The sequence below is a fragment of the Marinifilum caeruleilacunae genome (genome assembly GCF_013141825.1).
GTDB lineage: Bacteria > Bacteroidota > Bacteroidia > Bacteroidales > Marinifilaceae > Marinifilum > Marinifilum caeruleilacunae.
Map to the genome: position 1 here is coordinate 57,672 of NZ_RZNH01000002.1, position 221,850 is coordinate 279,521.

Consider the following 221,850-nt stretch of genomic DNA (forward strand, 5'->3'; position numbering starts at 1 on the left):
CGGTGATAATATGAACAGCTTTTGCTAGATTTGATATACAGTAAAAATTATATTGTATAGATAAAATCCTGTACCGGCTCTGGGAAGATATCAAACGATTGGAAGAAAATGGAATGAATGTGTGAGCTTTCGTTAAAAGTCAAACAGCCATTTAGCAGGTAAAAACAAACACTTTAACACCAAGACTAATAACGAATTCTATGAAGAAATTTTACCTTCTGGGCCTACTCGCCATCTGTATTTCTACAACCGCTTTTTCCCAAAGAACAATTCATGTACCTACCGATTATTCAAGCATACAGGCCGCTTTAAGCAATGCCTCGAGTAATGATACCGTTCTGGTGCAAACAGGTGTGTATGAAGAAAATATCATCTGGCCCGAAACAAATGGAATCAAACTCCTAAGTGCAGGCGATAGTACCAATACCATAATCGATGGTACAGAATCAGACAGGGTGATCAACATCATTCATGCTGCTATCGACACCAATACAGTTATTAAAGGTTTCAGAATTCGAAACGGACTTACATCTCAAAAAGGTGGTGGAATTCAAATTACCAATGGAAGTGTGAAGTTGCATTCTGTGCTAATCGAAAATTGTGAAGCCCAGGAAATGGCCGGGGGTATTTATTCCGAAGGCAATCTTGTCCTTATTAACTCAGCCATTCTTTCCAATCAATCCGATTACATTGGTGGTATACGATGCCAGGCCGATGTTTGCAGGCTTCACAATGTAATGGTGGCCAACAACAATTCAACGGGCGACAATCGAAACATTATCAATGCCGGGGGTGTTTCCATTACTTCTCCCGATTATAGCATCTCGAATTGTACCTTCAAAAATAACCGCTCAGAATCATATGGTGGTGGTGCTTCGGTCGATGGAAACGGATCGGTAACAGGCAGTGAATTCACCGAAAATTCCGCCAAATACCATTATGGTGCCGCCCTTTCGGTAAAAGGAACAAGTGTAGTTGATGATGTGAACGTCCATAATAATGGAAACTCTATTAGTGGAACATTGTTTTTCATGCAGGGGAACATTATCCTGAAAAACTCAGTCGTAAAAGACAATGAATCCATTGGCGTAAGAGTGGAGTATTACGGAGAATTTACCATTAAAAACACCGAGTTTTCGGGGCAAAAAACTGCCATCAAAACCGGTAGAGACAATAATACCGGAAAACTAATAGTGGACAGTTGTACCATCAGCAGAGATCAGGATGAAATGCCTTCTGAAGGCAATTTTGGTGCATCTGAAGGAATTAGCCTAACAAAATATGCAGGAATTATTGAGTTAAGCAATTCCACCATTAAAGGTTTCACTCATGGAATTTTTGGCAATCATGCCGATAACAGCATTAACATACATAAGTCCATTTTTACGGCCAACGAAAATGGAATCAATAACAAATCCATCAACACCACAATTGATTCCACCATATTTTCGATTAACGATGTGGCCATATTAAACCAGGCGCAGGGAATGTTGCAGGTAAACGAATCGGATTTTCTCAATAATAATTTTGGAATCAACAGCTTGAACGATGGCAATGTGTTGAATGCCGAAAACAACTATTGGGGAGATGATTCTGGACCTTATAACGATATCAATCATCCATCCGGGAAAGGTGATTCGATTACCGTATATGTTGATGCTTCTCCTTTTAGAACCACAAAGGTATTTGGTGATTATCGTGCTCCTATCTTTCTAAAATCTCTCGAGAATAATAAGGACCAAAGCATTACCCTAAAGTGGGAGGATGACAATAGAAGCGATATCGACCATATTGATATTTACTATAAATGTGTAGACTCCTTGCAATGGAGTAAAAAAACAGTTCCTAATGATGACCAAATTGATACACTTCAAAATTTAATCCCCTATGTGACTTATGAAGTAAAGGTAAAATCTGTTGATCTATCCGGCAACGAATCGGAGGATTCCAATACCTTACTTGCTTATACCGATGATGACAGAACCTCTTTCTTTGTTCCTGCCGATTTTGCCACCATTCAAAGAGCTCTAAATTGTTGTAGTCCTAACGATACGGTTTTTGTGAGTCCGGGTACTTATAAAGAATCTCTTACCTGGCCCAATGTAGCCGATGTCCATCTCATCGGAGACAGCATTAAGCCTAATACTACCATTATAGATGGGGAGCAGAAAAACAGGTGTATCTCCATTGTGGGAAATAGTATTATCAGTGCAAGCATCAACGGTTTTAAACTGATTAACGGATATGATCCCGAAAAAGGAGGAGGTATTTTTATCGAAGCCTATTACATTGTGAACCTCTCCAATTGTATTTTAAGCAATAACAAATCCAAAATCGGTGCTGCCATTTGCAGCTACGACAACAGTTCTAACGGAATTATCAACATCAACAGGCTTTTGATTCACAGCAATGAATCAGAGCAATCGGGTGCAGCCATGTATTGTTTAAGAGATGATGTAAATATCAACAGCAGTACAATTGCCAATAACACAAGCCTGAACAGCGATGCCTCCAAATCGGGGAATGGTGGTGTATTTGCCAGTGGTACAGTTAAAATTAACAATTCGATTGTCTGGAATCACGGATCGCCAAATATGATCAATTATACGGGTTATAATATGTATGGTGCAACAATACAGGTGAACTATTCCTGCCTGAAATATGGCGATACCTTTAACAATGGAGCCGTTACCGGGAATACGAGCCACAACAATGGCATCATTATCGATCCGCTTTTTGCCGATACCTTAAGTCACGATTATACCTTACAATCCAATTCACCTTGTATCGATTCAGGTAATCCTGATATGATATCCGATTTGTGTTCCAGAATTGATATGGGATATTGGGAAAGTCCAACAGGAAATCGAATCAATCATTCCGAAACTTCCATCTCTATCTGTAATGGAGACAGCCTACTATGGAAAGGCAAGTACTATTCAGAGGAAGGGCAGTATTTTTATGAAAAAGAATCGGACCTATCCTGCGATAGCATTTATGAATTGAACCTGAGCGTAAATCCGACCTACCTGATCGAGGAAAAGAAATCCATTTGTGATGGGGATAGCCTTTTGTGGCAAAACACCTATTATTCTATAGCAGGAACCTACAGTGTAGAACTTACTACGGACTTGGGTTGCGACAGTATCCGCCAGCTCGAGTTGGTGGTGAATCCAGTATTCGAACAGACCGAAGAGAGGCAAATTTGCCAGGGAGATAGCCTGCTGTGGAGAAACTCCTATTACAAACAAAGCGGTACTTATGCTGACCAACTTAGCAGTTCAACGGGTTGCGATAGTACTTATTACCTGAATTTGGTGGTAAAACCAACATATCATGAAACAATTGAAGCCAGCATTTGCCAGGGTGAAAATTATATGCTTGGCAGTCAGACTTTAACAGAATCGGGAGAATACACCGAGGTATTTGAATCGGATTTACAGTGTGATTCCATTGTAACACTGCAGCTCAACGTTCATCCAATCTACCAGGAAAACATAGAAGCTACCATTTGCCAGGGTGATGAATATCTATTTGGTTCCCAGATATTAAGCGAAGCAGGTGAATATACTGAGACATTCCTATCGCAGCACAATTGTGATTCGGTAGTGAACCTAAATCTGAAGGTAAACCCAACTTATCAAAGCCAATTGGAAGCCAGTATTTGCCAGGGCGAAAGTTATATTTTTGGCTCTCAAACACTCACCCAAGTCGGAGAATACACAGAAGTTCTGCAATCGATTAATGGATGTGATTCCATAGTGATCCTGAATCTTACCGTAAATGCAGAATACCACGAACAAGAAGATGTTAAAATCTGCCAGGGAGAAGCGTATGTATGGGGCACTCAAACTTTAACAGAATCAGGAGAATACACAGAAGTTTTCAAATCGGTTCACAATTGCGATTCTATTGTGACCTTAAGACTGGAAGTTGGGCATGCCCATAATACCGAAACGGAAGTGGAGATTTGCCAGGGTGACACATATGTTTTCGGCACTCAAAATCTTAGCGAGGCCGGCGTTTACACAGAGGTTTTCAAATCGGCGCACAATTGTGATTCCACCGTTATCTTACATTTGGCTGTCAAGCCGATTTACCTGGAAGAACTGGAAGCCACCATTTGCCAGGGCGATGAATACATTTTGGGCACACAAACGCTCACCCAAACGGGTGTATACACTGAGGTGTTCCAATCGGTGCACGCTTGCGATTCTACTGTAATTTTGCGACTGAATGTAATTCCTGCCTATCATGAAGAGGCAGAAATTAACATTTGCCAGGGCGAAGAGTATATTTTGGGGTCGCAAACCCTTACCGAATCGGGAGAATATACAGAAGTGTTTCAAACTCATTCTGGATGCGACTCTACCAAAACTGTAATTTTAACTGTTCAATCGGTTGACACAAGAGTAGAACAAGATGGATCTACCCTAAAAGCTGTGGCTTCGGATGCTACTTACCAATGGGTAAAATGTGACGATGAATTTTCTGAAATCGAGTCGGAAACCAATGCTTCCTTCACGCCAGTGGAAGATGGTGATTATGCTGTAATTGTGAATCAAAATGAATGCAGCGACAGGTCCGATTGTTATTCAATCATCATTACCTCGGTATTCGATGAGTTCAAAAAAGATTGGAACATTTACCCTAATCCTGTAAAGCAAAATTTACACATAAATCTGGATAGAGCTTACGCTGATATACAAGTGAATGTTTACAATTCATCAGGGCAAGTTGTTATGTCAAAACAAAGCCATACTTCGAAACAATTGATGCTGGAAGTAAACGACTTAGCAAACGGTTTATATATTTTAAAAATTGATGCTGATAACAAGCATGCAACTTATAAGTTTATTAAGAAGTAAATTTTAGACGAAAAAGGAATAAATCAATCTAAAATGATCCTAAAATCAAAAGATTCAAAGAAAAGAGAATTCAAGGGTGTCGACTTTGAGGTGCTGGCATCGGGCTATCAATCTATGGTCACTAAAATGAATTATAAAATAGGAGACAAAGTCCCGCCTCATGCTCATCCAAACGAGCAAAGTGGCTACGTAATTTCGGGAGAATACATCATTCAGTACGGAGAATTTACCGAAAAACTATTGCCTGGCGACAGCTATTGCATTCCAGAAAATGCCCCACACAGCTGGGAAGTGATTATAGGCGGAGAGGTAATTGATGTTTTTACTCCTCCCAGAAAAGATTATTTATAGAAATGAAAAAAGTAGCAATCAATACATTAAAAATAGCACTTGTCCTGTACGTAGCTTTTTGTGCAGGACTCTATTTCTTGCAGGAAAATTTCATCTTCTTTCCGGAAAAATTGGAGGCAGATCACTCCTTCCATTTTACACAGAAATTTGAAGAGTTGGAATTCAATACAGCCGACGGCATTAACTTACACGGCCTACTCTTTAAGGCCGATAGTGCAAAAGGTGTAATTTTCTACCTTCACGGAAATGGAGGTTCGCTGCGTTCGTGGGGAAATGTGGCCCAAAACTATACCAGTCTGAATTACGATGTTCTGATGCTCGATTACAGAGGTTACGGAAAAAGTGAAGGTGAAATTTCAGGCCAGGAGCAACTTTATACCGACAACCAATTGGTTTACGATGAGCTGAAGAAAATCTACAAAGAGGAGGATATCGTTGTCTTAGGTTATTCCATTGGAACCGGACTGGCCGCAAAGCTGGCATCCGATAACCTGCCTGCCCGTTTAATTCTACAAGCTCCATATTACAGTTTAACTGATATGATGCGCCAAAGATTTTCTTTTGTGCCTACTTTTCTCCTGAAATACAAATTTGCTACCAACGAATACCTCAAGAATTGCTCCATGCCTGTTACTATCTTTCATGGAAAAGACGATCGGGTGATCTCTTACCAAGCAGCGGTACAACTTCGCATGGATTTTCCAGATAAGGTTGAACTGATCTCTCTGGAAAATCAAGGTCACAATCAAATGACGGATCATCCGAAATATCAGTCTGAGCTGAAACGAATACTTACCCAATAAAGGAAGATGAATGCCCTGATAATGACATGGCATAGTAATAAAACAACTCTCAAGCAAACATTAGATGAAACTTCGAATTAAGAACACAAAAATCACAATCTGGACATTATCCATTTATCAAATTATTGGCGGATTACTGGGAATATATGTAACGGCTTATTTAATGACAAGGACACATAACCTAAATGGAACCATCCTGTTAATCTTTCTTCTTGCTGCAGGATTATACCTTTTCTCTATTAAGTCTGGAATCGCATTATTACAAAAAGATTACAGGAAAGGATTGATTTATTCCATGATCAATCAGGTTTTGCAAATCGTTTCCATAGCGGTTGGAGGATATAAGTTTGACTATTTCTCAGGATCGAAATTTACTCTCGGATGTAATTTTACCGATGGTATTTTCTTTAATTTTAATTTCGGACTGACTTCAGAGTTTAATTTCAGCTACAATGTTGATAAATATGAGTATTATCTACATATTAATATCCTTGCTATTTTAATTCTGTATGTTTTAAATGATCTTTATAAAGAACTCTACAGTAAAAGAAAAATCGTTTTGGCAGAAGACGCATGAACAAGTTAATAGAACATATTAAGCAATACGCACCTTTAAACGATGAAGCCATCGAGCTGCTTTGCAAGTCGGTGAGTAAACGAGTATTCAAAAGGAATGATATCATTTTTTCGGAAGGGAAAATATCGGATGAAATTTACTTACTGACAAAGGGCTGTGTAAGATTGTTCTACAATGTTGATGGAACAGACAAAACCGCATTCTTTTACACAGAAGGCCAGTTTATTTGTGCAGGCGAAAGCTATACTTTTAATATCCCTGCCATTGAAAATTACCAGGCTATTGAAGAAACGGAACTCTATGTATTTACAAAAGCAAAAATTGAAGAACTTTTAGGCAAAATGCCCGAAATGGAAATCATTGCACGCATTGCTACAGAAAATGAATTGATCACCTATCAAAAATTGGTGGCTTCCTTTGTATGCAAATCGGCCGAAGAGCGGTATGTCGACTTGCTAAATACACAAGGAGATTTATTTCAGCGTGTGCCCCAACAATACATCGCTTCTTTCTTAGGTGTTTCGCCCGAAACATTAAGCAGAATTAAGAACCGCGTGCACAAAAAACTCGGTTCTTGACGATCGTCAAGTAGAAACTGCCCTGCCTGCCCTAACTTTATAAAAAAAAGATGAAGAAAGAAAAAGTGTTGGTAGCGGGCGCAAGTGGATACCTGGGACAATATTTAGTAAAAGAACTGAAAAAACAAGGCTACTGGGTACGCGTCTTGATCCGCAAAGAAAATCAGAAAAAGAAATTTGAGCAGGTAGACCATTACCATTTGGGAGAAGCTACCGACCCGGCTTCCATCAAAGGCGTTTGCAGCAATATCGATTGGGTTTTCTCCTGTATTGGCATTACCCGCCAAAAGGATGGTTTCACATACATGGATGTAGATTACCAGGCCAACTCCAATCTCTTGAAGGAAGCTTTGCGCGATAATGTGAAAACCTTTCAATATGTTTCGGCCATTCATGGCGATCGGCTTCGTCATTTAAAAATTTTTGAAGCCAAAGAACGCTTTGTAGATGAACTGGTGGCTTCGGGCATCTCCTATTCCATTATCAGGCCCAATGGTTTCTTTTCGGATATGAGAGATTTTCTGGGTATGGCAAAAACAGGAAGAGTATACCTCTTTGGTAATGGACAGTACAAACTAAATCCCATACATGGTGAAGACCTGGCAAAAGTATGTATTGATAAAATGCGTGTAGGTGTTCAGGAAGAAAGCGTGGGTGGAATGGAGATTTTCAGCCAGAATGAATTGGCCGAACTGGCCCTGAAATCATGGCAAAAAGAGATAAAAATTACTCACCTTCCGGACTGGATCAGAAAACTCATCATTTTTCTCCTAAGAACATTTACCTCTTCAAAAACCTATGGACCGATAGAGTTCTTCCTAACTGCCATGAGCCACGACAATATTGCTAAGCCATATGGTTCGAAACGATTGGAAGATTTTTTCTGGTCGGAAGTCCAAAAGAATAAAAAGGTTTAGCCTGCAAAAACAAAATCATTTTTATACTGTTTAAAAAGTAAAACATCACCTTCTGACTTAGATACAAACTCCATTTTTCAAAACAATAATATCATGTAAATATTTAATAATTAATTACATGAATGGATAAACATTTCCGTAAATTTAGGTTTATAGGAATTTTAAACGAAACACAAGATGGATAATAAGGAGAGTTTTACTGAAAAAAATGTAAGTAAATGTCCCTTTACCGGTGGCATTCACAAGCAAACTGCAGGCGGAGGAACCTCTAACCGCGACTGGTGGCCTAACCAGTTGAGATTAGAAATTCTCCGTCAAAATTCCTCTAAATCGGATCCTATGGGTAAGGCATTCAATTATGCCAAAGCCTTTGAGTCTCTAGACCTGGATGCGATTAAAAATGACCTTTACAAGCTGATGACCGACTCGCAGGACTGGTGGCCGGCAGATTTTGGTCATTATGGCCCTTTATTTATTCGCATGGCATGGCACAGCGCCGGAACTTATCGCATCTCCGACGGACGAGGCGGTGGCGGATCGGGCACACAGCGCTTTGCTCCCCTAAACAGCTGGCCCGACAACGGGAATCTCGATAAAGCCAGGTTACTTTTATGGCCGATTAAAAAGAAATATGGCCGAAAAATTTCATGGGCCGATTTAATGATTCTTGCCGGGAACTGTGCCCTGGAATCAATGGGATTTAAAACTTTTGGTTTTGCAGGTGGTCGCGAAGATGTGTGGGAACCCGAACAGGATGTTTACTGGGGTTCGGAAGCCGAATGGCTGGGCGATAAACGATACACAGGCGATCGGGAACTGGAAAATCCGCTTGGCGCGGTTCAAATGGGTTTGATTTATGTGAACCCCGAAGGACCGAACGGAAATCCAGACCCAATTGCTGCAGCTCACGATATCAGGGAAACCTTTGGCCGTATGGCCATGAACGATGAAGAAACGGTTGCACTCATTGCCGGTGGGCATACATTTGGAAAAACACATGGTGCTGCCGATCCTGACAAGTATGTGGGCAGAGAACCCGCCGCTGCAGGAATTGAAGAGCAAGGTTTGGGATGGAAGAATACCTTTGGCAGCGGAAATGCCGGGGATACCATTACCAGTGGCCTGGAAGGAACATGGACCACTACCCCAACTCAATGGAGCAACAACTTTTTCGAGAACCTCTTCCAATACGAATGGGAACTTACAAAAAGTCCGGCCGGGGCTCACCAATGGAAACCAAAAGGTGGCGCCGGTGAAGGAACTGTGCCCGATGCACACGATCCGTCGAAAAAGCATTGCCCAATTATGCTGACAACAGATTTATCTCTGCGCGAAGATCCTGACTATGAGAAAATATCGAGGCGGTTTTATGAAAATCCAGGGGAATTTGCCGATGCATTTGCCCGTGCATGGTTCAAATTAACGCACAGGGACATGGGGCCAATTTCAAGATACCTGGGTCCAGAAGTTCCGCAGGAAGAACTCATCTGGCAAGATCCGGTTCCAAAGGCCGATCATCCGATGATCGACAATAAGGACATTAGCGAATTAAAAAATGCCATTCTGGATTCAAACCTGTCTATTTCTCAGTTGGTATCTACAGCTTGGGCTTCGGCCTCTACTTTCCGTGGATCGGATAAGCGTGGAGGTGCCAATGGTGCACGAATCAGGCTGGAACCTCAAAAAAACTGGGAGGTAAACCGTCCGGCTGAATTGGCTGTGATTCTGAATCACCTGGAAAAAATTCAGCATACTTTTAATACGAAACATGGCAAGAAAGTGTCGATGGCCGATATCATTGTACTTGGAGGTTGCGCAGCTGTTGAACAGGCTGCAAGAAATAGTGGATTCAACTTTACGGTGCCATTCAGTACGGGACGTACCGATGCCACGCAGGAACAAACCGATATCGATTCATTCGCCGTATTGGAACCAATGGCCGATGGTTTCCGAAATTACCTGAAAGGAAAGACTCGTGCTTCTGCCGAAGATTTACTTGTAGACAAGGCACAGCTGCTAACACTTACACCTCCTGAAATGACTGTTCTTTTAGGTGGTATGCGAATGCTTCATACGAATTTTGATGATTCAGATCGAGGGGTATTCACCAGGCAGAAAGAAAGTTTGAGCAATGACTTTTTCATCAATCTGCTCGACTTTGGAACCACCTGGAAATCGGTTTCGGAAGATGATTCACTATTCGAAGGTCGCGACCGAAAAAGTGGAGAGCTGATTTGGACTGGAAGCAGGGCCGACCTGATTTTTGGTTCGAACTCGGAACTTCGTGCTCTTGCCGAAGTTTATGCCAGCGAAGATGCTAATGAACAGTTTGTACAAGATTTTATTGCTGTATGGAACAAGGTAATGAACCTTGATCGATTCGATATAAAATAAGAAGAAGATTTGAGATAAAACGGAGGTGATCCTATGATTGGATCGCCTTCTGTTCTTTGGAATCGTTGATCAGATCCAATAGAAGGTCAACAATGTGCTCTGAGCTGCTTTTCTTCAATTTCTCGTGCATGCACAATTGTACCATGCCACTTTCGCCACGGTACACAAAGCGCCCTATGCTTCTGCAATTGTTTTGAGAATACAAAAGAATCTGATTAATGGTGGTTCCCTTTGCATCACTGTACAAACATTCCATCTTCCAGAAAATATTACGATTCTCTTTCGATAGCTTATTCAGTAGATTCAATATGATGACTTTATCAACCATGCCACGAATTTTTACGCACTTGTTAAATCATTTCATAGCGTGTGTTCAAGCTTTTGATATCAATCGGAAGATGCTGAGGTAGTAATGATATAACGTTTCAAAGGGAAAATAGTTGTAAATCAAACTATCGATTTTTGACTTAAGCACTTTAAATTGAATGAAAAAAACATTAGCTTCATAGGTATGAAAAAGAAGAACTGGCAAATCAAACTGGGAATCATTTTAATGATCGCCTGCATTCCATTTTTCCTGATCCTGCCCGTAATCCCATTCCTGGAATTAGAGGCCAAAACGAAAATTACCCTCTCTACCATTTCCCTCGTGATTGGTGAGGTTTTGTTTTGGGGTGGTGGAATCCTGGTAGGCAAAGAACTTTTTGTGAAATACAAATCCTATTTCAATCCTAAAAACTGGTTCAGGAAAAAAGATCAGGATACAACAACTAAGCCTCAATAATATGATATACAGACTCCTACTATTCCTACTGATCAACTTTGGCGCTTTGGCCATTGGCAGCATTTTTACAAGCAAAGGTGTACCTTCCGAATGGTATGCAGGACTCAACAAAGCTCCATGGACACCCCCAGGGTGGACATTTGGATTGGCCTGGAGCACAATCATGATCTGCTTTAGCTTTTACATGGCCTATTTGTGGCCAAAAGCAGAAAACAGGAACCTATTGATCTTGCTATTTGCCCTGCAATGGATTCTGAATGTAAGCTGGAACCCAACTTTCTTTTACTTCCATTTTGTTTTGGCCGGACTTCTGGTCATTCTCCTTCTTACTTTGCTCACAAGCTTCTTTCTGCTTTATTATACTTCCACCTTAAAGTGGAAATCACTGTTTATTCTGCCCTACGTGCTTTGGCTATTGGTAGCAACTTCTTTAAATGCCTATATCTTGCTAAAAAACTGATGCATACAAAAACAAGATGAGGCAAAGTGGCTGCATATAGGATATGCAAAAATAATTTGATGAATAATGGAGTGCTGGTAAAACTCCTTTGAGGCAGGAAGTATACCTTATTTTTTCTACACAAATAATTACAGATCGAAATAAATGTAATTCTAAGTATTAGTATGCGATTAAGCTACTAAATACAAGCCAATTTGCACTTGCTATTTAAAATCAATATGATTTATTATGTCATTAAAATTCGTTATATTTAAAATGACACCTGTTTAATTTATTATAAATCATTCTAAGCCCCCTAGCCTGTGAATATCCCCTCAAGCAAACTAATTTTTTTGCCCTTTTTTTTCCTCTTTTCCCTTATGGGATTTTGCCAGGACATCCCAATTCAATTGTTAGAAGAAGAAGTGATCATTCAAAACGATTCATCTTTTGTCCGAAACATTAGTGTGCACTTCAAAAAAAATTCGGAAGATTTTGTTTATCCCATATTTTACGATCGCGAATTGGAAGAAGTAGAGAATTTGCGTGTTGAGATCAAAAAAGGAAAGAAATACAAAGCTTTTAAACATCAGGCCATTGCCAGCAAAGACATTGACACGGAATACATTACCAGTAAAAGAATCAAATCCATTGCGGTTCCGGCCGAAGAAAATGCAAAAGTAAGCTACAGTATACATTGCAAGGAACTCATGTATTTTACCGATTTGCGACTGTTCTCATTTCATGATGTAGATAGCATAAAATACAAAATTACGGTACCAAAATCGCTTCATATGGCAAGAAACCTGATTTACCAGGATTCCATAAAATTCTTACAAGTAGATTCTGTTCTTCTTGATACTGCCATACAATGGAAAATCAAAGCTGTACCCATTAAAATTAAAGCTGATCCTCTGGCTTTATTTGGTATCTACAGAAACCTGAAAGTTCCTTTGTTCAGAACCATTATTACCCCTACAGAATATATCGGTAATGAAACTGCATATATGAACCATTGGTACCTAAACAAACTTGAAAAAAGAATAGGGTTGGATTCTCTGGCCCTTCGAAAAATTGATTTGTTAACAGAAGGAATGACCGATAGCTTACAAATCATTAAAAGCCTTTACAAATATGTTCGATCCAATTTTAAATATGTTGCCATAGAAATAGGAATGGGTGCCTTCATTCCTTCCCACGTGAACGAGGTGTATCGTCATAAATATGGTGATTGTAAAGATTTATCAAACTTTTTATCGGAAGCACTTAGACACAAGGGAATTCGCAGCGACATTGCGCTGGCAGCAACTTTCAATCATATCAGCAATTGCGATTTTCCTTCCCTGGTGTCAGCCAATCATGTAATTTGTGTTGCCTATTGCAATGGCAAAAAAATCATTTTAGACCCTACCGATCCGATCCATATCATGGAACAGCCGGTTCAAAGTCTTCAGAATCGATCCATTTTGATCATTAATAAAGATGGTGGTGAATTTCTTTCTGTTGAAGGATTTTCTCCCCGGCAAAATCTCATTGATTACCAGATCAAGCTACAGGTGAATTCTGACCAAAATGCCATAGAAGGTGATTTTCATGTCTCATATAATGGTCTTTCAGGTAACTATTTAAAGTATTCGCTTTACGATCAGAACAAAGACAAGAGAAATAAAATTTGTACAAAGTATTATGAATCGGTTTTCAACCAGGAGAACATTGGTGAATTGAAATTATCCGACTCTCAGGATCCATTGCAGGCACAGGGAAAAATATCAGTAAAAGGAAAACTTTTCAAGGATAAACACAACAGTCTGCTCTTCCTCGATTTCTTACCTCGCCTGGTGGAAAGTGTGGAAAGAAAGATGCTTTTGGAGGGAACATATCTCGGACATACCTGCCACAAAAGAGTAAAAATTCAAATTCAATTGCCCGATGAGTATAAAGAATTTGAGCCCATCAAACATGAGATCACAAAAGAGAATGTTTCACTACATATGAGAATCGAAAAACATGAAAATGGCTTGCTTGAGTGTAATTATGACTTTGTTCTCAACCATATATTCATCGATAAGCACAACAAGGAAGCAATCAACCATATTCTAAAATCCTTCAAAGAAATTACCAATGAACCAATTATACTTCAAAAGAAAGGCTAAATTCTATTTTTTTGCCAGTCTATTCTCTCTGTGCAGTTTGAGTACATTTGCTACGGATACCATAAGCAATCAAAACAAGAGCAATAAAATAACAGATGCCGATGCTTACATGCTTTTTTCGAGCACCGATGTTACCTATAACCGAACCTGGTTAGAATTCTCGAGAACCATAAAGTACAAATGCAAAATGGTGGTAAACACAAGAACAGGTGTCGATAAGTATGCCTTCTTCAACCTGATGCCATCTGTGAGAAATAAATTTGACCAACTACAAATCAACACATTAAAAGCTGATGGCAGCACAGTACAACTGGATACGAGTTTGCTGTTTAAAAACAAAACAGATGAAAAATCTTTAGAGATGATTCATTATCCCATTCCCGGCGTTGAGCCAGGTGATACCATACATACCACCTACAGCTATACCGATATCCTGGAAAAAAATGAAATGATTGATTTTGTGGATTTATTTCATGAAGTACCAAGTTTGTACACACAATTTAGGGTGAATACAGCACCTGGACTTTGGCTGCGTTACAAAAGCTACAATGGTTTCCCCGATCCGGTAACTACCGTAAGCGACACAGTGGCCTCATGCACCTTCCGCCAAAAAAAGGTAAGAGCCATTAACACAAATCAATACACCTGTGCTCCTTGTGAACTGCCCTACCTGTATTACTCAATCGAAAAAGAAAAAAATCATTTGAGAACATGGAAGGAAGTCTACAACCAGGAATTCAATATCATTACTCAACCCATTCGTATCGATCTTGAAAAATCATCTTACTATAAAAAATGGAAGAAAAAGGTCTTGGGTAAAGCAGTTGACAGTAGTAAATATCATCAGTTCAATCTGCTTCATCAGGAAATCATCAATCAAATGGGAATGCAAGCCCCAACACGCGAAGAGTTTTTAAAAACCAATGGCTACTTTTTAAAGAAAAAGCATTTCGATCCAATTAGTATTCGTAGGATGTATCGCCAGTTATTGGAAGATTTGGAGATTAAGTATTGGGCAGTTTTTGCAAGAAGCAAAAGATCGGGAAAAATTGATCCCTACTACATTCGAAGAGGCGAATATGATCATGTCTTTTTTGCTTACGAAAATCCAAATAATGGCCTTACATTGCTCTATCCACATACCGAAGATCATTACTATCAAATTAACGAAATCCCAACAGCACTGTACAATACCGATGCCATTATTGCTCGTCCTGCAATTGATGAAAAACTAAGAAGAACCGATAAATTCATCTCCTATGATCTTAAAATGGCCCAGGTAGATTCAGTAGCTGTGAATGTAATTAAGCTGCCTTGCATGACCTCCAACAGAAATTTTATCAAGCAAATTTATTATTGCAATGTCAATTTAGAGAAGAAAGAAACCACTTTTAAATCGAGACTTTCGGTTTCAGGTGGGATGTCGACCGATATCAGGAGTTTTTATGGAATGCTGGGAAAAAACAAAGAAATGAGTGATTACTATGAGGCCTTATCTGAATTTGAAGGAGATAAAACAGACGTAGAAATAGATAGCATCACCAGCTTTCATTTTAAAAATGAAAAACCCTTCCTTTTTAGTGTAAATGCTGAAGGACATATAAAAGAGTCGGTTCACTTTTTAAATGATAGTATTGTAAGTATTTCTCTTGAAAATTTATTGCTGCATAACGAGATAAACAGTGAATTGGATTCCCTGGATCTAAACTACTACCTGGATTTTGCATTTACCGATTTCTGCATGTATTCATTTAAATTTCCATGCAATGTTGAGCTAATCAGTCAAGCCGAAGTCAATAAAAATTTCGCCAACAAATTTGGCGAATACCTATTCATTATGAATGTTTTACATGAGAATGAAATCATCCTGAGATCGAATTATAAAATTAAATCCGATATTATCGAGAAGAATGAATATGAGGAGTTGAAAGCTCTGAATGAATTGGTGAAAGACATTAAAAATGTTCGGATACTTGTAAAGCTAAAATCCGTTAAATCTTAAGTCAATGAGCCGGTTGCAATATCCAAAAAGTAAAAGCTGTTTTCAAAAAATTATCATCCCCACCAATCATATGTTAGTGAGGATGAAGGGTATAGATCAATTAAAACAATTAAACGGATTCTATAAATTGTAAAATGTCTCGGTTTTCAAGAACTTTTTTAGGCGTTCCACGCAATCCTGCTTTAAACATCGCGTAAGCAAGTTCGGTTGATTTGATGCTTGCATTTTTCCCAAACAACTTTATTAGCGGATACAATCTTCGCGAAATTCGGTACGAAAAATTAGGCTCCTTTCTTTTCTTTACAGGATAAATGTAGCCTGGACGAAAGGTGTAGGCATTGTTCAAATTGGCAAACATATAATTTTCTGCCATTCCTTTGTACCTGGCAAAAGACATGCGACTTTTCTCGCTGTTATCAGCTCCTCCTCCACTCAAAAAGCAAAAGTTCGCATTCGAACTGTGTGCTTTTAGATTGTCCACAAACTCATTGCTGTAATCCACTGTGATCTCCCTGAAAATTTGATCGGGAACAGCACCTGTATACACCCCGATGCAAAAGTACACCGCATGTACATTTTTAAATTCCTCTACATATTCAGAGTAATCTAAAAAATTGGAAAGAACAATTTCCTTCAATTTCGGATGCTTTATGCCTGAAGGCTTTCGAACAAAGCTTGTTACCTTATCAATTTCCGATGATTCCAGGCAGTGTTCCAACACAATTCCACCTGTCATGCCACTGGCTCCTGTAATAATTACATTCTTCATCTTGCTTAATTTACAGCATTAAATTTACGCATTTGCTCAAGAATCAGCTTCTTAGGCGTAATTGGAATAAAAGAAAGCATCAGCTTTTGCATAAAAGTTAAGCCTGATATCACATCCATTTTTCCTTTCATCATGCCCTTGTAGCCATCTTCGGCCACACTTCTTGCACTTACTGTTTGCTGAAAACCGATTGATTTGTCCATGCCCGATACTTTGGCAAATTCGGTTTCCGTAGCGCCAGGCAATAATGCCGTTACCGTGATATTGGTATCGTTCAGCTCATTGCTAATGGCATTGCTGAAAAATGTTACGAAAGCCTTTGTGGCAAAATAAACCGCCTGTAACGGACCTGGTGCAAAACTTGCAGTCGATGAAACATTCAAGATCTTCCCTTTGTTTCTCTTGAGCATATCATCTAAAAAGAATCTTGTTAAGGCAGTTAAAGTCACAATATTCAGTTGAATCATGGCCAGGTCATCTTCCCACTTTCTCTCGTGAAATTTCCCCTGTCCACCAAAACCAGCATTGTTCAGTAAATACTCCACCTCAATGCCTTGCTTCTTTACTTCATCATACAATTCCAAAGCAGCTTCGCTTTTCGATAGATCTTTGGCAATGGTATAAACCTGTACTCCATACATTTCTTCCAACTCTTTTTTCAGTTCCTCCAGTTTGTCTTTTCTCCTGGCTACAATTACCAAATCGCCACCTTTTTCGGCATGAATTTTTGCCAATTCTGTTCCAATACCTGCCGAAGCTCCTGTAATTAATGCTACCTTTTTCATCTTTTCAATTTTTTAGTACAGAAACTCACAAGTAAATTTTAACCAAGTGCATGAAGTCTCCAATTAAAATTTACAAGTTCGTTTCATACAATCAACCACATTACATTCTTCTGTGATAATGCATTTACAAAATTAGAGCAGCACAAAAACAATAAAGGATAAGGATTACTGAATCTTGTATACTTATTACTGAAAAAGCCCGATAGTGATCACTACCAGGCTTTTTCCTATCTATTTTTGAACCATTAGAACTCAAAACTTTCTCCATCCTCAGGAACAAATACCTTATCGGATAAGTGATTTGTATGCAAGTCTGTATTCAGTTTTTCCCTGTTGTAAGGACAATGGTTTACGGCTTCCATATGGTTGGCATAAACTTTACCCGGAGCATTTCGAATAAATTTAATCACATCAGTCGGATCCATAATTAAAGGTCTTCCAATATCGAATTGAGCAGCTCCACTGGCTACCACCGATAAATCTGGTTTAAACACTTCGAAAACCTTGTCTACATCGGGTGTATAAATGGTATCGGCACTAATGTATAAACTCGCCTGATCTGGTAAGTCAACAAAATATCCCATCACATCGCCAGCTGGTTTGGCCACCCAGCCATAACCATGCCTTGCCGGGATTCCGCATACCTTACCGCCCAAAAACTCTTGGTTCTCCCAATATTGAATGCTTTGTTCTATTTTCAAGCCCTGTTTTTCCAATTTCTTCTGATCGATATAGCTGCAAAACACAGGAATCTGCCTCTCCTTCAAAAACTGAATTCCTGCCTTATCGATATGATCGGGATGATAATGCGTAACAAGGCAATGCGTTACTTTATCGAGAATTTCCTGGCTGTTTGCCGGCATTTCGATTATTGGATTCTTGAGTGCCTTGTGGCGGAAAAAGGCAAATGGAGGCATTGATGCTTTCCTGCCCAGCATTGGATCGATTAATATAAAATGATCATTTGCTTCGATCACAAATGTTGCGTGTCGTAAATGATGTATTTTCATGATATTGACATTTTTAATTCTAGTTACAAAATTAAAATGCCAAAATCCACTTTTCATTGATTCAAATCAAGAAAGGCGAATATTTGCTATTTAGAGGCGATTTTTTTCCTGATTCGACTTAGGGTTTCAGGAGTAATTCCCAAAAAGGAAGCAATATGGTATTGCGGCACTTTTTGCAGGCATTCAGGAGAATTCTCAAAAAGCATCTGGTACATTTCTTCTGGTTGTTTGGTCAGGCGAATGTATTCAAATTCTTCACGCTCTTCCAGTAATTTCTGAAAGGTCTGATCGATAAAGGATTTTCCACAAGGATACTTATCAAGCAACTGCTGAAACCTGTCTTTCCCAATAATAAGCAACTGTACATCAGTCAAACACTCCTGATTTTTCCTGCTTGGAAGCAGATTATTGAAGGAAGAAAAATCGGTGATAAACTGGGCTTTGGTATAGAAATTTATATTGGTTTCCTTCTGATCGTTGGAATAAAATTCACGAACCACACCCCTATTCAGGAATCTTAATTTCGAATCTACCGATTTCTCAGTGAGCAAACGCTCTCCTTTTTTGAAATTGCTTTCGCTAAAGGATTCAATCAATTCTTTTAAACCTTCCTGGTTCAAGGGAAAATCGGTATCGAAAAAATGATATAGATGTGTCGTGTTCATTTACTCATGCGCTTTATGCAAATATAAATCTTCTGGAATTGAATCTAAGGCAAGTGGAAAATATTCTTTGTTCAAATTCCGATTTGTCTTATATTTAGCTTTGTAAAATTGATACTGCTATTAACCACCTTCCAAATTTACCAAAGTATTTTACTCATCCTAAAAATCAAAAAAAATGAAAAAAATTGTGTTTTTGTTTGTAGCAACTATGCTATGTTCAGGAGTTTTTGCTCATGATCTAAAAAAAGAAAAAGAAGCAATTAAAAAAGTAATCCAGACTGCTTATGTAGATGGTTTGCAGAACGAAGGTGATTTGGACAAGATCGATTCAGGTATTCATCCTGACTTTAGATTGATTGGTATTGGTGAAGAAAATAGCATGTGGAGCTTGCCAATTGACGAGTGGAAGAAAAGAACCAAAAAGAAAAAAGAAGATGGGAAATTTCCTCGCACAGGAGAAAAGAAAGTGAGTGTTACTTTTGAATCTATCGACATTACGGGTAATGCTGCCGTAGCAAAAATTAAGTTTTTTGTTGGTAAAAAATTAACTTATGTTGATTACATTGCATTGTATAAATTCCCGAATGGATGGAAAATGGTAAACAAAATCTATTACAAGTTTCCTGAGAAAAAATAATTAAAAACATACCAATGACATGGATGATGTGGATGAGACACCAGTCGGGAAATCTGCAAAATTCATGTCATTTGTTTTTGGACGAACGCAGCCTTTCGAAGTACCATTTACCATTATCCAGCCCTAAATGCATTCATACTTCAAATTGATCTTTGTAAACCGCAAAACAGCACTTTAGCTTAAAATAATTGCCCGTAAGTTTTCACTTTCTCATATTTGGTATAAAGCAAACTCAACCACCAATATTACTGCTTACCAATGAAAGAAAAAACAATCATCCTACTTCTGATATTCTTTAGCTTTAACGCAAGTCTCGCTGCACAAAAGCGAAAACAGTTTCACATTAAGCGCAGCAGTATTGCACCTAAAATTGATGCACAATTGAGCGATAGCACCTGGTTACAGGCTGCCAGTATCGAAGACTTTATTCAACAGAGCCCCTTTAATGGTGATAAGCCCAGCGAACGCACCATTGTTAAAATGGCATACGATGATGATGCCTTATACATTGGCGCACAACTGTTCGATTCACAAGCCAATCAGATTTTAACAGAATATGGAATTCGGGATGCAGGCGATCAGTTGAATGCCGATTTATTTTCGGTGGAACTAAATCCATGGAACGATAGCCGAACTGCTGTAGAGTTTATGGTGAGCGCTTCGGGCATTCAAATGGATTCCCGAAATACCATTCATGCCATGAACAAAGCCTGGGATGCCGTTTGGGAAAGTGAGGTAAAGCTTTATGATTGGGGTTGGGCTGTCGAGATGAAAATCCCCTACTCTGCACTGCGATTTCCCAAAAGTGATATCCAGACATGGGAAGTAAATTTCTTTCGTTTGATTAAGCGCAAAAACGAAGGCATTACCTGGAATTTTGTTGACAAGAATGTATATGGATGGTTGAACCAAGCAGGCGAACTACATGGCATTAAAAATATTGAACCGCACACTCGCTTGTCTTTTACGCCTTATTTAAGCACCTATCTTGAAAAGGAAAGCAATGAAAGTTTTTCGACCGCGCTAAAAGGTGGCCTGGATGTAAAATATGGAATCAACGAAAGTTTTACTCTTGATATGATGTTGATTCCAGATTTTGGACAGGTAGAGTCGGATGACCACTTGCTGAACCTGGGGCCATTCGAAACATTTTACGATGAGAAAAGATCATTCTTTACCGAAGGAATGGAATTATTCAGCAAAGGTAATATCTTCTATTCTAGGCGATTGGGCGGCACGCCAATTCGAAAAAATGAAGTTTGGAATCAATTATCAGAAAATGAAATTGTAAGTGATAACCCAAATGAAACCCAATTGTTAAATGCAACAAAACTATCGGGCAGAACAAACAAGGGACTGGGTATTGGTTTTATCAATGCCATGAATTCCAATGAGTATGCCAGTATAAAGGATACTGTATCAGGGAACAAACGTAAATTCTTAACACAAGGCTTTTCTAACTACAACATGTTGGTTCTCGATCAATCTTTTGGCAATCAATCTTTCCTGAGTTTTGCAAATACCAATGTGGTGAGCAATCGCTCTGATTTCAAATCGAATGTAACGGCCACCGAATTTAAATTTACCAACAAAGCGGAAAGCTATGCGCTTTCGGGGAATGCAGCCATTAGCAATGTGAAGAATTTCGAAGATAAGGAAACAGGTTACCGTTACTACCTTCAGTTTTCGCGAATCAAGGGTAAATTTCAGTTTGATCTGATTCATACCATAACCGATGAGAAATTTGATCCCAACGCAATGGGTTACCTTGAAAAAAACAACGAGTTTACCAATTTGCTTCGATTTAAATACAATTTGTACCAACCCTTTGGCATATTTAACGAACTGACCAACATGTTGCAGGTGGTACAAAACAATTTGTATTCGCCCAATGAATTTGCCTCTCTTGAACTTTACTGGAATACAAATGCGGTATTTAAAAATTATTCAAGCCTGACATTTGAAAGCAGTTTTACGCCCGTTCCTAAATATGATTTTTATGAACCCAGAATTGAAGGCTGGAAGTACAAAGAACCTATCGATTACTGGTTTAGCCTCACACACCGAACAGATACAAGGAAAAACCTGGCCTTGCAAACGAAAATTGCTTACTGGAGAGGTACAACCTTTAACAAGGAAAGCTATTGGATCGAATTCACACCACAATGGAGACTTGGCGACAAATTGTTCCTGTCTCATGAATTCGCTTTCCAAAGCAATAAAAACAGCCTGGGATTTGCCGATACCAATGCCGATGCCAGTGAAATTTATTTCGTGAACCGAGATATCAATACCATATCAAACACTTTTGAAGGCAGGTGGATTTTTAATCGAAAATCGTCTTTGAGCCTACGCGCTCGCCATTATTGGTCGGAGGTGGAACACAAAGAATCCTACCTGCTGAGAAGAAATGGTACAATGAATCCCGACACAGATTACAGCAATCAGAATCATATTAATTACAATGCTTTTACGGTAAATCTTGCCTACAATTGGGAATTTGCCCCAGGCAGTAACTTATCGCTGGTATGGAAAAATAACATTCAGGCAAGTAACTCCAGAGTCGATCAAAACTATTTCGACAACCTGGCTGATATCCTGGAAAGCGATCAGTTCAATAGCATCTCTCTCAGACTCTTGTATTATCTTGATTTTCATCAACTGAAAAAGAAGCTGAAATAGATGAAGTTATTCTTACCTGTTTTTTCGGTCGATAAAACTACCTGAGAAAATCAGTCCACCAATAATTCCCATAAAGATGTAAAGGATCTGTTCGCCCATATTGTGTGGTGCATCGGCTGCATTTAAAAACACACTACTCAGACCAATAAACGCCTTACTTCCTGGTACCAGCATGATAATGCCGGGAACCAAAAATACAAGCTCAGGCGATTTCGTGATTCGGCTAAACAGCTTACTGCAACAAACAGCTGCGATGGTGCCAATAAAAATGCTCATCAGAATTCCTGAAAAATCGAGAAGCGTTGTGGTATGATAGCTTATAAATCCGGCAATTACGCAGAACAGTAGGTCTTTTGGTCGAACCTTAAAGACTGGAAGCAAACTCATGGCCAATAGAACAATGGCAAAATAATCGACCCATTGGGGCACATCATTAATTACTGTATTTGGCTGAAGATCGATAAACAAAGGCAGAATGGCCAAACCAAGCACAACACCAAAAAACTGCTTAAAGAGCGAGACCAATGCATCAAAGAGTTTTGCAGTACCCGAAACCAGGCTGCGCGAAGTAATTTCTTCCAACGCGGTAGTAATCGATAGTCCGGGAATAAAAACAATGATAGAGGCCAAAATGGTCATCGAGATATTTACCTGCTCGAAATAAAGCGACAAAACACCAGTAATTACAGTAGCCACAAATGCCACCAGCGATTCAAGTATACTTCTGATATAATCGGATCGATTCGCAATGAGCGTAATGCCATAAATAATAGCTCCCAATATGGAAGCGATAATGGCAGAAGTCCAGCTTGTATCCAGAATTATGGAAAAAGCACCGGCAGAAGTCATAAAAGCAATCAGTTCAACCCACTTTCCATAACCCAAAGGAGCAGTTTTAATCTGCTCTATTTTTAATTTGGCATCGGCAAAACTCAGCTTGTTAGATAAAACATGATTGGTAATTTCAACAATCTTCGAAAGAGCACCCAAATTTAATTCGCCCGGAGGTACACACTCCACGTAATTATAGGTATGATCATCCTCTTCGTAAAACACATAGTTGATCCAGGTAGGCGTATCCATAAAACTCCCTTTGATTCCTTTCTTCTCGGCTATTTCGCTAAGGTAAATCTGAGATTTATAGGAAGGAACTCCATAAGTGTGCAAAGCTTTACCAAGCTGAACAATGAATTTATATTTCTGAGGTATTTGCATGCTTCTTTTACTGTTTTTATCGTCCTTTTTAGGATTTGAAAACTAAATTCGCACAAAAATACAATTAATAAAGTTCATTCAATCAACTTATTTTACACTTGCTTATATTTATACAAAACAGATGATTGTAATTGTAATTAACAATAGATCAAACCAATAGAAAATAGCGCTAAAAATCAAATAATTACGGACCATTTTATCTTAAAATTGCTCTCGTAAATTAGCTGAAAAATTTATCAATAATAGAGAACAACGAGAGTCGATTCGCATTACTTTTGCAGCTTAATTCAAACAAAATTTTAATGGAATCGATCTTCAGGCCTAAACTGTTTTCAGTTTTAAAAGGCTATAACGCTCAATCTTTTCAAAAAGATTTATTTGCTGGTATTATTGTTGGAATTGTGGCACTTCCTTTGGCCATTGCTTTTGCAGTAGCATCGGGTGTATCGCCCGAAAAAGGATTAATTACAGCAATTATTGCAGGTTTCCTGATTTCCTTTTTAGGAGGAAGCCGCGTACAAATTGGCGGACCTACCGGCGCATTTATTGTAATTGTTTACGGAATTGTACAGCAGTATGGCTTGGAAGGATTAATGATTTCAACCTTTCTGGCCGGAATAATTCTTGTGCTATTCGGTTTGTTGCGATTGGGTGCCATACTTAAATTTATACCGCATCCTTTAATTGTAGGTTTTACTTCGGGAATTGCCCTCGTGATTTTTTCAACACAAATTAAGGCAGCTTTTGGTCTTGAAATTGCCGAATTGCCATCTGAGTTTATTGCTAAATGGACCTGCTACTTTTCACATTTGCAATCTGTTAATGTTTATGCCATTCTTATTAGTTTAGCAACAATACTGATTAGCATTTACGCGGGCAAAATCATTCCAAAAGTACCAGGTTCTTTCATTGCCATTATTCTAATGACCATATTGGTACAGGTTTTTCAATTGCCGGTAAACACAATCGAATCGATGTATGGAGAAATTCCAAATTCCATTGGCTTTGACATGCCCAATATCGATTGGAGCTTGGTTCACAACTATTTTCAACCGGCACTTACCATTGCCATTCTGGGTGCCATTGAGTCCTTGCTTTCTGCCGTGGTTGCCGATGGAATGATTGGTGGAAATCACCGTTCCAATACCGAGCTAATTGCACAGGGAATTGCCAATATATTCTCTCCCATTTTTGGCGGCATTCCCGCAACAGGAGCCATTGCAAGAACCGCTACCAATGTAAAAAATGGTGGACGCACACCAATTGCCGGAATCTTTCATGCACTTACTTTGCTCTTAATTATGCTGGTGTTTGGAAAATGGGCAAAATTGATTCCCATGTCGTGCCTGGCGGGTATTCTAATTGTAGTATCCTACAATATGAGTGAATGGCGCACATTCCGATCCATTTTAAAAGGATCGCGTTTCGATATCATCGTCTTGCTTAGCACTTTTCTGCTTACCGTTTTGGTTGATCTTACCATCGCCATTGAAATAGGAATTGTTCTGGCATCCTTAATTTTCATGTATCGCATGTCTAAAATTAACGGGGTAATACCCATTGAAACCGATTCGGATGATATTCAGAACTATAACCAGCTTCCGAAAGAGATTGAAGTTTATGAAATTAGCGGACCTTTTTTCTTTGCGGCAGCTAAAAGGTACCAGGAAACTTTGCGCGAATTGAAACATTCCACTTCCGTATTGATTATCAGGATGAGACATGTTCCTTTTATTGATGCTACTGGTATCAGGAATTTTACAGAAATCATAAAAACACTGGAAAAACGCAAAACGAAGGTGATACTTTCGGGCGTAAATCCAGAGGTAAAAATGGAATTGAAACGAAGCGAAATTGCCCAATATCTCAGCGAGAAAGAAATGTGTGACAAGTTTGATGATGCATTACGGTATGCAAAAGAAATCAGTTAATAACGATTTCAAAGTCGAACACATGCATATAAAAAACAAGCCGGATCAAAGGATCCGGCTTTCATCATCATGCCTAAACCAAATACTAAGGCAATGATCAAGCTACTACACTTATCTCTTTAAATTGATCTGCGAGGGCTTCCTTTATAATAGAAGGAACACGCTGTGGTTTCCTACTGATGCGATCCACAAAAACCACGGTGCTTTGCGCCTTGCATACCAAATCATCATTTTCATTGACAAAACTGAACTCGAAGTTCATTCGGGTATCAGGAAACTTTTTCAAGCAGGTAAGCACTCGAATTTCCTCGTCATAACCCACCGGCTTTTTATATTTCAGATTCATTTCAATTACCGGCATCATAATACCATGATCTTCCAACACTTTATCACAAATGCCCAGGGATCTTAACAATTCAGTCCTCGCAAAATGGCAATAATCCACATAATTTCCATGGTATACATAGCCCATCTGATCTACCTCTCCATACCTTGGACGTACTACAACTTCTCCTTTAATCATGATATTTCTTTTACTGATTTTTTGATTTGATCCCACATCTTTACCATTGTTTGAGCAATTGGTGATTTGGGCAGGTGTTCAACAATAGATTTACGATTGACAATAGCATTTACCATATCGGTATGAAACGGGATTTTTCCCACCACTTGAATGCCCTGACTCACGAAAAAGCCTTCCATTTGCCTGCTAATCTCAACATTCAAGTCATATTTATTGATAATGGCAGAAATTGGAATTTTAAATTTCTGTACCAATTCAATCAATCGCACTGCATCGTGAAAGCCCGATTTACTGGCTTCTGCAACCAATACAACATGATCTACTCCAGTGAGTGATGCAATTGCAGAACAGCCAACACCAGGAGGTCCATCGTTCAGCAGAAAAGCGGCATTCTGCTTTTTGGCCCTCTCTTTTGCCTCTTTGCGTACAAGGGTCACTAATTTTCCAGAGTTTTCTTCGCCTGCTCCCATTTTTGCATGCAACATGCTTCCAAATCTTGTTTCTGATACGAACCAAAAATTGTTTTTGCTTGGCTCAGAATGTATGGCCCGTACCGGACAAATTCTTTCACATAACCTACATCCTTCACATGTAAAGGCATTCACCTCCAATCCGCCTCCCATTCGATAATGGATGGCATCAAATCTACATTCCTTTTTACAAATGCCACAATTGGTACACACTTCTCTGTCAATACTTGCAATTCTACTTCCTTCGAACTGCTGGGTTTCCAGTATTGTCGGCTGTAAAATCAGATGCAAATCTGGTGCATCTACATCAATATCGGTGAATACAGCATTCTTTGCCAAACTGGCAAAGGCAGCCGCAACCCCGGTTTTACCAGTTCCTCCCTTCCCGCTTAAAATTGTTATTTCAATCATGAATGATCCTGTTTTTCAAATCTATGGCCAATTTCAAAAAAGCCTGCTCTATCAATGGAGGTGTATCTGTTAAAAGTCTGCCTTGTGCATATTGACAGGCATACTCGCGATCGAAAGGGATATCAGCCAAAAGGTCTATTTTCTCTTCTTTGATATACTTATATACCTCTCTATCTCCCAGACCTGCTTTATTCACCACTACACCAAAAGACTTGTTCATCTCTCTCATCAGCTCTACCGTTATGCTTAAGTCGTGCAATCCGAAAGGTGTGGGTTCTGTTACCAGAATCACATAATCGGCATCCGATACAGTTTCTACCACAGGACAACTGGTGCCCGGAGGTGCATCGGAAATCATAATCTCAGAATCGCTCGCAACTGCGCGTTTCAATTCTTTAATCACCCGGGTTTGCATGGGCGATCCAATCCTAAGACTTCCTTCAAGAATATCAGTCTTAGTGTTGGTTGCATAGCTGCTAAGTTCACCAATTGGATGTTTGATTTCGCTGATGGCGTTGTATTTGCAAGCATGCAAACAGGCACCGCAGGAATGGCACATATTGGGATCGATAGCTGCATATTGAACCGATGGCATAATTGAAATGGCATTGAATTCGCAATACTCACTGCATTTGCCGCAAAAAGTGCATTTCGACTCTTCAATTACAGGAACGCTTTGATGTATCACCGATCGGTCCTGCTGTTTGGCATCCCGAAAAAAGAGCAGGTCATTGGGCTCTTCCACATCGCAATCAATCAATTGAATCTTAGGGGTCCATTTGCTTCGAATGGTTTGAAAGAGATTCACGGCCACACTTGTTTTACCTGTGCCTCCCTTGCCACTGCATATTGCTAGTTTAAAAGCCATATTTAATGATCGCAACAGTTGGCAGTAAACTCGATGCTTTCATTCAAAAAGCCTAGTACCAGTTCTTTGGCCTCCAAGGCAGGAGCTCCTACAAAAACATTTACATTTTGTGCGTGAAACAAATCAACTGCTCTTCCGCCCATACCTCCGGCAAGAACATCGGTAACACCTAAATTTGCCAAAAATGGAGGCAGCAAACCAGGTTGATGTGGTGGAGCTGCAATTAATTCTTCCTTTACAATTTCTTTGCCATCAACATCGATTAAAGCAAAATGACTACAGTGTCCAAAATGTGCATCTAAAACGCCCTCTTTAACTGGTACGGCTATTTTTTTCTTCATTGTTTTTTGATTTTTTTTCTTTTGTATGTATTCTATTCTCCGCTTTTTAAGCGTTTTTTCTTTCCTATACCTCCACCACTTTTTCTTTTTAAGCCAAGGCCTTTGCCAAGTTTGTTAAGAAGTGTTTCCTGCTCCTGATTCCTGCACTTCCCTAAACCGCGGCCTGTTTCCTTGCCTTTCCCTTCTGGTCCGCTTTGATCCATTCGTGGCATAGTAATCTGTTTTATTTAGGATTTAAAATTCTCTACTATTTCTTTAATGCTTTTATGATCATCCTTTAAAATGACCATCTGGATATTGAATTTTTCGAGCAGATCCTTTGCTTTCGGACCAAAATCACCGGATATGACTTTATTCACTCCCATTTCGATGAGTTCTTCAACCACTTTGGCGCCCGCACCCGAAGGAGCATCAATGTGCTTATTTTCGAAAAAATCCATTAAATCGGTGGTATCATCGTATAGACAAAACCATGCTGCACGTCCAAAGCGCAAGTCGAACAATTGGTCTTCTCCTTTTCCACTTGATGTGATGATTGTTTTCATTTTATCATTTGTTTAAAGATTCTATGTTTATGGAATTACAGGCCGGACATTTCTCACTGTCCATGCCTTTTGGAATATTAAAGCGAGCATGACATTTGTTGCATACAAACCAATCTTTATCCATGATGGCATTGCCATAAACCGTATTGATGTTTTTCGTTTCGACCAAAGCCTGGGCAATTTTTCTTCGTGCCGATTCGTATATCCTGGCAAAGGTAGGACGAGAAACTCCCATAATTTCAGCTGCCTCTTTGTGGTTCATCAAATCGTAATCAGCCAGTTTAATGGCTTCATATTCTTCATAATGCAAATCAATGCCATCTTTGTTTTTGGCATTTACACCAAAGGGCCTATATCCCTTAAAACGTGGTGGTTCCACAACTTTTCTTAACCTGGTTTTTCTTGGCATATCCTTAATTTTAAAACAAACTTATTGAGAATATTCTCATTTCGCAAATTTTTCAAACAAAAAAAAGAGATCATTTCTGATCTCTTCATTTATTTTATGTCTCACATTTGTCAAGCCTCTTGTTCTTCCGAAATAAAGTGAGCAAACTGTTTTTCTACTGTTACAGGTTCTGTTAGATACAGTTCTCCAACCTGTTTCGACATCATGTCTGGGAATACATATTCGCTACCGGTTTTTAATCCTTTAATAATGTCTTTGGCAACATTCTGAGGAGAATCTTTATCCATATCTAAATCTCTTGTCATATCCGTATCAATAGGTCCGGGATATACACCCATTACCAGGATGTTTGAATTCAACAGCTCTCCTCTCATTCCCTGGGTAATACTGTGAACCGCTGCTTTCGAAGCAGAATAGGTACCTGCCACCGGCATACTTGCCAAACCCAGAACCGATGCTACATTTACAATTGCTGCAAATGGTTTATTCTGTAAATGATCGATTAACGAAATACTCAACTTCACCAGTCCCCACACATTTACCTCAAAATTATCCGATAATGTATCCAATGTCTCATCTGAGAAAAATCCACCGGCTTCGTATACACCAGCATTGTTAATTAAAATCTCAACATCTTTTACTTGTCTTGTAGCTCTGATGATCGATTTATCATTTCTTAAATCCAATAGGATGGGAACCAGTCGTTCTCCATATTCCGGTTTTAAATCATCCAAAGATGTTAGATTTCTCACACCTGCATACACTTTTTTTGCTCCTGCCTCGAGTAGTTCAATGGTTATTGCTCTTCCAATTCCTCTGTTTGCCCCACTAACAAAAGCAACTCTCCCTTTCGGGGATACTTTTAACTCATTCATTGCAACCTCCGTTTTATACCATTTAAAAACTAACAATTAGGAATAAAGCCGATAAGTATCCGAATCTTAATATCAAAAAATTGGTTTGAAGTTGAATAGATAAAAAGTTTCTCAAATACGCATCGATATTATTTAAATTGAATCTATACAAATTACAAATATCAATTCCCAATAGCAATGTAAATAAGCACTTAAAGTCAATTTAAAAAATTCAACAAATATCAACATTACAAGAATAAATGCGATCAATCGTTATTTTTATACCTTTGCAAACAATGCAATGTTTCGGCGATTTCTTATCCGGGTGCGAGTAGTCTATAATCTTTTCCAATGGCATTCCGGGCTGGAAGTTTTTAAGAGACATTGCATTTTTTTATACATCCTTCCACATTTATAGAAGCAGAACCAAATCCGATAGCTATATTTGGGTTTAGTTTTGATAACCACAGAAAATAATAACCAAAATTTTAATAGATGTCATCTAACTATTTTAAGAATTATCCTAACGAGAAAGGATATTTCGGGGAATATGGAGGAAGCTATATCCCTGAAGAGCTGCAAGAAGAAATGCAAAAAATCAACGATGCTTACTTTTCCATAAGCAAGTCTCATGAATTTATTTCTGAATTGAGGAGCATTCGCAAGCATTTCCAGGGACGACCAACCCCTGTATACTATTGCAACCGATTATCGAATAAATATGGTGGTAGAATTTACCTGAAGAGAGAAGATTTGAACCACTCGGGAGCGCACAAACTGAATCACTGTATGGGTGAAGCTCTACTTGCCAAATACATGGGCAAGAAAAAATTAATTGCAGAAACCGGTGCAGGTCAGCATGGTGTGGCTTTGGCTACTGCAGCTGCCTATTTTGGCTTAGAGTGTGAAATTCACATGGGCGAAGTTGATATCGCCAAAGAGCACCCGAATGTAATGCGCATGAAGATACTTGGGGCAACTGTAATTCCTGTAAGTCATGGCCTGAAAACCCTGAAAGAAGCAGTTGATTCGGCTTTCCAATCTTATTTAAAAGACCCGATAAATACCATTTACTGTATCGGTTCGGTAGTTGGACCTCATCCATTTCCAATGATGGTGAGAGAATTCCAAAGAGTGGTTGGAATTGAAGCCAGGGAACAATTCCAGGAAATGACAGGGGAACTGCCTGATAATATAGTGGCCTGTGTTGGCGGTGGCAGCAATGCCATGGGACTTTTCTCGGCATTTTTAGACGATGAAGAATGTACCTTGCACGGTGTTGAACCTGCTGGAAGATCCTTCGATAAAGGAGAGCATGCGGCAACCTTAACTTTTGGTAAGCCAGGTGTTATTCATGGTTTTAAATGTTACCTTTTACAAGATGAAGAAGGTCAGCCTGATCCGGTATACTCTGTAGCCAGCGGTTTGGATTATCCTGGTGTTGGACCAGAACACTCCATGCTAAAAGACTGGAACAAGGTAGAATACCATTCGGTTACCGATAAGGAATGTATTGATGCTTTCTACGAATTAAGTCGTTCGGAAGGAATTATTCCTGCTTTGGAAAGTTCTCATGCAGTAGCTTATGCATTAAAACTGGCAAAGGCCAATCCTCGTCAGTCTATCCTCTTAAACCTAAGTGGACGTGGCGATAAAGATCTTGACTTTGTGGTTGAAAAATACGGGTTACCTGAATAAATCATACATAGGGTAAGAGTGCTGCTCATTGGGCAGCACTTTTTACTTCAATTGACAAACTTTATTTTAAGATGAAGGACACATATCAATTTACAAAAGATCTGAGCAGCGAATTTGAATTCATTACATCCAGGAGCAGTGGTCCGGGTGGCCAGAATGTAAACAAGGTGAATTCAAGGGTAGAATTGCGCTTTTCTGTATTCGAATCCAAAATTCTGAGCGAGGACGAAAAGGAGATTATCTTTAGAAAACTGTATCACAATATCAATAAAGAGGGCATATTATCGGTAACAGCGCAAACAGAACGTTCTCAGATTTTGAATAAGGAAATTGCCATACAGAAATTCTATCAATGGATTGAGTTGGCGCTTACACCAGTAAAACCAAGAAAAAAGACCCGGCCTACAAGATCATCTGTAGAAAAAAGAAAAACCGATAAACAACAGCAATCCAAGAAAAAAGAGAACAGGAGAAAACCTGATTATTAAGACTTCATTTCTCTTCACCTCCAGAATTACATTTCATAAAAAAAGCCTGCACCATTACTGATGCAAGCTTTATATGATTTGATGAATTTACAGATTACATATCTGCAAAGAAATCATTTCCTTTATCGTCTACAATAATAAATGCAGGGAAGTTTTCTACGCGAATCTTACGAACTGCTTCCATTCCCAATTCAGGGAAATCGATTACCTCGATAGATTTAATGCTGTTCTTCGCCAATACTGCAGCAGGTCCACCAATCGATCCCAAATAGAAACCACCATTGGCTTTACAAGCATCGGTAACCGATTTGTAACGATTTCCTTTGGCAACCATCACCATCGATCCACCTACTTTCTGGAATACATCTACATATGGATCCATACGTCCGGCAGTTGTAGGACCGAAACTACCCGATGGCATTCCTTCTGGAGTTTTAGCCGGACCAGCATAGTAAACCGGGTGATTCTTGAAGTATTCAGGCATTTCTTTGCCATCATCCAACATCTTCTTAATTTGTGCATGTGCAATATCACGAGCAACAATCATGGTTCCTGAAAGATTCAAGCGAGTCTTAATAGGATATTTTGTCAACTCTTTCAAAATGTCTTCCATTGGTTGATCCAAATCGATATCAACAGCTTCCTTCATTGCAGGAGCTTCTTCTGGCATATATTTTACAGGATCTTTTTCCAATTGCTCAAGGAAAATACCTTCTTCGTTAATTTTTGCTTTGATATTTCTATCGGCACTACAGCTAACACCTAATCCTACCGGACAAGAAGCTGCGTGACGTGGCAAGCGAATTACTTTAACATCGTGAACGAAATATTTTCCACCAAATTGAGCACCAATTTCACTCTCACGACAAATTTGTTCTACTTTTTTCTCCCATTCCAAATCGCGGAAAGCCTGGCCACCTTCGTTACCTTCTGTTGGCAAGTGATCCAAATATCCAGTTGATGCTTTCTTAACGGTTGCAAGGTTGGCTTCTGCCGAAGTACCACCAATTACCAAAGCCAGGTGATATGGAGGACAAGCCGAAGTACCTAAATCTTTAATCTTCTCTTTGATGAATTTGGTTAAGTTTTCCTCGTTCAAAAGAGCTTTTGTTTGCTGATACAAGAAAGTCTTGTTTCCTGATCCACCACCTTTGGTTAGGAACAAGAATTCGTATTCGCTCCCCTGGTTGGCATAAATATCAATCTGTGCAGGCAAGTTGTTTCCGGTATTTTTCTCTTCGAACATCGAGAAAGGAACAACTTGTGAATATCTTAGGTTTCTTTCCTGGTAAGTATCGTATACTCCTCTTGATAAATGCTCAGCATCATTCGCTCCAGTATAAACATCTTCACCTTTCTTGGCAACAACAATTGCAGTACCAGTATCCTGGCAAGTTGGTAACTGACCATCTGCAGCAACAACCTGGTTCATCAACATGGTGTGAGCCACAAACTTATCATTATCAGAAGCTTCACCATCTTTTAAAATATTCTGCAATTTTTCAAGGTGTGCAGGACGAAGGTAAAATGAAACATCTGAGAATGCAGCTTTCGATAAAAGCTCTAATCCTTTAGGATCTACCTTAAGAATTTTTCTACCGTCAACATCAATTGTTGATACATAATCCTTAGTCAACAAACGATATTCAGTCGTATCCTTTGTGATCGGAAATGGTTTCTGATATTTAAAATCGGACATGATATGATAATTTAAATTTTGTGTATTACTTCTTATTTAGTGTATACAGACAAAGATAAAACAAAATGCATTGGTCGCTTTATTTAAAAGGCTATTCTAAAACATTGCCCTTAAACATACAATAATGCGAAAGCCCCGCCTTCATTTCAAGCATGATTAACATACAAAAATCATGTAAAATGAATCAATACCCAAACTACAAAATCATCGATAAATAATGATAGTCAAGCAAATAAGAATTCAATTATTCATTCTTCAAATCATCTATGATCTTTTGCCTCTTAAGCATTCTCAAAGGGAAATAGATCCATAACAATCCACTTATAGTGATTAGTGACAGCAATGCAAGTACATATAAATATGGCATCTGAAAAGCATTGCTAAACAGTGAAGGCAATACACCAACAAAGGCCGATAAAATACCTGTTAATAGGCCTAGTACAAGTAAAAACAGGTTTTCGACAAACAGAAGTTTAAAAATGCTCTTTTGAGTATATCCAATGGCTCGTAGTACAGCCAACTCTTTTCTGCGCTCCCATACATTGCGTAATAAAACAATACCCAATCCAATGGTTCCAATAATTACACCCAGTCCGCCCAAAACCATAAACATGCTTAAATAGGTATTCTCTACCGAATAAAAAGCAGCCATCTTATCAGAAGTTTTTGTTCCCTGTACTCCCAAATCCTGTAGGTTGTCTTCAAAATTTCTAATGAAAAGAGAGTCTTGTGGTAGACAATCGGCCAATACAATTTTAGAGCCACTCACCGAAGGAAAATGTTTCTGGAACAAATCATCAGCAATTAAAATATTGCCCTGAAAAACCGAATTGGCCAATCCTCCAACTAACAGGAGCTTTACATCCTGTCCATTTTCGTCCTGGTAAATCAAAGTATCTCCTACCGCCTTTTTTAAGCCCCATAAAATTACAGTCTGATCGGCTATAGCCGGAATTACACCTTCTCCAAAATCCTGATTTAGTGCCTTCCATGGGTTATCCTGATCTACCCCGGGTAATAATTTCGCAAAACTGAATGCATGCCTCTCTTCAAAGCTTTGAGTCGTAAAGCCGAGTATTCTTGGTTGACTTACCTGGTTCAAATTCAAACAGCTGGCGTCGTCGCCTTCCAGGGCTCTGAATTGCACAAAGCTCACCTCTTTATCGAGATCTCCTTCCCAGAATCCGGCCTTTTCCTGACCTTCTACACTATTCAAATCGTTTAGGATAGGCAGAGTTGACTCTATCCAATACTCGTAACCTCCAGTTCCCGACTGATATGAATTTTCACTATCGTAGAAAGTCTTACGGTTGGCGCCAGTAATCAGTACCGAGAAGGTTCCCAACCCTAATAAAACCACAATGGCCAAACTACGCTTGCGATTTCTGGCAGCATTTTTAATGGCCATTTCGCCAAGGCCTGGTGTTCTTTTATGAAATTGGTTTGCAACTTTATTCAGGTAATGATGCACTAAAAAGGAAAGGGCAAGTAATAACAATCCTCCTGCCGATAAAAGCATTTCAGCATTCTGTTCCAGGGATGAAACAAATGCATAAACAATAATGAACCCACAAAGTAAAAGACTTATTATTCCAAAAATCAGCGAATAGCTTTTCCCTTTCTTAATCATTTTCTCTTCCTGGCTCTCTTTTATCAAACCAATCACCGATTGTTTTACTTTCTTTCGGCTTACAAAATAAATGCAGAGCAATGCAATAATCAATCCGGAAAAATAACCAATTAACAAAGTACTGAATTTTACATGTACACCCAACATATTGGTTCTGACAACATCCTGCCAAACAGAATTTAAAGCGCCAATTAGAATTTCGTTGTAGAGCGCACCTACCAGCACACCCAACAATCCGCCAAACAAAACGGTAACAAGCGATTCTCTGAATCGAATGCTTAAAATCTGTTTTTGGCTAAAGCCCAGGCCAAGTAGTATGCCTGTTTCCTTACTTCTGTTATCGAGATTTAGAGAATATATTAAAACCGTAAGAATTATTGCTGCCGCGATAATAAAGAAACTCAAACTGAGGAACAAGCCACCAAAATCCACCATATTCCCTGCTGCCCTGTCGCCTTCGCTTCTTACCGACTCAAATTGCAAAGCCAAAAGCTCCGGTCGAACCTTATTCTGAATTATTTCGCGCAATTCTGTTTCATTGGCGTTCAAATTATTAAATCGTAATGCCGTGTAATCGCCATATTTATTGCTCCACAATTGCAGTGCTGTATTTTGTGCAATATAGGCTTTTGGCGTACCCTTATATTGTTTCCAGTACTCTTCATCCTTAGGCCTGATTTTCGAGAAGTCCACTGGAACACCAGCTTCCCATTCGCTACAGGAACCAGCATCTGTTAATCCAGGAAAGGAAGGCATCATGGAAGCATCCCAATACTCATGATCCATTGGCAACACCTCCTTAACGATAAAGCTTTTGCTCTCCTCTACCAACTGTCGCAAGGCGCCAATTCTATAATATTTTAGCTCAATTTCATCTCCAGCTTTTGCATTAAGATCATCTGCCAGCCAGGAATTGATCATGATTTCATTCTCCTGAAGCGAATTCCCTTCCTGCTTGCTTGTTGATGTTACAAATGAATAAGGAGTTTCTTTGTCATTTAATACAAATCCATTCACAAAATAGCTTAGAATTTGCTCTTTGTTCCCTGAATCTGCGCTGAGCACATTCGAAATCTGTGAGTCGATAAAGACACGATCCGAAGTCAATTCATATTGCGATTTGCCATCTACCTTTTTCAATTGAAGGCTGGCATCTTCCAATTTCCAGTTCTTCGACAAATGATTATTAAGCAGATCACCGGATAGGGAATGCTCAGCTGCCAGTAGAATTAAATTGGCTACATCTTTGATCTCCAACTCTTCTGAAAGGAAATCTCTCGATACAAAAAGATTATAGGGTGCAACCTGGTTGCTTTTCAAACTGAATCGTCCCAATTGCTTATCCTGTGCAATGCTTTTTACCTGCAAGCGCAGGGCTATGCTCTGATCCTCATCCGAAACAAAAGGTGCATTTGCAGGAATAATACTGGCCTTTCGCAATCGCAAAAGAAAGGAATCCCCTTCCAATAAATCCATCCGATTGGCCAGATTCTCGCTAATGCATACTTCATTTTGTTTTAGCCTATAGATATCGGAATCGGCAATATCACAAAAAGTGGAATCTACTCCATACACCTGAATTTGGTTCACACGGGTATTGCTTTCCGGTCTTATTGCAATTCCTTCCACTCGAAGAATGGGTTCGGCAATGGCATTTGCATCCTTGCCTATTTCCCTGGCCAGTTGCGATCGTACAAACCGATCGCCTGTATCCATTGCATATTCGATTTTCCCAAGGCGCAGACCAACCAATTCGTGCAGGCTGTTTCGTACCGAATCGCCAACAATTAAAGCACCGGTTAAAACCGCAGTACTTACAATTGTGCCCAATAATACAGCCAAATGCTGTTTTCTAAAATGCCATAAACTCTTTAGAATGTATTTTGTTTTGTTCATGCCTGGAGGATAGAGGTTGATATTAATGCCTGAATTTACTTAAAAACCCAATGCGTCCAATATTTTTTCGTTCAACTTTCTGTTCTCTCCCTGGTATGGATAACAATGGATATGTATGGCCGGATTAAAATTCATTTCGATAATGGCATAATTATCAGGCTGTGCTGGCTTGCTAATGTCTTCAATCATCATATCCAAACCAGTAATTCTTACCCCTAAAGCTTTCGCTGATTTAGCCGCAATCTCTTTGTAAGAAGGATGAATATCATCGGTAAAATCGATACTATCGCCACCTGTACTGATGTTTGAATTTTCTCTCAGGTAAACAATGGCATCCTTTGCAGGAATACTCTCAAAGTTCAGTCCCTGCTCAGCCAAAAATATGGCTTCGGCCTCTTCCAACCTTATTTTTTCCAAAGGAGTACGGTATCCTCTACCACGCAAAGGGTCTTTGTTCTTTTCCACAACCAACTGGCGAATACTGCTTTTTCCATCGCCTTTTACATTGGCCGGAACCCTATGAAGAATACCAGTAACCTCTTCGTTAATCACAAAAAAGCGATACTCTTTTCCTGCAACAAATTCCTCTATCAGAATGCTATTATCGTGTTCGAAAGCAATATCAACAGCTCGCTGATACACATCTTCCTTATTGTTTTCTTTCAAGATGGTAATGCCCAGTCCAAAATTGGTCGATTTTGGTTTGATTACGATTCCCTTTCCTTCGAATAAATCGAAATCGGAACGAGCCTGTTTTGCATCCATATAATCCAGACCGCAAGGAACCCTAATTTCTGTTTTCTCCAGGATTTTCTTTGTTACCAGCTTATTTTCCATCATCAGTACACTCGAATAGTTATCCAATGAGGTACGCGTGGCCTGCATAACATATTCGGTCTTTTCTCCACGATGCAGACTGATAAAATTTTCACTTCGGTCTAGTATTTTAAACTCAAGGCCTCGGCGCAAGGCTGCTTTCATGAGTAATTGAGATGAGAGCTCCAGGTCTTCAAATCCGTGAAAACGGAAACCACTCATTTCGCTATCTTCTTTAAATTTTTTGGCCTGTTTCAAATGAAAAGGGATAAATCCTTCTTCATCTATCTTTTGTTTTACCTTTAGCGATGATCGCAAATCGGGTTGTAATATGCATTTTTCAATCTGATTGAAAGCTGACTGATACAAGTCATTCTCTTCTACACCCGATGTTTTCATGAAGGATTTTAAATCGGAAAGAAGTTCTTGAAGCATCTGATCAATTTTCACATTATTCCCCTCAAAATCTTTCAATAGCAAATCGGGATTCAGGCCACTGCAAGCCACCCAATCGTGATTTTTTGCCGCAATTTTTTGTTCTGCATCATTGTATTTCACCTGCTCTTCCTTAAACAGGCAATAGAGCATGAACAAATGCATAAAGTACAGCCTGTTTTTCGATACTCCAGACTTTTCAAATGGATCCAAATCCAGTATTCTCACTTCAAGATGCGAGATTTTTTTGCCTTCTTCATCAAATTTTATGCGTATTGGCAGATACAATTCCTCATCAATCAACAACTTACCCGAATCAACCAGCTCTTTTACCGTTTGTTTATAGGAAGACAAGCTGTTAAAATCTACAAAGTATTCCTCTGCATTTCTATAACCTGCCGAACTGGTGCGAATCGACACTGCTTTTCTGCAACCCATTCTCATTTTCTCGCCCGTCTTTAGCGATTTCATTTTCAGAGAAGGATCGGCTTCCGGACTATCTCCAAATAACCACACCAGCAACCAGCGGTATCGCATAAAATTACGCACCATTTTCAGATATAGAGCTTCTCGGAAAGTTTCCTGATTCTCGTCCCATTTAATGGCTTTACAGAGTTTTCTTTCCAATCGGTCTGAAAGGGAAAAATTAAAGTGAATGCCCGATAGCATTTGTCTTTCCTTGCCATATCGGTTGGCCAACTCCTCACGATATTTCTCTTTGTGAATTCCTTCTTCTCCGAATTTGGCAATGGGTATTTTCTCCTCATCGGGCAATAGTGGCGGCAAACTTTGGGGCCATAATAACTCATCTCCAAGGTTTTCGGAGATTACATCGTTTAAGGTTTCCAGGAATCCATGTACCTCGGCAATACTTTTTAATGGAGGCGTTATCATTTCTACCTGGCTTTCAGAAAAATCGGTTGTTATAAAAGGGTGACGATATTTATCTCCCAGGATTCCAGGGTGTGGAGTACTGGCCATCCTTCCCATTTCGTCTACACGAACATTCTCTTTCTCGATGCCAAATAAACCATCGGTAATACTTGCTTTAATACTCTTACAAGCTAATGTCTTCGATATATTATTGATTAAATGATGCATCATATTTATATTTTTCCAAACGTATTTTTCTTCATATATGCTCTAAGCAGTAGGTACATAACCAATCCCTTTAAGATACTACTTCCTGTGATACTCCACCAAACGCCATTTAAACTTAGGAAGGTATAGAAACCCAGGAAATATGCTCCAGGCAATCGTAATGATGTAAAAATAACACTTACTGCTGCCGATATGTTTGTTTTTCCCAAGCCATTAAATACACCTGCATTAATCATTTCGAGGCACATAAACAATTGAGATACTGCTAAAATCATAAGGTATTCCTTACCCATAAGGATACTTTCCTGTTCGGGCACGAAAATGGAAAATAGGGTTTCGGGTAATAACAAAAACAGAACGGTTGTTACACTACCCACTGCAAAAGACATGCGCCAGCCTGCTTTGTAGATGTTTGGCACTTTGCTAAGGTTTTTAGCACCATAGCTCTGCCCTACCATAATGGTAACTGCCTGCATAAAGCCACCTACAATCATAAAAGTGATCGATTCTATTTGCACACCAATTTTCTGTACTGCAATGGCATTGGGTCCCCACTCGGCAATAATCCTTGCCAAAAAGATATAAATAATAGAAAAAGAAACCCTCTGAATGGCAGCCGGTGTACCCACCGCAAATATGGTTTTGAATTTTTCAAGGTTTGGTAAAATGCCATGGAAATTGATATTGGTAGTTTTCTTGTAGATGACTAGAAAATAGATCAAACTCAAGCTACGGCCAATAATGGTAGCATAAGCAGCACCATCTACTCCAAGCTTTAAACCAAAAATAAGTAAAGGATCGAGTGCAATATTGGCAATGGTTCCTATTAAACTGGCCTTAAAGGATATTTTAGTCTTCGAATGGGCATTAAAAACGCTAATAAACAATAAGTTTGCATAGCTCATAATCACACCAAATGTGCTAATTACAAGATAGGATACCGCCATCTCGTTCACCTCGGGATCCTGCATCTTAAAAAAGTTGATGAACTTCTCGGGAAAGGCCCAAAAGATGGTAGAAAACAAGGCAGCTATCAACCCAATACCCCAAAGTGCCGAAGTGGCAAATCGTCCGGCAGCTTCATCGTCTTTTGCGCCCACCGAATGTGCAATTTTGATGTTGGCACCCACAGTAACAATGGAGGCCATTGCCCAACCCAAATGCAGGAAAAATCCGGCTGATCCTACAGCTGCTACGGCATTACTTCCCAATGATCCTACCCATATCATATCGGTAAGATTATATGCTGTGTGCAGTAAATAAGACCCAATAATTGGAATGGCCAATTTCAAAAGGTCTTTCCCCACGGCCGAATATTGTTGTTCTCGTTGAAAGAAACGAGTAAAAAATCTGATCATAAAAAAAACTCGAAATACAAGTACAAAAGTACAACCTATTTCGAGTATTAGTTCTTAATCTATTGTTAATTTATTACCGATTTCCAATATCTGTTTACTGATAACTCATCATCGATAACTCATCACTATTCACTAATCTATTCTTTCCAGAATCCTCTTTGGTTTCCCAAACGGAACTTACCCGGTCCGATTAAAGCAACAGCCAATGCTGCAAAAAGATATAGCGCATTCAACTCAACAACCAAACCTCCATACTTTGTAAAGCTGAAAATTTCGTGAGCATGAGCCGCTGCGGTAGCAACAAACATGGTAAAAGCAATTAATAATCCTGAAACTCTTGTGTATAATCCAAGAATCATTAATAGTGGTGCAACTATCTCTCCCAGGTATACTCCATAGGCAAGAAACTGTGGCATTCCCGATTGTCCTAACATGTATTTTACACCGCCAATGCCGTGCATTAGTTTATGAATTCCATGGGGTAGCATTAGTCCGGCTACACTAATTCTTAATAGTAGTTTTCCTAAATTTTCCATTATTCTTATTTTAAATTCAATAGCTAAAATAGAAAGTAATTCCTTAATAAAATGTTAACTCTCTAATTATTAATTTCGATAGATTGATAAACAAAATCAATTACCTTTGCTTATTCTTGCAAGTATCAAGCATTCTATTTCATGAAAAGAAATCCAAATTTTCCATTTGCACCTGCTAAATTTCCCTTCTTTTATGGTTGGGTAAGTATGGCTGCCGGTACCATTGGCGTACTTTGTAGTATACCGGGGCAAACCATAGGGGTTTCTGTTTTCACCGATTACTTAATAGATGAATTGCAATTGAGCAGAGATGCACTAAGTACGGCTTATTTAATTGGTACGGTAGCCAGTTCGAGCATTTTAACCTATGCAGGCAAATTATACGATAAATTTGGCGCTCGATTTACGGCAATCTTTTCAGCCATAGCGCTTGCACTTACCCTGGTTTTGTTTTCATTTTCAACTGGTATAGCTGGCCGTTTTTCATCCTTATCAGGAATCAAATATTCAATAGTTTCCTTTACCATCGTATCCATTTTATTCTTTGTACTGCGATTTTCGGGTCAAGGAGTCTTAACCCTGGCATCGCGCAACCTAATTATGAAGTGGTTCGATAAAAAGAGAGGCTTTGCCAACAGTATATCAAGTGCCATACAGTCTTTTGGCTTTGCGGTAGCTCCTTTGTTTATTGCCATGTTAATTGCCGAATTCAATTGGCAAAATGCCTATTTAATTTTGGCATTGCTCACCATCTTGTTCGTTGGTTTTGCCTACATCTTTTACAGGGATAATCCAGAGGAGTGTGGTTTAATTCCCGATGGCAAAATCACTGAAGAATCAGCGAATAAAAATAATGCATTTACTCCCAGCAAAGACTATACACTCAAAGAAGCACGCAATACCTGGGTATTTTGGATTTTCGCCTTAAGCATCTGTTTCAGTGCCTTTTTTATTACAGGCTTTACATTTAATGTGATATCTATTTTCGAATCGGTAGGTTATTCTCAGCAAAAAGCACTTGGGGTTTTTCTTCCTACATCGGTAGTTTCGATTCTTAGTGCCTTTATTGGAAATATTGTGAGCGATTACACCCGATTGCAGAAAATACTGGGTGTTTACCTCCTTGCCTGCTTGCTTTCTGCTCTTGGGCTTGCCATTTTGCATATCCCCATAGGCTACTATGTACTTATTCTAGGAAATGGAGTAATGGGAGGACTGTTTGCCGTGCTTGCCTCCTTAACCTGGCCACGCTTTTTTGGTAAAAAACATTTGGGTGCCATTAGCGGATTATCCATGTCGCTTATTGTATTTGCCAGTGCTGTAGCACCCTTGTTTTTCAGCCTGATATTTACCACTACAGGCGCTTATACTTATGCTGGCTATATCAGTGCACTTATGGTTGTTGTGCTTTTGGTATTCTTTGGCAAAGCGAAAAACCCTCAGTTGAATTAAAATACTGGGGTAATATTGACCCTCCGTATTTCATCCTGTTATACTGCTTAGTATTCCCTATCTTGATATAGAAATAAAAAAAAATTCCCTTAGGTGTAATAATCTTTTAATTCTGCCACTAATTAAGAAAAAACAAATAGTGAGTAACGATTTTTATACATCATCGATTTTACCTTATGCCGCTATCATTATTAAGATATGCCGTGCATATACTAACACGCAAGAAGATTTCGAAGATTACTATCAGGAAGTCTGTTTGCAAATTTGGAGGAGCCGAAAAAACTTTAAAGGACAATCGGAATGGTCTACCTGGATCTACCGACTAACACTTAATGTTTGCTTAACCCTCCTGAAGAAAAAGAATCATCAGCATGTGGCAAGCGATTATTTGCCTGACGAGGCAAGTGAACACCAAAATGTTTTTGCAGATGAATCATTAAATCAATTGTATGATGCCATTAGGCAGTTATCTGAGGTCGACCGCGGAATAATACTTCTGTACCTGGAAGAGAAATCATACAAAGAAATTGCAGACATTATAGGTAGTAATTCGAACAATATTGGTGTGAGAATTAAAAGAATTAAGGAACGATTAAAAAAATTACTAAATGGAAAAGTCTATTGAAACAATATGGAACGAAGGGTTTTTAAATAAGGATAGTATTGTTGTACCCAAACTTAATAATTTATACAATCAGAAGTCGAAACACCTTATTGGGAAGTTCAAACGAATGGGCAGGAACAACCTGTATGGAATTGTAATTGGTGCAAGCTTTATGCTTATCCTCTCCTTCTTTTTAAAAATACCAATCATTGGCAGCTTGTTCTTCTTATCGCTAATGCTTGTAGTATGGGCAGGAAAAAAGCAAAACGATAAGTTGGAAGAGCTAGACGTATCGCTCAGCAGTTACGATTACCTAAAGTCCTTTGATGCCTGGTTAAACAATGCCATATCGCAGTACATGAAAATCTTTAGGTTTTTATATCCACTGCTTTTCCTGGCCATTATTTTAGGTACGCTTTACGCTGATATGAGTCCTTTTCTAAGAGAGAGAACCATTGATAAAATCATGAATGATCCGGACACGGTATTATTATTTGGCTTGCCCATTTACTATATCACTCCAATGCTTGTTTTCCTGGCACTGGTTTTTCTTTTCAGCGATAAAATATACTTGTTTGATATCAAACTGATTTATGGCAATATCTTTAGAAAACTAAAAGAAACCATTGCCGATATGGAGGAACTTCGTGCCTCTTAAAATATAAAATAAAGTGCGTAAAGAATACCTTATAGGGTGATCGCTTTACGCACTTTTACTTGTAAACTATTCTTATTTCTTCAAATCGTGTACCAATCTGTTGATTGGAATCAAATCGAACTCGCCGAATTTTTCCAATTCATAATGCTTTATAAACTCTTGGTTAATCATGAAAATTTTGCTGTTGTAGGTATCCTGTGGGTAAGTATTTTCGGCATGAAAATCGTCAAACTCAGTAAAATTAAACGGACAAGCCGATAATTCCCATGCATCGCCCTCCTGGTTCATATACAATAATGGCAAACCATGAGTTCTACAAATAAACGGACGCGATGCATAGATCTGACACAAATCATCAATCAGGAAATTGCACTCCTCGGCATCCTCATCCAGTTCCCTGTAACTTGCAGGAGGATTTTGCTTTAACTCGTCCAGAATTGAAAAATATTCAACCGGTAAAACCTGGAAATTCATGCAGCATTCCGAACATCCTTTTTTACAGGCCATATGCTCATTGTGCAAATTTGCCAGTTTTTCACTTAGTTCACTTACCTCATCTCTTAACTGGCGATACTTTGCCAATTCCTCTTTTGCCATTTCGTTCATATCAATTCTATTTTCTGCAAAAATAAAAAAACTAGTCTCAATTTATAATATGAGACCTCTTTGTAAGCATATTTAATAATTCCATTGTTATTTATGTTATATTTACACTTACAAAACATAAGCTATCCTATCAACAAAACTTATACCTTACCATGAAAAACTTACTACCTATCATTCTATTGTTCTTTCTATTTAATTCTTGCGAAAAAAGCCATACAGAATCAGAAGGTATTGAATTAATGTTCGACCAGGTATGGCAGGATTTCGATCGGACCTACTCCTATTTTGAATTGAAAGGTGTGGATTGGGACGCCTGCTACGACAAGTACAGACCTATGGTGGTAAATGGAGAAACCAGTTTGGATGAACTGGAAAAGATTATTGCCAACATGAGCCTTGAACTTAAAGATTTGCATGTAAGATTTTATGCGGGTGATCATAGATACCAGTACAACAATGACGATCAATTCACAAGAAATTCACCTGAAAATGCTGGAAAATATCTATCAAAGCTTATATATAGCAACAAAAACATTGCTTTTGGCGAAATCCAAAATTCAGACTATGCCTATTTGCGTTTTTTCAATTTAAGCAATAACGGAAATTTTGATTACCTCAATAATATTTTATCAAAACTAAATGATTACCAGGCATTAGTTCTGGACATAAGAGATAATTCCGGGGGAAATGACAATATTGCCAAACAGTTTGTGAACAGACTTAGTGTAGAAGAAAGAGTATTTGAATATTGTAGATTTAGAAATGGCCCCAATCACGACGATTTTCAGGCCTGGCAGGAAAGAAAACTGGTACCCAATAACCCAATTGGTTTTACCAGGCCCATTATTGTTTTAACAAACAGATTTGTAGTAAGCTCAGCCGAAGCCTTTACCGCCATGATGAGTGTTTTGCCAAATGTTACCATTGTTGGGGATACCACCAGGGGAGCCACAGGAAATCCAAAAGAGTTTAGCCTTTCAAATGGATGGAAATATTACATTTCAAGCTGGCAGGCAGTTACTGCAGATTATGAATATATTGAAGACAAGGGCATTGCTCCGGATTTTGCTGTAACAAATACCCAGCAATCTATTGAAGAAGGTAAAGATTTAATCCTTGAAAAAGCCATTGAGCTTTTAAACAATTAATCGGTGCTCGCTACGCACTTACTTTCAAGAGTTAACTGTTTACAGGTATTGATAATTGTTAATTGATAATTGTTAATTGATAATTGCTCACTGATTACTGGCTTAATTCAAAAGGCAAAATATCAGCCAATTCTATTTTCTCAGGCCCAACAAGAGCACGTATGGGGTAAATCTCTACCCCATTTTCATAAGCCTGTTTTAAACTTGCGGCATAATCAGGATCAATATCGAATGCAGGTGTAAAAATGTCAACATCATTGCGTTGTATTACATACACCATTACAGCTCTCTTTCCCTCCTTTTTCACTCTTATTAAGGTTTCGAGGTGCTTCTTTCCCCTTGTAGTTACCGCATCAGGGAAACGTGCATATTTACCATCTTTTAAGCTTACATTCTTTACCTCAATAAAGCACTCTTCTGTTTCGTTGCTTGCAAACACATCAAATCTACTGTCTTCAAACTTCACTTCTCTCTTTACATGAGTATATCCCTTTAAACTTTCAATTTCCTGTTGCTTAACTGCTTCATACACCAATAGGTTGGGTACAGCCGTATTAATTCCTACCCAATTGCCACCAATTTTAATCATCTCCCAGGTATATTTGGTTTTGCGTTTGGGATCGTCTACATGAGTGAGGTATACCTCGGCACCTTCCTCTAAACAAGACTTCATACTACCCGAATTTGAGGTATGAGCAACCACAATTTCACCATTATCCAATTCCATATCGGTTAAAAAGCGTTTGTATCGTCTAATTAATTTGCCATGAACCAAAGCTTTGGGAAATATCATAAAGTAATTTTTAGAAAAGTGATTAATGAATAGCAAATATATATCGATTTCACCTACTTTTGCCTCATTACCTTTGAGTTTTTGAATGATGAGCAGCAGCAAAGATCCCAAAATATTTGTATACAATCCTACTTGCGAAATTGCCATTGCCAATGGCACGGTAAGTTATATGCCTAATAAAATGCTTTCCCAATTCGAGAAAGACCTGGATGTACTGCCCATGTATTTTGCCAAAGAGAAGGATATTGTATTGGTTGATCGCATTCCTGATCAGGAATTTATTGCTAGCATACAAAAAACTGGCCTGTCCATACCTGCATTTAGGAAATTTGAAGCATCGCTTCGAGATAAGGATTTTATCAGCCTAAATAAGGAAAGCCTTGAACCCTGGGGGTGGAGTCCAAGAATTCATCACATTTTTAATGAATTAAAAAGCGCTTGCTCGCCAGCTTTTAGTAATCGTGCGAACTCCAATTGGAAGAAAGAACACAAAGACTTATACAGCCGCAAAAAGGCATTGGAAATCTTACATACTTTTCTTGATAATTCGAGACAAGACAAGTATATCGATAAGCAAGATACAGCGAAAATATGCACATCTGTTTCCCATGTTGAAGAACTGATATCTGCCTGGAAGCAAATTGTAATTAAAGCTCCCTGGAGCTCTTCGGGAAGAGGCTTACAGGTATTGCGCCAATCGCATTTGAACGATTCCATTGTACAATGGATTAAAGGAACACTGGACTTGCAGGGATATTTGATGGTAGAGCCTTTGCTAAACAAGCAATTCGATTTTTCATTGCAGTATTATATCCATGAAAATGGTAAAATAGATTTTTTGGGCAATGGTTTCTTTTCGACCAATAGTAATGGGCAGTACGATAGCAATATTTTGGGAGGCATGCCCGAAGAAATGCAAAAATATCTGCCCAAAAAAGACATGCAAGAATTGGCAGATGGTATAAAAGAGGTCTTAGGCAGCGATCTTGCAAAAAATTACTGTGGCTATTTGGGAGTTGACTGTATGTTGTTCCTCGATCAGGATCAGAAAATGAGAATACAGCCTTGCCTGGAAATTAATCTACGTTACAATATGGGAACGCTTGCCCTGATTTTCGATCAATACCTGCACCCTGAAAGCAAGGGAGTATTCAAGGTGCATTTTCAGCCTAAATCAACTTTCGACCAGTTCCATAAATCGATGAGTGATAAACATCCTTTTAAAATAAAGGATGGAAAATGGCATGAAGGATACCTTCCTTTGGTGAGTTTCACACAAAACAGAATTTTTGGCGCTTACCTTTCACTCGAAAGCATAAAAAAACAATAAGCCCTATGTGAGCTTATTGTTCTGATTTATATTCTTTTTACATGTTGCTTTATCTTGTTACGCTTCCTGTAGGATTTGTTGCTTGAGCGTTATTGCTCATATCATATAGAGTATGATCTGCAGCATCGCTTGGTACCATTCCCACCAAAGGTTTTAACAAGAACGGAGCGGCACTATTATCTGGTTCTGGTTCTACAGATATCACAACCGTTGCTCCTGCCAAATCTGTTGGAAATGTTAATCCTGAAGGTGCGTTCATCAGAAAATCTTCACCTGGGAAAGGAGGTCCTGCCTGGCTTCCACTAAATGCAGCACTTTCGTCAGCACTATCAAGAGAGGTAAATTTTCCTGTTGTAACAGGAACACCATCAATCACTGCCCAACCTTCATATTTCCAGCCTGCTGGTAGGTTTGGTAAGTTTAAAGCAGCACCAGGTCCTGCCGAAGGATCAAGCCACCAAACACCACTGTTTTCGTTCGTGTCGGCACCATCGGTAGGTGTTGCTAAAATGTAACTTCCGGTTGAAGTGGAAAAATCTGAGCCAATAGCTGATGAATGCCCTACTGATAGGTTCGCCTGATTTCCGGAAAAATCACCTGCCAGAATATGAACACTCGATGGTCCAGGATCACTGTCAGGACTTGGTTCAATGGTCAAAACATAGGCCGATGCATTTGCCAAATCATCAGAATCAATAGCAAATGAGTTTTGCGATAAAGCGCCCGATCCATCAACATTAAATATACCTGCAGAAACAGCTTTTCCATTTACAATCAGCCATCCTTCATACGCGTAATCATCTCCTAAATCCTCTAAACCAGAAATATTTAGACTTAGTCTATCTTGAACCAAAACATCATCGTCGTCGTCGCAGGCAGAAAAAACAAATAAGCTAACTGCTGCAAATAATAGTAAATTTCTCATAACAAACATTTTTTGGATTAATACTTTAGTGTAAATGTACCTTACTACAAATCCAAAAAATGTAAGCTGCATCACATTAGTGATGGTTTTAAGATTTTTTTACAAATTTTCCATCTCGCGAATGCGGATTTCTTTTCTTGAGTAGTTAATCACTCCATCCTGCTTTAATTCATTAAACAGCCTGGTAACGGTTTCACGCTTAGTCCCTATTAAATCAGCAAAATCTTTTTGTGTCAGGAAGTGATTTACAATCACCTCAGAACCACTCTCAATCCCATTTTCATCGGCCATTTCTTTTAGGAATTCGCACAAACGGGTTTTTACATCTTTGTGCAACAAAGCCTCAAACCTTCTTTCCATTTTCTTAATGCGCAATCCTATGAGCTTATAGATCGACAAACCAAACTTTTCATTTTCTCGCATTAAAGTGTACATATCCGGAAGTTTCATCGGACATAATTCGGTAGGTTCTGTACAGGCTACGGCATAATCGTCTCTTTTCTCTTCTCCCAATAAGGCTTTCTCTCCAAAAATTTCACCTTTCCCAAGAATAGCCTTCACAATCTCTTCGCCCTCTTCGCTATACGAAACAATTTTTACCTTCCCCTTACTCACCATAAAGATCGATTTGGAAGCATCATCAGGAAAATAGATTACATCTCCTTTTTTAAATCCCTCAAAATGATCTTTTTGATACTCTTTTAATCGATGTGGACAGAGGATTCGAAACAGGTTTACATTTTCGAAACACCAAATTGAGTTACTCATGTTTTTGTGTTTTTTGATTTTGATATAAGCCCTTCCATAATGATATGAAAGGGCTGTGTTTTGTATTTTAATGATGGTGGTGATGTTTTCCCGGACCAAAATACAGGTGAGAAAAATCGTGAACCGCACTGTTTAGCTTCTTAATGTATTTCAAGTCGGTAGTTTGTTTTGCTTTCATGGCATATACACAAATCTGATGCAGAACTGCTAATAACTTCTGATTCTTTTTCATCTTTTCAGCGTCATCGGTTACTTTCACTCGCTGAAACATAAAATACTGAGTTGCAATATCCTGAATCTTCTTTGCATGTTCTTCCTTATTGTTTACCCAGCGTACCAATTGATTGAAGTTTACATTTTCCTCAGACGATAATTCTACAATCATCTTCATGCTTTTTTCAATGGTAGTAATGTGTTCACTCATTAATGCAACACGAACAGAATCGGCATAAATGCCACAAGGTATTTCGCAATGTGCATAGGTATTCTTTACATTACCTACAACTAAAAATAATGTTAGGATGAGTCCTAAACCTGATACTTTCAATATTTGTTTCATAACAACTAATAAATTTTTAAAGGTTTAATTTCTTATTTAAATTTAATCTATTTAATGAATAATTCAAATATGATTAGCAATATGATTTACATCGAAAATGCTTTTCTGTCATCCTGCTGACAATTTTATCCTTGGCCTGTTTGTAATTTCATCTTAGAAATAGAGATATCATGAATAAATACCTTCTTAGTTTGGTTGTTCTATGCATTGTAAGCAACCTTCGAACAAATAATCCAGCCTTTTCGCAGGCTTGCTGTACTGGTGGTGCTCCTTTGTCAAGCAATCTCGGTATAAAATCCTATACCGAAAATGCTTTGATTATTGATCTTTCCTACGATTATAACAAACTGGATCAATTATATGCCGGCAGCAATCGATTAGATGATTCCAATCGGGAAAGAATTACACGAAGTGCACTGCTTAGAATTTCTTATCCACTTTCAAAAAAGTGGACCATCACCTCAATTCTTCCTTACGTATGGCAGGAACAAACCGTTTTTTCCAGTGTAGGAAATACAAAACAATCGGCAAATGGAATTGGCGATATTGTACTACTGGGGCAGTATACCCTGCATAATAGTAAAAAACACCAGGTTTTACTTGCTGCAGGTCCCAAGTTTCCGACAGGAACAGTTTACAAACGCGATAGTGAGTTTGGCTTGCTTTTACCGCCCGATTTACAACCTGGTACCGGCTCGTGGGATGGCATAGGTGCCTTATCTTATTCCCATTTCGGCCTGTTTCGACCTACACTTAGCCTACATTCCCTTTTAAGCTACCGATATAGTTTTGAAGTTGGCAGGTACAATGGCGGCCAGGAATATCGATTCGGAAACGAAACAATTGTAAACCTGGGCCTGTCGGATAGTTTCGTGATAGGAAATAAAATCCTAAATGCAGGACTCCAATACAAATTAAGACATACACAGCAGGATGAAAACAATGGTAGCAATTTCCCTAATACGGGCGGAACATGGATGTATTTGGTGCCTAATCTGGATTTGCAAGTCTCTCCAAAAGTAAAACTACATGCAAATTTCGAAATGCCAATTCATACCGATGTAACAGGCACGCAACTGGTTACTTCATACCGTGCGAATATCGGGCTAAATTATACAATCAACTTAAAATAAATACGATGAAAACAATCATTAGTAAATTGGGTATATTACTTGTTCTGTTCATGCTTTCATGTAGCAGTTCCAGTGATGATATTTCCGATTCACCTCCAAACAATGATACACCTCCAAGCGATCCATCATCCTATTCAATCAACCTTATTACTGATAGTTTCGAAGGAGAAAATTTTGTGGTAATCGGATCTGAAGGATGGAATTTTATGGTGGCTTTTCACTCAGAATTAGAAGGTGAAAGCCTAAGTTTTACTGTTATCGACGGAGAACTACCAGTAATTATGGAAGATGATATGGGCAGCAGGTATAATATATTTGGAACTGCCATAGATGGGATTAATGAAGGCAAGCAGCTTACTCCTATGAATGCCTACATGGGCTACTGGTTTTCCTGGGGGGCATTTTTTCCGGGCCTGGATATCTTTGATAGTAATCTGCCGGTTCAGAATCAGGGAGAATCGGTTAACGGCAGCCAAGACTGGTTAATTCCACGAGAAGAAGTTTATGTGGGAGCCTTACGGGATGCAATTCCTGCCATCGATTCACCCCAATACACCAACCCTAAAGACGATAGCTTTATCAATTCCATCGGTGAAAAGGCATTGGTTATTGGTGTTTGCATCGATAATCAATACAAATCTTATCCACATGCCATTTTAAACTGGCATGAAATTGTAAACGACGAAATTAATGAGAGTTACTATTCTGTGGTATTCTGTCCGCTTACGGGTACAGCAACAGTTTGGAACAGGTTTATCGATGGAGAAGTCACAACCTTTGGTGTTTCAGGTTTTTTATACAATAGCAATGTGGTTCCTTACGATCGCAAAACCTCTTCGAATTGGAGTCAAATGCTTCAGATGTGTGTACAAGGAGAGCTAAGCAGTAGTAAAACAGATAATTTGTTTGTACTGGAGACCTCTATCGAAACATGGTCAAGAATATCCACATCCAATAGAATGTTATCAACCGATACCGGTTTCAACAGAAGTTATAATATCAATCCTTACGGCAGTTACCCAACAAGTCTTACAGTCAATTTTCCGCTTAACTTTTCCGATGACAGGCTACACCCTAAAGAGAGGGTTTTGGGAGTTATCGTAAATGAAAAGGCGAAGGCTTACCGTTTTGAATCATTTAAATAAGATGCAATTGAAACAGGCATGAAAAAGAAAAAAATGATACGAATAATTATTGGAGGAGCTGTGGCAAGTGCTATTCTAACCAGCCTTCTCTATGGATTTGTCTTTACCAATTACCTGGCAGAGGAACTGGCAATTCCATGGACAAGCTTTCGCCATCAAATACTCATGATCGATTGGACATGTTTATTCCTGGGCTCTTTTGCTACAGCTCTGCTCCTTGGCTTTGGTGTGAACCAACTTAGTGCCGGCAAAGGTGTTCTGCTTGGCGGAACTACTGGTTTATTTCTTGTACTGATCGGCATGCTTACCGGTGTACAATTTATTGGCACCGGTTATTACCTCTTATGCTACCTAATTTGGGGTTGGATATTGGGAACAATTATCCACAAAAGAAAACAATTGATTATCCGTCAGTTTTAATCAACTGCCGCTAAACCAATTCTTGAAATTGTTAACCTTCTCTCTGCTCACAATTAGTTCTCGTTCGCAATCTGTTTTTAAAACCACCTTTAAACGAGAATTCGAATGTACAAGCACATCATTAATGGCATTGATATTTACAATAAAGGAACGACTGATGCGATAAAACTGTTTTGGGTCGAGCAAATCCTGTAACTCTTCCATTTTGTAGTCGATGATATATCTTTTGCCATCGCTCAATAAAATAAAAACATCACGCCCTTCGGCGTAAAACAATTCGGTATCATCCGCTTTGAACGATTTCAGCTTTTCTCCCACTTTCACCATAAAACGGGTTTTATAATCCTTTTGGATATTGGCCAATGCCTCGCTCAATTCTTCGATACTCTTTATGGATTTTGCTCCAAAAGATTCCTTCATGCTCTCATATTTCTTCAAGGCATCGTACAAATTATCGAAAGTAACTGGCTTTAAAAGGTAATCTACACTGTTTAGTTTAAAGGCATTTAGAGCATATTCGTTATAGGCGGTGGTAAAAATAATTGGGGTTTTTACCTGTACCCTATTGAAGATTTCAAAGCTCAATCCATCCACCAAATGAATATCCAGAAAAATCAGATCTGCTACATTTTCGGGGTTTCCCAGCCATATAGACGATTCTGTAATGGATTCAAATCGATCGATTACCTGAATTTGCGGATCGTATTTATGCAATAGTCTTTCCAACTTATCAGCTGCTAAAACTTCATCTTCAATTATTATAACCTTCATTTTGTGGTGCAGTGTATCTGGTATTTGTTAGTCTTCTAAATTAATTTTAGGAATCGAAACCTTAATGCTTTGGCCAACTCGTTCCCAAACGAAAGATTTATTGGTATAAAAGCTTAATGCCTTCTGTATGGCCTCCTTTAGCTTCTTAAATTTCGGCAGAGGAGTCAACCTTTCCGACGAAAGAAATTCAAAAATCAAATCCCCTTCATCCTGGCTGATTTCAATTTTCAATTCTGTATTGATATCTACCTGTTGCCCATATTCAATGAGTTGTACCGTTTGTAAAATCATATTGGGAACAACATTTACCTTGTTCAATTCATCCAGGTTCCAATTTACAATTAAATTGTCTGAATAATGGTAGTTTCTGAGTTTTATGTACTCATCAATTTTCAGCTTTTCCTCTTCAAGGCTAATAATTTCGGAGTAACGATTCCCCAATATTCTTCTGTAAAACAAGGCCAAATGATCGATATACTGCTCGGCATGCTCCACATCATCTTTTCGAATTAAGCTGATAACACTCTCGAGCGATTCGTACAAAAAATCAGGATTCAATTTGTTTTTAAAAACTTCCAGCTCGAACTCAATGCTTTTTCTGTTCATTTCTTCCTTCTCGAGAAGCAGAGAGTTTTGCCTGTCTAAAAATCGAATGCTCAAATAAAAGAGATGGAATAGAATTCCTACCAAAATAAATATAATGAGGAAGGAAACTAATTCAGCCGAGAATTCGTTAATTCCAATTACAAGTTTAAAATAGACTGCAAATAAGAAATAGATCAGGCCAATCGTAATCAAAAAACTTCCTGTATAAACCACCGAATACTTCAGCAGTTTATTTTTTGCCAATGCTTTTATTTTTTCTGTTTTGATCAACCAAAATCGGTAGGATTCAAACAAGCATGCAGTTACAAAAACCAGGAATATTAATTCTTCAGGACTAAAGTTATTACTGATTTCGGACAAACGGTCGAAAATCAAAAGCATTAAAAGATATACCAGTATGGCCACGATTGGTGGGGCAAGCAGGCGGTATATATTGTTATTTAAATAATTGGCTTTCATAGGTGCAAGGTCTAACAAATTAGTTACTCACAGATTGTAAAATCAAAGGCAGACTTACCTTAAAATGCTCATTCTTATCCAGCAAAATACTGTCGTTGGTAAAGAAAGAATATCTTTTTCTGATATTTTCAATCCCAATCTGAAAGGATTCAGGCTGTTCTCGCAATGGGTTGATATTGTTCTTTACACAAAGGTAATTGTTATCGATCTCGATATCTACCGATAAGGGTGAGGTTTGCGAAATGAGGTTGTGTTTGATGGCATTTTCCACAAGCATTTGAACCGAAAGTGGCGGAACGTAAGACTCCATTGCATTCTCCGGAATATTAATCTTCAACTCGTAGGCTTCCTGAAATCTTACCTGCAATAAGTAGTTGTACGATTGAACAAAATCCAATTCCTTCTGCAGAGGGATCAATGGCCTGTTGTTCTGCTTGAAAATAAATCGATAGCTTTCGGCAAACATTCGAATAAATTTCTCGGCCACTTCTTTATCCTTATACAACAATGAGGAGATTGTATTCAGTGAATTAAAAAGAAAATGGGGATTCAATTGAGATTTTAAAGCCTCGAATTGTAAATTCAGCTGATTGCTCATCAATTCTACCGATCGGATTTCCTCTTCTCGCATCTGGGTGAAGGAATAGATCATAAAATCGATGATACAATATACCAATACTACCAGGAACAGAATTAAAAGTGTTTTAAATATTTCATCGTTATAAATCAACCAAAACTGTGAATAGCTTAGATCTCCGCGAAGCGAAATCAAAAACATTTCAGAATAGATGGCTATCAGGATCAAGCCAATAACATACAAGGCAGAACACTGAATGAGAAAACGAATGGTATGGCGCTGTTTCCAGCTCACCAATTGATTCAAATATTTGCCTACCAAAAGTGTAGATACACCTGCCCATAGTCCAAAAACAGCACTTGGAAGGTATCCGGTTAGCTTGTATTCAAAGCCTGGCAATTCTCCTACATAACTATAAAACGCCAGCATATAACAAAGCATTCCAAGTATAGGACTGATGATGATAAAACGGAGATTTTTATTCACTTTGTACGAGTTTCTCTGAATTTTCAATTAAAGATACGGCATTGATCTTTTTGAATGATAATCAATTCATATTTATTCGACCTATCGGGATTTTCACCCGATAAATCGAATTGTAGGTTTTTTATCTGTTCGGTCTGTTTCGAGAGTAGATGGCTTTCATCACTTTGCCATACTCATATTCAGAGCTGATTTCCTGGGTTGCATCAATCAGGGCATCACGAATTTCATCATCTTCCACATCCATTTTTTGACTTGCCATGGTCAGAAATCTTGCCAATTCGTAATTAGACGTGATGTTCTTCGATTTTTCGATCAGTTTCAAATGCTGCTTTTTGGTCAAATTACCTCTTAGCAAAAGTGTTTTGTAAAACTGGCTCAATTCATAACTCGATGAGATGTCGTCGGAAGCTTCTAGTAAGAAATCGAATCGCTCGCTACCCAAACCTTCGTAATCCACAAGCTGACTTAAAATTCCTTTGTAAGTATAATCGGAACTTACATTATCCAGAAGTGCAGTAAATTCATTTAAGTTCGATTGGTCAATCATCTCTTCGCGAATCATGGAGTTAATGATTTGTCCCATTTCATAGTCGGATGATACAGACTCAGTTAACTCGATAATTTTATCTACATTGCCCGTCGACAAACCTTTTTCTTTAATCAATGATTTGATAATTTGCGATTTTTCGTAGCTCGATGACAACTCTTCGACCTCATCTAACAATGCATTTAATTGCTTTTCTGTTAGTTTATCATCGGCCAAAGCCAGTTTCATGATATTCGATTTCTCGTAAGATGAACTCATGTCGCTCATGGCTTCGATAAAATGAGTGAAGTTTTCTTCGTTTAGCTCATTTAGTTTGTATACCGATTTTAAAATCTGCGACAACTCATAGCTCGAAGATATTTCTTCCAAACTGTTAAAAAACTCTGCTGATATCTCGGGATCTTTAATAAATACCGGATTGTATTTTTTGTAAATCTGCGACAGTTCGTAATCAGAATTGATTCGGTATGGAAACTCACGAATCAGGCTTCGTAGTTCATTCTTGCTTAGGGTATTGTTCTTCAACAAGTATTTTACCATGCGCGAGCGGTAGTAATCGCTTTCGGTTTCTTCCAGCTCTTTCAAAAAGCCAGTTACACCCGATTTTTTATAGGTTTTGTTCACCCTGTTTTCAAGGTCCAAACCAGAATTTCTTACGATATCCGGAAGCATTTTCTTCATCCAGGCTCTTCCTTTGGGTTCGAAATCGACCTCTTTGCTTCCTTCAAAATAGCGGTAGTTAATTCTACCCTCATCAGACCTGATGTAGAGTTTGCGTCTCATACCAAAGCTAACCATGCTAATTTTAATGTATGCATCGTCAGACATTGCAACAATATCGGTATAGTTATCGTTGAATTCAATATCTCCATTGGTCGAGATTTTAATGTTCTCAACTCGCCAATTGTTGTTTTTGGTAATTACGATGTCCCAATCACCATTGCCAGCGGTACACGATAATGTCGACAACATTACGATCGCTACCAGGCTTAGTAAAAATTGTAGATGTTTTTTCATATGCTTGTATATTATCCTCATGACTGAATTGTTATTATTCTACGATACAATATTCCGAATAAAGAGTACAAGAAAAAAACAAATTGACATCAACTGTAGAATGGATGTAGTGAATTGTAATAAGAAAGTATCGAGCAAAAAAAAGCCATCTCAGAAGAGATGGCTCATATCTTAAATGCAAGTGTTCTTACATGTTCATACCACCACAAACGTGAAGTGTTTGACCTGTTACGTACGATGACAAATCAGATCCCAAGTAAACACAAGTTTGAGCGATTTCTTCAGGAGTACCACCACGTTTCAATGGAATCTTTCCTGCCCACTCTTTCACTACATCTTCAGGTAATTTACCAGTCATTTCGGTAATAATAAAACCTGGAGCAATTGCATTAGAACGGATACCTCTTGATCCCAATTCTTTTGCAACCGACTTGGTGAAACCAATGATACCAGCTTTTGAAGCTGAATAGTTAGCCTGACCAGCGTTACCACTAACACCAACAACTGAACTCATGTTGATGATAGAACCGCTACGTTGCTTTAACATGGTTCTTTGAGCTGCTTTGGTAAAGTTAAAAACAGATTTCAAGTTTACGTTGATTACTGCATCCCACTGCTCTTCAGTCATACGCATTAATAAAGTATCCTGAGTGATACCAGCATTGTTAACCAAGATATCAATTGCACCAAATTCCTTAACAATTTCAGCAACTACTTTATCTGTATCTGCAAAGTTACTTGCGTCAGAGGCATATCCTTTTACTTTAACTCCGAATTCAGCAATTTCTTTTTCAGTTTCCATTGCTTGTTCGTTGTAGAACAAATCAGTAAAAGCAACATTACAACCTTGTTTTGCAAATTCAATTGCAACCGCTTTACCAATACCGCGAGAAGCACCGGTAACAATCGCTGTTTTTCCTTCTAATAACTTCATGTGAAATTCTATTTTTATTAAAAATATATTCTTAATTGAGGATGATTTTCGTGTTGGCAACAAAGCACAATCACCAAAATCGCTAACAAATATAAAATATTTTCGACGATATCTGCTTTTGTTTATGTCTCATAAAAAATCCAAGCCTTCGCATCATCTTAAACAAAGCAAAATAAGTTCGAACTAGAAGCCAGAAATACAACAGCTTACAAGAGCACTATTACGAAATCAATTCATCAATCTCCATTAAAATTTCACTGGCTTTTCCTTGAAGAAAAAAATCAGTAATTGATTCGGTGTAGTTCGATTCTTCGGTATTGATTTCGATAACCACTGCCCCATTTCGTTTCGCTTCTGTAGGAATCGTGGCTGCGGGCATTACCTCTCCGGTGGTTCCAATTACCAATACAACATCGGCATTTCTGGCGGCCTGTAAAGATTTTCGATAGGCAGTTTCAGGAATTCCCTCTCCAAAAAAAACAAAATCGGGCTTCAAAATTTTCTTATCGTTCACACATTTTGGAGGTAATTCATCCAGGTTTACTTCGGAAGGCACATAGTTTTTGCCACACTGCAAACACACCAGCTTTTGCGAATTTCCATGAAATTCATAAACCGTTTTCGAACCAGCTTCCTGGTGCAGGTTATCGATATTCTGAGTAACCACAGCCTTTAGCAGACCTTTTTCCTCGAAGTTTGCCAGCACTTTATGAGCGCCATTGTATTTTGCTTCGCCAAAAAAGTCGTAGAATATCGATTTAATGGCTAGCCACGAATCTTTTGGGTTGAGATGAAAATAATCAAGATCCAGGCATTTCGGATCACATCGGCTCCACAATCCATCTGGTCCACGAAATGGTGGAATTCCACTTTCAACCGAAATACCCGCCCCGGTAAAAGCAATCATCGATTTTGAATTGGAAATGATCTCAGCAACTTTTTGTAAATCTTCTTTCATGCTTGATATCAATATTTATCGGTAATAATACTTGTAAATACGAACTGAAATTCACGAAAAATTTCAGTTTTAGAAATATTTTATCAAGTTTTTATCCTTGATTTTCTGACACTTACAACAAGTAACGATTTTTTAACATTGCTGTAATATTCCTGTAACATTAGTATTCTAACATTGCAGTGTGAAAAGATACAAGTTACATCAATTTCACACTATGTAATGTATCGACTTAAAGATTTTTAAAAATAAAAATTCTAAAAACAATCGTTTTTTAAACTAAAATTTAAACCAGAATGAAAAAATTTCAATTGCTTTTTGCTGCTATTATCGCACTTGCTTTAATGGCAAGTTGTGGAAACGCAGGTAAAGACAAAGCTGCCAACAACAAAAAAGCTAAAACAATTACAGGTGCAGGTGCTACTTTCCCATACCCTTTTTACAACAAAATTTTCAAGTCTTACACGAAAGAACAAGGCATTCTTGTTACTTACGGTGCTATCGGTTCAGGTGGTGGTGTAAGAAGTATCACTGATAAAATTGTAGATTTCGGTGCTAGTGATGCATTTCTTAACGACAAGAAATTGGCTAGCATGCCAGCTGAAGTTCTTCACGTTCCTACTTGTTTGGGTGCTGTAGTTGCTGCTTATAACCTACCAGGAAAGCCAGAATTGAAGTTTACTCCTGAATTAATGGAAGGTGTTTTCATGGGTAAGATTACCAATTGGAACGATGCTAAAATTGCAGAAGTTAACCCTGGTGTAACATTACCAGATATGGAAATTACTGTTGTTTACCGTTCAGATGGATCTGGTACAACTTTCATTTTCAGCGACTATATGAGCAAAATCAGTAAAGAGTGGGAAGAAAAAGTTGGAAAAGGTAAAGCTCTAAAATGGCCTGTTGGTATTGGTGCTAAAGGGAATCCAGGTGTTGCCGGTACAATTAGTCAAACCGAAGGTGCTATTGGTTACATTGGTTCTGAATATGCATTCTCTATGGGAATCCAAATGGCTCAAATCAAAAACCAGGCTGGTAACTACATTCTTCCATCAACCGAAAGTATTAGTGCTGCTGCTAAAGGTGAAATGCCAGCTGATACTCGCGTAAGCCTAACAAACACCGATGCTGCTGATGGTTATCCTCTATCAAGCTTTACTTGGTTGGTGATTTACAAAGAGCAAAACTATAACGACAGAAGTTTAGATCAGGCAACTCAAACCATTAAACTAATTGACTGGGTGGTTAGTGCTGATGCTCAAAAAGAGACAACTAAAGTTCACTATGCTCCACTTCCGGATGCTGCAGTTGAAAAAGCAAAAGCTGTTCTTGGTAAGGTTACTTACAACGGAAAAGCAATAAAGTTATAATCTAACTTATAAAATATAGATAACGAGCTTGTTTCCTGACTCACATTTATCAGAACAAGTTCTCCAAAACTAATTGAAACAAGCTCGTTATTTCCTTTACACAGAATCGTTCAAATCTTATGAACAGCGAAAAAATTTTCAGATACTTATTGGTTGGCAGTGGAGTTCTTATGGTGCTTATTGCTGTAGGAATTGTTGCCACACTTTTTGTCGGATCCATCCCCTCTTTTAAAGAATTTGGGTTTGGATTTTTATATTCTGCTGATTGGGATCCTTCTGAAGGACGCGAGAATTATGGTGCATTGCCATTTATTATCGGTACACTTCTAACTTCCATTTTGGCATTGATTATTACATTTCCATTCGCCTTTTCAATTTCATTGTTTTTGGGTGAATATTTTAAAGATGGAGTATTGCCATCCTTCCTTAGATCGGTGGTAGATCTATTGGCCGGAATTCCATCTGTAGTATATGGTTTATGGGGCTTTTATACTTTGAAACCATTGGTTGCCGAGTTGGGGCTAAATGCCCAGGGTTTTGGAATCTTCACTTCATCGGTAATCCTGGCAATCATGATTATTCCTTATGCTTCTTCTCTTGGTGCGGAGGTAATCTCTATGGTACCAGGCAGTTTAAAAGAAGCTGCTTATTCGCTAGGAGCCACTCGTTACGAGGTGGTTAGAAACGTTATTGTTCCCAACGCAGGTTCGGGAATTTTTGCAGGTTACATTCTTGCTTTAGGTAGAGCAATTGGCGAAACCATGGCTGTAACCATGCTGATTGGTAACTCCAACGAAATCCCTACAGGCATTTTCGATTTGGGGAATACCATGGCCAGTTTAATTGCGAACCAGTTTGGTGAGGCTGAAGGACTAAAATTAACCGCACTGATTGAAATCGGTTTAATCCTATTTGTCATCACAGGGATCGTAAATTACCTTGGTAAGTTAATTATGAAGAAACTGTCGGCTTAGCCGCAATTATATATTTGAAATGAATATTTCTACAGAAATCTCAGACAGGAAACTGAAACAACGCTTGTTAAAGGACAAGATCTTTACCAATGTAATGATTTTCCTTGCCTTTCTTTCAGGTGTTCCTTTGTTCCTGATTTTATATCAATTGGCAGTAAAAGGATACCGCCAGTTTAATATCAGCTTTTTCTTCGAAGAAGCTCCTGACACCATGCAGGCAATGATTGCAAATGCCAACAACGAAATTATTCCGGGTGGTATTGCAAATGGGATTATTGGTACTTTAATTATTGTAGGTTTGGCCTCGCTTATTGCCATTCCGATTGGGATAATTTGTGGTACTTATCTTGCCGAAAATGCGGAAGGTAAATTTGCCGGCCTGGTACGATTTATTGTCGACATGCTACAAGGTGTTCCATCTATCGTATTGGGTGTGATCGGTTACATCTGGATTGTAAAACCGGTAACCAATGGTTTCTCTGCTTTGGCGGGTAGTGTTGCACTTTCAATTATGATGTTGCCTTCCATTGTCCGTTCCACCGAAGAAACCCTAAAAATGATACCTGGAACATTAAAAGAAGCAGCATTATCGCTAGGTGTACCTTACCACAAGGTGATCTTAAAAGTGATATTACCAACAGGAATTTCAGGAATACTAACAGGGGTTATTTTAGGGATATCGAGAATTGCCGGAGAAACAGCGCCTCTAATGCTTACTGCGCTAGGTAGTACGGTTGTAAATACTGATATCACGAAACCTACCAGTGCCGTACCTCTTTTGGTTTGGGAGTTTTACAACGATCCTAACCTGGTAAATATGATATGGAGTGCTTCCTTATTCCTCTTACTATTAATCCTGGTACTGAATTTATCAGCTAAAGCCATCGCGAAAAAATGGAAAGTACAATACTAAAACAAGAGCAAATGCTTAAAGAGCAAGAAAAATATAAAGAGAACAGCGTGATACAGAATCCTATTGAAAAAGTCGATTCACCAGTATTAAAAATTGATGATTTGTCAGTTTCATATGGTGGAGATAAGTATGCGATACAGAATGTCTCGGCAGGGATTGCCAAGAATAAAATTACAGCAATTATGGGTCCTTCGGGATGTGGTAAAAGTACGCTTTTGAGAGCCATCAACCGCATGCACGAATTGTATCCAAATACGCACAATAAAGGTGGTGTTTATTTAGGCGATGAAAATATCTACGAACTAAATCCAATTCAATTGAGAAGAAAGATTGGTATGGTATTTCAGCGTCCGAACCCATTTCCAACCATGAGCATTTACGACAATGTAATTGCCGGATTTAACCTGAACGGGATTCGTTTAAAAAGGTCTGAAAAAGATGAAATAGTGGAGAAATCGCTTCGCGAAGTTGCACTTTGGGATGAAGTAAAAGATTCGCTGCACAACAGGGGAACTTTCCTTTCGGGTGGACAGCAGCAGCGTTTATGCATTGCCCGTGCATTGGCATATACGCCTGATATTATCTTGCTCGACGAGCCAACTTCCGCACTGGATCCAATTGCCACTTCGAAAATTGAAGATTTGCTGGTGAAACTGAAAAAAGACTTTACCATTGTACTGGTAACACACAATATGTCGCAGGCTGCACGTATTTCCGATTATTCAATGTTTATGTACCTGGGAGAATTGGTAGAATATGGCAAGACCAAACAAATGTTTACCACACCAAGAGACAAACGTACAGAGGAATATCTAACCGGTAAATTTGGTTGATTTCAATTGCTTAATAAACTACGTTTCAAACACTTTAACAAAACACAGAATGTCAATTAAAAAAGATAAAAAATTCGATAAACTGCATACCGATTTCAGTAAAATGAAACTGATTCTTCAGGAGCAATTTGAAATTATGGATGAAGTAGTTTCTTACGGTCTGGATATCATCGATGCCAAAAGAGTTGAAAGGTTCAAGTCTAACGAGGACAAACTGGACAAGCTTGAAATTAAAATGAGCGACAATATTATTCTTACAATGGGTTTGCAGCAGCCTATGGCAAGTGAATTGCGTCTGCTGGTTTCCTATTTCAGAATGATTGGCTTTATTGAGCGAATTGGTGATCAGCTTAACAATGTATTGCGATACATCGAAAACATGGAGCCACCTTTTATTCCTGAGAAACATCGTGAGTCACTTCTAAACATGTTGTCGATCAGTGAAAAAATGGTACGCAAATCATTAATCTCATTCGAAGACAGTGATGTGGAATATGCCATTTGGACCATTAAAAATGATGAGTTTGTAGATGAGATGAGAACTGATTTAATGAAACGAATGGTGAAAAAAGAAACGCCGGAAGGTGTTGATAAGAATGACATTTACAATTTACTAAACTTTGGAAACATTTTAAGCAGTATTGAGAGAGTTGCCGATAACGCAACAAATATTGCCGAAGCTTCCATCTATTTCCAACAGGGAATCGACTTGCGTCACAAAGACATATCTGAAGAAGAATAAAAAGAACTTACTATTATCATTGAATTTTCCTAAAACCTCGATTTATAATTAAACCTTAAAAAAACCCGGAAAGATTTCCAAAAAATGAAGGATTTAAAGATATTAGTAGTCGATGATGAAGAGGATTTGTGTGAAATTCTGCAATACAATCTCGAACAAGAAGGTTTTCAGGTAGATACAGCTTTTTCATCGGAACAGGCTTTAAAACTGGACTTGAGTAAATACGATTTCTTCCTGTTAGATATCATGATGGGAGAAATTTCAGGTCTGGAATTGGCCAAAATAATTCGTCGCAACCCCGATTTAGAGGATAAACCCATTTTGTTTATCACTGCTAAAGGAAGTGAAACCGACAAACTACAAGGGTTTGAGGCAGGAGCAGATGATTATGTTGCAAAACCTTTTTCGGTAAAGGAAGTTATTGCCAGAATTCATGTAATTTGCAAACGTGTTTTCTCTGAGTCGAAAAGCGAAGCAAGTTTCGAATTCGAAGATTTAAAACTGATCCCTGAATCGAAGCAAGTTACCATCAACAATATTGATGTTGGCTTAACCAAAACAGAATTTGAAATTCTTCAACTGCTCTTAAACCATGCAGGAAGAATTTACTCTCGTGATGAAATCATGAACAAAATCTGGGATGGCGACACCTATGTTGGCGATAGAACTGTAGATGTTAATGTTCGACGAATTAGAAAGAAAATTGGAGAATATCACAATTTGATTAAAACCAAATCGGGTTACGGATATTATTTCGAACCCATCCAAAAATAGTATAATTCGTTTTATTAAATGACAGCAAATCTTCCTACTTCGGGATCGAAATACAAAAAGCGATTATTCGTTTACTTCTTTTTAATTGTACTGATTTTTTCTGTGCTAATTGGTGGTTTCCAGTATAAGCAGGAAAGGGCATATCGAAGAGAAAAACTAGAGTACGCTTTAAATATTTATACCGAACAGGTTCAGGAGCTAATCAGGCAGAAAGATTTAATCACAAAAAACGAATTTGCAGAAGTAGATTCGTTGCGCACATTAATGCCCGATCGAAATATTCGACTGACAGTAATTTTGCGCGATGGAAAAGTAGTGTATGATTCGGACGTAGAGAACATTGCCCGCTTGGATAACCACATTAACCGACCGGAAGTTCAGAAGTCCATTCATGCCAGTAAAGGAAGTAACATTCGCTTGTCGGGTTCTACCGGGGAAACCTATTACTACTATTCCAAACATTACTACACCCACTTTGTAAGGGCAGCTCTTCCCTATAACGAAAGTGTAGTTTCCTTTTTAAGAGGCAATAAACTGTTTTTCTATTTCTTGCTTGCCTTGTTTGGTGTTACCATTATTTTCCTGCTTTATGCAACCGAACACTTTGGGAACTCTATTGCCAAGCTTCGAAAGTTTGCCGTAAATGCGGCTAAAAATCGTCCCATAGATCCAAACGAAGATTTTGGAAAAACCGAATTGGGAGAAATCAGTCACCAGATTGTAAAAATTTACAAGAAACTTACCAAAACCAAGGAAGACCTGGTGAAAGAAAAGGAAAAACTGATTATGCACCTTCAGATTGCCCAGGAAGGTGTTGCGGTTTTCGATAAGGACAGAAATTTAATTCTGTGGAACAGTCATTTTATCGATTACATCAATTACCTGGCAAACATTTCAACCCACAATTACAAAGAAATTTTCGAATTGCCTGAGCTGAAAGAGATCAACGATTTTATCAAATCGAATACTAAAAAGTTAGAAGGCAATTACATTCCTAATGTAGATATTATTAGTACTAAAAATGTACTGACCATAGGCCACAAAATGTTCTTGTACCAGGTTGTTGTTTTCCCCGATTGCAATTTCGAGATCTCGATAAACGATATCACCAAATCGGAAAACGAAAAAACCATTAAACAGGAAATGACCTTGAATATAGCGCATGAATTGAAAACTCCGGTGACCGCTGTTTCAGGTTTTTTGGAAACCATAAAGGACAATCCGACCATGCCCGAGGATAAGAAAATCCTGTTTATTGAGCGTTCCTGTGTGCAAATTAATCGTCTGTCGAACCTCATTCAGGATATTTCGGTTCTGACCAAAATGGAGGAAACACAACAGTTGTTTAGCATCGAAAATGTAGATGTAGGACAATTGCTAAACGAGATGCTGGATGATTTTGAATTGAAATTGGAACATGCCAAAATGAATATCGAACTTCAAATTCCAAAAGACCTGAGCATTAAAGGGAATACGGAATTGCTGGACTCTGTTTTCAGAAACCTGATCGATAACTCGATAAAATATGCCGGTGAAGGTTCGAGCATCAAAATTGAAAACTATTTTGAGGATAACAACTACCATTATTTCTCATATCATGACAATGGAATAGGAATTTCGGAAGAACACCTGCCTAGAATATTTGAGAGATTTTACCGTGCCGATAATGGCCGATCAAGAAAAATGGGTGGAACCGGTTTGGGCCTATCCATTGTGAAAAATGCCGTTGGTTTCCACAAAGGACGAATTTTTGTAAAAGCTCGCAAAGAAGGTGGCACTGAATTTTTCTTCTCGCTGAAAAAGCAATTGTCCTAAAGACCTTTAGACCTTTAGACTTTCGAACTTTTAAACTTTCGGACTTTCTTTCTATCTTCATGCCACATCAAACAATTCAAATATGCACAAAGCAAACGACGATAGGTACAATGAAATGCCTTACCGAAGAAGTGGAAGAAGTGGCCTCTTGTTACCAGCCATTTCATTGGGCTTATGGCACAATTTCGGTCATGTAGATTTATACGACAATTACAAGCAAATTTTATTCAGGGCTTTCGACAGAGGAATTACCCATTTCGATTTGGCCAACAATTACGGTCCACCGCCAGGATCGGCAGAAGAAAACTTTGGAAAAATTCTGAAAGAAAATCTCAAGCATTACCGCGACGAAATGATTATTTCGACCAAGGCTGGCTACCTGATGTGGCCCGGCCCGTACGGCGAATGGGGATCGAGAAAGTATTTGATTGCCAGTCTCGATCAAAGTTTGAAAAGAATGGGATTGGACTATGTTGACATTTTCTACTCGCACCGACCAGATCCAAATACGCCGCTCGAAGAAACCATGATGGCATTGGATCATGTGGTACGACAGGGAAAAGCATTGTATGTTGGAATTTCATCCTATTCGCCTGATGAAACTCGCGAAGCTGCCCGTATTTTGCGCGAACTAGGCACGCCTTGCTTAATTCATCAGCCTCGATACTCGATGTTCGACCGTTGGGTGGAAGATGGTTTATTGGATCAGATCGAGAAAGACGGAATTGGTTCCATTGTCTTCTCTCCCCTTGCCCAGGGCTTGCTAACCAACAAATACATTAAGGGAATTCCAGAAAATTCGAGAGCAGCCAAATCGCATGGTTTCTTACAGAAAGACCAGATTACCGATAAGCTAATTGGCAAAGTAAAAGCATTGAACGATATTGCAGCAAAAAGAGGCCAAAGCCTGGCACAAATGGCCATTGCCTGGCTGCTGAAAGACGAACGTGTAACTTCAGTTTTAGTAGGCGCAAGTTCCGTAAGTCAACTCGATCAGAACATCGACAGCATCAACAATCTTAACTTTGAGATTTTTGAACTGGAAGAAATAGAGCAAATCTTAAAAGCATAAAGTACAGAAAGGCGCCATTTGGCGTCTTTTTTTGGGTTTTAATATTGACACACATGTACATACTGCACTCCCATAAATGATATTAAGGTAGGAGTAAGACTTCGATGCGCTGTACCTTAAAACAGTAGCTAATCCAACTGCTAACACATTCACAAAGTCACACATTCACAAAATAACAAAATCACACATTCACAAAATCACACAATCACAAATTCGCTAAATCACAAAATCACGCCTTCATAGAGTCTCCCATCCTCTCTTATCAATATCATTATTTATGTAAGTACATATTTGCAGCATTATAATATTTTGTTAATTTCACTATCGATAAGTAATACGCTAACTTAAATTGACAGAAGATGAAATTATTAAAACCTTATGTGAATTTGGTGAAATCTGCATCAAATGGAGTTTACACTTTAAACTCGGTAGTATCTGTGCCTAAAGGTTATGCACTCAACTCTCTAAACCAGGGTGAAATTGAAAGAGATGGCAAAAAACTTTGGGCCGTTACAGCAACAATTACTTCCAATGGAAGTATCGAAACTGAAATTGCAGAGTTCTCTGTGCCTTTGGACCAAGGTCCAACCGATGAGATCAAAACGGTGAGTATGGTGATGGTGAATAATTCAATGATGTCTGGTCCGTCGAATCCTGAACAAGACAACCATACCGATGTAGATTATGACGATGCTGGAGGAGCAACTCCATAGTATAGAAATAACTTGCTAAACTAATGGATGACAAAGTAATTGATAACTTTGTCATTCATTTTTTTTATATTAGTTAGATCTAACTTGAAATCATTGGCTTATGCGTTTTTTGCTACTACTTTTAATTCTACCACTTACCGGCATTGCTCAAACGGTTGGAACAGTTGAGAATGCAATAGATAGTATTTCCAGTACGGATAAAAAAATTGAATACCTGAACGACTGGACAGGGAAAAACTATAGAAAACAGATTTCTGAAGCTGAATATTATGTGACATTAACCATACATCTGGCCAAAGAAACCAATAATCATTCCGGCTTAGGCAATGCCTACATTCGTATGGCACTTATTAACTCCAGGAAAGATAAAAATGAGAATGCCCTCAAAAATTACAATGATGCAATATTAAACTTCAAGTTGTCCAATGATTTATATGGCCTGCATAAAACCTACATTAATCGTGGATACCTGAATCGAAAACTATCCAAACATGAGGAGGCAACCAAGGATTTTCACAAAGGAATTAATTACTTTACAGATCATCCTGATCCTATGCTACTTGCCAATGCTTATAATGGTTTGGGCATTGTGCACAGGCACCTTAAAAATTACTCAAAAGCACTTGAATACTACAACAAATCGGCTGAAGTAAGTAAAAAGAATAATCTTCACAATTTCACTTATAATGCTAATACGAATATTGCCAATGTATATTCCCTTCAAGGAAAATACAAAGAAGCTATGCTGCTGCACAAGCAAAATTTAAAATTGCTGGAAAAAAGACCTAGCAAATATAAATCAGCTCAAACCTATCACAACATTGGGGCATGCTTTCTTGAAATGGAACAGTTCGGTTTCGCCCAGGAATATTTAGAGAAAAGCCTGGTGCTAAAAGAAGAAATTGGTAATAAATATTTGCTAGTCACTACCCTTAATGGACTATCTTACGCATACTATATGCAATACAATTTTGATAAATCTCTATCCTTAAGCAGGAGAGCTTTGGCATTAGGAAAAGAGGTTGGAAATATCGAAATTCAGAAAAATACCGCTGATCGCATATTCAAAATTTTCGCTTATAAAAACAATCCAGATAGTGTTGTTAGATATGTTAATTTTTCCAAGAAATTGAGAGATAGCTTACATACAATAAAAACCTTACAGCAAGTTGCTGAAATCCAAACTAAATACGAAACAGAAAAAAAAGAAGCACAAATTGCTTTACTCGAAAAAGAAAACAACAGCAAAGCCATGCAGCGAAATGGCTTAATTGTAATTTTAATATTGATTTTAGGATATGCCGGTTTTATACTGTACTCCTACTACAGAAACAAAAAATTAACCAGGCTTCTTAGCTTGCAAAAATCGCGAATAGAATGGTCAAAAGAAATTTTGGACCACAGAAACCAGGAATTGCGCATTTCCAACCAAACCAAAAACAAGCTTTTCCAGATTATTTCCCACGATTTGCGTTCTCCTTTGGCATCGGTATCAGGCATTTCGAACTTAATACAAATTCTTTTAAGACAAGGCCGTTACCAGGAACTGGACGAAACCAGCCAGGATTTGAACGATTGTGTTACCCGTGTCCTCAACCTTACGGATAATCTCTTGTCATGGTCTTTGAATCAATCGGGCAAACTGCCATTTACTCCCGTGGTAATTCCGGTGAAAAACCTCTTATCAGGAATTATTGAAATTTACAAGGCTGGTGCACAACAAAAGAACATTTTACTGGAGCTTTCCATTTCTCAAAATTTATTTGTGTACGCCGACCGCCCAATGCTCGAAACCGTGGTTCGAAACCTACTAAACAATGCTTTAAAATTTACGCCAGAAGGTGGCCTAATTATTCTAGGAGCCGAAATGGTAGAAGACCATACCGAAATTTGGGTTGAAGACAATGGTGTTGGAATTCCCGATGATACAATTTCAAACATATTCGAATTGGATGCCTCAAGTAGCGGTACACGTGGTGAAAAAGGGAATGGCCTGGGCTTGATCCTGTGTAAAGATTTCATTGAGAAAAACCAGGGTGAAATTTGGGTAGACAGCAAAGCTGGCAAAGGAACCACATTTAGGTTTAGCGTACCCAATGCCGAAAAAATTTACACCGAAGAATCCATTTCTCACCAGTAGAAAAAATATAAAATGAGATGTAGAGGGGTGCCAGAAATGGTACATTTCGTTTGATTTACACCCTTTTCCCTGTCGGGATTTTCCCTTTTTAGGGAAAAACTCTTTTCGAGCTTATCTAAATTTATTTTGGGACAATCTCATTGCGCTTAGCGGTGATCATCTATCAATATTTTTTTCTGGCTTAGATCTTTATCCAACTTTCTTTCAAATTGGATGATTTCATACTCAGCCTGCTCCTAAATTGGAGAAGAGGTTCAAGACTCTTTACAAGCAATGATTTTACTTATTTATACGGCATATTCATTAAAACTTAATTGCCCAAGTGTTTTATTATGCAGAATAATTACTAATTTTGCGCCCTGAATTAGTAAATGGTCTAGATAATACCGATTATAATTCAAAATAAACATGAAGTTCATTACATTCCTTCAAGTTCTTTGAATTTATACCGGCATTATACTTTTACAATTTTATTATTTAAAAAGTATAAAATGATTTCAGTTTCAAACTTATCAATTCAATTCGGGAAAAGAACTCTTTTTCAGGATGTTAATATAAAATTCACTCCAGGCAACTGTTATGGAGTTATTGGTGCAAATGGTGCCGGTAAATCTACATTCCTTAAAATTCTTTCAGGAGAATTAGATTCAACTACAGGAAATGTAATGATGGAGCCAGGCGAAAGAATGGCAGTTCTAAAGCAGAACCACTTCGAATTCGATGAATTTACCGTACTGGATACAGTGGTAATGGGACATGCCGAGCTTTGGGAAATCATGCAGGAGAAAAATGCAATTTATGCTAAGCCTGATTTTTCTGAAGAAGATGGAATTAAAGCATCGGAGCTGGAAGAGAAATTCGCTGAAATGGATGGATGGAATGCCGAAAGCGACGCAGCTGAATTGTTGAGTGGTTTGGGAATTAAAGAAGCCATTCACTACAAAACCATGAAGGAATTAAGTGGTAAGGAAAAAGTACGTGTATTGCTTGCACAGGCACTTTTCGGTAATCCGGATAACTTGCTTCTGGATGAGCCTACCAATGATCTTGACCTTGAAACTGTAATGTGGTTGGAAAACTATTTGGCCAACTTTAACAATACTGTGATCGTGGTTTCTCACGACCGTCACTTCCTTGATTCTGTTTGTACTGATATTGTAGATATCGACTTCGGAAAAATCAAGATGTTCTCTGGTAACTACTCATTCTGGTACGAGTCTAGCCAGTTGGCAGCTCGCCAGGCAGCACAGCAGAATAAAAAAGCCGAAGAGAAGAAAAAGGAACTTCAGGAGTTTATTTCCCGATTTAGCGCCAATGTTGCCAAGTCGAAGCAAACTACTTCTCGTAAGAAGATGTTAGAGAAATTGAACATCGAAGATATTCAGCCTTCAACTCGTCGTTACCCAGGTATTATTTTCCAGCAGGAACGCGAAGCAGGTGATAAGATTTTCTCTTGTATGGGCTTAAGCAAGAGCATCGAAGGCGAACCTTTGTTTAAAGATGTTGAGTTCACCATCGAAAAAGGTGAAAAAGTGGTCTTCCTTTCGAAAGATCCTCGTGCCATGACTGCTCTTTTCAATATTATTAACGGAGAAGATAAAGCAGATAGCGGTTCATTCGAATGGGGTGTTACCATTACGCCAGCCTACTTGCCATTGGATAACTCAAGCTTTTTCCAGGAGAAGATTACATTGATCGACTGGTTGGCACAATACTCGAATGATACCAGTGAAATTTACTTGCGTGGATATTTGGGTAAGATGTTATTCTCGGGCGAAGACATTTACAAGAAAGCCGATGTTCTTTCGGGAGGTGAAAAAGTACGTTGTATGATTTCCAGAATGATGTTGAAAGATGCGAATCTTTTGATTTTGGATACTCCTACCAACCACTTGGATTTGGAATCCATCCAATCGTTTAACAATTCCTTAATTAACTTTGGCGGAACGGTATTGATGTCTTCTCATGACCACGAATTCATTCAAACCGTAAGCACACGTATTATCGAGTTAACTCCAAACGGAACCATCGATAAACTAATGGATTACGACGATTACATCACCAGCGAAAAAATCAAGGAACAACGCGAAAAGATGTACCAGGTATAAGTCTATATAAACCTTAAACCTGAATTCACTTAAAATATTCATCACAGAAAGTCATATTTGTTTAAGATTTGAATTAAAAATTTTGATAAAATACCGGGGTATTTTGAAGAATTTTTAATTCAAAGATTGAATGAAGATGGCTTACATTATGGACTTCACTATTTTTTGCATAAATCGTTCCATATTTTTTTGAATTATCCCGATAGTACTGCAAAAATCTGAAACAATTTCTACTAAAAAATAGTTGAAGCTGTGTAAATATTTTTAAGTGAATTCAGGTTTTAATATTTCATCCCCCGGGCGTTCGCGCTTGGGGGATTTTTTATACCATAAGTCTGGAATATTAAATACAAGGATCATTAGTAGTACATTGATAATTGTACATTGATAATTGTACATTGATAATTGTACATTGATAATTGTACATTGATAATTGTACATTGATAATTGCTCATTGATAATTGTTCATTGATAATTGTTCATTGATAATTGTACATTGATAATTGCTCATTGATAATTGCTCATTGATAATTGCTCATTGATAATTGTTCATTGATAATTGTTCATTGATAATTGTTCATTGATAATTGCTCATTGATAATTGTTCATTGATAATTGTACATTGATAATTGCTCATTGATAATTGCTCATTGATAATTGTTCATTGATAATTGTTCATTGATAATTGTTCATTGATAATTGCTCATTATTAAATATTGCTTATTAAGAATTGTTCTATTATCTTTGCAGCACTACAAAAACAACCCATCATCTGTATTTTTCGAAATACATAAAAACACTGATTTATGATTCAAAAAATTGAACGTGCTACCATCGTAGTATTAGATAGCGCAGGTGTTGGTTATTTACCAGATGCTGCTGAATTTGGTGATATGGGCTCAAACACCATGGGAAATATCGCAAAACATTGCGGTGGAATGAGCTTGCCAAACATGCAAAAGTTAGGTTTGGGAAATATCACTCCGATAGAGGGAGTTGAACCTACCGAAAATGCAAATGGTGCATTTGGAAAAGCTGCAGAAGCATCGAAAGGAAAAGATACAACCACAGGACACTGGGAAATTGCAGGTGTGAAACTGGCAAAAGCATTCCCAACTTATTCAAATGGATTCTCGGAAGAAACCATCCGTTTGTTCGAAGAGAAAACAGGCCGAAAGGTAATGGCAAACAAGCCGGCATCGGGAACTGCCATTCTGGATGAATATGGCGATGAACAAATGAAAACCGGCAATTGGATTGTGTATACATCGGCCGATCCGGTGTTTCAGATTGCAGCGCACGAAGAGGTAATTCCTTTAGAAGAACTTTACAAGGCTTGTGAAATTGCCCTTGAAATTTGCTCTGAGCATGAACCTGTTGCTCGTGTAATTGCTCGTCCGTACCTGGGTAGCGGAAAAGGTAAGTTTACACGTACTTCCAATCGTCACGACTACTCGGTAACACCACCACAAGCAACGGTTTTAGACCGATTAAAAGAAAATGGTTTGGACGTTATCGGAATTGGAAAGACCAAGGATATTTTTGCCGGACAGGGAATAACCGAATCACGAGGAACCAACAAAGACAATGTAGATGGCATTGAAAAAACATTAGTTGCTCTGGAGGAAGATTCGAAAGGATTAATCTTTACCAACCTGGTTGATTTCGACATGGTTTATGGTCACAGAAGAAATCCGGAAGGTTATAAAGCTGCTTTGGAAGAGTTTGACCAGTACCTGCCGCAAATTCAGGAAAAGCTAAAAGAGGATGAAATTCTGATTCTAACGGCTGATCATGGATGCGATCCTACTTACAAAGGAACAGACCACACAAGAGAATACATTCCTCTAATGGTTTATGGAAAAAACATCAAGCAGAATGTGAACCTGGGAACACGCACTACTTTTGCCGATATTGCCGCAACCATTGAAGAGTTGCTATTGGGCAATAAAGTGGAAGGTAGTTTTGCCAAAGATTTGTACTAATAATCGATAAAACTAAGAAAGTGCTGCTTCAAACGAAACAGCACTTTTTTTATATGTCTAAAGATCAAACTTACGCTTTCAAAGCCATAAGGGTTCTTTTTATTTTTTCCGAATCGGCTTCGTAATATTCAAATTCCGGAATACTGCCCTCTCCTCCCATATTAATATTAGGATTCTGATATTCCATTTTACTTTTCACCAGCTTCTTGGCAGAACAGTGGAATTCTTTTGCCCCGGTAATTTCCTTTAGTTTGCCGATATTGTTTTCATTCACTCCGCTTCCCGGCATAATAACAATTCTGCCTTCAGCCTGATCGACCAGCTTTTTCAGCAAATCGATTCCCTCTTCGGCAGTTTGCATGCCTCCTGATGTTAGAATTCTGTCTACTCCCATTTCAATTAACTGATCCAATGCCTGCGCATGATTCTCCACCATATCGAAAGCCCTGTGAAAGGTAAAACTCATGGGTTTGGCCAATTCAACCAATTCTTTATTTCTTGCGATATCAATACTTCCATTGCTTAGCAAAATTCCTGAAACCACACCTTCAACCCCTAATTCTTTGCAAGCCAGAATATCTTTTTTGATATTTTCAAACTCAAGATCCGAATAACAAAAATCGGCTCCTCTTGGACGAATAATTACATGTACCGGAATGCTCAACTGCTCTTTCGCCATTTGAATGGTCGCCAGGCTTGGCGTGGTTCCTCCTTCGTATACGCCCGCACACAGTTCAATACGATTCGCTCCCGATTGTTCTGCAATAATTGCCGATTGCACTGAATAACAACAAATTTCTAACATATCTCGATTTCTTAAGCTGATTGTTTTTTTGATAGCATAAAAATAAATTTCTTCGTCCACATAACACAATATTTTACCTTTAGGAATCAATTTTATCTCTAAATATCTGATTTAACATTCTTTAAATTTATAAATTACGTAAGAAGAACTTTTTTCACTAATTTGCTAAGGATTCATAAACCCAGATTGACCCAACATGAACCACCTAAAACCCACCCTACTCTTTCTGTGTGTATTGTTGTGTGCATTTCAGCTTTCGGCACAACAAAGCAATATCCGTTTTAAACGAATAACCATTAACGATGGACTTTCATTAAGTTCTGTTTACTGTATCCACCAGGATTCGAAAGGATTTATGTGGTTCGGCACCGAAGATGGTTTAAACCGTTACGATGGAAAGAATTTTGTGATTTACAGGAGCGATCCTGAAAATTCAAATACCATATCCTACAAATGGATTGAGCAAATATTTGAAGACAGCAAAGGAAAATTGTGGTTGGGTTCGAGAGGTGGTTTAAGCAGGTTCGATCCGGTTAATGAGCAATTTACTCAATTCAGGGGAGCTGGACCTGGTAGCTCCTTATCAAACGACACCATTACTCATATCTTCGAAGATTCGGAAAACAGACTTTGGATAGGAACGCTAAAAGGAATCAACTGTATTGATATTACAAGCCTGGCCAAGATCCAAATTCAAAATGCAAGACTCATTTCTTCCAGGGTAAATTGCATTCTTCAAATCAATCCAAAACATATTTTGTTTGGAACCGACAAGGGATTATTCTCCTATCATACTGAAACAAAAAGCATTAAAAAGGAAAATTACACAGGTGATCAGGAAAACAGAAGAGTGCTTTCACTGGCACAATCGTCCAATTCAATTGTGATTGGCACGAATAAGGGATTATTTGAGTGCAACAATCGTTTCGAATGTGACTCACTACCCGATTTGGAAAAACTTCAAATTGAAAATCTTTTATACGATAAGGATTCAACTTTATGGATTTCTACCAACAAAGCATTGTTGCACCGAAGTAAGAATTCTGATAAAATCAGATATTCAGTAAAATCATTTGAATCCTCAAACAGCCTATCCATTAATACCAGTAAACCGATTCTTCGCGATCAGAACAACAACATTTGGTTTGGCACATTTGGTTCGGGTTTGTTCAGGTTTAATCCCAATGAAAAGAAAAAGAAGCATTACAAAAATAATTCGGCCGATGCTCAGAGTTTATCGGGCAATGCAATCAATTGCATTTTCGAAGATCGCACTGGCGTGATATGGTTGGGTACCTTTGGTGCTGGAATTAGCATTTACGATCCACAATTGCACAAATTCGATTTGCTGAAACACGATCCGCTCGACGAGAACAGTTTGCCTGCTAATTTCCTGTGGTCCATTTGCGAAGACAAAGATTCGAATGTATGGATAGGAACCAATAACCAGGGAGTATCAAAATACAATGTGAAACAGGATACTTTCATTAATTACGATTTTAGAGCGTCGAAAAAACTGCCACACAAAGCAATTCGTAAGGTATACGAAGACCGAAAAGGAATCATTTGGATTGGAACCGATGGAGATGGGTTGATACGCTTCAATCCTGAAACCAAATCAAGGAATCGCTACAGAAATAAAGCAAACAACAATCGTTCATTAAGCAACAATTCGGTACGTGTAATTTTTGAGGACAGTGAAAATCTGCTATGGATTGGAACACAGAATGGCTTAAACCTATTCGATCCGGAAACGGAAGAATTTACCCAGTTTAAACATTCGGAAAGTGATGCCAATAGCATTTCACACAATTTTGTTTATTCGGTGATTTTTGAAGATTCGAAAGGTCAGATTTGGGTAGGAACCTATGGTGGCGGATTAAACGTTTACAACAAGCAAACAAAAGCATTTGCCAGATACACCTATTCAAGAAACTCGCAAAATTGCATTTCTGACAATGTGGTTTTCTCCATTTATGAAGAAAAAGACGGAATACTTTGGATTGGAACCAATAACAAACTGAACCGATTCAACCAAAACACACAGGAATTTGAACATTTTGGAACCGAACATGGTTTGCCAAACAATGTAATTTATGGTGTATTGAACGACAGCAAGAAAAACCTTTGGCTCAGCACCAACTCAGGCATTTGCAAATTCTCTCTAAGAAATTATTCCTGTAAAAATTTTGATGTCCATGATGGACTTCAAAGTAATGAGTTTAATGGAGGAGCATTCCATAAAGGAGAAAGTGGTCTATTGTATTTTGGTGGTGTTTATGGTTTAAATATTATCGATCCTGATAAAGAAATTAAAGAGGATGCTTTGTATGAAGCAGAAATTACAAAGCTTGAAGTTCATGGTCAACCTGTTCATGTATCAGCAGGAGAATCGAAAGGAAATTGGATTGCCTATGACAAGAATACAGATTCTTACAGTTTTTCCAAAAGCATTGCATTTACCGATTCTATTGAATTGGATTATGAACACAGGTTTCTTTCTTTCGAGTTTTCGAGCGTGTCGAACTTCTCTCCCGATAAGGTAAATTATGCCTATCGTTTACAAGGCTTGGAAAAGAAGTGGGTATATTCTGAAAAACGAAATTTTGCATCCTACTCAAACCTTTCGCCAGGAAAATATACTTTTGAGGTAATTGCCCAGAACCCTTATGGCAAATGGAGCGAAAAGCCAAGAGAGCTGCATATTGCAATTCATCCACCTTTTTACATGACCTGGTGGTTTATCCTGCTTGAAATATTTGTTGTTAGTGCTGTTTTCATATTTGTGTACAGGTATCTTTTAAACCTGAGAACCAACAAATTGCTGAGTGCACAAAATGAACAGATTACAATTGCCAATAAGAATTTAAAAGAATCGGAACAGAACCTGAAGGAGTTGGTGGCAACCAAAGATAAATTCTTTAGAATCATATCTCACGATTTAAAAAATCCGTTTACAAGCTTGTTATCAATCAGCGAAATGATTCATGAAAATTACCAGCTGATCGACGAAGATGAAAAGAAAGTGGGCATTCGAAAAGTTCATGAATCTGTGAAACACATTTTCAACCTTTTGGAGAATTTGCTCACCTGGTCGAGATCACAAACCGGGAAAATTGATTTTTCCCCTGTTGAATTCGATCTGTGTGAATTGATTTCTGAAAGCCTTAGCCTCTATTCTGCTTCGGCCGAAAAGAAACAGATACAATTGACCAAATACTGTCCGGAAGAGATCATGGCCCTTGCTGATCGGAACATGTGCAGCTCGGTATTGCGTAACCTTCTGAATAATGCCATTAAGTTCTCGCACAATTCCAGCGAAGTGGCAGTAAAAGTGATCCCTCATTCCAATTATTGCGAAATACAGGTAATCGATCAGGGAATTGGAATCGATAAGGAAAATATCGACAAACTGTTTCGTATTGATTTGAAATACAAATCGTCGGGAACTGCCGGTGAAAAAGGAACCGGACTGGGCTTATTGCTCTGCAAAGAGTTTGTGGAAGCAAATGGTGGCAACATAGAAGTGAAAAGTGAACTGGGAAAAGGAAGTACTTTTATATTCACTCTCCCATCGGCTTAAATCCTAAGAAACATTTAAAATAAAGGTCTGGATTTGTAATTCTCGATAATTTAAAGATATTTGCATCTGTATTTATACAACACTATTAGCAATTATAAAATTGATGAGAGAGAAAGTTCTTCAACTGGCGAAAGAAAAAAACGCCGTTATATTAGCACACTATTACCAGACTCCTGATATTCAGGAAATCGCAGACTTTAAGGGTGACAGTTTGGCTCTTGCCCAAAAAGCAACTGAAGTGGATGCAGATATCATTTTATTTGCGGGCGTTCATTTCATGGCAGAAACTGCTAAAATCCTGAATCCAAATACGAAGGTTCTTCTTCCCGATTTGGAAGCAGGTTGTTCGCTGGCAGAATCGTGTCCTGCCGGAGATTTTGCAAAATTCAAAGCAAAATATCCCGACCATATGGTGATTTCATATATCAACTGTAGTGCCGAAATCAAGACACTTTCCGATTTAATTTGTACTTCGGGAAATGCAGTTCAGTTGGTGGAATCTTTACCAAAAGATCAGAAAATCATTTTTGCTCCTGATAAAAATTTAGGCCGCTATATCAACGAAGTTACCGGTAGAGAAATGGTGCTTTGGGATGGAACCTGTGAAGTTCATGATATTTTGTCTGCAGAAAAAATTATGCAGATGAAAATTGAAAATCCTGATGCGACTTTAATTGCTCACCCGGAATGCCCTCAGCCTGTTTTAATGCTAGCCGATTTTGTGGGTTCAACTACCGCAATGTTGAAATATACAAGAGAAAGCGATGCTCAGAAATTTATTGTTGCAACCGAAACAGGCATTTTGCACCAGATGAAGAAGGATTCGCCGAAAAAGGAATTTTTGATTGTTCCGGCAGATGAAACCTGCTCGTGTAATGACTGCGCATACATGAAGTTGAACACCATGGAGAAAATTTACCTGGCTCTTAAGAATGAACAGCCCGAAATTATTTTACCAGATGATATCATGGAAAATGCAAAAGCTCCAATCGTTAAAATGCTTGAAATGTCGAAACAGCTAAAGCTGTAATAAATAAGAAAAGCCATCAGATTTGATGGCTTTTTTCTTTTATATAGGTGTTTATCTTTTTACTCTTCCTTTATTTGCACATCCGCCAGCTTACATGCATCCTCGAAGTGTAACTCTTCCACTGCATTATACAATACTGCAAAAGCAGAATGAATCCATACGATGGATACAAACACACCAACAAAGAAGCAAATAATTCCAAGGATGATAATAAAGAACGACAAGATTCCCATTCCAAAAATGGTCCAGAAATATCCTTTACTTAAATAGAAACTCAGCTTAATAGCCTGAATTGGATCCACCTTTTTATCCATCACCAAATAAGGAACAAAAACCAATTTACAAAGAAGGTAAATGCCTGGTATAATCAGCAGCACAAATCCAAAGCCTACGATTCCAATTACAAGCAGGTGACTTAATATCACAACAATGTACTTCTTAAATCCCGAAAGGATTTCTTCAAATTGAGGTTCTTTTTTTCTTGCGGCATTCAGGTATATCCAATCAAATCCATAATTAAATGGTGTAACAATCATCACATAATAGATAAAACCAAGCAGGCTGAAAAAGGAAACGCCTACTGAATAGGAATCGCCAACATTTTCCAAGTATTGTTTGTATCCCATTGGAATGTCCAATAGTGCGGCAAGTATTACCGCCAGGAATAGAATTAAAAAATGATTTTTTAAAACATTCCACCCCTCCTGGAAACATCCGCCAATGGTTGGATATACTTTTAAGATCAAATTATCTTCACAGAAATCAACTTTCATATTTCTTAATAATGGTTCGTTTTACTAGGATCAATTAAAATTAGTTATAAAATTCGAATCACTCGCTATGATTGCAGTTCTTTCAAGGATTTAGGGATAATTTTTTGTTTTCAGAAAAAAAATGAAAAAAAATGCATTTTCTGATAGGGTATCAAAAGCTTCGCGCATCATACTTATAGAAACCGGAAATCTAACGATCGTAATTCCATATTATCAATTAAAAGAAACAGATAAAAACATATTGCCATGAGAACAAATTTTATATCAAAAATTACCATTCTGCTTTCGGCATTTATTTTACTTACATCCATGTCGGCTTCAGCAGGGGAATGGAAAAAGAAGAAAAAGAAAGAAAAGAATAAGGTTCAGCATGTAATTGATACCTTAAAGTATAATGTCTATAAAGGCAAGATACAAGACCAAGACTCTAAAGATCCTCTAATTTTTGCTACTGTTGCCGTTAAAGGTGTAAATGTTGCAACTGTATCGAATAACGAAGGTGAATTTATTTTAAAAATTGCCAAAGGTTTACCAGTTAGTAAAATTGAAGTAAGCCATGTTGGGTACAAAAACCTGGAGGTTGATATCAAATCATTGAAACCAAAGAAAAATGTATTGCAGCTACAAATGGCAGTTGTGCCGCTTGATCAGATTAATATTTATCCTTTAGATCCGAACGATTTGGTTCGTAGAATTTTGAAAAAGGTTGGTGAAAACTATTCGACTACACCAAACATGATGGAAGGATTCTACAGAGAAACCGTGAGAAAGAACAGAACCTATGTTGCCATCTCGGAAGCTGTTGTGAACATCCATAAATCGGGATACAAGCAAAGCAGATCTGACCAGGTTCAGATTTACAAAGGCAGAAAGAGCCAGGATGTGAAAAAAATGGATACCCTTCTGTTTAAATTGCAAGGTGGACCAACTACAGCTTTATTGCTTGATGTAATTAAAAATCCTTACAACCTGCTTTCTGAGGACTTTAGCCAAAGTTATAATTTCACTTTGAAATCGATTACCAAAATTAATGAGAAGCTTCACTATGTGATTGAATTCAACCAAAAAGAAGATGTTGACATTCCATTGTACTATGGTTTATTATACGTTGAAACTCAAAATCTGGCATTAACAAGTGCCAAGTTCAGCTTGAACCTGGAGAATCCTGATGAGGCAAGCAAACTGTTTATCAGAAGAAAACCATCGGGTGTTAAAGTGACTCCTACTTCGGCCGATTACATTGTGAACTATCATGAAACTGGTGGAAAGTGGTACTTTAACTATGCACGTGGAGAGATTAACTTTAAGTGTAACTGGAAGAAAAAATTATTCAACACCAATTATTCGGCAATGACAGAAATTGCAATAACAGACAGAGATGATTCGGATGTTGTAAGATTTACTCGCAACGAAAAATTTAGATTGAACCAGGTAATGGTTGATGAAATTGGAAACTTTGCAGATAAGAATTTCTGGGGAGCGCACAATACAATTGAACCTGATCAATCGATAGAGGCAGCAATTCGCAAACTAAAAAGAAAGGCTCGTTAAGAATTACAGTTAACCTACTTATTTTAACGCTTTAAGATACAACAATGGAAAGAATCATTCACTCTTTATTTGGGGAAACAAGGAGTAAACAGTGATTCTTTCCATTCGTTCCTTATAAAATGTTACAATTAACAGCTGTTTTTATTGAACATATCCTAAGGAAATACAGACTAAAAATCCTATATTAGAATAGAATTAAACTAATAGAAATAGGAATACGAAAACAAGAATGTCGGAAGATACAAACACCATATTATTTAACATTCAAAAGGGTAATTTAAAAGAGTTTGAAAGATTATTTAAATTTTACTATCCACTTCTTTGCCATTACGCAACAAAATTTGTGAAAGACCCGGATCAAGCCGAAGAAATCGTTCAAAATTTATTTTGTCAGATTTGGGAAGACAGGAAAAAATTAAAAATCCATACCTCTTTTAAGGCCTACCTTTACAAAGCAACCTATTTGAATAGCTTGCAGTTTTTACGAAAAAAAGGAATAAGAAACCAATACGAAGATCATTTAAAAAAGACCAGAATTAACAGTTCATCCATGAATCACAGTTTGGAAGAAAAGGAAATTCAATCAATTATTCAAAATACACTATCAAATTTGCCGGAAAGATGCGGTAAAATATTTAAAATGAGTAGATTTGAAGGATTAAAATATCAAGAAATTGCAGATAAGCTTTCGATATCAGTGAAAACAGTAGAAGCCAATATGGGTAAAGCTTTAAAAGCATTTCGGAAAAATTTAAAAGATTACGTAAGTATAATTGTGCTTTAAATAAAATGAAGAACGAAACATCACATAACATTGAATGGGAGAGCATTTCGAAGTATTTGAGCGGAGAAATGAGTGAGGAAGAAAGAACAGCTTTTGAAAAGTTGATTGATTCGAACTCGGAATATGCACAAATTGTTGCGGCATCGGAGAAAGATCTTGGCTTGGTTGAAGATGTGATTCAAATCAGGGAAAAATACAATTCGGATCATGCCTGGAATCAGGTACATTCAAGAATTTCTAAGCCTGATAACAAAAACATGTCAATACTGGCAAATCAGAATTTTAAGAGAGTGCTTCAATTTGCGGCAATGATTGTTCTTGTAATCGGTTTGGGCCTGGTTTCAAATAAAGTGTACAAGGACTACCTTTCTCCATACAAAACATTTATTTCCAAGGCCGAGGATAGCAGCAAAACCATTGTTTTGGCAGATGGATCAACGGTTACCCTAAATGGAGAGGCAAAACTGGTTTATCCTAAAAAATTCAATTCTGCAACAAGAAATGTAAGCCTGGAAGGTGAAGCATTTTTTGATATTGCCAAGAATCCTGAAAAAGCATTTATCATTACAGTAAAAGGTGCCGAAATTAAGGTTTTGGGAACATCATTTAATGTAATTGCCCAAGAGGATAAAGTCGAGGTTTTGGTAGAGTCTGGAAAGGTTCAGTTTTCAGAACTTGAGAACAATGAAGAGTCTGTAATTCTTGAAAAAGGTGATTTTGCTGTTTTAAAAGAAAACTCCCTGAACAAAACCCTGATGAACGATGACAATTATTTATCGTGGAAAACGCAGAAAATGGTATTCAGAGGCATGCCGTTAAAAGATGTTGCAAAAGTGATTGAGAGAACCTATAGAGTAAAAGTTGAATTTGAAAGCAATGATATTGCCAATGAAAAAATCAATACCACTTTTATTCAGGATCCTCTTAATGTTGTTTTGACTAACATCTGTATGTCGAAAAGTTTAACATACGAAAAGAAAGGCCAAACCATTACCATTAAAAAAGGAATTTAAGCCATTTATGAATAAGATTAAAACATATAACCTGTGCTTGATAAAAAGATTATCCATTCTTTTTATACTTGCTTTCGTGTGTTTTAATTCAGGCTTAGCCCAAACCAATGTTTTAGATAAAAAAATACAACTGGTCTTAAACGAAACCAGTATCGACAATGCTTTGGATAGCATTGAACAAAAGGCCGATTGTTATTTCACCTACAGTTCTGACCTATTCATAAATCGCAAAAGTGTTAATCTTACGGCCAATAACGAAAAATTATCCAGCGTATTACGGAAGCTCATTCCCGACAAGGATCTTAGTTTTCATGTAACGAATAAGCATATTGTTATCGTTCCGGTGAAAGAACAGGTTGCTAAAGCTGGCATAACGAAGGAAATTATCCCTTATATCTCCTACAGGAAAATTTCGGGATTGGTGAAAGATCATAACTCGAAAAAAGCCTTACCTTATGCAAGTATTGGCATTCGAGGCAAACATGTTGGTACCATTTCCAACCAGGATGGAGAATTTTCTTTAAGTTTATCTTCAGAAAACCTAAACGATACACTGGTTTTTTCTTATGTTGGCTATCAAAATGCCGAAATTAAAGTTGCCGATCTTAACAAAAACCATTTAGATATTTCCTTAAAAGAAGATTTTATTTCGCTTCAGGAAGTGATTATCAGAAACAATGATCCTTTGGCAATTTTGAATGCTGCGGTAAATAAATTTCATATTAATTACCCTCAAAATCCAACCAACCTTACTTCCTTCTACAGAGAATCGGTACTGAAAAATAACAAGTACATGATTTATATGGAATCGGTACTGGATATCTATAAACACTCCTACTCGAACCGTACTGCACTGGAAAGAGTAAAAGTATTTAAAAGCAGAAAAATATATGATGTTTCAAGATTAGACACCATTTCATTTCGACTTAAAGGCGGAATTAATGGCTGCTTGAAATTAGACATCGTCAAGAACCTTCCTGAGTTTCTTAATGAGGAGTTTACTCACCTTTATCAGTATCGTTTGGAAGATATTAGCACCTATGATAACCGATCGGTGTACATTATCGGGTTTAAACCCAAACCAAACCTAAGCGATCCCCTATTGGAAGGACGCGTTTTTGTAGAAACCAATAGCCTTGCCATTATACGAGCTGAATTTGGCTATAACAAAATGCGATTGAGCGAATTAAGAAATCGATTTATTGTGAAAGGAAGTGCAAAAACCAAGGCAAGACCCACTTTGGTTGATTACGTGGTGAGCTATCGAAACATCGATGGAAAATACTATCTAAACCATGCCTTGGGCAATCTTAAATTTAAGGTGAAGAACAAGAAAAAATTATTCTCCAGCATTTTTTCTACCTCTTTCGAAATGGCCACAACCGATTTGAAAACCGAAGATGTTTTAAAATTTAAATACAAGGAGACGATTCATCCAACTACCATATTCTCCAATTACAAAACAACTTACGACCCTAATTTCTGGGGGAAGAGTAACTTTATAAAACCGGAAGAGAGCATACAGGATGCATTAAAAAGAATCAATACCAGTATGCAGCAAGTTGCGCTGCGTAATTCCGATTCGAATTAGTATTAAATTTAAGATCGAACCAGGTATTATTGTATCTTAGAGACAATAATCGAGAAAGCTATGCCTTGGACTTGCCCAAATTGTAAGAGAGTACTGCCCGGACCCAACCAGTACCATTCCTGTTATATTACCGATAAGGAAACGCATACCCATAAAATGAGTACTGAAATACTCGATACTTTTGAACTTTTGAACCAATACATATTAGAGTTCGAAAATGTAGATATATTGTACCTCAAAACCTGTATTCAGTTTAAAATAGGTGCTACATTCTTATCGGTTTATCCAAGAAAAGATCGCCTGGTGTTGGAATATCAATTGAATCAGGAAGAAGACTGTTTTCCGGTATTTAAATGTATCAGAATATCAAAAAACAGGGTTTTACATAGGTTGGTAATTGCTGAACCTTCCGATTTTGATACACAGATTAAGGAATGGATAAAGGCAGCCTACTGGACGGTGAGGAAAAAATAAATTTATATTTTTGCTCATTCACTCAACGAAAACATACTTGATGATAAATAATATAAAAAGCATACTCAAAAATCTGTCGGGACTAATTATCGGGGCCATTTTTCTCTTTCTTACCCTGCACGAAAAACCACTTGGTCCTGTATGGGCAAGTTTAGCTGGTGCCGATTATTTTTTCATTTTTCTGAGTTTTCTTTGCCTGTTTTTGGTGTTTTATTTGCGTGCATTACGTTGGAAACTTTTAATTGAAGAGGCTGGTGAATCTCCAAAATCGGATAAGGTATTTACCTCATTACTTCTGGGTTATTTTGTAAACAGTTTTACACCCAAACTTGGCGAAATAATTCGCTGCACATCCTTACAAAAAAATTCGAAAGTTCCTGTGGCAGTGTCCATGGGGAGTGTAATGGCAGAAAGAGCGTATGATTTGCTGATTTTAGGCCTGGGAATTATTGCGATTTTCTTTATCGAACTAGATCGTTTACAGGGGATTATAGACTCTACCATTGGTGGTATTTCTCATATTTACGGATACCGTTACATATATGTCCTTCCCATTCTATTGGTCATTTTTGTTGTGCTGTTTTTTGTGAGTCTGAAAAAACTAAAAAAATCGGAAAGACCAATCATTAAAAAGGTGATTGGATTTATTCAAAGCATGTTCGACTCTTTAAAGCATGGTTTACTACTCAAAAAGAGATTTAAATTTATTGTTCTTACCCTATTGATCTGGCTCTCATTGGTTGTTCTAAATTACATCTACCTGCTATGTTTGCCAGAAACTTCGGGTTATTCCATATTTTTTGCTGTTATTATTCTGTTTATAGGAGGTTTGGGTTGGGCTCTTCCCAGTCCGGGTGGAATTGGAACCACACATTTCTTTCTTTTACAGCTGTTTCTGGCTTACCAGCTAGACGCTAATTCGGGCATCAGTTTTGGAATTTTATCCAATGGTTTAACCTTTATTGGCACGCTGGTACTCGGTGGTTATGGTTATTTTCGATATTGGGTGGAAACCAAAGAAAAGAAGATTTAAAACTTTATCGCCCAAACTCAGTTTTTACAGCTATCTTTGTCGCAAATTTGAAGACAAAGAATAATGAAGTTTAGTCAATATAACTTTTCTCCGGATATCAAGAAAAATCTGGAAACACTTGGTTTTAAAAGACCCACCGACATACAATACAAAGCCATCCCTCCCATTGTAAAAGGAGAAGATGTTTTGGCCATTGCACAAACCGGTACGGGAAAAACTGCTGCTTTCGCAATTCCTATTATCGATAAAATTCACAAATCGAAAAAAAATAAAAGTAGCAAAGGCATTAAATGTGTTGTAATGGTTCCAACACGTGAACTTGCAATTCAAATCACTGAAGTATTTCAGGAAGTTGGGAAGTATACCAAGGTAAAAAGCTTTTGTGTTTTTGGTGGTGTGGAGCAAGATCCTCAAATTGAAAAATTACAAAAAGGAATTGATATCCTGATTTCTACTCCTGGTAGAATGTTCGATTTAAGCAGTCAGGGTTATATCGATTTAAGCAGAATTGACACACTGGTTTTGGATGAAGCCGATCATATGCTGGATCTTGGTTTTATCAAAGATATTCGTGATCTGATTAAATTTCTTCCAAGAAATCGACAAACCTTATTCTTTTCGGCGACCATTACACCAAAGATTAAGAAACTGGCCTATTCATTGGTTCGAAAGGCTATTCGAATTCAAATTTCGCCTAAAGATCCGGTATCAAGAAATGTAGAGCACTCCTTGGCATATGTAAAAATGGATGACAAGAGATTCTTTTTGGAACGCATTGCCAAAGAACACGATGACAGTAAAATTTTGGTTTTTGTAAGAACAAAAGTACGTGCCGAGCGTGTACACAAAGCCATGGAACGTGTTGGAGTAAAAACCCAGTTAATTCATGGCGACAGGGAACAAAAAGATCGCCTGGTGGCAATGAATGACTTTAAGGCTGGAAAAGTAAAAATTCTTATTGCCACAGATGTTAGTGCACGAGGCATAGATATCCCCAATGTAGATTATGTGGTGAATTACGACTTGCCGGACGTATCGGAGAACTATGTGCACCGTGTAGGTAGAACGGGCCGTGGAGTTCAAAAAGGAATTGCCATTTCGTTCTGTTGCCCCGATAATGAAAAAGAGTTGCTTGCTGAAATCGAAGATTACCTGGGAGGTGAAATACAGGTAATGGATATTTCACACCATGAATATTCTGCTACTATTGACTTCTCGGAGGATTATTCGAAAAGTCTGAAAGAATTAATGGACGAAGCAGAGGATTACTTTGAAAATCCAAAAAAGAAAAAAAGAAAGAAAAAATAAAAGTCTTCAAGCTCAAACCAAAATCGTTTGAGCTTTTCTTTTGTTTTTTATTAAATTCGTTACGCACACATATCAAAATTTAATATATGCAATCACTCATCTCTCCCGATAGCAATATGCTATTGTTTTTTATTGTGGCGGGTGCCGCAGCTTTTGGAATATACTCGGAACACAAAAAATGGTTCGGAAAACTATCCGGTATATTGGTCACCATGATTTCCATGTCGTTGCTGGCAATGGCTGGAGTGGTTCCGGTAGCTTCAAATCCCAATATAAAGGTGGAAGTTTACGAATTGGTATTTTCTTACTTCATCCCAATTTCGATTCCGATGCTTTTATTCAGTTCCAATATTGTGAAAATTGTAAAAGAAAGTGGAAAACTACTAGTTGCCTATATTTTAGGAGCTATTGGAATTGTCTTAGGTTGTTTTCTGGCATTTGGCTTTATTAACCTGGGGCCCGATTCAGGTAAAACTGCGGGAGTAATTGCAGCTACTCTTATTGGAGGTAGTGTCAATTTTATAGCAGCAGCCGAAGCCCTAAATTTTAGCACCAATCCATTGTTTACAGCTACCATCGCTGTAGATAATTTTGTTTCAAACCTGTATACCCTATTTTTGTTCTTAACACCTTCCCTGTTGTTTCTTTCAAGGTTCTTTGTAAAACCTAAAGCCGAGAACCGTATCGAAGAAACCGGAAGTGGAAAAAAAGAGTTCCCAATTACAATAGAACGAATTGCAGTTTCGGTTTTTATTGCTGCATTGATTGCAGGAGCTGGAAATTTTGTATCGCCTTACCTTCAAAGCTTACTGAATACCGATATCAACCTCAGCATTTTAATTATTACAGTATTTGCTGTTCTTGCAGCCAACCTGTTTCCAAAATTCTTACAACCTTTGGAAAATACAGCATTCTCTATTGGTTTATGGATGATGTATGTTTTCCTTGCTGTTATTGGTGCTGCAACCAACATTCAACAGATATTTAGCATTGGCCCTGCCGTATTAGCATTCTACTTATGCATTATGCTGTTTCATTTCTTGTTCCTGATGTTTTTGGCCAAGTTATTCAAACTAGATGTTTACGAAGTGGTTATCTCTTCGGCTGCCAACATTATGGGGCCTTCTGTAGCTGCTCCAATGGCAGCATCAATGGGACAAAAAAAACTGGTAACACCGGGAATTTTAGTAGGGATTTTAGGTTATGTAATTGGAACATTTATAGGCGTTTCCATTGCAATTTACCTTACCTAAATAAAATATTTACATCTATTTTTATCTAAATAAGCAGCTTTATCATACACATGAAAAAGCTGCTTGTTTTATATCATACAAGTAATTAGCCATTCAATATTCTTTTCATATAAATATTTTTATTATTCAGTAATATTGCATTGTCTACTATGTTTTTTTATTAACTTTATGTTTGTAATACCATTTTATAAATACGATATTCTCTCACATTCATGAAGTACACAATACTTTCTATCTTTTTTTGTTTATTATCAGTCAGCATGTTAGGTCAAAACGATAGCCTTCAACTGAATTCAGAAGATTATTTACAAACCATCGATAGCATTAACAAAACATTCCAATATCAATATGGCAAGATCCAGTTGGGCAATAATATTGCTTGTATACATGTTCCTGAAGGATACAAATTTCTGAATGCTGGACAGAGTAATTACCTCTTGACTGAGCTGTGGGAAAATCCTCCTTCGGAAGTATTAGGAATGCTTTTTCGGGAAGATAATCACCCTTTAAGTTTAATTCCGAGTTATGCAGTAGGAATTACTTATTCAAAAGATGGTTACATTAACGATGAAGATGCAAAAGAAATCGATTATGATGAACTTTTGAGGGAAATGAAAAAGGATACCAAAAATGCCAATATCGAAAGAAGTGAGAACGGATATCCTACAATTGAATTAATTGGGTGGGCCTCGGAACCATTCTACGACGAAGTATCTAAAAAGCTACACTGGGCCAAAGAGTTAAAATTTTCCAATAGCGAGAACAACACTTTGAATTATAACATCAGAATTCTGGGCAGAAAAGGTTATATCAACCTAAATGCTGTGGGTAATATGGAAACTTTACCACAGTTTCAGCAAGATGCTGAAAAAATTCTTGCTTCGATAGAGTTTAACAATGGTTACAAATACCGCGAGTTCAATCCCAATATTGATAAATTAGCCTCCTATGGAATTGGAGGTTTAATCTCTGGTAAAGTCCTAGCTAAAGCCGGATTTTTTGAACTTATTGAGAAATTCTGGAAGGTAATTTTAATTGTAACACTTGGAATTGTTGCCTTATTCGCAAAGAAAATATTTGGATCGAAAATATAAACCTAAGCTCTAATATAACAGTATGAAAAAATCAGACCTTGTAGATTTAAGTGTAAAAGTGATCGGAATTTACGTAATAGTAACAAGTGTTTTTTACCTGAAAGACCTCTATATGGTACTCTCATTTGCCAGTAAGCCAGAGGCGACAATGAACATGTCTTTCTACTTTATAGGTATTACGCTTTCCCTGCTTCTTGGATTGATAATGACATTTAAATCTCATGGAATAGCGAAAAAAATTACAAAAGAAGATGCTATTATCGAAATTAGCTCGAAAATTGATATGGCTCAATTATTGGAAATTGCATTAACAATAATTGGACTACTTATCCTGATTTTTAAATTTACCTTCTTCTTCTCCGCCGTATATCGACAGGTAAATCAATTATTTGTTGAAACGCCATTCATGCAACAAATGATTGCCACCGATATTGCTACTCTGTTACAATATGTATTGGGATTTGTACTGATCTCCAAATCAGCATCACTTTCAAAATGGTTGGTGAGCATGAAGAAATAAAGCAATCAGCAATGTTCTGTACAGCTGCAAATGCCGGGGATCTGTTTCTTCGGCTTTTTTTGTGAGAAATTCCTAAATAATAATGTCTTAATCTGATTTTTCAATTATTTTTAATCAGTAAAAATAGAGAATACATGTTGAAGTATATTCACACAATTATATTATTAATCGGATTATCCTTTGGCGCGCTTGCCCAGGAAAATTTTAAATGGGTAAGTGTTAAAAAAGGGGAAGGATTTAATGCTTTTCTGTACAGAAATCAGTTAAACCCAAAAGAACACAGCGAAAAATTCAAAAATCTGAATCAAGGCAGATTTACCAAAAGTGGTCACCTTATTGCAGGAAAAAAATACAAAGTTCCTTTAAGATACAGCACTTTTAACATCCCATTGCTGGGAACAGAACATGCCAAAGTGAAGCAAACAGATAATGTACTGGAAGGTGCAGTAATACACCTGGTTGCCGGACATGGTGGTCCAGATCCTGGAGCTGTAGGGAAAGTTTCGGGCAATACAATTTGTGAAGATGAGTATGCTTATGATATAGTCCTAAGAATGGGAAAAGAATTGATTTCGCATGGAGCCAAAGTTCATTTTATTATTCGCGACATGAATGATGGCATAAGAAATGCTGCCTTTCTAAAACCAGACAAGGATGAAAAATGCTATCCTTCGCAAACTATACCCCGTAAACAAACGCCACGTTTAAGACAACGCGCAGCTGCCGTAAATATCCTGGCAAGGAAGGAAAAACCAGGAACCTACCAACGACTTATTGTTTTGCACCTCGATTCGAGAAGTAAAAGAAATCGTACCGATGTATACTTCTACCACCATGCAGGCAGCAAGAAGGGAAAAAGTATGGCACTGACCTTACAGAAGAAAATGAAAGCGAAATATGCCAAGCATCAACCCAATAGAAAATACACCGGAACAGTGGGAAGCCGAAGATTGTATATGCTCAAAACAACTACTCCACCATCAGTATTTGTAGAACTGGGAAACATTAACAATTACAGGGATCAGATTCGATTTACCAAAACAGACAACAGACAAGCGCTGGCCAATTGGTTGTGCGAAGGAATTATTGAAGATTACAGAATGCAGAAGAAAAAGTAAGAAAAGAAAAGTATACTTTGTTTTTTAATCATTTATATCATTTCTAAGTGTAACACTTATGTGTAAATTTCAAAACTACTGGTTCAACGCAATTGTGGAAATCTTCATACGATAACATGATTAGTTCGGTATGCGTTCCTGCATTGAATACGATATCGTCGTCTTCTACTAAACTTTCAGACACATAAACATCTAAATTGTATAGATTTCCAAAAGGAGGCATTGCACCTACTTCGCACTGAGGGAATATATCTTTAAATTCCTGTTCGTGAGCCAATTCAACTTTTTTACAGCCTAACATTTGTTTCAACAAATCAAAATCGATTAAATAAGATGCTGGTAAGATAGCCATTGCCATTTTACCATCTATTTTAATCATCACAGTTTTTGCCAGCATTTTACCCGGAACATGGGCCGCTGCCGCAATCTGTTGAGCCGTATAAGCTGAAGAATGGCGAATCGTAACATATTTTATATGTCTCTCATCTAAATACTGCTTTAATTTACGGATAGGCATAGCGTTTGATTCTATGGTTTAAAATTTGCAATCTGCATAAGGCTCGTTTTGCCTTTAACCGGGAAAACCGATTGAGTTTAATCCTCTTCTTTTCCTACTTCTGCCCCTTTTTAATTCCTTATAGGGGGAACTATTAAAATACGAAAAAAAAAGGTGGAAGTAAAGAGTAAATGCCTATCAGTAAACAATCCAGACTAAGGCACGAATGTTAAAAAATTGAAAAATTAAGCCTAAATACGAAAAATATCGTACTAAAATTTTGGAATACGAAATGTTTCGTATAATTTTATCTACGAAATTAATCGTATAACGGAATTCACCACAAAATGCCAAAGAAGATTAAGCCAACCGACGCAGAATTAGAAATTTTGCAAGTATTATGGACCTATGGCCCATCGACTGTTCGATTTGTAAATGAAAAACTAAAATCCGGAAGAGATGTTGGATACACCACCACCCTGAAGGTAATGCAAATTATGACAGAAAAGAATATGCTGAGTCGTGATAAAAATTCGAGAACTCATATTTATGAGGCAATTGTGGAAGAGAAAGAAACCAAGAATTTATTGATTGATAAATTTATATCTACCCTATTTAATGGTTCTACTTCGGGCATGGTACTGCAAGCCCTTGGAAATAAAAAATGTAGCGCCGAAGAATTAAATAAAATTCGTAGCTTAATCGATAATATTGAATCTTCACAAAATCCTGATCACAATGAGTAATTTTTCTATTTATAAACTAATAGATGCTACAGGTTGGGCACTATTACACTCGGTTTGGCAAATTGTTGCTTTAGGTCTTATTGTGTGGATCGTTTTTCGATTTGTGTCGAAAGACAATGCCAAACTCCGTTACGGAATTGCATCCATTAGTCTGCTGTTTATCTTTTTAACTTTTGTGGCAACCCTGCTGCACTACTACTCAAATTCCAGTAAACCAGTTTTGACAGATTCCAATTTGAGTCCGGAATTGCTCCTGTTCTTACTCAATAATACTGCGGATACAGCAAAATCTTTCAGCCTTGAAAATTTGAATATTGCCAAATACTTGCCTGCAATGGTGAATTTATGGCTTATTGGTGTGTGTATTTTATCCTTACACATGACATTTAATTACATACAAAGCATAAAGTTACGAAAGCACCTTGCTTATCCACTATCAGCTCAAAATCAAAACATAGCTTCTCAACTTGTTCGGAAGTTTAATCTGAAACAAAAAATTACATTTAAGGAATCTGGTTATGTACAGACTCCCTCTTTAATTGGATATTTTAAACCTGTTGTTTTGTTGCCTGTAAGTATGCTTAGTGGCATACCCAACAATCAACTGGAAATTATCATAGCACATGAACTGGCGCATATTAAGCGTCACGATTACTTATTTCAGTTTATTCAAGGAATACTTGAACTGTTGTTTTTCTATCATCCTGTTGTTTGGTGGCTATCTTCTGTGGTTAATACCGAAAGAGAGCACATTTGTGACGACATCGCGGTAAAGGTTTGTGGTGAATCCTTAACCCTTATTAAAGCATTGAATAATATGGAAGCAATTAGAAAAAAAAGGTTCGAACTGGTTTTGGGATTATCTGGTAAAAAGGACAATCTTTTTGATCGTGTTCAACGAATAATAAGACCGAAATCGGAAACAGCAAAAAGCACCAATAAATTGGTATTTAGCGGTTTGTTTGTTCTTCTGTTTACAGGATTAATCCTGGTATCGAATTTTGCCATTTCTGGAAATGCATTTTCAGGCAAACAGTTCTTCTCAAAAATTAATGTGATAGACCAGGAGCCTAAGCATTCTGGTGAAAAGGATGCCATTCTTATTGAGCAGGACAAAGACAAGAAAAAAGCAAAAAAGAAATCGAAAGCAACAAAAGCAGAAGAAGTTGAAAAAGAGGTGGTGGAAATTGCACCAGAGGTAGAAGTTGAACCAGAAATGGAATTTTCACCTGAAATTGAGCTTGCTCCGGAAGTTGAAGTTGAGCTTGAAATGGAAGCTCAAGAGGCTATGGAACTCGCTTTTCCGAAAGATTCATTAAAATCGAAAGAATGGATCAGGAAAAAGGCATCTGAATTGATCGAAGAGCAAAAACAAGAGCTAAAAAGAGCCTTGGATCAGATGGAAAAAGCCAAAGCGGAGGTGAAACTGGAAGAAATGCAGCTTGAATTGAAAAGCGCGCTAAAAGAGCTAAACGCCGAAGAATTCAAGAAAGAATTACAAGAAAGTAAAATTGAATTGCAAAAAGAACTTCAACATTATTCGGAAGAGAAATATTTGAAAGAAATTCAAGAAGAGCAAGAAAGTGAGACGGAATCGTTAAAGGAACAACTTCAGAAAATTGAAGAAAACAATGAATTTAGCGATGAGAAAAAAGCTTATCTCAAAAAGAAGATCAAAGAATCGATTGAGAGAATAAGCTCAGAAGAATTTCAAGAGCAAATGAAAGTTCAGTTGGAGCGCTCAAAAGAAAGAATAAAAGAGCAGCTCGAAAAAATGGAATCTTCTGATTTTGAAGCTCAATTGGAATTGAAAAGGCAAGCCATTCAAAAACAGTTGGAGAAACTGCAATCGCCAGAATACAAACAGCGCATTGAAGAGAACTTTAACAGGGGAAAAGAACAAATTCAAAAGCATTTGGAGAAAGTGAATACCCCTGAATTCAGAAAAGAACTTGAAGAGAAGCTAAAAAATTCGAATCCTTCGCCTGACGAAACTTACGAGGCGGTTTTCGAAACCATGGGAACCAAATTGGTTACCGGAAGACCTATGCCGACATCTAATTCGGTAAGCATTCGAAGTTCAGAACGAACATCGGAAGGAAGAAGAGTAAAAGGACTTTTACCTTCCAGTGCTCCAATTCATATTAAAAAACCATTGGTTCTTGTTGATGGTAAGAAAACACCTTTAGATGAAGTTGACCCGAGCACAATTAAAAGCATGCATGTATTAAAAGATGCTGAATCAATGGAAAAATATGGTGATGATGCTAAAAATGGAGTAATCATCATAACACTTAAAAAAGAGGGTGAAAAGGACTCTGATTGGACGCCAAACGATGTTTTCGAAGACAGATATTACAAGTTCCCTAAACTGAACGAACAAAGTTCATATAGAACAGTGGTTGGACAAAGAATGAATCCAACTTCGGCATTCCATTACAATAAACTTCAACAAAATTTTGAAAAAGTTGATTTCGATATGCTGATTGTTGTAGATGGAAAGGTGAAGACCAAAGATGAGATCAGTGATCTAAATCCTGATCATATCGAAAGCATGAACGTTTACAAAGGCAAAAAGGCAACCGAACTTTTTGGCGAAAAAGCCGCTAATGGAGTAATTGTGATTCAAACCATTGGAAAATCGGTAGATGCCATACAAATAAAAGGCGAAGCAGGTGAAAACGCTCCCCTTTATATTCTGGATGGAAAGCCTATGAAATCAAAAACATTAAAAACAATTGATCCGGAAGACATTCATAGCATTTCAGTATTAAAAGATGCTTCGGCAACAGCAATTTATGGGCAGGATGGAAAAAATGGAGTGATTCTAATTGAATCAAAAAAGAACGCTAAATCCGATAAATCCTTTGTGGTTCTTGATAAAGAAGATGATATTCACTTTCCGAAAGTTAGAATTAAAGGGGTAAGAGGAGAAAAAGCACCACTTTATATTCTTGACGGAAAACCTTTGGATTCGCAGAATTTAAAAGCCATGCATCCAGATGAAATCGAAAGCGTATCTGTACTGAAAGGAGAATCGGCCGAGGCCATTTATGGTGAAGAAGGCAAACACGGCGTAATTATCATTAGCACTAAAGAAGTTCAGAGTGATAAAGCTGTGAAACTAAACCTGGATAATTTTAAAGGTAAAAATGCTCCCATGATTATTATAGATGGTAAAAAAGTAAATGCAAAAGCATTGGATAAAATTTCGCCCGATGACATCGAGTACATCACAGTTTTAAAGGATGAATCAGCCATTGAAAAGTATGGTAAGAAGGGAAAAAATGGAGTCATCGAAATTTCTTTAAAAAAATAATCACATTCATATCAATTGTAGAAGGATCACAATCATGTGGTCCTTTTTTTATATCCTTTAGTCTGATTTGCAAGCAGAACAACAAATTCGTAACTTGATATATGGAATACTAATATATGTTTTTATGCTTTTAATTCTGGTGATATTATCGACTTATGTCCTGATTAGAATTGCTTCGATATTTAGCAATTATCTGAAAGCTTATACACGAAATCAGCATTTGCGTTTCGCTTTTGGAATTGCTGCTATTATCGTTGGAGCACTGCATATCATGTATCCATCTTTTTTTAGTCACCTGTTCTCAACAGTATTCAAATCGACCTATACAGCAACCAGTATTTCAGGATTTATTCAAATAATTTGTGGAGTTGGATTATTAATCAGGAGGGTGTATAAAGAAGCGGCAATTTTATTAATGATTTTGCTTGCCCTGTTTATTCCCTTGAGTATTCTAATGATGATGGAGTACATCCCCGGACCATTGGGCCCTGAATATGAGCCTGTGCTTGGCTATATCAGGATTTTATCATTTCCATTACTGATATGGATTTTATTTAAAGCCTGTGACATGTCACCAAGAAAAGGCCTACAAACCGAACGATTTAACCACGATATCTAAAATAACTACACTTCTAAAATTGAAACGATGAGCTACTATATTAAACGTACTACAAATTTCGGGTTCGACGAAGCAATCGAACGAGTTACAAAAGCGGTTCAAACCGAAGGTTTTGGAATACTAACCGATATTGATGTAAAATCAACCTTAAAAGAGAAAATTAATGTTGATTTTAAAAAGTACCGAATACTAGGTGCCTGTAATCCTTCTTTTGCTTATGAGGCTTTCCAGGTAGAAGACCAGATCGGCATTATGATGCCATGTAACATTACAGTGATTGAGCAGGATAACGGTCATGTTGACATTTCGATTATGGACCCAACCGCAGCTTTTAATGTAATTGAAAACGAAGATCTTCAGCCATTTGCCATTGAATTGAAAATGAAGCTTGAACGTTGCTTAACCTATCTTGACGAATAAATTAAATATGATATAAATATGAGAACACTTGTCATTTGGCTTGCAGTAATCTGTATGCCTTGCATTTGCATTGCCCAGGAAAAACCAGAACCTGTTGATCAATTTCGCCAATTCGATTTTTGGCTTGGAGAATGGGATGTTTATACCGGCGAAAATATGGTTGGGAAAAATAAAGTTGTATTGCTTCAGAATAAACATGTAATCCAGGAAAATTGGGTGTCCGAAAAGGAAAATTTTACCGGAACAAGTTATAGTTTCTACAATCCGAAAACAAAAAAATGGCATCAGGTTTGGGTAGACAGAAATGGCAGTAACCTACTTTTAGTTGGTGAGTTTACAAATGGGAAAATGGTGCTCACAAGTGGAATGGATTCCAATATGGGAGAACCTAACTCAAAGCACAAAATCACCTGGTCGCAACTTGCCAATGGAGATGTTAAACAGGTGTGGGAATCGACAACCGACGATGGCAAAAGCTGGAACATACAATTCGAAGGCATATATAAGAAAGCGAATTAGCTAATAGGCATTTCCTTTAGAATCAACCATAGGGACAAATCGAACGGGAATTACATTTCTCTGTACGATTTTCCCTTTCTTTTTTTCCATTAGCACCAGTTTTTTCACATTTTTTAATCCTACCGGAATCACAAGTTTTCCTCCTTCGGCCAGCTGATCGACCAAAGCTTGTGGCACTTTTGTGGGGGAACAAGTTACAATGATCCCATCGAACGGAGCTTGTTCGGGCCAACCCAAATATCCATCTCCATATCGGGTTTCAACATTTTCATATCCCAGCGAGTCAAGCACAAAATCGGCTCTTCTCTGCAAGGGTTTCACAATTTCGATACTGAATACCTTCCCTCCCAGTTCGCCCAATACAGCAGCCTGGTAACCAGAGCCAGTACCAATTTCGAGGAGCTTCTCTCCTTCTTCCACTTCGAGCAATTGCGACATCAAACCAACAATATAGGGCTGCGAAATGGTTTGCCCATGCCCAATGGGTAATGGCCTGTCCTGGTAGGCATACTTTTGCAAATAGCGAGGCACAAACAAATGCCTCTCAACATTTTGCATCGCTTTAATTATCTTTGAATGATTCACTCCCCTCGATTGAATTTGCTCAGCTACCATTTTAAATCTTTTCTCCTTAAAATCCATATCCTGAACATTTTGTTTTTGAGGAATCAACAAAGTGGTAATTAAAAAACCTAGTCCATATATCAATCCAAGCTTCATCTTACTACATGTATACCATAAAGTTACGACATTATCGTATGACAGGAAAATTCATATGACAACAGTTCGGGCATATATTTAGAAGAGAGATATAAGAAAAAGGAAATTAATTTTATTAAATTCACCATACATCTTATGTTTGTTACTAAAAATTCATTGCGATGAAGAAACTCTCCATTCTATCCTTCTGCCTGTTGATTTCCATCAAGTTACTTGCCCAGGAAATCGATCTTATTGATTTGTCTCATAACATATCGCTTGAGAATATTAAAAAAGATGTTTATGAGTTGGCATCGGAGAAAATGGAAGGCCGGGAAACAGGTGAAAAAGGACAAAAACTAGCTGCAGAATACATTTACAAGCAGTTTAAGAATGCAGGCTTGTTAAGCTATCAGAAAAGAACAGATAGCTTAAGTTATTTCCAGGAGTTTTCGGTTTTTAAAGAGCAAGTGCCACAAGTAAGTCTGTCGGTTAATGGAAACAAGCTAAAGCCTTTCGATGACTTTTTTCTATTGGGGGTTAAAGATTTAAAAAAAGAGAATATTGAGCTGGTATTTTTAGGTTTAGCTCCTGATAGTGTATACCAAAACCAGGATTTCTCAAATCGTGCAGTTTTGTTTTTAACATCGAATTTGTTTGCTGGTCCATCTAAAGCAATGGATATTATGAAGGAGACAAAAACCAGTATTGTGTTTTACTGTAATCCGGAAAATCCACATCAGATGCCAGCCATCGTTAATCGCCAGAAGAGATTGTACAACAGAAGACAGTTATTAGATCCGAAGCTTTTTCCATTTAAAAACCCTTACGACTCCCTTACGCATAAAAAATTCTACCACAATGTAGAGAGGATGATCAGTACCTACCAGGGACCAATTAGTGAAAAAGCGACAGCGAAAATTCTTGAGCTTAAACCCAAAGACCTCAAGAAACATTTGAATGGAAAACTGGCTAAATCGCAAGAAAAACAAGATGTTAAAATTGATCTTGAATTTCGTAATATTTATAAGTCAAAACCTACAGAGAATGTAATTGCCAGTATTCCAGGAACCGATTTAAAAGATGAATACATTGTGCTTAGTGCACACTATGATCATATTGGAAAACGAGGGAATAAAATATTCTACGGAGCCAACGATAATGCCTCAGGAACTGCTGCCTTAATGGAAATTGCACGTAGCATTCAAAATGCAGTTAACCAAGGGTTAAAATTGAAGCGAAGCATTCTTTTTGTTGCATTTACCGGGGAAGAAAAAGGTTTGCTGGGCTCGAAATACTTTGTTGAATCCAACACATTTCCACATCAGAAAATAAAGGCTAACTTGAATATTGACATGCTTGGAAGAATGGATGAATTACATGACACCACCAACTTTGTTTACCTTCTTGGAGCCAATGATCTGAATCCAAAACTTAAGTTAATAACAGACAGTTTAAATCAGTTGTATCCAAAACTGGAATTGGATTATTCCTACGATACAAAGGATAATTTCTTATATGCGGCTTCCGATCAGGCATCATTCGTGAAGAGAAATATCCCGGCAATATTCTATTTTAATGGACTACACAACGACTATCACAAAACAAGCGACACGCCCGAAAAAATGGATTTTGAAGCGATAAAAAAAGTGAGTAGTCTTATTTTACTAACCGCCATCGAATTGGCTAATCAAGAGTAATTTATAGGTTTAAAAGCAAGCTGTTTAAAGTAATTTTGATTGAGTGGTTATTATTTCTTAAACAAAAAGAAAACATAAATTCATTTTTTACGTAAGTTTGTATTGTTCATTAGTGAATTCTATAAACCTATAATTATGAATATCAACAGATTCTACCTATATCTTAGTATCACACTAATATTCACTGGAATAATATCCTGCTCGGAAGACGATAAACACTCAGGTTATATTGATCCAAACGAAGAATTATTAGTTGGTTTAAGCGAAGTTGAAGGATACGATCACACTTACAATTACGATTTTAACATATTAAAAGAACGCGAAAGTGTAGATTTTTATGTGCCTGTAAGTTTTAATGAAGCCCTGAACAGAATTCCGGCAGATATGAGAACAAAGCTGAATCTTTTTTCTGCTTCCGAATTGCCTTTTACAACCAATATTCAGGAAGCAAACATTGTAACTTCCTGGAATGACAAAAACAAATTGGTTTTCCAAATTCAAATGTCCTATCTCGAAAATGATGAAAGTTACGATACAAACTTTAAAGACTTCTTTATTGTTTCGATTACCCAGCATCCCGAGAATCCATTTGAAACCATGAGTGAAACAGAATTAGAAACCTTACACGAAGATTTGTCTAAAAGAGAATACGATATCCTGAATTTAACGGCCCAGGATTCTCTTTATTACCTTCCAAAAGACGAAGACAATTTGTGGCCAAGAATGTTTGATTATTACAAGTATGATGAGTCGCAAAACAGAATCTTTAAAGAGTCGACGGGATCTTACCAGTATTACGCCTGGTACGACGGGTTAATTTATAAAATCGGCTTTAATATGGATGTAGAAGCCGTGGATGAAGAGGCTTTGGTTAGACAAATTATTCTGGGCAACTAGAATTATAATATTTTCAAGAAACAGAAAAGGACGTCTAAACGTCCTTTTTTTATTTGCTTAAATCTCTTCTGCAACTCTCTGCCAAAGCAACATCATCCAAAGCCTTTTTAAGTAGTTCCGGATCTTTATCCAACTGATACAAAAGCTGATAAACCTCTCTAACAGATAAACTCCCGGGCTTTCTCTCTTTCAAAATTAATTCATCTCCTTCCCTGATCATCCCTTCTTGTAATACCCTGATATAAACTCCAGGAAATCCGGCTTGAATAAATTCTTTCACCATGGTATCACAATCGAATCGATAATTCAATTTGTAACAAGGCTGTCGGGGCTGACTTACCTGTACAAGGCATTCTCCAATTTCATAAATATCTCCTATTTTAATTTCTCCTTCATCCAGTTCTGAAATGCTCAGGTTTTCACCAAACATGCCAAACTTCCAATCTAAATCGGGAAATCGTTTTTGCCAGAATTCGTAGTGCTTTTCAGAATACCAGTAACATGCCTTATCAATACCGCCATGATACCTTCTATCAATTACCGAATCATCCTTCACATCCTCCTTACCCAAAAAAATTCCTTCCTTTACCGGATATTTATAGATGCCTGTTTTGACAATCTTCCCATGATAATTAATCTCTACCGACTTGCCTTTATTTGTAGATACTACCTTCATCAATCTTATTTTTTAATCGATCGCAAAATTTGAACCGCTTCCTTTTTTAAACTTTCATAATCTTCCTCTCGGATATCCATAATCATTTCCACTCCAATTTCATTTTGAATGGTGTGAAAAACAATTACGGTATGCTTCTTTTTCTGATCATCGCTATAGGAACCCAGGTAACCCATCGAATTTTCCAATGAAAACAGCTCTTGCTCTTTCGCAATAACCTTATGAATATCAACTGTCAATCGCCTTCTTTTGTAAGATGAATAATCCAGCAATTTCTGATCGGCCCCAATGTATTCCATAGACAAGATACAGTTTGGAGTAACACCACTAATCAAATTTTGACTTTCTCCATTTCTCGCAAAAAGGAAGTGCATGATTTCTTCTTCCTTAAACTGATCGGTAAGGCACCAATTTCCTTTCGGGAAAGCAATTTGAATATCCGGTCCTTCGATAAAAAAGCTTTTTTGATATGATTCTTTACCCGTAAGTTCACCTCGATCAGACCAATAGGTCCATTTCCCTACTTTTTTTCCATTTTTAAAATTTCCTCTTTGAGAAACCTTACCATTTGAGTGATAATAAGCCGCTGGACCATTTAAAGTATCATTTTTAAAATTCACTGAAAGACTTGCCTTTCCATTTTGATAATATTCAAGATACAATCCGTTAGCAATGTGCTTGCTTGCAACAAAATCCCGAAATAATTTACCATCCTCATCCCACAATCGCACATTACCTTCCTGTTTTCCCTTTTCATAGGTAAACATTCTTTTGCGATTCCCGTTGGGATAGTATTCGATACACTTGCCATCTTCAATGGCAAGATCATGAAATCCTTCCTCGTACAGTCTTTCCCATACAATTTCATTTGCAATTCGCGAATACTCCGTTTCGGAGAGTAATTCGCCAGAAATCGTATAATCTTTTACCTGGTATTTACCCCCTTTAATAGGATAGATCAGACTGTAGTAGGTGGCTTCTGATTTTTCAACATTCAACCAATTGTTATCGAAATAGACTTTTTTTTGTCCAAAACTTACTGTTGATAGTAAAGTCAGGCAGATCAATAGGCTTATCATTGCTTTCATAGTGTCTGGTTTTTTGTTCTTGCAACAATTTTCATTCCTAAACTTACTATTTTTCTTTCTTTCTTGCATTTTCATGAAACTGCAAGTGCCTTAAGCCATTCAATATACCATCATCGGTATAAAAATTCCAGAAATAATCGAACCTGTGTTCCACGCCATGTAGTACTTCAAATTCATGTGCAATATCGTGTTCCGATAGAAAATCGTGCAAATCGAAAATGCATCTTCGGTTTTTGGTTTTCACAAAACTATCTTCTGTTCCTATTTCCAATCTTAAAGGTACATCTCTATCTTTTAATGCATCCAAATTTTCAAGCGCAAGTTGCTTATTTGCTGCCAAAGTATAATCGCTCACATAGCCCATACCTACTACCGATACAAACTTTCCGGGATATTTTAAATAGTAATGAATGGCTCCTGCTGCCCCTCTCGAATGTCCTTCTATGGAAATGCTATTGGGAAGCGTTCCAGCCTTAAAGTTCTTTTGGCAATATGCAATGAACTCTCCCCTTTGTTCTCCCACAATTAGTTTTTCGTTCTCAGCTGTGAACCACTGAACATGATCCCGATCATTATCACCCCGAATTCCTGCTATTACCACCGGCTCAATTTCGCCATCCAAAATCCATTGATTTAACTGTGCAGCATTTACATACTTATTAAAAGTGCTTTCGTCTCCTCCCTGTCCGTGCATAAAAAGCACCAGTGGATAATCTTCTTCCTTCGACCAGTTGGGAGGCAAATACACAAAAAAAGGAATCCATGAACGAGATAGACTTTCGAATACAGAGAAATTAATTTCCCCTTTCATGTTATTAAAATCGGAACGTTCATTATAGCTTTCAAAACCATATGTAGAGGCTTTCATAATCAGTAAATTATCAATGTAAAAATTCTTCCTTAGCTTGAATTAATTATCGCAAGAAATGTTGTAACTTCTACAAAACTAAACAATATCAACCAATTAAAAACTTTTTCTTGAATCTGAACTTCCACAATATTGGTAATCTCTGAAACAGTGCATATTTAGAAGCTTTCAGTACACCAATATTAATTCTCTCTATAAGGGCATAAAGATTACTGATTAATATAATTTGTGCGTTATTCAAATCAATTCTACATTTGTATCGGTTACAAAAACAAAGAAAAAATAAACTTTAAAATATTAATAAGATGCAAACTTTAATCGGAAAAAAAGCACCATCATTCAAGGCAAGTGCAGTAGTTAACGGAAACCAAATCGTTGAAGGTTTTTCATTAGATCAATTTGTAGGAAAGCAAGAAGTAGTATTCTTCTTCTACCCACTTGATTTTACTTTCGTATGTCCAACTGAGCTGATCGCATTCCAGGATAAATTGGCTGAGTTTGAAGCTAGAAATGTAGCTGTTGTTGGTTGTTCTGTTGATTCAGAATTCTCTCACTTTGCATGGTTGAATACCCCAAGAAATAAAGGTGGTATCGAAGGTGTAACTTACCCATTGGTTGCAGATTTGTCTAAAACAATTTCTGAAAACTTTGGTGTATTGGCTTCAGAGTATGATTACGATGCAGAAGGAAATGCAGTTTCAACCGGAGCTCCTGTTGCTTACCGTGGGTTGTTCTTAATCGACAAACAAGGTGTTGTTCGCCACAGCGTTATTAACGACCTTCCTTTAGGACGTAATGTTGATGAAGCGATCCGTATGGTTGATGCATTACACCACTTCGAACAAAACGGTGAAGTTTGTCCTGCAAACTGGAGCAAAGGTGAAGAAGCAATGCAAGCTACTGCTGAAGGTGTTGCTGAGTATCTAAGCAAGTAATTTACAAAATCAAATAATCTCTTATACCGTTTTATTACGGTTCATATCAAAAAAACAATATCATGAAAATTAATACATACCAGGATATCACCACTATCGATGGTGAAGCAAAAAAAGACTATATCGACAGACACTCTGCTTTCATTCACTGTGATGAATCAGCAAAGAAAGGTGAAAAATTCAAGGTAAAAGTAAAAATAGGTGATGCTTATGCTCATCCAGATGATTTCGATCATTACGTAGCATGGGTACAATTGTGGGATGGCGAAAAAATGTTAACTCAGGCTAACTTCTCATCAGGTGTTCTTGGTGGAGAAGCTAACCAAACAGAAGTTGATTTTTATGTAGTTCCATCTCGTAAAATGAAATTAACTGCCACTGCTTTCTGTACAAAGCACGGTTTATGGCATTCAGATGAGAAACTAGTTGAAGTTTCAGAATAACAATTTCATAGATTTGTAAAAAAGGGAAACCGTTTGGTTTCCCTTTTTCTTTTTTATTATTTCGATTCCTTCTTTTCCATCAGGTATTTATCAAGGAAGGTAACAATCTGACCATATCCTTTGATCTCATTTTCCTTTTTCAGGAAGCCATGTCCTTCATCGGGGAATACAATGTATTCAACTGGAACATTGTTTTTCTTCACCGCTTCAACAATTTCATCCGATTCAACCTGAAGCACTCGTACGTCGTTTGCTCCTTGCAGAACCATTAATGGCTTAGTAACCTTATCAGCAAAAAACAGAGGCGATTTGTTATACAGGGCCACAGAATCTGCCGTGAAAGGATCGCCCATTTCGGCATATAAAGCTTTACGGAACGATTCCCAGTATGGAGGAATTGACTTTAGCGTACGCAACCAATTGGTTACTCCAAAAATATTAACACCAACCTTAAATTCTTCCGGAGCATAAGTTAAGGCTGCCATGGTCATGTAACCACCATACGATCCTCCAATAATTCCAATTTTATCAGCATCAACAACGCCAGTATTGATTAGGAATTTCTTTGCCCAAATGCAATCTTTCAAATCAACATCTCCATGTTTTTTATCATCCATTGCATAGAATTTTTTACCATATCCGCTACTTCCACGATTATTAACAGCCAAAACAGCATAGCCCTGGTTCACCATGTATTGAATCAGCGAAAAATAACCTACTCTTGATTGTCCACCTGGTCCACCATGTACCCAAACCAAAGCAGGAACTTTATGGTCTGCACTGGCAACTTTGGGTTGATAATAGATGGCAGGGATTTGCAAGCCATCGAAGGATTCATATCGAATTACTTCTGCTTCAACCAAATTGTTTGGATCAATCTCAGGGTTTAAAGTGTTGGTTAACTTTTTAGCTTCTTTATCGCCCATATCAAATACATAAATATTATTTGGCGATACGGATGTACCAACTACCAATCGTCCGCGTTGCTCATCTCTGGTTAATCGAATCGATTTGATATCTCCTCCAGAAATTTCAGGCAACTTCACCTCTTTTCCCGAAGCAATATCGAAAACTTTGATGTTGGTTTTACCATCCTCGTTAATTCCAATAACACGATAGGTTTCGTTAAAGCTATGGTATGCATACCAAACATCCCAGTTTGTTTTGTATACCAAGCTCTTTTCTCCCGTTTTTATATCGTATTTGTTTAGGTATACGAAATCCGAATCCTCGTTACACAGATAATACAAATAGTTGTTATCCAAGCTGAAAAACTGAGGATCGTAGGTAGCATCGCCAAAATGTTCCGAAATGTGAGTTCTCTTGCCAGTTCTTCGGTCGTACAAATACATTTCATTATTTGTGGTAGTAATACTCTGTGTTAATGCTAAATATCTGTTATTTGAACTTTTAGCTGCAACATCGAAACCATCGCGATTTGTATACAATAATTTGGCGTTTGCTTTGCCATCCATTACCGATTCAACACTAAGTTGATACAAATCCATGAATTTTGCATCTCGTTTGTTACATTGGTAATAAAATGATTTTTCGTCGCGATCCCAGCCCCAGAAACTTGCCCTGGCATTTTCGAATGGAGTAAGGTCAGTAATGTTACCTTCTTCATCTCTCATGTAAATATGGCTGTTCTCATTTCCACCCTGGTCCGCTGAAAATAAAACCTTATCGCTATTTGGGAAGTACGATATGGCAAAGTAAGATTCCTTGTCGGAAGAGGTGAGTTGCTTTTGCGGAGATCCGTCTACAGGAATTTCGAAAAGATTGTAAATTCCCGTTTCATTGCTACTTACCAATAATTTCGATTTATCAGAAGAAAATGATCCTCCGCTTACATTCACATTTTTGTAAAATTGTTCGATACTGTAAGAAGGTATCGATACTTTCTCTTTGGCTGGCTCACATGCAATAAGAGCAAGAACAAAGACCAATAAAGTCAGATAATTACGTGTCATAACTATTTTAATGAAGATTAAAAATACTTTTGATTCAAGTATCGAGAATGGTGTCCGGACATAAATTTATAACAATGAATTGGCTTTACAAAATATTTTTAATAAGGTCCAAACTTGAGCCATTCATTAATATATTAGGCTCTGTAAACTGTCTAATCAATTCAAAAGCTATATATTTGCCGAATCTTTATAAAAATGATATTTGATACTAAAGTAGATATGAAAGATTCTGTTGTTATTTTGTGTGGTGGAGGTCCTGCTCCGGGAATTAATACTGTGATTAGCAGTGTTGGTAAAGTATTCTTAAGAAATGGTTATCGAGTAATCGGTTTACATGAAGGTTACAAAGGATTATTCTCTGAAGATCGTAAGATGGAAGAACTTGATTTTGTGACTCTTGACGCAATTTTCACCAAAGGTGGTTCTCACCTGAAAATGAGCCGATTTAAACCAAAAGATAGTGACTTTTCTACCAAATTCTTCGTAGATAACAATGTAAAACTTTTGGTAACAGTAGGTGGAGACGACACCGCTTCTACTGCAAACAGAATTAGCAAATATCTGGCAGAAAATAATGTAAGCATTTCAAATATTCACGTACCTAAAACCATCGATAACGATCTTCCATTGCCAGAAGGAAGTCCAACATTTGGATTCCATTCTGCCAAAGATGAAGGTGTAAAGATTGCCACTACCGTGTACGAAGATGCAAGAACATCTCAAAACTGGTTCGTATTGGCAGCGATGGGACGTGAAGCTGGTCACCTTGCATTCGGCATTGGTGCGGCATGTCATTTCCCAATGATCATTATTCCAGAAATGTTCAACAAAACTGCAATTTCGGCAGAGAAAATTGCCCAATTGGTAATTTCATCTATCGTTAAACGTAGAATTCTAGGTTTAAACTATGGTGCTGCTGTAATTAGTGAAGGTGTTTTCCACTTTATGAGCGATGAAGAAATTGAAAGTACAGGAGTTAACTTTACTTACGATGCTCACGGTCACCCTGAATTGTTCAATGTAAGTAAGTCTCATGTTTTCAACATGTTGATACAGCGCAAAATGAAATCTTACGGATTAAATATCGGTACACGCCCTGTTGAATTGGGATTCGGATTGCGTTGTTGTCGCCCGATTGGATTTGACTTGAGCCTTTGTACTCTTCTTGGCGATGGAGTATACAGCCTGTTTAAGCAAGGTCATTCGAAATGTATGGTAACTGTCGATCCAAAAGGTGATGTTTCTCCTCTTTTCCTAAAAGATGTAGAAGATGAAAATGGAAAAGTAAAACCTCGTTTGGTAGATGTGAACTGTCAGAAGGTTCAATCGGTTGTAAATTACAATCTTCACTACCTGACAGAAGAAGATGTAGAAGCAGCTAAGGAGTATCTTCCTGATGCAGAAAATTACATTTTCAAGAAGATTCTGAATTGGGAATAATAATAATGAATAATTATTAATGAGTAATTAATAATTGAAAGCATATAAAAAGGCAGTTGTGGTAAATCAACTGCCTTTTTTATTTATTTTCTCTCCATCATTAACCATTAAAAATAGTTCTGAGCAGATTTAAAGACTTATTCAATTATTGTTCCCGTATCTGGTAAAAAACACCTCTCTCCTGCTGCACTTTTTCAAATCCTTTCAGACTGGCAAGATTGTCAAGGCAACGAGTAACTTCCTCTTCGCACATACCAAGCATACTTATTAAATCCTCCACTGTACAGGGTCTTCTTGAAATGGTTTCCTTAATTGCTGTTTCGGTATCCGATCTAAATTGGTTTTGTTTTGTTTGTTTCGCTTTCGCGATAATTCTTACATTATCCAACTGCCAGAAATCCATAACAGCTTGCAATTCCTCTTGTGTTGCACCACGTAGCTTTGCAATGGTTCCTGGACGATCCAGCGTATTTAGCTGAACGATATCTGGTTTAATCTGTTGAATGGTTTTCTTTAAAGCCTCTAGTTCCTCTTTCTGATCATTATAAGCTGGTAAAATGAACACCTCTAACCAGATCTTGCCTTTAAATTCTTGTGCAAAATCAATCATTCCCTGTATGTAGGATTCGAAATTGATCTGCTTATGCGGACGGTTAATTTTCCTGAAAACGGGTTCTGTTGCCGCATCCAGTGATGGCAGTACCAAGTCGGCCTGACCTAAGGCGGCTCTCACTTTTTGATCATGTAAAAGTGTTCCATTGGTGATGATACAAACCGGAATATTTGCCTCATTCTGTTTCACGAATGCTATGATCTCTTCCAAATTGGCATTTAATGTTGGCTCGCCCGAGGCCGTAATGGTCACATAATCCGGTGCCTGATTGTTCTCCAGGTAGTGACTCAACTCTTCTTTTATTTTATCAGCCTCTATATAATCTTCCCGATCGATTGATAAAGTGGTGGTTTTGCCAACTTCGCAATACACACAATCAATCGAACACACTTTTTTTGGCACCAAATCAACTCCAAGCGACATGCCCAGGCGTCGCGATGGAATTGGGCCAAACAAATATTTATACATTCTCTTCTCAGTCATTTCAAAAAATACTTGCAGTTCGTTTCAACCGCTAAATTACTTAGCAAACCTAATGAATTATCTTATGATTTTCTCTCTTTCGCTAAAATTTCTATTTTTGCATCACACACCTATCAAATTCTAACGGACAATTCGTTAATTTTAAGTAAAAACCATCGGTTGTATCCGATTAAATACACGAATATGTCTGAAAATAATGTAAATGCTTATTTACTTTTAACTTGTCCCGACCAGAATGGGATTGTAGCTAAAATCACCCAGTTTATTTACCAAAGTGGAGGCAATATTATTGCCCTGGACGAACACGTAAACCAAAATCAGGAATTCTTTTCATTTCGTGTAGTTTGGAACATGAAAAACTCCAGCATTCCGGCTTCGGAATTGCATGCTGCATTCGAACCCTTGGCTCGTGAATTTAATGCTCATTGGAGAATTGAGTTTTCGGGGCAAAAACAGCGCGTGGCAATTTTTGTATCGAAATACGATCACTGTTTACAGGAAATATTATGGCGACATAACATGAATGAATATGAAATCGATATTCCTTTGATTATTTCTAATCATCCAGATCTACAGCACATCGCCGATGCTCACAATATTCCATATCATGTATTCCCAATCAGTAAAGAAAACAAATTGGAACAGGAAGCAAAAGAGATTGCTTTGCTGAAGGAACATGATATTGATTTAATTGTTCTGGCCCGCTACATGCAGGTATTGTCGCCAGGCTTTATCAAAGAATATCGGAATAAAATCATCAATATTCACCACTCTTTCCTTCCGGGATTTGTGGGTGGAAATCCATACAAGCAGGCCTACGAACGTGGTGTTAAAATGATTGGAGCAACCAGCCATTTCGTTACCGAAGATTTAGATGAAGGACCAATTATTGAACAAGATATCATGCGTATCACTCATAAGGATACCATTCCTGATTTAATCCGTAAAGGAAGAGATTTGGAACGTATTGTACTTGCGCGGGCTTTAAGCTACAAAGCGGAGCATCGAATTATTGTAGATGGCAGTCGTACCATTGTTTTTGGTTAGTTCATTAAAAAAAAATACCAAGGGTATCACTTCAAGTGATGCCCTTTTTCATATGCATATCAAGAAAACATTGATTCTTTGATCTATTGAATTAAGACTTCATTTAAAACTTTTCCAGGCTAAAAGTCTTACTACACATCACTTTACCATCATAGAGAATTTCAAATATCCATTCGCCCAATTGCATTTCCCAATCAAATTCAATGGTGTAGAAATCAAAACCCAACTCATCGCTAAAGCAGTCCTTTTCCTCGCTTGTTTCCACAAATACTTCTTTGTTTCCCGGGTTGGTCAATTTCGGGTGTCTGATTCGACAAATGAAATCAACTAACTCCGATTCTTTCGATTCCGTTTCAAATTCATAACTGATTCCAAAGCTCATTCCTAGCTTTGGATAGATCACATCAGTTTGCTGAAGAAACTCCATATCATCCGAATGCAAGAAATATCCTGTTGCACTTTCTGGTACAATATCCTTTTTTGTTTCTCCAATTGCTCTGCAAATTCCGTAATTGACAATATTTATTTTCATGATAATCTTTTAAACCAATAAGCTACTCATCCTAACAGATTGAGCGAATCTACCTTTCTTAATTTGCATGCAAATATGAGGTTTTATTTTTGGCTATTGGCCGATTTTCGAGCCAATTGATGGCAAAACGCCTGTTTGTTATTATCGGAGTTTCCCTTAATCCATTTTAATTCGATTAATTTATTTTCACAAAGTTCATCGATAAGTTTCCAGTATTGTACAAACTTCACTTCGTTACCATAGGCAGTTTGCCAATTGTTATGCTTCCAAAAATGAATCCATTGAACCACTCCTCTTATCACAAAACGGCTGTCGGTATTCACCTGAATTTTAGTCTGATTTCCAACACGTTTTAGTCCTTCAATAACTGCTAACAGTTCCATTAAATTACTGCTGCCATCTTTATACGATTCATAATAGATTTCCTGAATTCCTGTTGTCGATTCTATAAAACCAGCATACCCCGACTGATTCAACTCTGCCGAATGAGAACCATCGGCATAGATTTTATGAATACCGCGTAATCCTGATTGACTTGTCGTGATTTCTAATTTTCCAGCAAGTCTATCCACTCTAATGTAGCGATTGAATTCAAGTCTGTTTAGAAAGTTAAATCCATCAATAAAAACGCAGCTAATCGATTGGCCTATATTCAATTTCCCTTTTATGGATGTTCTGATTACCTTTTCGAACTGTAGTTTTAGCTTACAAATCATTTTTGACAAACTTGTATCTTCCAAACAGACAATCGTTCTCTCTTCGGGAAAATAACTTAATTGAATTTCCTCGTGTCCATCAGAAAGTAAGCACTCTATTTTAAGTGCGCTTTTTGATTGAATCAGCAATATGACCTTAATCACTTTCAATTTGAAATCGGATTTTCTTCAATTTACGCCATTGTAGCCAAATCATTCAATCTTATTGTCAATTCTTACACCAAAGCACAAAAAAACCGCCTCAAAACTGAGGCGGCTCATATCTTTTCAACAAATCTTAGCAATCTACCAGATTACAGCTCTTTGTTCTTCGCTGCGATACAATGGATCTGTTTCTGAAATTTCAAATGCTTCATAGAACTCAGGAATATTAAATAAACCACCGTTTACACGATATTTACCTGGTGAGTGAACATCTTCCTTGATCAGTTTTCTTAGGTATTTATCACGCGTATTACCTCTCCATACTTTTGAATAAGCAAGGAAGAAACGCTGCATGTTTGTGAAACCATCAATATCTTCAGGCTGCTCTCCATTTAAAGCCATTTTATATGCTTCTAATGCAACTGTCAATCCACCGTAATCAGCAATATTTTCACCTAAAGTTAGTTTTCCATCAACATGAAGATCTTCGAAAGCATAAAATCCGTTGAATTGCTCAACCAACTTCTCAGCTCTTGCATTAAATTTCTCCGTATCTTCTGGTGTCCACCAGTCTCTCATGTTTCCATCCTTGTCGAATCTACGACCAGAATCATCAAAACCGTGAGTCATTTCATGACCAATTACAACACCAATAGCTCCGTAGTTTACTGCATCATCACCATCAAGGTAGAAGAAAGGAGGCTGAAGAATTGCAGCTGGGAAAACCACTTCGTTCAATAATGGGTGATAGTATGCATTTACAGTTTGTGGAGTCATGCTCCATTTTTCCAAATCAACTGGCTGACCTAATTTAGCAATGTTTTTAGCATCCTGGAATCTTGCAGCTCTCCACAAGTTTTGGATGTAAGAATCAGTAGAAACTTCAAGCTTCGAGTAATCTTCCCATTTGCTAGGATAACCAATTTTCACACCAAAAGAATTTAGTTTGGCCAAAGCTTCCACTCTTGTTTCATCGCTCATCCACTCTAGTTTTTCAATTCTTCCGCGCAAAGCAACTTTCAAGTTTTCAACCAACTTGTCCATTCTCTCCTTAGCTTCTGGTGGGAAATATTTTTCAACGTATAACTGTCCAACAGCTTCGCCTAAAACATTACCTGTTGTTTTCGACATACGTCTCCAACGTGGTTGTTGCTCAGTAGCTCCTGTTAAAACAGTTCCGTAAAAAGCAAAATTCTGATTTTCCAAATCGGTTCCAACTGCACCTGCTGCATCGTCTAAAACTTTCCATTTCAGGTACAATTTGATGTCTTCCATTTTCTCATCAACCAACATTTGGTTCAATTCAGCCATATATCTTGGATGAGTAGTAATTACATACTCTTTGATATTTGCTCCTCTTTCTTCGAAATAAGTTGCCCAATCGAAGTTAGGATATTCCGACATCAATGTTTCAACCGGCTTAGGATTGTACATTGCTGGGTAGTTTCTGTTCTCAAGACGAGTATTAAACTTAGCAGCCATTCGAATTTCATGATTCTCTCAGCATTTTTGGCTGCATCATCAGCATTTTCGCCGATTAATTCGAACATCTTAGCAACGTGTTTTACAAATTCTTTACGGATATTCAGGTTGGTTTCATTATCAACTACGTAATAATCACGATCTGATAAAGAAAGACCCGACTCAGATAAATACATACGATTTACCTCGGTATTTTTCATATCCTGTTCAACTCCTGCACTAAACAAAGCACTAATTCCCAATTGGTGTAGGTGTACCAACTCTTTACGAAGATCTGTTGCATTCTTAAGATTGGCAATTCTTTCAAATTCTGGCAACAATGGAGCGATACCTACTTCATCAATTTTTTTGGTATCCATTGCAGTAGCATAAAAATCCTGAATCTTCTTCAAGTTACTTCCCTCTTCTGCATTTTCAGCTTTTGCAGCATCTTCCAATAAATTGTGAACTGCTTCGTTGGCTTTTTCTCCAAGAATATCGAAAGCTCCGTAGCGACTTCGGTCTGCAGGAATTGGAGTATTTTTCATCCAGGTTCCATTCGCATATTCAAAGAAATCCTCACCTGGTTTAACAGACAAGTTCATGTCTTCTTTTTTGATCACGCCAGCACCTTTTTGTGCCTGCTGTGAACATGCAACTGTAATAGCAAGAGCGGCACCAAGACCTATTGCTCCCCATTTCAATTTTTTCATGTTTGTTATTATTTATGATTAGGTTTAATTATTAGAATCTACAAGTTGCCGAATTTATAAAAAAAGCGAACAAAACACTCATTTTTTCGATAAGCAGAACAAATCTCGGGATAAGTCACACTGCCTATCTTAAGTAAAAATGCCAAAACGTTATTTAGCTGTAATTATGAATTTGTTATTTACCTGTTCAAACCGCAAAACTCTTACATTCTGCATTGATCAGAAAAAAGCAAAGACTTCAGGAAATGCTTATTTCTGATTGTCGAAATTATAGGTCAACTTCAACATTACATATGGTTTGTTTCTATAGTGATCCTCGAAAATAAAATTATCGCCCTTGGTTGTGCTCTTGTATTTAATACTATTGAATACATTGTTTACAGATAGTAAAATCTGCCACTGATCATCCTTAATGGATTTCTTTAAGGCCATATTTGAAAAAATATAAGCTTCTCGTTCCGATTGTGCCGTAACATGAGGGCTTTTATATTTCACATCCCATTTAAAAGTAAAGTTCTTAGGCAAAGTAATGATATTATTCAGCCTTGTATCAAGTTTAAACTGTTCCTCTTTTGTATTCTGATTCTCATAATCTACATCCAATCGGTAATGATACATGCTGGTTGACAAATTCATATTCCACCAGGAGCACAAATCCACTCCACCCATTAATTCAAAGCCTATACTCAATGAGTTGCCAATATTATCTTGGGAAGAAACACTCACGTTTTCAGATTCCAATCGATAATAATCCTGTATTACATCAGAGGATTCATGAGCAAACAACTCAAATCCGATAAAATCTTTATTCCATGATTTCTTATAATTCAATTCATATGAATTTGAATAAGAAGGCTTTAAATTTGCATTTCCTTCTACGTAAGAGTAGCTATCTTCGTAAGTCCTAAAAGGAGCCAATGGCCAATAGTTCGGCCTCCTAATTCTACGAGAAAAACTGGCTCCAATTTGATGCTCATCGGTAAAATTGTATAACAAATGAGCGCTTGGAAAAAAATCCCAAAAATCCTTGCTAGATGGTTGTTTTATTCTTTCTCCCTGTTGATTGGTATATTCATAATCCGATTGTCGGTCAGTCCATTCCACTCGAGCCCCCAATTTATATTCAAACTTCCCAAATTCACTCTTAAATGTAGCGAATCCAGCATAAATATCTCTTTTGTAAACCACCACCTGGTCTATTGGATCGTTTGGAATAGGCATAAACACATCATTCGAATCGTATGATCCATTCACGACTGTCATATTTGGAATATGATCCGTGTCTACCTGTCCTCCTATTTCAAAAGAGGAGTTTTCACTCAATTTATTTGAGTAACACAGTTTCAGGCTTACAAAAGTTTCATTGTTTTCGGTATCTTTTGAACCTATTCTTTCAACCCTATCGGCATATGTTTTTGTATCAATCGCTTCTCCGATATACTTATGCAAGTAGGTGGAATAATCGGCATAAAAACTCAACAAATGATTTCTGTTTTTGGTAAAACTGTGCTCGTATTCCAAAGTTGCTCCCAGGTATTGATAATCGCTCCTGTTGCGATTCTTCAAATCGTATTCTTGATAATCGATTTCATTTCCTTCCTGTAAGGTTTTTTCCTCAAAATGACCGTTCGCATCGTGATCATTACCAAGTAAAAGTGGGTTTACATTAATATTAAAATCTATACAGTCTTTGTCTGTGAGGTCATAATTAAAACCAAACTCTACATATCCATTGGTTCCAGATTGTTTTCGATCTAATTGGTAATCAACCAAGAATTGCTTGCCCTCATAATTATTGACCTTGCTCCCATTTATTACTACATCTCTCCAATAATTTTTACTAGCATTTCCATTAATGTACCATCCCCCCTTTTCGGATTGTTTATCAATTGATAATGAAAAGCGTTTTGTATCGTTGGTAGAAAATTGAGCACTTGAAGTAATTGCATATCCCTCCAAACGATTCTTCTTCAAGATTATTTGAATAATACCCGCCGTTCCTTCGGCATCATATTTCGCTGATGGATTTGTAATTACCTCAATTTTATCAATTTTTGAGGCATCTAATTGCTGCATTTTTTCCACCCCATTTCTTACTGGATGTCCATTAATAAACACTTTAAAAGTCCCATCTCCTCGATAGGTTAATTCTCCTTCAAAACTAACTTCCAATGATGGTACATTCTCCAAAAGATCTAAAGCCACACTTGCTTCAGGAAAACTGGAAGCATTAATCACTTTTCGATCCACCTTATAGCTTACCGGAGATTTAATTGCTTTAACAGTTACCTCATTTAAATTTTCATTTAATACTTTTAGTTTCAGATCTCCAAGCTTTCTTGTTCCCTTGTACACATCCACATCCTTAAACTCAACTGATTGGTAGCCAATAAAGCTTATCATCAAATTGTATTTCCCCTTCTTTATTTTTTCTATTTCAAACACTCCTTCATCATTCGTAATTGCTCCCAATAAAATGGTCGAATCACTTAATGAAGTTAAAATAGCATTGGCATAAGGAAGTGGATTTGAATTCTGTTCATCAATTATTTTTCCAGTGATTTTACAGTTTTGGGCATGGACATTTTGTAATAACAGAAGGAAAACGATTATTAAAATCTTGTGTTTCATTTCAATTCTTTTGAGTTAATGAATTTTAGAGATTGCAATCCTTACTCGTTGTCTATTTCTTATCTTTTTCTGATATTTGGCAAAACTTTGACCGAATATTTTATGTAATATTAAAGACAAGACGAACAGGTGTTTGAAAAGTTACAGGTCAAATTTTAAAAACATAATTACATTCACAATATGAGTGATGCAGATAAGGCAAGAGGAAGAGTGATTTTAGGAATGAGTGGAGGAACCGATTCTTCGGTTACTGCCATGATGCTAAAAGACAAGGGGTACGAGGTAATTGGAGTCTCTCTATGGTTTTATACCAATGAGCATTCATATGATGAAAATGATGCTTATCCTGATTTTATTCGTGATGCTCAGAAACTTGCCGAAAGACTTGGATTAGAACATCATGTTATTGATGCCCGTAAAGCCTTTCGCGATAGCATTATCCAATTCTTTTTGGATGAATATTTGGCGGGTCGTACACCGAGTCCGTGCATACAGTGTAATCCAAATTTAAAATGGAAACTTTTACTCAAAAAGGCTGATGAACTAAATTGCAAGCACATTGCAACTGGTCATTACATTAACATCGAAAAGGAAAATGATCTGTTCTATATCCGCAAAGGAAAAGATCCTGCTAAAGATCAATCTTATTTTCTCTGGAATTTGAAACAGGATATTCTGTCGAGAACCTTAACGCCTTTGGGAAAATATACAAAAGCCAAAGTGCGCGAAATTGCCAAATCATACGGCTTTGAGGAAGTAGCTCATAAAAAGGAGAGTATGGGTGTTTGCTTTATGGATCGTAAGGATTATCGCGATTTTCTCCAGGAAATGATTCCTGATTTGAATGAGAAAATTGGCAAGGGTAAAGTCTTTAATATTCAAGGAGAAGAAATTGGCACACACGATGGCTATCCGTATTACACGGTTGGCCAGAAACGTGGAATTGAACTGAAAGAGAAATCGGGATTAATGGTGAGTAAAATTGACCCGAAAAACAATAGGCTCATCCTGGAAAAGAAGGCGGATCTTAACAAGCTTCAACTTCGAATATCTGGCTATTACTTCCACAATATTGAGGATATCCAACAAGAAAAAATTACAACTGTAGTAAGAGGTCTGGGACTAAATCCGGAAGGCTATTCAAAAATTTCAATCTTAAACGACAGCGAACTTTTGGTTGATCTTGAGCATCCTGCCTGGGCAATGGCTCCTGGCCAACCAGTTGCATTTTACATCGACGACAAGCTCATTGGAGGCGGCTTTGCCGAATACAACGATTAGCTAAAAATTGAATTTGTACAGACGCAAGGGCTTATATTATATACAACAACAACTAACATAAATGACTGACGAAATCAACAAAGCAGAACTTAACGAAGAGTTAATTAAACTGATACAAATGCGCATGCCTTTTGGCAAATACAAAGGCAGATACCTGATTGATTTGCCGGAGCCTTATTTGGTTTGGTTTCGTGAAAAAGGCTTTCCTCCAGGAAAATTGGGAGAAATGTTAGCATCTATGTACGAAATCAAACTAAACGGATTGGAAGGAATGCTGCGTCCGCTATGTAAAAAATATCAGTAAAAAAACCTTGAATAAATTTTAGGTATTCACCTGCAAAGCCATCGATTTAAACAGGCAATACACCTCGCTGCCTGTTTCCAGCTTCATTTTTTGTTGAGATGCCTGGGTAATAGAAACGATAAGCAGAAAACCAACATCTACCAAACAGTAAATTCGATTCTCTTTTTTGATAATTTTGCTGACCTTACCCTTTAACTGATTACGAATAGATATATCTTTTATTTCTTGTAGGGTTATCGCTATATCTTCAGGTCGTAGTGAAACATTCAGCTCATCGCCTGCATTACAAGAATCGTTAATTAGTTCACGTTCTACATGGATTTCATGGCTGGCGTCACGGTTCATCAAATGGGTCAATCCATTCTCTACATCATGCGATTCAACTTTAAAAGGAATCACATTCATTAAACCTGCTCCTCGCATCATATCCAGCGATTTTTCAGATTGAATCAGGTCGAAGTAATTCCCATGCCCTTCTACTCTTCCATTTCTTAAGAGAAACAACTCCTGGGTAAGACTTAACAAATCAGGTAAGTCATGACTAACCACCAACATAGGTATACCCAGTTTTTTATTAATTTTTATCAGGTATGGAATAATTTGTCGGCGCAAAGCCACATCCAAGGATGAAAATGGCTCATCCATTAAAAGTAATTTGGGTGCGCTTAACAAAGCTCGGCCAATAGCCACTCTTTGCCTTTCTCCACCCGATAAATTCTTTGGCCTTTTCTCCAGCAAATCCCGAATCTCCAATAGCTCTACAAGTTCTTCAAACTCTATGAGTTGCTTAGCTTGGTGCGTATACGAACTTCCAAATAACAGGTTTTTTCGAACCGTCATATGTGGAAATAGACGGCCTTCCTGAAACACATATCCTATTTGTCGTTTCCTGGTTTTAACATGCACCTGTTTCGAAGTGTCCAAAACAACTTCATTGTCAATGGTAATATATCCATGATCTGGATTTTCCAATCCTGAAATAACATGCATTAAGGTAGATTTTCCTGAACCCGATGGACCGTATATTCCTGTGATTCCATTGATAAAATCAACTTCCAAATCGAGAGTAAAATTTCCCTTTTGAGTTTTTAATTTGGCCCTTAGTGCATGCATATTTAAACGATATTCTTTATTTACGATGATGAAGTTTTTTGACTAAAAATTCTGAAAAAGACATGGCTACAAATGAGAAAATCACTGCAACCATCAACAATCGAAATGCTGCAGATTCATGACCAGGAATCTGAATCTCATTAAATAAAGCCAAAGGTATGGTTTGGCTTTCGCCTGATATGTTTCCTGCAAAAATTATGGTTGCACCAAACTCTCCTAATGATCGGGCAAAAGCCAATACAAAACCACTAATAATTCCGGGTAATGCCAAAGGCAAAGTTACACGTACAAATGTTTGCAGCGAATTGGCTCCAAGTGTTTTGGCAGCCTCTTCGTAAGCCGGATCTACCATTTCGATAGATAAACGGATGGCACGAATCGCAAGCGGAAACGAAACAACCATAGAAGCAATTACTGCTGCGTAAAAACTAAATGCCAGTTTCAGTCCAAACCAGTCGTTTAGGTATTTTCCCAACACACCATTTGTTCCTAAAAGCAATAGAAGAATAAATCCTGTTGCAACAGGTGGTAAAACCAATGGCAGGTTCAAAAAACCTTCCACAACAGATTTACCGCGGAAATTCTTTCGTGCAAGCCACCAGGCAATCATAAGCGATGGAGGCAATATGAGTACTGCACACCATATGGCGACTTTGAATGATAATCCGATAGCCAGTAGCTCCTCTTCACTAAAATTAAGCAGTTCACTCATTCTATTAAGGTTTAAAACCGTTTTTATTCCAAATCTGTTTGGCCTCTATAGATTGAAGATACAATAAAAATTGATCTAAGCTTTCAGATTTCGATTTGCTTGCAGCGCCCATATAGTGTATTGAATCGCATGCATGGTAAGGAAATGTATAAACAATATTTACTTTGACTGATTTTTTAGCATCTGTTTGGTACACAATTCCCATTTCCGCTTCGCCCAATTCCACCATAAGCAATGCATCTCTAACATTTTTAGCTGGTAATATTCTATTCCCCAGCTCTTCGTCCCATTCGTAATAGTCTATGGCCTGCATGGCATACTTACCTGCAGGTACATGTTTGGGATCACCAATGGATAATCGACCTGAGAACAGAGATGGAAATTGCATCAAGAACTCATTTTCTGATATCGCTCTTTGATCAGTGAATGGAACAATGGCTACCAATTGATTTGATGCCAAATTACGAATGGAATGTTTATTTACGAGTGACAAACTATCCACATATTTCATCCAATTTTGATTGGCTGAAATGTAGTAGTCAAAAAGAGCACCACTTTCAATTTGCCTGGCTAATATCCCAGACGATGCAATATTTAATTTCACTTTAATGCCACTGCTACGTTCAAAATCATGAGCCAGTTCTCGCGCCACATTGGTAACACTCGAAGCCGCAAAAATGCTAATCTGATTTTTCTTTTCCTGCCTATTCGAACAGGAAATCATGAAAAGAACAAAAAGAGAAAGTAGTGTAATTCTATTCATAAAGCATAATTGTGAAGACCTGAAAATACTAATTTTTAAGCAAAGGCAATGCTTCTGCACTTATTTGACATCTGAAAAGAATATTCATAAAATGAATTAACAAATTTTTATGACAGCTTATTTTGAATCAGTTTAGATAAATTTCGTATCTTCATAAGTGCTGATTAATCCACCAAATCAACGAGTTATGCAAGACAGGATACTTTGGTATTTCGAAAATTTCAATTTCTTAGGTTCTCTTTCCATATTGGAGAAAATGGATTTAAGAAAGAGGGTAAAAATGTTGGAAGCCACAAAAAATCAAACCATCTATTTACCAAATGATGAAGCCAATTCGGTTTACTTCCTCAAGAAAGGAAAAGTAAAAATCTCATCCTTTTCGGATGATGGTAAGGAGCTTATTTATGCCATTCTTGGTCCGGGAGAAATATTTGGAGAGTTAGCCATTACAGGACAGAGCAAACGTGAACAAATTGCTGCAACAACCGAATATGCCGAAATTTGCTATGTAAACATTCAGGATTTCGAACATTTCCTGGCTTCTCATCCCCGCCTTAGTTTAAAGGTCACCAAACTTATCGGTTTTCGTCTGAAAAAAGTGCGTAGCAGATTGGAACGAATGTGGTTTAAATCGGCTCCGGAAAGGGTAAAATGCCTATTGCTCGATTTAATTGAAGAACATGGGGTAAAAATTGGAGACGAAAGAGAAATCAGATTAAATCTTACACATCAGGATATTGCCAGTTTGGCTGCCACTACCCGCCAAACGGTAACAACCACACTAAATGAATTGGAACGCGAAGGTGTAATTACCTACGACAGACGTCGCATTTTGGTGAGAAAACCAACAGCTTTAAACTGATGCTGTAGAATCAGTTTTAATTTTTTAGATTCAAAAAACTGACGGACTGGGCCAAATCTCACGATCATTCCAAGGGCAAATAAACTGGTATATAACTCCCAGCCTTTGTTTAATAATACTACATGAGCTATGGTTAAGACAGCTGCAAAGTATACCAATCGATGCAATGTTTTCCAGTGCTTTTTTAAGAGTTTCATCGATCTACGATTTGATGTGATACACAAGGCAAAGATGATCACGGCTGAAATGGCCGATAAAATCAATGGCAAGTCAGAAAATACTGCAAAAAACCCTTCGTGATACATGAAAAAGAAGGCATGTAGAAATACGTAAACACCACAAGAAATCCCCATAGCCTGCCTAACAAATAAATTACTTTTGGTTCCAAAAACAATTTTGAATGGAGTAATCAGTAATACTGCAATAAGCCAGCGAATTGCCCATTCACCGGTTTGCTCTATGGCCAGTTCTATTCCCGGAAGAATATCTCTACCGGTTTGCAGCGCCATTTTTTCCGATAATTCGACATCATCAAAAAGAAGCATATCAAATTCGGGATATTCAAAGTTGAAACTGATTAATGAAAATATTTTAAATAAAGGAGTTAAAGCCACACAACACACCAATAGCCACGCCCAGTTTTTTCTAATAAATGCCATAATTATTCCTATTAATCCTAAAATTGACAGAATACATGTCAATTTATTTAGAACAGTTCAAAATTGGAAAATTAAGCTGAGGATGTAAATACCTACATGTTGGTATTTTGTGTGGGTAAGAATTACAACTAACCTACTCTACTAATATTTTGCAGACGTTCCATATCTAAAATTTGAATATTTCTACCATCTACAGAAATGATCTTGTCTTGCTCGAAACCCGTAATTTGTTTGGAAACACTCTCACGACTTGTTCCAATCATATGAGCTATTTCTTTTCTGCTTAATGGCAATTCAAATTCTTCTTTTCCAAAAATTACTTTAGAAAAGTACAACAGGGCATCGGCCACCTTACCATATATTTTCTTTTGGTGCTGATCGATAAAGCGATGGTAATTGTTTAGACTATCGTTGCAAACCGAGGAAAGAATTTCGTATCCAAACAATCCATTTTCTTTAATAAATTGTGAGAAAACCAACAATTCGATAAAGCAAACACGAACCGGTGTAATGGCTGCATAGGAATAATGATTATTGGTATCGCTGAATATGGAGTGCAGGCCAAGGTAGGAATGTGGTTTCACCACCTGCAGAATATGCTCATCTTGTAAACCATTTTTACCATATTCTTTTACCAAGCCTTCTCGTAGGTATACAATATGAGAAGTTCTTGAACCTTCAGCCAGGATAATATCTCCCTTATCAAATTTTACTTCATTGCAGCTTTTACTGAGTAGTTCCAATTCTTGATCCGAAAGTGTTTGAGAAGCACAAGACCTGTCATCGCACATCTGACAGTTGGTAAAAATTTTATAGTCGGGCTGGTGTAACATGATTGTGTGAAATATATCACAAAGATAAGATAAAACAATCACATAGCTCCTTTAAAAGATACATAATAAGCTGTTGTAACTTTGTAATAGTGTTAACGATTAAGTAGTGTGTAGAAAATTATTAAAAATGAAAAAACTGTTGTTCACAGCATCTCTTTTAGCCTGTATTCTGTTTTTAGATTACCTGGTATTAATTGCCCTTGGTTGTTCTGCTTTTACATGTGGAGCTAAGGATGGTTTTTATTGCGGTTTTTACTGCAAGTTTGCAATAGGTTTAGTTTTTACTTCAATTATTGGGGGTATTTATTGTGTTAAGAAACTTATGCATCATGTAGTATAAACAAACTGGGTAATTACAAAACACTTTATACAAAACGAGGCTGCACCTAATGGTGTACAGCCTCGTTTTTTCTATTTTTTAAATCCCTTTTACAATCCAAGATTTTTATTTTTGATCACCTCGTCCTGAAGTCGGCGAGCCAATTTTTGTTCACGTACCAAAGCATTCTTTCTATGGGTATCAAATTCTTCTCTTACCTCTTCTAAAGTCTGTTTGGTTTCAACTGTTACCACATTGCTTCTTTTGAACAACATAAAACAAACTCCAGCTACAGCCAATGAACCGATAATCAAAATCCACATCAAAGTGTTATAGGATGATTTTGTCATTTCCATTCCCAAAAACTTCATGCTGTCTTTCATGCGAACGGTTTCATCCAATTGCTTTTTCAGATTTTCAATTTCAGTATTTAAACCAGAAATTTCTCCTTCTTGTTGATCTAATTTGCTCTCAGAACTTTTAAGTGTCGATTTTAAAAGCTTTAGCGTATCCTGAACATTCGATTGATATTTATTTAGCATGTCGACCTTTATTACCTCATGACCTTGCCAATTGCTCGATTTTTTTGTCATAAAATTAAATTGGCTATCAATGGTTCCATGATCTAATGAAGGCTTAACTTCTTGCTTGACAGGTTCTGTTTCCTGAGCGGAAAGTGTCAGCGAAAATAAAAATATCAAACAGTAAGTAAGAATTGATTTGTGCATGTTCTTTGGGTTTCTATTATTATTTAAGTTTTAATTACATATGAAACGATCCGCAAGTCTCAAAATTGCCATTTGTTCATGTTTTCTTAAACTTTTTTCTTAGGCTGAATTACGACTTGCATTTATGTTTCCATAAAGAGATCGGATGACCAACTTCTGCAATATACTGTATTTTGTAGCGTTTGTTTCATTATTTCGCTCCAATTCTCGAATTTTTATCAATGCATACTGTTGAATTGTAATTAGTGGAAGTACCATCTCTTCTCTCAAATTTATCGAATCTTTTAAGAATAAAGCAGTTTGCATTAATTCATCCTGATCGGATACTTTCAGCAACATTTCTATACTTAATTCATATTCGTCGTGAATCCAGGTCCAAAAATCACCAAACTCCTCATCTTTCTTCATGTATTCCGTCAACTTAAAGTAGGATTTACAGATGGATTGCATACTGTTTGCCACCAAAGTTTTAAAAAAGAGTGAGCTTTGGTAAAGTTTCTTACAATCGTCGAACAAGCCTTCTTCCTCAAGTTTCTTTAGGGATGAACCCACGCCAAAAAATCCGGGTACATTTTGCTTCATTTGGCTCCATGCTCCAACAAATGGAATGGCACGCAAATCTTCAAAATTCAATTTTTCCGACTGTTTTCTCTTTCCTGGTCGACTCCCGATATTTGCCTTACCGTAATATTTCAGAGCACTCATTTTTTCGAGGTATGGCACAAATTTATCCGAAGATTTAAATCTTTGGTATTCTGCCAAACTGTATTCCGAAAGTTTTTCCATCACCACACGATCGGTGTCTGAAAGTAACTTATCAGGATCGTCGAATAGACTATTTTCAAGTACAGCCGATAATAACCTTTCCTGGTAGAATCTCGCAGAATCGTGAGTTCCAAATTTCGAACTAATGGTTTGCCCTTGTATGGTCACCTGTATTTCACGATTTTCGATGGTATTTCCTAATGATGAGTAGAACTTGTGCGTATTCCCACCTCCTCGCGCCGGAGGTCCTCCACGACCGTCGAAGAAGGCCACTGTAATTCCCATCTCACGTGAAAGCCTGGTAATATTTTCTTTTGCTTTGTAGATATTCCAGTTGGCAGAGAAATAACCACCATCTTTGGTTCCGTCTGAGAATCCCAGCATAATGGTTTGCTTCTTACCTCTGAACTCTAGATGCTTGGCATACTGCTCATTTTCATATAACTTACGCATGGTAATGGCAGCTTTCTCCAAATCGTCAATGGTTTCGAAAAGAGGAATAATATCCAATGGGATTTCGCCTTGCCAAGCACACATTTTCGCCATGGCAAATACTCTTGCTACATCATCCTCGCCTCTACAGTTGCTAATAATAATTCGATTACAAGCCTTTTCGCCATTTCTGTGCTGAATTTCTTTTATTGTTCCAAACAAGCTTAGGGTATCTTTTACCACCTCATCGTCCGATTGGAACATGGAAACAGGTGTACTCAAATTGGTGAGTTCTTCAAAATTCAAATTGCCGGTTTGATCTTTTAATTCGGGCGCTGTAGAGCAAAGAACATCAAAAGCATTTTTAATGATTCTACTATCCTGTCGGATATCGATTCCTGCAAAATGAGTTCCGAACAACAATACTTTGTTTCTGAATTCGTGTAATAAGTCTACAAAGAATCCATCATGTTCGTCTATCAATTGCTTTTCGATTACTGAAAGAGAACTGAGAATCTCTTCCTGCTGAATTCTGGATGCAGTATCTTCTCCATTCACCGCCTGAAGAATCCGCTCCTCGAGAGCGATAAGTTTTTCGTACACTCCCTTAAAACTTAACCTTCTTCTTAATTTCCTGATATCAGTATGATAATTAGCCAGCAAAATACTTCTCAATCTATCAGCTACAGCAATAGTTGTATCAACCTTTACAAAGGGATTACCATCGCGATCGCCACCAGGCCAAAAACCAAAAGTTAAAACATTCCCAGCTTGTTCTTCCGGATTGCTTACTTCTTTTAATAAATCGCCATAAAGTTCCGATGCCGACTGATAAAAGATATTTTCGAGATACCAACTTAAGCTCTTCGCTTCATCGTAAGGTGTTGGTCTTTCTTTTTTAAAGAATGGTGTTTTTCCCAACTGGGTAAGTAGCATTTTAATTTCCAGCAGGTCATTTTTCTGAATTGCATCAATTAAATCATTGATGATCGCAAGAACCGTGCTCGGATAAAATTGTGTTGGGTGAGCCGTTAAAACAATACGAACCGCCAAATTCTTCAATGCTTCTCCTATTTTCTCTTTTCTTTCCTCACTGTCCAGCCTACTCTTAATCGACTCAATTTTTCCGACTCTCCTTGCATCGTGCAGGTCTAAAAAAGCTGCATCTTCCAAAGCATCCAGCAACACTACCTGGCGCTCGATGTAACTAATTACCCGAAACATGAAATCCAATTGTTCATCTTCTGATGTAAAATTGGTCTGTTTTTCGAAAAAATGATCTAAAATTTCAACAGGAGATTTTCCTTTTTCCAAGCCCTTCCGGCATTCATCTTTCATTAGTGGAATGAGAATACCTGTTCCATGTATACCATCTAAGGGAAGTGTCAGAAAAATACTGTTGTACAATTTGTACTTTAATTCTACTTCGTTCTGAAATGTTTCTGATTGCATAGCCTCTGTATTAAATAATCCCCCTTTTGTTAATTTACGAGTCAAGATAACAAAAAGTGCGATTTGCACTAAAGGATCCAATCAGAAACTTGAGAAATTATTTTTTGATTTCAATCAGAACTGGCAAATGATCTGATGGGAATCGCCCATTAAACTTGTCATCTATAATCCGATAGCTTTTCACTTTCGTGGATTGATCAACAAAAATATAATCGATTCTATCCCTTACTGGTTCTGCATGTTTAAAAGCATTAAAGGTTCCCATATCCTGAATCTTATTAATTTGAAGGTGAGCATCCAACATCTTACTGCTTAAAAACTGTATGGCTTCACTCTCTGGTTTCAGGTTTAGATCACCCATTAGGATTACAGGCAATTTCTTTTGATTGAGCTCTTCAACTTTTTGTAATATCAATTTTGAGCTTTCGTACTGAGCCTTTTTTCCCACATGATCGAAATGTGCATTAAAAACAAAAAACTGCTTTCCTGATTTCTTGTTTTCGAACAAAGCATAGGTGCAGATTCTTTCCAAAACAGCATCCCAGCCAACTGAAATCTGATTTGGTGTGGTCGACAGCCAAAATGTTGATTGTTTAACCACCTTGTATTTATCATGATCATAAAAGATCGCGCAATACTCACCTTTGCTTTTTCCATCGTCTCTACCCACTCCAATGTATGAATAGCTATCCAGTTCATGATTCAAATATTCAAGTTGATGATGCAAACCTTCTTGTGTTCCGAAAATATCGGGTGAATAATTTACAATTAGCTTTTGAACTTGTTCTTTTCGCAATTCCCACTTGTTAATTCCATCTCCCGGATTATCGTAACGTAGGTTGTAGGTCATGAATTTTTGAGCATTCATGGAAAGCCCAAAAAACAATATCATTTGAAGTAAAATGATTCTTTTTTTCATCTTATATCTTATAAAAAAGGCTGTACAAATCTCACAGCCTTTCTAAATTATTTCCTTGATTTTAATACAAAAAGTAATTCCCCACCCTGCATAATCTGCTGATGCGTAATTGTCAATTGCTGATACTCCTTACCATTAAGCAATACCTTTTCAATATAATGGTTGTTTTTGCCTTGATTTTCTGTAGTAATGGTAAAGGTTTTTCCATTTGGCAAGTGCAAGACAGCTTTATCCAGCCATGGCGAAGTAATATCGTAAACCCCGTTTGCCGGATTTACTGGATACAATCCCATTGAAGAGAATACCATCCAGGCCGACATTTGTCCACAATCTTCATTTCCACAATAACCATCAGGTTTGGTCGTATATTGTGTGTTAATAATTCTTCGGACCATTTCCTGGGTTTTTTCTTCCTGATCGATATAATTGTAGAGGTAAGCAACATGGTGGCTTGGCTCATTTCCATGTGCATACTGGCCAATCATTCCTGTGCTGAAAATTGGCAGTTTATCATCTGCCGAAGGGTAATAGGTGAACATAGAATCCAACTTGGCAGAAAACTTTTCTTCGCCTACTGTTTTAATAAATTCAGGAACATCTTGTGGTACATACCAAAAATACTGCCATGCATTACTTTCGCAATAGTAGTTGGTGTATTCTTTGGGTACAAAAGGCGAAACAAAATTTCCTTTTGGATCTTTTGGTCTGAAGAAGGTCGATTTTGGATCATACAAATTCTTCCAGTTTTCTCCCCTTTTCAGGAAATATTCATAATCTTCCTGCTTGTTTAAAGCTTTCGCAAACTGGGCAATACACCAATCATCGTAAGCATATTCCAAAGTTTTTGAAACCGACCAGTTTTCACCTTCTTCATCGGTTGGAACATAGCCCAGGTGCATGTATTCATCAATTTGGCGGCCTTTTTCTTTAGCCGATTCCACACAAGACTGGTAGGCTTTTTCAACATCCATTTCAATTCCTTTGAAATAAGCATCAACAATTACTGGAACAGCATGGTAACCAATCATCATATTGGTTTCGTTACCAGCCATAGACCAAACCGGAAGTAAACCCGTCTCGTCATAATGAACCAGGAACGACTTGATAAAATCTTCCACTTTATCCGGGCATAAAATTGTATACAGTGGATGAGCTGCCCGGTAGGTATCCCATAAGGAGAATGTGTCGTAACGATCAAATCCTTCTGCCTTGTGATAGTTTCCATCTGCACCTTTGTGCATGCCATCAATGTCGCTTAGCAAACTAGGAGTCAGGTAGATATGATAAAGATTTGTATAAAACAACTCCTTCTGATATTCGCTGCCTTCAATTTCGATCTGCCCTAACAATTTTTCCCATTCCATATCGGCTTTGGCAACAGTTGCATCGAACTCCCATCCGCTCAATTCGGCCTGTAGGTTTTTCTTTGCTCCATCAACCGAAGCCGAAGATAAGGCCACTTTCACCAATACTTCCTCGCCTTCTTCACTCGCAAATGTGGCTACAAATTTGGTTTTAGGGCTGACTACTTCCTTTTTATTCGATTTTTCATCTGCTTCGAACAATTCTATCTTCTCGAATGGTCTGGAAAAATGAGCGGTAAAATAAACATGCTGATCTCTCGCCCATCCATTAGATTTTCGATATCCAGAAATGGTTGAATCATTTTCCACAATTATTTTGGTATCGTAAGGGTGATCCCAATTTAGTTTATAGCCCAGGTCAAGGATGATTTTTGAAGCCGAATCCTTCGGAAATGTATATCGGTGAAAACCGACGCGTTGTGTTGTGGTCAACTCTGCTGTGATACCCGAACTCAATAGCTCCACTTTGTAATAGCCTGGCGAGGCTTCTTCCTGGTCGTGGGAAAATTTAGAATACGGACGATAATCTCCTTCGGGAGTTAGACTCTCGGTAAATTTACTATTCATTGGCATTAGTAATAAATCGTACATGTCGCCAGCACCAGTTCCCGAAAGGTGTGTATGACTGAAACCCGCAATGGTTGAATCGGGCCAAAAATACCCTGCAATTCGATCCCATCCAGGCAAGCCATTGTCTGGACTTAGTTGCACCATTCCAAATGGCATCACTGCTCCAGGATAAGTATTTCCCGGTCCATCGGTTCCAACAAAAGTATTTACGTAATCGGTAAGTTTCCTGCTCTCTTTTTGTTCATTATTACACGCAAAGAGTCCAATCATTGCCAAACAGAAGGCTAATAATCTCATAATAAGTATAGTTTATCTTCCAAAGGGTAATTGGAAGATGTAAATAGTAAATTGGCTTTTGGAAATATGCATCAAATATAAATAAAAGCTGTGTTTTATCCTTGAAGGAAATTCAAAAAAGAGTAGGAATTATATCGAAAAATGAATTGCCTTTACGTGTTTTACTGATCATGAATAAATAAAATTTTAATGATGAAAAGTTGACTAATAATTTTATTAAATTTAGAACACTACTCATCAAATCTTTAACTCAATGAAAGCATTTATCTATCTCATTATTGCCATGTGTACTTTCATTTCATGCCAGGTAAGTACAGAAAATACAGTTGAAAATATTCGTGAAGGAGAATATTTAGGGGAAAATGCAAACGACAGTATTGCTAAACTATTCGCGCCCAATTTTGTTTCTACTTATATGCACGAAAGAGATTTTACAATGAGCCCTGATGGAAAAGAGATATACTATACGGTTCGAAATGGAGCAAGCTATTTTATTGCCGAAAGCAAAATGATTAATGGTGTTTGGACCGAACCCGAATTTGCTTCATTTTCTGGCAACACGAATTACAACGACCTTGAACCATTCATTTCGCAGGATGGCAAAAAGTTTTACTTTATGTCGACAAGAGCACCCAAAGGCAAAGAACAAAAAGCGGGTTGGTTTTACCAGAACATCTGGCTAATGGACAAAACAGCTGAAGGCTGGTCGGAACCCTATTTGCTGGAAGGACCAGTTAATACGGATTCAGGGCAGTATTATCCAACATTAACCAATGATGGCACCATCTATTACACACACGAAGAAGCAAAGAATGTACAAATGATTTATCGATCGAGCTTGGTTGATGGTAAATATCAAACACCGGAACGATTGCCAAAGGAGGTGAATCCAACAAATATGCAGTACAATTCGATGGTAGCACCAGACGAAAGCTATATCATTCTATGTACGTTTATTGAGGGAAACAGCATTGGTCGTTCCGATTATTACATCAGTTTTAACAAAGGAAATGACAGTTGGACTCCGCTAATGAATATGGGTAAAAAAGTAAACTTTCCTAATGCTCACGGTTTATCTCCTTCTTTATCTCCTGATGGAAAATATTTTATTTTTTCGAGTAATAAGCAAATTCGTCAGGAAAAACCTGTATTAAAAGAGATTAAGAAAAGTGCCATTTCACCTCAGAATGGGAATCTTGACCTATACTGGATCAAGACTGATTTTATTGAGGAATTGCGAAAGGAAGCATTGAAGAAACAATAATAGATGTGAATTAGATTATTAAAATTAGAATATGCGAATATTACTTACCGGGGCAAACGGCTATATCGGAAAACGTTTACTTCCCATTCTTTTGGAACAGGGACATACCGTATTTTGTTGTGTGAGAAACAAGCAAAGATTTACGCACAAAGAGCTTTTACATCCCAATTTACATCTGATTGAGGTTGATTTATTACAGGCCAAAACCCTGGAGAAAATCCCTAAAGATATTGAGGTAAGCTATTACCTGATCCATTCGATGTTACATGGTACCGAAGACTTTGATCAGTTGGAGAAACAATGTGCTCAGAATTTTATCGATTATCTGAAAAAGACTGAAAATCGCCAGATAATTTATTTGAGTGGCATTGCCAATGAGGATAAGCTTTCGAAACATTTACAGTCGAGAAAAGAGGTGGAAGAAATTCTAAAACAAAGCAGAAGCTATTATACCATTTTAAGGGCTGGGATTATTGTTGGCTCAGGCAGTGCATCTTTCGAAATCATTCGTGATTTGGTAGAGAAACTTCCCATTATGATTACGCCCCAATGGCTTCTCACCAAATGTCAACCCATTGCCATTAGAACGGTAATTGAGTATTTGCACAAAGTGATTTTCCATAAAGATTGCCTCAACCAAACTTTTGATATTGGGGGAACTGAAGTGCTGAGTTATAAGCAAATGTTGCAACAATATGCCGAAGTGCGAAAACTTAAAAGGAAAATCATTACGCTACCAATTATGACTCCTCGTCTTTCGTCGTACTGGCTGTTTTTCATTACTTCTACTTCATACAATTTGGCAGTTAACCTGGTAAACAGCATGAAAGTTGAAGTGATTTGTCGTCCAAACAATTTTGCACAAATTCTAAATATACAGCCCATTTCGTACAAGGAAGCCATAGAAAGGGCCATGGGAAAAATCAAACAACAAATGGTAATCTCCTCGTGGAAAGATGCCCTAAGCAGTGGTAGGCTTTCCAACAGAAACTTTAAGTATGTTGAGCCTCCAAGTTTTGGTTGTTTCTTTGACACCAAGGTTCTGCCGGTAGAAAACCAACAATTGGCCCTCGATAACATTTGGGCCGTGGGTGGTGACAGAGGCTGGTATTATGCCAATTGGTTGTGGAAATTTCGGGGTTTTATCGATAAATTATTCGGAGGTGTTGGACTCAACCGTGGACGAAGACATCCTAATGAAATAGAGATTGGCGATTCGCTGGATTTTTGGCGGGTGCTATTGGCAGATAAAGAAAATAAAAGGTTATTGCTTTATGCAGAAATGAAGCTGCCTGGTGAGGCCTGGCTTGAATTTTCGCTCAACAAAAATCAGTTAGAGCAAAAAGCCATATTCCGGCCAAAAGGTTTGGCCGGAAGGTTGTATTGGTATTTGAGCTATCCATTTCATGTATTTATCTTTAGAGGAATGATTCAAGGAATTATACATTACAACAAATAAATTGAAACTATGAAAAAACGAGTAACAGGAATAGGTGGAATCTTTTTTAAGACCAAAGATCCGAAAGGAACCAGAGAATGGTACAACAAGCACCTGGGCATTCAGTGTCCTGACGAATATGGTGGAGTGTTTGAGTGGCAAAAAACAAGCAAGCCTGAAGAAACTGGCTTTACCATTTGGGGGCCGTTCGATGAAAACACGGAATACTTTAAGCCTTCGAAGAAAGATTTCATGTTCAACTACAGGGTAGAAAACCTGGAAGAATTGCTAAAAGTTTTAGCCGAAGAAGGGGTTGAAATTGTAGGTGAAATGCAAGTGTTTGAATATGGAAAATTTGGCTGGATTCTTGATCCGGAAGGAAATAAAGTAGAACTTTGGGAACCCATTGAAGGACCATTTAGTGAAATGTACAAAGGCAAATCAACCTCTGAATAATCAAAATATAAATGACACAACCAATTGTTAATTTTTTAGATCCATTAAGTCTACCAGAAGATAATTTGAAATACTCCATTGTCTGTTCGAAATACCAGGACAAATGGGTGTTTGTTCGCCATCGTTTAAGAGAGAGCTGGGAAATGCCTGCCGGACATATCGAAGAAAATGAAAGTGCCTTGCAAGCAGCCAGGCGCGAATTATTCGAAGAAACAGGAGCAAAGGAATTTAGCATCAGGTTGATTGCTGATTATTCCTGCGACTGGAAAGGTGAAATTAATTATGGAAGAATCTTTTTTGCAAACATTAGCCATTTGGGTGAATTGCCAAAATCCGAAATTGCTGAAATTCGTTTTTTTAAAGATTTACCCAAAGAATTAACTTATCCTGATATTCAGAATTTGGTGTTTGAAGAAGTTCAAATGGTGTTGAATAAAAAGAGTAAAGTAAATATTCAGTAGATACAAAAGAGCGCAATGAATAAGCTAATATCTTTGCGCTCATATATTATCTTACCTAAGACTCAACGAATATGTCTAAAATCCATTTCCACTCCGATTTTTATGAAGACATTAAAAATGGGTACAAAACTCAAACTGCAAGATTTAAGGAAGCAGCTCCTGAACTGGGAAGAGGTGAAGCCATTTTTGATGATAAACCTCCAATTCCCATTGATATCACGAAAGTGAAATACAAAAAGTTTGAAAGCCTAAACCGAGAAGAAGTACAAAAGGATGGCTTCAATTCAAAAACAGAACTTTGGTCTGTGCTAGTGGGATTTTACCCCCAATTAAAGCCAACAGACCCATTGCTCTTAATCGAATTTAAACCAGCTGAATAAACTAATTCTCAAACAAAACACAAACAGGTTTCGCTGCTTTTGCCTCATCAACGAAAGTGAGTAAACCTGTTTTTTTATTGCGTTTAAAGCTGATTAAGTTATTGGTATTCTGATTGGCTACTACCAGGTATTTTTCATCTGGGCTCAGTCTAAAATTTCGGGGATGATCGCCACGGGTTGACACATGGTCGATTAATTCCAAGCCACCATTTTCCATTACTTCAAAAATTGCAATACTGTTGTGTCCGCGATTAGATCCGTATAAAAACTTGCCATCAGAACTAATATGGATATCTGCGGTAAAACTGCTTCCCTTAAAATCTTTGGGCAAGCTCGATGTGTTTTGAACCACTTGGTAATTGTTTGTATTGATACTGCTAATGGTATTGTTCAACTCATTGATTACATACATCCACTTCCCATTAGGATGAAAGGCCAAATGACGCGGACCAGCACCTTCTGGCATTGCTATTCGATTCCTTTCTAAAGCAACAAATTGATCATTCTCAATTTTAGACAGCCAGAGCTCATTGCTTCCTAAATCAACTGCAATAATATGCTTACTATTGGGCTGAAACCAAACACTATGAGCATGAGGGGCGTCTTGTCGGCCTTGAACACTTCCCGATCCTTCATGCTGATTTACATCCAATAATTCAGATATCATTCCATCTTCGTCAATTCGCAGAAATCCGGTATTGCCACCTGTGTAATTGGCTGTAAGAATCAGTCCTTCATTATTAGTAGTTACAAAACAAGGGTGTGCGCCTCCACTCGACTTTCTGCTCAACAAATCCAGTTCTTCTCCAATTTTATAACTCTCAACACTTCCAACACCGTCAAGTGTGTTAATCTCGTTAATGGCAAGCAGGTTCTTTCCATTATTGGCAAAGCACAAATAAGAAGGATTTACAGTTTCTGCCTTAAGTTTCAGTTCCCCAAACTTCCCCGATTTATTCATTGAAATCTGATAAATTCCTTTTGAATCGGTATCGGTATAAGTTCCAATATACATGGAGTAGGCAGACTTTTCCATTTTCTTCTTTCCGGTGTTGTTGCAAGACATAGCCATGAGTAAGATGGCCAATAAAAATGCAAATTTGTTGATGTGCTTTAATTTCATACCTCCAAAGATAAAAACATTAAGCATTAGGATAACATACAGACAATATGGAATTTTGATCGACAGTAGCTAATCAACAAGTATCACTTTACGTTTCACTTGCTTATCGAGGTATTGAATGAGCAGGTAGTACACACCAGAGGAAAGTCCGTTCATGTTTAAATCCAATCGGTTACCCGAATTTAAGTACTCCGTAACTTTTCTGCCGGCCGAATCGAAAGCACTTACCCGAAATTCGCTCACTTCCTCATGCTCTACCAAAACGGTAAAAATGCCATTACTCGGATTAGGATAAACTTTCACTTCTCTTTCCGCTTCCTCATCCGGATCTGGGGTTGGATCAGGATCGGGATCTGTATCCGGATTTGGATCGCCTGCAATGGTATCACGAACCACAATTTTATGCATTCCCTCAGCCAAATCAACCGTAATTTCAAATATTCCATCCTCGTTGGAATCGCCAGTTCGGGCCAATTCATCGTTTACAAAAACGCCAAAGGAAGTATTTGCCTGCATATCTACAGCAAAAATTTTAATGGTCCTGTTTCCATCAAGCGGATTTATGGTGTAAGATGTGTTAAGCGTATCACCATTGGCATGGAAGAGGTACAAATGATTTTCCCAATCTACCCCAATGCTTGATTCGTTTTGGTGTAGCTCTCCTCCTGCATTGGAAGAATTCTGATTATCGCCAATTTTAATGGTATGCAAAAATACAAGGTCTTCTTTTAGCTCGCTTGGTTCCACTTCGATACGCCAGGAACCAGGATGTTCTAAATCCAGGTTTGGACTGCCATTGGGCGGATAATTCGTTCCGTTTACCCAATACTCATAATTGTTTCCACCAATTAAAGTGGTGGTGCTGGCTTCTGGTAACAAAGTACGAATGGCTACATTTCCATTGCCATGCGAAGCCTTATAATCTTTCCCGTTATAAGTAAGAATTTTATCGGGAACACTTGTATTTACAATTTGCCCATTGATATCGGGACGATTTGCAAAGTGATTAATGTACTTGGCTTTTCGTTCCCGAGAATTGGTGTTTAGCAGGTGAATATGATCCAAAATCAGGACACGATCAGGTTTGTGATAGAGCAATCGCCTCTCAAATCGATCCAGCTTGTTCGATGCATAAGAATCTGCTGCATCGCTGATATAATAGGCATATTCATCGGCGGCAGCAAACTTTAACCACTCACCTCTCCTATGGTCACTATCTGTTACTTCTCCCACATTTTCCAATCGGTCAGTCCATATTTGTCCGCCATCATTGGAAACCGATCGACCAAAAGCCCGATAAGATTCCGATGCATCGAAAACACAAACAGAGTTGTGCGCAATGGTTCGAGAATAGTAGTTGTTGTAATGATCGGTAGCATAAGAATCGTAATAACCTGCATCTAATATTTGTGGTTTATCCCGAATAATAACGAAATGGTTGTTGTCTCTGTGTTCGTGATCGGCCCTTTTGGCTGGTGCACAATAATACCAAAGCATAGTCGCATCCTCATCCCATGAAGTTCTGCTCACGGCCAAACCTGTTTTATCGGCCCACCAATCAAGAGGAGGTTCAGGGTGGGAAACTGTAGCTGCTTCAAAATCTTTAAACAATAGCTTCTGAAACACCAGGTTTGTATTGTTCAGGTATTCAGCACCTCCATATTTCTGCACCAAATATTGACTTCTTGCATCACCAAATTCCGCTGCATGACGATACATTACCCTGTTGGCCTGGTTTAATCCAATTACTGCATCGCCCAAATGAATGGTGTAATAATCAGGTCGATAAAAATACCAATACTGGTTGATCGATTCCCTGATCCAATCCTGATCCTGGTAATAATCCTTACCGGTGGCAATTTTCATGTCATCGAAAAACTGGTACTGTCGAGGCAAGCCAAACATGGAATAGGCAGCTCCCCAATTCCAGCCTCCATCATCATCACGAAAGTGAGCAAAGGCCGGAAGAATACCATTCTCCCACTTATCGACCAGAGTACGATACCAAGAATTTACATCAGACATTTGACCGGATGATAATCCGTCGGCGCCATGTAGGGCAAGTGCCGCATGCATGGTAATTCCACAGTTATAAATGTTATGGCTGGTAACATATGAATTGCCAGAAGGAGTTAAAACATAGTTATCCATGAAGTATTCGAGCACCCGATACAAGGCCCGTGAAAGTTTCTGCCGTTTTGCTTGCGGAACTTCATTGTAGGTCCAATCCAGAAGTATGGCTCCGTAATTGCAATTGTTACGAAGAAGGTTTTCTTTTGTATCGCCGGAATAGTTATCGAAATTGAGGGAATTGAGGTATTCCACATACCTGGAAATGATAAATTCACAACGCTGAAGAGCCAAACCATCCGTTCCCATTTTTAGAAGGAAAGCTGTCATTCTGGACATTTGAAAAGCATGGCTCGATCCAAATTCGTAGTTCCACTGACTTGAATCCGAACCCACCAGGTAAGTCTTGGAGTTGGTCACCCAATTTCTATCGTAACTGCTTTTAAAGCGTTGGTAGGTTTCCTGGCTTTCCCCCAAAGAGATATTTTCTTTCAACCAGTCAAATCGTTCCTGACTTAATTCCAATCTTGGATGCTGCTCATTCACAATGGGTACATCTTGCGAATAGCAACCAAACAATAAAAAGAAAAACAGAAAAACAAAAACACTCCTCATTACATCCCTATTTGTAATCAATTGATTTATTAAAATACAAAATATTAAGGGATTAACAGATTAATATTTCATAACATGGCTAATTTAGAATCGAAAATTAAGCCTATTATGGCAGAAGTTTAGGTCAACTTCTTGTTTAGTTTTTTAAATTCCCAAATGATAAAGATTCCTGCAATAATGGCCGATCCAACATCTGAAATTGGACCTGCAAACCAAACGCCGTCTAAACCAAGGAATTTTGGAAGTATGAAAAGGATCGGAATGAGTAAAATAACCTGTCTCATCAGGGTTAATAAGGTGGAAACACCAGCTCGCCCAATGGACTGAAAGTAATTTCCTACAATAATTTGAAAGCCTACAATTGGCAAGGCAATCAGGAAGGTTCGTAAACCTTTCGACCCCACTTCAAGCAATTCTTTATCGCTGCTGTTAAAGGCCAGTACCATAGTTTCAGGAAATAGCTGGACCAAAATCCATCCAACCAGGGCAATTCCCGTTGCAGCAGTCATGCAGATTTTTAGAGTTTCCTTTACCCTTTCGTAATGTTTGGCACCATGACTAAATCCAAAAATTGGCTGAGCTGCCATATTAATGGCAATAATGGTCATTACAATAAGCATGGCAACCGAATTGATTACACCCATTGCTGCTATGGCAATATCGTTGCTAAATTTTATGAGCTGTACGTTGTATAAACCTTGTACAAAACTACCTGCAATCTGCATAGAGAATGGTGCAAATCCGATGGTAATGATGTACAAAATAATTTGAGGATTCAGTTTAAAATTGCTGGCTCGTAATCTGATTACCGATCTGTTGCTTCTAAAATGCTTGATTACCCATACACAAAGAATCATTTGCGAAATGATTGTGGCATAGGCTGCACCTGCAACACCCATATCCAAAACAAAAATAAAGATCGGGTCTAAAACAATATTTGTTCCGGCGCTTATTAGCATGGAGTACATGGCAATTTTTGCATTTCCCTCCGAACGAATCAGGTTATTCAGGGAAAAGCCAACCACATTAAAAATGGCTCCATATAGAATAATGTTGAGGTATTCGTTGGCAATCGAAACGGTATCGCTTGATACACCAAAAAGTCTTAACAAAGGATCTTTAATGGTAAAGCCAAGAATGGTAATAAATGCCGAAACAATAATCATCAGGATAAAAGAGTTCCCTAAAACCCACTCGGCCCTTTTAAAATCTTTTTTTCCCAAATTAATTGAAATTCGAACTCCCGCTCCCATTCCAATAAGCATTCCAAATGCCATTAATATCAGCATAATAGGATAAACGGCACTAAGACCCGATAAGGCAACCGATCCAACGCCCTGACCAATAAAAATACGATCAACCACATTATACAGCGAGTTAATTACAACTCCCGTAAATGCAGGCCAAAAATATTTCCACAGCAAACTGCTGATTTTGGCATTTTCTAATTCGTATACATTTTGGCTGTTCTTGTCCATAGAAGGTGCACAAATGTACCAAGAATGACTGGCAAGGCAGACGAATTCCAGATAAAAATTCCTAAAAGTCGGTAAGAGGCTATTGTAAGGGGGCAAAAAGCTCCTGTTAACCTGTAGATTCAGGAAAGACGAGAACAAATAAGCAGCTTGAAATTCTTTAAAGAATTATTTCAGTTTATACCTGTCGCTTTCGGCAAAATAATCCATTACTATGGTTTTGCTGTTAAATTTGGCCGAGTGCAATACCCCTTCAGGAATGTAGTAATGATCCCCTTTCCTGTAATTTTTTGTTTTGCCATCAATGGTCAGGTCCATATCGCCATCAATCACCATTCCCCACTGTTCCCCGTGCGAATGTCTTGGTACTTCTCCAATGGGCTCAATCTCAAAAAATACAATTTGTTGATTTTCTCCCTGGGCTACCCAACCTCGTACCCCATTAAATGGGATATCAGCCTCAGGCAAATTTTTAATCATTTGCGGATAAATGTCTTGCATGCTTGTTTCATATTAATGAATTCGAACGAAAGTTATAAATATTTACTCCCTTCCCGAATACTCAGTGGAGATAAAGAGTGTTGAGAGATAAATGTTCTTACCCAGTCGGGATTAAACTTCGAATATTGTCGCAAGGCCCAACCAATTGCTTTATTCACAAAAAACTCATTACTCAGATGATTGGATCGAATTGCTTTTGAGAGGAATTCTGTATCCACATCATTTTTATATTTCAATTGAAAAATAATTGTGACTCGTTTTAGCCAGATATTGGAATCTATGATCCAATCGTACATCACCTCTTGTTTTACTTCGGGATATCCTTTACAAATTACTCCAACCAGTGGTGCCAAGGCATCAACCGAATCCCACCAGGATTTAGATAGGATAAGCATCTCTAATTTTGAAAGATCATCTTTTACCAGGTATTTCTGCAGTTTGGAGAGATATTCCAATGCCAGGTATTGATACTCACGTTCTGGCAAATCCCATAAGTACATAACCATGTTCCAATCGATGCTTTTTTCTTTTATTGCCTCTTTCAGGAACGCTTTGCTAAGCGCAGCTCTTTTGGGCTTTGGTATTCCCAAAAAAGAGAAATGATTCTTCATGTATGCTGACATGCGTTTGGCATATTCAGGATCGGTATTTTGCCTGAAAATTTCTACAATCTGTAAAGTTTGAGTTTGCATTGTACTACATATTTATTGGCATGAAATTAACAGCGAGCAGTTTTCTTCTTTTTACCAACTCTCCCCTTATCAATAATTTTTTGCAGATATTCAGGTGCAAAAGGCACTTTACAAGATGTTTTGCCCATATACACATCTACTTTCCCAATTTTTTCAGCCGTTTTCATCGATAAATCGGTTAGCTCTTCTACATAGGCTCCTACCGAAATCACAAATCCATTCATGGTATACTTTACCCTGTTCAAAGATTGATGAATATCTTTCTCAACTCTCAACAGTAAGCTTTTAAGTTGTGTCACATCCAACTCTTCATCCTTTTTTAAGGCTACCAGACTCGATAGGGTTGACCAACCTGCAGCGGCGGTATTTTCTTCATCCGATTCAATCCATTCCAATGCCAACTCCAATCCAAAATCAGACTCTGCGGCTATCCAGGGAACGGTATATTCGCTAATCATCTGCCAGTATGCGCCTTTAACCCACTTCTGAAGATCTGCTTTTGTCATCTGTTTTTCATCTGCAATCAAACCAGCAAGGTACATGGCATCCGAATTACCAGACTCGTACAATTCCAACGACAATTGATAATCCTTTTTAATTTTCTTTACAATTTTCTTAAGATCCTGCACCTTTACGCCATAAAAAGGTTCACGAGCACCATGTTTGATCAGAACATTTTTCGTTCCTTCGTTTCCATATGATTCAAGCTCTTTAAATACTTCTTCTTTGGTCATTATTTCCTTAATTATTATGATTATCTTTGCTAGTTCTTCACTTTATCCGCTGGTGCGTTAATTTTAAAAACATCGGCATACACCAATTTAGGTTGATTTTCTTCCGATACTGCTGTGGCAAGACTCTTTATGTTGCCACTGCCCTTAGGACCTCTTTCGAATTCCTGCACAATTACCTGAAGCGGTTGATCCTTATACTTTCTGCTCAATTTAAATTCGCGCACCACAGTAAAATAGTTATTTTTTACCACACTGCCAGAAATTGGAATGCTAACTCCTTCCTCTTCCAGGCTGTCTTCATTTCTGCCATCGGATACACTTCCATAAACCGGTTGTACCAGTTCAGGGTCAAGGAAACTTATTTCCAAATAGTTGCCTGTATTTCCATTTCGATCAAGAGGATTTGAAATTACGCCTTCCACCTGCAATGTAAAACGGGAATTCATATTATCCTTTTTAAAAGTAAGGGTGGCAATTCGTTCAGGCACCAACTGAATATAGTCTGCCATTACAACCGACGACAAGCATACATCTCGTCCGGCTTTTCGAACCGAATGTGGCTGATATCTGGCCAAAGCCAACTTTACAAATGGGAAATACATTTTTCCATGATTCAAGGCAAAATCGGCATACCATAGCTTTCGTTCTTTATCGAATTCAACTGGATAAGCCACAGCATTTACCTTGTGCTTTTCCTTACCGGGATAAACCAAAGCCTTATCGACAGTCGGATTGTGCCTAAAATCCTTAATGGAAGGGTAATTCATGCCAGCAGGCTTTGATGGACGGATTGGATCCTGTGCCCAATGAGTAAACATACTGTTGAATCCTGCACCTCCCAAAGCAGCAATGGTTTGGGATATTTTCGATGGATCAGATCCCGGTAACAAGACTGCAAGCATCTCATCTTCTCCTGTTGAGAACCATGGCCTCTTCAAATATACACGTAAACCGCCACCAAGACGATGCTGTCGCATTACGCTCGCACTTTTTGTTTTTCTCCACTCGAATGTAGGGATTACATATTCCACGAATGGGATTTTTGGCCGGTCCGAACTTAATATATTCACTCGTTCCATCCATTCTCCATCTCTTGTCATTTCCAAACCTTCCGATTGTATCAGCTTGTCGAAATGCTCGGCATAACGAGTGGTTGCTTCGGGGTAATAATCTACATAACGATGCTTCGTATCGCCAAACTTGTGCTTTAGTGCACCACTAAACTCACTTGCCAAACTTACCTGCAATTGAGCTTTGGCCTGATTGTTTTGCCCTTGTATGGCTATTTGTTTCGAAGGATCCTTCTTTTTAGGAAGATTTCCCTTATCCACACTTTTATCGTGGTATGAAATGTCAATTTCTTCTACATTGTCTGAATGATCTACCCAATCGGGTTCAACTGTTCTTGGGTCATCTCTTCGATCTTTCCAGCGTGCTTTGTATTCTACTTTATGACTCGAAAATCCATGAACTGAAAATCTTGTATGCAGCCAGGCATGTGTATCATCGTAATTCTTATCAGGATTAATAATTTCTATTTGAGGCGCTTCAACGGGTTGCAGAACGGCATGAGTGAGTTCAATTTCCCTGGCAGGGCTAATCATCCAATGTCTTCCGCTTCGGGCAAGTTCTTTAATTGTATCTATGTTTGCAGGGTTTTCTTCCTGCAGCAGCTGCCACATGCCCGATAGTTCATTCATATCTTCCTCTCTCCAGAAGGTAGAAAACCTCAGCTTTATTCTTTCTCCCTTTGGCAGGGATACCAATAACAGTCGCTCCGAGGCCTTCCAATCAAATGAAGTACTTCCCTCGACCAATTGAATTCGTAGAGATTTTGCTTTGTACCAGTTATCTTCGGAAACCGAAATGTTTGTATCGTTCGAACTCAATTCAGCATTACCAAAAAAGCTGAACAATCTTGGCTCAAATGCCTGAGAATGTGTTTTATCATATCCATCTGCTAAAAATAAGGCAACTCCGGCTGCAGCCGGATCTGGCAAATAAATCAAATCAACTTCATCTCCCTTATAGACTTTTTCCTTACCATTCTCCCCTTTTTCCAATTGTACTTCTTTCGAACTAATCAGTTCATAAAGTGCCTTGGCTACCTCAGGATTGTTCCCAAATGCCTTATCAAATTTTGAATGTTGTTCTGCAATTAATTGTGAGTTTCTTGGTGGCAAAAAATGCCTGGTAGCATTTCTGTTCTCGCTAGCATCCAAACTGCCATATCGTTCCTGAAACTCGTCGGTTGTCATATTATAATTGCTTCGAACTACCAATTCCTCCAATGCTTCACCATCTTTCAATTCCGATCCTAACAATAGAACCGGGTTCATCAAAGCATCGTAACGATAGTAGCGGAAACCCCTGATCACAGCTTCCGATACTTTCTCGGGCTGCGACTCAAGTGGAACACTATTACCAGCCAAATCTACGGTTCTTACCCGTAGCATGTAATCACGTCCGAATCGCAGTCTTGGCAAACTGCCTTTTACAGTTTCGGTTTTGGTGTGTAATCGAAATTCGCGGGTAGAATCGAATTGGTATTTTTTTACTTCCACATTCTTCGAGGTATTCACATAGTCAACTCGTTTCGAAGGATCAACATTTTCATCTTCGGCCTCATTTATGGCAAATCCAGGTTTGGGAACCGATAAACTCCATCCTTCCCAGCGAATCATATTTTCACCTACAAATAACTCATTGGCATTCTCAGTATCTTCTGCAGCGGCGGTTTGTATAAAACCTTCATCCACCTGAATATCATCAATAAACTCCTCTACATTACTGGAATCAAAATAGGAATACGACTCCTTTCTCATGTGTAAAGAGTGCCATTTTTCAGGATCACTAGCGTAAGCAACATCCATTCGGTACCCTTGTACAAGGTCTTCGGCGTATAATCTTTCATCAGACAATATCAGCTTTAAGCTGTTATCCATTTTCGATGGATCGATAATTTTGGCCTGCAATTGCTTGGCCTGCAAGAACCTGGCATTCAAGCGCTCACCCATTCCGTTTCTGGCAATTCCAATACCCGCCGACCTTAGCGATGGCAAACCTTCCTTTTCCGGTTCGTCGGCGGGGATTGCTGCATTTTTAAATCGCTTGCTTTTGCCCAGATCGAGCTCTACTATTTTCAGCTTCACCTCTTCCTGTATCTTATTGTCTACCATATGGTTCACTTTCATGGCAACACCATCGGTATCAATTTGAAAAGCGGTAAAAGTGTCGGTATTGATTTTTACAAAGCCCAGGTTGATATCAGAATCCTCTTTTGACTGAGCGTAAAATCCTTTTTCGGTATAACGATATGCTGTTAAAGGAACCGATACTTCTGTATTGGTAATAAAATCGATATTCTCAATAATTAACCTCATGGCCTGACTTGCCGGAAAACCCGATGGAATATCAAGACTAAAATCGAGAACCACTCCCAATTTTCTTTGGATTTGCGGATAAGTGCTAACAACAGCCAAAATATCATGAAACTCGAATTCGGGCTTTTTTATTTTTGCCAATGGCGCATATCTTGTAGGCCGATCGGTTTTATGAAAATCTCTAAACTGTGCAAAATCCATTTTGGGGTTGGCCTGTTTTTGGAAAGGGACAAATCCATTCTTTTTTCTCAGTTCTTCCAATCTTTGGCTTGTACTTTCATCCACATCCAGGAAATCGGACTCCTTAAATACCCTTCTGCTTGAGCTTGTAGCGTTGCTTTCGGGTGGCTTTGGTGTATCCCTTTTTTTAAATTTGGATATCTGTCCAAGGCTTTTCGGATCGCTCAGGTCCTTGGGATCAATTAATCGATCAGGATTTTTGGTTCCAAGCCTTTTATAAGTCTCTAAAACAAAACTTTGCACATGCTTAATTGGATAGGAATGAATACGAGTTTGGCTCAAATCTTCTTGCTGAAATCCATCCACGCGAATGTCTTTGTGCATAAGTTTCATCCACAAGTCATTATCCAACAGGTCTGAATTCAAATTAATATCATATTCTGTCCCATTCTTTAATCTTAATTTAAAAGAAGCATTCTTCAGTTTCCCTGGCCAGTTTTCCATATCAGGAAAGGAAGATAGTGTTGTAGAAACCGCATTTTCGAGACGTAAACTAACCTGCACCGAGAATCTAAGCTTGTTTTGAGCATCAATTCGGTGTGGCAAACATGTGAATATGATCTTTTGTTTCATTGCTTCAATAGTTAGTTCCTATTTTATCTTTTCCCAATCATGATAGATTGCTTGTTTTTTATTATGCATAAGCCTGGCAATATTCCAGCCAATCGTTTTCTTCCATAATCATTTGGAAAGTAGGATCGGCATCGGCACCTTTCAATTCTCGACGAGCAGTAAGCGTTACCGTTTTGCTGAAGAACAGAACTTCTACCTTCACTTTTACGATGGCCTCGCCATACAGCTTTTCAACCTTACCATTCTGGAACATGGCAACAAAAGCCAGGTAAATTTCAATTGAGAGGCTTATAATTCCAAGAATTGAGAGGTAACCGTTAAAACGGATATAACCTGTTAAAATGGTTTCGGTATGATCATCAACAATCTCCATACTAAAATAGAAACCACCCATAACCGATACTCCTCCACTTGCCACTCCAAAATTCATCGATAAAGCTGCTCCAAACTCAAAGGCAGCTTCCATTCCCACAAAGCCTTTCACACTTGTTTTCATGAGGAAATATCCTCCGCCTCCAAATGCCGATACCGTTAATAAAAACGGAGCTTCTCGCTTACAGAAGTTGAATTTAAGCGTTAAAGGTGCGCCTGTAAATGGTAAATTAACACCTGCACCCAGGGTCATATTTGCAATGGTACAAACCCCAACCTCAACACTTGGAATGGCCAAATCGAAACCTGCGCTTACTCCTGTCGGAGAAAGTTTCATGTATGGTCCATCAGCAAATCCATTGGAAGGGATTAGATTTTGCAACTGATTTACAAAGCTCAATGGTCCCAAAAACAGAATTGAATCTTCCTCGGCCATCTCCACTTTTACATCGGCCTTTTTACCCGAGCCTCCACCAAACTTCAGTGATTTAAAGCTTACGCGGATCAATTCCTTAATTTCAACATCGAAATCGGTGAAAGAGGCATCTACTCCAAACTGTGTTTTTTGTGATGTATCGAATGGGCGACTTAATTTGCTTAAAATCTGTAAGGCTTCTTTAGGTTTCTGAACATTTACGGTAAGGAAACCACCAAATAATGATTTACTGGCTTCCATTTCAGGAATCCAGCGATATTCCACAACAAATGCTTTATCGGTTTTGTAGGCATTAAAGTTTGGGATTCGTGGCACCTGGCTGGTTAATTGTTGTTCCAGTTCATTCACCTTACTTTCAAGTTGACTTCTTAGATTTTGAATTTCCTGTTGTATGGTCGCCTTGGCATCTTCGGCCGCGGATTCCAGCATGGCTTGTTGTTCAAGAATATCCTCTTTTAATGTTTCCATTTGGTTGCTTAAGCCACTTAAAGCCTCGGATTGTTGATTTCCTTCAGCACCAAAATTCAGATTGCCCAGCAAGAGATCGAATATGGAAACAACACCAAATAATTTGGCGACAGGCATATCACCTGCCGATGCGAAAAATTCTGCAGGATCAAACTCCAGGTTCTGCAATTTGTCAACCGCTCCACCCATTGGACCTTTCAATTTAGAAAGAGAAGTGAGCTGCGTATTCGGACTCATAAATCCACCAGACTTGTCTGAACCTCCAGAAAAATCCGCCTTTAAATTATCCAGAACTTTCGCAAAAACTTTCGCTGCATTGTCATCATCCTGTAATTCAATGCTAACCGGATCTGGATTTCCTGTTAATTCTTCAACAGCTTTTACCTTTACGGATGCTGTTTTTATGCTAGGATGAAACTTTAAAATGCCAGCAGGTTTGCCCTGGAGAGTAATCGCTCCAAAATCAACAAATTTGGTTTCGAAAGTAGTGTCACCCTCAATCAATGATTTTGAAAAGGCAATTTTCTGCAGGTTAAAATCCGCTTTAAAGCGATTCATTTCGGCATTGTAAACTGCAACCAACTGTGTCGATTTTGATTCATTATATGCTGCAGATTTCCCAATAAATATCAAAGGAAGTTTGATTTTTTGTTCCTCTCCTTCCTGATCCACCAAAAGCAGATCAAAAATTAAGTCTGTACCTCCGCTTCGAATCAGAAAATTGTAATCTCCGCCCATATTCACAAGGTTTTGCGGAGCATCTAAATCGGGTGTTCTTGTAGCTGGAAGTTCAACAGTTTGAAATGGAAATGGGATAAATCCATTTTGCGAATCTCTCATTTCATAATAGACTATCGGCTCCAGGATTACAATATACATTCTTTGTCGGTTCACCGCTGCCCGGGTAGCCTTATCCGGTTTACGCTCGGTTATTTTCACCAGGGCTGCCGTATGTCCAAACGGAAACAGAAAACCTGCTTCAACCACCTTCACATAATGGTCTCTTCCCAAAGTAGACAGGTGTTCCCATTCCAGCAATTCCAAATCGGGCTGTGCATGAAAATCGGGATAATCGAAATTTACATTGAAATCGATCCAGGCACCCAAAGAAGACATCATGAATTTTTTAGCTTGTACTGCTCTTGGCGTATACGATTTAATGGTAAAATTAGAAGTCTGATGTACAATATTGTGCCTGTCCCGACCATCTAATGCTGTTCTGAACGGTTTATTTCTTGGCGGTTTTGGCATCAATTTTTTAAAGGCATCACGAGCCCAAAGTGCACGGATACTTCTAAAACCTTCCATACCATATTCGTCAATTTCTCCATTCTTTAGTCTTACCCCCATACGTGAATGCCACAGTTCAGATAGTTTTCCTTTGTTGGTAATTAAAGGATTATTGAACTGTAGATTTTGAATATTTCCTGTTGCAGTTTCCTGATGATCTTTTATTTTTAATTTTTGTATATGAGAAAATCCCGCCAGCTGATTTGGTGAAATAAACAATCGGCTTGGTGCTTCGATAGATGTTTCCAGAATGTTAGGCTTTCGCATCTCTAATAGGTTTGCCTTAAGTGATGCATAATTGATTTTGGCATAGATTTGTCCGCTGACTTCCCCTGGTAAATTTTTCACCAATTGATCTTTATTGTACAAATACCTACTACTTAACCTGTTTTTAGAGTACCTGGCAATGTTTAAGCTTTGTTTGCTGAGAGTTTTTGGTGTGGAAACACTCTTCTTGCCCAGAAAATTACCCAGTTTCTGAAATTTATTAATTACTAGTTTAACAGGTTCCAGAACTCTTGCCCTGTAATTCACTTTTAATCGAAAACGCGACCAGTTTAAAAGTTCATCCATAATAATTGGCATGCCTTTAAAATTGGCCGGCACAGAATAAACCAATCGACTTTTGCCACTTCTTATATATTTTGCTGGCAATATCACATTCTCATTGCCTTCTCCACCCGGCAATGAATTGTTTTCCCAAAAGGCTTGTTCAAGCGTATGCTGAGGAGGAAACACAACTACCATAGTGGCTGGCTTTTTTGGATTATTGATTTCCAAATAGCTTTGTTGATCCTTTTTGATGTATCGGAAATTATAAAACTCGAATTGGAGAAATAACATATCCTCTGGGCGAAGTACACTTAGTCTTATAATTTCTTTCTCTTTAATTTTAATTTTCCCCAGCCTGGAATCAATCACCACTTTCTTTTTCGATTGTAGTTTCCGATCCTGATAATCAATTTCTGCGACTGGTTTTTCCGGATATTCAACCGCCAAACTAATTGCATCCTGCAGTAAGTATTTGGTTGCACTAACCAGAGCAAGCCCTTTAACAGAATGAATCGTACCATTGCTTCCATTCAATTCGAAAGCCACATGCTCATTCGGATTTCGCATTTGATATGAAGCATTTGCAGAATTCATCCACACACCAGAATCAGCCAGGCTGGCATAAAAAACCAACTTTTCCTCATTGGCATGTAGTTCCATTGCCATTTGCGATTGGTAGAGTTTTATGATATCATCCTGTTCCTTATTCACTTTTTTATGAAAGAGAAATCCAGGCTTATTATTTAATTGGCTTTCATCCAAAAACACGATACTTGAATGACCTGCAAATTGAGAGCTTGATTTTAAGATTTTAATTTCATGAAGAAGATCACCAGATGACTTTAAGTCTGAATTATCATTAAATTTCCAGGCATTTAACAAGTGATTAATAGATGTACTGAAAATTGTACATTGCAATACAGGTTTAAAAGTTGATTTGTAAATGGCCAGGTCTTCTTTCGTTGGAAGACTCATAGAAATTCGATCTGCAAAACATTCTTGTCCATTCCAGCGATAGCTTGCCAGCTGTTTCCCTTTTAAAGTAATTTTCCAGTACTTATCAATTATAATATGATAATGATCTTCTATATCCAGGCTATACTTCTGGTTTAAGTTCAAACATTGATTCAAATATGTTAGTCCACTTAATTTACTTTTCTCATTGATCCAATCTGAAAAATTCAAATCATCCGATACATCGAGTTTGGTAAAATCAATTCTGATTCTCCAGGCAAAATCATAGTAAATAATGGCTCTAAAATCGATAGGAATTTTAGTTTCCGGAAAAAATGCATTTCTCAATACCAGGTGGTAAGAGTCATTTCTCTTCCTGAAAATTAATTTACTTCTTCCATCGAATCGATCAGAATCAATCGTCCATGAATTTCCATCGTTGGAATAAAAAGTAATTTGTTTTGCCTTCTTTTTGTAATGAATATCATTAGATAAAGCATTGCCTAATGCTTTTAGTGAAGGTTGAAAAGCCAGGAAACCCAAGCCCAAACCTTTTAAGAAATTTCTACGACTTGAAGATTTTGGACCAGAAAAATTACGCTCATTTCTTGTCCTTTTCAGCTTGACTATATCAATATTCCTTAATCGCATCCTTTTCCATTTTTATCCAATAGAATAGAAATTAAGAAAGACAGACCTGAAAGTCAAGCAAAAAGCACCTTTATTTTTATTGAGTATAAATAAATTTTGATTAAAGTAAGATCCATAAAAAAAGCTTCACCATTTGATGAAGCTTTTTTTATATGATTAAATATCGTTTTCGTAATGACGCATGCCCGATTTTTTAGGCTTGGCTCTCATAATGCCATATCTCTTTCCTAAATAGTATCGGAAACTTAATTTGGCTACCTGGGTTTCTCTATACTGAATTACCTTATTGTAGAAGGTAGGGTCTGCAGTATGAATCTTAAACCTGAAAGTATTAAAGATGTCATTTGCAGTAAATGAAATACTTCCCTTGCCTTTTAACACTCTTCTGCTCATGCCCAAATCTACATAGTACAGGTTCTGATATTTACCCTGCGGCACCAATATTTCGGATTGATAACGGAAACTTGCCTGAAATTTAAACCACTTTTTGAAGTTCATAATGGAAGTAATTTTTCCTTCAACTTCCCACATATCTCGAGAGTCAAAATTAAACTCACTACTTGGTTTAAACTCTTCATAAATTCCGGCAACATATCCACTCAAACTCCACCATTTATTCAATTTGGTCGATGCTTCAAATTCTAATGATGAAAAGAACTTAGAATCGTAATTTCCATATTTTACAATGGATCTATTAGTTCCCTCTTCAATAAATCGGTATTGGTTGATTAGATCCTTAAAGTAGTTCACATACAGAGTAGTCTTGTAGCTGGCCTTTTTGCGATCGAAAGACATCGACATCTCCACATTGTGGTTGTAGTATGCACTAATATCCTGCGTTCCACGCTTCTGATTTTCCGGATCACGAAGGTTTTGAAATGGGTTTAACATTTTTGAATTCGGACGATAGATCATTCTACTGTATGCCAACTGAAACTGTTTTTTATCAGAAATCTGATAAGATAAATGTACACTTGGGAAAAGGTCAAAATAATCGTCTTCGTAATTTAAATTGGTTTTGATATCGGAATATTCTGCACGAAGTCCCAATTCATAACCAAATTTACCGGCACCACCAGAATACATCGCATATAAACCATGAATGTTTTCTTCATAATTAAATGCAGTCGATAAATCGAATTGATCCTCGTAATCAATTTCATTGTTACGATACATGTATCCCGTTTCGAATTTCCCTTTCTTACCAACTGGTAGCACATAATCAACTTGTGCTACAGATTCCTTTCGGTCGAGCTTATAAAAATCTCCATATGCATCTGTCAGATTATTCCAGTTGTCCTGATATTCAAAATATTTTCCTTCATTATCTGATGCATTATCGGTATAAGCAAAATCTACCGAAAGAGTTTCTCCCTTCTTCGCAAATTTATGAATGTAAGAAGCTTTGTAAATCCACGATTCCAAAGCCATATCAACGGCACTGGTTCTAAAATCCATTGTAGGCATTGCACTGCTCAATAAATTCCTGCGCGTGTAGTCGTATGTTCCATTCCAATTCTGAAGAATATCTCTGTAAGATGCCGAAACGGTAAATGTATTGTTTTGATCGATCAGAAAATCCATTCCTAATTTGCCAATGTGATACCTGTTTCCAAAATCGACATCTGCATTTTCCAATAGGTGAGAATTGTTGGTATAAATCGTTCTATCGACATTGTAATCTCTACCAGCCCAATCATCCTTATAGTTATAAGAACCAAAAAAGTTTACACTTCCTGTTCTTAGGTTTGCTGATAAATTACCCGATTTTTTATCATTGGTTCCTACCGATGCACCCACATTACCACTAAAGCCTTTGGCTCTGTTCTTTTTCATGATAATGTTAATGATTCCACCTGCTCCAGTTGCGTCATACCTGGCCGAAGTGGTGCTAATCACCTCTACACGATCAACATCGCTTGCCGGCATACTATTTAAAACTTCAGAAGGATCTACACCCAGCAATCCTGTCATTTTACCATCAATCAGGATCTTCACGTTCGAACTTCTTCTAAACTGAATTTCACCATCAGCATTTACACTCACTTTTGGAATTGTGTTCAACACTTCGTTAATGGTTCCACCATCGGCAACCGGCGATTTGGATACATTGTATACGGTTTTACCAAGTTCAACACGCGAAAATTCACGATTGGCTTCTACGGTAACTTCCGATATAGATTTGGTATCAAGCTTTAGGTTGATAGAAGTGGGAAGGACTTTTTTTTCACTATCGCTAAGTGTAAATTCTTTGCTATAATATGACAGAAATCCCAAATGCTCCACTTTTAAAAAGTAATCATTCGGATTAAGTCTTTTTATTGAAAACTCCCCCTTTTTATTAGTTATTGTTCCTTTAACAAGAACAGAATCTTTTAATGAATAAATAGAAACAGTTGCAAATTCAAGTGGTTTATTGAATTTACCTTCAAAAACTTTTCCCTTTATCTCAGAACTCTCGCTTTTTAATTGTTGGTTATTCGCGATGGCGAGAGAAGAAGTAAAAAAACAAATCAAAAGAAATGTAATTTTACCATAAGTAAATTTTAGGCTCATTGTAGTTATAGATTAGTTTAGATTGTAGTTGGGCAGAACAAATATATAAGATTATGGTGAAACAAACATCAAGATTGATCATTATATTGATGTTTTAATACAAAAAAAAAGGCAGTCTATCTACATTTTTTGTTGTTTCACTTATATTTTAGAGAATCATATACTCCTATCTTTTGATGCTCCGAACATCAAATTCCATAAAAAAAGCCGCTACCTAAAGGTAACAGCCTTCTTTTATTTTCGCTTTTTAATCTTCCTAAATTTCCAATTGCTTTTTGAGGAGCTTAAATCCATTTCTACTTACTTTTAGGCTTTCGCCTGATTTTAAAATGACAACCCAGCTGTCTTTTTCATAGGGCTGGAGTTGTGAAATCTGATCGATTCGAACCAGGTAAGAACGATGAATTCTGCAGAATTCATTTGCACTAAGATGAGTCTCAAAAAACTTCATGGTTTTCTGCTTTAAATAGTGCCCGTCATTTGTGTAAATCATTACATAATCATCCTGTGCTTCGAAATATTTGATCTTATTTACTGCAATAACATCGATTTTATTTCTCGATTTTACCACCACTCTATTTAGTAGTTCATCAGAATCATCGTTATGAGATTTTATCTTCTCTATCTGATCAAGATTTTCTGTAGTATTGGCTATTCTCTCTTTTGCTTTTGCCAGTGCCGATGAGAATCGATCTTTTGAAAATGGTTTGAGCAAATAATCGATGGCATTGTGTTCGAAGGCTTTTATTGCGTACTCGTTATAAGCTGTTGTAAAAACAATATTACATGGTTTGTCGAGCAATTCAAGCAACTCAAAACCTGTCAGTTTAGGCATTTGCACATCTAAAAAAACCAGGTCAGGATTCAACTCATTGATGGCTTTTAAACCTTCGAAACCATTTGAATACTCGCCAATTACTGTGATTTCTTCTTCTGTTTCCAAATATGAAGCAACAAGCTCTCGCGCTAGTGATTCATCATCTATTATAATTGCTTTTATCATGACTATTTAACTTGTGGGAATTCTAAATTAACTGTAAACTGGCTTTCTGTTTTTACGATTTTGAGCAAATCAGTTCTTCCATAAATCAAACCCAATCTCTCCTGAATGTTTTTTAAGCCAATGCCATTTCCTCGCGGTGGAATGGCTTCCGGGTCAAAATTGTTACTAATTGTGATTTTGAGCACATCATCAATCATTTCACAATTGGTATCAATACTTACCGGTTCGAGGCTTTCGTGCACACCATATTTAATGGCATTTTCATAAATTGGCTGCAAAATCAGGTTGGGGATTTTTAGCTCTTCACAATCGGTTGTTGACTTAAAGTTTAGAAGCAGCCTGTCTCCAAACCTTACCTTCTCAATATCCAAATACAAGCGAATGTTATTCAATTCGTTTGCTAAACTGTTAAGCTCCTTTAAATCCTGACCGAGTGAATACCTTAGAAAAGTGGATAACTTTACAACCATTTCTCTCGATTGCTCTGGTCTCGACATGGTTAGTGAACTAACAGAATTGAGGCTATTGAATAAAAAATGTGGATTGATCTGAGATTTTAAGGCATTCAACTCAGCTTCCTTTACCAGGTTTTTTAGCTCCGATTCCATTACTGCCTTGTCTTTAAAGTTTCTGTAATAAATAATCAGGTAATAGATTAATATGATATAATCGTAGACACAGAAAGCAAAGAATATTTGCCAGTGTATCGGAATAAAATAGTTGATTCCTTCCGGATCTTCGCCAAATAAACCGACTCTAATTTGATAGCCTACCGACACCCAAACTCCAACCACAACGGCTGCCGCCGTTAAATGATGAAGAAGAAAGCCCAGAATTCCCGACTCATCCATACTCACATAACTCACCACATACCAAATACATGCTCCCAAAACAAGCAATGGCAATGAAAAGCTAATGGAGTTTACAAATGACGAATACCAATCATTTCCATCGAAATACCAACCGATAAAAAACAGAAGGAGAACAAAAAGTATCCAGGAGCCAATGTAAATTGGAATTCCATAATGGTTTCGCAGTAAAGGATGTCTCATTGGTATTATTTATACGATTTGATTTCGCAACCACCAAGGGCAACAAATCCTTTGATAATTAACTCTTTTTTCGGTTCAACCACATAATTGGTTGTTGGCATGCGTTTATCCGAAACACCTCCCAATACAGCCGAAACTTCTACTTTCACATCCCAGTCGGAAGGCACAATCAGCACGCAACCTCCGAACATGGCAAATACATCGATTACATTCGTTCCTTCGGCCAAATCGGCATTGGTAAGGTTAATTTCTGATCCTCCAAAAACACAGGTTACTTTCCCTCCTTTAAAGTTTTTGGTATTGATCATTTTTTCTCCTCCACCAAAAATATTTAGTTCGTCGATATAGCCCGATCCTATATTTTCTGTTGTGCTTCCTCCAGGCACACATTCATTTCTCTTACGGATAATGAAAATACCCACTACGATTAGAATTACCGGCCAGAACAGACCTTTCCAATGGAATCCCCAATCGAAAATAATAGGTAGTAAGAATAATCCTCCAACACCCATTAGGATAACACCCGTGGTTTTGTCTTTTTTACCTACATAGAATAATGCACCTAACCCAAGCAGCAATGCCGGCCAAGAGAAGATAATATCCTTCATGTAATAAGGAAAAATATCAAGGTTTTTTAATACCAATAAACAACCAAACAAGATTAAGAAAACCCCAAATATTACCCTGTTGTTTTGCTTCGATTCGTGATCTTTGTGATGATGATGATGTCTCATAATTTATCTATTTATACGATTAATTTATATTTTATTTTTTACAATTCTTCGAAACAGGCTGAAAAATAAAAGCTACTCCACCTAATATCAGTGCAGCTGGTAAAAACCATACTTCCCAATTGTATGGTAGAAAGAACATTTCATCCATTAAAAAGTATGCACCTACCATGATGGCTGCAATGCCTCCAAAGAATTTTCCTCTCACAAGAATAAGTAATAAGCCAATAAATATTACTAAGGATTCCCATCGATATAGCCAAGACCATATAAAATCAGGATAAAAATCGATTCGCTCCAGCATCACAACCAGGCCAACCGTTATTAATAATATCCCCAAAAACAAACTTTTATTTCTCCTGTGCTCATCCATATCATTTCAATTAGGTTCAACATCTAATAATTTATTGTAACACTAATGTATTGCATTTTCATTGCTAAAATAATTGTAAATCGGTTAACGGAACACTACAATCGGTAAATGACCTCTGCAAACAGGATTCACTGTCTGATAAAAGCAAAGCACTTCGGCTCTGTACTTCAATCTATTAATTAAGAATGCTAAAGATTCCTTATAAAAGCATGTTAAAATCAGGCGAAGGTTTACTATTTTTACAATTCACGAAGAGGGTTCAATCTTCGGATCTATTCACAAACTGGTTACATTTTTATCATGAATCAACAAGAGGCAAAACTTCGTATCGAAGACTTACGCGAGCAATTGCATACACACAATCATAACTATTACGTTTTATCTCAACCTAGCATTTCGGATTACGATTTCGACATGTTATTGAATGAGTTAATTGAGCTTGAAAAGAAGCATCCGGAATTTGATGATCCCAATTCACCCACTCAGCGTGTAGGAAGCGATATCAACCTTGAGTTTAACCAGGTGGAGCATAAATACCCAATGCTTTCGTTGGGAAACACCTATTCGGAGGATGAAATTCGTGATTTTGAAACCCGGATTCGCAAGCTGATTGATGGTGAAATTGAATATGTATGCGAACTGAAATACGATGGTACATCCATTTCGCTGACCTATAAAAATGGCAAGCTGGTTCAGGCAGTAACACGTGGAGATGGTGTGCAAGGAGATGATGTAACAGCCAATGTAAAAACCATACGATCGGTACCTTTGCAATTAGCGGGCAATGAATATCCTGAAGAGTTTGAGATTAGAGGAGAAATTCTAATGCCATTTGCAGTGTTTGAAGAGCTGAATAAAGAACGTGAAGAAGTTGGGGAAGCTCCTTTTGCCAATCCGAGAAATGCAGCTTCGGGTACTCTAAAAATGCAGAATTCGGCCATAGTTGCCAAAAGAAAACTTGATTGCTACCTGTACTATTTATTGGGTGCAAATATTCCGGGAAGAAATCACTTCGAGAATTTGCAAACGGCTAAAAAATGGGGATTTAAAGTTCCTTCGAATACGGCTCTTTGCAAAAACATTGATGAAGTAATTGATTTTATTCAATCCTGGGATGAAAAAAGAGAATCCTTACCTGTACCTATCGATGGTATCGTAATAAAGGTAAACTCGATTGATCAGCAGGAAGAGCTTGGCTTTACGGCCAAATCGCCTCGTTGGGCAATATCATACAAATACAAAGCAGAGAGGGTTGCCACTAAATTAAATGAAGTAAGCTACCAGGTTGGCCGTACGGGATCGATAACCCCGGTTGCGAATCTGGAACCGGTTTTATTGGCAGGTACAACGGTAAAGAGAGCATCTCTTCATAATGCTGATATTATTGAAAATTTAGACCTGCATGAACATGATACCGTTTATGTTGAAAAAGGAGGTGAAATTATTCCTAAAATTGTTGGAATTGACACCAAATTAAGAGGTGGAAATGCTGAAAAGGTCGAATTTATCGAGAATTGTCCGGAATGCGGAACGCAATTAGTCCGTAAGGAAGGTGAAGCCAATCATTACTGTCCGAACGACAGAAGTTGTCCTCCCCAGATAAAGGGAAAAATTGAACACTTTATTAGCCGAAGAGCGATGAATATTGATGGCTTGGGAGAAGAAACCATCGATCTGCTTTTTAAAGAAAATTTAATTCATGATATCTCTGATTTATACCTACTTAAAAAGGAAGACATTGTGCCTCTTGAAAGAATGGGTGATAAATCGGCAGAGAGAATATTGAATAGTATTCAGGATTCCTTGCAGGTTCCTTACGAAAGAGTTCTTTATGCCCTGGGAATTAGATATGTGGGAGCCACAGTTGCAAAAAAACTGGCAAAAGCCATTCCATCTATCGATTCATTGGCGAATTCGAGTATCGAACAACTGGTAGAAGTTGATGAAATTGGAAGTAAAATAGCTGAAAGTATTGTAGAATATTTCTCTGAATCGCATCACCAGGAGTTGGTAATGAAACTCAAAGATTATGGTGTTCAGCTTGAAAAAGAAGTATCAGAATCACCGGCGGGAAGCAATAAACTGGAAGGATTATCGATTGTTATATCAGGAAGTTTTGAGAAACACTCCAGAGATGAACTGAAAGAGATGATTGAATTGCATGGTGGCAAAAACGTGGGATCGATTTCGAAGAAGACCAGTTTCTTGCTGGCAGGAGAAAAAATCGGACCAAGTAAACTTGCAAAGGTTGAAAAACTTGGTATTCCAATGATTTCTGAAGATGAATTTCTTGATAAAATAAACGGATAAGCATTTACCTGTACTTATGAATTTTACGGCAATAGATTTTGAGACCGCAAACGGGAAAAGAAACTCGGCATGTTCACTTGGATTGGTGCGTGTTGAAGATGGAATCATTGTGGAGAGCAAAGAGTGGTTAATTTCTCCGCCCGAAATGTATTTCCATCCGATAAACATTAGCATTCATGGCATTACGGAAGAAGATGTAGCCGATCAGCCAAGCTTTAATTACATTTGGGAAGAAGTGGAAGATTACTTGCACGGAAATATGGTAATTGCCCATAATGCCAGTTTCGATATTGGCGTTCTACGTGCTTGTTTGCAGACTTATGGCCTTTCCAATCCCGATTTTGATTACATGTGTACGGTTCAGATCAGTCGAAATTTGTGGCCCAATATGCCCAATCATAAATTAAATACCCTGGCTCATCTTTTTGATATTCCTCTGAAACATCACGATGCATTGGAAGATACTCTGGCTTGTGCTAAAATCGCTGTTAAAGCATGCACTACAATGAATGCAAACAGCATGGAAGAATTGGCGAGCCAGATTAAGATTAAACCTGGTAAACTATACCATGGTGGTTATCAATCTCCAAAAAAATATAAATAATCTTAAAAAGAAATGAGGCTCTAAAATTTTTCATAACTTGTAATTTTCAATTTATGCTAATCTAAAGCCTCTCGACATTGGGTCGATAATTAAACTATTATTCTTACAATGAGTCTCATCCAGAACATTAAGCAAAAACTCTCTGATCGTATTATAAAGGGTAAACTGAATAAAAATCCAAGAAAAAAGGAGTTTCATAACCTCGATAGTGCAAAAAACATTGGAATTTTATTCGATACTCTAGATGATAAAAATTACCCTATTGTAAAGAAATTCTCGGAAGACTTGTCAAAAAAGGGATACAAGGTTCAGACGATTGGATGGATTAATGCAAATGAGCTTCCTGATTTTGGTGTAGCACAAAAAATCATTTTCTATACCAATAAGGATGTGAAATGGACAGGTGAACCATTGGCAGATGAGATTAAGGATTTTATGAACAAGAGGTTTGATTTGCTGTTTATTCTTTCCGATTCGGATCACATATCGTTCAGGTATTTGGCTGAGCTATCGAATGCTGCCTGTAAAGTGGGAGCTGTATCGGAACAAAGCGACCGATTAGACCTGATGATTGATCAGGGGAAAAATAAATCGGTTGATCATCTTATAAAAGAAAGCTTAAACTACCTATCACTAATAAAAAAACACTAACATGACTACAAATAAATTCATCGGAACAGGGATTGCCATTATTACACCATTTCTTGATAATGGTGAGGTAGATTTCGATTCGCTTAAAAATCTTGTAAACTTCCAGATTAGCAATGGTGTAAACTACCTTGTTGTATTGGGAACTACAGGCGAAGCTGCTACTTTAAACAAGGAAGAAAAAAATGCTGTGATTGATTGTGTGATTGAAACCAATAATAGCAGAGTTCCAATTGTTGTAGGCTTTGGTGGAAACAATACGCATGAGATTGTACAACAAATCGAAAATTATCAGAATTTCGACAAAATCGATGCAATTCTATCGGTAGCACCATACTATAACAAGCCAAGTCAGGAAGGTTTGTTTCAACACTATAAATTGATAGCCGAGAGCAGTCCGGTACCAGTAATCATTTACAATGTACCAGGCAGAACAAGCGTTAACATTAATGCTGAAACAACATTAAGAATTGCACGGGAATTGCAGAAGGTCATAGCAGTAAAGGAAGCTTCAGGAAACCTGGAACAAATCATGCAAATTATCAAAGATAAACCAGAAGATTTTCTTGTAATTTCGGGTGATGATGCCATTACCTACCCAATGATTCAATTGGGTGCATCGGGAGTGATTTCGGTAATTGGTAACGCTTTTCCAAAAGAATTTAGCTGCATGGTGATGCAAGCAATAAAAGGAGAAAACAAGCCAGCTCTGGATACTCATTACAGATTGTTTGAACTGATAAAAGGAATTTTTACCGAAGGTAATCCTGCTGGCGTAAAAGCAATTCTTCACCAAAAAGGCATCATTTCGAATCACTTGCGTCTTCCTTTGATTCCGGTGAGCGAATCGCACTATAAAAAATTGAATGCGTTGAGAGAAGATTTTACCGTTATGGCATAAAAATTGTAAACCGTTAAGAGGTTATTTAAATATCACAAAATTGATTTTACAAACAAAAAATGATTAGTTATATGAAATATTCATTTCGCCTATTTGTTATTGCTCTTGCTGTAATCAGTCTTGCATCATGTTCAAGACAGATAACAAGAGTATCTCCAGATCAGCAAATTGATTTAAGCGGACGTTGGAATGATACAGATTCCAGATTGGCCGCCGAAGCTTTAATCGACCAGGTTTTAAACCAGGGATGGATTGAAGATTATCGACAAGAGTTTAATAAAAAACCAGTGGTTACTGTTGGTTTAATTACCAATAAAAGTTCTGAGCACATCGATTCAGATACTTATATCAAAGACATCGAAAAAGCAATCTTGAATGATGGTCGTGTTCGATTGGTTCAGGCTGGTGCGAAACGAGAAGAACTACGCCAGGAAAGAGCTGATCAGCAGGATTTCGCTTCAAAAGAAACCATCAAGAAATGGGGTCGCGAATTAGGAGCTGATTTCATCCTTCAAGGTGACATTACTTCGATTATCGATAGCTACAAAAAAGAAAAGGTACGCTACTATCAATTGAACCTGGAGTTAACAAATCTTGAAACCAACGAATTGGTTTGGATTGGAGACAAAAAAATCAAGAAATACGTTAATCGATAAACTTACATAAGGGAAGCACTGTTCTTCCCTTCTTTCCTCTCCTATTGCAATGAATAAGCTTTTTACAAATAAGGCAATTTTTCTGCTTGTTTTTATTTCGAGTATTTTACTTTCGAGCTGTGCCACCTATTATGCGCAAAACGAAGCATTTAACCAACATTTCCAAAATGGAGATATTGCCAATGCGGAGCGTGCCCTCGATCAGGATGCAAAGAATAAACGAAATAAAAACCGTTCGCTTTACCTTCTTAATAAAGGTACACTTGCGTGGATGCAGCAAGATTACCAAAGAGCTACTGCATATTTTAACGAAGCTGATTTATTTATCGAAGATCAGCGAAAGAACATTGCAAATGAAGCTTTGGCGCTACTCACCAATCCTGCCACTAAACCTTACGTTCCTGAGGATTTTGAGAACGTGATGCTTAATTTCTACAAAGCATTAAGCTACATAGAAATGGGTGATACTGAATCGGCATTGGTAGAATGTAGAAGAGTAAACGAAAAGCTGTATGCCTTAAACGATAAATATCCGAAGAATTATAAAAACCGATACAGCGACGATGCCTTTGCGCACGTTCTAATGGGTTTGATATACGATTCATCGAAAGATTACAACAATGCATTTATTGCCTACCGTAATGCATTAAAGATATATGAAGAGAACTACACGAAAAATTTTGGTACTCCTGCACCACTTCAACTTAAAGAAGATCTTTTAAGAACTGCCTATCAGACAGGATTAAATCAGGAATACGAATTTTACAAGGATAAATTTGGTTTCGACTTCGCAAAATCAGATCAAAACAATGGTGATCTGGTCTTTATTTGGCTAACAGGTTTAGGACCTGTAAAAGACGAATGGAGCATCAACTTTAGTGCCCTGAATGGTCGCGATGGATACCTGACTATGGTAAATGAAGGTGAAGATATTACCTTTCCGTTTTACGTGGGCAATATGGATCGAAACACTCGCAGTTCACTAAACGATTTAGAATTTGTTAGAGTTGCTTTCCCAAAATATGCCGAAAGAATTCCTGTATTTACCGATGCCTCAATTTTGGTAAACGATTCGCTTTCTTATCAGCTTGACAAAGCCGAAGATATCAATGCCATTGCATTTAAAACACTTCGCGACAGAATGTTAAGAGAAATGGCAAATTCTTTACTTCGCCTGGCTACAAAAAAGGCCTTAGAGAATTATGCACGTAGTAAAGACGATACCATTGGCCTTTTCGTGGGAATTCTAAATGCGGTTACCGAAAAAGCAGATACCAGAAACTGGCAGACATTGCCTCATAGCATTCACTATAGGAGAATCAGTTTAAAGGAGGGAGAAAATAATCTTACCCTGCAGGTTCAATCTCCAAATGGAGCCGTACAAAATCAAAACATACGGGTTACAATAAAAGCTGGACAAACCAACTTTTTTACTTTCCACAATATGGAATCAAACTAAAACTCGTGTTTTACTAAGGGTGAAACAAACCGTTTCTTTATCTTCTACGGTTTTTGTTTCTGTATACAATACCAAATCTTCGTTAAAGAATTTCTGACATCCCATAAATAAACCAATGGCTAAATCAATCAGTTCTTGCTTTGATTGAAAGCTTACTTTAAATGTGCTTTCGTTGAGTCGTTCGGTTTTAAAACCTTTTATTCCATCGTGAGGAAATTTTTCCTGCATCTTCACGTGTATAAAATAGTCTATCTGTTCCAAAAACTGGAAAATATCAGAATTTCCGGCGAATTGCGGTCGGTACAAAATCACCAGTCGGCTAAAAAGATATTCTCCAAAATTTTTAGCAATATCGGAAGGTGATAATTTTACCTCCTGACTTAAAAGCAAAATGAGGTCGTAAAAATGATTGAATGAATAGTCGGTAAGTGGCTGGAATACTCCGTGATACCCGGCATCTAGAGATGAAATAACCTTTTCGACAGTAGGAGAACCATACTCCCTTTCTGTCATTTCCAAGAATTCTGTAAAAAATATCCCTTTCATCTACATCTATCTATTTGAACAACAAAAGATTGATTTTCTATTAAATTTAAGAAAAATCAATCTAATGTGTCAAACGTAAATGAAACTTTTTTATTGTTTAGAACTTACAATTGTGCTTTATTTTGCTCTTGATTCCTTAATTCTTCGATTAGTTTCTGCATGGCCAGGTACTTTTGCTCATAATCCCATCTGCCCTTGTCTTTTTTATGAGCTGCCTCGTAAAACTTTAATGCCTGCTGGTGTTTTTCGGTTACTTCGTAAATTTCTCCGGCATAAAAATAGGGCTCGGCTTTCTCGGGATAGTTTACCGAAGTATATGTTAAAAATTTAATGGCTTCCTGGTATTTTGCCTCCTGTTTTAATTGCAAACATACACTCTCTAAAAGGGAGTATGGTAACTTCTCTTTTCTACCATAGTTTAACATGATATCGCGCAGATAACTATTGGCTGTCTTAATTCCTCCTTTGGCAAGATCTTCAACCGATGGATATTTATAGTCCTTAAAAATGATCTCCATTCCTCTCATCAGGCTTTTACGATACAAGCTATAATGATTCTCATCAGGCATCCATTCATAGTTCCACTTTAAATCCTTTGGCGCTTTCTCTTCCATCAACTTGGTTAGATCTTTGCACGCTTCGAGCATGTTTTTAGCCTCCTTCGCAAAGCTCATGAATAAATACTTTCTAATGCTGGAGTTCTCTGTTAAGTGTCGATCCATGTCGTTTATCATGGCGGTATTATTCCACCATAAGGTTGGGCTAAAAGACATGTACCTGTCGAACAACTCTGGTCTTGATAAAAAGGCATGCATTACAAACAAGCCGCTATAGTTATGCCCAAGCACCAGGCGTCGTGAACTGCCACGATATTCCTTTGCAACAAATGGGAAAATATCGGTTTCCAATACTTGCAAGAAAGTATCGGCTCCACCACGAGTGGGGAAAATGGTTTTATTCAAAACCGAATCAACAGGAGTCATATCCCTAAAACGATCGGTATTGGTTATTCCAACCACAACATGTGGAGGGATAAAATGATTATCCATAAGGAAGCTAAGCACTTCTATACCAGTGCCAAAATTAGATTCCGCATCTAACAAATAAATTACAGGATATCGGAAGTAGGTATCACCAAACTCGCTTGGCAACAAGATCTGGAGTTCGCGCTGTTCTTTTAAAATGGATGAATAAACGCTGGTGCTGACAAGGTTTTTAGGATTAATCTTAGCAAATACACTACTTACACATAAAATCAATACAAATGTCGCAAATAAACTTCGCTTCATACAAAAAGGGGGTTTTTACTGTTATAACCTTTGTAAATTACGATTATTTACAATATCAAAAAAACAATCCTTTATTAACGGGTGCTTTACTGTGATAAACAGCTTTATTTTTAGTAGAAAAAAACCGGCATCTAAGTAGATCCGGTTTTGTATTCATTTATCTTATTATTGCAGATAGAGGTCGAGGCTCAGTTCAAAATCATCATAGATGGTTTTATCACCTAAATTATCGAAAAAGCTTCCTGACCCATATCGAACATTAAACTTACTTCTATCAATTACAATTTTACCGCTTACATGTAAATCATCGCCATGCTGATGCATATTTACATTAAAACTAATTGGTTTGGTTATACCTTTAATGGTAATATTACCATGCACTTCGTAGTTTCCATTACCCAGCTTTTTGGTCTTCACGATCTCAAATGTTGACTTTGGATGTTGCTCAACTCCAAAAAAGTCATCCGATTTTAAGTGACCAACCAATTTAGCACGATAACCTTCATCTTTAATATCGGTATTTTCGATTGTAGACATGTCTACAACAAAACTTCCTTTCTCTAACTGATCATCTTTAAACACAAGATGCCCTTCCGAGATTTTAATTGTACCGGAATGTTCACCGGTTACTTTCTTACCCAGCCATTCGACCTTACTTTTTTCACTGTTTAATTTTTTACTACCATTATCTGCAAGAACATTGCCTGCAAATACGAATGATAAGATCACAAATAAACTTGTAAGCTTTAGTATTGATTTTTTCATATTACTAAATTTTTAAAATCATATTTTTAATAATAACTGAAGTATATATGCTCTGTATAACAATCGCAACTCCTTATTTGTTTTTATTCCAATTAAAAATAAGAAAATATTAAGTAGGTATCGATATGAATTCGTGTTAAAGCTGTGTTAAATATTGCTCGAAAGTTCGAAAATGATTCAGAAACTGAAAAAATATTTCAAAGCTAAGTTTCTACCAACAAACCGATTAGAATTACAGGGTTATTTTTTTGTAAAAAAAAGATAAGAATAGCTTGCATAAACCATTCTAAAACCCCTATATTTGCAGCGCCTTTAAGGAAAAACGGACGCGTAGCATAACTGGATAGTGCACCACATTACGGCTGTGGAGGTTGGGGGTTCGACTCCCTCCGTGTTCACATTAACAAGCTTACTTGGGCTAAAGGGGCTTCCACCCTTCCAAGTCAAGAAATCGTCACCCTTCATCCGGTGACGATTTTTTTTTGCCTTATTTTCAAAATCACTTTCCTTTTTCAAGTCGATTAAAAAAGAACTTGTCAATTTTTCGGTAGCATAAAACATTTTACCAACTTAGCTTTGTTCTGTATATTTAAAGAGAGAGGAACAGACAAACATGAATATCAAATTAAGCTTTGAAGAAAAATACGATGCCATTGGTAAGGCAGAATCTGATTATGAAGGCGTTTTCTATACTGGCGTGGTGACAACAGGAATCTTTTGCCGACCATCTTGCAGGGCAAGAAAGCCCAAGCCCGAAAATGTGATTTTTTACGATACCGCCCAACAGGCCATTCAGAATGGTTTTCGTCCATGTAAAATCTGTAAACCTATGGAACAGGCAGGAGAAACGCCCGATTATATCAAAAATCTAATCAATGAGCTACATGCCGATCCTTATCTAAAAATTAAAGATTACGATTTAAGACAAAGGGGTATAGAGCCAAGTCAGATTCGCAGATGGTTCAAGAAACATCACAACATGACCTTTCATGCCTACCAACGTATGATGCGAATTAACAAAGCTTACAACCAGATTCGGGGCGGAAATTCGGTCACCAATACTGCATTTGGAGTAGGTTATGATTCTTTGAGCGGCTTTAACGAAGGTTATCGCAAGATATTTTCGAACTCACCTACGGGAGATCAATCAAAAAATGTAATCAACATCATCAGGTTTACCACCAAACTGGGCCCTATGTTTGCCTGTGCTACAGAAAAAGGCTTGTGCTTGCTGGAGTTTACCGATCGTAGGATGTTGGAAAGAGAATTTCAGGATCTCTGTAAAAGATTGGATGCAGTGATTCTGCCCGGCCAAAATCCTATACTAAGTCAGGTTCAGGAAGAGATTGCCGAATACATGGAAGGGAAACGATCTAATTTTACAGTGCCTCTTCACAGCCCTGGAACCGACTTTCAGAATTCTGTTTGGGACTTACTGAAAAACATTCCTTACGGAGAAACCCGATCGTACCAGGAACAAGCCAATTTACTAGGCAAACCCAAAGCTGTAAGAGCCGTTGCCAATGCCAATGGAATGAACCGCATTGCCATTATCATTCCCTGCCACAGGGTAATTGGTAGTAATGGCGAACTTACTGGTTATGCAGGTGGTTTAGGACGTAAAAAATGGTTGTTGGAGATGGAGAAACAATGCTGCGAATCACCTAAAACTGGAGAATCATCTACTAAATAGTAAGAGTTGGTTGGATCATCGTAAATCTAATCCCTCCTAAAAATCAATCACAATTCCAATGGTTGGGATTGGCGCTCCTTCCTCTTCTACTACCTGTTCCAGACTTCGGGGTTCAATTACATTACCCATATCATCTCTTGCGAGGATATATTCGGGTGCTTCTGGTGTTTTGCGCATAAGCAGGTTTTGAATCTCTAGAAAAAATTCCAGCGATAGCTTTTTGAAATTGTATTTCTTATCGATTCTTACATCCAACTCGCTAAAAACTCCTAGCTTCTCCTCTCCCATGCGGCTATAATCCAACACAATTTCAGGATAACGGATCAAGGTCTCATCCAAATTGGTTGGCACAATTGGTGTTTCCCCTGCAAAGCGATATCGGGCACTAATCTCCCAGTTTTTCTTTAGCTTATAACCTCCCGTGAACGACAACAAGTGACGACTATCCCAAACCGATGGCAAATACTTACTTCGATCGAATCCGGTAAACTCGCTATAGAAAAAAGTATAGGCAAACAATCCGTAAAAACGCTTGCTTAATTTTTGCTGAAACTGCAGTTCCAATCCATAGCTTCTGCCTTTTCCAACAGTCTCTACAGCCTCGTTACCCAAGATTTCGAAATCGGCTCCTTTATTGGCCAGCGATACCTGGTCGACAATGGAAACAGGGTAATCCTCGTATTTTTTGTAAAAGGCCTCCAGGCTGATACTGGCTGCCGGACCAAGAATTCTTTCCAGGCCCAGTACAAAATGATCACTCCTGGTGTAATCGACATCTTTATTTACGAAAGTCCCATTTTCCTGGAATCCCAATATGGTGTAGGGCGCAATCTTGTAATATCTTCCCACCGATGCTTTTACTTTCCAGTCGTCGGTAAACTCGTACGACAAGGCCATTCTGGGCGATAAATTAGAGAATATATCGTTCCCCCTGGTGAAGCTATCAGCATCCATTCGTACACCTATCGAGAAATCGAGACGTTCATCCAGAAATGTACGTGTAAGATTCGCATAAGCTCCGTATTTCATAAAATCGATCTCGGTTTCGTAGGCATAATTATCGTTCAGGTCCAGAGTAATGTTCTCATAATCGCTGTATTGAATATTCACCCCGGTTTGAATTTTCCAGTCTTTTTGAAAGTAAGTCAGTCCCCATCGAAGTTTGGTCTCCATTTCGCGGGAATCATTCCTGAAATAGAGTCCGCTTTGAGTTCGGTTGTCTTCGTAACGTGAAAAATCGTTCACCAGTAAATTGTTGCTTATGCTGGTTTGCATGAATCCCTTACCGGATTTAAACCTGTGTCGCCAGCTTAAACCAATGGTATTGGTTCGTTGTTCGATAAACGGAGCCTGTTCCAAAATCGACAATTCATCTCCTTCAATATCCCCACTGGCATCTACTGCAAAGTCGTCAATCGATCCAAGACCAATTAAATTTAAGGTGTTGTAATCATCAATTCGATGTGTGATTTTGTACTGGTAATCCCAATAATCAGGACGAATAGGCAAACCTACCAATTCGAATAAAAACTGCAAATAGGACCTTCGGGCCGAAATCATGTAACTCGTTTTGCTCTGCTCCTCTCCTTTTTTAAATAATGGTCCTTCGTGGGTTAAGGCAGCTTCGCTTGCACTCAACCTAAAGTTCGTATGATAGGAAGATTGACTGCCTTCGCGCTGACTAAACTGCAAAACCCCAGACAATGCATTATCGTACTGACTGCCAAAAGCAGAAGTCGATAAACTAACATCATCGATAAAGGAAACATTCAACATGCCAACAGGTCCACCCGAACTTCCCTGTGTACTAAAATGATTGATATTTGGAATCTCTATCCCATCAAGGTAATACACCGATTCGTTGGGTGCTCCTCCACGAATAATTAAATCGTTGCGAAAACCGCCAGGCGATGGTGAAATTCCAGGAAACGACTGGGCTACGCGGACCACATCATTATTCCCTCCCGGATAGGTAGCAATTTCAACTGACGATAAGGTTTGTGTCGACAGTGGCGTTTCTCTAGGTCTTGTAATCTTATTCTGATTGGAAACCACAACTTCCGACAGATTGGTAGCAGACTCTTTAAGTACAAAATTGTAGAGTTGGTTTCCAACCGATCTTAAGTCGATATTGTATCGGGTCTGACTTTTATATCCCAAATAACTTACCACCAAATTATACGAACCCGGTTTTACATTATCGATTTGGTAATATCCCTTCTCGTTGGTAATGGAACCTTGAATTGTATTTTCAAGATAAACCGACGCTCCAATTAAAGCCATCCCGGTTTCATCTTTCACATAGCCCCTTATGGATGTACTAATTTGTGTAAAGCCTTCGAATGTTAGCAATATCAAAAGTATTGTAAAGAGTTTTTTCATCTTGATAGCAGGTAAGTTTTTTGTTCTATGCTTTTAAACAATTAAGATAGAAATATGTTTGCAATTATTAACTGTTTATAAACAAGAAAGGAGCCCTAAAAAAGGGCTCCTACACGATAACACTAACTAAATCAGATGTTCTAATAAAACCAAAAATTAGAACTCTAATGCTTTTTGTTCTTTACATATCTTTTATACAGACTATATGCGTTATCCCAGTTCATACTTACCAAACGAACCTGTTCAGGATTCAAATTCATCATATAATCGGCCTGAGTTTTTCTCATTTCGATAAAATCCTTGTTCGAATCTTCGAGCATTCCCTTACCAATGATAAACAGATCTTCCGATATACCGATTTCTTCACCCTTGCTAATGGTAATGTGATACAAATTGTCCTTTACCTCAGTTTTTGCCAATAACCTTTTAAAAGCTCCCTGAAACATTTGAGCTGCTACCTTTTTTTGCTTGTCGGTAGCATCTTTTACTTTCTCAAAATCTACCTTCAAAAAGAAAAAGTATTTGTATTTCTCATGACGTTTTACCGCAGCGAACAAATCTTTGGCAGCACACCCATAAATTTGAACAGAATCTTTACCATGCTTAATATACAGGCGATTTCGAACATCTTCCATTACCTGCTTTTTTACAGGACCTTTAGTAGTTTCGCTCTTTAAAAATTCCAGGAAGTAATATGGGCGCTCAAAACCATATTTTTTCGCTTCAATCTTGGCCTCTTCGGGCGATAACATCAGGTTTTTTCCCAATTGGTACCACGAATAATTATCGATATAGAATCGGTCGTTGGCAATTTTTTCTGCCTTAAACTCTTCAATGCTTTGTCCTCTAGCACTAAGCAAACGAGCTGAATCGTGTTTGTTTACGGTATAGGAATTGATTTCCTTATCGAAATCAGCCTTAAACTTTGCAATATAAGCCTCATGGTCGTAAGAATTACACGCCGCAACAAGCAAGCTTAATACCAGTAAAATATGTGAATGTTTCATAAGTAAATTGTTTAATAGGCTTCGTTATTGTTTTTCAAAATTCTACAGCATCTCTTGCACCCTAAATTTCCGCACTACTTCCACTCTTCGAGCAAATTGTCGGCATGCAGCTGATGTTCCAGAACGAATCGAATGTATCGGATATCAACAGCAATATGGCGGGTTAATTCAGGCATATATTTGTAATCGCCAACCAAGCCATTTCCTGCACGGTCGAAATTCAAACCAATTATTTTTCCCTTGGCATTCAATACCGGACTTCCCGAGTTTCCACCTGTTGTATGGCTATTGCTGATAAAACAGGTTGGAATGGCCTTTTTCGATTCTTTTATGGCCTTCTTGCAGGTATCGATATAAGCTTGAGGTGCTGCATACACTTTAGGGTCTTTGCTGTTTTTTTCTACCAACTCATTCAAATAAGCAATAGGAGCATAATTTTTGCCATCATCCTCAATTCCTAAAATATTACCGTAGGATACTCGTAAAGACCTGTTGGCATCGGCAATAATTTTTTGCCCGGCCATCATTTCCTTTTTGGCCTGTAAGTACTTGTTGTGATACTTGCCATACTCTTTTCTGATATCCACACGTTGGCGATATACCATATCCTTATTGATTAGAAAGTAACTCAGGCACAAATCAAACACAGGATCATTTTGTAGTTTCTTCGCATCTTCCTTTGTGAAGTACTTCAAAAACTCATTCAATTTCTCTTTCGAAGCAAACATTGAATTGCTGAAAGCATCATCGATATATCGATCGAAATTGCCATTGTATTTGGCTCTGGCCTCTATAATAGGTTTTGGCTTGTACTTATCACCCACATTTTCGTCATAAAGTTTCACCAATGTTTTCAGGAATTCTTTTTCTGTTTCCAGATCATAAGCATTAAAGAAGTTGGAAGCTTCCACTCTTAATCGTCTCAACTCTTTGTTCAGGCGTTTCTCATTTACATTCTTTCGCGAGGCAATTGCATTCAACATGTCGAATTTTCCAGCAAAAGAAACAAAATTACCCCCTTTTATTCCACCTTCGAATACATACATATTCAGCTTTTCAATGGTATCCAAACGGGCAACACAATCCTCAATTCCCGGAATCACTTCTGCATATTTCTTTTTCAACTCTTCCGAAGAATTTATCCATTGGGTAAAGGCTTCCTCTTCCTTCCTTTTCAGATTCACAAGGTCCAGTTTCTCGATTCCACGAAGCTCGGCTTTCCATCTCAGCAAACTGTTCGATGTTTTTGCCATAAAATCTGAATACTTTAACCACAGATCTTCATTCTTGTTCATGGCCTTGCTAATAATCTCCATTTTGGCCTCTCTGATTTTGATGCCATGATAGTTCGTTACTTCAGCAATTTGCTGAACTGCACGAGCCGTTAAATATTGCTTGGTACTACCCGGAAAGCCGTATACCATGGCAAAATCACCCTCCTTATATCCTTTCAATGATAATTCCAAATGGTTTACAGGTGTAATTGGCTCGTTTGCAATTGAATATCTTAAAGACTCATGATTAGCATTTCCATAGACTCTTAGAACAGCAAAGTCAGCCGACTGGCGAGGCCATCTCCAGTTATCGCTTTCACCTCCAAATTTTCCCAAAGCCAATGGAGGCATAGCTACAATTCTTACATCGCGATAAATCTCGTACACCTCAAGAAACATCTGCGTTCCACCAAAATACGATTTCACCTTAACTTTGTAATGATTTCCTTCTCTTACCTTTTTGGAAATCTCCTTGGCTCTCTTATCAACCAAACGACTCTTTTCCACATCGCTTAATGATTCAGTTCCTTTCAGAAGGTTTTCAGTCACATCTTCCAGGCGAACAAGACGTGCCAGAGTTAAACCTTTGGCTGGCAGTTCATCTGTTTTATTCTGCGCATAAAAACCATCTCTCATGTAGTTCAATTCTTCGCTGCTGTGCTTGTGCAAATAACTCACCACAGTATGATGGTTGGTCAATACCAATCCACTTTCAGAGATAAATGATCCGCTACCAGTAAAAGTGGTAGGATTACTTTTGCTACCCAATCCGAGTATGGCATCTTTCAGGCATATTTTATTGATATCGTAAACATCTTCGGCAGACAATTTAAATCCTGCCTTTTTCATGTCTTTGATATTGTATTTCTTTAGTAATGAAGGAATCCACATTCCCTCGTCTGCTTTCACCGATGCTGCTGATAACAGCAGGCAAATCAACAATAATTTAAATCTTAGCATTTCAATTTCAGTTGTAGGTTTCCCTGTTTGATGAATATGAATTCATCAATTATCTTTTCAATTCGCTTAATTCTGTACTTGTATGAACTGTATTTTAGTTCAGGATATATGTTAGGAAGGTGAAATGCTTTTTCACTTCTTCATTCCCTTTTTCTGTTTTTTTACTTGCCATATTTTTTACAGCATTCAACTCAGCTTTAATATCAGCCATGATCAAATTATTAAATACATGCCCCCCATCTTTGGCATTGTCTTCTAGCAATTTCTGTAAGCCTTTCACGTATTCAACCTGTATATTTCTCATCCAGCTTGTTGCCTGTTTCTTGCTCGAAACCGAAAATACACGTTCTGTGATATCGCTTAAATATTCGCTAACTGCATAAGGATCGGTCGACTGACTCGAACAGGTATACATTCTCACCAAAACAGCCCTGTTGATTAATCGATTGATGATTTCACCTTGCGATTTCATAATTTCCCGATCCAAACTTCCCAGCCTTCTCTCAAACTCATTGGTTTTCATCCAGTCGTACTGACTCAATAACTCATCCATGATGTAATCCAAAGCCTCCTTCTGTTTGTCTCGACTTACCGCTACATATTTTTCAGGATGTGTTTCGTTGGTTACATCGAACTCATACATCCCGCCAAGGCGCGCTTCGGCATGTTTAAAATACCTGTTGTATTGTTTGATCACTCCTTCATACATCCATTCCAAATGATTGTTTCCAAGCTCATCGGCGGCAGTCCATTCCACAAGGTTTTTCATAATTAGCTTGGTGTTTGCCGCACCATAACGACTGGCTTTTATCACATCATTTCCTAAAGATTCTGTCAATACCGAAGGATCCAACATGCCATCACCCATTCCATTTTTGGTGCCAAACAGGTACATATCATCATTGCTTCTCTCTTCGAACCATTTGTTCAGTGTTGCCTTTTCTTCTTCAGCATTATCGGCATTATAAATAGGTTGGTAAGCCCATTTAATGGCAAAATAATCGTATACTCCCAGTAAAGGAGGTGTTAAGCTTACTCCTTTATCTTTTGGCTGTGCGATATAATTGTTTCGGGCATAATCCATAATCGAAGCGGCCGTTCCGTATTTTTTTGTAAAACTTGCCGAACGCAATGAATCTACCGGATAAGCATAGGAAGCACGATAGTTGTGTTTCATCCCCAGGCAGTGTCCTATTTCGTGAGCAGCTGCGTATCGAATTAGTTCGCCAAGGATCTCATTTGGCACATTTTCCATATTTCCCCTGATTGCAGGATCGTTAGCCGCAGTCTGAGAAAAACGCCACTGATACAATTTGCTGATTACATTGTGATAGAAAAGCACATCGCCCTGAAGAATTTCACCCGAACGCGGATCAACCCAGTGGTTGCCCATGGCATTTGCTTTATCGGTTGTGATGTATCTAAAACATGAATTGGTAAAATCATTGGCATGGAAAGTTGTATCGTTTACCGGATAATCTTTTGCTATGATTGCATTCTTAAATCCAATGGCTTCGAATGCCATTTGCCAGTCTTCAATACCAGCTTTAATATAAGGTTTCCATTTTTCAGGAATCGAATTGTCAACGTAAAATACAATTGGTTTCTTAGGTTCAACCAATTCGCCATTCTGGTGGCGTTTCTCATCTTCTTTTTTGGCTTCGAGCCTCCATCTTTTAATATAGGTGTAGGATTTAACATCCATATATTCAGATGATAATTCTTTTCTTACTTCTTCGTAATAATTTATCTGCGAACTCCCTAAACGAGGACGCATTGGTTTTTTGGGAAGCAACACAATAGAGCGATGTAAAGAGCACATAAATTGTTTGCGTTTTCCCATAAATCCCATCTGGCTAACAATTTCAACATTGCTATCATAAGCTCGTGCTTCAATGGTTTTTGTAGCTTCAGGAATTACTTTTCCCCTGCTCCCGCCTCCAAAAGGTGAAATCTGAGGAATCTGATTGTTAAAGAATTTTGTTACATCGATAACCGATGCATTGTTTTTTGCATTTCTGGCTTCTATTTTAAAAGCAGAATAAATGGTTTGAACATTGTTTCGATTGAATGAAATACTGATTGGATCGTTTGGATCCATCTGCTTTTCCAGGCTAATAACATGTAGGTAAACAGCTTTGGCATCCTGACTGAATTGCACCAACATTGGGTTGTGCATCATTTGCCCCGCCACTGCACTCCTGGTAGAACTAATTTCCTCTACCCTGCTGCCAATTAACAAATCTCTTCCCATAATGCTATCAGGAATTTCGAGCCACAGCTTGCTGTCATTCATGTGTACGCTTATAAAACCGCTGTCGCTGATATCAGCCTTATTAAGCAAAGGCTGGTACTTTTTAGCCAATGCCGCATAATTGCTTTGAGCACTTGCCGAAATGCTTAGTGCCAAAATGAAGAAAAGAGTTGATAATGTAAATCGAAACATTTGTTGTTATTTATAGTTCTGTGGGTTGTTTCTGTTTGTTGAAAAAAGGATAAGTGACCGGCTTTCGCCGATCACTTTTAGTTGAATTATTTCCAGTTGATGTACTTAATTCTCATTGTATAAGTATCTCCGTCATTCGAAATATAATATTTAGGATCAATCTCGAAGTCATCATCAGAACATGTGAATGTAATATCTACAATAATTTCTTTGCTTGTAGCATTAAATGTTCCTACTGATCTTTCTACAGTAATTGTAGCAGGTGTTACTTGTGAAGATTTAGAGATGTCTCCACCATTTAATTTAGAATCAGCATACCACCAGTAATAATACTTTGATTTAATTTCTCCATTAACATCAACATCAACGTAAGTTTTAGCTTTCCAGGCATCAATATCATTTGCTTTATAAACAGTTAATGTTTGAGCAGGAACAACAACGTCACCAGTTGTAGCATTTACTTCCTTGGCTGCAAAACGGAACCATCCAGTTTCCGATTTGATTTGAGAAGAGTTAGAGCTATAAACCGCTTCGTTATCAAAAAACTTGGTCAATCCCAGGTAATCACCACCTTGATATTCTGTTCTTTCAAAATCTGTAGTATAAACAAATTTACCACCAACTTTATGCTCAAATGTATTTGTTACATCAGTCCATTGGTTACCATCAGTTTCTGAAACATTCAATACATTACCTCTCGATAAAGATTTCCAATCTTCAGCAACAGAATCCCAATAGTATCTTTTTGTCCAATATGCCATATTGGATTTAAATACATAAGTGTCTGTAGTATTGTCTTCTCTAAAACCAGTGTAGTCGTTAGTTTCGTTAAACCATACAGAAAAATCAACCTGTGGATCAACAGCATTAATTGCGAAAGTATTCTCAGTAGCTTTCACAGCATAATCGGTTACCGATGGAGCAGCAAAACCAAAAGTTACAGTTTTGTCCATATCAACCACGGCAGTATTTTTCATTGTTACAGTAAAGTCTGCTGAAACCGATCCGGCCGGAATTGTAATTGCATTGTTGCTTAAACCAGCAATTTCATAATCTGTATCAGCAACTAAATCTCCATCGATAGTCAATGGAATTACAAGATCAGAAGCATAAGTTTTGCTCAAACCAACTGTAATGGTTTTCACCTCTTCCATATATGGATTAGTTACAAAATCAGATGTTCCAAAAGAAACCTCAGGAGCATCCGAAGGAGGATTAGCATTGTCAACAATGGTGATGTTTACATTTGCAGGAGTAGACAATTCATAACCTGTACCTGCTTGTAGTGCAATTGCCAATGTTTTGCTTGCTTCAATGGCTGAAACATTAATTGGGTTAACAAAAATGTTAGCCGTAGTCTGGTTTGCAGGAATGGTTACAGTTTTTGCAATATCCTGGAAGTTTACACCTTCAACAGCAGTTCCCGATAAAGCAATACCTACAGTGTATGCAGTTTCAAGAGGAGCATCAGCATTTACTTTTACAAGCAAAGCAGAAGTAGCTGTTTCCGAAATTTCGATTGCATCAGCAGTCAATGATAGTTTTGGGATGATTGGATCATCATCGTCACTACAACTTGCTAAAATTAGCGCAGCTACCATTAGCCACATCATGTTTAAATAACTCTTTTTCATGTGTTAATAGATTTTTGATTATTCGATCTTCCCAAGGGGATCCGGGAAGATCTTATGTTAAAACTTAATTATCTTTAAATATTAGTATCCCGGATTTTGAACCATATTTGGATTTCCTTCAATTGCATCTTCTGGAATTGGCAGAACAAATAAATCGCTTGGATAATCGACATTTACATTTTGAGTAGCATTACAATCCACTCTTCTCAAGTCTCTTCCCATTCTTACAATATCAAAGAACAAATGCCCTTCAAAAGCCAATTCTCGTCTTCTCTCCAGGAAAAGTTCTTCTTTTAAAGCAGCTCCTGACAATTGTAGGTTTGTAGCATTGGGATTTGCACGTTTGCGAATGACGTCTAAGTCGGCACGAGCCTGCACCTCATCTATTGCTGGTAGATTAAGAGAAGCTTCTGCTCTAATCAGGTACATTTCAGCCAAACGTACCACTGGGATATAATGGTCTTTATCGGCCATTTCTGTCCATTTAGCAGTTAGAGATTGTACAACATCTTTTGCTTCTTGCTCGCCAAATAGTTGTTTTCTTACATCTTCATCATCATACAAGTCAATAATATCATTGCTTGGCAGCAAGTAAAAACGATCTCTGTTTTCACTGATTCCAATTCTATCCGACAAGGGAGCAGCATTATTGCGACCTCCATTATCAATCGCAAAAAGATCTTCGTTAGTAGGTGTATTGTTCGAATAGTAATCTAAAACTTCCGAATTTGGCAGTAAAGAAGCACTACCACTTTCTATAACTTTCGTAGCATATTCTCTAGCTTTGTCCCAATCGCTCTTGTACAGATAAACTCTTGCCAAAAGAGCCTGAGCTGCAACCTTAGACATATAGAACTTTGCCGACTTTGCTTCTTCTACCCCAATTGCGGTTCCTAAATTCTGCTCAGCTTCCAAAAGATCTGCAATAATGTTTTCGTAGTTATCGTAAAGCAAATCACGACTGGTTAATTCGTGGTAAGCAATATTTTTTTGCAGATATGGAATTCCTAAATGCTGAGCATTAGCGGTGTAAGAATATGGTTGTGCATATAGCCTGGCCAAATCGAAATGTGCCAATGCACGAATTGCTTTTGCTTCTGCCACAGCTTGTAACTTTTGAAGATCACTTGCATCCTCCACGTAATCAATATTTTCAATCACCATGTTTGCAGCACTAATCACTTCATAAATCTGTCCGTAACATCCATCAAAGTAATCATCTTCTCCTTCAACTGTATGCGTAAATTCAAATGCTGGGATATAGTAGAATGAAAATGGACTTTCAAAATTAAGGTCGTCAATTTTCAAATTTCCACCTTTAACTTCGGCAGCCATAATCATTTGAGTTCCGTAATAATTAGTTGCTCCCATTTCGTAATATGCGCCATTCAAAGCCTCTTCAACTCCACTTAGTGTAGAAAATAATCTATCATTAGATATTTTTGTTTCATCATCGATATCCAAAAAATCGGAACATGAAGCAAAACCTAATGCCAATAATCCTATGTATATTAATTTTTTCATATCTATCTCCTTTTAAACTTCATGATTAAATCCCCAGCTTTAACTGAAAAGCAACTGTTCTGGACTGTGGGAATGGGTAACGGTATTCGGCCAATCCATTTCTGCCTGATTTTCCTCCCTCTTTGTACCATGTATAAACATTTGAAACATTCACTCCAAGCGAAGCATTGGCCAATCTCATGGAAGAACACAAACTTTTTGGAAGGTTGTAGTGTAGAGCAATTGAACGAACCGAAACATTGGATTGATCGAACAAAAATCGGGTACTGTAGGCATTGTATTTGATATCCTTATCCAATCTAGGAATATCAGTACGGTCACCAGGTTTTTGCCACCTGTCCAATAAATTCACACTTTTATTGTAAATATTCAGTGTCTTGATATTTTCCATATCCCTGGCAGGGTAAGGCATCATTTTATCAGCTCCATACTCAAAGGCAATCATGAATGAAAGGTTAAAACCTTTATAATTGAAATTGTTTGAAAAACCACCTGTAAAATCAGGATTGGACTTCCCTATGATTTGCTTATTATCAACCCCAGATAAATCACTAGGATCTTTTGTGATGCTTCCGTCTTTCATTTTCCATTGCGGATCACCTGTATTAGCATCAACACCAGCATAAACATTTCCCATAATTAAAGAAGTAGATTCACCGACAATTAATCCGGCAGTTCCCGAAACAAATCGCTCAGAATAAAGTGCCAATTTGTCTAACCTACTCTTATTAAAACCAATATTAAAGTTGCTGTTCCATTGTACTTTTCCAAGCATAATATTACTTGCCTTCAAAGTAAATTCCAGACCATAATTCGTCAAATCAGCCGTGTTCACAGAAATAATATTCCATCCCGTTTCCGGTACCACATTCAATGAAAGGATACCATCTTTGGTTTTATTGTTATAATACTCTGTCTCAAGAGTAAATTTTCTCAAGAACTTCACAATCAAACCTGCATTAAACTTATAGGATTGTTGCCATCCTAAGTCTTCATTAGGAGCGGCATATGGTTGAGCAATTAATTTCCCATTATAACTGGAGGATGTGCTATAACTATATAATCCTCGAGCCGAGTATGATCCTACTTTCGCATTTCCCAACTTTCCGAAAGAAGATTTCAACTTCACGAAATTGATGATATCATTCTCTATCCAAAAGTTCTCTTTTGAGATAATCCATGAGCCACCAATGGAAGCGAAATTTTCCACTTTTTGATCTCCTCCAAAGTAGGATGATGCATCGGAACGGAAGTTCATTGACAAGAAATATTTCTTTCCAAAGTCATAATTGAATCGACCATAGTAAGATCTCATTGCACTTTCACTCTCCGATGAACTTACTGAACTGTCTTCATCATCACCATTTCCTGGAATACGAATCTTTTCCGAAACCAAATTCTCTTCTGAAACAGATGTTTGGTTTCGCTCATCATGTTTTAGCTGAATACCGGCAGTGGCGCCGAATGAATGTTTTTTTACCGATCCGTTATATTCCAATTGTGTATAAGTAACCCAATTATTATTCTCGGTACGTTTTTCTTTGATTACTCCATTCTTTTTACGGCCCCTTCCATTTTCTTTCGAATAAAAGGAGTATTGTTTGGTGTTGGTATAATCCAATCCAAACATACTTGATGAACTAAAGTTTTTCGAAATCTTCACCTTCAGGTTTAAACTGTTATTCGAGTAGAACTTCTCAGACTCATTGGTATTCTGAGCCAAATCTGCCAATGGATTGGCATAAGTCTCCATCTGAGTATATTTTCCTTCTTCATCGTACACCGGAATATTTGGTTTGTATGCATAGGTTGCAAAAGCTGCATACTTCTCCGATTTAAAACTACTTATACCACCACTGTATGATAATCTTACTCCTTTCGCCAATTCAGTATCCAAACTCAAGCGAGAAATAATTGACTCCGAATCATTTCCTTTTGTGGTTGTTTCATTGTCTTTGTAGCCAAACGACAAACGATATGTTGTTTTATCGGAACCTCCAGAAATATTCAAATTGGTTTGGTGCGCCACTGAATTTTGCAATGTCAGATCACGCCAATTCGTATAAACATCCGTACGACCAACTTCTTCTGGAATACTTTCCTCTGAATAACCCGAATTTCGATAATACTCAGTAGCCAATTCAACATACTGATCGGTATTTAAATATTCAATTTTATTAATAGGTGTACTTAATAAGGTTTTGTGGGAGATGTTGACCCTGGTTTTCCCTTTCACCCCTTTCTTAGTGGTAATGATTACTACACCATTTGCCGCATTTGCACCATAAATCGCTGCTGCAGAAGCATCTTTCAATATGGATACCGATTCAATATCCTCCGGATTAATCAAGGCTAACGGATTGATGACTATCTGATCATCAGCAGCAGCACCAGATTTCTGATCAACATTTGGGTTTAATGCATCAACCAAAGGCACTCCATCCAAAATATACAATGGCTCACTTGAAGCTGTAATATTCGAACCTAAATCAGGCAACGAGTTATTCCCACGAATACGCACTTTTACCGGACTGTTCGGGTTTCCATCATCCGACTCCAAATACACACCAGCAACCTGTCCTTCCAACATTTGGTCGACACTTTGCGCATTACTGTGCTTTAACAATTCGTCTGATTTTACCTGCTCTACCGAACCTACAACAGCTTCGCGCGATTTTACGCTACCGTATCCCAGTACTACCACCTCGTTCAGTTTCTGGTCTGCCGATTTTAGCTGCACGTTGATTACTTTCTGCCCTTTTACCGGAATAAATTGGGTTTCGTAACCAATGAATGAAAACATCAGTTCAGCATTCGCTTTGCTTACTTTTAAAGTGAATTTTCCATCGAAATCGGTGGTTACGCCATTCGATGTGCCTTTTTCTAGCACAGTAACACCTGGTATGCCAAGCTTATCGCCTGCATCGGTAACTGTTCCTGCTACTGTTAGTCCCTGGGCAAAAAGCTGGAACTGCAGTAAAACAAGAAGTGCTATTAAATAGATTCTTACCATAGACTTGTTATTTAATTGATTTTAGCGTGGGTTAGTTTGTAAGTTTAAATTTGAAAGGGTTTGCCACCTGCTCGCTTTCTCCATTGGTATACACCAAAGTCATCTCTTCTTTTGCTGCCCATTCTACCATTTCATCAGGATTAACTTTATCCTGGATGTAGAAGAATCGAACGGTTGGTTGTGCCTGGTAATCGGCATGAATACCAACAACTCCCTTGTATTTTTTAGCTACGTGATTTGACAACTCCTTAAACTTGTTTTCGTTTTTCGGGAAATCTTCCAATACCAGCATGATTGATCGTAATTGCTCTCTTGGGTAAGATTTAAAGTTGTTAAATGTTGCCTTGTGTTTCTTAAAGGTTCTCTTCATCAATCCAATTCCGTTGATTGGCACATTAGATTTTACCACGTCTTTTACCTCGTACGGATAGCTTCTTCTGTGTTTAATCGATGTAATCAACTTTTCGATTTTCGATTCACTCATTTCCGAATCACAGAAAGCCAATAATCTGATTTCTGTATCGAATTGTGTTTCCAATTGGTAGATGCCTTCATTCTGAAGTGCCTCAGCCATAATTTTCAAATCGGCTTCGGTCAAATACTTGGCTACACGAAGTTTATGAACTGCAAGTTCCTGATCAAGCTTAGGAGCTTTTACAAATTGCTTCGATCGGGTGTAAAGCATTTTTCGAATGCTCAACTCGTCAATCTTGGTGGTATCGTAAGTAATTTCGGCTTTGTGATCGCTGATGTAAGTATTTACACCAAGAACTCCATCTACCTCTTTCATTTGGCGTACAAATCCCATAGAGCTGCTAAAGCAGGTCAAATGGCTCATGTGTTCGATGGTAAATTCTTTCGACTGGTCCATTTCGGTAGTATTACCCCAGGCTTTAGAAACTGTTGGCAAATTGTACTGACTTGCAATTACCAATCCGGCAATAAACAAAACAACTACCAATACCGATGGTAACCATTTTACATTCAGTTTTTCATTTAAGGTCAATGCTCCATCTTTCGGACAAGCTGAAACACAATCGCCACAAATGTTACAGTCCGGGTGTTTCACCATTTCCATATCTGCTACATCAATTCCCTGTGGGCAGCTTCTTGAACACAATCCACAATCGATACATGTGTGTGTATGGCGCGTAATTTTTAATACAGATTGTTGTTTGGTTTCCACTTTCAGGATTTCCAACACATAACCCACCAGGCAGATAATTCCAACAATAATACTGATATCAACACCTACTTCGAAGAAGTACATTGAGCCTAAAATGGCTACTACTACTCCTACTCCTATCCAATATTTAAAAATGTTTGATATCGCACCAAGCGGACACAGGTACTTACACCAGAACAATCTAAATACTATGGAGCCTAAAATAAATATAGAAATAGAGATTGTTGCGAAAAGGTAGTTTACCCTGTGACCGTATAGTGTGATACTTGTATAAAAAGGATCGTATTGTTTACAAAACAGTTCACCGGTTTTTAAGGTAATGGTTAGGGTAAAGAACAGAAGAATGTATTTTAAACTTCTTAAGGCTTTATCGGTAACACCATTAATATCTCTTCTAATTTTAAAGCGATCTGCTGCTTTTCCAATTGCTTCCGATACCGTTCCCAGCGGACAAAGATGACTACAAAACAGTTTACCCAGTACCAATACAGTAAATAAGAATACTGCACCCAATACCATTTGGGTTACTGTCATATTACAAGCGATTAATCCATCCTGCATTAAAGTTAGAATGGCTTGAATTCCCCCCATTGGACAATATGTCTCAAAATCGACTACACTTAAGCCTAGCTGATTTCCGATAAAGAACAGGATAATCAGAGAGAGTACAGAAAACTGTAAAATGTTTCTGAATAGGCTAACTCGTTTTTTACTCATAAGATTAGATTGATTTTTGATTTCAACCGAAAAGTGGGAAATGATGCAAACCCAGGCGCTGCATTTTGGAATATGGGACTTTTAGAACCGTATCAAATTGGATAATGACACCTCCATCTATCTCTTTATCTGCACCTTGCCTTTTTAAGTGGATTCGCTCTAAAATATGTCTGACATCTTACTGTTTTGAACCATTCTATACTACTCTCTCGTTTTTCTCCTTTTAGCACTTTCATCTTATTCTATTTTTTCACAAAATCACCAGGTATTTCCTTTTCTTAAAATGGTGTTGCAAATTTGAGAGAATTGACTTGGCTATGCAATCGCATGATTGTGGTATTTTTTTTAAACAAAAAGGCAGAAAAAAAGCCTGTACAATAAATACAGGCTTCTCTGTTTACTCTTCTTAAAAATTATCTTCTGGTTCTGCGCTCTTTCATTCGTTGTTCCCTCACTTTTAGAAAATCCTCAATTCTTTTGGGGTTTATCTTTAGAGCTTCGCTTAAAAATTTTCGTTGATTCAACTCGGCAACATTTGATCTCTCACTGGCCTTTGCAACTTTATCGCGCAAGTCCTTCATGAATTGTTTCATTTCATCGTCCCATTTATCTTTATGAAACCTGAAATACTCATAAAACCTGTATGGATGTTTAAAACCTCTCTTTTCAGCCATTTGCTTTGCCTCTTCCGGAGTAATCCATAAATAGTAACTCGATTTTAAATGACTATAGGTAATACGATTTGAGGCAATTCTTCCCTGATCCCAATTCCCAAATTCCCCCACTAATACAACTCCCAAAGAGTCTTTCCATGAATCTATTCTTTCTGGGATAAATCTAAACTTAGTTACGATTGAATCAAACTTTGCAGAAGGAATATTTATTTTATAATCTTTATTCAAATGCTCATATTCATGTGTCAGGTAGTCGTAATCCAGATACTCTTGTGGAATTTTTCGAGGCTGCTGCTGAGCGCTAATCGTCAATGAAATTAGTAGTAGTGAAAATACAAATAGAATTCTCATAAGTAAATGTTTTTGTTATTTATTTTGATATTAACTCAATATAGTCAGTATATTATGCGGGTTTCACCTCACAACACACTCCTTAAAATTATTAACTTAAAATAACAAAAGGGTTAATTAAAAAACCATGATTTTCACTTAACAGATTCTATAAATATGTATCATTTCACAAAATGACACCTTCTATTGGCTCACATTATGAATTTTAATCGATTAAATAGAACTTCTCTAAATTCTGTATTAAGATTTCGATTTGATATACTCGGTAGGTGTGATATCGTGAAATTGTTTAAATACACGATTGAATGAAGATTTTGAATTGAAGCCACAATCGAAGGCCAGGTATAGTAAGGTTTTGTCTTCGTGAGCTTTTTGCTCGATCAAGTGTATAAAATAGTTAATGCGATAAGAGTTGATAAAATCGGAATAAGATCGATTGGCACTTCGGTTAATGGCCTGAGAAATGGTATGCTCTGGCACATCAATCATAGCTGATAATTTTCGAAGCGTTAAGTCTCCATCTTTGTAAACCTCTTTTTGCTCTATAAATTCACAAATCTGTTGAAACTGTTCATCGTACGGATTTTCATCATCTACAACCACCTGTTCTCTGGAATTGTTTGCTGCTGGAGCAACAAGTGCAACACTTAAAGGATGAGCAAAAATGTAGGAATACTTCGTGTATATATATACAAATGAGATGACAAAAACAGAAACGATAATATTAATCAACATCACCTGGTCGATTACAAAATGAACACCATTGGATCCCAACAATTTGATCAGAAATACCACCGACAACAAAATGAGCACTCCATTACCAATACTGCTGATCCATTTTACTCCATAAGGATTTCCTTTGGTAAAGGATTTATTCTTTTGAACTTTCAAAATCATAATATAGCCCGTTAATACATAAGCCAAAATGATTAAGAATTTCATGTAAACAGAAATAACAGCATAGATATTATCGGAATGCGAACAACCGCCTTCTTCCAAACAATCGACCAAACCTAAAGATTTTGTGGTGGTTTTGTATCCCATGTAAATTCCGAAAGGAATCAGGTGAAGCAGGTGCTTCTTTCCGAAAGAAAAATCAGGATTTACAAGACTTAGTACATAGAAATAGAACATTGTACCATGCAATACATGACTGGCACAAGCAAACTCGTAAACCCAATGAAAATCGTGAAACAAATTTTGAGAAGACAAAAAGAAGGTTACTTCGGCAAGCGCAACAAGGAAAAGCCAGAAAGTGAAAATTTTATCGGACAGGTGATTTGCTTTACGCGACATGATAGACACCATAAAAAACACCAGGATGGCCAAACAAATCACAAACAAATAATCCATACTCTACCAACTTCTCTTTTAATTACTTTCGCTTATTTGACTAGCAATGTTAACTATTTTTAAGCATTTCAACAACTTATAATACAAATTCTCAGACTACAATTCTCATCAAATCAGATAAATAAAAACATAATTGTAAATCTTTCAGGAGTAATACAAACATGAAACACCAATATAAATAAGCTTTAAAATGATGTTGTAAATGCTATGTTTTAAGAATTATAGCTCAATCTTAAAAAAAACATAAATTGGTAATACCAAAGATTATCGCATACTTTATTGAAAATAAAATTATCGAAACTTAAAAGGTTCTACATTTGTAAAATAGAATCGCTATAAATTATATTTAAGAATTAATTAACAAATCGATCATACATGAGAGAGTATATCAGAAATATCGTAGAAGACAATACCACAAAAAAGGGAAAGATATTCGATTATATCATCCAGGTTTTAATCATGCTTTCGCTGATTTCTTTTTCGGTAGAAACTTTACCCAATAATTCTGAGCATGTAGTTTTGCTTCTTGAATATTTCGAGGTCTTTTGTATCATCGTTTTTTCCATAGAATATTTATTGCGAATTTTTGTTTCGAAGAAACCACTCTCCTATATCTTTAGCTTTTATGGCATTATCGATTTACTGGCCATTCTACCTTTCTACTTGCGCGGAACGCTTGACTTTAGAGCCATTCGAGCTTTTCGTATTTTCAGGGTATTCAGAACCTTAAAACTAATCAGATACAACAGAGCTTTGCATCGTTTTCATATCGCTGCCAAAATTGTAAAGGAAGAAATCATTCTCTTCTTTATCGTAACCGGAATCTTGATTTTCTTATCGGCATCGGGCATTTACTTTTTTGAAAACGAAGCCCAGCCAAAAGTATTTGCATCGATATTTCATAGCTTGTGGTGGGCAATTGTAACCCTTACCACGGTTGGTTATGGCGATGTATATCCTATCACGGTTGGCGGAAAAATATTCACTTTTTTTGTGCTGTTAATTGGCGTTGGTGTGGTTACCGTTCCGGCTGGATTGGTTGCCACTTCACTTTCCAAGGCAAGAGAAATTGAAGAAGAAGAAAGAAAAAACACGCCCTCTCAAACCTCATAATGTGCAACTTACAACCCCACACTCATTCCTTGAATCTTTTTTTTGAGTAAATTATGATTGTTATTCAAGAAATTTCATTTAAGTTTGCCAACATTATTAACAAGGGGTGCCTATAACGGCTGAGATTATACCCTATGAACCTGGGCGAGTAATGCCGCCAAGGGATTGTATCTATCTCCTGTTTCTACTCCTGTAATCTTTTTTGTAATGAACATTTTTTGTAATGGTAATCCAATTGCTTTGGATGATTGTACTTCGCTATTTACACTTTTATCGGTGACTGAATACGTGAACCAAAAAGGTATTGCAGTGGCTGTAAACAATTGTGTAATCAAAAAACAGGATTGGGAATCTCACCAACTTCAGGAAAACGATAAAGTATTGATTGTTTCGGCTACTAAGGGAGGATGAAAGTAATTTTCATTGTACAACAGCAGTAGATTCAACTTACTTCGTTTTGCGTCTCTTGTTTTCATTTTAAGAACATTAAAACACTATAAAATTGAAAACAAAGAACATTACTCAGGGAGGATTTCCTAACTCCAAAAAAGTCTATGTAAAAGGCAAGCTTCACAACATAGAAGTTGCCATGCGTGAAATTCACCTTGCAGACACAAGCGATAAGGATGGCAATGTAATTAAAAACCATCCGGTAACGGTATACGATACATCTGGTCCTTATACCGACGATAAAATTGATGTAGATCTTGAAAAAGGATTGCCAAAAATTCGCAAACAATGGATTCTTGACAGACAAGACGTTGAGGAATTGGATGGCATGTCTTCGGAATATGGACGCATGCGACTTGCCGATAAAAAATTGGATCATTTGCGATTCGACCATGTTAGCACCAAGCCTTTAAAAGCTAAAGAAGGCAAATATGTATCGCAATATTACTATGCCAAAAAAGGAATCATCACTCCCGAAATGGAGTATGTAGCCATTCGTGAAAACCAGCGTATTGATGAGATAAAGGAGAAATATTCTCAGCACAAAGGTTGTCCGATGGGCGCACAAATTCCCGAAACACACATTACTCCCGAATTTGTACGTGACGAAATTGCCAAAGGGCGAGCAATTCTACCAGCTAATATCAACCACCCAGAAGCGGAGCCAATGATTATTGGTAGAAACTTTTTGGTAAAAATCAATGGTAACATTGGTAACTCTCCTACTACATCAAGTATTGAAGAAGAAGTAGAAAAGGCGGTTTGGGCATTCCGTTGGGGTGCTGATACTATTATGGATTTATCTACTGGTGAAAACATTCACGAAACAAGAGAATGGATTGTTAGAAACAGTCCGGTTCCGGTTGGTACTGTTCCCCTGTACCAGGCACTTGAAAAGGTAAATGGTAAGGTGGAAGATTTAAGTTGGGATATTTACAAGGACACATTAATCGAACAGTGCGAGCAAGGTGTAGATTATTTCACCATTCATGCAGGCTTGCTTTGGAAGCACATTCCGATGACCATTCACAGAACAACAGGAATTGTATCGCGCGGTGGTTCAATTCTGGCAAAATGGATTCTTCATCACCACAAAGAGAATTTCCTATACACTCATTTCGAAGACATTTGTAAAATTCTGGCAAAATATGATGTTGCTGTTTCGCTTGGAGACGGTTTGCGTCCGGGATGTTTAGCGGATGCCAACGACAAAGCACAGTTTGGCGAGTTGGAAGCTTTGGGTCACCTCACCAAAATTGCCCGTGAAAACTACGTGCAGGTTATTATCGAAGGGCCTGGTCATGTTCCTATGCACATGATTAAGCAAAATATGGATGAGCAGTTGAGACATTGCGACGAAGCACCATTCTACACTTTAGGCCCATTGGTAACCGATATTGCACCAGGTTACGACCACATTACCTCGGCAATTGGTGGGGCCATGATTGCCTGGCACGGAACTGCAATGCTGTGTTATGTAACTCAAAAAGAACACTTGGGTTTGCCAAACAAAGATGATGTTAAAGAAGGTGTAATTACCTTTAAACTGGCCGCTCATGCAGCCGATTTGGCCAAAGGTTTTCCTGGTGCTCAATATCGCGACAATGCAATGAGCAAAGCCCGTTTCGAATTCCGATGGAGAGATCAGTTTTCACTGGCATTAGATAGCGAAAAGGCCATGAAGTTTCATGATGAAACATTGCCGGATGAAGGTTATAAATCGACTCATTTCTGTTCGATGTGCGGCGAAAACTTTTGTTCGATGCGTGCCACAATGGAGGTGCGAGAATTGGCCGAAAAAGCACAAGCCAAGGGCGTAGAATTCGAAGAAGCAGGAAACGAATTGTACAGCTAAAGCATGAAATTGATATTGGTATCATATCCAGATTTTTTTAAAGGGGAAACCAGCATTGTTTCCTCTTTACTGGATTCTTATGATTTCACATTTCATCTGCGAAAACCTCAAGCTTCCAAACAGGAATTAATTGATTACCTGGATGAAATTCCTACCAGACTACATTCTAAAATTGTCTTGCATAACGAAATAGAAGTTTTTTCGAGCTACAAGCTTGAAGGAATGCATTTCTCGGGAGCAAAAAGAGAATCTGCCCAGGAACTGGCAAAAACTGTGACGAAAGGAACATCTTGCCATTCCATATCAGAGATTAAATCTTTAGAAAAAACTTTCGACTATGTCTATTTAAGTCCGATTTTCGAAAGCATTTCAAAACAAGGCTATCAGGGAAACCTGGATATGGAAGAAGTGAAAGTATTTCTGGAAGAAGCAAAACAAAACCAGGTCTACGCACTGGGAGGAATAGCTATCGAGAACATCCATCACATCAAGCAATTCGCATTCGATGGACTTGCTGTTTTAGGTGCAGTCTGGACCCTTAACCCTCTAAAGAATCGGGATATGATTCAATCCAATTTCAATAAAATCTACTCAAAAATTCAGTCTGTTTATGAAAAAAGCAATTCCTAAAATTCAATATATCACACAGGATCATCCTGAATTGTCGCATTCCATGCAAGCCAAACTGGCATTTGAAAAAGGCATTGAGGCAGTTCAAATCAGGATGAAAAACAGTAGTGAAAAAGAAATATTAACGGAGGCCAGAATGGCAATGCAATATGCCGATGAGATGGATGGCACTTTAATTATTAATGATTCCATTGCCATTGCCAAAGAAATTGGAGCACATGCCCTGCATCTAGGATTGAATGACACTCCAATTGATGAAGCCAGGAAAATTCTTGGTGCAGAAATCATTATTGGTGGAACTGCAAATACACTGGAAGACATTGTTATTCAAAAATCCCGTGGAGCGGACTATGTAGGCCTTGGACCATTCAGACATACAAGTACGAAGAAGAATTTAAGTCCAATTCTTGGTTTGGAAGGGTATCAAAATATCCTATCTAAAATGAATGAAAAGGGATTAGAAATTCCAATTGTAGCAGTAGGAGGAATACTTCTTGAAGAAATTGAATTATTGCAAAACGCAGGCTTGTACGGACTTGCCATTTCAGGTGCATTATTGAAAACACTAAACAACCAAACTCATGAATGATTTAAAACTAGGAGATAAAATATTTACATCCCGCCTTTTCACCGGAACCGGGAAATTCAGTTCGAACGAAGTGATGAAAGAAGCCATCGAAGCTTCGGGTTCAGAATTGGTAACCATGGCTTTAAAAAGAATTGACATAGAGGATGAGAATGACAATATGTTGCAACATCTTCAGATACCAGGTGTTAACTTACTGCCAAATACTTCGGGCGTACGCAACGCCAAGGAAGCGGTATTTGCTGCACAACTAACAAGAGAAGCCCTGGAAACCAACTGGTTAAAATTAGAAATTCATCCAGATCCTAAATATCTTTTACCCGATGGAGAAGAAACCTTAAAAGCTGCAGAAGAACTTGTAAAGCTTGGCTTTCACGTATTGCCTTACGTACAGGCAGATCCCGTGCTTTGCAAAAAGCTGGAAGAAGTGGGTACTGCTGCCGTAATGCCATTGGGATCACCAATTGGATCGAACAATGGTTTACAAACCATCGATTTTTTAAAAATTATTATCGAGCAAAGTAATGTTCCTGTTGTAGTTGATGCCGGAATTGGAGCTCCTTCACATGCAGCTGCTGCCATGGAAATAGGTGCTGATGCCGTTCTTGTGAATACAGCAATTGCAGTATCACCCAATCCGGTTGAAATGGCAAAAGCTTTTAAAATGGCTGTTGAAGCAGGAAGAATGGCTTTTGAGGCAAAACTGGCAGAACGATCGATGGGTGCTAATGCAAGCAGTCCTTTAACAGCATTCCTCGAAGATTTGGATTAATATCGTAACATGAGAAAGTTAAAAGGCATAACCTATTAAGTCATAAGAATGAGTTTCTATAACGAAATACAAAAATACAATTGGGAGGAAGTCAAAGATCAAATCTATTCCAAAACCACGGATGATGTAAAAAGAGCCCTGCAAAAGGAGAAAATTGATTTGCATGATTTCCAGGCGCTCATTTCGCCTGCTGGCACAGAATATTTGGAGATTATGGCGCAGAAAAGTATGCATCTTACCCAAAAGCGATTTGGAAAATGCATTCAAATGTATATTCCTCTTTACATCTCCAATTCCTGCACAAACACTTGCGTTTATTGTGGTTTTAACTGTAAAAATGAGTTTGAGCGAAAGATTTTAAACCGTTCCGACTTAATCGATGAAGCCAAAGAAATTAAAAAGCTAGGCTTTGAGCATATATTGCTGGTTAGTGGTGAGGATCAGAAAAGATGTGGCAGTGCTTACATCTCAGAAATGATGGATACCATAAAAGATGATTTTTCACTGATATCGCTGGAAGCACAGCCTCTTGAAGTGGATGAGTATGAAAAATTAACACACAAAGGATTACATACCGTATACATCTACCAGGAAACCTATAATGAGTCCAATTACAAAAAATATCATCCGGCAGGAAAAAAATCCAATTTCCAATTTCGATTGGAAACGCCCGACAGATTGGGACAGGCTGGCGTACACAAAGTTGGATTGGGCTGTTTGCTAGGTTTGGAAGATTGGCGAGTGGATAGTTTTTTTACCGCTCTTCACCTTCAATATCTGGAAAAAACATACTGGAAGAGTAAATATTCGATCTCATTCCCAAGACTGCGTCCTCATACCGGAGGCTTTCAACCCAACTACGAAACCTCACAAAAAGATTTGGTACAGCTCATTACTGCATACCGACTCTTCAATCATCATGTTGAAATTTCATTGTCTACAAGAGAAAGCGAACAGTTTCGTGATAACATGTTGAAACTGGGAGCGACTTCTTTTAGTGCGGGATCAAAAACAAATCCCGGAGGATATTCAAACAAGGAAGAATCGTTGGAACAATTTTCCATTAACGATGACAGAAGTCCTGCAGAAATTGCAGAGATGATTCAATCCAAAGGTTACGAAGTGGTCTGGAAAGACTGGGATAATTTTATGCAATTGTAAACAGATGAAGGAAATTCAAAAAGAGCGATACAACAGGCATATCATCCTGTCTGAAATTGGCGAAGAAGGTCAAAAGAAATTATTGAATGCAAAAGTATTGGTTGTTGGTGCAGGAGGTTTGGGAGCTCCTGTGCTGCAATACCTTGTGGCGGCAGGCGTTGGGTACATTGGGATTGTTGATGCCGACACTGTAAGTTTGTCGAACCTGCAACGGCAAATTCTATACCGTGAAAATCAGATTGGCAAGTCGAAAGTCGAACATGCAAAACAAAGCTTGACTCAACTGAATTCGGATGTGAAAATTAGTACATACTCGTTCATGCTTGATGATAGCAATGCCGAAGAAATTATTTCTGCTTACGATGTAATTGTTGGAGCAACAGATAATTTCGATTCCCGAAAGTGCATCGATCGAATATCAAAACAACAAGGCAAAGCCTTTGTTCATGGATCGATTGGAGAATTTGAAGGGCAAATTTCAGTATTGAATCATAAGGGTGGTCCCTCCTATTTTGATCTGTTTCCTGATACACCCGATGAATCGGCTTTGCCACTTGGTGTATTGGGTGTTTTACCAGGAATCATTGGCAGCATGCAAGCTTGTGAAGCCATAAAAATCATTCTTGAAATTGGAGATATTTTATCTGGAAAATTATTGATTTATGATGCTCTTTCACATCAAGTGAATATCATAAATTTCTCCTGATAAAAATTTAAAAGGCCAATGTAATTCTTCTACAATGGCCTTTTTTTTACCTCGGTATGCTGTAATATAAAATAAAAAAAACGTCACCAATTCATATCAGTGACGTTTATTTTTTGTTATCTCAAATTCTCAGGAACCTGAGGTGTAGATATTAAATGAGTGAAAATTTCCCATCGCTTATCGGGATTGCTTTCTACTCCTCCTCTCTTTTCTACATATTCTTTTACCATATCCTGTCCCCAGTTGTAATTGATGATATAGCTTCGGTAAGTTTCAGGAAATCTGAAAGTAGATTCGCTCGCTCTGCGCAAAGCATATTTTTCCATCCATTTTCCTGTCTCTTCTTTCGACCATTTTCCATCAAGGTAGTTTCGCATAGCAGTGGTTCTGGCGTAAGTTAATTCATGAGTCAGTTCCTGAATTTTATAATACAGATCTACTTTATCAGTATCCAATCCGGCAAGCGGGAATAACACTTCTTTCTCGAATTTCATTCTCTCTTCGCGAGGAAATACCACATGAATTCCATAGTTTGCAGTTCCTTCTGCAATTAAGGATTGTGGACTAAACAATGGATAAACCGAAAATTCGTTCCATCCTCTTTCTTTTACCAGGTTCGATTCCAACAAAGAATTGTACACATGGTGCCCCGGATATCCTTCATGGCTTGCCAAATCAATTGCCCTGTCAATAAGGATTGGGAAATCGATATTCACCTGTATCAAACTAAAGTTATTTCCTTTATACCAATTGTATCCTGCCCAGGCTTTATCAGTAACATATTCCAATTCGAAGTTTTCATTTTCAGGCAAAGGAATGTGTTGTTTGGTTCTTTTGCGCGATTCCTCAATGGCAGCTCTAAATACGGCGTCCACCTTATCTTTTGGAATCACAAAATCTTTCTGAAAAACCGATAGTCGATCAATTAGGCTTCCTTTTCCCGGAACGAGTCTCTCCAATTCATTGATGATTCCTGCGAAATGCTCATCTTCAAAATCGGGAACTACAGCATCGTACAAATGCTTCGACTCCTCGTTAAAAGTAAAGTTCTTTCCCGAAAGCATTTCCACTCTTGCTCTTACAGCAATAAATTGCTTTAACAGGTATTGCTTCCTCAACTGAAGCATTTCATCCTCTTTAGAGAGGTCCAATTCTTTGACTTTTGCACTTAATTCATCAAGTCGTGCAATGAGTTCATCAGCTGGAATTTGTTCTTTCTTTAGTTTCTCAACCTCATTTTTCCAATCTTCTGGTCCGTAATATGCATCAACATACAAAGGATCGTACAATCCAATTTCAAGTACTGTTTTCACATACCTTTCCGCCACATGATTCATTACTGTATTTACATCAGCCTTTTGCTGACATGAAAACAATATCCCGCTAAGGAAAACAAGAGATAAAAATTTCTTCATATAAAGAATTTTAATGGTTAAGTTGATTGTGTTTAAGTAATACAATCCAAATTTATAAAAGCATTTTCAAAAATGAATCAGGAAGCTGTGATTTCTTTTTACTAAATATCCTACCTAAGGGCTCGGGCAATATCACATTTTTCTATTATTTTAGATCTTCTTAAAAATACAAATACAATATGGACGCGATACTTTTAAAAGATTCACTACATACGAATGATGTCAAAGATTTAATTCTGAAAGGGGTTAAGGATATGGATATCAACCAGGATAAAAGGGATGAGATTGAACAGGAAGCAAACCAGCTTTCTGATGCTTTTGTTGAGAGCATTACTTATCATACCCAGCATGGAAAGGAGAACGATTCAAGTTATGCTTTTCAGATAGCCGTAAAATTCAACCACTTTACAGAGGAGTTTCGAAAAGTATTCCTAAAAAATTACAAACAGGATGTATTGGTTGGTTTTGGAATCAGCGCAATCTGGATGGGAATTTTAAATGGCCTGGATGCTGAAAGCGGCATTATGCCAAATCATCCGTTTAAACGAGAAATTGCAAATTGCCTTGTTGCCATCGCCGAAATTTTAGATGAATCGAAACAATAAAACAATCAAAAATCCCCGTAAGGAAATAACCTTTCGGGGATTTTGAGTTTAAAGTATATAAGATCTGGCCAAGAAGTTAACTCCAGGTAATAAAATCGAAATCAATAAAAAACAATGAGACAGAATGTAGAAATAATATACAAAAGTCAGTTTTCCCCAATTGTATTCATTGCGCTTATCATTGGCATTGGAGGCTTTGGTTTTGTAGGTTTTATGTTATTGGAAAACTATAAAGAAATTGGAGGGGCAATACTTCTTCTACCAGCACTGTTTTTCATATTGAGCTCATTTTGCTTGACTGCTTTACTGACTCTAAAAACAGTAGTCTTCACTCCGCAAAAATTAATGGTGAACTACATATTCTTACCATTGAAATATAAATTTGATTGGAATGAAATTAGTGATGTAAAAATGAAATTTGCTGCAATGAGAGCAGGGGATAATTATAAAGTTGTTTACAAAGGATCAGATTTAAAAATATATTTTGGCAAGAAGTCTTTTGTATTAGAATCGGTTGGCTATTTAAGATTTGAAGAACTTTTATCAACATTTGAAAAAAAGATTACTCCAGGCTTACGAAAAAAAATGAAATCGACATACAAAAGAAGCAAAAAGAAGTTTTGGGAAGAAGATGATAAGTATTGGACAATTCAGCACAAGATAGTATTACCAATTAGTTTGGGAATATTGATTCTCATATTACTTTGTAGATAAACAACCATCACGCCCAACCAACTACCATCCAACACAAATCATCTCACTCCAATTTTAAATGAAAGAAAATGCTATGAAAAATTTAACGCTAATTGTATTATGCCTGAGCATGTGTATTTTTTATGCATGCGATCAAAAGCAAATTACAAGCTTAAAAATAATGTCTTATAATATCAGGCACGGAGAAGGAATGGATCAAATTTTAGATTTATCTCGTGCTGCCGAAGTGATAAAAGAACAAGGCCCGGATTTGTGTGGATTGCAAGAAATTGATAAGGATTGCTTACGTTCCAATAAACTTGATCAAACAGATTACCTGGCTCAAAAAACGCAGATGACTGGAACCTTTGGTAAGTTCATGGACTTTGATGGTGGAGAATACGGCATGGCCAGCCTTTCTGCAAAACCTATCATTTCAACAAAAATATTACACTTGCCTGATGGAATATCAGAAGCTCGCTCTGCCATAATTCACGAAGTTGAAATCGCCAAAGCTTGCACAATTGTATTTGTAAATGTTCATTTCGATTGGATAGAAAGTGAAGAAGGTATCGCCTCCCGTTTAAATCAGGCAAAAGTACTTACACAATATATTGATTCAATAAACAAACCAATAATTATAAGCGGCGATTTTAATTGTTCACCAGATTCTCCAACCATGAACTATTTTTACGATCAGGGTTTTGAATTTATAAATAAAGGTGAAGATCGTTTAAGCTTTCAGGGAGAACACAAAGCTGAATTGGACCATGTTATTTTTCGCAATACAAACCATATCAAAATTAAGCCGAAAAGCATATATCTGTTAGAGGAACCTATCGTATCTGATCATCGTCCTTTAATTGCAGAATTAGAAGTAATTTATTGAACTTTCAACTGATTCAGTGGAAAAACAATCGGTATCATTCATTTGAGTTTCAGAGTCATTTTATTCATATTGGCCGCTTCAATATTGGGCGACCACCAACAAGAACTACACTTCAAAATATCAAGCAATAAAACCTAGGGAAAATGAAAGAAAGATTAATTATCATTTCTGATTTATGGGGAAAAGAAAAATCCCAATGGTTGAATCATTACACTCAAATTTTAGAAACTAAATTTGACCTGGCGTTTTATGACAGTTGCGAAATCGGTGAAGTAGATAAATCGAATTATACCCAAGGTGATTTGCATAAACAATTTGTTAGTGGAGGCATTGAAAAGGCTGTCGAAAAACTGATTGAACTGGAAAAGAGTCCTGTGCATATTCTAGCATTTAGTGTTGGAGGTGTAATTGCCTGGAAATTTGGACTTAGGACTAATAATGTCAAGTCTTTAAAATGTGTTTCATCTACAAGGTTAAGGAAAGAAACAAAAAGACCAAACGGAAAAATAAAACTATATTTTGGAGAAAATGATGAGCATCGGCCTAAATCAGAATGGATAGAGAATATGAAGCTCGAATCCAAACTTATAGAAGGAAAAGGACACCAGGTATATATTGAGGCAGACTTTGCCCAAATGGTATGCGAAAGAATAGTAAAACAAAATCACAATACGATTTGAAACAAAAGCCGAACAATCACAACTGTTAGCTCTACAATCCCATTGTTCCAAAAAGCAAACTCAAAAAAAATGGACACCCCGTAAATACAGGGCATCCATTGAGTTTATAGTAGTCTAGGTCAGATACTAAATATTACTTGTTTTCCTCAGCAAACTTACGTCCTGCGTGAAGAGCCTTAATATTCATTTCAACTACTTCTTCACCTTTACGACCGAAAATCTTACGGATACCTTCTTCAAGGTACTCGAAAGGAACATCGATAAATGGAGATGCAGCACCTAACATTACGAAGTTGAATGCACGCTTAGAACCAGTTGTTTCTTCAGCAATTTTATCTGCATCAATCAATACATAATTTGGCAATTCCTTAATGGTTTTTTCCAATTCTTCCATTTCTGGATAATCAGGAATATTCACAAAAGGAGTTGAGTTGGTTACTACATATCCACCTTTTTTAAGGTAAGGAAGGTAGCGAAGTGCTTCCATTGGTTCTACCGATAGAATAATATCAGCACCACCTGCAGGAATCAAATCTGAATAAATAGGCTTGTCAGAAATTCTCATGAATGACTGAACATCACCACCACGCTGACTCATACCGTGAGTTTCAGCTTGCTTCATATATAAATCATTGTCTAATGCAGCAGATCCTAAAGCAGCAGCAATGGATAAAATCCCTTGACCACCAACACCTGCTATGACCATATCTGTTTTCATGTCTTTCTAATTTTTCAGGTTAATAGTTAATTATGCTTTAGCAGCTGCTTTTGCTTTAGCGGCTTTTTTAATTTTCTGATCGCGAACGTTTTTCTGAACACAAACACGACGAGGAATAATTACAGATACTCCCTGGTATTCGAACTCCTTGCGAAGCATTTCTTTCAAATCGTCACGTTTTTTAGGTACAGCAGTTAATACATGTAAGTGATCTTCTTCAACTCCTAAACCTTCACAAATAGCTTCAAGCTTGCCTTTTGCAGAAGAGTGCTGACCACCTGTCATCGAGATTGATTCGTTATCAGAAATGATTACTGTAATTGGAGTTTTTTCGTTGATTGCATCCAATAAACCAGTCATACCTGAGTGAGTAAATGTAGAGTCACCAATTACTGCAACAGAAGGAATCAAACCTGCATCAGCAGCACCTTTGGCCATGGTGATCGAAGCACCCATATCAACGCAAGAGTTAATGGCATTAAATGGAGGCAATGCACCCAAAGTGTAACAACCTATATCTGCAAATACACGACCTTCACCATACTCAGCAACTACTTCGTTCAAAGCAGTGTACACATCAATATGCGAACACCCAACACACAATGCCGGCGGACGAGCAGATACTAAATTTGGAACTTCAGCACCTTCTTCTACATCGAAGCCTAAAGCTCTACCAACCATTTCTGGTTTCAACTCACCATCGCGAGATAAAGTACCATCCAAACGACCGATTACAGCTTCTTTTTCCAGATATCCTTTCAACATTTCTTCAACAACAGGATACCCTTCTTCCAGGATCATTACTTTATCGCACTCACTGGTGATTTTTTGAATCATTGTGCGAGGAATAGGATACTGGCTCACTTTTACAACTGGATATGGACAATCTCCGTTAGGATAGTTTTCCATTAAGTAGTTGTAACCTAAACCACAGGCGATAATACCCATCGATTTATCAGTACCTTCGGTGTAGGTGTTATATGGTGATTCTTCGGAAGCAGTTTCGAATTTTGCCTGGTTGTTTAACAACAATTTGTAACGCTTACGCGCGATACCTGGAAGCAATACGAACTGTACCTTATCTTCTGGTAATTTCATTTCGTTCTGAGCAACAACCTCAGCAGCGCGAACAACACCTGCACGTGAGTGAGCCAAACGAGTTGTTAATCTAAGTAATACCGGAATTTCACAAGCTTCAGACAATTCGAATCCGAAACGTGTCATATCGTAAGCTTCTTGCTGGTTCGATGGCTCCAGAATTGGCATCATTGCAAACTTACCATACACACGTGAATCTTGCTCGTTCTGAGAAGAGTGCATTGATGGATCATCAGCAACAACAATTAACATACCACCATTAGCACCAGTAATGGCTGCATTCATAAAACAGTCTGCTGCTACGTTCAAACCTACGTGCTTCATACACACCATTGAACGCTTTCCAGCATATGACATTCCCAAAGCAGATTCCATAGCAGTTTTTTCGTTAGCTGCCCAGTCTCTGTGGATATTTAATTCTTGTGCTTGCTTAGAGTGTTGAATGTACTCTGTAATTTCGGTTGAAGGTGTTCCCGGATAAGCATAAACTCCAGACATTCCGCCATCGATTGCACCTTGTGCAATGGCTTCTACACCTAATAGTAAAGACTTTTGCATGTTATATTTGTTTAACTATTTAGTTTTCTTAGTATTCAGTCAACTTGCAATTTAAAATTGCAGGTATGCGAGAGATGTGATCTTACGATTTGAAGTGCAACACTCCAAATTCAAAAACTCAGTTACAAAATATTGTGTATAGGAAAACGGATCCTAAAATTTGAGGATCGCGGTAAGGGATGGATTTTACAATCCACCAAAAATTTCTAGGAAGCATACTAAGTATGCAAGAACGTAAAAGTAAAATTCAAAATAATCTTTCATTTCTACTTATAGATTGTAACTCAAATGAGCTTTTCTACTTTTATTTGCTGCTAAAATACCATTATTTAGATTAAAGCCAATAAAAAAAGATTCCACAAGGATTTTTTAGATTCATTTCAAATAACGAAAACGGTTGCGTAAACTTGTATTTTCACATCTGCACAAGTCGAAACTACCTGGTTTTCTTTAAAATATTCGGCTTTATCGATCCGAAGGAATCAAAAATGTGACGATTGGCCAGAAGAATACAGATCATTAAATTAAGCGTACTGCCTACAAAAACCGCCAACATGATTAAAATTTGATATTTGATGGCAACCACCGGCGAACTTCCTCCCAGTATCTGTCCTGTCATCATTCCGGGTAAGGATATCAAGCCAATTACCGACATGGTTGCAATTAATGGGTTTAATCCTTTACGGATAGATGAACTGATAAAAGGTTCCAGGGCTTTCTTCCTGCTCGATCCGTTGATCAGAAGAAAATAGTACAAATCCTGCTCCTTGTCCAGGCGATCGAAGTAATTGCTAACCCCAACAATATTATGATTTAAGGCATTGCCCAATACCATTCCCGTTATGGGAATAAAATACCTGGCATCAAAGACATAATCCAATCGGATAATCCATCCCAGGAAAAAGGCATCTAAAATTACAATGCTGGTAAATCCGGCAATAAAAAATGGCAAGAGGAAATATTTGTAGTTTAATCCAACCCGTTTCACGGTAGTATATGCACCAACCATTACCATGGCAATTACCCAGCTCGCATTGATCCAGGCATTGTTCCATTCAAAAATGTATTCAAGGTAAACAGCTATAAGCGATAACTGAATAATCATTCGCAGAATGGAAATTAAAGTTTCCTTGATAATTCTTACCTTAAAATAGATGAAACCAATAATGGGTAACACCATCAGTAAAAATCCCAGTGCAAGACTATATATGCTAATATCTAATGTTTCGTTCATGTTTATAATTTGATAATGCTTGAACATTGCTCAATCCACCTTTTATTGTGCGATGTGGATACAATTGTTTTACCCTTCAATCCATTAATAACATGAATAAACTGATCAATGGAGTCATCATCCAGGGCTGAGACCGGCTCGTCAAGAAGCAGAATTGGTTTATCCAGGCTTAAACAGGCTGCCATCACCATTCTTTGCTTTTGTCCCCCGCTTACTTCAGTAAAAAGCTTTTCTTTGCCATTGCTGGCAATTCCCAATTGATCAAGATAATGATGATATAGCTCCAGATTCTCTGATTGAAAATCAAGCAATTCTGTTAACTCTTTTCCTGAATTAACAGGCAAGTGTATGTTTTGTGGTAACCAGACTATTTTTTTTCTGGCATCGAAAATATTGGTGGCGTTAAGTTCCTTTCCATCAATAAAAATTTTGCCCGAATCGGGTTTAATAATACCCAAAATCAATTTCAATAAACTGGATTTCCCTTTGCCCGATGGTCCACTTAAGCACAAAGATCCTCCCTGGTCTAAATCGAAACTTAAATTTTCACAGATGACCAGCTCACCGAACCTTAAACTTACATTCTCAAATTTTATCATGATAATAATACCTTATCAACGAAAGTAAGTTTAATTTAAATGACTACGAGAATTTTTCTTGCATTTCTTTCGAATCAATAATCATCCTTTCATAAATTATGAGAGTATTCTCAATTCCTACAGTGTGAAATATATCACACCCATCCTTACCAACTGTATTTCTGCCCATTACGTCTACACCTCCTTCAAACATGCTTTACAACAGCTCTTCATAGAAGTAAAACATAGCGAATCATTCCAATGAAGTTTTACTTTTGCACCAATTACATCTAGATGTGTAGATGTGTTTATTTCTATAGATATTAATTTTTACAAAATATTCCAATGGCAAAATTTTTAATTGTAGGTGGTGTTGCAGGAGGCGCAACAACTGCAGCTCGTCTAAGAAGAATGGACGAGTCGGCAGAAATTATCATGTTTGAACGAGGCGAGCATATTTCTTATGCAAATTGTGGATTGCCGTACTATGTGGGTGGAGTGATCACCGAAAGGGAAAACCTCCTGTTGCAAACACCAGAAAGTTTTCACAAAAGATTGAATGTTGATGTTCGCGTTAAAAACGAGGTGATTAAAATCAATCGCGAAGAAAAAACGGTTGAAGTAAAGGATCTTTCGAACAATACAACTTATACCGAAAACTACGATAAACTCATTGTATCGCCAGGTGCGGAACCCATTAAACCACCCATTCCAGGAATCAATGACAAAGCCATTTTTACGGTTCGAAATGTAAAAGATACCGACAAGATTAAAAAGTTTCACAAAGAACATCAACCACAAAAAGCTGTTGTGGTTGGTGCCGGTTTTATTGGTTTGGAAATGGCCGAAAACCTTCATCATTTAGGCATGATGCTTACCATTGTGGAAATGGCAGAACAGGTTATGACCCCTCTCGATTACGAAATGGCTGCTGTTGTTCATCAGCATTTAAAAACCAAAAATGTTGAGTTTTATTTAAAAGATGGCGTGAGCGAGTTTGAACGAAAAGGAGACTACCTGGAGATTCGTTTACAGTCAGGAAGAAAAATAGAGGCCGATATGGTCATCCTATCCATTGGCGTTCGTCCCGAAACAAAGTTGATTAAAGAAGCTGGAATTGAACTGGCACCCAACGGAGGCATACAGGTGAATGAATACCTTCAAACCAGCGATGAGCACATCTATGCTTTGGGCGATGCCATTGCATTTCCTCATCCCATAACCGGCAAATATACCAATGCCTATCTTGCAGGTCCGGCAAACAAGCAAGGCAGAATGCTGGCCAATAATTTGATATTGGGTCATAAGTTTGCCTACAAGGGTGCAATTGCCACAGCCATTGCCAAGGTTTTTGATTTAACTGTGGGTTCAACCGGATTGGCCGAGAAAGTATTAAAGAAAGAAGGCTTCGAGTATGTTTCCAATATCACACATAGCGGTTCGCATGCCGGATATTACCCTGGTGCAACGCCAACTAGTATTAAACTCATGTTTCATCCAAAATCGGGCAAGCTTTATGGTGCACAGGTATTGGGATACGAAGGCGTTGACAAGCGCACCGATCTGATTGCTACTGTTCTGCAAAAGGGTGGAACAATTTATGATCTGCAGGAAATAGAACATGCCTATGCCCCACCCTATTCCTCGGCAAAAGATCCTGTAAACCAGGCTGGTTTTACTGCTGGAAATATTATCGAAGGTCTTGTAAAAATTATCCATTGGGATGAACTCTATCAGCTTCATGCACCTAACAATTATATTTTGGACGTTAGAACACCAGACGAATATGAATTGGGCAAAATTGAGGGTTCGGTGAATATTGAGGTGGATCAGATCAGAAATCGTTTAGATGAGATACCGAAGGACAAAAAAATTATTATTTACTGTGGAGTTGGCTTGAGGGGATATTTTGCTGCACGTATTCTGATGCAGAAAGGATTTACCGAAGTATACAACCTTAGTGGTGGTTACAAAACCTACGAGCATGCTACCTGCAAGCAAAGCAACGAAGACATTTTTGAATCGAGCTATATCGCGCGCGATGGCCATATTTACAGGGGAAAACCAACAGAAGAGCAAGCAGAAGAGCCAAAAAACACGAAAACCATTCAGGTCGATGCTTGTGGATTACAATGCCCGGGTCCGATTATCAAATTAAAACAGGAAATGGACAAGCTGGAAAACGGACAGCGTTTACAGCAAAAAGTAACAGATGCCGGTTTTGTAAAAGATGCAGAAGCCTGGTGTAAAATGACTGGTAACAAATTAATTTCTATTGATTCTGAGAAAGGCATTTACACTGCCGTGATAGAAAAACAAAAACAGGAAATGAAAACCGCTCATCATGCTCAATTGCCAAAAAACAAAACCATGGTTGTATTCTCTGATGATATGGATCGTGCCCTGGCCTCATTGGTAATTGCAAATGGTGCAGCCGCCACTGGAAGTAAAGTAACGCTATTCTTCACTTTCTGGGGCTTAAACATCATTAAAAAAACAGATAAACCAAAGGTTGAAAAAGATTTAATGGGCAAAATGTTTGGCAAAATGATGGCCAAGGGAGCCGATGACCTTAAACTCTCGAAAATGAATATGATGGGCCTTGGCTCAAAAATGATGAAGAAGAGAATGCTTTCGAAGAAAGTAGATTCTTTGGAAGACATGTTGAAAACAGCAATGGAAAATGGTGTAGAAATGATTGCCTGTCAAATGTCGATGGATGTAATGGGTGTTGCTGCAGAAGAATTGCTCGATGGTGTTCAAATTGGAGGAGTGGCAACTTACCTTTCGGAGGCTGAGCAATCCAATCTGAATTTGTTTATTTAAAGTCTTAAAATTAAACCTGTCAGTTGAAGATACTGACAGGTTTAATTTTTAATCATTCTCTTCCAATAGGAAAATATCTTCTACATTACATTCGAAAAAACGTGCCATTTTTAGTGCTAAAACAGTTGATGGTACAAATTTACCCTTCTCTATAGCATTTATCGTTTGTCTTGAAACACCAAGTTTGTAGGCTAAACCGGCCTGAGTGATATCTTTTTTAGCTCTTTCTACCTTGATTGTATTTTTCACAGTTGTCCTCCTTGAAAAGTGTTCTTTATCTTAAGCAATTGCATATTTACTATACTTATTGTAATAATATAGGAATGTATAGAATATTAAATGTAACTGTAAAATATAAAATCCTTCTAATTCATATGCAGGTCGCAACCAATATATTAGTCCAGTAATAATCCAGGTAATAAATAGAGCCTGAGTCAAACATTTTCCTCTTAGTTGCTGATAAAACTCATCTTCACTTTTTTCCTTTGAAAATAAATAAAGGGTAAAACCAGCAATAGATAATAATAAACTCCAATCTAAATACACCGATTTCTCCTCTGTAGTAAAATAAGGTGTATAAGATAAAGTTTGATCTAATTCTTCAGAACTGGCGTTTATTGCTTCACTGAACTCGACTCCTTCTTCAACACCAAGGAAGCCACGCATAAAATCATCAACATTACCTATGCATGACAAAACAATTGCTGTTAACACAAGAAATGCACCAACATACTTTAATTGATATGGAAAATACGTTTTCATTTTTCAAAATATAAATTACACTTAAATATTATTTCAATTTTAAGCTAATGTAAAGTTTTATTTACATTTTGACAAGTTTTTAATTCTTTTAGTATACATCTATTTACTTTTCTAGTCAAAAATAAAATCTATCAATACACCTGTGTAGAATTGAAAAATATCATCCTCAACTATATCAATAAATAAAAATGATTAGAAAAATTTAACCTCAACGCAAAAGCTGATTATCACCACTTTACATTATCTTAAACATCAGAAAAATAGATACTAAAATGCCCAATAAAAGCCATTAAAAAAGTGGACTTTCGTCTGTCATTTTTGTAAATTACTTATTCCGAAAAAAATTGGGTATCAATTCTAAAAACAGGTTTAATTGCATCAATCTTTAAACTCAACCATGCAACACTTGTTTTTTAAAGAGGCGTAATTCTCCTGTATTGCGTTTTTGATATGATATAAACAGAATTTCCAAACAGGAAGAAGATACTACATTGGTAGTGGTTAGTGGTTAACCGAAGCGGCAGAATTTTTCCGTAGTCCCTTATTCAGAAAAATTCTGCCGGTTCATTATTCCAGCTCCTCATTTTCAGCTCTTTTCACACTTTTCATGCGCAGGTAAACCAGCCCCATAATGCTTAAAAATCCTAATACTTTAAGATATTGCCTGATTAAGGATACAGTATTTTCAGGACTTTCACTCAATACATCGGTATTGTTAATCAGTAATATTGAGCCAATAGAAAGCACCAATACTGCAAGGAGTATAATAGTTAATGTTCTTTTGTTCTTCATCGCGTTTATTTTAAAGCCTTGAAGATACATTTTTCCTGAAAAGAAACAGGGCTTAACTTTTAAAGAAATTAAGTACTGGATAATCAATCTAGAATTTCATATATTTAGTTATTTAGATTTAACTGATAACCAAAATGTAAGATCATGATTGATAAAATTAGTACCCTTGGCGGATACATACACGAATATCAAAAGAGTGTAGAGAATCCTCAAGCCTTTTGGAGTAGAATTGCAGAAAGCTTTTTTTGGCGTAAAAAGTGGGATAAAGTTCTGGATTGGAACTTTACAGAACCTCGGATCAATTGGTTCATCAACGGAAAATTGAACATTACCGAGAATATTTTTGAACGCCATCTGTTTACTCGAGGCGATCAGCCAGCCATAATATGGGAACCAAACGAACCCAATGATGAAAACAGGGTACTAACTTACAACGAACTTTTCCTGGAAGTGAAGAAATTCGCCAACCTAATGCTCAACCTGGGTATAGGCAAAGGCGACAGGGTTGCCATTTACATGCCTATGGTGCCTGAATTGGCCATTGCCATGTTGGCATGTGCCCGAATTGGAGCCATTCACTCCATAGTTTTTGCAGGCTTTTCGGCCAACTCCCTGGCCGATAGAATTAATGATGCAGAGGCCAAACTGGTAATAACATCGGATGGTGGATACCGCGGAAACAAAATTATCCCTATCAAAGAAATTGTTGATGAAGCATTGGAAAGCTGCTCTTCGGTTGAAAAAGTAGTGATGGTTAAAAGAACAAATTCCGATATCAATTTTAATACAGAAAGAGACATATGGTGGCACGAGGCAATGGCTGAAGCCGGGGAAGAGAACAAAGCAGAATTAATGGATGCAGAGGATACCCTTTTTATTCTTTATACATCGGGTTCAACCGATAAACCCAAAGGAATTGTGCATACTTGTGGTGGTTATATGGTATATTCGGCCTATACCTTTAAAAATGTATTCCAATATAGCGATGGCGATATTTATTTCTGCTCTGCAGATATTGGTTGGATTACCGGTCACTCTTACATTGTTTATGGACCCTTACTGAATGGCGCTACAACTGTAATGTTCGAGGGAATTCCTACCTATCCCGATGCAGGAAGATACTGGGATATTGTAAACAAATACGGAGTTGCCCAGTTTTATACGGCTCCAACGGCCATCCGCTCTCTCATCTCAATGGGACAAGAGTATGTCGAGAATAAAGACCTTTCAACATTAAAAGTACTGGGAACGGTTGGAGAACCCATTAACGAAGAGGCGTGGCACTGGTACCACGATCATGTGGGAAAAAACAGGTGCCCGATTGTTGATACCTGGTGGCAGACCGAAACGGGTGGAATATCCATTAGTCCAATTGCAGGTATTATTCCAACCAAACCGGGATTTGCCACTCTTCCACAACCAGGCATTCAACCCATTATTGTTGATGGCGATGGCAATGAGCTATCGAGCAAGAGTGTTGAGGGCAATTTGTGTATTAAATATCCATGGCCGGGAATGCTAAGAACCATTTGGGGCGATCATGAACGCTTCAAAAAAACCTATTTCAGCACCTTCGAGAATTTGTATTTTTCGGGCGACGGAGTAAAACGGGACGAAGATGGATACTATAGAATTCTGGGCCGTGTGGATGATGTAATCAATGTTTCGGGACACAGAATGGGAACTGCAGAAGTCGAAAATGCCATTAACGAGCATCCTCTTGTGAATGAATCGGCCGTTGTGGGCTATCCACACGAAATCAAAGGACAGGGAATTTATGCCTTTGTGGTTTGCGGTGAACTTTCAACAGGTGGTGAAGAAGGAATTAAAACCAGTATCCGTAAAGGGGTAACTAAAATCATTGGGCCGATTGCAAAGCCAGATAAGATTCAGTTGGTTCGTGGTTTGCCTAAAACCCGATCGGGAAAGATTATGAGGCGTATTTTACGAAAAATTGCCCAGGGAGATTACAGCAATTTCGGCGATATCTCCACACTTTTGGATACTTCGGTGGTAGAGGAGATTATTAAAGGTGCGCTGGAAGATGTAAAAGATTAAGATTACAGGAAAAGATCATTCAAATTGAATGGTCTTTTTTATGGAATTAATCCCACATTCATTGGTTTTTCTTGTCATAATTTCCTATTTTAAGTTATATCATTCAATTTATACGTACATGAAAATTGGTGTTGCTCTTGGAGGTGGAGGAGCAAGAGGATTTGCTCATTTAGGTGTTTTAAAAGCGCTCGAGGAAAAAGGCATTAAGCCTGATATTATTTCGGGTGTAAGTGCTGGTGCTCTTATTGGTGCCTTTATTGCTTCAGGTTTTTCCTATACAAAAATCTTAAAGGCATTAAAGAACAAGGGTGTAATGGCCTATTCGAAATGGCAATATCCGCGACATGGATTATTCAGTTTGGTTGGCCTGGAAAAAGAGGTGAAAAAACACATCAAAACCAAGAAAATCGAAAATCTCAAAATCCCTCTATTTATTGCAGTTTCTAATTTAAACGATGGCAGGGTCGAGTACATAAAAGAAGGTGATCTTTTTAAATATTTAATGGCTTCGGTAAGTATTCCTGTACTGTTCTCGCCCGTTCAAATGGATGATATCATGTATGTAGATGGAGGTTTATTCGATAACCTTCCCATATCGCCCTTAATCAATAAATGTGATATTATTATTGCTGTGAATGTGAGTCCGATTCAGAAGATTGAAAAATTCGATAATTTGGTTCAGGTAGCCTCAAGAACCTTTCAATTGGGCGTTCATTCCAATGTAATCCGACACAAGGAAAAATGTTCTCTATTAATTGAACCCACAGGCTTACGCGATTATGAAATTCTTAATGGCAACAAGGCTCAGGAAATTTTTGAATTGGGATATGAATATACCAAAAACCTAGACATCCCTCCTTTGGATGAATTGTAAACTGAATCAGGAATTTAATCTATTTATGGTTTCATTTTCAAACAATAAAGCTATCTTTAGCTTACCCAATTAATTAAGAAACAAAACCCACTATGATTACAAAAAAAGAAAAAGCAATTGAAAGCTTTAAATCTGGAATGAACTGTGCGCAATCTGTTCTACTTGCATACTCCGATCAATACAAATTTGATGATAACCTGGCATTTCAAATCTCCAGTGGATTTGGAGGCGGAATGGGACGATTGCAGAAAACCTGTGGAGCGGTTACCGGTGCTTTCATGCTAATTGGCATTCACAATTGCGAGAAAAATTCAAACCACAGTTTGCAGACCGATAACAATCGATCCATGATTCAGGAATTCAACCGAAGGTTTACGCAAACCTACGAATCACTGGAGTGCAAAGACATTATTAAATGTGATTTGAATACAGAAGAAGGTCAAAAATATTGCAAGGAGAACAATACCAAAGAAACCATTTGTGCCAAATGCATTTCCGACTCCATTGAGATTGTCGACTCCTTAATCAATTCATAAAAAAAGCAGGCTTAAAAGCCTGCTTTCTTTTTATACTGTAGTTTTGATTTCTATTTTAAATAGCTTCTCCATGACTTCTCTAACTTCACTCACGTCCGGATTAATATCGAACACATGAGAAGGTTTCAGATAAAGAATATCTTTCTCACGTTTGAATCTCTCTTCTCCACCACCTGTAATATTTAGCACTATGCATGCATCTTTATCCAATTTGCCCTCTTTGGCGTGATTGATTAAAGTAGCTGTTGCAACAGCAGCAGCTGGGTGAATATCATTGCCTTCTGTCTCTTCAAAAATTCTTGCAGCTTCGGCAGCTTCTTCGTTAGTGGCTTTTAACACATCTCCGCCAGCATCTTTCAAAGCATCGTACAAACCACCTACAATTGAGTAAGGAGGTTTTCTATTCGACAATACCTTCGCAACAATTTCCTCTACTTGCTTTCTTGCCAAATCATCATCCAAAGGAAGCATTTCTCTCGAATCTTCTTTCCATGCATCATGCATTGGCAGGAATGGAGTATTCTGAGAAACCATTAATTTCATTTTGTTGGAACCAAATCTTCCATCCTCTATAAAACGTAAGTTTGCCTCCCAGGCAGCAATCGCTCCTGTACCCGAACCTACGGCCTGAAAATAAAAATCAGGAATTTTACCGATTTCGGTTACAGCAGAATTCACTGTGCAAGCCATACCATCGCGTCTGGCAACATTTTTTGCTCCTCCTTCGGCAATGAAACCATCTAACTGGCAAGCCAGTTCCGACAGGTGAATTGCATCGAAATAATCGCTACCCGATTTTGTAACCACAAGTCTTACATTGTCCTTAATTGGCTCATCGAACCACAAGGCACCAATATTATCTTCGGGCACACATAATAAAAGAGGAATATTATTATCTGAACAAACCCTGGCAAATGCACGGGCAGTATTTCCTGCCGAGGCAACAACCAGGATATTCTTGTCAACTTCTAATCTACCACCAACAGAGTATGCTTCTGTTTCTTTAAAAGAGCAAGTTCTGAAGTTGGCACCTTTTTCGGGCCAGTAGCCACTAAATGTAATGTAAAGATTATTCAAACCAAGATACTTTGCCAAACCTTCACTTTTATAGGTAGCTGGCGCCGAAGATCCTTCTAATGTTTTATGAACAGGTAACCAATCGGAGAACTTATAAATTCCAAGGGAGTTATCTTTTACTTCAATTTGCTTTTTGTCGTAAATTGCTCGAATTAAACAAGGTTTCTCTTCACCGGGTGCATCTAAAGTCCATCCTTCGTCCTCAAATCTTTTACCCGTTTCTAGCGACTCTAAAATATAGTCGGTTGGTCGAAAATCTTTTGTCATTTTTACTTGTTTTTATTTTGAAGATGTAAAAATAGTGATTTTACTGTAAGGTTAACCTTTTTGGGATTTTTTATACCTCTCCAATCAAGAATATTTACGAACAATAAAAAAATATTTTCATCGATTTGATACCATATTTTTCTCCAAAATCCTATCTTTAATAATCAAAATAATAAACTATGACAGTTAGCTGGGGAATATTAGGCGCAGGTAAAATTGCCAATAAATTTGCCAATGATTTTAAGGTGGTACCAAACGGAAAAATCATTGCAGTGGCCTCACGTTCCGAGTCAAAAGCGAGTAATTTTGCCGAAAAATATCAAATAGAACATTCCTATACTTCCTACGAGAGTATGATGTCAAATCCTGATATTCAGGTTGTATATGTGGCAACACCTCATAACTTCCATTTTGAACATGCCAGCTTGTGTTTGAATCATGGCAAAGCGGTTTTATGCGAGAAACCAGTTTGTGTTAACGCTGCGCAGTTGGAACAATTAAGCAATTTGGCCAAAGAGAAAGGCCTGTTTTTTATGGAAGGCATGTGGACCTATTATTTGCCTGCCATTTTAAAATCGATGGAATGGATAGATGCCGGAAAAATTGGTGATGTTTTACAATTGCAGGTAAGTTTTGGTTTTGTAGGCGATATGAAAGCAGAAGGCAGGTTGGCGAATGCAAATTTGGCCGGTGGTGCTTTACTGGATATAGGAATTTATGGTGTGGCAATTTCCGAACTGGTTTTTAACCAAAAAATAGATTCCATTCAAAGCTTTGCTGAAATTGGAAAAACAGGTATCGACGAATACAATAGTATTCAGCTCAAATATGCCAATGGTGGACTTTCGCAAATTTCAAGTTCATTTCGTTCCAATTTAAAGAACGAAGCTGTGATATACGGTACTAAAGGAAGAATTGAAATTCCAAGCTTCTGGATGGCAAAAAAAACCATTTTGTATACCGAAAACGAGATTCTCGAATTTGAAGATGAAAGCAAAGAGTTGGGTTATAATTATGAAGCCTATGCCGTTGGAGAATTGATTAAAAAAGGCAAATTAGAAAGTTCGATAATTCCGATATGGAAGAGCAAAAAAATATTATCTGTTCTTGATGAGATCAGAGATCAAATAGAATTAAAATATCCTTTTGAAGATTAAATATGGATCAGAACGAAATCGTATTGGGTAAAGGCATTTCAGGAGTTTGCTTTGGCATGATACAAGCCGAAGTTGAAAAATTACTGGGTAAAGCAGACGAAGTTGGAGAATATTCACTTTCTCCGAGCGAAAACAGTATTACCCTTTTTTACAACTCCAAAGGATTGAGTTTTACCTTCGAATCGGTAGATCAGTTCAAATTGAGTTACATCTCGGTTCATAATAAAAACTACCATATTTTCAGCTTCATCAAAATTGGTTTGTCAAAACGAAACTTGCTTGATGAATTGGAACATTTCCAATTGGGCAAACCTGAATTCGAAAAGGCTGACTCTGAAGAATTTCCCACACACGAATTGATTTATTTTCCAGGAGAAAACCTACACCTGTGGTTGGATGAAGGAAGAATATCGGAAATTCAGTTTGGCCCTTTTTGGGAAGATATGAAAACAATTGTTTGGGAAGATTAGGGCAAAAATCCGTTTACAGAAAAATAGAAATATTTGAAATATCCAGGCAAGAATTAGAACTGGAGGAGGATAAAAGAAAACTCCCTGTATGTACAATGGCAGCAGGGAGTTTTTTCTTTTTAAAATTTTAACTGATCGGCAATTTTCAGCAATTCACTTTTTCCAAATGCATTGGAGCTTACGATGGAAACCACCATATCTTTCGATGGATACTTAATGATTAAAGCAACTCCATCAAAATCTTCCTCATCTCCACCAGTAGCATTGCCCAAATACATATCGTTTCCATTGTGTTTGAAATGTTGATATCTGGCCAATTCATCGCCATAATCCTGAGACTGGATATTCTCAATGGAACTTGCCACGATCATAAAATTCTCATTCATCGATTTCATGTAGGTCGTTATGTGCTGACCATCCATACTCATGGCCATAGCTTTTTTATATCCATTAAATTCGATGTTTTGGGTTGCTTTTTTGAAGCTTTCAAAAGGATAGCTAACTGGAATGGCTTCGCTATCATCTTCATCATCGTATGAATCGTTGTAATATTCCCCATCAAGATCAGAAAACTGACCTTCAGCACTATTCAGATCGGTCCAATCAATGTTTTGTGGTGGCGAAAACTTAGATGCAGGAACCGAAATGTTCTCTTTAAACAATGTGGCTGTTTCGGTATTTTTCTTTCCCAGCAAATTTACCTTTGTTTTTAAAACCACACCTTTATAAATGGTTTCGGTAACTCCCAATACCTTAATTAAATCGCACTTACGACCCAACATATTGGTTGTTCCAAGCTTGGTCCCACCAAGATCACTAAATATTTCATCAGCAAACTGATTTTTTTGTTCTTCAGACATCTGATCGTAAGCCTGGTAAAATTCTGCAGGAACACCATAAGTGTGTTTCGTTCCTGTGCCAGACAACAAATCAACACTATAAAACTCTTCCCCATTTACAATACTAAGTGTATGGGTTTCTTCCACCGATTTCATGCCAAAAATTTCGGTTGTTGTTACGACTTTTAACTCATCGCGGTATTGTCTACCATAATTATCGAACCAAATGGTACGAATCCCTTCGGATATTCCTTCAACTTTCATTTCGAGATGTCCTGATTTCACCAGGAATCTTTTGTGATTTACCTGTGCAGAAAGAGCGATGTGCGTTGAAAGCAGCACCACACAGGCTGTTAATACTTTAAAATTCATCTGTTTAATTGGTTTTAAGTAAATATATAGTTGTGTATAACCAATCTAAATTAAGAAGATCTATACTACTAGCAAAATATAATTTATTGTCTGTTTAATTGTTCATAAAAACTTAACATAGAAACCGCTAATAATAAGATAGAATTGCAAGTAAAGTGGAAATAGTATTAGCTTTCTCGATTATTTTATGCTATAATCGTAGCGAAATACGAAACCAAACAACCTAAAACTATGAAGCGAATTTTTATCAGCTGCCTTTTGGTAGTGATGATACTTTCATGTGCGCATGAAAAGTCCAATTCCCCGGTACTCATCAAAAGCAAGAACCTCATTAAATATGTGAATCCTTTAATTGGAACAAAAAATATGGGACATACTTTTCCGGGCGCTGCAGCTCCTTTCGGAATGGTGCAACTGAGTCCTGAAACCAATGCTGAACCCATGTTTATTGATGGGAAATACAATAAAAAAACATACGAATATTGTTCTGGATATCAATATGCCGATAGTACCATTTTTGGATTTAGCCATACCCATTTTAGTGGAACTGGGCACTCCGATTTGGGAGATTTTTTAATCATGCCAAGCACAGGGGAACTGCAATTGGAACCTGGCAAGGCAAGCCAGCCTGGAAGTGGATATCATTCTGCCTTCTCGCACGATAAGGAATTTGCTGAACCTGCCTATTATAAAGTGTTTTTGGAAGATTACCAGGTGCAAGCTGAATTGACTGCCAGCGAAAGAGTTGGTTTTCATCGATACACTTTCCAAAAATCAGATGATGCTCATATCATATTGGATTTAATGGCAAACATTTATCATCACGATGACAAAAACGTGTGGACTTTTATTAGGGTAGAAAATGATTCTTTGGTAACGGGCTACCGACAAACAAATGGCTGGGCGCGTACAAAAAAGGTATTTTTTGCCATGAAGTTTTCCAAACCATTCAAATCATACGGACACAAAAGATATGAAAAGGTAATTTACAACGGATTCTATCGAAAGTTTAATGAGGAAGAGAACTTTCCGGAAATGTCTGGTAAAAATATCAGGGCTTATTTTAATTTCGATACGAAGCAGAATGAAGAAGTAAAAGTTAAATTTGCTCTTTCCTGCGTAAGTACAAATGGTGCTTTGAAAAACCTTGAAACAGAGGTTCCACATTGGGATTTTAATCGCGTGAAGCAAGAGTCGCAGGCGAAATGGAATCAGGAATTATCGAAATTAGTAGTTGAAACAGAAAGCGAAGATCAAAAAGAAAACATTTATACTTCGCTGTATCACACCATGCTTAGTCCGGTACTTTACGAGGATGTGGATGGATCTTATCGAGGACTCGACCAAAACATACACCAATCTGATGGATTTACCAACTACAGTATTTTCTCCTTATGGGATACCTATCGTGCATTACACCCCTGGTTCACCATTCTTCAGCCCGAAAGAAATAATGACATGATTAAATCGATGTTGGCGCATCACGATCAGAGTGTGCATAAAATGCTACCGGTTTGGAGCCATTACGCCAACGAGAATTGGTGCATGGTAGGTTACCATTCGGTGTCGGTAATTGCCGATGCCATTGCAAAAAATGCTACCGATGTAGATCTGGCAAGAGCTTTACAAGCCTGCAAAAACACCTCTACCCTATCTTATTACGATGGCATTGGCGACTACATGAAATTAGGTTATGTACCCGAAGACAATAGTTCATCATCGGTTTCCAAAACTTTGGAATATGCCTACAACGATTGGTGTATTGCACAAATTGCAAAGGCAGCCAATGAGAAAGAGACTGAACACGAATACAACAAACGTTCGGAATACTATAAAAATGTTTACGATGCTGAAGTCGGCTACATGCGTCCTAAATTAAGCAATGGACAATGGCGCAAAGAATTTGACCCATTAAACACTCACGGACAAGGTTTTATTGAAGGCAATGCCTGGAATTATGGTCTGTATGTTCCTCATAACATTAGTAATATGATTGAGATGATGGGCGGGAAAGATAAATTCTCAAATCATTTGGATCGGATTTTCACTACACCTATCGATGACAAATACATCGAAAAAAATGAAGACATCACCCGTGATGGAATCATTGGCAACTATGTACATGGTAACGAACCTGGACACCATATTCCTTATTTGTACAACTGGACAAACGACCCCTGGAAAACGCAGGAAAGGGTGAGAATGATTTTGGATACGATGTACAGCAATGAAGTAGATGGACTTTGTGGAAACGACGATGCCGGACAAATGAGTGCCTGGTACCTGTTTAGCTCACTGGGCTTCTACCCTGTTCTTCCAGGGTCTGATGAATATGCCATAGGAAGTCCATCTGTTCAAAAAGCAGTTTTACATCTGCCCAATGGCAATCAGTTTGTCGTAAATACAGTCAATCAATCCAAAGAGAATGTATTTGTTGAGAAGGTAGAATTGAACGGGAATTTTTTAACCGATTTTAAATTGAAACATTCCGAGATTGTAAAAGGTGGCGAAATTGTATTTTACATGAGCAATCAAGCAAATAAATAATTGAATTCATTTCAATCACAGATTAACCCCAGACTTCATTTCTGGGGTTAATTTTTGCCTAAAAGTCTAATATTCTAATCATTAGATTAGCTATTGTGCAACACAAAACAAAAAACGCAATAGCCAAAACATCTGCGAATTGCACTGAGATTCACCACCTTAATAAAATCAAAGAAAAATGTTCTAGAGTATACATGTTTTTAAACTACATAGCGCTTTAATTCCCTGCTATGCATTTTGTTAGTTTTGCCGCTCAATCAGGATAAAATTAACTTTAGCGATGAACAACGTAAATTTAGGAAATCCGGCGGTTGTCGGTTTAGGAGGATTTGGTTTAAGTACCATTTTATTACAATTGCATAACCTTGGTTTGTGTGGATTAGGCCCAGTATTGGCTGTTGGTTTTGCATTTGGTGGAATTGCACAATTGTGTGCTGGATTATTAGAGCATAAAAACGGTAACAACTTTGGTTTTGCAGCATTTTCTGCTTACGGATCTTTTTGGATTGCAATCGGAATTGTGTGGATGCTAAACTACTTTAACATCTACAAATCATCGGGTACTGATGTTGGATACTTCCTAGTAGCTTACACATTCTTTACCTTAATTCTTTGGTTTGCTTCACTATTTATTCATGGTGCAATGGCAACTACTTTTAGCATTTTGATGGTAGGATTCATTTTATTGGATCTTGGTCATTTCGGATTTCCGGCATTAAACACTGCTGCTGCATACGTATTAATTGCATGTGCTCTTGCAGCTTGGTACATGATGGCAGCTATTATTATTAATGGTGTAGCCGGAAGAACCATTTTAGGTGTTGGAGAAGCTTGGCTAAAAGCTGGCGAAAAGGAAATGATTCCAGCAACAAAATAAGAAAACTCCATTCTCATAAATATGAGATAGGTTCCTTAAAAAATATAAAAAGGGAAATTGGATTCGCTCCGATTTCCCTTTTCTTATTTGGTCAAAATCAATTCCTCGATCGTATTAAGGCAATAATTCTTTGTGAAGTGTTACTTCGAATTCCTGAACATGATGCGGTTTTCCATCGTTAAAGAATTCGACAATATAAGGTTTGTTGCAATGTGCATCGAAAGTTACCTGATCGTACCACTTTTCGATAAAAGTAATTCGATTTGGCTCATCAATACACTGATTTAATTCATAACGGATACATCCACCCTCCTGCAAAGTCATAGGAATCAATTTGTGCAGGTTCTGGATTAATTGATCAGCTTCACCTTCTTTGGCTATAAATTTGGCAATACACACCAGTTGTGTTTCGTTTCTGTTGATTGTCATTTGTAGATACTGTTTTGTAAATGAATTCGAATATCAAACTTAAGGAAATTCGACCACATCAACATGAATTGCACCAGGAAAATGTAATGCTTTGGCAAGAAAATGCCGTAATAAAAATGCCGTTTCAATAATTGAAACGGCATTCTTTATATTTTTTAATTGATATCGTCTAGAAAATTCCAGGGATTCCAGGAAGTTGTCCAACCAGTGCCAGAGAAACAACACAAACAATAAACATTGCTCCAGGAATAATCAATTTTTCTTTCCAGCTTAATTCAGCAGCACGCTCGCTATCACCAATCAATCCCAGGTTATCAAGCAACATGGTAAATGCCCAACCGAAAACAGGATTTACAAAAGCACATGCAAAAATACAAGTACCTGCGCTCAATGAATCTTTGTGCTTACGAACCATTTGCATACCCGCTTCAAGTAAAGGAAGGAATACACCAACAATTAGTGCAACACGCAATACTGGTTCCCACATGGCCAAATCCATAGGATAACCAAATACCGATGCCAATACACAAAGTAGAGCCGTTAAGATTGCACCACCAGGAATAGGACGTTTTGCAATTGCTGCAGGAATCATATAAGTACCCCAGGATGAAGCAATGTTACCACCACCAAGTGCAGTACCAATCATCTGGCGAACTGAAGCAACAGTCATTGTATCATCAACATCCATCAATACGTTCTTGGCTTTTTTAGGGTAATTTAATTCCTGGAATACACGGTGACCCAAATAATCAGGAGACCACATTGCGACTGCAAGAATTGCAAATGGAATTACCGCTACAAAATGTCCAACATTAGGTAAACCTAGTTGCCATCCTGTATCTTCGCCCCACCACCACATTGGGTTCATGTGAGGTAAACCAGGTTTGGTTGTAAAAGCAAATTCGGCACCCATTACAAAGGCAACAATACCTGCAATTGCCGAACACAAAGGAATAGCCAACCAACGTTTATTGATTTTTGCCAAATATGCATAAATTAAAATCGTGATTCCAATTACTGCGAAAGAAACATATCCGATATCACCGGCAGAAGCCCAGGCTTCCAATTTTGTTATCTGACTCAGCAAACCTACAGCACCTAAATAGATTAAAAGTCCACCACGAACCCCAACACCTGTAAGTTTCATTAATTTAGAACCACCTTTGGTTATACTTAAAGCAAGTCCGAATACCCCGATTAATATCCCCAAAGCAAGCGGGTGACCACCGGCGGCAGCAATAATCGGAATCAGTGGAATCATAGGACCATGAGTTCCGGCAAGGTTAGCATTCGGATTAAGAATTGCTGAAAATAGCAATACAAAAATACCTCCTGCAATTAACAACTCGTAACGAACGTTTTCTGCAACGAATTCAGGAGACAAACCAAATTGAGTAGCAAATACAGCAACCATAGCTGTTACCATTACAACCTTACCAATTGTAGCGGCCAAGGCAGGAACCCAATCTTCCAGTTCGATATTGAAATCTCTGAATGGCAAGTGGATGCGCCATCTGCGAAATTTCATAATCTCGAGTTCGTGATTCAAGTATGCCTCACGGCTCTCGAACTCATGCGCTTTCTTGCGCTGTTCTTTGTAAGAGTTTTGATTCTCTTTTTTCATTTTATAAGATTTAGATGTTTTTACAAACCCCTATTCAGCTACCTACGCGTTTTCAGGGGCTAAAAATCCCCGTAAAAATTATAAAAAAAGAAATGCCAAACAAGAAGCTTTAAGCCACAGTATGACAAGTCTTAAGAGAAAATTATCCGACTCATATCGAAAGTTTGGCATACTTTATTTTTAAGATCAATAGACATAAATGTTTACATATAGATATCTCAATTTCATTATAAGTAAGAAGTGTTCTGTCAATTGGCTCATAAAAATATCAGAATAATCGAAAAATGAGTACTTAGTTATCATACTTAAATCAACAAAATTATATTATTTTGTTTAATACATCTCTTTATGCAAGCATATCACGAAAAAGTGACCAATCACTTGCAATCGATAGAATTTAGAGTGAGACTAAATTAGGGAACTAACAGTATGTAAAGACGGCAGCAATATGTTTAGATTATCAATAGGTAGCATCTTCCCTCTTCCCTATTCCGACTGGTATTTTGATAGGCAAAAAACCAAAAGAATATTGAAACAGTTTATTACCAATCAAACAAATCCATCATCAAACTAAAAACCAGATTGCATCACTCTCCACTCATCATATTTTTCTACTCTATAATATATTTTTATGTAAGGCATAAAATTCATAAATTAGTGAATATTAGTATTTATACACCTTACACTCAATACTTTCTAATTAATTATATAAATGAAACTAAACAAACTATTCATCGTCTTGTTAACATTCGTTTCCCTCTTTTGTGGTAAAGATCATACACAGGATGAAACAATAACAATAGACTTTGAGTGCAGGCTTCAACATGATCGTATACAACTTGATGCCAACGCTTCTTTTTCTGAATTAACAGATAACCTGGAGTATAAATGGGAATTGGATGATTCACAAATTTACCTGAACCAGAAAGATCAAAAAGTAGCCTTCTTTATTTTACCTGATCGGGAAACGGAATCTGAAATCTCAGTACAGCTTGTGATTGATGATGGCAAAAATGATGAAATTCTTCAAAAAAGAGTGACGATTCCCCCCTTTAATGACCATATCGCTGAATGGGGATTGGGTGAGCAATCGATAAACAGAAAAAGCAACGATCAGGAATACAATTGGTATTTTGAACAATCAAACACAGGCCAATACAGTTCCGAAAACTGTGGCCCTTCCTGTGTTACCATGGCTCTAAAATGGGCCATTAAAGATTGGGACAAGGATGTGGAGCATGCTCGCAGCCAATATCATCCTTTTGGTGGATGGTGGTGGACCTATGACATAATAGATTACTTAAATGTTAACGATGTTACCAACAAAACGGTTCCCTTTAATACACAACAGAATATTAGAAAATATTTAGATGATGGTCTAATTGCCATTCTATGCATCGATATGCACCAGGTGCGTCTCGAATCGAAGCCTGAACACCGTATCGATAAATACTACGAAACACGACCGGAATGGGGACACTTTATTATTGTAAAAGGTTATCGACAAACCGATAAAGATGTTTTTTTCGAAATTTATGATCCAGGAGGCAGAGCAAAAATGTATGAAGATGGTAGCTTTAAAGGGAAGAATCGATACTACAGGGAAAGAGATTTAATGAATGCGGCCCATGTTTGGTGGAAATATGCCATTATTGTGAGTCGATCTTTGATTAAAACCAAATCGGCAGTGGATCCTAATACTATTGAGCATGCCAGGGGCAGGTAAATCAATCGAAGTGTAAAAGCATAAAGAAACCCACCAAATAAAGTGAACTGCACCCCAAAAGTTGGACACAACATTTGGGGTGTTTTTATGACTAAAAAAAAGAGAAACAAATTTAGTATTGAGGATAGAGAACAAGCAGTTCTAAAAATACAGAACGAAGGAAGATCTTGCCTATCTGTTGCACGAGAAT

Annotated in this window: 187 protein-coding genes, 1 tRNA gene and 2 pseudogenes; 98 read left to right on the top strand and 92 right to left on the bottom strand. The window is 37.7% G+C overall.

The annotated features are described in order from the left end of the window. Positions 1–200 precede the first annotated feature (200 nt). The 7 genes from ELS83_RS01730 to katG all read left to right on the top strand — a co-directional run bounded on the left by ELS83_RS01730 (position 201) and on the right by katG (position 10,488). Entirely contained in the window at positions 201–4,868 is a 4,668-nt protein-coding gene (locus ELS83_RS01730; RefSeq protein ID WP_171593787.1) for a T9SS type A sorting domain-containing protein, read from the top strand. A 33-nt stretch (positions 4,869–4,901) separates the two neighbouring features. Beyond that, a complete protein-coding gene (locus ELS83_RS01735) occupies positions 4,902–5,219 on the top strand; it encodes a cupin domain-containing protein (protein WP_171593788.1) in 318 nt (105 codons plus the stop codon). A gap of 2 nt (positions 5,220–5,221) precedes the next feature. Next, positions 5,222–6,022 (top strand): alpha/beta hydrolase, encoded by an 801-nt coding sequence (locus ELS83_RS01740; protein ID WP_171593789.1) that lies wholly within the window; start codon positions 5,222–5,224, stop codon positions 6,020–6,022. 64 nt (positions 6,023–6,086) lie between these two features. Further along, positions 6,087–6,599, top strand: coding sequence for a hypothetical protein (locus ELS83_RS01745; protein ID WP_171593790.1), 513 nt, complete (start codon positions 6,087–6,089; stop codon positions 6,597–6,599). Next, a complete protein-coding gene (locus ELS83_RS01750; protein ID WP_171593791.1) occupies positions 6,596–7,177 on the top strand; it encodes a Crp/Fnr family transcriptional regulator in 582 nt (193 codons plus the stop codon). Before ELS83_RS01745 ends, ELS83_RS01750 begins: the two co-directional genes overlap by 4 nt. Before the next feature lie 50 nt (positions 7,178–7,227). Then, positions 7,228–8,094, top strand: coding sequence for an SDR family oxidoreductase (locus ELS83_RS01755; RefSeq protein WP_171593792.1), 867 nt, complete (start codon positions 7,228–7,230; stop codon positions 8,092–8,094). A gap of 177 nt (positions 8,095–8,271) precedes the next feature. Continuing rightward, the gene (katG, locus tag ELS83_RS01760) at positions 8,272–10,488 is read left to right on the top strand and encodes a catalase/peroxidase HPI (protein ID WP_171593793.1); all 2,217 of its coding nucleotides are present in this window, start codon (positions 8,272–8,274) and stop codon (positions 10,486–10,488) included. Between the two features lie 31 nt (positions 10,489–10,519). On the opposite strand, the gene ELS83_RS01765 is transcribed toward katG, so the two are convergent. After that, positions 10,520–10,816: a hypothetical protein gene (locus ELS83_RS01765; protein WP_171593794.1), complete on the bottom strand. Its 297-nt coding sequence runs from the start codon at positions 10,814–10,816 to the stop codon at positions 10,520–10,522. A gap of 183 nt (positions 10,817–10,999) precedes the next feature. On the opposite strand from ELS83_RS01765, the gene ELS83_RS01770 reads away from it, so the two are divergent. The 4 genes from ELS83_RS01770 (at position 11,000) to ELS83_RS01785 (ending at position 15,866) form a co-directional block, all read left to right on the top strand. Beyond that, positions 11,000–11,272 (top strand): transporter suffix domain-containing protein, encoded by a 273-nt coding sequence (locus ELS83_RS01770; protein WP_171593795.1) that lies wholly within the window; start codon positions 11,000–11,002, stop codon positions 11,270–11,272. A 1-nt stretch (position 11,273) separates the two neighbouring features. Continuing rightward, on the top strand, positions 11,274–11,732 hold the full coding sequence (locus ELS83_RS01775) for a TspO/MBR family protein (protein ID WP_171593796.1): 459 nt from the start codon (positions 11,274–11,276) through the stop codon (positions 11,730–11,732). A 359-nt stretch (positions 11,733–12,091) separates the two neighbouring features. Continuing rightward, on the top strand, positions 12,092–13,864 hold the full coding sequence (locus ELS83_RS01780) for a transglutaminase-like domain-containing protein (RefSeq protein ID WP_171593797.1): 1,773 nt from the start codon (positions 12,092–12,094) through the stop codon (positions 13,862–13,864). After that, positions 13,833–15,866, top strand: coding sequence for a DUF3858 domain-containing protein (locus ELS83_RS01785; RefSeq protein WP_171593798.1), 2,034 nt, complete (start codon positions 13,833–13,835; stop codon positions 15,864–15,866). Before ELS83_RS01780 ends, ELS83_RS01785 begins: the two co-directional genes overlap by 32 nt. Positions 15,867–15,975: 109 nt before the next feature. Here ELS83_RS01785 and ELS83_RS01790 read toward each other — a convergent pair whose 3' ends face one another. The 4 genes from ELS83_RS01790 to ELS83_RS01805 form a co-directional block, all read right to left on the bottom strand. Next, a complete protein-coding gene (locus ELS83_RS01790; RefSeq protein ID WP_171593799.1) occupies positions 15,976–16,635 on the bottom strand; it encodes an NAD(P)H-binding protein in 660 nt (219 codons plus the stop codon). Positions 16,636–16,640: 5 nt separating this feature from the next. Continuing rightward, complete coding sequence (locus tag ELS83_RS01795; RefSeq protein ID WP_171593800.1) at positions 16,641–17,420, bottom strand: SDR family NAD(P)-dependent oxidoreductase; 780 nt, start codon at positions 17,418–17,420, stop codon at positions 16,641–16,643. A gap of 245 nt (positions 17,421–17,665) precedes the next feature. Then, positions 17,666–18,430 carry an MBL fold metallo-hydrolase gene (locus tag ELS83_RS01800; RefSeq protein WP_171593801.1) on the bottom strand — a complete coding sequence of 255 codons (765 nt, stop codon included), beginning with the start codon at positions 18,428–18,430 and terminating at the stop codon, positions 17,666–17,668. A gap of 86 nt (positions 18,431–18,516) precedes the next feature. After that, positions 18,517–19,095, bottom strand: coding sequence for a Crp/Fnr family transcriptional regulator (locus ELS83_RS01805; RefSeq protein ID WP_171593802.1), 579 nt, complete (start codon positions 19,093–19,095; stop codon positions 18,517–18,519). Between the two features lie 175 nt (positions 19,096–19,270). On the opposite strand from ELS83_RS01805, the gene ELS83_RS01810 reads away from it, so the two are divergent. Together ELS83_RS01810 and ELS83_RS01815 are read left to right on the top strand one after the other, a co-directional pair. Then, positions 19,271–19,732, top strand: a complete 462-nt coding sequence (locus ELS83_RS01810; RefSeq protein ID WP_171593803.1) for a nuclear transport factor 2 family protein — start codon at positions 19,271–19,273, stop codon at positions 19,730–19,732. Between the two features lie 258 nt (positions 19,733–19,990). Continuing rightward, positions 19,991–22,414, top strand: coding sequence for a DUF5916 domain-containing protein (locus ELS83_RS01815; RefSeq protein WP_171593804.1), 2,424 nt, complete (start codon positions 19,991–19,993; stop codon positions 22,412–22,414). A 12-nt stretch (positions 22,415–22,426) separates the two neighbouring features. On the opposite strand, the gene ELS83_RS01820 is transcribed toward ELS83_RS01815, so the two are convergent. Further along, a complete protein-coding gene (locus ELS83_RS01820; RefSeq protein ID WP_171593805.1) occupies positions 22,427–23,629 on the bottom strand; it encodes a threonine/serine exporter family protein in 1,203 nt (400 codons plus the stop codon). 302 nt (positions 23,630–23,931) lie between these two features. On the opposite strand from ELS83_RS01820, the gene ELS83_RS01825 reads away from it, so the two are divergent. Then, positions 23,932–25,560: a SulP family inorganic anion transporter gene (locus ELS83_RS01825; RefSeq protein WP_171593806.1), complete on the top strand. Its 1,629-nt coding sequence runs from the start codon at positions 23,932–23,934 to the stop codon at positions 25,558–25,560. 97 nt (positions 25,561–25,657) lie between these two features. On the opposite strand, the gene ELS83_RS01830 is transcribed toward ELS83_RS01825, so the two are convergent. The 8 genes from ELS83_RS01830 to ELS83_RS01865 form a co-directional block, all read right to left on the bottom strand. Continuing rightward, positions 25,658–26,083, bottom strand: a complete 426-nt coding sequence (locus ELS83_RS01830) for an acyl-CoA thioesterase (protein ID WP_171593807.1) — start codon at positions 26,081–26,083, stop codon at positions 25,658–25,660. Further along, complete coding sequence (locus ELS83_RS01835) at positions 26,080–26,964, bottom strand: ATP-binding protein (protein ID WP_171593808.1); 885 nt, start codon at positions 26,962–26,964, stop codon at positions 26,080–26,082. The genes ELS83_RS01830 and ELS83_RS01835 overlap by 4 nt, the downstream gene beginning before the upstream one ends. Further along, positions 26,957–27,832 carry a 4Fe-4S binding protein gene (locus ELS83_RS01840; protein WP_171593809.1) on the bottom strand — a complete coding sequence of 292 codons (876 nt, stop codon included), beginning with the start codon at positions 27,830–27,832 and terminating at the stop codon, positions 26,957–26,959. The genes ELS83_RS01835 and ELS83_RS01840 overlap by 8 nt, the downstream gene beginning before the upstream one ends. Before the next feature lie 2 nt (positions 27,833–27,834). Further along, complete coding sequence (locus ELS83_RS01845) at positions 27,835–28,173, bottom strand: NifB/NifX family molybdenum-iron cluster-binding protein (protein WP_171593810.1); 339 nt, start codon at positions 28,171–28,173, stop codon at positions 27,835–27,837. 32 nt (positions 28,174–28,205) lie between these two features. Next, on the bottom strand, positions 28,206–28,385 hold the full coding sequence (locus ELS83_RS01850) for a DUF5320 family protein (protein ID WP_171593811.1): 180 nt from the start codon (positions 28,383–28,385) through the stop codon (positions 28,206–28,208). Between the two features lie 15 nt (positions 28,386–28,400). After that, positions 28,401–28,718, bottom strand: coding sequence for a NifB/NifX family molybdenum-iron cluster-binding protein (locus ELS83_RS01855; RefSeq protein ID WP_171593812.1), 318 nt, complete (start codon positions 28,716–28,718; stop codon positions 28,401–28,403). A gap of 4 nt (positions 28,719–28,722) precedes the next feature. Next, complete coding sequence (locus ELS83_RS01860) at positions 28,723–29,127, bottom strand: DUF134 domain-containing protein (RefSeq protein ID WP_171593813.1); 405 nt, start codon at positions 29,125–29,127, stop codon at positions 28,723–28,725. A gap of 110 nt (positions 29,128–29,237) precedes the next feature. Next, a complete protein-coding gene (locus tag ELS83_RS01865) occupies positions 29,238–30,002 on the bottom strand; it encodes an SDR family oxidoreductase (RefSeq protein ID WP_171593814.1) in 765 nt (254 codons plus the stop codon). 474 nt (positions 30,003–30,476) lie between these two features. Between ELS83_RS01865 and trpB the strand changes: the two genes are divergently transcribed. Both trpB and arfB read left to right on the top strand, forming a co-directional pair. After that, positions 30,477–31,679 (top strand): tryptophan synthase subunit beta, encoded by a 1,203-nt coding sequence (gene trpB, locus ELS83_RS01870; RefSeq protein WP_171593815.1) that lies wholly within the window; start codon positions 30,477–30,479, stop codon positions 31,677–31,679. 71 nt (positions 31,680–31,750) lie between these two features. Continuing rightward, positions 31,751–32,167, top strand: a complete 417-nt coding sequence (gene arfB, locus ELS83_RS01875) for an alternative ribosome rescue aminoacyl-tRNA hydrolase ArfB (protein WP_171593816.1) — start codon at positions 31,751–31,753, stop codon at positions 32,165–32,167. 94 nt (positions 32,168–32,261) lie between these two features. Here arfB and ELS83_RS01880 read toward each other — a convergent pair whose 3' ends face one another. The 5 genes from ELS83_RS01880 to ELS83_RS01900 all read right to left on the bottom strand — a co-directional run bounded on the left by ELS83_RS01880 (position 32,262) and on the right by ELS83_RS01900 (position 41,638). Then, entirely contained in the window at positions 32,262–33,866 is a 1,605-nt protein-coding gene (locus tag ELS83_RS01880; protein WP_171593817.1) for a fumarate hydratase, read from the bottom strand. A 244-nt stretch (positions 33,867–34,110) separates the two neighbouring features. Then, positions 34,111–37,392, bottom strand: a complete 3,282-nt coding sequence (locus ELS83_RS01885) for an ABC transporter permease (RefSeq protein ID WP_171593818.1) — start codon at positions 37,390–37,392, stop codon at positions 34,111–34,113. Between the two features lie 39 nt (positions 37,393–37,431). Further along, on the bottom strand, positions 37,432–39,747 hold the full coding sequence (gene gshAB, locus ELS83_RS01890; RefSeq protein ID WP_216616314.1) for a bifunctional glutamate--cysteine ligase GshA/glutathione synthetase GshB: 2,316 nt from the start codon (positions 39,745–39,747) through the stop codon (positions 37,432–37,434). A 2-nt stretch (positions 39,748–39,749) separates the two neighbouring features. Further along, positions 39,750–41,102 carry an MATE family efflux transporter gene (locus ELS83_RS01895; RefSeq protein ID WP_171593819.1) on the bottom strand — a complete coding sequence of 451 codons (1,353 nt, stop codon included), beginning with the start codon at positions 41,100–41,102 and terminating at the stop codon, positions 39,750–39,752. Positions 41,103–41,239: 137 nt separating this feature from the next. Continuing rightward, positions 41,240–41,638 (bottom strand): DoxX family protein, encoded by a 399-nt coding sequence (locus tag ELS83_RS01900; protein WP_216616318.1) that lies wholly within the window; start codon positions 41,636–41,638, stop codon positions 41,240–41,242. A gap of 141 nt (positions 41,639–41,779) precedes the next feature. On the opposite strand from ELS83_RS01900, the gene ELS83_RS01905 reads away from it, so the two are divergent. From ELS83_RS01905 to ELS83_RS01915, 3 genes are all read left to right on the top strand, one after another. Then, positions 41,780–43,090: an MFS transporter gene (locus ELS83_RS01905; protein ID WP_171593820.1), complete on the top strand. Its 1,311-nt coding sequence runs from the start codon at positions 41,780–41,782 to the stop codon at positions 43,088–43,090. 139 nt (positions 43,091–43,229) lie between these two features. Further along, positions 43,230–43,715 carry a sigma-70 family RNA polymerase sigma factor gene (locus ELS83_RS01910; RefSeq protein ID WP_171593821.1) on the top strand — a complete coding sequence of 162 codons (486 nt, stop codon included), beginning with the start codon at positions 43,230–43,232 and terminating at the stop codon, positions 43,713–43,715. Then, on the top strand, positions 43,699–44,352 hold the full coding sequence (locus ELS83_RS01915) for a hypothetical protein (protein ID WP_171593822.1): 654 nt from the start codon (positions 43,699–43,701) through the stop codon (positions 44,350–44,352). Before ELS83_RS01910 ends, ELS83_RS01915 begins: the two co-directional genes overlap by 17 nt. 72 nt (positions 44,353–44,424) lie before the next feature. On the opposite strand, the gene ELS83_RS01920 is transcribed toward ELS83_RS01915, so the two are convergent. Next, entirely contained in the window at positions 44,425–44,958 is a 534-nt protein-coding gene (locus ELS83_RS01920; RefSeq protein ID WP_171593823.1) for a YkgJ family cysteine cluster protein, read from the bottom strand. A 152-nt stretch (positions 44,959–45,110) separates the two neighbouring features. Here ELS83_RS01920 and ELS83_RS01925 point away from each other — a divergent pair, with 152 nt between their 5' ends. After that, complete coding sequence (locus ELS83_RS01925) at positions 45,111–46,106, top strand: S41 family peptidase (RefSeq protein WP_171593824.1); 996 nt, start codon at positions 45,111–45,113, stop codon at positions 46,104–46,106. A gap of 94 nt (positions 46,107–46,200) precedes the next feature. Here ELS83_RS01925 and sfsA read toward each other — a convergent pair whose 3' ends face one another. Next, positions 46,201–46,899, bottom strand: coding sequence for a DNA/RNA nuclease SfsA (sfsA, locus tag ELS83_RS01930; protein WP_171593825.1), 699 nt, complete (start codon positions 46,897–46,899; stop codon positions 46,201–46,203). Positions 46,900–46,987: 88 nt separating this feature from the next. On the opposite strand from sfsA, the gene ELS83_RS01935 reads away from it, so the two are divergent. Then, positions 46,988–48,229, top strand: a complete 1,242-nt coding sequence (locus ELS83_RS01935) for a hypothetical protein (RefSeq protein WP_171593826.1) — start codon at positions 46,988–46,990, stop codon at positions 48,227–48,229. A gap of 49 nt (positions 48,230–48,278) precedes the next feature. Here the strand turns inward: ELS83_RS01935 and ELS83_RS01940 are convergent, their stop codons facing one another. The 3 genes from ELS83_RS01940 to ELS83_RS01950 all read right to left on the bottom strand — a co-directional run bounded on the left by ELS83_RS01940 (position 48,279) and on the right by ELS83_RS01950 (position 50,481). Continuing rightward, complete coding sequence (locus ELS83_RS01940; RefSeq protein WP_216616320.1) at positions 48,279–49,154, bottom strand: anti-sigma factor; 876 nt, start codon at positions 49,152–49,154, stop codon at positions 48,279–48,281. Between the two features lie 99 nt (positions 49,155–49,253). Beyond that, entirely contained in the window at positions 49,254–49,922 is a 669-nt protein-coding gene (locus tag ELS83_RS01945; protein WP_171593828.1) for a Crp/Fnr family transcriptional regulator, read from the bottom strand. Positions 49,923–49,989: 67 nt separating this feature from the next. Next, the gene (locus ELS83_RS01950) at positions 49,990–50,481 is read right to left on the bottom strand and encodes a superoxide dismutase [Ni] (protein WP_171593829.1); all 492 of its coding nucleotides are present in this window, start codon (positions 50,479–50,481) and stop codon (positions 49,990–49,992) included. Positions 50,482–50,651: 170 nt separating this feature from the next. Between ELS83_RS01950 and ELS83_RS01955 the strand changes: the two genes are divergently transcribed. Genes ELS83_RS01955 through ELS83_RS01965 form a run of 3 tightly spaced genes read left to right on the top strand, consistent with a single transcriptional unit; the run spans position 50,652 to position 53,179 of the window. Beyond that, positions 50,652–51,614: a transporter family protein gene (locus tag ELS83_RS01955; protein WP_171593830.1), complete on the top strand. Its 963-nt coding sequence runs from the start codon at positions 50,652–50,654 to the stop codon at positions 51,612–51,614. 5 nt (positions 51,615–51,619) lie between these two features. After that, the gene (locus tag ELS83_RS01960; RefSeq protein WP_171593831.1) at positions 51,620–52,759 is read left to right on the top strand and encodes a DUF3179 domain-containing (seleno)protein; all 1,140 of its coding nucleotides are present in this window, start codon (positions 51,620–51,622) and stop codon (positions 52,757–52,759) included. Between the two features lie 33 nt (positions 52,760–52,792). Then, positions 52,793–53,179, top strand: a complete 387-nt coding sequence (locus tag ELS83_RS01965; RefSeq protein WP_171593832.1) for a hypothetical protein — start codon at positions 52,793–52,795, stop codon at positions 53,177–53,179. On the opposite strand, the gene ELS83_RS01970 is transcribed toward ELS83_RS01965, so the two are convergent. The 6 genes from ELS83_RS01970 to ELS83_RS01995 form a co-directional block, all read right to left on the bottom strand. Then, positions 53,180–53,950 (bottom strand): LytR/AlgR family response regulator transcription factor, encoded by a 771-nt coding sequence (locus ELS83_RS01970; RefSeq protein WP_171593833.1) that lies wholly within the window; start codon positions 53,948–53,950, stop codon positions 53,180–53,182. 27 nt (positions 53,951–53,977) lie between these two features. Beyond that, a complete protein-coding gene (locus ELS83_RS01975; RefSeq protein ID WP_171593834.1) occupies positions 53,978–55,015 on the bottom strand; it encodes a histidine kinase in 1,038 nt (345 codons plus the stop codon). Positions 55,016–55,034: 19 nt separating this feature from the next. Further along, positions 55,035–56,078, bottom strand: coding sequence for a histidine kinase (locus tag ELS83_RS22550; protein ID WP_171593835.1), 1,044 nt, complete (start codon positions 56,076–56,078; stop codon positions 55,035–55,037). Positions 56,079–56,199: 121 nt separating this feature from the next. Further along, entirely contained in the window at positions 56,200–57,642 is a 1,443-nt protein-coding gene (locus ELS83_RS01985) for a hypothetical protein (RefSeq protein ID WP_171593836.1), read from the bottom strand. A gap of 187 nt (positions 57,643–57,829) precedes the next feature. Next, positions 57,830–58,576, bottom strand: a complete 747-nt coding sequence (fabG, locus tag ELS83_RS01990) for a 3-oxoacyl-[acyl-carrier-protein] reductase (protein ID WP_171593837.1) — start codon at positions 58,574–58,576, stop codon at positions 57,830–57,832. Positions 58,577–58,796: 220 nt separating this feature from the next. Next, positions 58,797–59,534, bottom strand: a complete 738-nt coding sequence (locus ELS83_RS01995) for an NAD-dependent protein deacylase (protein WP_171593838.1) — start codon at positions 59,532–59,534, stop codon at positions 58,797–58,799. Between the two features lie 293 nt (positions 59,535–59,827). Between ELS83_RS01995 and pstS the strand changes: the two genes are divergently transcribed. The 12 genes from pstS to ELS83_RS02055 all read left to right on the top strand — a co-directional run bounded on the left by pstS (position 59,828) and on the right by ELS83_RS02055 (position 74,970). After that, positions 59,828–60,901, top strand: coding sequence for a phosphate ABC transporter substrate-binding protein PstS (pstS, locus tag ELS83_RS02000; RefSeq protein WP_171593839.1), 1,074 nt, complete (start codon positions 59,828–59,830; stop codon positions 60,899–60,901). Positions 60,902–61,020: 119 nt separating this feature from the next. Next, positions 61,021–61,875 (top strand): phosphate ABC transporter permease subunit PstC, encoded by an 855-nt coding sequence (gene pstC, locus ELS83_RS02005; protein WP_171593840.1) that lies wholly within the window; start codon positions 61,021–61,023, stop codon positions 61,873–61,875. 19 nt (positions 61,876–61,894) lie between these two features. After that, positions 61,895–62,788 (top strand): phosphate ABC transporter permease PstA, encoded by an 894-nt coding sequence (gene pstA, locus ELS83_RS02010; protein ID WP_171593841.1) that lies wholly within the window; start codon positions 61,895–61,897, stop codon positions 62,786–62,788. Next, positions 62,770–63,621 carry a phosphate ABC transporter ATP-binding protein PstB gene (gene pstB, locus ELS83_RS02015; RefSeq protein ID WP_171593842.1) on the top strand — a complete coding sequence of 284 codons (852 nt, stop codon included), beginning with the start codon at positions 62,770–62,772 and terminating at the stop codon, positions 63,619–63,621. The genes pstA and pstB overlap by 19 nt, the downstream gene beginning before the upstream one ends. 49 nt (positions 63,622–63,670) lie before the next feature. Next, the gene (locus ELS83_RS02020; protein ID WP_171593843.1) at positions 63,671–64,363 is read left to right on the top strand and encodes a phosphate signaling complex PhoU family protein; all 693 of its coding nucleotides are present in this window, start codon (positions 63,671–63,673) and stop codon (positions 64,361–64,363) included. 84 nt (positions 64,364–64,447) lie between these two features. Then, on the top strand, positions 64,448–65,137 hold the full coding sequence (gene phoB / locus ELS83_RS02025; RefSeq protein ID WP_171593844.1) for a two-component system response regulator PhoB: 690 nt from the start codon (positions 64,448–64,450) through the stop codon (positions 65,135–65,137). Positions 65,138–65,155: 18 nt separating this feature from the next. Then, entirely contained in the window at positions 65,156–66,952 is a 1,797-nt protein-coding gene (gene phoR / locus ELS83_RS02030) for a sensor histidine kinase (protein WP_171593845.1), read from the top strand. A gap of 82 nt (positions 66,953–67,034) precedes the next feature. Beyond that, positions 67,035–68,024: an L-glyceraldehyde 3-phosphate reductase gene (gene mgrA / locus ELS83_RS02035; protein WP_171593846.1), complete on the top strand. Its 990-nt coding sequence runs from the start codon at positions 67,035–67,037 to the stop codon at positions 68,022–68,024. A gap of 359 nt (positions 68,025–68,383) precedes the next feature. Beyond that, complete coding sequence (locus ELS83_RS02040) at positions 68,384–68,737, top strand: hypothetical protein (protein ID WP_171593847.1); 354 nt, start codon at positions 68,384–68,386, stop codon at positions 68,735–68,737. Positions 68,738–68,837: 100 nt separating this feature from the next. Further along, positions 68,838–70,877 (top strand): tetratricopeptide repeat-containing sensor histidine kinase, encoded by a 2,040-nt coding sequence (locus ELS83_RS02045; protein ID WP_171593848.1) that lies wholly within the window; start codon positions 68,838–68,840, stop codon positions 70,875–70,877. 491 nt (positions 70,878–71,368) lie between these two features. Beyond that, entirely contained in the window at positions 71,369–72,985 is a 1,617-nt protein-coding gene (locus ELS83_RS02050) for an ABC-F family ATP-binding cassette domain-containing protein (RefSeq protein ID WP_171593849.1), read from the top strand. An 806-nt stretch (positions 72,986–73,791) separates the two neighbouring features. After that, on the top strand, positions 73,792–74,970 hold the full coding sequence (locus ELS83_RS02055; RefSeq protein ID WP_171593850.1) for a phosphopentomutase: 1,179 nt from the start codon (positions 73,792–73,794) through the stop codon (positions 74,968–74,970). 70 nt (positions 74,971–75,040) lie between these two features. Here ELS83_RS02055 and ELS83_RS02060 read toward each other — a convergent pair whose 3' ends face one another. After that, entirely contained in the window at positions 75,041–75,775 is a 735-nt protein-coding gene (locus tag ELS83_RS02060; protein ID WP_171593851.1) for a copper homeostasis protein CutC, read from the bottom strand. A 196-nt stretch (positions 75,776–75,971) separates the two neighbouring features. Between ELS83_RS02060 and ELS83_RS02065 the strand changes: the two genes are divergently transcribed. Further along, entirely contained in the window at positions 75,972–79,358 is a 3,387-nt protein-coding gene (locus ELS83_RS02065; RefSeq protein WP_171593852.1) for a sensor histidine kinase, read from the top strand. A 103-nt stretch (positions 79,359–79,461) separates the two neighbouring features. Next, positions 79,462–80,388 (top strand): quinolinate synthase NadA, encoded by a 927-nt coding sequence (nadA, locus tag ELS83_RS02070; RefSeq protein ID WP_171593853.1) that lies wholly within the window; start codon positions 79,462–79,464, stop codon positions 80,386–80,388. Positions 80,389–80,447: 59 nt separating this feature from the next. Here nadA and ELS83_RS02075 read toward each other — a convergent pair whose 3' ends face one another. After that, on the bottom strand, positions 80,448–81,161 hold the full coding sequence (locus tag ELS83_RS02075; RefSeq protein ID WP_171593854.1) for a hypothetical protein: 714 nt from the start codon (positions 81,159–81,161) through the stop codon (positions 80,448–80,450). Between the two features lie 246 nt (positions 81,162–81,407). Between ELS83_RS02075 and ELS83_RS02080 the strand changes: the two genes are divergently transcribed. The 11 genes from ELS83_RS02080 to ELS83_RS02130 all read left to right on the top strand — a co-directional run bounded on the left by ELS83_RS02080 (position 81,408) and on the right by ELS83_RS02130 (position 92,900). Next, positions 81,408–82,712 carry a carboxypeptidase-like regulatory domain-containing protein gene (locus tag ELS83_RS02080; RefSeq protein WP_171593855.1) on the top strand — a complete coding sequence of 435 codons (1,305 nt, stop codon included), beginning with the start codon at positions 81,408–81,410 and terminating at the stop codon, positions 82,710–82,712. Positions 82,713–82,941: 229 nt separating this feature from the next. After that, positions 82,942–83,496, top strand: a complete 555-nt coding sequence (locus tag ELS83_RS02085) for an RNA polymerase sigma-70 factor (RefSeq protein WP_171593856.1) — start codon at positions 82,942–82,944, stop codon at positions 83,494–83,496. 5 nt (positions 83,497–83,501) lie between these two features. Then, a complete protein-coding gene (locus ELS83_RS02090) occupies positions 83,502–84,509 on the top strand; it encodes a FecR family protein (protein WP_171593857.1) in 1,008 nt (335 codons plus the stop codon). A gap of 7 nt (positions 84,510–84,516) precedes the next feature. Continuing rightward, positions 84,517–86,100, top strand: a complete 1,584-nt coding sequence (locus ELS83_RS02095; RefSeq protein WP_171593858.1) for a carboxypeptidase-like regulatory domain-containing protein — start codon at positions 84,517–84,519, stop codon at positions 86,098–86,100. A 60-nt stretch (positions 86,101–86,160) separates the two neighbouring features. Then, on the top strand, positions 86,161–86,574 hold the full coding sequence (locus ELS83_RS02100) for a DUF5655 domain-containing protein (RefSeq protein ID WP_171593859.1): 414 nt from the start codon (positions 86,161–86,163) through the stop codon (positions 86,572–86,574). A 40-nt stretch (positions 86,575–86,614) separates the two neighbouring features. Then, the gene (locus ELS83_RS02105; protein ID WP_171593860.1) at positions 86,615–87,607 is read left to right on the top strand and encodes a lysylphosphatidylglycerol synthase transmembrane domain-containing protein; all 993 of its coding nucleotides are present in this window, start codon (positions 86,615–86,617) and stop codon (positions 87,605–87,607) included. Positions 87,608–87,670: 63 nt separating this feature from the next. Continuing rightward, positions 87,671–88,915 (top strand): DEAD/DEAH box helicase, encoded by a 1,245-nt coding sequence (locus ELS83_RS02110; RefSeq protein ID WP_171593861.1) that lies wholly within the window; start codon positions 87,671–87,673, stop codon positions 88,913–88,915. 86 nt (positions 88,916–89,001) lie between these two features. Further along, positions 89,002–90,168 carry a DUF819 family protein gene (locus ELS83_RS02115; protein ID WP_171593862.1) on the top strand — a complete coding sequence of 389 codons (1,167 nt, stop codon included), beginning with the start codon at positions 89,002–89,004 and terminating at the stop codon, positions 90,166–90,168. 260 nt (positions 90,169–90,428) lie between these two features. Continuing rightward, positions 90,429–91,262: a DUF2167 domain-containing protein gene (locus tag ELS83_RS02120; RefSeq protein WP_171593863.1), complete on the top strand. Its 834-nt coding sequence runs from the start codon at positions 90,429–90,431 to the stop codon at positions 91,260–91,262. A 22-nt stretch (positions 91,263–91,284) separates the two neighbouring features. After that, a complete protein-coding gene (locus ELS83_RS02125) occupies positions 91,285–91,782 on the top strand; it encodes a hypothetical protein (RefSeq protein ID WP_171593864.1) in 498 nt (165 codons plus the stop codon). A 134-nt stretch (positions 91,783–91,916) separates the two neighbouring features. Beyond that, positions 91,917–92,900 carry an N-acetylmuramoyl-L-alanine amidase family protein gene (locus ELS83_RS02130; protein WP_171593865.1) on the top strand — a complete coding sequence of 328 codons (984 nt, stop codon included), beginning with the start codon at positions 91,917–91,919 and terminating at the stop codon, positions 92,898–92,900. 43 nt (positions 92,901–92,943) lie between these two features. On the opposite strand, the gene ELS83_RS02135 is transcribed toward ELS83_RS02130, so the two are convergent. Beyond that, entirely contained in the window at positions 92,944–93,417 is a 474-nt protein-coding gene (locus tag ELS83_RS02135) for an aminoacyl-tRNA deacylase (RefSeq protein ID WP_171593866.1), read from the bottom strand. Positions 93,418–93,743: 326 nt separating this feature from the next. Here ELS83_RS02135 and ELS83_RS02140 point away from each other — a divergent pair, with 326 nt between their 5' ends. From ELS83_RS02140 to ELS83_RS02160, 5 genes are all read left to right on the top strand, one after another. Beyond that, positions 93,744–94,142, top strand: a complete 399-nt coding sequence (locus tag ELS83_RS02140; RefSeq protein ID WP_171593867.1) for a BlaI/MecI/CopY family transcriptional regulator — start codon at positions 93,744–93,746, stop codon at positions 94,140–94,142. Then, the gene (locus ELS83_RS02145; RefSeq protein ID WP_171593868.1) at positions 94,135–97,461 is read left to right on the top strand and encodes a M56 family metallopeptidase; all 3,327 of its coding nucleotides are present in this window, start codon (positions 94,135–94,137) and stop codon (positions 97,459–97,461) included. The genes ELS83_RS02140 and ELS83_RS02145 overlap by 8 nt, the downstream gene beginning before the upstream one ends. A 124-nt stretch (positions 97,462–97,585) precedes the next feature. Then, positions 97,586–98,080: a hypothetical protein gene (locus ELS83_RS02150; protein ID WP_171593869.1), complete on the top strand. Its 495-nt coding sequence runs from the start codon at positions 97,586–97,588 to the stop codon at positions 98,078–98,080. Between the two features lie 27 nt (positions 98,081–98,107). Then, entirely contained in the window at positions 98,108–98,500 is a 393-nt protein-coding gene (locus tag ELS83_RS02155) for a DUF302 domain-containing protein (protein ID WP_171593870.1), read from the top strand. Positions 98,501–98,518: 18 nt separating this feature from the next. Beyond that, positions 98,519–99,019 carry a hypothetical protein gene (locus ELS83_RS02160; RefSeq protein ID WP_171593871.1) on the top strand — a complete coding sequence of 167 codons (501 nt, stop codon included), beginning with the start codon at positions 98,519–98,521 and terminating at the stop codon, positions 99,017–99,019. Here ELS83_RS02160 and ELS83_RS02165 read toward each other — a convergent pair whose 3' ends face one another. Next, a complete protein-coding gene (locus ELS83_RS02165) occupies positions 99,020–99,739 on the bottom strand; it encodes a protein-L-isoaspartate(D-aspartate) O-methyltransferase (RefSeq protein ID WP_171593872.1) in 720 nt (239 codons plus the stop codon). A 161-nt stretch (positions 99,740–99,900) separates the two neighbouring features. Here ELS83_RS02165 and ELS83_RS02170 point away from each other — a divergent pair, with 161 nt between their 5' ends. Further along, positions 99,901–101,418 carry a M28 family metallopeptidase gene (locus ELS83_RS02170; RefSeq protein WP_171593873.1) on the top strand — a complete coding sequence of 506 codons (1,518 nt, stop codon included), beginning with the start codon at positions 99,901–99,903 and terminating at the stop codon, positions 101,416–101,418. A 135-nt stretch (positions 101,419–101,553) separates the two neighbouring features. Beyond that, positions 101,554–102,315 (top strand): hypothetical protein, encoded by a 762-nt coding sequence (locus tag ELS83_RS02175; protein ID WP_171593874.1) that lies wholly within the window; start codon positions 101,554–101,556, stop codon positions 102,313–102,315. Between the two features lie 49 nt (positions 102,316–102,364). Here ELS83_RS02175 and ELS83_RS02180 read toward each other — a convergent pair whose 3' ends face one another. From ELS83_RS02180 to ELS83_RS02190, 3 genes are read right to left on the bottom strand one after another with little or no spacing between them, the layout of a single operon-like run. Continuing rightward, positions 102,365–102,991, bottom strand: coding sequence for an MOSC domain-containing protein (locus ELS83_RS02180; RefSeq protein WP_171593875.1), 627 nt, complete (start codon positions 102,989–102,991; stop codon positions 102,365–102,367). A 5-nt stretch (positions 102,992–102,996) separates the two neighbouring features. Continuing rightward, on the bottom strand, positions 102,997–104,079 hold the full coding sequence (locus ELS83_RS02185) for a toxin-antitoxin system YwqK family antitoxin (protein WP_171593876.1): 1,083 nt from the start codon (positions 104,077–104,079) through the stop codon (positions 102,997–102,999). Between the two features lie 46 nt (positions 104,080–104,125). Further along, positions 104,126–104,947, bottom strand: coding sequence for an alpha/beta hydrolase (locus ELS83_RS02190; RefSeq protein ID WP_171593877.1), 822 nt, complete (start codon positions 104,945–104,947; stop codon positions 104,126–104,128). A 305-nt stretch (positions 104,948–105,252) separates the two neighbouring features. Between ELS83_RS02190 and ELS83_RS02195 the strand changes: the two genes are divergently transcribed. Together ELS83_RS02195 and ELS83_RS02200 are read left to right on the top strand one after the other, a co-directional pair. Continuing rightward, positions 105,253–105,882: a peroxiredoxin gene (locus tag ELS83_RS02195; RefSeq protein ID WP_171593878.1), complete on the top strand. Its 630-nt coding sequence runs from the start codon at positions 105,253–105,255 to the stop codon at positions 105,880–105,882. 62 nt (positions 105,883–105,944) lie between these two features. Continuing rightward, on the top strand, positions 105,945–106,325 hold the full coding sequence (locus ELS83_RS02200; RefSeq protein ID WP_216616322.1) for a desulfoferrodoxin family protein: 381 nt from the start codon (positions 105,945–105,947) through the stop codon (positions 106,323–106,325). A gap of 56 nt (positions 106,326–106,381) precedes the next feature. On the opposite strand, the gene ELS83_RS02205 is transcribed toward ELS83_RS02200, so the two are convergent. Further along, positions 106,382–108,298 (bottom strand): alpha/beta hydrolase family protein, encoded by a 1,917-nt coding sequence (locus tag ELS83_RS02205; protein ID WP_171593879.1) that lies wholly within the window; start codon positions 108,296–108,298, stop codon positions 106,382–106,384. Between the two features lie 195 nt (positions 108,299–108,493). Between ELS83_RS02205 and ELS83_RS02210 the strand changes: the two genes are divergently transcribed. Beyond that, positions 108,494–109,738 carry a 6-phosphofructokinase gene (locus tag ELS83_RS02210; RefSeq protein WP_216616324.1) on the top strand — a complete coding sequence of 415 codons (1,245 nt, stop codon included), beginning with the start codon at positions 108,494–108,496 and terminating at the stop codon, positions 109,736–109,738. 145 nt (positions 109,739–109,883) lie between these two features. Here the strand turns inward: ELS83_RS02210 and ELS83_RS02215 are convergent, their stop codons facing one another. Continuing rightward, positions 109,884–110,834: a radical SAM protein gene (locus ELS83_RS02215; protein ID WP_249414393.1), complete on the bottom strand. Its 951-nt coding sequence runs from the start codon at positions 110,832–110,834 to the stop codon at positions 109,884–109,886. Positions 110,835–111,017: 183 nt separating this feature from the next. Here ELS83_RS02215 and purU point away from each other — a divergent pair, with 183 nt between their 5' ends. Further along, entirely contained in the window at positions 111,018–111,881 is an 864-nt protein-coding gene (gene purU / locus ELS83_RS02220) for a formyltetrahydrofolate deformylase (RefSeq protein ID WP_171593880.1), read from the top strand. Between the two features lie 103 nt (positions 111,882–111,984). On the opposite strand, the gene ELS83_RS02225 is transcribed toward purU, so the two are convergent. From ELS83_RS02225 to ELS83_RS02245, 5 genes and pseudogenes are all read right to left on the bottom strand, one after another. Beyond that, positions 111,985–112,413: a DUF3859 domain-containing protein gene (locus ELS83_RS02225; protein ID WP_171593881.1), complete on the bottom strand. Its 429-nt coding sequence runs from the start codon at positions 112,411–112,413 to the stop codon at positions 111,985–111,987. 83 nt (positions 112,414–112,496) lie between these two features. Then, the gene (locus ELS83_RS02230; protein ID WP_346728147.1) at positions 112,497–113,273 is read right to left on the bottom strand and encodes a ribonuclease H family protein; all 777 of its coding nucleotides are present in this window, start codon (positions 113,271–113,273) and stop codon (positions 112,497–112,499) included. A gap of 141 nt (positions 113,274–113,414) precedes the next feature. Then, positions 113,415–114,254, bottom strand: a complete 840-nt coding sequence (locus tag ELS83_RS22655) for a M13-type metalloendopeptidase (protein ID WP_430438936.1) — start codon at positions 114,252–114,254, stop codon at positions 113,415–113,417. After that, positions 114,246–115,447, bottom strand: a pseudogene (locus ELS83_RS22660) (M13 family metallopeptidase); the annotation flags it as partial. The gene ELS83_RS22655 and the pseudogene ELS83_RS22660, both read right to left, overlap by 9 nt. Positions 115,448–115,696: 249 nt before the next feature. After that, positions 115,697–118,078, bottom strand: a complete 2,382-nt coding sequence (locus ELS83_RS02245; protein WP_171593885.1) for a TonB-dependent receptor — start codon at positions 118,076–118,078, stop codon at positions 115,697–115,699. Between the two features lie 180 nt (positions 118,079–118,258). On the opposite strand from ELS83_RS02245, the gene mnmA reads away from it, so the two are divergent. Together mnmA and ELS83_RS02255 are read left to right on the top strand one after the other, a co-directional pair. Next, entirely contained in the window at positions 118,259–119,359 is a 1,101-nt protein-coding gene (gene mnmA / locus ELS83_RS02250) for a tRNA 2-thiouridine(34) synthase MnmA (protein WP_171593886.1), read from the top strand. A gap of 61 nt (positions 119,360–119,420) precedes the next feature. Next, entirely contained in the window at positions 119,421–119,663 is a 243-nt protein-coding gene (locus tag ELS83_RS02255; RefSeq protein ID WP_171593887.1) for a DUF3820 family protein, read from the top strand. 18 nt (positions 119,664–119,681) lie between these two features. Here ELS83_RS02255 and modC read toward each other — a convergent pair whose 3' ends face one another. Genes modC through modA form a run of 3 tightly spaced genes read right to left on the bottom strand, consistent with a single transcriptional unit; the run spans position 119,682 to position 122,251 of the window. Then, the gene (gene modC / locus ELS83_RS02260) at positions 119,682–120,776 is read right to left on the bottom strand and encodes a molybdenum ABC transporter ATP-binding protein (protein ID WP_171593888.1); all 1,095 of its coding nucleotides are present in this window, start codon (positions 120,774–120,776) and stop codon (positions 119,682–119,684) included. Between the two features lie 16 nt (positions 120,777–120,792). Further along, on the bottom strand, positions 120,793–121,488 hold the full coding sequence (gene modB / locus ELS83_RS02265) for a molybdate ABC transporter permease subunit (protein ID WP_171593889.1): 696 nt from the start codon (positions 121,486–121,488) through the stop codon (positions 120,793–120,795). 4 nt (positions 121,489–121,492) lie between these two features. Continuing rightward, positions 121,493–122,251: a molybdate ABC transporter substrate-binding protein gene (gene modA, locus ELS83_RS02270; protein ID WP_171593890.1), complete on the bottom strand. Its 759-nt coding sequence runs from the start codon at positions 122,249–122,251 to the stop codon at positions 121,493–121,495. Between the two features lie 187 nt (positions 122,252–122,438). Here modA and ELS83_RS02275 point away from each other — a divergent pair, with 187 nt between their 5' ends. Continuing rightward, positions 122,439–123,113: a Crp/Fnr family transcriptional regulator gene (locus tag ELS83_RS02275; protein WP_171593891.1), complete on the top strand. Its 675-nt coding sequence runs from the start codon at positions 122,439–122,441 to the stop codon at positions 123,111–123,113. On the opposite strand, the gene ELS83_RS02280 is transcribed toward ELS83_RS02275, so the two are convergent. Continuing rightward, positions 123,065–123,772 (bottom strand): ferric reductase-like transmembrane domain-containing protein, encoded by a 708-nt coding sequence (locus ELS83_RS02280; RefSeq protein ID WP_171593892.1) that lies wholly within the window; start codon positions 123,770–123,772, stop codon positions 123,065–123,067. The two genes, ELS83_RS02275 and ELS83_RS02280, sit on opposite strands and share 49 nt — an antisense overlap. 128 nt (positions 123,773–123,900) lie before the next feature. Beyond that, entirely contained in the window at positions 123,901–124,605 is a 705-nt protein-coding gene (locus tag ELS83_RS02285; protein ID WP_171593893.1) for a Crp/Fnr family transcriptional regulator, read from the bottom strand. 127 nt (positions 124,606–124,732) lie between these two features. Here ELS83_RS02285 and ELS83_RS02290 point away from each other — a divergent pair, with 127 nt between their 5' ends. Next, positions 124,733–124,945 carry a hypothetical protein gene (locus ELS83_RS02290; protein WP_171593894.1) on the top strand — a complete coding sequence of 71 codons (213 nt, stop codon included), beginning with the start codon at positions 124,733–124,735 and terminating at the stop codon, positions 124,943–124,945. Positions 124,946–125,034: 89 nt separating this feature from the next. Here the strand turns inward: ELS83_RS02290 and ELS83_RS02295 are convergent, their stop codons facing one another. The 4 genes from ELS83_RS02295 to ELS83_RS02310 all read right to left on the bottom strand — a co-directional run bounded on the left by ELS83_RS02295 (position 125,035) and on the right by ELS83_RS02310 (position 131,451). Beyond that, on the bottom strand, positions 125,035–125,652 hold the full coding sequence (locus ELS83_RS02295) for a tRNA (guanine-N1)-methyltransferase (protein ID WP_171593895.1): 618 nt from the start codon (positions 125,650–125,652) through the stop codon (positions 125,035–125,037). A 99-nt stretch (positions 125,653–125,751) separates the two neighbouring features. After that, on the bottom strand, positions 125,752–128,301 hold the full coding sequence (locus tag ELS83_RS02300; RefSeq protein WP_171593896.1) for a phosphoenolpyruvate carboxylase: 2,550 nt from the start codon (positions 128,299–128,301) through the stop codon (positions 125,752–125,754). 97 nt (positions 128,302–128,398) lie between these two features. Further along, positions 128,399–129,220 carry an endonuclease/exonuclease/phosphatase family protein gene (locus ELS83_RS02305; protein WP_216616326.1) on the bottom strand — a complete coding sequence of 274 codons (822 nt, stop codon included), beginning with the start codon at positions 129,218–129,220 and terminating at the stop codon, positions 128,399–128,401. A 47-nt stretch (positions 129,221–129,267) separates the two neighbouring features. After that, complete coding sequence (locus ELS83_RS02310; protein ID WP_171593897.1) at positions 129,268–131,451, bottom strand: GH92 family glycosyl hydrolase; 2,184 nt, start codon at positions 131,449–131,451, stop codon at positions 129,268–129,270. 253 nt (positions 131,452–131,704) lie between these two features. Here ELS83_RS02310 and ELS83_RS02315 point away from each other — a divergent pair, with 253 nt between their 5' ends. From ELS83_RS02315 to ELS83_RS02335, 5 genes are all read left to right on the top strand, one after another. Next, positions 131,705–132,715, top strand: coding sequence for a TolB-like translocation protein (locus tag ELS83_RS02315; protein WP_171593898.1), 1,011 nt, complete (start codon positions 131,705–131,707; stop codon positions 132,713–132,715). A gap of 31 nt (positions 132,716–132,746) precedes the next feature. Continuing rightward, positions 132,747–134,174, top strand: coding sequence for an SDR family oxidoreductase (locus tag ELS83_RS02320; protein WP_171593899.1), 1,428 nt, complete (start codon positions 132,747–132,749; stop codon positions 134,172–134,174). Positions 134,175–134,183: 9 nt separating this feature from the next. Then, on the top strand, positions 134,184–134,609 hold the full coding sequence (locus tag ELS83_RS02325; RefSeq protein ID WP_171593900.1) for a VOC family protein: 426 nt from the start codon (positions 134,184–134,186) through the stop codon (positions 134,607–134,609). Positions 134,610–134,620: 11 nt separating this feature from the next. Continuing rightward, a complete protein-coding gene (locus ELS83_RS02330; protein WP_171593901.1) occupies positions 134,621–135,070 on the top strand; it encodes an NUDIX hydrolase in 450 nt (149 codons plus the stop codon). Positions 135,071–135,141: 71 nt separating this feature from the next. Next, on the top strand, positions 135,142–135,450 hold the full coding sequence (locus ELS83_RS02335) for an ASCH domain-containing protein (RefSeq protein WP_171593902.1): 309 nt from the start codon (positions 135,142–135,144) through the stop codon (positions 135,448–135,450). A 1-nt stretch (position 135,451) separates the two neighbouring features. Here the strand turns inward: ELS83_RS02335 and ELS83_RS02340 are convergent, their stop codons facing one another. From ELS83_RS02340 to ELS83_RS02400, 13 genes are all read right to left on the bottom strand, one after another. Next, positions 135,452–136,573 (bottom strand): lactonase family protein, encoded by a 1,122-nt coding sequence (locus ELS83_RS02340; RefSeq protein WP_171593903.1) that lies wholly within the window; start codon positions 136,571–136,573, stop codon positions 135,452–135,454. 69 nt (positions 136,574–136,642) lie between these two features. Beyond that, positions 136,643–139,258 (bottom strand): T9SS type A sorting domain-containing protein, encoded by a 2,616-nt coding sequence (locus tag ELS83_RS02345; RefSeq protein WP_171593904.1) that lies wholly within the window; start codon positions 139,256–139,258, stop codon positions 136,643–136,645. A gap of 119 nt (positions 139,259–139,377) precedes the next feature. Continuing rightward, on the bottom strand, positions 139,378–140,736 hold the full coding sequence (locus ELS83_RS02350) for an MATE family efflux transporter (protein WP_171593905.1): 1,359 nt from the start codon (positions 140,734–140,736) through the stop codon (positions 139,378–139,380). A 165-nt stretch (positions 140,737–140,901) separates the two neighbouring features. Continuing rightward, on the bottom strand, positions 140,902–141,234 hold the full coding sequence (locus ELS83_RS02355) for a cupin domain-containing protein (protein ID WP_171593906.1): 333 nt from the start codon (positions 141,232–141,234) through the stop codon (positions 140,902–140,904). A gap of 32 nt (positions 141,235–141,266) precedes the next feature. After that, positions 141,267–141,926, bottom strand: a complete 660-nt coding sequence (locus ELS83_RS02360; RefSeq protein ID WP_171593907.1) for a DNA alkylation repair protein — start codon at positions 141,924–141,926, stop codon at positions 141,267–141,269. Between the two features lie 26 nt (positions 141,927–141,952). Further along, positions 141,953–142,660, bottom strand: coding sequence for a DNA alkylation repair protein (locus ELS83_RS02365; protein WP_171593908.1), 708 nt, complete (start codon positions 142,658–142,660; stop codon positions 141,953–141,955). Between the two features lie 29 nt (positions 142,661–142,689). Beyond that, entirely contained in the window at positions 142,690–146,856 is a 4,167-nt protein-coding gene (locus ELS83_RS02370) for a hypothetical protein (protein ID WP_171593909.1), read from the bottom strand. A gap of 61 nt (positions 146,857–146,917) precedes the next feature. Beyond that, positions 146,918–151,579, bottom strand: a complete 4,662-nt coding sequence (locus ELS83_RS02375) for a hypothetical protein (RefSeq protein WP_171593910.1) — start codon at positions 151,577–151,579, stop codon at positions 146,918–146,920. 156 nt (positions 151,580–151,735) lie between these two features. Further along, the gene (locus tag ELS83_RS02380; RefSeq protein WP_171593911.1) at positions 151,736–154,135 is read right to left on the bottom strand and encodes a TonB-dependent receptor; all 2,400 of its coding nucleotides are present in this window, start codon (positions 154,133–154,135) and stop codon (positions 151,736–151,738) included. A 256-nt stretch (positions 154,136–154,391) separates the two neighbouring features. Next, positions 154,392–155,138, bottom strand: a complete 747-nt coding sequence (locus ELS83_RS02385) for a LytR/AlgR family response regulator transcription factor (RefSeq protein ID WP_171593912.1) — start codon at positions 155,136–155,138, stop codon at positions 154,392–154,394. A gap of 2 nt (positions 155,139–155,140) precedes the next feature. After that, the gene (locus ELS83_RS02390; RefSeq protein WP_171593913.1) at positions 155,141–156,190 is read right to left on the bottom strand and encodes a sensor histidine kinase; all 1,050 of its coding nucleotides are present in this window, start codon (positions 156,188–156,190) and stop codon (positions 155,141–155,143) included. A 5-nt stretch (positions 156,191–156,195) separates the two neighbouring features. After that, positions 156,196–156,924 carry a LiaF transmembrane domain-containing protein gene (locus ELS83_RS02395; RefSeq protein ID WP_171593914.1) on the bottom strand — a complete coding sequence of 243 codons (729 nt, stop codon included), beginning with the start codon at positions 156,922–156,924 and terminating at the stop codon, positions 156,196–156,198. A gap of 31 nt (positions 156,925–156,955) precedes the next feature. Next, positions 156,956–157,294, bottom strand: a complete 339-nt coding sequence (locus tag ELS83_RS02400) for a LiaF transmembrane domain-containing protein (protein ID WP_171593915.1) — start codon at positions 157,292–157,294, stop codon at positions 156,956–156,958. A gap of 300 nt (positions 157,295–157,594) precedes the next feature. Between ELS83_RS02400 and ligA the strand changes: the two genes are divergently transcribed. The 6 genes from ligA to ELS83_RS02430 all read left to right on the top strand — a co-directional run bounded on the left by ligA (position 157,595) and on the right by ELS83_RS02430 (position 163,872). Further along, positions 157,595–159,604: an NAD-dependent DNA ligase LigA gene (gene ligA / locus ELS83_RS02405; protein ID WP_171593916.1), complete on the top strand. Its 2,010-nt coding sequence runs from the start codon at positions 157,595–157,597 to the stop codon at positions 159,602–159,604. 16 nt (positions 159,605–159,620) lie between these two features. Continuing rightward, positions 159,621–160,208: an exonuclease domain-containing protein gene (locus tag ELS83_RS02410; RefSeq protein WP_171593917.1), complete on the top strand. Its 588-nt coding sequence runs from the start codon at positions 159,621–159,623 to the stop codon at positions 160,206–160,208. 108 nt (positions 160,209–160,316) lie between these two features. Continuing rightward, positions 160,317–160,859, top strand: a complete 543-nt coding sequence (locus ELS83_RS02415) for a DUF6913 domain-containing protein (protein ID WP_171593918.1) — start codon at positions 160,317–160,319, stop codon at positions 160,857–160,859. 1 nt (position 160,860) lies between these two features. Beyond that, positions 160,861–161,757, top strand: coding sequence for a 4-hydroxy-tetrahydrodipicolinate synthase (gene dapA, locus ELS83_RS02420; RefSeq protein ID WP_171593919.1), 897 nt, complete (start codon positions 160,861–160,863; stop codon positions 161,755–161,757). A 71-nt stretch (positions 161,758–161,828) separates the two neighbouring features. Further along, positions 161,829–162,413, top strand: coding sequence for a penicillin-binding protein activator LpoB (lpoB, locus tag ELS83_RS02425; RefSeq protein WP_171593920.1), 585 nt, complete (start codon positions 161,829–161,831; stop codon positions 162,411–162,413). A 49-nt stretch (positions 162,414–162,462) separates the two neighbouring features. Next, positions 162,463–163,872 carry a COG3014 family protein gene (locus ELS83_RS02430; RefSeq protein ID WP_171593921.1) on the top strand — a complete coding sequence of 470 codons (1,410 nt, stop codon included), beginning with the start codon at positions 162,463–162,465 and terminating at the stop codon, positions 163,870–163,872. On the opposite strand, the gene ELS83_RS02435 is transcribed toward ELS83_RS02430, so the two are convergent. The 3 genes from ELS83_RS02435 to ELS83_RS02445 form a co-directional block, all read right to left on the bottom strand. Further along, positions 163,864–164,418 (bottom strand): heme NO-binding domain-containing protein, encoded by a 555-nt coding sequence (locus tag ELS83_RS02435; protein WP_171593922.1) that lies wholly within the window; start codon positions 164,416–164,418, stop codon positions 163,864–163,866. The genes ELS83_RS02430 and ELS83_RS02435 overlap by 9 nt on opposite strands. A 104-nt stretch (positions 164,419–164,522) precedes the next feature. Next, a complete protein-coding gene (locus ELS83_RS02440; protein WP_171593923.1) occupies positions 164,523–165,707 on the bottom strand; it encodes an alpha/beta hydrolase in 1,185 nt (394 codons plus the stop codon). Positions 165,708–165,872: 165 nt separating this feature from the next. Next, a complete protein-coding gene (locus ELS83_RS02445) occupies positions 165,873–166,472 on the bottom strand; it encodes a YceI family protein (protein ID WP_171593924.1) in 600 nt (199 codons plus the stop codon). A gap of 324 nt (positions 166,473–166,796) precedes the next feature. Here ELS83_RS02445 and ELS83_RS02450 point away from each other — a divergent pair. Continuing rightward, positions 166,797–166,870: transfer RNA gene (locus tag ELS83_RS02450), tRNA-Arg, on the top strand. Positions 166,871–167,085: 215 nt separating this feature from the next. Then, the gene (locus ELS83_RS02455) at positions 167,086–168,165 is read left to right on the top strand and encodes a bifunctional transcriptional activator/DNA repair enzyme AdaA (protein ID WP_171593925.1); all 1,080 of its coding nucleotides are present in this window, start codon (positions 167,086–167,088) and stop codon (positions 168,163–168,165) included. A gap of 36 nt (positions 168,166–168,201) precedes the next feature. On the opposite strand, the gene ELS83_RS02460 is transcribed toward ELS83_RS02455, so the two are convergent. The 10 genes from ELS83_RS02460 to ELS83_RS02505 form a co-directional block, all read right to left on the bottom strand. After that, positions 168,202–170,547, bottom strand: a complete 2,346-nt coding sequence (locus ELS83_RS02460; RefSeq protein ID WP_171593927.1) for a TonB-dependent receptor — start codon at positions 170,545–170,547, stop codon at positions 168,202–168,204. A 164-nt stretch (positions 170,548–170,711) separates the two neighbouring features. Next, complete coding sequence (locus tag ELS83_RS02465; protein WP_171593929.1) at positions 170,712–171,554, bottom strand: hypothetical protein; 843 nt, start codon at positions 171,552–171,554, stop codon at positions 170,712–170,714. 74 nt (positions 171,555–171,628) lie between these two features. Then, positions 171,629–173,788 carry a S46 family peptidase gene (locus ELS83_RS02470; protein WP_171593930.1) on the bottom strand — a complete coding sequence of 720 codons (2,160 nt, stop codon included), beginning with the start codon at positions 173,786–173,788 and terminating at the stop codon, positions 171,629–171,631. Between the two features lie 94 nt (positions 173,789–173,882). Then, the gene (locus tag ELS83_RS02475; RefSeq protein ID WP_171593932.1) at positions 173,883–176,234 is read right to left on the bottom strand and encodes a zinc-dependent metalloprotease; all 2,352 of its coding nucleotides are present in this window, start codon (positions 176,232–176,234) and stop codon (positions 173,883–173,885) included. An 86-nt stretch (positions 176,235–176,320) separates the two neighbouring features. Beyond that, complete coding sequence (locus ELS83_RS02480) at positions 176,321–177,868, bottom strand: hypothetical protein (protein ID WP_171593933.1); 1,548 nt, start codon at positions 177,866–177,868, stop codon at positions 176,321–176,323. A gap of 81 nt (positions 177,869–177,949) precedes the next feature. Then, positions 177,950–179,392 (bottom strand): RagB/SusD family nutrient uptake outer membrane protein, encoded by a 1,443-nt coding sequence (locus ELS83_RS02485; RefSeq protein ID WP_171593934.1) that lies wholly within the window; start codon positions 179,390–179,392, stop codon positions 177,950–177,952. A gap of 25 nt (positions 179,393–179,417) precedes the next feature. Further along, positions 179,418–182,405 (bottom strand): SusC/RagA family TonB-linked outer membrane protein, encoded by a 2,988-nt coding sequence (locus ELS83_RS02490; RefSeq protein WP_171593935.1) that lies wholly within the window; start codon positions 182,403–182,405, stop codon positions 179,418–179,420. Positions 182,406–182,436: 31 nt separating this feature from the next. Further along, on the bottom strand, positions 182,437–184,308 hold the full coding sequence (locus tag ELS83_RS02495; RefSeq protein ID WP_171593936.1) for a 4Fe-4S binding protein: 1,872 nt from the start codon (positions 184,306–184,308) through the stop codon (positions 182,437–182,439). A 413-nt stretch (positions 184,309–184,721) separates the two neighbouring features. Further along, complete coding sequence (locus ELS83_RS02500) at positions 184,722–185,333, bottom strand: hypothetical protein (protein ID WP_171593937.1); 612 nt, start codon at positions 185,331–185,333, stop codon at positions 184,722–184,724. Between the two features lie 240 nt (positions 185,334–185,573). After that, positions 185,574–186,686, bottom strand: a complete 1,113-nt coding sequence (locus tag ELS83_RS02505) for a helix-turn-helix domain-containing protein (RefSeq protein ID WP_171593938.1) — start codon at positions 186,684–186,686, stop codon at positions 185,574–185,576. A gap of 375 nt (positions 186,687–187,061) precedes the next feature. Here ELS83_RS02505 and ELS83_RS02510 point away from each other — a divergent pair, with 375 nt between their 5' ends. From ELS83_RS02510 to ELS83_RS02545, 8 genes are all read left to right on the top strand, one after another. Further along, entirely contained in the window at positions 187,062–187,799 is a 738-nt protein-coding gene (locus tag ELS83_RS02510; protein WP_171593940.1) for an ion transporter, read from the top strand. Between the two features lie 207 nt (positions 187,800–188,006). Next, the gene (gene thiS, locus ELS83_RS02515; protein ID WP_171593941.1) at positions 188,007–188,210 is read left to right on the top strand and encodes a sulfur carrier protein ThiS; all 204 of its coding nucleotides are present in this window, start codon (positions 188,007–188,009) and stop codon (positions 188,208–188,210) included. Between the two features lie 91 nt (positions 188,211–188,301). Then, the gene (gene thiC, locus ELS83_RS02520) at positions 188,302–190,104 is read left to right on the top strand and encodes a phosphomethylpyrimidine synthase ThiC (protein ID WP_171593942.1); all 1,803 of its coding nucleotides are present in this window, start codon (positions 188,302–188,304) and stop codon (positions 190,102–190,104) included. Between the two features lie 3 nt (positions 190,105–190,107). Then, positions 190,108–190,734, top strand: coding sequence for a thiamine phosphate synthase (locus ELS83_RS02525; RefSeq protein ID WP_171593943.1), 627 nt, complete (start codon positions 190,108–190,110; stop codon positions 190,732–190,734). Further along, a complete protein-coding gene (locus ELS83_RS02530) occupies positions 190,715–191,323 on the top strand; it encodes a thiamine phosphate synthase (protein ID WP_216616328.1) in 609 nt (202 codons plus the stop codon). Before ELS83_RS02525 ends, ELS83_RS02530 begins: the two co-directional genes overlap by 20 nt. Continuing rightward, positions 191,316–192,092, top strand: a complete 777-nt coding sequence (locus ELS83_RS02535) for a thiazole synthase (protein ID WP_171593944.1) — start codon at positions 191,316–191,318, stop codon at positions 192,090–192,092. Before ELS83_RS02530 ends, ELS83_RS02535 begins: the two co-directional genes overlap by 8 nt. 48 nt (positions 192,093–192,140) lie before the next feature. Then, positions 192,141–193,253, top strand: coding sequence for a 2-iminoacetate synthase ThiH (gene thiH / locus ELS83_RS02540; RefSeq protein WP_171593945.1), 1,113 nt, complete (start codon positions 192,141–192,143; stop codon positions 193,251–193,253). 4 nt (positions 193,254–193,257) lie between these two features. Then, positions 193,258–193,959, top strand: coding sequence for a HesA/MoeB/ThiF family protein (locus ELS83_RS02545; protein ID WP_171593946.1), 702 nt, complete (start codon positions 193,258–193,260; stop codon positions 193,957–193,959). 116 nt (positions 193,960–194,075) lie between these two features. On the opposite strand, the gene ELS83_RS02550 is transcribed toward ELS83_RS02545, so the two are convergent. After that, positions 194,076–195,374, bottom strand: coding sequence for a hypothetical protein (locus ELS83_RS02550; RefSeq protein ID WP_216616329.1), 1,299 nt, complete (start codon positions 195,372–195,374; stop codon positions 194,076–194,078). Between the two features lie 179 nt (positions 195,375–195,553). Between ELS83_RS02550 and ELS83_RS02555 the strand changes: the two genes are divergently transcribed. From ELS83_RS02555 to ELS83_RS02570, 4 genes are all read left to right on the top strand, one after another. Then, the gene (locus ELS83_RS02555) at positions 195,554–195,979 is read left to right on the top strand and encodes a hypothetical protein (RefSeq protein ID WP_171593947.1); all 426 of its coding nucleotides are present in this window, start codon (positions 195,554–195,556) and stop codon (positions 195,977–195,979) included. A gap of 114 nt (positions 195,980–196,093) precedes the next feature. Beyond that, positions 196,094–196,693 carry a hypothetical protein gene (locus tag ELS83_RS02560; RefSeq protein WP_171593948.1) on the top strand — a complete coding sequence of 200 codons (600 nt, stop codon included), beginning with the start codon at positions 196,094–196,096 and terminating at the stop codon, positions 196,691–196,693. Positions 196,694–196,853: 160 nt separating this feature from the next. Further along, a complete protein-coding gene (locus ELS83_RS02565) occupies positions 196,854–197,561 on the top strand; it encodes an endonuclease/exonuclease/phosphatase family protein (RefSeq protein WP_283242708.1) in 708 nt (235 codons plus the stop codon). A gap of 143 nt (positions 197,562–197,704) precedes the next feature. Beyond that, positions 197,705–198,241: an alpha/beta hydrolase gene (locus ELS83_RS02570; RefSeq protein WP_171593950.1), complete on the top strand. Its 537-nt coding sequence runs from the start codon at positions 197,705–197,707 to the stop codon at positions 198,239–198,241. 133 nt (positions 198,242–198,374) lie between these two features. Here the strand turns inward: ELS83_RS02570 and ELS83_RS02575 are convergent, their stop codons facing one another. The 4 genes from ELS83_RS02575 to ELS83_RS02590 form a co-directional block, all read right to left on the bottom strand. Next, a complete protein-coding gene (locus ELS83_RS02575) occupies positions 198,375–198,959 on the bottom strand; it encodes an indolepyruvate oxidoreductase subunit beta (RefSeq protein WP_171593951.1) in 585 nt (194 codons plus the stop codon). Positions 198,960–198,989: 30 nt separating this feature from the next. Next, a complete protein-coding gene (locus ELS83_RS02580) occupies positions 198,990–200,615 on the bottom strand; it encodes a thiamine pyrophosphate-dependent enzyme (RefSeq protein ID WP_171593952.1) in 1,626 nt (541 codons plus the stop codon). A 436-nt stretch (positions 200,616–201,051) separates the two neighbouring features. After that, positions 201,052–201,849: an ABC transporter permease gene (locus ELS83_RS02585; protein ID WP_171593953.1), complete on the bottom strand. Its 798-nt coding sequence runs from the start codon at positions 201,847–201,849 to the stop codon at positions 201,052–201,054. A gap of 2 nt (positions 201,850–201,851) precedes the next feature. Continuing rightward, positions 201,852–202,448, bottom strand: a complete 597-nt coding sequence (locus ELS83_RS02590; protein WP_171593954.1) for an ABC transporter ATP-binding protein — start codon at positions 202,446–202,448, stop codon at positions 201,852–201,854. Between the two features lie 324 nt (positions 202,449–202,772). Between ELS83_RS02590 and ELS83_RS02595 the strand changes: the two genes are divergently transcribed. Continuing rightward, complete coding sequence (locus ELS83_RS02595) at positions 202,773–205,253, top strand: CoA-disulfide reductase (protein ID WP_171593955.1); 2,481 nt, start codon at positions 202,773–202,775, stop codon at positions 205,251–205,253. A gap of 48 nt (positions 205,254–205,301) precedes the next feature. Here ELS83_RS02595 and ELS83_RS22205 read toward each other — a convergent pair whose 3' ends face one another. The 3 genes from ELS83_RS22205 to ELS83_RS02610 all read right to left on the bottom strand — a co-directional run bounded on the left by ELS83_RS22205 (position 205,302) and on the right by ELS83_RS02610 (position 206,807). After that, a complete protein-coding gene (locus ELS83_RS22205; RefSeq protein ID WP_171593956.1) occupies positions 205,302–205,502 on the bottom strand; it encodes a helix-turn-helix domain-containing protein in 201 nt (66 codons plus the stop codon). 30 nt (positions 205,503–205,532) lie between these two features. Beyond that, on the bottom strand, positions 205,533–206,015 hold the full coding sequence (locus ELS83_RS02605; RefSeq protein WP_171593957.1) for a hypothetical protein: 483 nt from the start codon (positions 206,013–206,015) through the stop codon (positions 205,533–205,535). 567 nt (positions 206,016–206,582) lie between these two features. Beyond that, positions 206,583–206,807 carry a hypothetical protein gene (locus tag ELS83_RS02610; protein WP_171593958.1) on the bottom strand — a complete coding sequence of 75 codons (225 nt, stop codon included), beginning with the start codon at positions 206,805–206,807 and terminating at the stop codon, positions 206,583–206,585. Between the two features lie 144 nt (positions 206,808–206,951). On the opposite strand from ELS83_RS02610, the gene acs reads away from it, so the two are divergent. The 3 genes from acs (at position 206,952) to ELS83_RS02625 (ending at position 210,275) form a co-directional block, all read left to right on the top strand. Next, a complete protein-coding gene (acs, locus tag ELS83_RS02615) occupies positions 206,952–208,865 on the top strand; it encodes an acetate--CoA ligase (protein ID WP_171593959.1) in 1,914 nt (637 codons plus the stop codon). Positions 208,866–208,983: 118 nt separating this feature from the next. Then, positions 208,984–209,739 carry a patatin-like phospholipase family protein gene (locus ELS83_RS02620; protein ID WP_171593960.1) on the top strand — a complete coding sequence of 252 codons (756 nt, stop codon included), beginning with the start codon at positions 208,984–208,986 and terminating at the stop codon, positions 209,737–209,739. Between the two features lie 92 nt (positions 209,740–209,831). After that, positions 209,832–210,275: a C-GCAxxG-C-C family protein gene (locus tag ELS83_RS02625; protein ID WP_171593961.1), complete on the top strand. Its 444-nt coding sequence runs from the start codon at positions 209,832–209,834 to the stop codon at positions 210,273–210,275. Between the two features lie 30 nt (positions 210,276–210,305). Here ELS83_RS02625 and ELS83_RS02630 read toward each other — a convergent pair whose 3' ends face one another. Next, positions 210,306–211,619, bottom strand: coding sequence for a cysteate synthase (locus ELS83_RS02630; RefSeq protein ID WP_171593962.1), 1,314 nt, complete (start codon positions 211,617–211,619; stop codon positions 210,306–210,308). A gap of 179 nt (positions 211,620–211,798) precedes the next feature. On the opposite strand from ELS83_RS02630, the gene ELS83_RS02635 reads away from it, so the two are divergent. Both ELS83_RS02635 and ELS83_RS02640 read left to right on the top strand, forming a co-directional pair. Continuing rightward, positions 211,799–212,776 (top strand): Gfo/Idh/MocA family protein, encoded by a 978-nt coding sequence (locus tag ELS83_RS02635; protein ID WP_171593963.1) that lies wholly within the window; start codon positions 211,799–211,801, stop codon positions 212,774–212,776. 2 nt (positions 212,777–212,778) lie between these two features. Further along, on the top strand, positions 212,779–213,246 hold the full coding sequence (locus ELS83_RS02640) for a hypothetical protein (protein ID WP_171593964.1): 468 nt from the start codon (positions 212,779–212,781) through the stop codon (positions 213,244–213,246). Between the two features lie 119 nt (positions 213,247–213,365). On the opposite strand, the gene ELS83_RS02645 is transcribed toward ELS83_RS02640, so the two are convergent. Further along, complete coding sequence (locus ELS83_RS02645) at positions 213,366–214,457, bottom strand: hypothetical protein (RefSeq protein WP_171593965.1); 1,092 nt, start codon at positions 214,455–214,457, stop codon at positions 213,366–213,368. Positions 214,458–214,688: 231 nt separating this feature from the next. Between ELS83_RS02645 and ELS83_RS02650 the strand changes: the two genes are divergently transcribed. Next, positions 214,689–217,004 carry a GH92 family glycosyl hydrolase gene (locus tag ELS83_RS02650; RefSeq protein ID WP_171593966.1) on the top strand — a complete coding sequence of 772 codons (2,316 nt, stop codon included), beginning with the start codon at positions 214,689–214,691 and terminating at the stop codon, positions 217,002–217,004. 280 nt (positions 217,005–217,284) lie between these two features. After that, on the top strand, positions 217,285–217,881 hold the full coding sequence (locus ELS83_RS02655) for an acetate uptake transporter (RefSeq protein WP_171593967.1): 597 nt from the start codon (positions 217,285–217,287) through the stop codon (positions 217,879–217,881). A 114-nt stretch (positions 217,882–217,995) separates the two neighbouring features. Here ELS83_RS02655 and ELS83_RS02660 read toward each other — a convergent pair whose 3' ends face one another. The 3 genes and pseudogenes from ELS83_RS02660 to ELS83_RS22665 form a co-directional block, all read right to left on the bottom strand. After that, on the bottom strand, positions 217,996–218,310 hold the full coding sequence (locus ELS83_RS02660; protein WP_171593968.1) for a putative quinol monooxygenase: 315 nt from the start codon (positions 218,308–218,310) through the stop codon (positions 217,996–217,998). A 169-nt stretch (positions 218,311–218,479) separates the two neighbouring features. Beyond that, positions 218,480–219,862, bottom strand: a pseudogene (locus ELS83_RS02665) (DUF3360 family protein); the annotation flags it as partial. Next, positions 219,856–219,921 (bottom strand): hypothetical protein, encoded by a 66-nt coding sequence (locus tag ELS83_RS22665; RefSeq protein WP_430438937.1) that lies wholly within the window; start codon positions 219,919–219,921, stop codon positions 219,856–219,858. The gene ELS83_RS22665 and the pseudogene ELS83_RS02665, both read right to left, overlap by 7 nt. Before the next feature lie 725 nt (positions 219,922–220,646). On the opposite strand from ELS83_RS22665, the gene ELS83_RS02670 reads away from it, so the two are divergent. Beyond that, positions 220,647–221,660 (top strand): cysteine peptidase family C39 domain-containing protein, encoded by a 1,014-nt coding sequence (locus ELS83_RS02670; protein WP_171593970.1) that lies wholly within the window; start codon positions 220,647–220,649, stop codon positions 221,658–221,660. Positions 221,661–221,850: the final 190 nt, after the last annotated feature.

Coding starts and splice junctions, on each gene's coding strand:
- ELS83_RS01975 (WP_171593834.1), bottom strand. CDS start 55,015: ATGAAAGCCAATTATTTAAATAACAATATATACCGCCTGCTTGCCCCA.
- ELS83_RS02440 (WP_171593923.1), bottom strand. CDS start 165,707: ATGAAGCGAAGTTTATTTGCGACATTTGTATTGATTTTATGTGTAAGT.
- ligA (WP_171593916.1), top strand. CDS start 157,595: ATGAATCAACAAGAGGCAAAACTTCGTATCGAAGACTTACGCGAGCAA.
- ELS83_RS02305 (WP_216616326.1), bottom strand. CDS start 129,220: ATGAAAAAAAGAATCATTTTACTTCAAATGATATTGTTTTTTGGGCTT.
- ELS83_RS02430 (WP_171593921.1), top strand. CDS start 162,463: ATGAATAAGCTTTTTACAAATAAGGCAATTTTTCTGCTTGTTTTTATT.
- ELS83_RS02545 (WP_171593946.1), top strand. CDS start 193,258: ATGAAGGAAATTCAAAAAGAGCGATACAACAGGCATATCATCCTGTCT.
- ELS83_RS02140 (WP_171593867.1), top strand. CDS start 93,744: ATGCCAAAGAAGATTAAGCCAACCGACGCAGAATTAGAAATTTTGCAA.
- ELS83_RS02660 (WP_171593968.1), bottom strand. CDS start 218,310: ATGACAATCAACAGAAACGAAACACAACTGGTGTGTATTGCCAAATTT.
- ELS83_RS02135 (WP_171593866.1), bottom strand. CDS start 93,417: ATGCCTATCCGTAAATTAAAGCAGTATTTAGATGAGAGACATATAAAA.
- ELS83_RS01730 (WP_171593787.1), top strand. CDS start 201: ATGAAGAAATTTTACCTTCTGGGCCTACTCGCCATCTGTATTTCTACA.
- ELS83_RS01900 (WP_216616318.1), bottom strand. CDS start 41,638: ATGGAAAATTTAGGAAAACTACTATTAAGAATTAGTGTAGCCGGACTA.
- ELS83_RS01845 (WP_171593810.1), bottom strand. CDS start 28,173: ATGAAGAAAAAAATAGCCGTACCAGTTAAAGAGGGCGTTTTAGATGCA.
- ELS83_RS01830 (WP_171593807.1), bottom strand. CDS start 26,083: ATGATTAAAGGAGAAGTTGTAGTACGTCCAAGGTATGGAGAGGTAGAT.
- ELS83_RS02280 (WP_171593892.1), bottom strand. CDS start 123,772: ATGGCATTTATTAGAAAAAACTGGGCGTGGCTATTGGTGTGTTGTGTG.
- ELS83_RS02320 (WP_171593899.1), top strand. CDS start 132,747: ATGCGAATATTACTTACCGGGGCAAACGGCTATATCGGAAAACGTTTA.
- ELS83_RS01955 (WP_171593830.1), top strand. CDS start 50,652: ATGAATAAATACCTTCTTAGTTTGGTTGTTCTATGCATTGTAAGCAAC.
- ELS83_RS02225 (WP_171593881.1), bottom strand. CDS start 112,413: ATGAAAATAAATATTGTCAATTACGGAATTTGCAGAGCAATTGGAGAA.
- modA (WP_171593890.1), bottom strand. CDS start 122,251: ATGAATAGAATTACACTACTTTCTCTTTTTGTTCTTTTCATGATTTCC.
- mnmA (WP_171593886.1), top strand. CDS start 118,259: ATGAGTGATGCAGATAAGGCAAGAGGAAGAGTGATTTTAGGAATGAGT.
- ELS83_RS02390 (WP_171593913.1), bottom strand. CDS start 156,190: ATGAGACATCCTTTACTGCGAAACCATTATGGAATTCCAATTTACATT.
- ELS83_RS02355 (WP_171593906.1), bottom strand. CDS start 141,234: ATGCAAGACATTTATCCGCAAATGATTAAAAATTTGCCTGAGGCTGAT.
- ELS83_RS02505 (WP_171593938.1), bottom strand. CDS start 186,686: ATGGATTATTTGTTTGTGATTTGTTTGGCCATCCTGGTGTTTTTTATG.
- ELS83_RS02195 (WP_171593878.1), top strand. CDS start 105,253: ATGCAAACTTTAATCGGAAAAAAAGCACCATCATTCAAGGCAAGTGCA.
- ELS83_RS02325 (WP_171593900.1), top strand. CDS start 134,184: ATGAAAAAACGAGTAACAGGAATAGGTGGAATCTTTTTTAAGACCAAA.
- ELS83_RS02445 (WP_171593924.1), bottom strand. CDS start 166,472: ATGAAAAAATCAATACTAAAGCTTACAAGTTTATTTGTGATCTTATCA.
- ELS83_RS02380 (WP_171593911.1), bottom strand. CDS start 154,135: ATGAGCCTAAAATTTACTTATGGTAAAATTACATTTCTTTTGATTTGT.
- ELS83_RS01995 (WP_171593838.1), bottom strand. CDS start 59,534: ATGAAAGAAGATTTACAAAAAGTTGCTGAGATCATTTCCAATTCAAAA.
- pstS (WP_171593839.1), top strand. CDS start 59,828: ATGAAAAAATTTCAATTGCTTTTTGCTGCTATTATCGCACTTGCTTTA.
- ELS83_RS01800 (WP_171593801.1), bottom strand. CDS start 18,430: ATGAAAATACATCATTTACGACACGCAACATTTGTGATCGAAGCAAAT.
- ELS83_RS02335 (WP_171593902.1), top strand. CDS start 135,142: ATGTCTAAAATCCATTTCCACTCCGATTTTTATGAAGACATTAAAAAT.
- ELS83_RS01745 (WP_171593790.1), top strand. CDS start 6,087: ATGAAACTTCGAATTAAGAACACAAAAATCACAATCTGGACATTATCC.
- ELS83_RS02455 (WP_171593925.1), top strand. CDS start 167,086: ATGAATATCAAATTAAGCTTTGAAGAAAAATACGATGCCATTGGTAAG.
- ELS83_RS02120 (WP_171593863.1), top strand. CDS start 90,429: ATGTTAGGTCAAAACGATAGCCTTCAACTGAATTCAGAAGATTATTTA.
- ELS83_RS01850 (WP_171593811.1), bottom strand. CDS start 28,385: ATGCCACGAATGGATCAAAGCGGACCAGAAGGGAAAGGCAAGGAAACA.
- ELS83_RS01765 (WP_171593794.1), bottom strand. CDS start 10,816: ATGGTTGATAAAGTCATCATATTGAATCTACTGAATAAGCTATCGAAA.
- ELS83_RS02090 (WP_171593857.1), top strand. CDS start 83,502: ATGAAGAACGAAACATCACATAACATTGAATGGGAGAGCATTTCGAAG.
- pstC (WP_171593840.1), top strand. CDS start 61,021: ATGAACAGCGAAAAAATTTTCAGATACTTATTGGTTGGCAGTGGAGTT.
- ELS83_RS01835 (WP_171593808.1), bottom strand. CDS start 26,964: ATGATTGAAATAACAATTTTAAGCGGGAAGGGAGGAACTGGTAAAACC.
- ELS83_RS02020 (WP_171593843.1), top strand. CDS start 63,671: ATGTCAATTAAAAAAGATAAAAAATTCGATAAACTGCATACCGATTTC.
- ELS83_RS01915 (WP_171593822.1), top strand. CDS start 43,699: ATGGAAAAGTCTATTGAAACAATATGGAACGAAGGGTTTTTAAATAAG.
- ELS83_RS02630 (WP_171593962.1), bottom strand. CDS start 211,619: ATGACAAAAGATTTTCGACCAACCGACTATATTTTAGAGTCGCTAGAA.
- ELS83_RS01780 (WP_171593797.1), top strand. CDS start 12,092: ATGGGATTTTGCCAGGACATCCCAATTCAATTGTTAGAAGAAGAAGTG.
- ELS83_RS02340 (WP_171593903.1), bottom strand. CDS start 136,573: ATGAAATTAAAGCACATCAACAAATTTGCATTTTTATTGGCCATCTTA.
- ELS83_RS02410 (WP_171593917.1), top strand. CDS start 159,621: ATGAATTTTACGGCAATAGATTTTGAGACCGCAAACGGGAAAAGAAAC.
- ELS83_RS01795 (WP_171593800.1), bottom strand. CDS start 17,420: ATGAAAAAGGTAGCATTAATTACAGGAGCTTCGGCAGGTATTGGAACA.
- ELS83_RS02275 (WP_171593891.1), top strand. CDS start 122,439: ATGCAAGACAGGATACTTTGGTATTTCGAAAATTTCAATTTCTTAGGT.
- ELS83_RS02105 (WP_171593860.1), top strand. CDS start 86,615: ATGATAAATAATATAAAAAGCATACTCAAAAATCTGTCGGGACTAATT.
- ELS83_RS02570 (WP_171593950.1), top strand. CDS start 197,705: ATGAAAGAAAGATTAATTATCATTTCTGATTTATGGGGAAAAGAAAAA.
- ELS83_RS01940 (WP_216616320.1), bottom strand. CDS start 49,154: ATGAGAAATTTACTATTATTTGCAGCAGTTAGCTTATTTGTTTTTTCT.
- ELS83_RS01920 (WP_171593823.1), bottom strand. CDS start 44,958: ATGAACGAAATGGCAAAAGAGGAATTGGCAAAGTATCGCCAGTTAAGA.
- lpoB (WP_171593920.1), top strand. CDS start 161,829: ATGAAATATTCATTTCGCCTATTTGTTATTGCTCTTGCTGTAATCAGT.
- ELS83_RS01970 (WP_171593833.1), bottom strand. CDS start 53,950: ATGAAGGTTATAATAATTGAAGATGAAGTTTTAGCAGCTGATAAGTTG.
- nadA (WP_171593853.1), top strand. CDS start 79,462: ATGAGAGAGAAAGTTCTTCAACTGGCGAAAGAAAAAAACGCCGTTATA.
- ELS83_RS02055 (WP_171593850.1), top strand. CDS start 73,792: ATGATTCAAAAAATTGAACGTGCTACCATCGTAGTATTAGATAGCGCA.
- ELS83_RS02110 (WP_171593861.1), top strand. CDS start 87,671: ATGAAGTTTAGTCAATATAACTTTTCTCCGGATATCAAGAAAAATCTG.
- acs (WP_171593959.1), top strand. CDS start 206,952: ATGATTGATAAAATTAGTACCCTTGGCGGATACATACACGAATATCAA.
- ELS83_RS01775 (WP_171593796.1), top strand. CDS start 11,274: ATGATATACAGACTCCTACTATTCCTACTGATCAACTTTGGCGCTTTG.
- ELS83_RS01860 (WP_171593813.1), bottom strand. CDS start 29,127: ATGCCAAGAAAAACCAGGTTAAGAAAAGTTGTGGAACCACCACGTTTT.
- ELS83_RS02290 (WP_171593894.1), top strand. CDS start 124,733: ATGAAAAAACTGTTGTTCACAGCATCTCTTTTAGCCTGTATTCTGTTT.
- ELS83_RS01960 (WP_171593831.1), top strand. CDS start 51,620: ATGAAAACAATCATTAGTAAATTGGGTATATTACTTGTTCTGTTCATG.
- ELS83_RS02435 (WP_171593922.1), bottom strand. CDS start 164,418: ATGAAAGGGATATTTTTTACAGAATTCTTGGAAATGACAGAAAGGGAG.
- ELS83_RS02470 (WP_171593930.1), bottom strand. CDS start 173,788: ATGCTAAGATTTAAATTATTGTTGATTTGCCTGCTGTTATCAGCAGCA.
- ELS83_RS02125 (WP_171593864.1), top strand. CDS start 91,285: ATGAAAAAATCAGACCTTGTAGATTTAAGTGTAAAAGTGATCGGAATT.
- mgrA (WP_171593846.1), top strand. CDS start 67,035: ATGCACAAAGCAAACGACGATAGGTACAATGAAATGCCTTACCGAAGA.
- ELS83_RS02650 (WP_171593966.1), top strand. CDS start 214,689: ATGAAGCGAATTTTTATCAGCTGCCTTTTGGTAGTGATGATACTTTCA.
- ELS83_RS02485 (WP_171593934.1), bottom strand. CDS start 179,392: ATGAAAAAATTAATATACATAGGATTATTGGCATTAGGTTTTGCTTCA.
- ELS83_RS02285 (WP_171593893.1), bottom strand. CDS start 124,605: ATGTTACACCAGCCCGACTATAAAATTTTTACCAACTGTCAGATGTGC.
- ELS83_RS02635 (WP_171593963.1), top strand. CDS start 211,799: ATGACAGTTAGCTGGGGAATATTAGGCGCAGGTAAAATTGCCAATAAA.
- ELS83_RS02645 (WP_171593965.1), bottom strand. CDS start 214,457: ATGAATTTTAAAGTATTAACAGCCTGTGTGGTGCTGCTTTCAACGCAC.
- ELS83_RS02535 (WP_171593944.1), top strand. CDS start 191,316: ATGAATGATTTAAAACTAGGAGATAAAATATTTACATCCCGCCTTTTC.
- ELS83_RS02510 (WP_171593940.1), top strand. CDS start 187,062: ATGAGAGAGTATATCAGAAATATCGTAGAAGACAATACCACAAAAAAG.
- ELS83_RS02385 (WP_171593912.1), bottom strand. CDS start 155,138: ATGATAAAAGCAATTATAATAGATGATGAATCACTAGCGCGAGAGCTT.
- ELS83_RS02610 (WP_171593958.1), bottom strand. CDS start 206,807: ATGAAGAACAAAAGAACATTAACTATTATACTCCTTGCAGTATTGGTG.
- pstB (WP_171593842.1), top strand. CDS start 62,770: ATGGAAAGTACAATACTAAAACAAGAGCAAATGCTTAAAGAGCAAGAA.
- fabG (WP_171593837.1), bottom strand. CDS start 58,576: ATGAAGTTATTAGAAGGAAAAACAGCGATTGTTACCGGTGCTTCTCGC.
- ELS83_RS02100 (WP_171593859.1), top strand. CDS start 86,161: ATGCCTTGGACTTGCCCAAATTGTAAGAGAGTACTGCCCGGACCCAAC.
- ELS83_RS02170 (WP_171593873.1), top strand. CDS start 99,901: ATGAAGAAACTCTCCATTCTATCCTTCTGCCTGTTGATTTCCATCAAG.
- ELS83_RS01815 (WP_171593804.1), top strand. CDS start 19,991: ATGAAAGAAAAAACAATCATCCTACTTCTGATATTCTTTAGCTTTAAC.
- ELS83_RS02565 (WP_283242708.1), top strand. CDS start 196,854: ATGTCTTATAATATCAGGCACGGAGAAGGAATGGATCAAATTTTAGAT.
- ELS83_RS02330 (WP_171593901.1), top strand. CDS start 134,621: ATGACACAACCAATTGTTAATTTTTTAGATCCATTAAGTCTACCAGAA.
- ELS83_RS02590 (WP_171593954.1), bottom strand. CDS start 202,448: ATGATAAAATTTGAGAATGTAAGTTTAAGGTTCGGTGAGCTGGTCATC.
- ELS83_RS02185 (WP_171593876.1), bottom strand. CDS start 104,079: ATGAAAGCAATGATAAGCCTATTGATCTGCCTGACTTTACTATCAACA.
- ELS83_RS02295 (WP_171593895.1), bottom strand. CDS start 125,652: ATGCACAAATCAATTCTTACTTACTGTTTGATATTTTTATTTTCGCTG.
- modB (WP_171593889.1), bottom strand. CDS start 121,488: ATGAGTGAACTGCTTAATTTTAGTGAAGAGGAGCTACTGGCTATCGGA.
- thiH (WP_171593945.1), top strand. CDS start 192,141: ATGAGTTTCTATAACGAAATACAAAAATACAATTGGGAGGAAGTCAAA.
- ELS83_RS02495 (WP_171593936.1), bottom strand. CDS start 184,308: ATGAGTAAAAAACGAGTTAGCCTATTCAGAAACATTTTACAGTTTTCT.
- ELS83_RS02370 (WP_171593909.1), bottom strand. CDS start 146,856: ATGAAACAAAAGATCATATTCACATGTTTGCCACACCGAATTGATGCT.
- ELS83_RS01905 (WP_171593820.1), top strand. CDS start 41,780: ATGAAAAGAAATCCAAATTTTCCATTTGCACCTGCTAAATTTCCCTTC.
- ELS83_RS01740 (WP_171593789.1), top strand. CDS start 5,222: ATGAAAAAAGTAGCAATCAATACATTAAAAATAGCACTTGTCCTGTAC.
- ELS83_RS02525 (WP_171593943.1), top strand. CDS start 190,108: ATGAAATTGATATTGGTATCATATCCAGATTTTTTTAAAGGGGAAACC.
- ELS83_RS22655 (WP_430438936.1), bottom strand. CDS start 114,254: ATGAGCGATGAAACAAGAGTGGAAGCTTTGGCCAAACTAAATTCTTTT.
- ELS83_RS01865 (WP_171593814.1), bottom strand. CDS start 30,002: ATGAATGAGTTAAAAGTATCCCCGAAAGGGAGAGTTGCTTTTGTTAGT.
- ELS83_RS02045 (WP_171593848.1), top strand. CDS start 68,838: ATGCGTTTTTTGCTACTACTTTTAATTCTACCACTTACCGGCATTGCT.
- ELS83_RS02500 (WP_171593937.1), bottom strand. CDS start 185,333: ATGAGAATTCTATTTGTATTTTCACTACTACTAATTTCATTGACGATT.
- ELS83_RS01950 (WP_171593829.1), bottom strand. CDS start 50,481: ATGAAACAAATATTGAAAGTATCAGGTTTAGGACTCATCCTAACATTA.
- ELS83_RS02360 (WP_171593907.1), bottom strand. CDS start 141,926: ATGCAAACTCAAACTTTACAGATTGTAGAAATTTTCAGGCAAAATACC.
- ELS83_RS02580 (WP_171593952.1), bottom strand. CDS start 200,615: ATGCAAAAGTCTTTACTATTAGGTGTAGAAGCCATTGCACAAGGTGCA.
- ELS83_RS02480 (WP_171593933.1), bottom strand. CDS start 177,868: ATGAAAAAGAGTTATTTAAACATGATGTGGCTAATGGTAGCTGCGCTA.
- ELS83_RS02095 (WP_171593858.1), top strand. CDS start 84,517: ATGAATAAGATTAAAACATATAACCTGTGCTTGATAAAAAGATTATCC.
- ELS83_RS01895 (WP_171593819.1), bottom strand. CDS start 41,102: ATGATCAGATTTTTTACTCGTTTCTTTCAACGAGAACAACAATATTCG.
- ELS83_RS02115 (WP_171593862.1), top strand. CDS start 89,002: ATGCAATCACTCATCTCTCCCGATAGCAATATGCTATTGTTTTTTATT.
- modC (WP_171593888.1), bottom strand. CDS start 120,776: ATGCATGCACTAAGGGCCAAATTAAAAACTCAAAAGGGAAATTTTACT.
- ELS83_RS02375 (WP_171593910.1), bottom strand. CDS start 151,579: ATGCGATTAAGGAATATTGATATAGTCAAGCTGAAAAGGACAAGAAAT.
- ELS83_RS02595 (WP_171593955.1), top strand. CDS start 202,773: ATGGCAAAATTTTTAATTGTAGGTGGTGTTGCAGGAGGCGCAACAACT.
- ELS83_RS01985 (WP_171593836.1), bottom strand. CDS start 57,642: ATGAAAAAACATCTACAATTTTTACTAAGCCTGGTAGCGATCGTAATG.
- ELS83_RS02415 (WP_171593918.1), top strand. CDS start 160,317: ATGAGTCTCATCCAGAACATTAAGCAAAAACTCTCTGATCGTATTATA.
- ELS83_RS02040 (WP_171593847.1), top strand. CDS start 68,384: ATGAAATTATTAAAACCTTATGTGAATTTGGTGAAATCTGCATCAAAT.
- ELS83_RS01880 (WP_171593817.1), bottom strand. CDS start 33,866: ATGTCCGATTTTAAATATCAGAAACCATTTCCGATCACAAAGGATACG.
- ELS83_RS02310 (WP_171593897.1), bottom strand. CDS start 131,451: ATGAGATTATTAGCCTTCTGTTTGGCAATGATTGGACTCTTTGCGTGT.
- ELS83_RS02585 (WP_171593953.1), bottom strand. CDS start 201,849: ATGAACGAAACATTAGATATTAGCATATATAGTCTTGCACTGGGATTT.
- ELS83_RS02065 (WP_171593852.1), top strand. CDS start 75,972: ATGAACCACCTAAAACCCACCCTACTCTTTCTGTGTGTATTGTTGTGT.
- ELS83_RS01810 (WP_171593803.1), top strand. CDS start 19,271: ATGAAAAAAATTGTGTTTTTGTTTGTAGCAACTATGCTATGTTCAGGA.
- ELS83_RS01965 (WP_171593832.1), top strand. CDS start 52,793: ATGATACGAATAATTATTGGAGGAGCTGTGGCAAGTGCTATTCTAACC.
- ELS83_RS02365 (WP_171593908.1), bottom strand. CDS start 142,660: ATGACCAAAGAAGAAGTATTTAAAGAGCTTGAATCATATGGAAACGAA.
- ELS83_RS01855 (WP_171593812.1), bottom strand. CDS start 28,718: ATGAAAACAATCATCACATCAAGTGGAAAAGGAGAAGACCAATTGTTC.
- ELS83_RS01825 (WP_171593806.1), top strand. CDS start 23,932: ATGGAATCGATCTTCAGGCCTAAACTGTTTTCAGTTTTAAAAGGCTAT.
- phoB (WP_171593844.1), top strand. CDS start 64,448: ATGAAGGATTTAAAGATATTAGTAGTCGATGATGAAGAGGATTTGTGT.
- ELS83_RS02575 (WP_171593951.1), bottom strand. CDS start 198,959: ATGAAAACAGATATGGTCATAGCAGGTGTTGGTGGTCAAGGGATTTTA.
- ELS83_RS02400 (WP_171593915.1), bottom strand. CDS start 157,294: ATGGATGAGCACAGGAGAAATAAAAGTTTGTTTTTGGGGATATTATTA.
- ELS83_RS02075 (WP_171593854.1), bottom strand. CDS start 81,161: ATGAAAGTTGATTTCTGTGAAGATAATTTGATCTTAAAAGTATATCCA.
- ELS83_RS02145 (WP_171593868.1), top strand. CDS start 94,135: ATGAGTAATTTTTCTATTTATAAACTAATAGATGCTACAGGTTGGGCA.
- ELS83_RS02050 (WP_171593849.1), top strand. CDS start 71,369: ATGATTTCAGTTTCAAACTTATCAATTCAATTCGGGAAAAGAACTCTT.
- ELS83_RS02475 (WP_171593932.1), bottom strand. CDS start 176,234: ATGTTTCGATTTACATTATCAACTCTTTTCTTCATTTTGGCACTAAGC.
- ELS83_RS02130 (WP_171593865.1), top strand. CDS start 91,917: ATGTTGAAGTATATTCACACAATTATATTATTAATCGGATTATCCTTT.
- ELS83_RS02160 (WP_171593871.1), top strand. CDS start 98,519: ATGAGAACACTTGTCATTTGGCTTGCAGTAATCTGTATGCCTTGCATT.
- ELS83_RS02155 (WP_171593870.1), top strand. CDS start 98,108: ATGAGCTACTATATTAAACGTACTACAAATTTCGGGTTCGACGAAGCA.
- purU (WP_171593880.1), top strand. CDS start 111,018: ATGTCTGAAAATAATGTAAATGCTTATTTACTTTTAACTTGTCCCGAC.
- arfB (WP_171593816.1), top strand. CDS start 31,751: ATGAAGGACACATATCAATTTACAAAAGATCTGAGCAGCGAATTTGAA.
- ELS83_RS02625 (WP_171593961.1), top strand. CDS start 209,832: ATGATTACAAAAAAAGAAAAAGCAATTGAAAGCTTTAAATCTGGAATG.
- ELS83_RS02490 (WP_171593935.1), bottom strand. CDS start 182,405: ATGGTAAGAATCTATTTAATAGCACTTCTTGTTTTACTGCAGTTCCAG.
- ELS83_RS02345 (WP_171593904.1), bottom strand. CDS start 139,258: ATGAGGAGTGTTTTTGTTTTTCTGTTTTTCTTTTTATTGTTTGGTTGC.
- ELS83_RS02670 (WP_171593970.1), top strand. CDS start 220,647: ATGAAACTAAACAAACTATTCATCGTCTTGTTAACATTCGTTTCCCTC.
- sfsA (WP_171593825.1), bottom strand. CDS start 46,899: ATGATATTTCCCAAAGCTTTGGTTCATGGCAAATTAATTAGACGATAC.
- ELS83_RS02210 (WP_216616324.1), top strand. CDS start 108,494: ATGATATTTGATACTAAAGTAGATATGAAAGATTCTGTTGTTATTTTG.
- dapA (WP_171593919.1), top strand. CDS start 160,861: ATGACTACAAATAAATTCATCGGAACAGGGATTGCCATTATTACACCA.
- gshAB (WP_216616314.1), bottom strand. CDS start 39,747: ATGATGCATCATTTAATCAATAATATATCGAAGACATTAGCTTGTAAG.
- ELS83_RS01735 (WP_171593788.1), top strand. CDS start 4,902: ATGATCCTAAAATCAAAAGATTCAAAGAAAAGAGAATTCAAGGGTGTC.
- ELS83_RS02655 (WP_171593967.1), top strand. CDS start 217,285: ATGAACAACGTAAATTTAGGAAATCCGGCGGTTGTCGGTTTAGGAGGA.
- ELS83_RS01790 (WP_171593799.1), bottom strand. CDS start 16,635: ATGAAGAATGTAATTATTACAGGAGCCAGTGGCATGACAGGTGGAATT.
- ELS83_RS01820 (WP_171593805.1), bottom strand. CDS start 23,629: ATGCAAATACCTCAGAAATATAAATTCATTGTTCAGCTTGGTAAAGCT.
- ELS83_RS02215 (WP_249414393.1), bottom strand. CDS start 110,834: ATGACTGAGAAGAGAATGTATAAATATTTGTTTGGCCCAATTCCATCG.
- ELS83_RS01750 (WP_171593791.1), top strand. CDS start 6,596: ATGAACAAGTTAATAGAACATATTAAGCAATACGCACCTTTAAACGAT.
- ELS83_RS01925 (WP_171593824.1), top strand. CDS start 45,111: ATGAAAAACTTACTACCTATCATTCTATTGTTCTTTCTATTTAATTCT.
- ELS83_RS02640 (WP_171593964.1), top strand. CDS start 212,779: ATGGATCAGAACGAAATCGTATTGGGTAAAGGCATTTCAGGAGTTTGC.
- ELS83_RS02620 (WP_171593960.1), top strand. CDS start 208,984: ATGAAAATTGGTGTTGCTCTTGGAGGTGGAGGAGCAAGAGGATTTGCT.
- ELS83_RS02255 (WP_171593887.1), top strand. CDS start 119,421: ATGACTGACGAAATCAACAAAGCAGAACTTAACGAAGAGTTAATTAAA.
- ELS83_RS02175 (WP_171593874.1), top strand. CDS start 101,554: ATGAATATCAACAGATTCTACCTATATCTTAGTATCACACTAATATTC.
- ELS83_RS02205 (WP_171593879.1), bottom strand. CDS start 108,298: ATGACACGTAATTATCTGACTTTATTGGTCTTTGTTCTTGCTCTTATT.
- ELS83_RS01840 (WP_171593809.1), bottom strand. CDS start 27,832: ATGGCTTTTAAACTAGCAATATGCAGTGGCAAGGGAGGCACAGGTAAA.
- ELS83_RS02530 (WP_216616328.1), top strand. CDS start 190,715: ATGAAAAAAGCAATTCCTAAAATTCAATATATCACACAGGATCATCCT.
- ELS83_RS02165 (WP_171593872.1), bottom strand. CDS start 99,739: ATGAAGCTTGGATTGATATATGGACTAGGTTTTTTAATTACCACTTTG.
- ELS83_RS02550 (WP_216616329.1), bottom strand. CDS start 195,374: ATGAAGAAATTTTTATCTCTTGTTTTCCTTAGCGGGATATTGTTTTCA.
- ELS83_RS02245 (WP_171593885.1), bottom strand. CDS start 118,078: ATGAAACACAAGATTTTAATAATCGTTTTCCTTCTGTTATTACAAAAT.
- ELS83_RS02200 (WP_216616322.1), top strand. CDS start 105,945: ATGAAAATTAATACATACCAGGATATCACCACTATCGATGGTGAAGCA.
- ELS83_RS01755 (WP_171593792.1), top strand. CDS start 7,228: ATGAAGAAAGAAAAAGTGTTGGTAGCGGGCGCAAGTGGATACCTGGGA.
- ELS83_RS02150 (WP_171593869.1), top strand. CDS start 97,586: ATGCTTTTAATTCTGGTGATATTATCGACTTATGTCCTGATTAGAATT.
- ELS83_RS01885 (WP_171593818.1), bottom strand. CDS start 37,392: ATGAACAAAACAAAATACATTCTAAAGAGTTTATGGCATTTTAGAAAA.
- ELS83_RS02460 (WP_171593927.1), bottom strand. CDS start 170,547: ATGAAAAAACTCTTTACAATACTTTTGATATTGCTAACATTCGAAGGC.
- katG (WP_171593793.1), top strand. CDS start 8,272: ATGGATAATAAGGAGAGTTTTACTGAAAAAAATGTAAGTAAATGTCCC.
- ELS83_RS02060 (WP_171593851.1), bottom strand. CDS start 75,775: ATGTTAGAAATTTGTTGTTATTCAGTGCAATCGGCAATTATTGCAGAA.
- ELS83_RS01945 (WP_171593828.1), bottom strand. CDS start 49,922: ATGAGTAACTCAATTTGGTGTTTCGAAAATGTAAACCTGTTTCGAATC.
- thiS (WP_171593941.1), top strand. CDS start 188,007: ATGAACATTTTTTGTAATGGTAATCCAATTGCTTTGGATGATTGTACT.
- ELS83_RS02555 (WP_171593947.1), top strand. CDS start 195,554: ATGGACGCGATACTTTTAAAAGATTCACTACATACGAATGATGTCAAA.
- ELS83_RS02350 (WP_171593905.1), bottom strand. CDS start 140,736: ATGGACAAGAACAGCCAAAATGTATACGAATTAGAAAATGCCAAAATC.
- trpB (WP_171593815.1), top strand. CDS start 30,477: ATGTCATCTAACTATTTTAAGAATTATCCTAACGAGAAAGGATATTTC.
- ELS83_RS02315 (WP_171593898.1), top strand. CDS start 131,705: ATGAAAGCATTTATCTATCTCATTATTGCCATGTGTACTTTCATTTCA.
- ELS83_RS02180 (WP_171593875.1), bottom strand. CDS start 102,991: ATGAAGGTAGTATCTACAAATAAAGGCAAGTCGGTAGAGATTAATTAT.
- ELS83_RS02080 (WP_171593855.1), top strand. CDS start 81,408: ATGAGAACAAATTTTATATCAAAAATTACCATTCTGCTTTCGGCATTT.
- ELS83_RS02465 (WP_171593929.1), bottom strand. CDS start 171,554: ATGAAACATTCACATATTTTACTGGTATTAAGCTTGCTTGTTGCGGCG.
- ELS83_RS01785 (WP_171593798.1), top strand. CDS start 13,833: ATGAACCAATTATACTTCAAAAGAAAGGCTAAATTCTATTTTTTTGCC.
- ELS83_RS01805 (WP_171593802.1), bottom strand. CDS start 19,095: ATGAACACGACACATCTATATCATTTTTTCGATACCGATTTTCCCTTG.
- pstA (WP_171593841.1), top strand. CDS start 61,895: ATGAATATTTCTACAGAAATCTCAGACAGGAAACTGAAACAACGCTTG.
- phoR (WP_171593845.1), top strand. CDS start 65,156: ATGACAGCAAATCTTCCTACTTCGGGATCGAAATACAAAAAGCGATTA.
- ELS83_RS02300 (WP_171593896.1), bottom strand. CDS start 128,301: ATGCAATCAGAAACATTTCAGAACGAAGTAGAATTAAAGTACAAATTG.
- ELS83_RS02395 (WP_171593914.1), bottom strand. CDS start 156,924: ATGAGACATCATCATCATCACAAAGATCACGAATCGAAGCAAAACAAC.
- ELS83_RS02085 (WP_171593856.1), top strand. CDS start 82,942: ATGTCGGAAGATACAAACACCATATTATTTAACATTCAAAAGGGTAAT.
- ELS83_RS02190 (WP_171593877.1), bottom strand. CDS start 104,947: ATGAAAGCCTCTACATATGGTTTTGAAAGCTATAATGAACGTTCCGAT.
- ELS83_RS01935 (WP_171593826.1), top strand. CDS start 46,988: ATGAGCAGCAGCAAAGATCCCAAAATATTTGTATACAATCCTACTTGC.
- ELS83_RS02560 (WP_171593948.1), top strand. CDS start 196,094: ATGAGACAGAATGTAGAAATAATATACAAAAGTCAGTTTTCCCCAATT.
- ELS83_RS01770 (WP_171593795.1), top strand. CDS start 11,000: ATGAAAAAGAAGAACTGGCAAATCAAACTGGGAATCATTTTAATGATC.
- ELS83_RS02605 (WP_171593957.1), bottom strand. CDS start 206,015: ATGAAAACGTATTTTCCATATCAATTAAAGTATGTTGGTGCATTTCTT.